This window comes from Streptomyces sp. NPDC051211, assembly GCF_040689505.1.
Lineage (GTDB): Bacteria > Actinomycetota > Actinomycetes > Streptomycetales > Streptomycetaceae > Streptomyces.
This window is the reverse complement of record NZ_JBFBAV010000001.1, coordinates 397,822-624,123: the sequence shown is the minus strand read 5'-3', so window position 1 is coordinate 624,123 and position 226,302 is coordinate 397,822. Positions and strand designations below refer to the sequence as shown.

General features: G+C 71.5%; 201 protein-coding genes, 3 tRNA genes and 4 pseudogenes. 106 read left to right on the top strand and 102 right to left on the bottom strand.

Going from position 1 to position 226,302, the window contains the following annotated elements; translation table 11 throughout:
- The first annotated feature begins 343 nt into the window (after positions 1–343).
- From AB0447_RS02990 to AB0447_RS02975, 4 genes are read left to right on the top strand one after another with little or no spacing between them, the layout of a single operon-like run.
- Complete coding sequence (locus tag AB0447_RS02990; protein ID WP_366474647.1) at positions 344–820, top strand: MaoC family dehydratase N-terminal domain-containing protein; 477 nt, start codon at positions 344–346, stop codon at positions 818–820.
- Complete coding sequence (locus tag AB0447_RS02985; protein WP_366474645.1) at positions 817–1,278, top strand: MaoC/PaaZ C-terminal domain-containing protein; 462 nt, start codon at positions 817–819, stop codon at positions 1,276–1,278. Before AB0447_RS02990 ends, AB0447_RS02985 begins: the two co-directional genes overlap by 4 nt.
- Positions 1,271–2,149: an arylamine N-acetyltransferase gene (locus tag AB0447_RS02980; RefSeq protein ID WP_366474644.1), complete on the top strand. Its 879-nt coding sequence runs from the start codon at positions 1,271–1,273 to the stop codon at positions 2,147–2,149. The genes AB0447_RS02985 and AB0447_RS02980 overlap by 8 nt, the downstream gene beginning before the upstream one ends.
- 46 nt (positions 2,150–2,195) lie before the next feature.
- Positions 2,196–2,996, top strand: coding sequence for a 4'-phosphopantetheinyl transferase superfamily protein (locus AB0447_RS02975; RefSeq protein ID WP_366474643.1), 801 nt, complete (start codon positions 2,196–2,198; stop codon positions 2,994–2,996).
- Between the two features lie 110 nt (positions 2,997–3,106).
- Here AB0447_RS02975 and AB0447_RS02970 read toward each other — a convergent pair whose 3' ends face one another.
- Positions 3,107–3,769: a response regulator transcription factor gene (locus AB0447_RS02970; RefSeq protein ID WP_366474642.1), complete on the bottom strand. Its 663-nt coding sequence runs from the start codon at positions 3,767–3,769 to the stop codon at positions 3,107–3,109.
- A gap of 196 nt (positions 3,770–3,965) precedes the next feature.
- Positions 3,966–5,177, bottom strand: a complete 1,212-nt coding sequence (locus AB0447_RS02965) for an MFS transporter (protein ID WP_366474641.1) — start codon at positions 5,175–5,177, stop codon at positions 3,966–3,968.
- Positions 5,178–5,545: 368 nt separating this feature from the next.
- Between AB0447_RS02965 and asnB the strand changes: the two genes are divergently transcribed.
- Positions 5,546–7,393 carry an asparagine synthase (glutamine-hydrolyzing) gene (gene asnB, locus AB0447_RS02960; protein ID WP_366474640.1) on the top strand — a complete coding sequence of 616 codons (1,848 nt, stop codon included), beginning with the start codon at positions 5,546–5,548 and terminating at the stop codon, positions 7,391–7,393.
- 155 nt (positions 7,394–7,548) lie between these two features.
- On the opposite strand, the gene AB0447_RS02955 is transcribed toward asnB, so the two are convergent.
- Positions 7,549–8,766: an acyltransferase gene (locus AB0447_RS02955; protein WP_366474639.1), complete on the bottom strand. Its 1,218-nt coding sequence runs from the start codon at positions 8,764–8,766 to the stop codon at positions 7,549–7,551.
- A 4-nt stretch (positions 8,767–8,770) separates the two neighbouring features.
- Positions 8,771–9,991 carry an LLM class flavin-dependent oxidoreductase gene (locus tag AB0447_RS02950; protein ID WP_366474638.1) on the bottom strand — a complete coding sequence of 407 codons (1,221 nt, stop codon included), beginning with the start codon at positions 9,989–9,991 and terminating at the stop codon, positions 8,771–8,773.
- 265 nt (positions 9,992–10,256) lie between these two features.
- Between AB0447_RS02950 and AB0447_RS02945 the strand changes: the two genes are divergently transcribed.
- On the top strand, positions 10,257–11,213 hold the full coding sequence (locus AB0447_RS02945) for a DsbA family oxidoreductase (RefSeq protein ID WP_366474637.1): 957 nt from the start codon (positions 10,257–10,259) through the stop codon (positions 11,211–11,213).
- Between the two features lie 58 nt (positions 11,214–11,271).
- Positions 11,272–11,907 (top strand): TetR family transcriptional regulator, encoded by a 636-nt coding sequence (locus AB0447_RS02940; RefSeq protein ID WP_366474636.1) that lies wholly within the window; start codon positions 11,272–11,274, stop codon positions 11,905–11,907.
- 7 nt (positions 11,908–11,914) lie between these two features.
- Here the strand turns inward: AB0447_RS02940 and AB0447_RS02935 are convergent, their stop codons facing one another.
- The 7 genes and pseudogenes from AB0447_RS02935 to AB0447_RS02905 all read right to left on the bottom strand — a co-directional run bounded on the left by AB0447_RS02935 (position 11,915) and on the right by AB0447_RS02905 (position 19,400).
- Positions 11,915–12,580 carry a ScbR family autoregulator-binding transcription factor gene (locus AB0447_RS02935; RefSeq protein ID WP_366474635.1) on the bottom strand — a complete coding sequence of 222 codons (666 nt, stop codon included), beginning with the start codon at positions 12,578–12,580 and terminating at the stop codon, positions 11,915–11,917.
- A gap of 83 nt (positions 12,581–12,663) precedes the next feature.
- A pseudogene (locus tag AB0447_RS02930) lies at positions 12,664–12,942 on the bottom strand (ATP-binding protein); the annotation flags it as partial.
- 57 nt (positions 12,943–12,999) lie between these two features.
- Positions 13,000–15,558: an FtsX-like permease family protein gene (locus AB0447_RS02925; protein ID WP_366474633.1), complete on the bottom strand. Its 2,559-nt coding sequence runs from the start codon at positions 15,556–15,558 to the stop codon at positions 13,000–13,002.
- A gap of 73 nt (positions 15,559–15,631) precedes the next feature.
- Positions 15,632–16,387, bottom strand: a complete 756-nt coding sequence (locus AB0447_RS02920; RefSeq protein ID WP_366474680.1) for an ABC transporter ATP-binding protein — start codon at positions 16,385–16,387, stop codon at positions 15,632–15,634.
- Between the two features lie 160 nt (positions 16,388–16,547).
- Positions 16,548–17,876 (bottom strand): HAMP domain-containing sensor histidine kinase, encoded by a 1,329-nt coding sequence (locus AB0447_RS02915; RefSeq protein WP_366474632.1) that lies wholly within the window; start codon positions 17,874–17,876, stop codon positions 16,548–16,550.
- Positions 17,877–17,881: 5 nt separating this feature from the next.
- Entirely contained in the window at positions 17,882–18,577 is a 696-nt protein-coding gene (cseB, locus tag AB0447_RS02910) for a two-component system response regulator CseB (RefSeq protein ID WP_366474631.1), read from the bottom strand.
- An 82-nt stretch (positions 18,578–18,659) separates the two neighbouring features.
- On the bottom strand, positions 18,660–19,400 hold the full coding sequence (locus AB0447_RS02905) for a protein phosphatase 2C domain-containing protein (protein ID WP_366474679.1): 741 nt from the start codon (positions 19,398–19,400) through the stop codon (positions 18,660–18,662).
- Positions 19,401–19,526: 126 nt separating this feature from the next.
- Here AB0447_RS02905 and AB0447_RS02900 point away from each other — a divergent pair, with 126 nt between their 5' ends.
- Positions 19,527–19,826, top strand: a complete 300-nt coding sequence (locus AB0447_RS02900; protein ID WP_366474630.1) for an antibiotic biosynthesis monooxygenase — start codon at positions 19,527–19,529, stop codon at positions 19,824–19,826.
- A gap of 86 nt (positions 19,827–19,912) precedes the next feature.
- On the opposite strand, the gene AB0447_RS02895 is transcribed toward AB0447_RS02900, so the two are convergent.
- The 4 genes from AB0447_RS02895 to AB0447_RS02880 all read right to left on the bottom strand — a co-directional run bounded on the left by AB0447_RS02895 (position 19,913) and on the right by AB0447_RS02880 (position 23,709).
- The gene (locus AB0447_RS02895; protein ID WP_366474629.1) at positions 19,913–21,127 is read right to left on the bottom strand and encodes a glycosyltransferase; all 1,215 of its coding nucleotides are present in this window, start codon (positions 21,125–21,127) and stop codon (positions 19,913–19,915) included.
- A gap of 93 nt (positions 21,128–21,220) precedes the next feature.
- On the bottom strand, positions 21,221–22,027 hold the full coding sequence (locus AB0447_RS02890; protein ID WP_366474628.1) for a VOC family protein: 807 nt from the start codon (positions 22,025–22,027) through the stop codon (positions 21,221–21,223).
- Positions 22,028–22,091: 64 nt separating this feature from the next.
- A complete protein-coding gene (locus tag AB0447_RS02885) occupies positions 22,092–22,682 on the bottom strand; it encodes a dihydrofolate reductase family protein (protein WP_366474627.1) in 591 nt (196 codons plus the stop codon).
- Between the two features lie 25 nt (positions 22,683–22,707).
- On the bottom strand, positions 22,708–23,709 hold the full coding sequence (locus AB0447_RS02880) for a GNAT family N-acetyltransferase (protein ID WP_366474626.1): 1,002 nt from the start codon (positions 23,707–23,709) through the stop codon (positions 22,708–22,710).
- Positions 23,710–23,833: 124 nt separating this feature from the next.
- Here AB0447_RS02880 and AB0447_RS02875 point away from each other — a divergent pair, with 124 nt between their 5' ends.
- On the top strand, positions 23,834–26,548 hold the full coding sequence (locus tag AB0447_RS02875; RefSeq protein WP_366474625.1) for an AAA family ATPase: 2,715 nt from the start codon (positions 23,834–23,836) through the stop codon (positions 26,546–26,548).
- Positions 26,549–26,558: 10 nt separating this feature from the next.
- Here AB0447_RS02875 and sigJ read toward each other — a convergent pair whose 3' ends face one another.
- Positions 26,559–27,506 carry an RNA polymerase sigma factor SigJ gene (sigJ, locus tag AB0447_RS02870; protein WP_366474624.1) on the bottom strand — a complete coding sequence of 316 codons (948 nt, stop codon included), beginning with the start codon at positions 27,504–27,506 and terminating at the stop codon, positions 26,559–26,561.
- Positions 27,507–27,610: 104 nt separating this feature from the next.
- Between sigJ and AB0447_RS02865 the strand changes: the two genes are divergently transcribed.
- Positions 27,611–28,009: a hypothetical protein gene (locus AB0447_RS02865; protein ID WP_366474623.1), complete on the top strand. Its 399-nt coding sequence runs from the start codon at positions 27,611–27,613 to the stop codon at positions 28,007–28,009.
- Positions 28,010–28,047: 38 nt separating this feature from the next.
- Here AB0447_RS02865 and AB0447_RS02860 read toward each other — a convergent pair whose 3' ends face one another.
- From AB0447_RS02860 to AB0447_RS02850, 3 genes are all read right to left on the bottom strand, one after another.
- Positions 28,048–29,268: an HTTM domain-containing protein gene (locus tag AB0447_RS02860; protein WP_366474622.1), complete on the bottom strand. Its 1,221-nt coding sequence runs from the start codon at positions 29,266–29,268 to the stop codon at positions 28,048–28,050.
- A complete protein-coding gene (locus AB0447_RS02855; RefSeq protein WP_366474620.1) occupies positions 29,258–29,998 on the bottom strand; it encodes a DUF5819 family protein in 741 nt (246 codons plus the stop codon). The genes AB0447_RS02860 and AB0447_RS02855 overlap by 11 nt, the downstream gene beginning before the upstream one ends.
- A 112-nt stretch (positions 29,999–30,110) precedes the next feature.
- Positions 30,111–31,343: an ice-binding family protein gene (locus AB0447_RS02850; RefSeq protein ID WP_366474678.1), complete on the bottom strand. Its 1,233-nt coding sequence runs from the start codon at positions 31,341–31,343 to the stop codon at positions 30,111–30,113.
- 425 nt (positions 31,344–31,768) lie between these two features.
- Between AB0447_RS02850 and AB0447_RS02845 the strand changes: the two genes are divergently transcribed.
- The 3 genes from AB0447_RS02845 to AB0447_RS02835 all read left to right on the top strand — a co-directional run bounded on the left by AB0447_RS02845 (position 31,769) and on the right by AB0447_RS02835 (position 33,868).
- Complete coding sequence (locus AB0447_RS02845; protein ID WP_366474619.1) at positions 31,769–32,206, top strand: hypothetical protein; 438 nt, start codon at positions 31,769–31,771, stop codon at positions 32,204–32,206.
- A 261-nt stretch (positions 32,207–32,467) separates the two neighbouring features.
- The gene (locus tag AB0447_RS02840) at positions 32,468–33,250 is read left to right on the top strand and encodes a ribonuclease BN (protein WP_366474618.1); all 783 of its coding nucleotides are present in this window, start codon (positions 32,468–32,470) and stop codon (positions 33,248–33,250) included.
- Between the two features lie 222 nt (positions 33,251–33,472).
- Positions 33,473–33,868: a hypothetical protein gene (locus AB0447_RS02835; RefSeq protein ID WP_366474617.1), complete on the top strand. Its 396-nt coding sequence runs from the start codon at positions 33,473–33,475 to the stop codon at positions 33,866–33,868.
- Between the two features lie 6 nt (positions 33,869–33,874).
- On the opposite strand, the gene AB0447_RS02830 is transcribed toward AB0447_RS02835, so the two are convergent.
- Together AB0447_RS02830 and AB0447_RS02825 are read right to left on the bottom strand one after the other, a co-directional pair.
- Positions 33,875–34,441: a GNAT family N-acetyltransferase gene (locus AB0447_RS02830; protein ID WP_366474616.1), complete on the bottom strand. Its 567-nt coding sequence runs from the start codon at positions 34,439–34,441 to the stop codon at positions 33,875–33,877.
- A gap of 280 nt (positions 34,442–34,721) precedes the next feature.
- Positions 34,722–35,198: a hypothetical protein gene (locus AB0447_RS02825; protein WP_366474614.1), complete on the bottom strand. Its 477-nt coding sequence runs from the start codon at positions 35,196–35,198 to the stop codon at positions 34,722–34,724.
- Between the two features lie 115 nt (positions 35,199–35,313).
- On the opposite strand from AB0447_RS02825, the gene AB0447_RS02820 reads away from it, so the two are divergent.
- Positions 35,314–35,820: a hypothetical protein gene (locus tag AB0447_RS02820; protein ID WP_366474613.1), complete on the top strand. Its 507-nt coding sequence runs from the start codon at positions 35,314–35,316 to the stop codon at positions 35,818–35,820.
- A 10-nt stretch (positions 35,821–35,830) separates the two neighbouring features.
- On the opposite strand, the gene AB0447_RS02815 is transcribed toward AB0447_RS02820, so the two are convergent.
- From AB0447_RS02815 to AB0447_RS02785, 7 genes and pseudogenes are all read right to left on the bottom strand, one after another.
- Positions 35,831–36,670: an IS5 family transposase gene (locus AB0447_RS02815; RefSeq protein WP_366474612.1), complete on the bottom strand. Its 840-nt coding sequence runs from the start codon at positions 36,668–36,670 to the stop codon at positions 35,831–35,833.
- Between the two features lie 248 nt (positions 36,671–36,918).
- Positions 36,919–37,008 (bottom strand): annotated as a pseudogene (locus AB0447_RS02810) (NUDIX hydrolase); the annotation flags it as partial.
- A 151-nt stretch (positions 37,009–37,159) separates the two neighbouring features.
- A complete protein-coding gene (locus AB0447_RS02805) occupies positions 37,160–37,498 on the bottom strand; it encodes a MerR family transcriptional regulator (RefSeq protein ID WP_366474611.1) in 339 nt (112 codons plus the stop codon).
- A gap of 938 nt (positions 37,499–38,436) precedes the next feature.
- Positions 38,437–38,748 carry an SCO5918 family protein gene (locus AB0447_RS02800; RefSeq protein ID WP_366474609.1) on the bottom strand — a complete coding sequence of 104 codons (312 nt, stop codon included), beginning with the start codon at positions 38,746–38,748 and terminating at the stop codon, positions 38,437–38,439.
- 48 nt (positions 38,749–38,796) lie between these two features.
- Positions 38,797–39,207 carry a CBS domain-containing protein gene (locus AB0447_RS02795; RefSeq protein WP_366474608.1) on the bottom strand — a complete coding sequence of 137 codons (411 nt, stop codon included), beginning with the start codon at positions 39,205–39,207 and terminating at the stop codon, positions 38,797–38,799.
- Positions 39,208–39,253: 46 nt separating this feature from the next.
- Positions 39,254–40,768 carry a DEAD/DEAH box helicase gene (locus tag AB0447_RS02790; protein ID WP_366474607.1) on the bottom strand — a complete coding sequence of 505 codons (1,515 nt, stop codon included), beginning with the start codon at positions 40,766–40,768 and terminating at the stop codon, positions 39,254–39,256.
- Positions 40,769–41,077: 309 nt separating this feature from the next.
- Positions 41,078–41,281, bottom strand: coding sequence for a cold-shock protein (locus tag AB0447_RS02785; RefSeq protein WP_030647895.1), 204 nt, complete (start codon positions 41,279–41,281; stop codon positions 41,078–41,080).
- 433 nt (positions 41,282–41,714) lie between these two features.
- Here AB0447_RS02785 and AB0447_RS02780 point away from each other — a divergent pair, with 433 nt between their 5' ends.
- The 3 genes from AB0447_RS02780 (at position 41,715) to AB0447_RS02770 (ending at position 46,185) form a co-directional block, all read left to right on the top strand.
- Complete coding sequence (locus AB0447_RS02780) at positions 41,715–41,885, top strand: hypothetical protein (protein WP_366474606.1); 171 nt, start codon at positions 41,715–41,717, stop codon at positions 41,883–41,885.
- A 1,050-nt stretch (positions 41,886–42,935) separates the two neighbouring features.
- Positions 42,936–44,648 carry a NaeI family type II restriction endonuclease gene (locus AB0447_RS02775; protein ID WP_366474605.1) on the top strand — a complete coding sequence of 571 codons (1,713 nt, stop codon included), beginning with the start codon at positions 42,936–42,938 and terminating at the stop codon, positions 44,646–44,648.
- Between the two features lie 652 nt (positions 44,649–45,300).
- Positions 45,301–46,185: a hypothetical protein gene (locus AB0447_RS02770; protein ID WP_366474604.1), complete on the top strand. Its 885-nt coding sequence runs from the start codon at positions 45,301–45,303 to the stop codon at positions 46,183–46,185.
- Between the two features lie 54 nt (positions 46,186–46,239).
- Here the strand turns inward: AB0447_RS02770 and AB0447_RS02765 are convergent, their stop codons facing one another.
- The 6 genes from AB0447_RS02765 to AB0447_RS02740 all read right to left on the bottom strand — a co-directional run bounded on the left by AB0447_RS02765 (position 46,240) and on the right by AB0447_RS02740 (position 52,037).
- Positions 46,240–47,283, bottom strand: coding sequence for a serine hydrolase domain-containing protein (locus tag AB0447_RS02765; protein WP_366474603.1), 1,044 nt, complete (start codon positions 47,281–47,283; stop codon positions 46,240–46,242).
- Positions 47,284–47,370: 87 nt separating this feature from the next.
- Positions 47,371–48,468: a glycosyltransferase family 4 protein gene (locus AB0447_RS02760; protein ID WP_366474602.1), complete on the bottom strand. Its 1,098-nt coding sequence runs from the start codon at positions 48,466–48,468 to the stop codon at positions 47,371–47,373.
- Entirely contained in the window at positions 48,465–49,001 is a 537-nt protein-coding gene (locus AB0447_RS02755; protein ID WP_365595527.1) for a deoxycytidine triphosphate deaminase, read from the bottom strand. Before AB0447_RS02755 ends, AB0447_RS02760 begins: the two co-directional genes overlap by 4 nt.
- Entirely contained in the window at positions 48,998–49,534 is a 537-nt protein-coding gene (gene dcd / locus AB0447_RS02750; RefSeq protein ID WP_366474601.1) for a dCTP deaminase, read from the bottom strand. Before dcd (AB0447_RS02750) ends, AB0447_RS02755 begins: the two co-directional genes overlap by 4 nt.
- The gene (locus tag AB0447_RS02745; RefSeq protein ID WP_366474600.1) at positions 49,531–50,760 is read right to left on the bottom strand and encodes a metallophosphoesterase; all 1,230 of its coding nucleotides are present in this window, start codon (positions 50,758–50,760) and stop codon (positions 49,531–49,533) included. Before AB0447_RS02745 ends, dcd (AB0447_RS02750) begins: the two co-directional genes overlap by 4 nt.
- Positions 50,757–52,037: a UDP-N-acetylglucosamine 1-carboxyvinyltransferase gene (locus AB0447_RS02740; protein ID WP_366474677.1), complete on the bottom strand. Its 1,281-nt coding sequence runs from the start codon at positions 52,035–52,037 to the stop codon at positions 50,757–50,759. Before AB0447_RS02740 ends, AB0447_RS02745 begins: the two co-directional genes overlap by 4 nt.
- A 214-nt stretch (positions 52,038–52,251) precedes the next feature.
- Between AB0447_RS02740 and AB0447_RS02735 the strand changes: the two genes are divergently transcribed.
- Both AB0447_RS02735 and AB0447_RS02730 read left to right on the top strand, forming a co-directional pair.
- Positions 52,252–53,526, top strand: a complete 1,275-nt coding sequence (locus tag AB0447_RS02735) for a helix-turn-helix domain-containing protein (RefSeq protein WP_366474599.1) — start codon at positions 52,252–52,254, stop codon at positions 53,524–53,526.
- Entirely contained in the window at positions 53,523–54,077 is a 555-nt protein-coding gene (locus AB0447_RS02730) for a flavoprotein (RefSeq protein ID WP_366474598.1), read from the top strand. The genes AB0447_RS02735 and AB0447_RS02730 overlap by 4 nt, the downstream gene beginning before the upstream one ends.
- A 48-nt stretch (positions 54,078–54,125) precedes the next feature.
- Here the strand turns inward: AB0447_RS02730 and AB0447_RS02725 are convergent, their stop codons facing one another.
- Both AB0447_RS02725 and AB0447_RS02720 read right to left on the bottom strand, forming a co-directional pair.
- Positions 54,126–55,295 (bottom strand): XRE family transcriptional regulator, encoded by a 1,170-nt coding sequence (locus tag AB0447_RS02725; protein ID WP_008741438.1) that lies wholly within the window; start codon positions 55,293–55,295, stop codon positions 54,126–54,128.
- Entirely contained in the window at positions 55,282–56,076 is a 795-nt protein-coding gene (locus AB0447_RS02720) for a hypothetical protein (RefSeq protein WP_366474597.1), read from the bottom strand. Before AB0447_RS02720 ends, AB0447_RS02725 begins: the two co-directional genes overlap by 14 nt.
- A gap of 248 nt (positions 56,077–56,324) precedes the next feature.
- On the opposite strand from AB0447_RS02720, the gene AB0447_RS02715 reads away from it, so the two are divergent.
- On the top strand, positions 56,325–56,762 hold the full coding sequence (locus tag AB0447_RS02715; protein WP_366474596.1) for an NUDIX domain-containing protein: 438 nt from the start codon (positions 56,325–56,327) through the stop codon (positions 56,760–56,762).
- A 64-nt stretch (positions 56,763–56,826) separates the two neighbouring features.
- Here the strand turns inward: AB0447_RS02715 and AB0447_RS02710 are convergent, their stop codons facing one another.
- The 5 genes from AB0447_RS02710 to AB0447_RS02690 form a co-directional block, all read right to left on the bottom strand.
- Positions 56,827–57,207, bottom strand: a complete 381-nt coding sequence (locus AB0447_RS02710; RefSeq protein WP_366474595.1) for a hypothetical protein — start codon at positions 57,205–57,207, stop codon at positions 56,827–56,829.
- Positions 57,208–57,421: 214 nt separating this feature from the next.
- Complete coding sequence (locus tag AB0447_RS02705) at positions 57,422–59,113, bottom strand: relaxase/mobilization nuclease domain-containing protein (protein ID WP_366474594.1); 1,692 nt, start codon at positions 59,111–59,113, stop codon at positions 57,422–57,424.
- A complete protein-coding gene (mobC, locus tag AB0447_RS02700) occupies positions 59,110–59,580 on the bottom strand; it encodes a plasmid mobilization relaxosome protein MobC (RefSeq protein ID WP_366474592.1) in 471 nt (156 codons plus the stop codon). Before mobC ends, AB0447_RS02705 begins: the two co-directional genes overlap by 4 nt.
- 381 nt (positions 59,581–59,961) lie before the next feature.
- Positions 59,962–60,795, bottom strand: a complete 834-nt coding sequence (locus AB0447_RS02695) for a DUF2637 domain-containing protein (protein ID WP_366474591.1) — start codon at positions 60,793–60,795, stop codon at positions 59,962–59,964.
- Between the two features lie 237 nt (positions 60,796–61,032).
- On the bottom strand, positions 61,033–62,541 hold the full coding sequence (locus AB0447_RS02690) for a DnaB-like helicase N-terminal domain-containing protein (protein ID WP_366474590.1): 1,509 nt from the start codon (positions 62,539–62,541) through the stop codon (positions 61,033–61,035).
- Positions 62,542–62,849: 308 nt separating this feature from the next.
- Between AB0447_RS02690 and AB0447_RS02685 the strand changes: the two genes are divergently transcribed.
- From AB0447_RS02685 to AB0447_RS02675, 3 genes are all read left to right on the top strand, one after another.
- Positions 62,850–63,341 carry a helix-turn-helix transcriptional regulator gene (locus tag AB0447_RS02685; RefSeq protein WP_366474589.1) on the top strand — a complete coding sequence of 164 codons (492 nt, stop codon included), beginning with the start codon at positions 62,850–62,852 and terminating at the stop codon, positions 63,339–63,341.
- A 201-nt stretch (positions 63,342–63,542) separates the two neighbouring features.
- Positions 63,543–63,761: an excisionase family DNA-binding protein gene (locus AB0447_RS02680; protein ID WP_037793234.1), complete on the top strand. Its 219-nt coding sequence runs from the start codon at positions 63,543–63,545 to the stop codon at positions 63,759–63,761.
- Positions 63,761–64,918, top strand: a complete 1,158-nt coding sequence (locus AB0447_RS02675) for a tyrosine-type recombinase/integrase (protein WP_366474588.1) — start codon at positions 63,761–63,763, stop codon at positions 64,916–64,918. Before AB0447_RS02680 ends, AB0447_RS02675 begins: the two co-directional genes overlap by 1 nt.
- A 166-nt stretch (positions 64,919–65,084) precedes the next feature.
- Here the strand turns inward: AB0447_RS02675 and AB0447_RS02670 are convergent, their stop codons facing one another.
- From AB0447_RS02670 to AB0447_RS02660, 3 genes are all read right to left on the bottom strand, one after another.
- A complete protein-coding gene (locus AB0447_RS02670) occupies positions 65,085–65,999 on the bottom strand; it encodes a hypothetical protein (protein WP_366474587.1) in 915 nt (304 codons plus the stop codon).
- Positions 65,992–66,744, bottom strand: a complete 753-nt coding sequence (locus AB0447_RS02665) for a restriction endonuclease (protein ID WP_366474586.1) — start codon at positions 66,742–66,744, stop codon at positions 65,992–65,994. The genes AB0447_RS02670 and AB0447_RS02665 overlap by 8 nt, the downstream gene beginning before the upstream one ends.
- A gap of 752 nt (positions 66,745–67,496) precedes the next feature.
- Positions 67,497–67,567, bottom strand: a tRNA-Gly gene (locus tag AB0447_RS02660).
- 467 nt (positions 67,568–68,034) lie between these two features.
- On the opposite strand from AB0447_RS02660, the gene dcd (AB0447_RS02655) reads away from it, so the two are divergent.
- Positions 68,035–68,625, top strand: a complete 591-nt coding sequence (gene dcd, locus AB0447_RS02655) for a dCTP deaminase (RefSeq protein WP_366474585.1) — start codon at positions 68,035–68,037, stop codon at positions 68,623–68,625.
- Positions 68,618–69,118 (top strand): phosphoribosyltransferase, encoded by a 501-nt coding sequence (locus tag AB0447_RS02650; RefSeq protein WP_366474584.1) that lies wholly within the window; start codon positions 68,618–68,620, stop codon positions 69,116–69,118. The genes dcd (AB0447_RS02655) and AB0447_RS02650 overlap by 8 nt, the downstream gene beginning before the upstream one ends.
- A gap of 64 nt (positions 69,119–69,182) precedes the next feature.
- On the opposite strand, the gene AB0447_RS02645 is transcribed toward AB0447_RS02650, so the two are convergent.
- The 3 genes from AB0447_RS02645 to AB0447_RS02635 form a co-directional block, all read right to left on the bottom strand.
- Complete coding sequence (locus AB0447_RS02645) at positions 69,183–70,097, bottom strand: Yip1 family protein (protein WP_366474583.1); 915 nt, start codon at positions 70,095–70,097, stop codon at positions 69,183–69,185.
- Between the two features lie 387 nt (positions 70,098–70,484).
- Positions 70,485–72,734: a (Fe-S)-binding protein gene (locus AB0447_RS02640; RefSeq protein WP_366474582.1), complete on the bottom strand. Its 2,250-nt coding sequence runs from the start codon at positions 72,732–72,734 to the stop codon at positions 70,485–70,487.
- A gap of 142 nt (positions 72,735–72,876) precedes the next feature.
- A complete protein-coding gene (locus AB0447_RS02635) occupies positions 72,877–73,380 on the bottom strand; it encodes a sugar transferase (RefSeq protein WP_366474581.1) in 504 nt (167 codons plus the stop codon).
- A gap of 224 nt (positions 73,381–73,604) precedes the next feature.
- On the opposite strand from AB0447_RS02635, the gene dnaK reads away from it, so the two are divergent.
- From dnaK to AB0447_RS02615, 4 genes are read left to right on the top strand one after another with little or no spacing between them, the layout of a single operon-like run.
- Positions 73,605–75,455: a molecular chaperone DnaK gene (gene dnaK, locus AB0447_RS02630; protein WP_366474580.1), complete on the top strand. Its 1,851-nt coding sequence runs from the start codon at positions 73,605–73,607 to the stop codon at positions 75,453–75,455.
- Entirely contained in the window at positions 75,455–76,096 is a 642-nt protein-coding gene (grpE, locus tag AB0447_RS02625) for a nucleotide exchange factor GrpE (protein ID WP_366474579.1), read from the top strand. The genes dnaK and grpE overlap by 1 nt, the downstream gene beginning before the upstream one ends.
- Before the next feature lie 42 nt (positions 76,097–76,138).
- Positions 76,139–77,317: a molecular chaperone DnaJ gene (gene dnaJ, locus AB0447_RS02620; RefSeq protein ID WP_366474578.1), complete on the top strand. Its 1,179-nt coding sequence runs from the start codon at positions 76,139–76,141 to the stop codon at positions 77,315–77,317.
- Position 77,318: 1 nt separating this feature from the next.
- Positions 77,319–77,765, top strand: coding sequence for a helix-turn-helix domain-containing protein (locus tag AB0447_RS02615; RefSeq protein WP_366474577.1), 447 nt, complete (start codon positions 77,319–77,321; stop codon positions 77,763–77,765).
- A gap of 99 nt (positions 77,766–77,864) precedes the next feature.
- Here the strand turns inward: AB0447_RS02615 and AB0447_RS02610 are convergent, their stop codons facing one another.
- Complete coding sequence (locus AB0447_RS02610; protein WP_366474576.1) at positions 77,865–78,851, bottom strand: helix-turn-helix transcriptional regulator; 987 nt, start codon at positions 78,849–78,851, stop codon at positions 77,865–77,867.
- A gap of 326 nt (positions 78,852–79,177) precedes the next feature.
- On the opposite strand from AB0447_RS02610, the gene AB0447_RS02605 reads away from it, so the two are divergent.
- Positions 79,178–79,492: a (2Fe-2S)-binding protein gene (locus AB0447_RS02605; protein WP_150208898.1), complete on the top strand. Its 315-nt coding sequence runs from the start codon at positions 79,178–79,180 to the stop codon at positions 79,490–79,492.
- A gap of 132 nt (positions 79,493–79,624) precedes the next feature.
- Here AB0447_RS02605 and AB0447_RS02600 read toward each other — a convergent pair whose 3' ends face one another.
- Positions 79,625–80,029: a TIGR03618 family F420-dependent PPOX class oxidoreductase gene (locus AB0447_RS02600; protein WP_366474575.1), complete on the bottom strand. Its 405-nt coding sequence runs from the start codon at positions 80,027–80,029 to the stop codon at positions 79,625–79,627.
- Between the two features lie 129 nt (positions 80,030–80,158).
- Between AB0447_RS02600 and clpB the strand changes: the two genes are divergently transcribed.
- Together clpB and AB0447_RS02590 are read left to right on the top strand one after the other, a co-directional pair.
- On the top strand, positions 80,159–82,759 hold the full coding sequence (clpB, locus tag AB0447_RS02595; protein ID WP_366474574.1) for an ATP-dependent chaperone ClpB: 2,601 nt from the start codon (positions 80,159–80,161) through the stop codon (positions 82,757–82,759).
- Between the two features lie 134 nt (positions 82,760–82,893).
- A complete protein-coding gene (locus AB0447_RS02590; RefSeq protein WP_366474573.1) occupies positions 82,894–83,430 on the top strand; it encodes a YbjN domain-containing protein in 537 nt (178 codons plus the stop codon).
- A gap of 24 nt (positions 83,431–83,454) precedes the next feature.
- On the opposite strand, the gene AB0447_RS02585 is transcribed toward AB0447_RS02590, so the two are convergent.
- Together AB0447_RS02585 and AB0447_RS02580 are read right to left on the bottom strand one after the other, a co-directional pair.
- Entirely contained in the window at positions 83,455–84,639 is a 1,185-nt protein-coding gene (locus AB0447_RS02585; protein ID WP_366474572.1) for a hypothetical protein, read from the bottom strand.
- Positions 84,636–85,826, bottom strand: coding sequence for a pyridoxal phosphate-dependent aminotransferase (locus tag AB0447_RS02580; protein WP_366474571.1), 1,191 nt, complete (start codon positions 85,824–85,826; stop codon positions 84,636–84,638). Before AB0447_RS02580 ends, AB0447_RS02585 begins: the two co-directional genes overlap by 4 nt.
- A 684-nt stretch (positions 85,827–86,510) precedes the next feature.
- Here AB0447_RS02580 and AB0447_RS02575 point away from each other — a divergent pair.
- From AB0447_RS02575 to AB0447_RS02525, 11 genes are all read left to right on the top strand, one after another.
- Positions 86,511–87,032, top strand: coding sequence for a DUF2617 family protein (locus tag AB0447_RS02575; RefSeq protein ID WP_366474570.1), 522 nt, complete (start codon positions 86,511–86,513; stop codon positions 87,030–87,032).
- A 115-nt stretch (positions 87,033–87,147) separates the two neighbouring features.
- On the top strand, positions 87,148–88,818 hold the full coding sequence (locus AB0447_RS02570; protein WP_366474569.1) for a polyamine aminopropyltransferase: 1,671 nt from the start codon (positions 87,148–87,150) through the stop codon (positions 88,816–88,818).
- 71 nt (positions 88,819–88,889) lie between these two features.
- Entirely contained in the window at positions 88,890–89,789 is a 900-nt protein-coding gene (locus AB0447_RS02565; RefSeq protein WP_366474568.1) for an SRPBCC domain-containing protein, read from the top strand.
- A gap of 26 nt (positions 89,790–89,815) precedes the next feature.
- Positions 89,816–90,598, top strand: a complete 783-nt coding sequence (locus AB0447_RS02560; protein WP_366474567.1) for an aldose 1-epimerase — start codon at positions 89,816–89,818, stop codon at positions 90,596–90,598.
- Positions 90,599–90,626: 28 nt separating this feature from the next.
- Complete coding sequence (pyrE, locus tag AB0447_RS02555; RefSeq protein WP_366474566.1) at positions 90,627–91,166, top strand: orotate phosphoribosyltransferase; 540 nt, start codon at positions 90,627–90,629, stop codon at positions 91,164–91,166.
- Positions 91,167–91,384: 218 nt separating this feature from the next.
- Positions 91,385–92,407: a class II fructose-bisphosphate aldolase gene (fbaA, locus tag AB0447_RS02550; RefSeq protein WP_366474565.1), complete on the top strand. Its 1,023-nt coding sequence runs from the start codon at positions 91,385–91,387 to the stop codon at positions 92,405–92,407.
- A 406-nt stretch (positions 92,408–92,813) separates the two neighbouring features.
- Positions 92,814–93,602 (top strand): ScbR family autoregulator-binding transcription factor, encoded by a 789-nt coding sequence (locus AB0447_RS02545; RefSeq protein ID WP_366474564.1) that lies wholly within the window; start codon positions 92,814–92,816, stop codon positions 93,600–93,602.
- A gap of 257 nt (positions 93,603–93,859) precedes the next feature.
- The gene (locus AB0447_RS02540; protein ID WP_366474563.1) at positions 93,860–94,486 is read left to right on the top strand and encodes a BTAD domain-containing putative transcriptional regulator; all 627 of its coding nucleotides are present in this window, start codon (positions 93,860–93,862) and stop codon (positions 94,484–94,486) included.
- Positions 94,487–94,714: 228 nt separating this feature from the next.
- Positions 94,715–95,278, top strand: a complete 564-nt coding sequence (locus AB0447_RS02535; protein ID WP_366474562.1) for a hypothetical protein — start codon at positions 94,715–94,717, stop codon at positions 95,276–95,278.
- Between the two features lie 61 nt (positions 95,279–95,339).
- Positions 95,340–96,149 (top strand): hypothetical protein, encoded by an 810-nt coding sequence (locus AB0447_RS02530; protein WP_366474561.1) that lies wholly within the window; start codon positions 95,340–95,342, stop codon positions 96,147–96,149.
- A gap of 66 nt (positions 96,150–96,215) precedes the next feature.
- Positions 96,216–98,189, top strand: coding sequence for a helix-turn-helix domain-containing protein (locus AB0447_RS02525; RefSeq protein WP_366474560.1), 1,974 nt, complete (start codon positions 96,216–96,218; stop codon positions 98,187–98,189).
- Between the two features lie 19 nt (positions 98,190–98,208).
- Here AB0447_RS02525 and AB0447_RS02520 read toward each other — a convergent pair whose 3' ends face one another.
- Together AB0447_RS02520 and AB0447_RS02515 are read right to left on the bottom strand one after the other, a co-directional pair.
- Positions 98,209–99,351: a transposase gene (locus AB0447_RS02520; protein WP_366474559.1), complete on the bottom strand. Its 1,143-nt coding sequence runs from the start codon at positions 99,349–99,351 to the stop codon at positions 98,209–98,211.
- Between the two features lie 298 nt (positions 99,352–99,649).
- Positions 99,650–100,069, bottom strand: coding sequence for a DUF3151 domain-containing protein (locus AB0447_RS02515; RefSeq protein WP_366474558.1), 420 nt, complete (start codon positions 100,067–100,069; stop codon positions 99,650–99,652).
- Between the two features lie 157 nt (positions 100,070–100,226).
- On the opposite strand from AB0447_RS02515, the gene AB0447_RS02510 reads away from it, so the two are divergent.
- The 3 genes from AB0447_RS02510 (at position 100,227) to AB0447_RS02500 (ending at position 103,401) form a co-directional block, all read left to right on the top strand.
- The gene (locus tag AB0447_RS02510; RefSeq protein WP_366474557.1) at positions 100,227–101,078 is read left to right on the top strand and encodes a tryptophan 2,3-dioxygenase family protein; all 852 of its coding nucleotides are present in this window, start codon (positions 100,227–100,229) and stop codon (positions 101,076–101,078) included.
- The gene (kynU, locus tag AB0447_RS02505; RefSeq protein WP_366474556.1) at positions 101,071–102,306 is read left to right on the top strand and encodes a kynureninase; all 1,236 of its coding nucleotides are present in this window, start codon (positions 101,071–101,073) and stop codon (positions 102,304–102,306) included. Before AB0447_RS02510 ends, kynU begins: the two co-directional genes overlap by 8 nt.
- 186 nt (positions 102,307–102,492) lie before the next feature.
- Positions 102,493–103,401 carry an alpha/beta hydrolase gene (locus AB0447_RS02500; RefSeq protein WP_366474555.1) on the top strand — a complete coding sequence of 303 codons (909 nt, stop codon included), beginning with the start codon at positions 102,493–102,495 and terminating at the stop codon, positions 103,399–103,401.
- Positions 103,402–103,557: 156 nt separating this feature from the next.
- Here AB0447_RS02500 and AB0447_RS02495 read toward each other — a convergent pair whose 3' ends face one another.
- A complete protein-coding gene (locus tag AB0447_RS02495) occupies positions 103,558–104,763 on the bottom strand; it encodes a hypothetical protein (protein ID WP_366474554.1) in 1,206 nt (401 codons plus the stop codon).
- Between the two features lie 244 nt (positions 104,764–105,007).
- On the opposite strand from AB0447_RS02495, the gene AB0447_RS02490 reads away from it, so the two are divergent.
- Entirely contained in the window at positions 105,008–105,844 is an 837-nt protein-coding gene (locus AB0447_RS02490; RefSeq protein ID WP_366474553.1) for a PhzF family phenazine biosynthesis protein, read from the top strand.
- Between the two features lie 10 nt (positions 105,845–105,854).
- On the opposite strand, the gene AB0447_RS02485 is transcribed toward AB0447_RS02490, so the two are convergent.
- Both AB0447_RS02485 and AB0447_RS02480 read right to left on the bottom strand, forming a co-directional pair.
- A complete protein-coding gene (locus AB0447_RS02485) occupies positions 105,855–107,051 on the bottom strand; it encodes an FAD-dependent oxidoreductase (RefSeq protein ID WP_366474552.1) in 1,197 nt (398 codons plus the stop codon).
- A gap of 64 nt (positions 107,052–107,115) precedes the next feature.
- Entirely contained in the window at positions 107,116–107,967 is an 852-nt protein-coding gene (locus AB0447_RS02480; protein ID WP_366474551.1) for an SDR family NAD(P)-dependent oxidoreductase, read from the bottom strand.
- Positions 107,968–108,179: 212 nt separating this feature from the next.
- Between AB0447_RS02480 and AB0447_RS02475 the strand changes: the two genes are divergently transcribed.
- Together AB0447_RS02475 and AB0447_RS02470 are read left to right on the top strand one after the other, a co-directional pair.
- Positions 108,180–108,809 (top strand): TetR/AcrR family transcriptional regulator, encoded by a 630-nt coding sequence (locus AB0447_RS02475; protein ID WP_366474550.1) that lies wholly within the window; start codon positions 108,180–108,182, stop codon positions 108,807–108,809.
- Positions 108,810–108,934: 125 nt separating this feature from the next.
- Positions 108,935–109,612 carry a 1,4-alpha-glucan branching protein gene (locus AB0447_RS02470; protein WP_366474549.1) on the top strand — a complete coding sequence of 226 codons (678 nt, stop codon included), beginning with the start codon at positions 108,935–108,937 and terminating at the stop codon, positions 109,610–109,612.
- 265 nt (positions 109,613–109,877) lie between these two features.
- On the opposite strand, the gene AB0447_RS02465 is transcribed toward AB0447_RS02470, so the two are convergent.
- From AB0447_RS02465 to AB0447_RS02455, 3 genes are all read right to left on the bottom strand, one after another.
- Positions 109,878–110,351, bottom strand: coding sequence for a cupin domain-containing protein (locus tag AB0447_RS02465; protein WP_366474548.1), 474 nt, complete (start codon positions 110,349–110,351; stop codon positions 109,878–109,880).
- A gap of 114 nt (positions 110,352–110,465) precedes the next feature.
- Positions 110,466–110,804 (bottom strand): DoxX family protein, encoded by a 339-nt coding sequence (locus AB0447_RS02460; protein WP_366474547.1) that lies wholly within the window; start codon positions 110,802–110,804, stop codon positions 110,466–110,468.
- 1,542 nt (positions 110,805–112,346) lie between these two features.
- Positions 112,347–113,630 carry an adenylosuccinate synthase gene (locus tag AB0447_RS02455; RefSeq protein ID WP_366474546.1) on the bottom strand — a complete coding sequence of 428 codons (1,284 nt, stop codon included), beginning with the start codon at positions 113,628–113,630 and terminating at the stop codon, positions 112,347–112,349.
- A gap of 184 nt (positions 113,631–113,814) precedes the next feature.
- Here AB0447_RS02455 and AB0447_RS02450 point away from each other — a divergent pair, with 184 nt between their 5' ends.
- Positions 113,815–114,666, top strand: a complete 852-nt coding sequence (locus AB0447_RS02450; RefSeq protein WP_366474676.1) for a diacylglycerol kinase — start codon at positions 113,815–113,817, stop codon at positions 114,664–114,666.
- A gap of 198 nt (positions 114,667–114,864) precedes the next feature.
- Here AB0447_RS02450 and AB0447_RS02445 read toward each other — a convergent pair whose 3' ends face one another.
- The 12 genes from AB0447_RS02445 to AB0447_RS02390 form a co-directional block, all read right to left on the bottom strand.
- Positions 114,865–115,791 (bottom strand): serine protease, encoded by a 927-nt coding sequence (locus AB0447_RS02445; RefSeq protein ID WP_366474545.1) that lies wholly within the window; start codon positions 115,789–115,791, stop codon positions 114,865–114,867.
- Positions 115,792–116,041: 250 nt separating this feature from the next.
- Positions 116,042–117,247 (bottom strand): cytochrome P450, encoded by a 1,206-nt coding sequence (locus AB0447_RS02440; RefSeq protein WP_366474544.1) that lies wholly within the window; start codon positions 117,245–117,247, stop codon positions 116,042–116,044.
- 26 nt (positions 117,248–117,273) lie between these two features.
- Positions 117,274–117,942 carry a response regulator transcription factor gene (locus tag AB0447_RS02435; protein WP_366474543.1) on the bottom strand — a complete coding sequence of 223 codons (669 nt, stop codon included), beginning with the start codon at positions 117,940–117,942 and terminating at the stop codon, positions 117,274–117,276.
- The gene (locus AB0447_RS02430) at positions 117,939–119,219 is read right to left on the bottom strand and encodes a histidine kinase (protein ID WP_366474675.1); all 1,281 of its coding nucleotides are present in this window, start codon (positions 119,217–119,219) and stop codon (positions 117,939–117,941) included. The genes AB0447_RS02435 and AB0447_RS02430 overlap by 4 nt, the downstream gene beginning before the upstream one ends.
- Positions 119,220–119,355: 136 nt before the next feature.
- Complete coding sequence (locus AB0447_RS02425) at positions 119,356–120,027, bottom strand: response regulator transcription factor (RefSeq protein ID WP_366474542.1); 672 nt, start codon at positions 120,025–120,027, stop codon at positions 119,356–119,358.
- The gene (locus AB0447_RS02420; protein WP_366474541.1) at positions 120,024–121,325 is read right to left on the bottom strand and encodes a sensor histidine kinase; all 1,302 of its coding nucleotides are present in this window, start codon (positions 121,323–121,325) and stop codon (positions 120,024–120,026) included. Before AB0447_RS02420 ends, AB0447_RS02425 begins: the two co-directional genes overlap by 4 nt.
- A 10-nt stretch (positions 121,326–121,335) precedes the next feature.
- Entirely contained in the window at positions 121,336–122,532 is a 1,197-nt protein-coding gene (locus AB0447_RS02415; RefSeq protein ID WP_366474540.1) for an acyltransferase, read from the bottom strand.
- Entirely contained in the window at positions 122,525–123,505 is a 981-nt protein-coding gene (locus AB0447_RS02410) for an alpha/beta hydrolase (protein WP_366474539.1), read from the bottom strand. The genes AB0447_RS02415 and AB0447_RS02410 overlap by 8 nt, the downstream gene beginning before the upstream one ends.
- Before the next feature lie 119 nt (positions 123,506–123,624).
- Positions 123,625–124,035 (bottom strand): nuclear transport factor 2 family protein, encoded by a 411-nt coding sequence (locus AB0447_RS02405; RefSeq protein ID WP_366474538.1) that lies wholly within the window; start codon positions 124,033–124,035, stop codon positions 123,625–123,627.
- 71 nt (positions 124,036–124,106) lie between these two features.
- Positions 124,107–125,915 carry a serine/threonine-protein kinase gene (locus AB0447_RS02400; RefSeq protein ID WP_366474537.1) on the bottom strand — a complete coding sequence of 603 codons (1,809 nt, stop codon included), beginning with the start codon at positions 125,913–125,915 and terminating at the stop codon, positions 124,107–124,109.
- A 141-nt stretch (positions 125,916–126,056) separates the two neighbouring features.
- The gene (locus AB0447_RS02395; protein ID WP_366474536.1) at positions 126,057–126,632 is read right to left on the bottom strand and encodes a MarR family winged helix-turn-helix transcriptional regulator; all 576 of its coding nucleotides are present in this window, start codon (positions 126,630–126,632) and stop codon (positions 126,057–126,059) included.
- Positions 126,625–127,263 (bottom strand): DJ-1/PfpI family protein, encoded by a 639-nt coding sequence (locus AB0447_RS02390; RefSeq protein ID WP_366474535.1) that lies wholly within the window; start codon positions 127,261–127,263, stop codon positions 126,625–126,627. Before AB0447_RS02390 ends, AB0447_RS02395 begins: the two co-directional genes overlap by 8 nt.
- A gap of 198 nt (positions 127,264–127,461) precedes the next feature.
- Here AB0447_RS02390 and AB0447_RS02385 point away from each other — a divergent pair, with 198 nt between their 5' ends.
- The 4 genes from AB0447_RS02385 to AB0447_RS02370 all read left to right on the top strand — a co-directional run bounded on the left by AB0447_RS02385 (position 127,462) and on the right by AB0447_RS02370 (position 132,955).
- Complete coding sequence (locus tag AB0447_RS02385; protein ID WP_366474534.1) at positions 127,462–128,829, top strand: aspartate aminotransferase family protein; 1,368 nt, start codon at positions 127,462–127,464, stop codon at positions 128,827–128,829.
- A gap of 65 nt (positions 128,830–128,894) precedes the next feature.
- Positions 128,895–129,575 (top strand): GntR family transcriptional regulator, encoded by a 681-nt coding sequence (locus AB0447_RS02380; RefSeq protein ID WP_366474533.1) that lies wholly within the window; start codon positions 128,895–128,897, stop codon positions 129,573–129,575.
- A gap of 35 nt (positions 129,576–129,610) precedes the next feature.
- Positions 129,611–132,049, top strand: a complete 2,439-nt coding sequence (locus AB0447_RS02375; RefSeq protein WP_366474674.1) for a dolichyl-phosphate beta-glucosyltransferase — start codon at positions 129,611–129,613, stop codon at positions 132,047–132,049.
- A gap of 255 nt (positions 132,050–132,304) precedes the next feature.
- The gene (locus tag AB0447_RS02370) at positions 132,305–132,955 is read left to right on the top strand and encodes a hypothetical protein (protein ID WP_366474531.1); all 651 of its coding nucleotides are present in this window, start codon (positions 132,305–132,307) and stop codon (positions 132,953–132,955) included.
- A gap of 86 nt (positions 132,956–133,041) precedes the next feature.
- On the opposite strand, the gene AB0447_RS02365 is transcribed toward AB0447_RS02370, so the two are convergent.
- Positions 133,042–133,794 carry an SLATT domain-containing protein gene (locus tag AB0447_RS02365; RefSeq protein ID WP_366474529.1) on the bottom strand — a complete coding sequence of 251 codons (753 nt, stop codon included), beginning with the start codon at positions 133,792–133,794 and terminating at the stop codon, positions 133,042–133,044.
- A gap of 262 nt (positions 133,795–134,056) precedes the next feature.
- Between AB0447_RS02365 and AB0447_RS02360 the strand changes: the two genes are divergently transcribed.
- The 7 genes from AB0447_RS02360 (at position 134,057) to AB0447_RS02330 (ending at position 140,513) form a co-directional block, all read left to right on the top strand.
- Positions 134,057–134,401 (top strand): YbaB/EbfC family nucleoid-associated protein, encoded by a 345-nt coding sequence (locus AB0447_RS02360; protein WP_366474528.1) that lies wholly within the window; start codon positions 134,057–134,059, stop codon positions 134,399–134,401.
- A 43-nt stretch (positions 134,402–134,444) separates the two neighbouring features.
- Positions 134,445–135,044 carry a recombination mediator RecR gene (gene recR, locus AB0447_RS02355; protein ID WP_366474527.1) on the top strand — a complete coding sequence of 200 codons (600 nt, stop codon included), beginning with the start codon at positions 134,445–134,447 and terminating at the stop codon, positions 135,042–135,044.
- Positions 135,037–135,696 (top strand): DUF5063 domain-containing protein, encoded by a 660-nt coding sequence (locus AB0447_RS02350; protein ID WP_366474526.1) that lies wholly within the window; start codon positions 135,037–135,039, stop codon positions 135,694–135,696. Before recR ends, AB0447_RS02350 begins: the two co-directional genes overlap by 8 nt.
- A 197-nt stretch (positions 135,697–135,893) precedes the next feature.
- Positions 135,894–137,174, top strand: coding sequence for an aspartate kinase (locus AB0447_RS02345; RefSeq protein WP_366474525.1), 1,281 nt, complete (start codon positions 135,894–135,896; stop codon positions 137,172–137,174).
- Complete coding sequence (locus AB0447_RS02340; RefSeq protein ID WP_366474524.1) at positions 137,171–138,244, top strand: aspartate-semialdehyde dehydrogenase; 1,074 nt, start codon at positions 137,171–137,173, stop codon at positions 138,242–138,244. The genes AB0447_RS02345 and AB0447_RS02340 overlap by 4 nt, the downstream gene beginning before the upstream one ends.
- A gap of 170 nt (positions 138,245–138,414) precedes the next feature.
- Complete coding sequence (locus AB0447_RS02335; RefSeq protein WP_366474523.1) at positions 138,415–139,170, top strand: SigE family RNA polymerase sigma factor; 756 nt, start codon at positions 138,415–138,417, stop codon at positions 139,168–139,170.
- The gene (locus AB0447_RS02330) at positions 139,167–140,513 is read left to right on the top strand and encodes a hypothetical protein (protein ID WP_366474522.1); all 1,347 of its coding nucleotides are present in this window, start codon (positions 139,167–139,169) and stop codon (positions 140,511–140,513) included. The genes AB0447_RS02335 and AB0447_RS02330 overlap by 4 nt, the downstream gene beginning before the upstream one ends.
- Here the strand turns inward: AB0447_RS02330 and AB0447_RS02325 are convergent.
- Entirely contained in the window at positions 140,482–141,321 is an 840-nt protein-coding gene (locus AB0447_RS02325; protein WP_366474521.1) for an SURF1 family protein, read from the bottom strand. The two genes, AB0447_RS02330 and AB0447_RS02325, sit on opposite strands and share 32 nt — an antisense overlap.
- 122 nt (positions 141,322–141,443) lie before the next feature.
- Complete coding sequence (locus AB0447_RS02320) at positions 141,444–143,246, bottom strand: prolyl oligopeptidase family serine peptidase (protein ID WP_366474520.1); 1,803 nt, start codon at positions 143,244–143,246, stop codon at positions 141,444–141,446.
- Positions 143,247–143,334: 88 nt separating this feature from the next.
- Between AB0447_RS02320 and AB0447_RS02315 the strand changes: the two genes are divergently transcribed.
- Both AB0447_RS02315 and codA read left to right on the top strand, forming a co-directional pair.
- A complete protein-coding gene (locus AB0447_RS02315) occupies positions 143,335–143,505 on the top strand; it encodes a hypothetical protein (protein WP_366474519.1) in 171 nt (56 codons plus the stop codon).
- 172 nt (positions 143,506–143,677) lie between these two features.
- Positions 143,678–145,000 (top strand): cytosine deaminase, encoded by a 1,323-nt coding sequence (gene codA / locus AB0447_RS02310; RefSeq protein WP_366474518.1) that lies wholly within the window; start codon positions 143,678–143,680, stop codon positions 144,998–145,000.
- Here codA and AB0447_RS02305 read toward each other — a convergent pair.
- From AB0447_RS02305 to AB0447_RS02285, 5 genes are all read right to left on the bottom strand, one after another.
- A complete protein-coding gene (locus AB0447_RS02305) occupies positions 144,995–145,660 on the bottom strand; it encodes a response regulator transcription factor (RefSeq protein ID WP_366474517.1) in 666 nt (221 codons plus the stop codon). The two genes, codA and AB0447_RS02305, sit on opposite strands and share 6 nt — an antisense overlap.
- Position 145,661: 1 nt before the next feature.
- Positions 145,662–146,879: a sensor histidine kinase gene (locus AB0447_RS02300; RefSeq protein WP_366474516.1), complete on the bottom strand. Its 1,218-nt coding sequence runs from the start codon at positions 146,877–146,879 to the stop codon at positions 145,662–145,664.
- Between the two features lie 4 nt (positions 146,880–146,883).
- Positions 146,884–149,166 carry an MMPL family transporter gene (locus AB0447_RS02295; RefSeq protein ID WP_366474515.1) on the bottom strand — a complete coding sequence of 761 codons (2,283 nt, stop codon included), beginning with the start codon at positions 149,164–149,166 and terminating at the stop codon, positions 146,884–146,886.
- Between the two features lie 101 nt (positions 149,167–149,267).
- Positions 149,268–151,577, bottom strand: coding sequence for an ABC transporter permease (locus AB0447_RS02290; RefSeq protein ID WP_366474514.1), 2,310 nt, complete (start codon positions 151,575–151,577; stop codon positions 149,268–149,270).
- Positions 151,574–152,272, bottom strand: a complete 699-nt coding sequence (locus AB0447_RS02285; protein ID WP_366474513.1) for an ABC transporter ATP-binding protein — start codon at positions 152,270–152,272, stop codon at positions 151,574–151,576. Before AB0447_RS02285 ends, AB0447_RS02290 begins: the two co-directional genes overlap by 4 nt.
- 151 nt (positions 152,273–152,423) lie before the next feature.
- Between AB0447_RS02285 and AB0447_RS02280 the strand changes: the two genes are divergently transcribed.
- Together AB0447_RS02280 and AB0447_RS02275 are read left to right on the top strand one after the other, a co-directional pair.
- A complete protein-coding gene (locus AB0447_RS02280) occupies positions 152,424–153,260 on the top strand; it encodes a histidine kinase (protein ID WP_366474512.1) in 837 nt (278 codons plus the stop codon).
- Positions 153,257–153,682: pseudogene (locus AB0447_RS02275) on the top strand (response regulator transcription factor); the annotation flags it as partial. The gene AB0447_RS02280 and the pseudogene AB0447_RS02275, both read left to right, overlap by 4 nt.
- Here AB0447_RS02275 and AB0447_RS02270 read toward each other — a convergent pair.
- Positions 153,616–153,822: a hypothetical protein gene (locus tag AB0447_RS02270; protein WP_366474673.1), complete on the bottom strand. Its 207-nt coding sequence runs from the start codon at positions 153,820–153,822 to the stop codon at positions 153,616–153,618. The pseudogene AB0447_RS02275 and the gene AB0447_RS02270 overlap by 67 nt on opposite strands.
- Here AB0447_RS02270 and AB0447_RS02265 point away from each other — a divergent pair.
- The 6 genes from AB0447_RS02265 to AB0447_RS02240 all read left to right on the top strand — a co-directional run bounded on the left by AB0447_RS02265 (position 153,746) and on the right by AB0447_RS02240 (position 159,669).
- Positions 153,746–154,081, top strand: a complete 336-nt coding sequence (locus AB0447_RS02265) for a response regulator transcription factor (RefSeq protein ID WP_366474672.1) — start codon at positions 153,746–153,748, stop codon at positions 154,079–154,081. The genes AB0447_RS02270 and AB0447_RS02265 overlap by 77 nt on opposite strands.
- Before the next feature lie 335 nt (positions 154,082–154,416).
- Entirely contained in the window at positions 154,417–154,506 is a 90-nt protein-coding gene (kdpF, locus tag AB0447_RS02260) for a K(+)-transporting ATPase subunit F (RefSeq protein ID WP_366474511.1), read from the top strand.
- 6 nt (positions 154,507–154,512) lie between these two features.
- A complete protein-coding gene (gene kdpA / locus AB0447_RS02255; RefSeq protein ID WP_366474510.1) occupies positions 154,513–156,192 on the top strand; it encodes a potassium-transporting ATPase subunit KdpA in 1,680 nt (559 codons plus the stop codon).
- A complete protein-coding gene (gene kdpB / locus AB0447_RS02250) occupies positions 156,189–158,288 on the top strand; it encodes a potassium-transporting ATPase subunit KdpB (protein ID WP_366474509.1) in 2,100 nt (699 codons plus the stop codon). Before kdpA ends, kdpB begins: the two co-directional genes overlap by 4 nt.
- A gap of 23 nt (positions 158,289–158,311) precedes the next feature.
- Positions 158,312–158,986 carry a potassium-transporting ATPase subunit C gene (locus tag AB0447_RS02245; protein WP_366474508.1) on the top strand — a complete coding sequence of 225 codons (675 nt, stop codon included), beginning with the start codon at positions 158,312–158,314 and terminating at the stop codon, positions 158,984–158,986.
- Entirely contained in the window at positions 158,983–159,669 is a 687-nt protein-coding gene (locus AB0447_RS02240) for a response regulator transcription factor (RefSeq protein WP_366474506.1), read from the top strand. The genes AB0447_RS02245 and AB0447_RS02240 overlap by 4 nt, the downstream gene beginning before the upstream one ends.
- Positions 159,670–159,703: 34 nt before the next feature.
- On the opposite strand, the gene AB0447_RS02235 is transcribed toward AB0447_RS02240, so the two are convergent.
- The 5 genes from AB0447_RS02235 to AB0447_RS02215 form a co-directional block, all read right to left on the bottom strand.
- Positions 159,704–159,976, bottom strand: a complete 273-nt coding sequence (locus AB0447_RS02235) for a hypothetical protein (RefSeq protein WP_366474505.1) — start codon at positions 159,974–159,976, stop codon at positions 159,704–159,706.
- A gap of 55 nt (positions 159,977–160,031) precedes the next feature.
- Positions 160,032–160,277, bottom strand: coding sequence for a hypothetical protein (locus tag AB0447_RS02230; RefSeq protein WP_366474671.1), 246 nt, complete (start codon positions 160,275–160,277; stop codon positions 160,032–160,034).
- 59 nt (positions 160,278–160,336) lie between these two features.
- Entirely contained in the window at positions 160,337–160,507 is a 171-nt protein-coding gene (locus AB0447_RS02225) for a hypothetical protein (RefSeq protein ID WP_366474504.1), read from the bottom strand.
- 5 nt (positions 160,508–160,512) lie between these two features.
- Positions 160,513–161,088 carry a DUF5994 family protein gene (locus AB0447_RS02220; RefSeq protein WP_366474503.1) on the bottom strand — a complete coding sequence of 192 codons (576 nt, stop codon included), beginning with the start codon at positions 161,086–161,088 and terminating at the stop codon, positions 160,513–160,515.
- 335 nt (positions 161,089–161,423) lie between these two features.
- The gene (locus AB0447_RS02215; protein ID WP_366474502.1) at positions 161,424–162,137 is read right to left on the bottom strand and encodes a hypothetical protein; all 714 of its coding nucleotides are present in this window, start codon (positions 162,135–162,137) and stop codon (positions 161,424–161,426) included.
- A 334-nt stretch (positions 162,138–162,471) separates the two neighbouring features.
- On the opposite strand from AB0447_RS02215, the pseudogene AB0447_RS02210 reads away from it, so the two are divergent.
- Positions 162,472–162,772 (top strand): annotated as a pseudogene (locus AB0447_RS02210) (site-specific integrase); the annotation flags it as partial.
- A gap of 86 nt (positions 162,773–162,858) precedes the next feature.
- On the opposite strand, the gene AB0447_RS02205 reads toward AB0447_RS02210, so the two are convergent.
- Positions 162,859–162,932: transfer RNA gene (locus tag AB0447_RS02205), tRNA-Pro, on the bottom strand.
- 137 nt (positions 162,933–163,069) lie between these two features.
- Positions 163,070–164,011, bottom strand: a complete 942-nt coding sequence (locus AB0447_RS02200) for a metallophosphoesterase (RefSeq protein ID WP_366474501.1) — start codon at positions 164,009–164,011, stop codon at positions 163,070–163,072.
- Between the two features lie 76 nt (positions 164,012–164,087).
- Between AB0447_RS02200 and AB0447_RS02195 the strand changes: the two genes are divergently transcribed.
- A complete protein-coding gene (locus AB0447_RS02195) occupies positions 164,088–164,549 on the top strand; it encodes a GatB/YqeY domain-containing protein (RefSeq protein ID WP_366474500.1) in 462 nt (153 codons plus the stop codon).
- Positions 164,550–164,714: 165 nt separating this feature from the next.
- On the opposite strand, the gene AB0447_RS02190 is transcribed toward AB0447_RS02195, so the two are convergent.
- A complete protein-coding gene (locus tag AB0447_RS02190) occupies positions 164,715–167,033 on the bottom strand; it encodes a transglycosylase domain-containing protein (protein WP_366474499.1) in 2,319 nt (772 codons plus the stop codon).
- A gap of 385 nt (positions 167,034–167,418) precedes the next feature.
- Between AB0447_RS02190 and AB0447_RS02185 the strand changes: the two genes are divergently transcribed.
- Positions 167,419–167,769 (top strand): WhiB family transcriptional regulator, encoded by a 351-nt coding sequence (locus AB0447_RS02185; RefSeq protein WP_214934658.1) that lies wholly within the window; start codon positions 167,419–167,421, stop codon positions 167,767–167,769.
- Between the two features lie 25 nt (positions 167,770–167,794).
- On the opposite strand, the gene AB0447_RS02180 is transcribed toward AB0447_RS02185, so the two are convergent.
- Both AB0447_RS02180 and AB0447_RS02175 read right to left on the bottom strand, forming a co-directional pair.
- Positions 167,795–169,069, bottom strand: coding sequence for an ArsA family ATPase (locus AB0447_RS02180; protein ID WP_366474498.1), 1,275 nt, complete (start codon positions 169,067–169,069; stop codon positions 167,795–167,797).
- 20 nt (positions 169,070–169,089) lie between these two features.
- Positions 169,090–170,070: an ArsA-related P-loop ATPase gene (locus AB0447_RS02175; RefSeq protein WP_366474497.1), complete on the bottom strand. Its 981-nt coding sequence runs from the start codon at positions 170,068–170,070 to the stop codon at positions 169,090–169,092.
- Between the two features lie 46 nt (positions 170,071–170,116).
- Here AB0447_RS02175 and AB0447_RS02170 point away from each other — a divergent pair, with 46 nt between their 5' ends.
- The 4 genes from AB0447_RS02170 to AB0447_RS02155 all read left to right on the top strand — a co-directional run bounded on the left by AB0447_RS02170 (position 170,117) and on the right by AB0447_RS02155 (position 172,620).
- Entirely contained in the window at positions 170,117–170,278 is a 162-nt protein-coding gene (locus AB0447_RS02170; RefSeq protein ID WP_007264966.1) for a DUF4177 domain-containing protein, read from the top strand.
- Entirely contained in the window at positions 170,275–170,739 is a 465-nt protein-coding gene (locus AB0447_RS02165; RefSeq protein WP_366474496.1) for a RidA family protein, read from the top strand. Before AB0447_RS02170 ends, AB0447_RS02165 begins: the two co-directional genes overlap by 4 nt.
- A gap of 88 nt (positions 170,740–170,827) precedes the next feature.
- A complete protein-coding gene (locus tag AB0447_RS02160; protein WP_366474495.1) occupies positions 170,828–171,754 on the top strand; it encodes an NUDIX hydrolase in 927 nt (308 codons plus the stop codon).
- Entirely contained in the window at positions 171,751–172,620 is an 870-nt protein-coding gene (locus AB0447_RS02155) for an MBL fold metallo-hydrolase (RefSeq protein WP_366474494.1), read from the top strand. Before AB0447_RS02160 ends, AB0447_RS02155 begins: the two co-directional genes overlap by 4 nt.
- A gap of 74 nt (positions 172,621–172,694) precedes the next feature.
- On the opposite strand, the gene AB0447_RS02150 is transcribed toward AB0447_RS02155, so the two are convergent.
- On the bottom strand, positions 172,695–173,504 hold the full coding sequence (locus AB0447_RS02150) for a nucleotidyltransferase domain-containing protein (protein ID WP_366474493.1): 810 nt from the start codon (positions 173,502–173,504) through the stop codon (positions 172,695–172,697).
- Positions 173,505–173,771: 267 nt separating this feature from the next.
- Positions 173,772–174,446: a Crp/Fnr family transcriptional regulator gene (locus AB0447_RS02145; RefSeq protein ID WP_003981529.1), complete on the bottom strand. Its 675-nt coding sequence runs from the start codon at positions 174,444–174,446 to the stop codon at positions 173,772–173,774.
- Between the two features lie 161 nt (positions 174,447–174,607).
- Here AB0447_RS02145 and nth point away from each other — a divergent pair, with 161 nt between their 5' ends.
- From nth to AB0447_RS02130, 3 genes are all read left to right on the top strand, one after another.
- Positions 174,608–175,525 carry an endonuclease III gene (gene nth / locus AB0447_RS02140; protein ID WP_366474492.1) on the top strand — a complete coding sequence of 306 codons (918 nt, stop codon included), beginning with the start codon at positions 174,608–174,610 and terminating at the stop codon, positions 175,523–175,525.
- A 159-nt stretch (positions 175,526–175,684) separates the two neighbouring features.
- Entirely contained in the window at positions 175,685–176,560 is an 876-nt protein-coding gene (locus tag AB0447_RS02135) for a CoA pyrophosphatase (protein ID WP_366474491.1), read from the top strand.
- 13 nt (positions 176,561–176,573) lie between these two features.
- Positions 176,574–177,776 carry a MarP family serine protease gene (locus AB0447_RS02130; protein ID WP_366474490.1) on the top strand — a complete coding sequence of 401 codons (1,203 nt, stop codon included), beginning with the start codon at positions 176,574–176,576 and terminating at the stop codon, positions 177,774–177,776.
- 320 nt (positions 177,777–178,096) lie between these two features.
- On the opposite strand, the gene AB0447_RS02125 is transcribed toward AB0447_RS02130, so the two are convergent.
- From AB0447_RS02125 to AB0447_RS02105, 5 genes are all read right to left on the bottom strand, one after another.
- Positions 178,097–179,056 carry an alpha/beta hydrolase gene (locus tag AB0447_RS02125; RefSeq protein WP_366474489.1) on the bottom strand — a complete coding sequence of 320 codons (960 nt, stop codon included), beginning with the start codon at positions 179,054–179,056 and terminating at the stop codon, positions 178,097–178,099.
- Entirely contained in the window at positions 179,053–179,511 is a 459-nt protein-coding gene (locus AB0447_RS02120) for a phage holin family protein (protein WP_366474488.1), read from the bottom strand. The genes AB0447_RS02125 and AB0447_RS02120 overlap by 4 nt, the downstream gene beginning before the upstream one ends.
- A gap of 32 nt (positions 179,512–179,543) precedes the next feature.
- Positions 179,544–180,962, bottom strand: a complete 1,419-nt coding sequence (gene nhaA / locus AB0447_RS02115; RefSeq protein WP_366474487.1) for a Na+/H+ antiporter NhaA — start codon at positions 180,960–180,962, stop codon at positions 179,544–179,546.
- Positions 180,963–181,195: 233 nt separating this feature from the next.
- The gene (gene acs / locus AB0447_RS02110) at positions 181,196–183,199 is read right to left on the bottom strand and encodes an acetate--CoA ligase (RefSeq protein ID WP_366474486.1); all 2,004 of its coding nucleotides are present in this window, start codon (positions 183,197–183,199) and stop codon (positions 181,196–181,198) included.
- Between the two features lie 145 nt (positions 183,200–183,344).
- Positions 183,345–185,609: a SulP family inorganic anion transporter gene (locus AB0447_RS02105; protein ID WP_366474485.1), complete on the bottom strand. Its 2,265-nt coding sequence runs from the start codon at positions 185,607–185,609 to the stop codon at positions 183,345–183,347.
- Positions 185,610–185,849: 240 nt separating this feature from the next.
- Here AB0447_RS02105 and AB0447_RS02100 point away from each other — a divergent pair, with 240 nt between their 5' ends.
- A complete protein-coding gene (locus AB0447_RS02100; RefSeq protein ID WP_366474484.1) occupies positions 185,850–187,148 on the top strand; it encodes a hypothetical protein in 1,299 nt (432 codons plus the stop codon).
- Here AB0447_RS02100 and AB0447_RS02095 read toward each other — a convergent pair.
- On the bottom strand, positions 187,117–188,121 hold the full coding sequence (locus AB0447_RS02095; protein WP_366474482.1) for an ATP-binding protein: 1,005 nt from the start codon (positions 188,119–188,121) through the stop codon (positions 187,117–187,119). The two genes, AB0447_RS02100 and AB0447_RS02095, sit on opposite strands and share 32 nt — an antisense overlap.
- Before the next feature lie 108 nt (positions 188,122–188,229).
- Between AB0447_RS02095 and AB0447_RS02090 the strand changes: the two genes are divergently transcribed.
- The gene (locus AB0447_RS02090; protein WP_366474481.1) at positions 188,230–189,051 is read left to right on the top strand and encodes an oxidoreductase; all 822 of its coding nucleotides are present in this window, start codon (positions 188,230–188,232) and stop codon (positions 189,049–189,051) included.
- Positions 189,052–189,542: 491 nt separating this feature from the next.
- Here the strand turns inward: AB0447_RS02090 and AB0447_RS02085 are convergent, their stop codons facing one another.
- Entirely contained in the window at positions 189,543–190,364 is an 822-nt protein-coding gene (locus tag AB0447_RS02085) for an HAD-IB family hydrolase (RefSeq protein WP_366474670.1), read from the bottom strand.
- 501 nt (positions 190,365–190,865) lie between these two features.
- Here AB0447_RS02085 and ssd point away from each other — a divergent pair.
- From ssd to AB0447_RS02050, 7 genes are read left to right on the top strand one after another with little or no spacing between them, the layout of a single operon-like run.
- Positions 190,866–192,035 (top strand): septum site-determining protein Ssd, encoded by a 1,170-nt coding sequence (ssd, locus tag AB0447_RS02080; RefSeq protein WP_366474669.1) that lies wholly within the window; start codon positions 190,866–190,868, stop codon positions 192,033–192,035.
- Positions 192,032–193,180 (top strand): TadA family conjugal transfer-associated ATPase, encoded by a 1,149-nt coding sequence (locus tag AB0447_RS02075; protein WP_366474480.1) that lies wholly within the window; start codon positions 192,032–192,034, stop codon positions 193,178–193,180. Before ssd ends, AB0447_RS02075 begins: the two co-directional genes overlap by 4 nt.
- Positions 193,177–194,052, top strand: a complete 876-nt coding sequence (locus tag AB0447_RS02070; protein ID WP_366474479.1) for a hypothetical protein — start codon at positions 193,177–193,179, stop codon at positions 194,050–194,052. Before AB0447_RS02075 ends, AB0447_RS02070 begins: the two co-directional genes overlap by 4 nt.
- Positions 194,052–194,741, top strand: a complete 690-nt coding sequence (locus AB0447_RS02065) for a type II secretion system F family protein (RefSeq protein ID WP_366474478.1) — start codon at positions 194,052–194,054, stop codon at positions 194,739–194,741. Before AB0447_RS02070 ends, AB0447_RS02065 begins: the two co-directional genes overlap by 1 nt.
- Before the next feature lie 36 nt (positions 194,742–194,777).
- Entirely contained in the window at positions 194,778–194,975 is a 198-nt protein-coding gene (locus AB0447_RS02060) for a DUF4244 domain-containing protein (RefSeq protein WP_366474477.1), read from the top strand.
- Positions 194,962–195,333: a TadE family type IV pilus minor pilin gene (locus AB0447_RS02055; protein ID WP_366474476.1), complete on the top strand. Its 372-nt coding sequence runs from the start codon at positions 194,962–194,964 to the stop codon at positions 195,331–195,333. Before AB0447_RS02060 ends, AB0447_RS02055 begins: the two co-directional genes overlap by 14 nt.
- Entirely contained in the window at positions 195,330–195,923 is a 594-nt protein-coding gene (locus tag AB0447_RS02050; protein WP_366474475.1) for an Rv3654c family TadE-like protein, read from the top strand. Before AB0447_RS02055 ends, AB0447_RS02050 begins: the two co-directional genes overlap by 4 nt.
- Here the strand turns inward: AB0447_RS02050 and AB0447_RS02045 are convergent.
- The gene (locus AB0447_RS02045; RefSeq protein ID WP_366474474.1) at positions 195,917–198,289 is read right to left on the bottom strand and encodes a DEAD/DEAH box helicase; all 2,373 of its coding nucleotides are present in this window, start codon (positions 198,287–198,289) and stop codon (positions 195,917–195,919) included. The two genes, AB0447_RS02050 and AB0447_RS02045, sit on opposite strands and share 7 nt — an antisense overlap.
- A 162-nt stretch (positions 198,290–198,451) precedes the next feature.
- Here AB0447_RS02045 and bldG point away from each other — a divergent pair, with 162 nt between their 5' ends.
- The 14 genes from bldG (at position 198,452) to AB0447_RS01975 (ending at position 218,525) form a co-directional block, all read left to right on the top strand.
- The gene (bldG, locus tag AB0447_RS02040; RefSeq protein WP_030152678.1) at positions 198,452–198,793 is read left to right on the top strand and encodes an anti-sigma factor antagonist BldG; all 342 of its coding nucleotides are present in this window, start codon (positions 198,452–198,454) and stop codon (positions 198,791–198,793) included.
- An 81-nt stretch (positions 198,794–198,874) separates the two neighbouring features.
- Positions 198,875–199,303 carry an ATP-binding protein gene (locus AB0447_RS02035; RefSeq protein WP_366474473.1) on the top strand — a complete coding sequence of 143 codons (429 nt, stop codon included), beginning with the start codon at positions 198,875–198,877 and terminating at the stop codon, positions 199,301–199,303.
- Positions 199,304–199,560: 257 nt separating this feature from the next.
- Positions 199,561–201,945 carry a sodium-translocating pyrophosphatase gene (locus tag AB0447_RS02030; RefSeq protein ID WP_366474472.1) on the top strand — a complete coding sequence of 795 codons (2,385 nt, stop codon included), beginning with the start codon at positions 199,561–199,563 and terminating at the stop codon, positions 201,943–201,945.
- Between the two features lie 137 nt (positions 201,946–202,082).
- On the top strand, positions 202,083–202,649 hold the full coding sequence (locus AB0447_RS02025) for a small secreted protein (protein WP_366474471.1): 567 nt from the start codon (positions 202,083–202,085) through the stop codon (positions 202,647–202,649).
- A gap of 298 nt (positions 202,650–202,947) precedes the next feature.
- Complete coding sequence (locus AB0447_RS02020) at positions 202,948–204,468, top strand: methyltransferase (protein ID WP_366474470.1); 1,521 nt, start codon at positions 202,948–202,950, stop codon at positions 204,466–204,468.
- A gap of 103 nt (positions 204,469–204,571) precedes the next feature.
- Positions 204,572–204,769 (top strand): hypothetical protein, encoded by a 198-nt coding sequence (locus AB0447_RS02015; protein ID WP_366474469.1) that lies wholly within the window; start codon positions 204,572–204,574, stop codon positions 204,767–204,769.
- 286 nt (positions 204,770–205,055) lie between these two features.
- A complete protein-coding gene (gene topA / locus AB0447_RS02010; RefSeq protein WP_366474468.1) occupies positions 205,056–207,893 on the top strand; it encodes a type I DNA topoisomerase in 2,838 nt (945 codons plus the stop codon).
- Positions 207,894–208,139: 246 nt separating this feature from the next.
- On the top strand, positions 208,140–211,424 hold the full coding sequence (gene tmk / locus AB0447_RS02005; protein WP_366474467.1) for a dTMP kinase: 3,285 nt from the start codon (positions 208,140–208,142) through the stop codon (positions 211,422–211,424).
- Positions 211,425–211,556: 132 nt separating this feature from the next.
- The gene (locus AB0447_RS02000) at positions 211,557–212,768 is read left to right on the top strand and encodes a DNA polymerase III subunit delta' (protein ID WP_366474466.1); all 1,212 of its coding nucleotides are present in this window, start codon (positions 211,557–211,559) and stop codon (positions 212,766–212,768) included.
- Positions 212,769–213,042: 274 nt separating this feature from the next.
- Entirely contained in the window at positions 213,043–214,611 is a 1,569-nt protein-coding gene (locus AB0447_RS01995) for an alpha/beta hydrolase (RefSeq protein ID WP_366474465.1), read from the top strand.
- A 682-nt stretch (positions 214,612–215,293) separates the two neighbouring features.
- Positions 215,294–215,367: transfer RNA gene (locus AB0447_RS01990), tRNA-Thr, on the top strand.
- A 596-nt stretch (positions 215,368–215,963) separates the two neighbouring features.
- On the top strand, positions 215,964–216,440 hold the full coding sequence (locus tag AB0447_RS01985; RefSeq protein WP_366474464.1) for a GNAT family N-acetyltransferase: 477 nt from the start codon (positions 215,964–215,966) through the stop codon (positions 216,438–216,440).
- A gap of 78 nt (positions 216,441–216,518) precedes the next feature.
- Positions 216,519–217,025, top strand: coding sequence for a SigE family RNA polymerase sigma factor (locus AB0447_RS01980; protein WP_366474463.1), 507 nt, complete (start codon positions 216,519–216,521; stop codon positions 217,023–217,025).
- A 234-nt stretch (positions 217,026–217,259) separates the two neighbouring features.
- Positions 217,260–218,525, top strand: coding sequence for a hypothetical protein (locus AB0447_RS01975; protein WP_366474462.1), 1,266 nt, complete (start codon positions 217,260–217,262; stop codon positions 218,523–218,525).
- A gap of 9 nt (positions 218,526–218,534) precedes the next feature.
- On the opposite strand, the gene AB0447_RS01970 is transcribed toward AB0447_RS01975, so the two are convergent.
- Positions 218,535–220,481, bottom strand: a complete 1,947-nt coding sequence (locus AB0447_RS01970) for a bifunctional 3'-5' exonuclease/DNA polymerase (RefSeq protein WP_366474461.1) — start codon at positions 220,479–220,481, stop codon at positions 218,535–218,537.
- A 1,098-nt stretch (positions 220,482–221,579) separates the two neighbouring features.
- Here AB0447_RS01970 and AB0447_RS01965 point away from each other — a divergent pair.
- The gene (locus tag AB0447_RS01965; protein ID WP_366474459.1) at positions 221,580–222,788 is read left to right on the top strand and encodes a DUF2786 domain-containing protein; all 1,209 of its coding nucleotides are present in this window, start codon (positions 221,580–221,582) and stop codon (positions 222,786–222,788) included.
- A gap of 405 nt (positions 222,789–223,193) precedes the next feature.
- Here the strand turns inward: AB0447_RS01965 and AB0447_RS01960 are convergent, their stop codons facing one another.
- Entirely contained in the window at positions 223,194–223,391 is a 198-nt protein-coding gene (locus AB0447_RS01960; RefSeq protein WP_366474458.1) for a twin-arginine translocase TatA/TatE family subunit, read from the bottom strand.
- 107 nt (positions 223,392–223,498) lie between these two features.
- Between AB0447_RS01960 and AB0447_RS01955 the strand changes: the two genes are divergently transcribed.
- Positions 223,499–225,544: an FUSC family protein gene (locus AB0447_RS01955; protein ID WP_366474457.1), complete on the top strand. Its 2,046-nt coding sequence runs from the start codon at positions 223,499–223,501 to the stop codon at positions 225,542–225,544.
- The last annotated feature ends 758 nt before the right edge of the window (positions 225,545–226,302 follow it).

Sequence of the window (226,302 nt, the reverse complement as noted above, 5' to 3'; positions counted from 1 at the left end):
CGGATTCCGGCATGCGTACGCATGTGGCCGTGCGGCATCACGGGTGGCCCGGCCGGCGTCCGCTCGTGGCTCCTGGTCCGCCGGCCGGGACCCGGCGGGGTCACCGCCGTTCCATGAGTACCAACGGGCCCGGGGCCCCCGGGAGCCCTGGATGGGGTACTCCAGCGGACGGTCGGCCACGCCCCGCTCGGGGCGCGGGGCGGGGCACGATGTGCCACCCCGGACGGCGTTGCCGCGGCGTGCGGCGCCCCGTGACAGTGGGCGGGTGAACCGACCCGGCCGTGCCGTGCCGTGCCGCGGCTGTGCGGGGCAGGAATCCACGGCACGTGATGACGGAGGAGCCTTGCTGATCGCCGAAACCATGGCCGGCACCTTGCCGCCCTACCGTGTAAGCCTCGACCGCGAGGACATCCGCCGGTTCGCCGACGCGATCGGCGCCACGGAGGCGGTGCACCGGGACGCCGGTACGGCGCGGGAGGCCGGTTACCGCGATGTCGTGGCACCGCCCACCTACCTCTTCGGCGTCGACCTCGACCGCGGCGGTGTCTTCCGGCTCCTCGCGGAGGCGGGCGCGGACCCGGCCTCCTGCCTGCACGTGGAACAGGAGTTCAGCCATCTGTCCCCGGCCTGCGCCGGTGACACGCTGGTGTTCTCCCCGCGTTTCGAAATGCCCCCGCTGCCCGCCCGCGGCGCGACGCAGTTCGTCGCCCGGCACACGGTCGTCGACCGGGCCGACGGGACACCGGTAGCCGTACTGCGCCAGCTGGTGGCCGTACGGACCGGCGGCGAGACCGGCGGCGAGACCGGAGGTGCGGCATGACGGCGCCCGCCGCCGCGGTCCTGGACGTCTTCACGGCCCGGCCCGGTACGGAACTGCCCGCCCTCACGGTGCCCGAGATCACCGCCGGGACCGTGGCGCAGTACGCGCACGCGTCCGGTGACGGCAACCCCGTCCACCTGGACCCCGCGGCCGCACGGGAGGCCGGACTGCCGGGGACGATCGTCCACGGCATGTTCACCATGGCCCTGCTGGGACGCGTGGTGACCGGGTGGGCGCCGCAGTCCCGGCTGCGGTCCCTCAAGGCGGCGTTCGTCGCCCCCGTACCGGTCGGCACCGCCGTGACCTGCACCGGAACGGTCACCGACGTCGTCACGGCCGACGGGGAATGGCACGCGCACGTACGGCTCGCGGCCCGACGCGGGGACGGGGTCCTGGTCGTGCGCGGCCGTGCGGTGGTCGCCGTGGACGGTCACACGGACGGAGCGACCCGTGCGTGAGCCGGATGTCCGCCGCTACCTGGACCGCCTCGGGACCGACCACACGGGGCGGCCCGGTGTGGAGGGCCTGCGGGCGCTGCACCGCGCCCACGTGGAGCGGGTGCCCTACGAGACCCTCGACTTCCAGCTGCGCCGGCCGACCGCCGTGGACCCGGAGTACTCCGTGTCGCGGGTGCTGTCGGGTCGCGGCGGCTACTGCTTCCACCTCAACGGCGCCTTCGCCACGCTGCTGACCGCCCTGGGGTACGACGTACGGTGGCACCGCGGTGGCGTGCAGCTCGATGCGGACACCCCCGCTCCGGGCGCCAACGCCAACCACCTGACGCTGACCGTCCGTTGTGAGGGTGAGACCTGGCTCGCCGATGTCGGCATGGGCGACGCGCTGTACGAGCCGGTGCCGTTGCGCGCGGGTGCGTACCGCCAGGGTCCTTTCACCTACCGGCTCTCCCCGTCCGTCGCGGAGCCGGGCGGATGGCGGCTGGACCACGACGTGCACGGCAAGTTCGCCGGGATGGACCTCTCGCCCGCGCCCGCGGGTCCTCGGGACTTCGTCGCCATGCACCGGCTGATGTCCGTCTCGCCCGCTTCCGTTTTCGTCCGGATCGCCTCGGTGTACCGCAGGGACGCGGACGGCGTGGACGGGCTGTGCGGGTGCGTACTGAGCCGTGTCGACGCCGACGGCAGCCGCACGGTACGGGAACTCGCCACCGCCGACGAGTGGTTCGGCACCGTCCGCGAGGTCTTCGGGCTGACCCTGGACGATCTCGACGCGCAGGACCGGGACCGGCTGTGGGCGTGGCTCGTCCGCTCCCACGAGCTCCGGCTGCGGCTGCGGGCGGCGGCCGGGCGTGCTCCGGCCGGCGCGGTGTGACAGGAGAACGGGAATGCGGGCGGGCGGGAGCGGGGCCGGAGACGTGATGGAGCTCGCAGCCGAGGACACGGCAGAGGACGCGGCGGACACGGCAGAGGACGCGGCGGACACCGCGGAGGACGCGGCAGAGGACGCGGCGGAGGACGGCGGGGGGAGCGAGGTCGAACTCGCCGGGACCCGCCTGCGGATCTGGCGCGGCCGGCTGCCCGGAGAGCCGGCGGAGGAGGACCTGCGGGTCCTGTCGGCCGAGGAGACGGCCCGCTACCGTTCCTTCCCCACCGCGGTCGGAGCGGCGAGGTACGCCGCGGCGCACGCCGCGGTGCGCCGCCGGCTCGCCCCGCTGCTCGGTACGAGGCCGGAGGCCGTGGTGTTCGGCCGCACCCCCTGCCCCACCTGCGGCGCGCCCGCGCACGGGCGGCCGCGGATCACGTACCCGCCGACCTCGCTGGAGCTGAGCCTGTCCCGGACGGGCGCCTACTGGCTGTGCGCGGTGGCCGAGGGTGCGGAGGTGGGGGCCGACATCGAACGGCTGCGGCCCTCGTACGTACCGGGCCTCACCCGGGCCGTGCTCAGCCCGCGGGAGCAGGCGTACGTCGCGGCAGCGCGGCCGGACGGCGGACGGTCCGTCGCGTTCACGCGCTGCTGGACCAGGAAGGAAGCCGTGGTGAAGGCCAGCGGGGTCGGGGTGTCGACCGACCTCCGGCGCGTCGAGGTGCGCCCCGACCTGCCCGTGGCGGTCGTCCGGCACCGGGCGGCCGGCCCCGGACCCGCCGCCTGGATGGTGCGGGACCTTCCGGCGGGGCAGGACCATCTGGCCGCGGTGGCGGTCGCCGCGCCCGGGCTCTGACATACGCCGTGCCGCCCGGCCTGCAGGCCGGGCGGCACAGTGGCGGCTGAGCGTGTGAGCGGTGTGAGCGGTGTGAGCGGTGTGAGCGGTGCGACGTCGGTGGGCCGGCGTCAGGCGGCCAGCAGGCCTTCCTGGATCGCCCGTACGACCGCCATGGTGCGGTTGGGGCAGTTCAGTTTGGCGAGGATGTTGCTGACCAGGCGCTTCACGCCGTGCTCCGAAATGACGAGGCGCCGCGCCACCTGCTTGTTGCTCAGCCCCTGGGCGAGCAGTTGCAGGACCTGGAGCTCGCGCGGGGTGAGCGTGGTCCCGCGGGTCTCCGAACTGCCGCGCCCGCGACCGGCCCTGCCCAGCAGGGTCCGTGCCAGGGTGGCCGAGACGTAGAGCCGGCCGGCGAGGACATCGGTGATCGCCGTGGACAGGGTGGCGGTGTCGAGGTCCTGACGGTCCAGGTAGCCCTGACCGCAGAGCTTCGAGGCGTGCACGATCTCCTTCTCGTCCGAGCCGTCGACCAGGACCAGGAGTTGGACGCCGAGCTCACCGAGCTCCGCCAGTGCCGCGTCGGGCCATGCGGTGTCCGTTTCCGCGGCGGCGAGCACGACCAGATCCAGTGCGGTGGCGTCGAGTTGGGCGAGTGCCTCGGTGCCGGTGGTGAAACAGAACACCGGGCTGTCGCCGGCCGCGGCGCGGACCATCGCCTCCACGCCGTACTGCTGGACGATGTCCTCCAGTACGACGGCGATGCCCGGTCCTTCGTGAAGCAGACTGCTCACTTCGTCTCCCCGTGTCGTCGATGTGTCGAAGGCCCCCGTCGGTGTCGCTGACACCGGTCTCCCATCGTCCGCCTCGTCGAGAACAATAAAAAACAAACGATCGCTTTTCAAGTTGGTCTCTAGTCGCGCGAGTGCCTGCCGACCGCACGAGGGAGCGGTCGGCAGGCACGTAGGGGGGGCGCTGCGATACGGGTCGCTAGTGCGCCTTGGAGGGGGTCCCGACAGGCTCCCCGGCCGCCCCGGCGGCCGGGGCGGTGCCGGCCGTACGCCGCTCCGCCGTCACGATGAGCAGGACGACGAGCACCGTTTCCACGACGGCCAGTACGGGCAGGGCGCCCGGCCCGGAGACGGCGAGGAGCGTGCCGCCGAGCACTCCGCCGAGGGAGGTGCCGAGGTACATGACGCTGGCGTTGAGGGCCATCACCTCGTTGCCGGACGAGCCGGCCCGGCTCAGCAGCCAGACCGCGAGCGGCGGGTTGAGCATGCCGATGCCGAAGGCCATCACCATCACGCACGCCATCAGCACCCACAGCGGTGCCGCGCCCCACAGGACGGAGGCCGTCAGGCCGGCCATGGACGCGACCAGGACGGCCGCGCCGGTCGCCACGGTGCGCAGCGGGCCCAGCCTGTCGCTCGCCGTACCGCCGACCTGGGTGGCGACGAGGCCCGCCAGGCCCGCGGCGACGAAGAGGGCCGCGATGCCGGTGGTGCCGACCGAGGACGCCGCGTCGCTGATGGGGGCGATGTACGTCATCATCATCATGCTGCCCGCGGAGAGCAGCATCATCGCGCTCAGGCCGCGCAGCACCGGACCCTGGGTGACGGGTGCGAGCCGCTCCTGGAGCCCCATGGCGGGCGGCAGTTCGAGGGCGGGCAGCAGGGCGAGCATCGTGACGAGCACGGCCACGCCGAGTCCGACGCACATCCAGAAGGCCGCCTGCCAGCCCCACATGCCGCCGAACCAGGTGCCGAGGGGCACGCCGACGAGCTGGGCCAGCATGATGCCGCCGCTGAGCAGACCGAGCGCCTTGCCGCGCTGGCCCTCGGGCGGCAGCGTTCCGGCGGCGCCGAAGCACATCGGCGTCACCGCCGCTGCGGCCATCGCGGTGACCACCCGGGAGGCGAGCAGCACCTCGTAGGAGGGGGCCGTCGCGGCGACCACGTTGCCCGCGATGAAGAGCAGCATCGCGTAGCAGGCCAGCTTGCGTCGCGGTACGCGGGAGGTGGCGACCGCTGCCAGCGGCGCCGAGACCGCGTACACGATCGAGTAGACGGTCACCAGCTGGCCGGCGGCCGACTCGCTCGTGCCCAGGCTTCCGGCCAGCTCGCGCAGGATGCCCGCGACGACGAAGTCGGCGGTGCCGAAGGTGAAGAGGGCCAGCACCAGCGGTACGAGCCACGGTCCCATGAGGTCAACCTCGCAATTGCATAGGGGGGTTCGGCCGTGAAGGGCCGACTGCCGGTCACGTCGGCGACCACGTTAACCAACGAGTGGTGTTTAGACAACACGTGTTGCCGTTCTTGGGTGTGCGGTGCCGGTGAGGGGTGGGTGGAGGGGGTGGGGCGGACGGCGGGAGGGGGCCGTCAGCAGCGTCGCACCTCGTTGCGCGGCCGCGTACGCCCGAGAGGTCCGCACGAACGAACGGTTCCGGTGGCCATGTCGGCCTGCCCGTTCGAGCAGGGCGGCAGGCCTCGGACTCGGTGCGGGCTCGGTCCTACGATCCCCGGATCAGCGGTTCCGCGCGCAAACAGAGAGAATTCAGGAGGTGCCGCACCATGTGTGGAATCACCGGATGGGTGTCCTACACCGACGATCTGACCCGTCGCCAGGGCGAACTGGAGGCGATGAACGCCACGATGTCCTGCCGGGGACCGGACGCGCACGGCGTTTACGTGTCCCGGCACGCGGCCGTGGGGCACAGCCGGCTCGCCATCATCGACCTCGAGGGCGGACGCCAGCCGATGTCGGTGACCGTGGGCGGCAGGGAGGTGGTCATCACCTACAGCGGCGAGGTCTACAACCACCGCGAACTGCGGGACGCGCTCGTCGGCCGGGGCCACGCCTTCGAGACGCGCAGCGACACCGAGGTCGTCCTCCGGGCCTACGTGGAGTGGGGCGAGGGCTTCGTCGAGAAGCTCAACGGAATGTTCGCCTTCGCGATCTGGGACGGCCGTGACGAGCGCATGCTGCTGGTCCGGGACCGGGCCGGGGTGAAGCCGCTCTTCTACTACCCGACCGACGGCGGCGTCCTGTTCGGCTCCGAGCCGAAGGCGATCCTCGCCCACCCCGACGTGGCGCCGCGTGTCGACGCGGACGGCCTGCGCGAGATGTTCATGTTCACCCGGACCCCCGGACAGGCCGTGTGGCGGGGCATGCGGGAGATGCGCCCGGGCACCGTCGTCACGGTCAGCCGCGCCGGCGTCAGCGAGCGCGTCTACTGGCGGCTGGAGGCGCACGAGCACGCCGACGACCTCGCGACGACGATCACGCACGTCCGGGACCTGCTCCAGGACATCGCCACCCGGCAGATGATCTCGGACGTGCCCCGCTGCGTCCTGCTGTCGGGCGGTCTGGACTCCAGCGCACTGACCGCGCTGGCCGCCCGGGGCCTGCGGCGGGAAGGGAACGGCGAGCGGGTCCGGAGCTTCGCCGTCGACTTCCAGGACAGCACCGACTCGTTCCGCGCCACGGATCTGCGCGAGACCCAGGACGCGCCCTACATCCGCGAGGTCGTCGCCCACGTGGGGACGGACCACCGGGACATCGTGCTGGACTCCCGCACCATGGCCGACCCGTGGGTACGGCGCGCCACGGTGGGCGCGCGGGACCTCCCGGGCCCCCACGGCGACATGGACCTCTCCCTGTACCTGCTGTTCCGGGCCGTCCGCGAGCAGTCCACCGTCGCCCTCTCCGGCGAGGCCGCCGACGAGCTCTTCGGCGGCTACCTCTGGTTCCACCACCCCGCGGCCCGCGAGGCCGAGACCTTCCCCTGGACGGCCGTCTTCGGAGACGCCGAGCAGGAGGCGCTGAAGCTGCTGCGGCCCGAGGTCCGCGAGAAGCTGCGGCTGGCGGAGTACGCCCAGGACCGCTACGCCGAAGCCGTCGCCGAAGTCCCCGTCCTGCCGGGCGAGGAGGGGCTGGAGGCGCGGATGCGGCGCATCACCCACCTCAACCTGACCCGGTGGATGCCCTCGCTCCTGGAGCGCAAGGACCGGATGAGCATGGCCACGGGGCTGGAGGTCCGGGTGCCGTTCTGCGACCACCGGCTCACCGAGTACGTGTTCAACACCCCGTGGAGCTTCAAGACCTTCGACGGCCGGGAGAAGAGCCTGCTCCGGGCGGCCGTCCGGGACCTGCTGCCGGCGTCGGTGGCCGACCGGAAGAAGAGCCCCTATCCCTCGACCCAGGACCCCTTCTACCAGCAGGCGCTGCAGCAGCAGGCCAAGCAGGTGGCGGCGGACCGCGACAGCACCCTGTTCGGCCTGGTCAGCGAGGACTGGCTGACCGCCGCCGTCTCGGTGGACCCCGCCGCGATGAACATATCCGTCCGGCACGGCCTGGAGCGGGTGCTGGAGCTCGCCGCGTGGATCGAGCGGTACAACCCCTCCGTCTCGCTCGACTGACCGGCCCGGAGCACGGGAGAGGCCCGGTACGCGTACCCCGCGTACCGGGCCTTCTCGCTGCCGCCGGCCGGCTCGGCCTCCGGGTGACGCGGCCTCCGGGCGACTCGGCAGCCGCTCGCCTCAGCTGCCGCGCGCCTCGACCGCCGTACGCCGCGTCACGCGCCGGCGGGCCGGCCGGAGCGGGGCCGCAGCACGCGCATCATCGGCTTCTCGACGTACGTGTACAGGACCCACGCGAAGAACGCGCACACGACGAGGTACAGCAGGAACGCCGTGAGCCCGAGCCACATGGGGGCGGCCGCGGCCGGTGACGGGAGCAGCCCGAGGTCGTGCAGCCAGTCCCGCAGATGGACACCGGTCCACACGATGAAGATCAGCTGCACCATGTAGAGCGCGAAGGAGATCTCCCCGAGGAACACCATGAACCGCGAGCGCAGCGGAGACCAGCGACCGGCGACATCGGCCTGCGCCAGGGCGGCGATCAGCAGGGCGAACGGGACGAAGGTCACCGCCACCCGCTGGAGCACCTCGGGCAGGTACGTGCCCAGCCAGATGGCCACCACGCTGAGCACGATCGACACGGGCACGCCCGGCCCCCGCCAGGCGGCGCGCCGCACCAGGCAGGCCAGCGCGATCCCGCAGACGAACTCCGCCAGGCGCATCACCGGGAAGACGTAGACGAACCAGTACATGAACGGTCCGCCGATGGACTCGGTGGAAATGGCCTCGCCGGCGGACGGTGCCTTCAGCGTGAACACCCGGCCGGCCAGGTACGGCAGGACGAAGGCGGCGGCCACGCAGCCCGCCGCCACCCAGCGGAGGGTGAGCGTCCGGGCCTTGGCCATCGCCGCGTACAGCGCGGGGAAGCAGAAGTAGAAGAAGGCCTCGCAGCCGAGGGACCACGCCACCGGGTTGAGCCCGTAGGACACCGACTGGTCGGGGACCCACGACTGGAGCAGGAACAGGTGCGTCAGGATCAGCTGCCACCCGGGCAGGGCGCCGGTGCTGCTGGCGATCCACACGATGGCCAGCAGGGTGGTGACGAAGAAGACCGGGTAGATCTTCGCGAACCGTCGCTGCCAGAACCTGCGCGCCGTGTCACCGGGCTGCCTGGACCAGGCGAGGACGAATCCGCTGAGGATGAAGAAGCAGCTCACCCCGACGAAGCCGGTGCCGAACACGGCGTGGAGGAACCGGTCGAGGAGCGAGGGGTCGTCCGAGCCGGGGGCCGTGCTCAGCGCGAGCTTGCCGGCGTGCTCGCCGAACACGAGGAGCGCCGCCCACCAGCGCAGTCCGGTCAGCGAGTCGAGTCTGCCGGAGGGAGCGACGGAGGTTCCGGCGTCCGCCGGGCGGCTTTCGATCAGGGTCGCCATCGGATCACACCCGGGCCGGGGAGGTCGCGGCGGAACCGGAGCCGGCGGCATCGACGGCTGCGCCGGCAGCGGGGGCCGGGGCGGGCGATCCGGTGGCCTGCTGGAACGCCTGAACGGCCTTGCCGATGAAGGCGGCCCGGTTCTCCTTCACCCAACGCCCGGACGCCTCGATGCTGTCGAGCCTTCCGTCGAAGCGCGGTGCCACGTACCGGGCGAGCAGCTCGAAGCTGTTCCGGGTCCGCTCGCGCGACGCCCAGTCGTTCACGGCGACGAGCAGCCGCCCGAACCCGCCCGTCCGGTCGACGAGCCGCTGGACGGCTTCGACGCAGTCGTCCACGGAGCCCACGATCGCGGACCCGGACTCCACCATGGCGGCGATCTCGTCGCCGGACGGCACGCCGGGGAACTCCACCGGCAGGCCGAGGGTGTCCCTGAAGTAGCCGTAGGCGAACCGCTCGAAGCCCTCGCGGACCTCGGCGTAGGCCTGCTTGGTGGTCTCCGCCACGTGCACCGGCATCACGATCCGCCAGTCGCGGCGGTCCATCGTGCGGCCGGCTTCCCCGGCCGCCTCCTCGGCGTGCCGCCACTGGGCCGCGAGGTCGATCGGCGGCGCGCCGGGCACGGGGGCGCCGAACGACAGCGGGCTCAGACCGTGCCGCCCGGCGAGCCGCATGCTCACGGGAGAGGAGGCGCTGGAGATGGCGACCTCCAACTCGTCCGAGTACGGGGCGAGATGGAGCCGCGCGTCCTGCAGGGTGAACCAGTCGGCGGAACGGGTCACCGCCTCGCCGCGTAGCAGCGGCATGATGACGTCGAGCGCCTCGGCGGTCATGCGGCGGGTGTCCGTGGCCTCGATGCCCAGCATGTGGGCGTCCGCCGGCGACGATCCCGAGCCGACACCGAACATGACGCGGCCCCGCGTCATGTGGTCGAGCTGCACGACGCGCGAGGCGGCGTGGAACGGGTGGTGGTACGGAAGGCTGACCACGCCGGTTCCCAGCCGGATCCGCTTCGTGCGTTCGGCGGCCGCCGCCAGGAACACCTCGGGCGAGCTGATGGTGCCCCAGCCGCCCGAGTGGTGCTCTCCCACCCACACCTCGTCCAGACCGAGGTCGTCGAGCAGCGAGATCAGGTCGAGGTCACGCCACATCTGCAGGTCGGGGGCCTCGCCCGGAGGGTGCAGCGGGGAAATGAACGCGCCGAATCCGACGGTCGCCGTGGTCATGCGTGTCTCCTCGATCAGGTGGGGGAGGGGAAGCCGTTGAGCGGGCAGCGTCGTGCGCGCTCGGTACGGCACCACCCTCGGCACGGCACCACGCCCGGACAATCCCCAACGCAGGTAGCCGAAGCGGCTCGGGGGGTGCCCGAACGGTCTGCCCGTTCGGGTCTTGGGCGCGGGCGGGACACGGAGGACGGTGGGTGGATGCGACCCGTCACCCATGTCTACGACACCTGTTGCATAGGCGACGATAGTCGTCTAGCGTGAGGGTATGCGAATCGAGATCTGGGCAGACGTGGTCTGCGCCTGGGCTTACATCGGCAAGCGGCGCCTGGAGCGTGCCCTGGACGGCCGCGACGACGTCGAGGTGGTCTGGCGCCCCTTCCGAATCGACCCGACCGCTCCCGCTCGGGCCATCCCCCTGGAGGAGGCCCTGCGCGACCCCCTGATGGACGAGGCGGTGCGCGCCTGCGCCCCCGACCTGACCCCGGCCGAGAACCGGGTCCGGATCTCCACGGTCGCCGCGGCCGAGGGCCTCGGGCCGCGCTGGGGCGCCGGATGGCGCGCCAGCAGCCACGACGCCCACCGGCTCGTCGCCCTGGCGTACGAGGAGGGCGGCGCCGCCCTGCAGAACGAGGTGATGGAGGGCGTGCTGCACGCCTACTTCATCGAGGCCCGCGACATCAGCGACCGCGCGGTCCTCGGCGAGGTCGCGGCCGCGGCCGGCTTCCGGCAGGGCGCCGAGCTGCTCGACGGGGATGCCGGAGAGGTGCTGGTCCGTGAACTGCTCCTCCAGGGCAAGGCGCGCGGGGTGAAGACCTCGCCGTCCCTCGTGGTCGGCGACCAGGCGCTGGCCGGCGCCCAGGCGCCGGACGCCATCCAGGCCTTCCTGGCCGGCTGCGCCGACACCCCCGAGGTGCCTGCCGAGGTCGCCCGGATGCGCTGGGCGGAATCGCTGATGGACCTGCGCGACCCCCTGGGGGCGCTGACCCTGCTGCGGCCGCTGCTCGACGAATTCGCCGGCGACCGCGGGGTGCGCACGCTCGCCGCGCGCGCCCACTTCGCCTCGGCGCAGCTCAAGCGGGCCGAGGCCGAACTGGAGGCGCTGGTCGAGGAGTACCCGGACGACGACTACGTCCGGCTGCTCTACGGCCGCACCCTTCAGCGCCGGGGCAAGGGCGAGCAGGCCGAACCGCACCTGCGCCTCGCGGCGGCCGCGACCGCCTGATCCGGGGCCGGCGCGGCCGCGCGCCCGTACGGGGTCCGGTGGAGACGGCGAGGAGCAGATGACCAGACAGGAGAGGGCGGCGAGGACGCGTACCGCCCTCATCGGCTCCGCCGCGGCGCGGTTCGCCGACAGCGGCTACGCGGGTACGGGCCTGAAGAGCATCACCAGTGCGGCCGGGACGTCCACCGGCGCGCTCACCTTTCACTTCGCCTCGAAGGGTGAACTGGCCGATGCGGTGGTGGAAGGGGCACGAGCCGTGCTCCGCCCGGCAGTCGACGAGGTCCTGCGGCGCCCCGGCGCGGCCCTGGACACGCTGGAGGCCCTCGTCGTGGCCCTCGTCCGCCTGCTCCACGAGGACGTGCTGGTGCGCGCCGCCGCCCGTCTGGAACTGGACGGCTCCGAGGGTGTGGAGAGCTGGTCCGCCGAGTGGCACCCGGCGGTGCGCCGGCTGGCGGAGCGCGCCTGGCGCGAGAACGCCGGGCGGCTCGCCGCCGACGGCCCCGACCAGCTCGCCGCACTGGCCGCGCTGTTCGTGCGGTCGGCGGGCCCGCACTTCCGGTTGCGGGCGGTCACGGCCACCGCCTCCGCCGCCCTCGACGAGCACCTGCGCCTGTGGGCCGTGATGGCGCGGGTGCTGCTCGTACCGGACGGCCGGACGCCGCGTCAGGACGAGGTGGCACCGCCCGACGCCTGAACCGGCCTCAGGCCGCGGGCTCCCGGCCGGCGGCCCGGGGGCCGGGCGGGCCGACGGTGAGGGAGCCCCGCACCTTGTCGGACGCGATGCCCGGGAGCAGGTACGTCCACAGGGTGTGGACGCGCTCGGGGAGGTCCTGGCGATCGGTGGTGATCTGCGAGAACAGCTGCGTACCGGAGAACGTGCTCACGACGAGCCAGGCCAGTGCGTCGACGTCGCAGCTCTCGTTCAGTTCACCCGCCTCCTCGGCCGCCGACAACTGCGCCCGGAAGACCTCCGCCCACTGCTGGTACGGCTGTTCCTCGCGCATGCCGAACGCGCCCTGCTCGACGGCCAGCCGGACGCCGCCGCGCAGCACCGGGTTCGTCTGGAGCTGCTCGGCCAGGTACGCCGTGATGTCGACGAGGCGCTGGAGGCCGTCCGGCCCCGCGGGGAGGACCAGCTCGTCGGCCTGGCTGAGCATCACGGCCCGGGCCAGCTCCTCCTTCGAGGAGAAGTGGAAGTACAGCGCGCCCAGCGTGGCACCCGCCCGGTTGCTGATCAGACGGATCGACGCGGCGCTGAAGCCGACCTCGTCGAAGACCTCCGCCGCGGCCCGCAGGATCGTCGCCCGGGTCCGCACCGCCCGTTCCTGCTTGGCGGCCCCGGCTTGTCGCGCCGGTCTGTTCTCCATCCGGACCTCCCCAAAGAAACAAAACAATCGTCCCTTATCTTAGGGCCGACCCTCCCGGCCCCGGAAACCCCTCGTCCGGCCGTTCAGTTTCCGCGCCAAGCGGTGAGCAGTTCTTCCGGGCCGTACGTTGCCTGGAGCCCGGCGCAGTCGACGCCACTGCGGGAAACCGCGATCAGCGGCACGGGGTCGTCGGTGACTGCTGCCCGGTGCTTGTAGAGGGGTAGTTCGGCTGCGACCACACGCTTCTCCGTCAGGACGTCCGTGGCTCTGGTGAGGGTCGTGTGGGCGATCCCGCCGGCCGCCCGGGCGATGTTGGTGAACGTGCGCTCGCCGCTCCCGATGGCGCGCAGCACTTCCCGGCTATCGCGCGCGACAGTATCTGAGCAGCCTATCTGCGCCGCCAAGGCGGCTCGGATGGTCTACTGCGCGGTCGTTGCAGCGGGGATGTCGACTCGGGCGGCCCGGCGGGCCGGCCAGAGCGAGGCGAGGAGCGCGCCCGCCAGGGCGATCAGCACCGCGAGGGCGAGGCGTCCCCAGGGAAGGACCAGCTCGTAGCCCACGACGCTCTCCTGGAGGGTGCGTCCCAGCGCCCAGCCCAGGAAGACGCCCATGACCGTGCCGACCGTCGCGCCGAGCGCGCCGACGAGCAGGGCCTCCAGGCGGATCATCCGGGTCACTCCGGCGCGGTCCAGGCCGAGGGCGCGCAGGGTGCCGATCTCCTTGCGGCGTTCGAGGACGGACATCGCGAGGGTGTTGGCGATGCCCAGCGCGGCGATCACCAGGGCCATGCCGAGCAGGGCGTAGAAGACGTTGAGCTGGTCGCCGATGCCGCTGCTGTCCTGGGCCCGGATGCCGGCCCGGTCCAGGACGGCCAGTGCGGGGTTGTCGCCGAGGGCGCGGGTGATGCCTGCGAGCGCGGCCCGGCCGGGTCCGCCGTCGGTGGCGACGAGGATCGCGTGGGTGGCCGGGGCGGAGTCGTAGCGGGCGACGAGGGAGCCGGGTGCGGTGATGCTGGGCATCAGGTCGCTCTGTTCGTCCGCCCGGTAGACGGCGCCGATGGTGACGCTGCCGTGCCGGTCGTCATGACGTTGCAGGGGGAGGGTCTGGCCGACGTGCCAGCCGGCGGCCCTGGCCTTGAAGTCGGCCACGGCGATCCGGCCCTCGGCGAGGCTGTCGAGGGAGCCCTCGACCACGTCGTACCGCAGGAGCCGGCCGATGGTGGCGGGGTCGACGCCGGTCAGGACGGAGGAGGTGCCGGCCAGGCGGTAGCCGGTGGACTGGCTGAGCGGGCTGTATGCGGCGCCGGGCAGCTTCCCGAGGGCCTCCGCGGTGGCGGGGTCCATCCGCTCGCCGCCCTCCGCGGGCTTCACCAGGTAGTCGGCGGTGAAGGCGTGGGTGGTCGCGCGGTCGAGGTACCGGGCGGCGGAGGCGCCGAGGACGGACAGGCCCGAGGCGAGGGTGAGGGCGATGGCGAGCGCGGCGGCGGTGGCGCCGGTGCGGCGCGGGTCGCGCACCGTGTTGCGGGCGGCGAGGTCGCCGTGCACCGGGTGGAGGCGGCGGAGCAACGGCCGGAGCAGGGCGACGAACGGCCGGGAGAGGAGCGGGATGAGGCCGATCGCCCCGGTCAGGGCCAGGGCCGCGCCGATGCCGATGACCTGCCGGGAGTCCTTCCCCGAGGTGAGCGCCCCGTACGCCGCGGTGGCGGTGCCGGTGAGCGTCAGCGCGGTGGCGAGGCCGGTGCGCAGGGAGCCGGCTCGCGCGGGCGCCGTGTGCTCGGCCGCGCTGAGCGCGGCGACGGGCGGAACGGCCATGGCCCGGCGGATCGGAAGCCATGCGGAGATCACGGGGAGGGCGGTGCCGACCAGCATCGAGATGACCACGGTGGCCGGGGTGAGGACCAGCGGGGCGGCCGGGGCGCCGGCGGTGGCGCCGACAGTGGTGCCGGCGGGCGCGAAGAGCATCTGGAGCAGGGAGGCGGCCCCGGTGCCGGCGGCCAGGCCGGCCGCGGAGGCGATCACCCCGACGAGGAGGGACTCGGTCAGCAGGATGCGGCGCACCTGCTCGCGCGTGGCTCCGACGGCCCGCATCAGGGCCAGCTCCCTGGTGCGCCGGGTGACGAGCATGGTGAAGGTGTTGGAGATGAGGAAGGTGGCGACGAACAGGGCGACCGCGGCGAAGCCCACCAGGATCTGGCTCATGGTGTCGCTGTCGGTGGTGGCGAGGTTCGCCTGGATCCGGGCGAGCTGGGCCCCGGTGACCGCGCCGGTTCCCTTGGGCAGCACCGGTGCGACGCGGCCGAGGAGCTCCGTCACGTCGGTGCCGGGACCGGCCGTGAGCTCGATGTTCCGGTAGCGGCCGGGCTCGAGGAAGAGCCGCTGGGCGGTGGCGTCGGTGAACAGCGTCAGGCTGCCCCCGGCGGGAAGTTTGGTCCCGTCGGTGCGGAAGGTGCCGCTGAGCGTGTAGGAGCCGGCGCTCTTGTTCGTACCGACGCGCACGGTGTCGCCGACGCGGTAGCCGCCCTGGGCGGCGGTGGCTTCGTCGAGGGCGATCGTGTGGTCGCCGGTCGGGCCGGACCCCTGCGTGAAGCGGTAGGCGGGGTCCGTGCCGTCGGCTCCCGGGGCGAAGTTGCCGCCCTGGCGGGACGGGCCGTGACCGAGCAGCCGGCCGTCGCGGCCGGCGACGGCGGCGAAGCCGTCGACCCGGCCCGCGGCGGCCGCGACTCCGGGGAGCCCAGCCAGGGTGGCCACGGTACGGGCGTCGAGGGCGGCCGGCCGGCCGCCGCCGGGGACGGCCTCGGGCGCGACGTTCACGGCGATGCGCTCGTAGCCGTCGGTGGCCTTGGCGGTGGCGGCCCGGTTCAGGCTGTCGCCGTAGACGAGGCTGCCGCTGATGAAGGTGACGCCGAGCATCACCGCGAACGCGGTCATCAGCAAGCGGGCCTTGTGCGCGAGCACGTTGCGCAGGGCAGTACGGAACATGGGGTGCGGATCCTGGGAGGCGGGCTCGGCGGATGCGAGCGGGCGGCTGGGTCGGTGCCGGCGTGAGCGGGGGTCAGCTCGTGCGCGGGCGGGGGTCGAAGGCCTTCATCCGGTCCAGCACCCGTTCCGGGGTGGGATGTGTCATCTCGTCGACCAGGCGGCCGTCGGCCAGGAACACCACGCGGTCGGCGTAGCCGGCGGCGACCGGGTCGTGGGTGACCACGACCACCGTTCGGCCCAGCTCGCGCACCGAGTCGCGGAGGAAGCCGAGGACCTCGGCCCCGGCGCGGGAATCGAGGTTGCCGGTGGGCTCGTCGCCGAAGACGATCGCGGGCCGCGAGGCCAGCGCCCGGGCCACCGCCACCCGTTGCTGCTGCCCGCCGGACAGCTGTCCGGGCCGGTGGTCCAGCCGCCCGGAGAGGCCGACCATGGAGATGACGCGGTCCACCCACTGCTGGTCGGGCCGGCGGCCGGCCAGGGTCAGCGGCAGCGTGATGTTCTCCAGCGCGGTCAGCGTCGGCAGGAGGTTGAACGCCTGGAAGATGAAGCCGATCCGGTCGCGGCGCAACCGGGTGAGCTGCCGGTCGTCGAGCGTGCCCAGCTCGGTGGTGCCGATGCGGACGGAGCCGGAACCGAACGAGTCGAGCCCGGCGGCGCAGTGCATCAGGGTGGACTTGCCGCAGCCGGAGGGGCCCATGATCGCGGTGAACTCGCCCTCCCGGAAGGCGATGCTCACCCGGTCCAGGGCGACGACACGGGTGTCGCCGCTGCTGTAGACCTTCGACAGGTCGGTGGTGGCGGCCGCGATCCCGGACGGCGGGTGCAGCACGTGCGCGTCGGGCTCGGGACGGGGATCGGCGATCACAGGGGGACTCCACTTCGGGTGCCAAAGGGTGCACGTCGAAGGGTGTCCGGGGAACGTATCGGAGCCTGGGCCGCCGTGTATCGGCCGCCGCGCCGCTTCGTATCGGTCGTGTAGGGAACCGCGGTCAGCCCGGCAGGCGCAGGGTGGCGACGGCGCCGCCGTCCGGGGCATTGCCCAGGCGCAGCTCGGCGCCGAGGAGCCGGGCCTGGCCCAGGGCGATCGTCAGGCCCAGGCCGTGGCCCGAGCCGCGCGCGGTCGCGCCCGTGTGGAAGCGGCGCGGGCCGTGGAGCAGCAGCTCCGCGGGGAAGCCGGGGCCGTGGTCGCGCACGACGACCGTACGGCCGTCGACCGTGACCTGCACCGGGGCGACCCCGTGCCGGTGGGCGTTGACGACGAGGTTGCCGACGATCCTGTCCAGGCGGCGCGGGTCGGTCTCCACGGTCTCCACGGTCTCCACCGTCTCAGCGGCATCAGCGGCATAGGAGGCATCAGCAGTCCCAGCGGTCTCAGCCGTCTCGGCGCGCTGCGTGTCGGAGACGGCGGTGATCTCCGTGTCGAGGCCGGTGCGGGCCACGGCTTCGGCGACCACGGCGCCGAGCGGGACACGGGCGCGGACCGGTTGTTCGGCGCCGGCGTCCAGCCGGGAGATCTCCAGCAGGTCCTCGACCAGGCCGCGCAGGTCCCCCACCCGGGCCCGGAGCAGGTCCTCCGTCTCACCCGGCGGCAGCAGGTCGGCGGCGGCCAGCAGACCGCCGACGGGAGTGCGCAGCTCGTGGGCCACGTCCGCGGTGAAGCGGCGCTCGCTGCGCAGCCGTCGGCTGAGAGTGTCCGCCATGAGGTCGACGGTGGCGGCGATGTCGGCGACCTCGTCGCGGCCCTCGGTGGGCCCGGTCCGGGCATCCAGGTCCCCGGCCGAGATCCGGCCCGCGGTCTCGGAGACCCGCCGCAGCCGGCGGCCGAGCAGCCCCGCAGCGTAGACCGCCAGGGGCGTGGCGGCCGCCAGCGCGACCAGCGAGGCCACCGCCATGGTCACGTCGAGCCGTTGCAGCTCGTGGAGTTCCGGGCTCATGTTGACCCGAAAGGCCAGCACCCGGCTGCCCGGGCCGTCGACCCGCTGGGCGGCCCAGACGCTGGGCCCCACGTTCCCTTCGACACGCTCGTCGTAGGCCGTGTGCCGGGCGCCGTCGGCCGGGTGCCGCAGTGCGGCGGGCAGCCCGGCCGGATCCAGTTCGGCGCCGTCCGCGAGGGTTCCGGTGCGCCGGTAGACCTCCATGGCCGAGTACAGGCTGTTGAAGGCCCGCGCTTCGGCCCGGCTCCGGACGTCCTGCGCGGTCCACAGGTGCACCAGTACGCCCACCGCGGCCGCGACCAGGCATGCCGTGGCCGCGGCCAGCGCGGCGATCTTCCAGCGCAGGGGTACGCGGGCCGGCCGCAGCCGGTGGAACGGGCGCACCGGTCTCAGCGCCTGAGCTTGTAGCCGAAGCCGCGGACCGTCTCGATCCGGTCCCGGCCCAGCTTCTTGCGCAGCCGCTGCACGCACAGGTCCACGACCCGGCTGTCACCGTCCCAGCCGTACTCCCATACGTCCCGAAGCAGGGCGTGCCGCTCCAGCACGATGCCCGGGTGGGCGGCGAACTCCAGCAGCAGCTTCAGCTCGGTCGGGGTCAGTGCCACCGGGCTTCCGGAGACGGACACCTCCAGGCCGCCGGTGTCGATGGTCAGGTCCCCGAAGACCAGCAGGCCGCCCTCGGCCGGTGGCGGCCCGTCGCCCGCGGCATGCCCGAGTGCGGGAGCGGGCGCATAGGTCGCCCGCCGCAGCAGCGAACGGATGCGTGCCACGAGCACGTAGGTGTCCACGGGTTTGACCACGTAGTCGTCCGCCCCGGCCTCCAGACCGGCGACGACGTCGAGCCCCTCGCCGCGGGCGGACATCATCAGAACCGGCACCAGGCTGGTCTCCCGGACCCTGCGGCACAGGCCGATCCCGTCCAGACCGGGCAGCATCACATCCAGGATCAGCAGGTCGAAGCTGTCGTCGCGGAAGAGCTCCAGCCCAGCCAGCCCGTCGGCCGCGGCCTTCACCCGGTAGCCGTAGCGTTCGAGGGCGACGGAGAAGGACCGGCGCATCAGCTCGTCGTCCTCCACCAGCAGCACGCGAACAGGTCGCGGAGGGGCCGGAGCCGGGACGGGCGAGGACACGGGCAGCTGGCTCCTGTTCGGACGGGTCGCTGAAACCCTATGCGTCGATGCGTACCAGTGCGAGCGTGATGTTGTCGGGACCTCCGGCTTCGATGGCGGCCTTCCACAGCTCGAACGCCGCCTTGCCGTCGTCGTGCACCCGCAGCAGCTCGTCGATGGCTTCGTCGGGCACCGGGTCGGTCAGACCGTCGCTGCACACCAGGTAGCGATCGCTGGTGGACAGCGGGAAGGACGCCACATGGGGAGTGATGGCGCTGTGCCCGCGGCTTCCGCCGAGCGTCTGCGTGACGGCCGACGTGGTGCGGTGACCCGGCGCCGGCGGCGGGCTGTCGTCCACGCTCACCTGGTGGAGCCCGTCCTGAGCCGCGTGGTACACCTTGCTGTCACCGACATTGAACGCCAGGAGCGACTCCGCCAGGACGAGGGAACCGGCGACCGTGGTCCCCATGGCGGTCAGCTCCGGACGGCCGTCGGTGGCCGCGTACACCGCGCGATTGCAGAGGTTCAGAGCGTCCTCGACGGCTTGGGTGCCGTCCAGTGAAGGGCCGAGCAGGGCGAGCTCGCGGACGACCAGCTCGCTGGCGACCTCGCCGGCCGGCTGCCCGCCGAGCCCGTCGGCGACCGCGACGACGAGCGGTCTGCCGAGGGGGAACACCAGCGTCTGGGGGCTCTCGGTCGTGGTCCCGCACAACGTCCACGGTCCGACGACAAGGCTGTCCTCGTTGTGCTCGCGCACCAGCCCGACATGACTCAGGGCGGTCACGGCTATGTACGCCACCACGACGTCCCGCCTCTCCGCAACGGCAGAAGCATCCCTCACCACCATTGTCGCGCCGCTCGGCATGCGGCGCGTGACCTGCCGGAGCAGGCTGGTCCCGGGGGCCTGAGGAAAGGACTGCGGGAGATGTTCGCGAGGCTGAGCACCTACCAGGGATCACCGGTTCCCGCGGAGGGAGACCTGACCGCGAATGCGGCGGCGGTCGTCGAGCAGGTCCGGGACGTGCCCGGCTTCCGGGGCGTGTACTACCTCGTCGACCGGGCGTCGGGGAAGGCCAGGTCGCTGACCCTGTGGGCGGACGAGCAGTCCATGCGGGCGAGCGAGGACCAGGCCACCCGGATCCGCGAGGAAACGGCACGGCGGGAAGGCCAGCGGATCGTCTCGGTCGAACGTTTCGAGGTCGGATTCAGCCACCTGGAGCCATAGGGGCGAGGGCAGGTCCGGACAACGCAGCAGGCCCGGGTCGGCGACCCGGGCCTGCTTGCGGGAACGGATGACGGGAACCGGGCGGGCTACCCGGCGTCGAGCAGCAGTTTCGCGGCCACCGTCGTCCCGTCGGTGCGGATCGTGCCGGCCACGGCGGCAGCCCGCGCCCGGGTCTCCGGAGCCAGGGCCGTCCTGAGCGCGGCCGACAGAGACCCGGCGGTCGGGGCCGGACCGTCGTGGGCCGTGCCGATGCCCAGGCCGGCCACCCGGTCGGCCCAGTACGGCTGGTCCGCCCCCCGGGGCACCACCACCTGGGGCGCGCCGGCCCGGGCGGCGGTCGTCGTCGTACCGGCGCCGCCGTGGTGTACGACGGCGGCCACCCGCCGGAACAGGGCCTGGTGGTTGACCTCGCCGACGGCGAAGCAGTCGTCCTGGTCGTCGATCAGGCCGAGGTCGGCCCAGCCGCGGGAGACGACCGCGCGGCGGCCCTGTGCGCGCACCGCCTCGACGGCCACCCGGGCGAAGTCCTCCGGGGCGCTCACGGGCGTGCTGCCGAAGCCCACGTACACCGGTGGTTCGCCGGCGTCCAGGAACGCCGCCAACCCGGCCGGGAGCGGCCGCTCGTCGGGCAGGATCCACGCACCGGTCTGCACCACGTCGAGGTCCGCCGGCTGCTGCCACGGGTCCAGGACCGGGTCCGTGGCCAGCCACGGGCGGTCGGTGAAGGCGAAGTCGCGGACGTTGTCCACCGGTGGCAGGCCGACCGACGCCCGGTGGGTGTTGAGCACCTCGCCGAACATCTCGTTCGCGATCCGGGCGTCCAGGTCCCACAGGGCCCGGTTGTCGGTCACGTCCGCCGGCAGCGGCCGGCCCCGCCGCGCCGGCGGCCGCCGGTACGGCGACGGAAGGACGACCGGCTGGTGGCTCACGTGCACGTAGCGGATGCCCATTTTCTCGGCCACCGACCGCGCGCCGGCCGTGACCGGCAACGGGCCGGTCGCCAACAGCGCATCACACCCCTCGGCCGCCGCGGCGACCGTGTCGAACTGCGCGGCCATCAACTCGGCCACACGCTGCGCCAGGCCCACCGCCGACCCCGGCGTCACCGAGGTCACCAGCGGACGCACCGGCCGGCCGGCCGGCACCAGCGGCACACCGGCCTCGGCCAGCCGCTCCGCGAACTCCTCGTCAGGCGGCGCGCACACCCTCGCCTCCGCGCCCAGTTCCCGCAACCGCACGGCGAGTCCCGCCATCGGCTCCACGCTCCCGCGCGACCCGTACGTCGACAACACCACACGCATTTCGCCACTCCCATGTCCGCAGGTTCCGGCCCACGCCGTTGATCCTTCCGTACGCCCCGGGTCCTTTCGCAGGCCCCCGGTGCACCCCTCGGGTCACCGGGCCCAGGGGAGTTCGCGGGTGCCCTCGGTGCCGGGAACGGAGGCGACTCCGTCGGAACGCATCGAGACGTGGGCCTCGGCCCGCTCCGGGGCGTGGACCCGGCGGACCAGGTCCGGCGGCAGGACCAGGGTCTGGCCGGCCGAGACCTTCTCGGTACGGCCGTCGCAGGTCACCTCCAGGGCGCCCGCGGTGACCGTCCAGACCTGTTCACGGCTGATGGAGTGCTCTGGGCCGCTCGCACCGGCGTCCATCGTGACCGTCCACGTGCTGAGTTCGGCGCTGCCGCGGCTGGGGGCCGCCAGGCCGGTCATGGTGGCGTTCGGGGAGACGGTGACGTCCTCCGGCGAGGGGGTGATCACGTGCAGGGCGGTGTCCTCGTTCAGGTCCGTGGGCTGGTTCGTGGGCTGGTCCGTGGGCTGGTCGGGGGCGGCCCATTCGACGAGCTGGACGACGACCCCGTTGGGGTCGGTCATCTGGAACAGGCGCTCGCCCCAGGGTTCTTCGCGCAGGGGCATGGTGATGGGGGCGCCTGCCGCGCGCAGCCTGGCCTCCTCGGCGGCGAGGTCGGTGACCGTGAGCGCGAGGATCAGTCCGGCCGCCTCCCGGTCCCGCTGCTCGACGGGGAGGACTTCGGTGCCCTTGCGGAGCAGAACGATGTCGACGGCGGGGCCCTCGCGGGTCAGGGAGGCGAAGCCGTCCTGGGCCATGGCCACTTCGTAGCCGAGGTGGGTGCAGAGGAACTCACGGGAGGCGTCCACGTCGGCGACGGTCAGGGACAGGGTGGTGGCAGAGACGTTCACGGCGGCTCCTCGGGAGATGTGCGCGGCGGGCAGGTCGGTCGGAAGAATCGGCAGGTCCGTCAGGTCAGTTCGCCCCGTCCGCTGACGGCAGCGCCTTGGAGAAGGTGGTGATGGTGAGGCCGGAGTCGAAGGACCGCGTGGTGGCCGGGGCGAAGTTCGCCGGGACGAAGGGGCCGTCGAACAGGGGGATGCCGGACCCGATGACGACGGGGTGGCGCTTGATGACCAGTTCGTCGATCTCGTCGCACAGGGCGGCCGCCAGCTTGCCGCCCCCGCACAGCCAGATCCCCATGCCGTCCTGCTTCTTGAGCTCGCGGACCAGCGCGACCGGGTCGTCGACGACGGTCACCGCCGGATCGGGGCTGGTGAGGGTACGGGAGACGACGTACTGCTTCAGATGGGCGTACGGGCTGGTGAACCCGGCCTTCAGGCCCGGGTCGTAGGTTCCGCGCCCCATGATGACGGTGTCGAACCGCTCGGGGGCCCGGTCGGCGATGCCCAGCGGTCCGTGGAGGGGTGTGGGCAACGTTTCGGGGAAATCGGCCAGGATCGCGGCGGCTTCCTCGCCCTCGAAGGGGAAGAAGTCGTACTGGCCGTCGGGACCGGCGATGTAGCCGTCGAGGGTGGCGGCGATGTAGTAGGTCAGCTTGCGCAAGGGCAACTCGTTTCTTCGTGGAGGATCAGGCTGTGGGCAGGTCGAGCTGGAACTCGCGGGTGCGCCGGTAGGAGCGGAAGCCCAGCTCTCGGTTGACCGCGAGCATGTGGACGTTATCCTCGGCGTTGTCGGTCTCGATCTCGAGGACATGGGGGTACTCGGCGCGCAGCCGGTGCACCATGGCCGCCTTCAGCCACAGCCCCAGACCGTGGCCGCGGTGCGCGGGCACGACCGCGGTGTCGTACTGCTGCACCCGTGGCGGCGTGCCCTGCGGGAGCAGGATCTCGGTGTAGCCGGCCATCGTGCCGTCGTCGTGGACGGCGGCGATGGTCAGCAGGGTGTCCCCGCGGTCGGCGACCACCTTGGCCATGGCCCGCACGCGGTCGGCGTCCCAGTCCACGCTGCCGTAGTCCAGGTCTCCGACGGGCATGTCGTTCATCGCGTTCTTGGCCGCGGCGAAGGCGTCGGCGAGGTCGTCGGGCACCGTGCCGGTCCAGCCGGTCAGCCGGTAGCCGGGGTGCTCGGCCTTGCTGAGCCGGAGGATCCCGGCCTCGTCCACCTGGTCGAAGCGCAGGATCAGGTGGTCCAGGGCCAGGGCCTGCCGGAAGCCCCACCGCTCGGCGAAGGCTTCCCCCGGGCTGTCGGCCGAGGCTTCGGCGATCAGGCTGCGCCGGCTCTCGGTGCGGCAGGCCGCCACGGCCGCCGACAGCAGCAGCGAGCCGGCCCCCTGGCGCCGGTGCGCGGGATCGACGTGGAGTTCCAGTTCGGCCAGGTGATCCCGGCCCGGGGAGGCGAACAGCCGCAGCCCCGCGACCCCGACGGGGACGCCGTCCGCCCCGGCGGCCAGCCAGGTCAGCCGGTGGCTGTCCAAGGTGGGCTTGGTGAGCTGGGCGTGGATCTGCCCGGGACCGGGCGGCGGTACGTCCGGCAGGTCGTGGGCCATCGAGGCGGCGACGACCTGGTGCCAGGCGGCGGCTTCGGTGACCGAGATGCGGTGCAGTGGAGTGAGGTGGATGTGCTCGGACAAGGCGGCTCCTGCGTCGTGGTGATCGAACTGACCTGAAGGTATGGGGGGCTGATGGCCCGGCACATCGGTCGGCATGACGTAACGGGATGATCGCGAGCGCGAGAGCGTTAGGTAGGTTTACTCCATGCTGTACGGGCGGGGGACCGAGCAGGACCGGATACACCAGTTGCTCATCTGTGCCCGAGAGGGCACGAGCAGCGCGCTGGTGATCCACGGCGAGGCCGGAATCGGCAAGACGGCACTGCTGGGGTACGCGGCCGAAGCCGCCGGCCCCGGGCGTGTGGTGCGGACCGTGGGCATCGAGTCCGAGATGGAGCTGGCCTTCGGCGGCCTGCACCAGCTGCTGCGCCCCGTCACCGGTCACCTCGACCGGTTGCCCGGGCCGCAGGCCGCCGCCCTGAAGGCGGTGTTCGGGCTGTCCGGCGAAGCGGTGGGGGACCGGTTCACCCTGGGGACGGCGGTGCTGACGCTCCTGTCGGAGGCCGCGGGAGGCAGCCCTCTCCTGTGCGTGATCGACGACTCCCAGTGGCTGGACCGGGCATCCCTGGACGCCTTGACCTTCGCCGCCCGCCGGCTCCATGCCGAGGGCGTGGTGATGCTGTTCGGCGTACGTGACGGTGTGCCCGGCGGGCAGATCACCGGCCTGCCGAGCCTGAGGCTGCAGGGCATCGACTCCGCGGCCGTCGACGCCCTCCTCTCCGACCGCGTCGCCGACCTGTCGCCCTACGCACGGGACCGGATCGTCGAGCAGGCCCAGGGCAACCCGCTGGCGCTGCTGGAACTGCCCGCGGCCCTCACCGCCGAACAGCGCGCCGGCCAGCTGAACCCGGTCACCCTGCCCGCCGGGCTGTCCTCGCCCGCCAGCCGGATCCAGGAGGCCTTCCGGGAGCAGATCCGCCGGCTGCCCGATGCCACCCGGGCGATGCTGCTGGTGGCCGCCGCCGACGACTCGGGCGACCTCGACCTCGTCCTGCGGGCATCGAGCCGGTTCGGCGCCACCCTCGACGACCTGGAGCCGGCCGAACGCGCCACGCTCGTCCTGCTGACCCAGGACGCCCTGTCCTTCCGCCACCCCCTCATCAGGTCGGCCACCTACCAGGACGCCGCCCTGGCCCGGCGTCTCGCGGCCCACCGGGCGCTGGCCGACGAGTTGGACGGGGAGCTGAGCGGCGAGCAGCACGCCGACCGCCGGGCCTGGCACCTGGCCGCCGCCACGACCGGAACCGACGAGGACGTCGCCGACGCGATGGTGGGCGTCGCGCAAAGGGCCGGGGGCCGGCAGGGGACGGCCTCGGCCTCGGCCGCGTACGAACGCGCGGCGCAGCTCACCGCAGCTCCGGCCCGGCGCGCCCGGCTGCTGGCCGCCGCGGCCATCACCTCGGCCGAGGCCGGGCAGTTCCACCGCACCGCAGCCCTGTCCGACCACATCAACGCACTCGCCCTGGACCCGGCGGTGCTCGCCGACTTCGCCCGCGTCCGGGCCATCGTCGAGCTGGACCGGGGGACGCCGCACCGGGCCACCCGCATCCTCCTCGAATGCGTGGACCGGATCGGCGTCGCTTCCGCCGATCTGGGCCCGGTACTGACCGAGGCCGTTCACACGGCACACTCCTCGGGCGACCGCACGCTGCTGGACGAAGTCGCGGCCCGGATCCCCGCCTCGCCGGACCACGCGATGGCGCGGGCGATGGCGAACCCTCTCGCCCCCGCCGGCACCACCGGAAGCCCGATCGGGCGGGCGCCGGCCGAGGACGCCGGATTCGCCGAGAGGATCCTGGCCGGGACGTACGGACAGCTCTTCGCCGACCACCGCACCGCCCTCGACAACGCCGCGGCCTGCGTACGCGACTGCCGGGCCCAGGACGTGGTCGGCTGGCTGCACACCTCGCTGTACCTCCTCGCCGAGGCCCAGACGTCCCTCGGGCTGTACGAGGAGGCCCACGCCGCCGCCACGGAGGGCCTCGCCGTCGCCGAGCAGTTCGGCCGCAACCACCGGGCGACGTACCTGCGCACGACCCTGGCGACCCTGGCCGCCCTCCGGGGGGACCGGGAGCGCTGCACCAGCCTCGGCAACACCGCTCTGGAGTACGCCGACGCCCACGGCATCGAGCTGGCCGCAGCCCACGCCCACCGGGCCCTCGGCCTCCTCGACCTCGGCCTCGGCCACGCCGAGGGCGCGCTCGCACACCTTGAGGCGGCGAGGGCCCGATTGGGGCACCCCGCTCTGTCGGCCTTTCTCCTGCCCGATCTCGCAGAGGCCGCGATACGCGCCGGGCAGCGGGACCGCGCGGCGGAGCCGGCGATCTCGCTCGCGGAATGGGCGGCGGCCGCACAGCACCCGGCGGCGGTTGCCCTCTCCCTGCGCTGCCGGGCACTGACCGGCCCGGAGGACGAGACCGAGCAGCACTTCACCACCGCCCTGAACCTGCACGACGAGGGCTCGACCCAGCCGTTCGAACGGGCCCGCACCGAGCTGCTGTACGGGGAATGGCTCCGCCGCGAACGGCGCCGGACCGACGCCCGCCGCCACCTCCGCACCGCACTGGAGACGTTCGAGAAGCTCGACGCCCAGCCGTGGGCGTCCCGGGCCCGGACCGAACTCCAGGCCAGCGGTGAGACCATCGACCCCGACAGCCTCCCGAACGCGCTGCTCGGCCGGCTCAGCCCGCAGGAACGGGAAGTCGTGCGACTCGCCGCCACGGGCGCCACCAACCGCGAGATCGCCGCCCAGCTCTTCCTGAGCCCCCGCACGGTCGGACACCACCTCTACCGCGCCTTCCCCAAGCTCGGCATCACCTCCCGCACGGAGCTCCACCAGGTCCTCGGCCGAGATCACTGACCCGGCAGAGCTAGCGGTTCCCGTTCCACGGACGGAGCTTCTCCGGGTTGCGGACCGCCCAGATGCGACCGATGCGGCCGCCGGCGAGGCCGAACGCCGCCACGGTCACGGTGACGCCGGAGTGCTCGGCGACCAGGCCGGGCCGGCCGTTGACCGTCCGCTCCAGGAGCGTCAGCCCGGGGGCCTTGTCGGCGATGTGGATCAGGTACTGGGCGATGCGGGCGCTGCCCTCGACCGGGCGGAGGACGGTGCCGACCAGGCCGCCGCCGTCGGCGGTCATCGTGGCGTCGGGGTCGAGGAGGCCGACGAGGGCCTCGATGTCCCCGGCCTCCCACGCCTCCTTGAAATGCCGCACCAGACCGGCCTGCCCGGCCGTCGCAACCGCCGGAGCCTGCGCGGCGCGGACACGCCGACGGGCCGAGGACGCCAGCTGCCGGCAGGCCGCGGGCGTCCGGCCCACGATCTCGGCGACCTCGGCGAAGGGGTACCGGAAGACGTCGTGGAGGATGAACGCCACGCGTTCGGCCGGCGTCATCGACTCCAGTACGACGAGGAAGGCCATGTTCACCGACTCGTCCAGGGTGACCTGGTCGGCGGGGTCGGCCGGCCCGGCGCTGCCGCCGCCCGCCGGCCCGCCGAGCCACTCCGTACGGTCGGGCAGCGGCTCGGGTATCCATTCGCCGACGTAGCGTTCGCGCCGTACCCGCGCCGAGCCGAGCACGTCCAGGCAGATGCGGCCGGCGACCGTCGTCAGCCAGGCGCCGGGCGCCTCGATGGCCTCCTGCTGTTTCCGCGACAGCGCGTACCAGCGGGCGTAGGCCTCCTGCACGGCGTCCTCGGCCTCGGCCAGTGAACCGAGCAGCCGGTAGGCGAGATTGATCAGCTGGCGCCGCTCACCGACGATCGCGCCCAGACCCGGCCCGGACCGGTCGTGCCCTGGCTCGGACGGGGTGCTCATCGCGATCACCCGCCCTCCGCCTCACATTTCGGGGACCTACGTCGTCGGACCACCGAGACACTACCGATCCACCGCCGCGAGGCAGAAAAAAGGGGGGCCACGTCATGGCCGCACAGACGACGGCAGTACCGCGCCGACTCACATTCCTTCAATTCGCGATCGCCCTGCAGACCTTGTCGCTCCTCTTCCAGGCGGTCACCGCCGGAATGCTGCTCTCCTCGGCCCACGGCGCAGTGCTGCACGACGTCGGATCGCGCGTGATGTACGGCGCGTCCATGCTGTACGTCCTCGCCGCGATCCTGGCATGGCGGCCGGCCGGCGGCTCCCCCCGCCCCATCCTGTACGCATCCGGCTTCCTCGTGCTCGCTTCGGCACAGGTGGCCCTGGGCATCGCCCACCTCCCGTCGCTCCATGTCCCCCTGGGCGTCCTGATGTTCGCCCTGAGCCTGCTGGCCCTGGCCCGGCCACTGCTCACCCGCATATCGAAGCGCTCAAGCCGCTGAGCAGTTGTGGCCCGCACCCCGACAGGCGATGGTGCTGCTCAGCTCTGGTCGGACGCGAGCCCGGCGGCCGGCGCGGTGTCTTTCCGTGCAGGAGTGGGTCGATGGTTGGAACCGGGTACGCCGGGCCTGCCCTGCGAAGGTACGGAGCCGACTCGCGCCGCTCGGCCGGGTGCCGGCCGCCACATCCCTGTTCGCCGTGTTGCGCGTCGCCACAGGTGGGGCAGGAAGGCGTAGAAGCGGTCGGGAAGGAACACGGCGTCCGCAACGATCATCGCGCCGGAGAAGAGGGGCAGGCCCAAGAGCACTGCGATACCGATGTGCATGCCCAGCAGCACGGCCAGAACGGGATACTTGAGCCTGCCGAAGAGCACGAACGGGAAGGCCACCTGCAAGAGCACCGTCACGTAGCTGGCGATCGCGATCACCATCGGGTACTCGTCCACGAGGTGGGAGAGTGCGGGCCAGGGCTGGAAGAGTTCGAGGTTCAGCGCGTAGTGGAGGGCGGTGCCGCCGCCCCAGGTCGGGCCCTGGATCTTGTACAGGCCGGCCGATCCGTAGAGGAAGCAGACCTGTGCCGCGATGACGAAGATGCCGCAGTTGTGCACCACCGTGGTCAAGGTGATGCGGGCCTCGCGGAGTTGTTGTGCGTAGAAGCCCCTCCGCGGCTCCGGTGCATTGCCCGCACGAGCTGTCTTGAGCCGGGTTCTGCGTGCGTCCAGGGACCAGCGCCGGCCGCAGGCCGTGAGGACGAGGTAGAGGGCCATCAGCAGGATCAGGTTGTCGCCCCCATCCGTCATGAAGATCGATCTGGCATGGAACGAGGTCACCATGACGGCGAAGAGGACGGACATGGCGCGGGTCCGCCAGCCCAGCATGAACAGCGCGGACGTGACGAGGGCCATCACGTAGCAGAGTTCGAAGTAGGCGCGGCTGTCGGACAGGATCAGGATGCTGTTCCAGCCCGTCTGGTCGAAGAGCTGTTGTGCCAGCGCCGGTGTCCAGGGGGAGTTGGGGCCCCAGATCTCGTCACGGTGCGGGAACTCGCGCAGCAGGAAGATCAGGTAGAGCAGCCCGTAGCCGATGCGCAGAACCGACGCGGCGTACAGGGACATCGGCCGGTCGGTGAGAAGTGCCCACAGGGCACCGATGCGGTCGAGGAGCCACCGGTGGGCTGTGCCGGCGACCGAAGTCCCTTGGGCAACAGGTCGGTGCGGCGTGGCCGCCGTGGAAGGGAGCTGGGGGATCTGCTCATTTCCCATGGGGGGTCACCTTCCACCAGGGCAGGAGCCGGTCCTCGGTGGGTGCCGGCGGGCGGTTCCCGGCCGCTGTGCCGGGCGCAGCGACGGGCAGCGTGACGACCCGAAGCTGAACGAAGTCGAAGGTGCCACCGTCGTTGTGGGCGGCGACGCGGTCCGCGGCGATGTTGCGCAGATACTTCTGCAACATCACGGCCCGTTCCGAGCGTGCCGTGTCGCTTCCTCCGTGTGCCTCGACATAAGAGGTCCAGGCGCGGCGCAGAAGGTTCTGAGACGTATGGCTCGGAAATGCATTGTGCTCGACTGCGGAAAAGTCGACGGCAGCCAGGTCGAACCAGGGGCTCACCCGCATCGACCCGTTGGAGCCGGTGTGCGCGGTTCTCGCCAGGATTTTCCGGTTGAAGGAGTCGGGGTCCGGGGCGAAGAGTCGCCAATTCTGTTCGAAGAGCGGGTACACCCATCCGTTGACCTGTGAGCTGTACCTCTTCGATACAGGGTTGGAGGGGGCTACATGAAGGAACACGATGACGACATGCGCCAGAGTCGTCACCAGACAGAGGGCTACAGCGGTGTGCAGTCCTGCTTTCAGCGCACGAACGCCCATGGGCCGGTTAACCGGCCTGACCGGTTCGTCATGACGCTGCTGGGGGACCGGACCGGAATCGGACTGATGAAGTTCCTTCACGCCCGCTGATTCAATTCCGCTCGACACCGCCCACCCGGTCTTTCTCATGTCTGCTGTTCGCCTGAGGTCTCTGCGACCCTCACCGACGGCGCGCGGCGGATTCGACGAGGATTCCGCCGCGCGCCGTCATCCGATGAACGGGCTCCGTGCAGCCTGCTGCCTAGCCCTCGTGGCCTTCGTGGCCTTCGTGACCCTCGTGGCCCGCGGGCTTGTCGCCGTAGCCGTAGTGCTCGCCGGGCTTCCAGTCGTGACCGTGGTCGTGGCCCGGCTTACCGTGTCCCTCGGCGTGCCCATCGCCCGGCCTGCCGTGGTCCGGCCTGCCGTGGTCATCTCCCGGCCTGACGCCGTGGTCCGGGCGGCCGCCGTGGTCCGGCCCGCCGTGCTGACCAACGTTGCCGGTGACGATCCCGCCGGTCGTGTTCCCGCCGATCGTGTTGCCGCTGACCTTGTTCCCGGCCGTGTTGCCCGCGGTGTTTCCGGAGGTGTTGCCGGAGATGTTCCCCGAGGTGCCGCCGGTCACGAGGCCGACGCCCGTTCCGCCCAGGAGGCCACCACCGATCAGACCCACGGTCGTGCCGGTCGTCGATCCGGCGGTCGGCGTTCCGGGGGCTGCGCCGGAGGTCGCGCCAGTGGTCACGCCAGTCGTTGTTCCACCGGTAGCGCACCCACCCAGGAAGATCCTGTTGGTGTCGAGCGTCACGGAACCGTTACGGGCCAATGCCCGGCCCTCGATGTTCGTCCCCGTGGTGACGCTGATCGAGGTCAGAGCCATGATGGTGCCCACGAAGGTGGAGGTGGTGCCGAGGGTGGCCGAGCTACCGATCTGCCAGTACACGTTGCACGCCGAAGCGCCGTTCGTGAGGAGCACCCGGCTATTGGATGCCGTCGTCAGGGCTTCAGGGATCTGGAACACCCAGACGGCGTTGGGGTCTCCACCGGCGTCCAGGATCAGGTCGCCGGTGAGTCCGACACCGGCGACAGCGGTGTGGACGCCCGGAAGCAGCGTCTGGCCGGCGCCGATTCCCGCCGGAAGCGCGAAGTCCGTGGCCTGGCCCGCAGCGTTGTTGTACGCCTGGACCAGGTCCGACTTGGCCCGAAGTGCCACAGCGTCCGCAGCGTGCACGGCGCCGAGCACCAAGCCGGGCGGGAATCCGGAGATGGCTGGGTTCGGGTGCGTCCCGAGGTCTTGACCGATCACGGAGGGTCCGGTGTTGGTAACACCCTGACCTGCCAGAACGGAAAAACTGGCGGCTGTGGCCAGAGGCACGGGTGTCGCGATGGCCAGCGCCTGCGTCGGCAATCCGGCGACCATTACAGCGGCAACCGTTACGGCGACGGTCGAGGCCAGCCAGCCGGACAGAGTGCGGCGAGCCGCTTGGATTTTCAGCTTCATCAAGAGGCCATTTCCTGTTGGGGGCCGTGACATGCCGGGCTCTACCGATCGTCCGGGGAGCCCTGGTGCTGTCGCTGAATATTACGCAGGAAATTTCGCGGGCCAGCAATAAGCAAGGGTGGAGGGGGGATTAATACAAGCAGATTCGACGACGCAAAACGCGATGAAAATAGTCAAATTCATATTGTCGATTATCTGGCATTCCCCCGAATGGGCAGAGCTCGGTTAACTCACAAGAGGCAGCACCGCACACCTGCCCAATAAATCCAACCCCGGCGCACGCGGAGATGTGACGCCAGTCAGGTGATCTCGCGAACCCCGCGGAGACGGGCGTGGCGGCCAGTCGGATCCGACCTTTGGCGGTGGCTTCCCGGGCAGGACGGTCCTACGGTGGAGAGAAAGCGAGCAGACCTCTGGAGCGCGCCATGCTCGTCATCCTCGGACTCGTTCTTCTGATCGCCGCGCTGGTCGTCGGTGTGGCCGGCGTCGTTGCCAATGGCGGCAGCGCCCATGAGCTGACCGGCGGATTCTCCGTACTCGGCTACGAGGTCACCGGCTCCACCGGCATTCTCTTCCTCTACGGCATCGTCGTCGGGGCCGTGGCCCTGCTCGGACTGAGCCTTCTTCTGGCCGGCGCCCGCCGTACCTCTCGCCGCGGCCGCGACGCACGTTCCGAAGGCACCACGCGCCGAGAGACGGCCGCTGCCGACCGAGAGACGGCCGCTGCCGACCAGGGGCGGGAAGACGTCGTGGACCCGCGGGACACCGCCCACCCACAGGCGACGGGTGGGCGAGCGACCGACCCGGACGGAGAGCACCGGAGGGGGCTCAACCCGTTCAAGCACCGATCCGAACCCCAGTAGGCCGTGGCGACCAGGTCAAAGGCAACACCTAGGAGGCCGGAGCGGAGATCAAGACCCCGGAGGTGCCAGGCATGGCCATCAGGAAGGGTGCTGCCCAGGCCGGGCCCCAAGGGCGGCGTGTGTCCAACAGCCGCGCCCCCGGCGCGGTGCGGACCATCGGCGAGCAGCCGACCGGGGCCCAGGGCCCGGAGACGCGCCCAAGTGCGCCCTAGCGAGGGCCTCCCGACCGATGCCGTGGGCCGCTCGTCTCCGTTCGGGCGCTTGCGCAGTGCGATCCGCCGCTCGCGGGCCGGGCGCAGGTGGGGGTGGGGCAGCGATATCGGCCTGTGGCAGCGTTCACTGGGATTCGCGGCACTCGGGTTCCTGACACTGGTGCCGCTGCTGATCGTCGTGTCCGCGGCCGATCCGGCGAGCGGACGCGGATTCGCGCACTGGCTGGGAGACGGGCTCGGCGTCTCGACGGCCGCCAGAGGGGAGATCGGGCATTTGTTCGCCCTGCCGGGCCAGGCGTGGCGGACCACGACGGCGTTCGGCCTCGCCGTGCTCGCAGTGTTCGGTCTGTCGTTCGGGGCGGCGGTGCAGAGCGGCTACGAGAAGATCTGGGATCTGCCCCCGGCCCGCTGGTGGGCCAGGTGGCGGCACGTGCTGTGGCTCGCCGTCCTCATCGGGATCCTCTTCCTGTCCGCGATCACACCCCTGTGGCGGGATTCCTCGGCCCGCGGGGTGGTCACGGTGCTGAGCGGCACCCTGTTCTTCTGGTGGTCCCAGCGGCTACTGCTCGGCGGCCGGGTCGCCTGGGCCACCCTGCTGCCCGGGGCGGTCGCCACCATGCTCGGGCTGCTCGGCCTCAGGCTGTTCTCCCGGCTCGTGTTCTCACCGCTGATCGCATCCAGCGCCGTCACCTACGGCCCGTTCGGAACCGTCCTGGTCATCCAGTCCTGGCTGGTCGGCGTGGGCGTCGTCGTGTACGGCGGCGCCTTGGCCGGCCGACTGCTCCACGACGAGCTCCCCCGCCTGGTACGGGCACCGAAACGGCGAGGGTGAGGCTCGTGTCGCTCCCTGCCCTCTGTCATGCGTGACGGCGTCGAGATTCATGACAAACCTCACTGTGGTCGGTGAGAACCCGCCGAAAGACTGGGGCCGTGGACAGCAGGGACCCAGCGATCTCGCGGGTGCTGCCACACGTGTCGCCCTCTCGTGTGACGAGGCCCCGGTCCAGGGCCGACGGGGGGCGGGGCGCATGACGAATACCTGGAGAGCCGGATCGTGGAGAAGGGGCCGAACACCGCCTTCGAAGTGCTGCTGGTCCTCACGGCCTTCGGGGCGGTGGCCGCGATGGTGCGACAGCCGCACCTGGTGTCGTCGTCCTCGGTCGTCCTGCGCACCGGGTTCCTCGGCGAGGTGACCGTGCCCCGCGAGTCGGTCCGGTCCGCTTCGCGGACCATGCAGACGGTGCAGGGCCGCGGACTGCGTCGGGTTCCGGGCGAGCCCGATGCCGTCGCCTGCTCCAACGGGAGCATGGTCGGCGTCCGAATCCAGCTCGACCCGTCGGCCGCCGTCGACTTGGGCAAGGCGGGGGTGGTGTACGCGGCCGCGGTCTACGTGTCCGCGGACGATCCGGCCGCACTCCTGCGCGTCATCAACCACAGTCGACAGGTCTGATTCCGATCAGCGGGAATCACGCAGATCCAGCAGCATCACGTCATGGAGGTCCGCGCCCACACCCCAGGGCCGCGCCTCGCCGATCTTGCGGTATCCCCACGCCCGGTAGGCGGCCGACGCCGCCTTGCCCGCCGGGTGGACGTTCAACAGCACCCGCTCGGCTCCGATGCCGTCGAGCAGCGTCTCGTGCAAACGCCGCGCAACACCCTGCCCGCGCCACGGTCCGCGTACGGCGAGTTCCATGAGCCCGAAGGTGCGGTGCCCGTCCTCACGCCGCATATCGTCGGGCACGGGCTCGGTCAGTTCGTCCCACCACCCCGCGTCGGGCCTGAGCGGGTAGCCGTACGCCATGCCGATCGGCCCGCCGTCCTCGTCACGGGCCAGGGCGGCGCGAAAGCCGCGGTTGCGAGCCTGCACCGGGAAGCGGCGGAAGGCGGCGGCGACGTCGTCCTCGGTCTCGTTGTAAGGAGGCTCGGCGAACGCTTCGGCGTAGACCAGCTTGAACGCGTCCCCGACCTGCACTGCACCCGATCCGTCCATGCGCTCGATCGCGATGGCCCCTTGCTGCGTCATGCGTGCCCCCCTCGAACGGTCCCCTGCTCGGCGCTCGCCACGACAATACAGAAGCCCCAGGTCGCTGACCTGGGGTTTCGTCATGGGGCGGTCGCTGCGCGGCCCTGGAGGCACGCTATCGGAGGGGAGCGGTTACCGGGGTTGCGGTACGGCGCTGCTGTACCTCCGCGCACCGTGATTGCCCGGTGTTCCCCGAAAGGAGCGCAGGCCCGGGCGACGGGCCGCACCGGCCGCGCGTGCGATGCGGGTGCCTTGATGAAGTAGGGAAACTCTTACCGCGCTATGGCCCTGTGGCTGCGAGGGTGGCGCGGTTGGCGGCAATGCGCGTTGCCAGTTCGGTGAGTGAGCACTCAATGCGGGCAGCGGCGATCGGGTCGAAGTCCGCTACCTCGGGTGCTGTGGCCAGGTAGTTGGCGGGTTCGATCCCCCATGCCTCGATCAGGCTCCAGCCGGCCTGGACCTCGGCGGTCCGTCCGTCTGCGGAGGTTACGCGTAGCCATGCCGTGCACTGGTCCGAGAAGTCGTACGGGAGGTAAACGGTGCCGCCCGCATCCTTGAGCCCGAGGATCTGCGCGTGCCATTGCTCCAGCAGACGCGCGAGCCTCGGGCCCATGCCGCCCGGGGCCTCAGGCGATCCATCGATCGCGAGGTAGTACGAGTCGCATGTGTGCCGGTGGGAGCCGATGCGCAGTCGGAGGTCGTTGTGATCCCCTCGCGTGCGGACACGATCGAAGTGCAGAGCAACGTCCGCTGCCATGAGCGTCCTCTTTCAAAGAGCGTTTTGTCCCGGTAGGGGTGTTTGAGAAGTGGCCGGTCGGCTGTCACTTCGGCTGCGTCGAGCTGACATGAGGCAGCTCTGACAAGATGACGCAATGTTCGATTTTGGCATCGCGGGCTACCAGCCGGTGTGGTTGAACCGCCGCAGTGAGGTCGTGCGGGAGCATGCGCATCGCCTGCGTGGTCTTGCCGGCCGGACTCTGACGAGAGTCTGGTTGGTCTGGGACCGTCATGACGACGAGTGGTTCTGCGACTGCCCGGTCCTGTTCGACTTCGAGGGCGAGCAGGTTGAGATCAATCATCACAAATTCGACGATCTCTCCCTCACGTGGAACGTGATCGACCCCAGTGCCCCTGTCCGGTGGCCCGGCTTCGACCTGCAGTGGCGTACCGAGCCTCTTCCCGGACTTCAGGCTCTGCGGGGCCTGTCTCTCAAAGGGGTCGACCTGCTTGAGTGGACAGGCGGGGATCTGGCTCAGGGAAACGTCGATGTCAGCTTCGTCTTCGAGGCGAGTCGGGTGACCGTCTTCAATGCTCTCGACGAGAACGGGCTGAGCTTCGCCCCGCCTGATCAGCATCAGCGGTCCCACCCGCTCCACTGAGCCTCTGGACTTAGGTATACCGCCAGTTCGGGGTGGATTCTCGCGTGAGCCTGCGGCTTATGAGGTCGATCATCGCGACGCGAATCATGGCTTCGGAGCGGTGCGGATGGGTTTCGTAGTCGCGGGCGAGGCGGCGGTGGTTCATGAGCCAGCCGAAGGTCCGCTCGACGACCCAGCGCCGGGGGATGACCTTGAAGCCCTTTTGGCCGGGGTCGCGGCGGGCGATCTCGACGTCGATGCCGAGGGTGGCACCGTGGTCGATGGCCTTGGTCCGATAGTCGGTGTCGGCCCAGGCTTTCGTCACGCGCGGATGGGCCTTGGCGATGTTCGAGAGCAGGTGGATGCCGCCGACGTTGTCGGACACACTGGCCGCGGTGACCCAGACGGCCAGCAGGAGACCCAGGGTGTCGACACCGATGTGGCGCTTGCGGCCCGCGATCTTCTTTCCTGCGTCGATGCCCTGGCCTGCGGCCGGGACATTGGCGGAGGTCTTGACGCTCTGCGCGTCCAGCACACATGCACTCGGTTCGACATTCCGGCCTTCCGCCTCCCGAACCAGCCGGCGGAGCAGTCCGTTGAGCTGGTCGAACACTCCGTCCTTTTGCCAGGCCGCGAAGTACCCGTACACGGTTTCCCACGGCGCGAAGTCGTGTGGGAGATACCGCCACGGGATCCCCGTGCGGTCGACGTAGAGGACCGCGTCCATGATCCGGCGCAGGTCATGTTCGGGCGGCCGCCCGATGTCCAGGCCCTTCCCTCTCCGCTCGGCCCTCCAGGCCGACAGAATGGGCTCGAGCAGTTTCCATCGGGCATCGGACAGGTCACTCGGATACGGCCGGCGTCGAGGCATGTTTCCGTAGTACCGGCGACCGCCACCCCGCCACAGGGCGCAAATAGGGGTGAGTAGGGGCGCCTTGGGATCAGACAGGAGCGAAAGGACCGAAACGGGCCGGCTTGTGTCGTCACCCGTCTCTCACATCACGCACGACGACAACAACCTCAGTGGCCTCAATCCAATCAGCCACCCATACGGCAGCCAAACACCCCCCGCTGGGACAAAACGCTCTTTCAGTGCGCGTTTGTGATGAGGTGCTGGCCGCCCCGGGTCGTGTCCTCGTGGACCCCGGTGAGTTCGTCCACCTCTACGTGGATGCCCGCCTTCTCCAGGACCTCGCGCCGGACGCCGGCCGGATCGCCCCGACGAAGACGCGATGAGGCAGATCGGTGCGACCGCGCATGCCTTGGCCTACATCGTCATCGCAGGCGGGGCTTCGTCACCGGGCAGCTGCTGCACTCCTTCGACGACCGAGGCTCGCCGATCCCGACGGGCATGCTCGGTTCAGGCCGCGGGCGGCGGTGCGGATGATTCGGCGGCGCGGCGGTATTCGGCGTTGATGCGCTGCGCTTCCTCGAGCTGGTCTTCGAGGATGATGATGCGGCAGGCGGCCTCGATGGGGGTGCCCTGGTCGACGAGTTCCCGGGCGCGGGCGGCGATGCGCAGCTGGTAGCGGGAGTAGCGGCGGTGGCCGCCCTCGGAGCGGAGCGGGGTGATCAGGCGGGCCTCTCCGAGAGCGCGGAGGAAGCCCTGGGTGGTGCCGAGCATGTCTGCCGCCCGGCCCATGGTGTAGGCGGGGTAATCGTCGTCGTCGAGACGGCCGAACGAGTCGTCTGCTGTCATTGAACCTCTCTCATGGAACGCGTGGAGGGGCCCTGGTGCCGTACGGCACCAGGGCCCCGAAGGAACTACTACACCATCTGTCGGCCCTGATACTGCGCCGACCCTGTGTTTCCGCCGACCCGACCGAGATGCTGCCGGGAGTGCGGGGATCGCGGTTGCTTGACCGGAGACCACCTCACTATCGATGTCCTGCGGTACCCGGGCTCAAGGCTTCCGCCCGGGCGATCCTGATGGTGCTCGGCTCCTCCGTTCTTCCCTCGATGATCAACTGCTTACTGCTGGTACTGCTCTACTGCGTACTGCTGGTGGCCTGACCCAGCGCCACTCTTCGGCAGCCAGCCCCGTCGCCCGTCCTGCGTCTGCTCTGGCTTAGAACCCCACTGCCGAACTTCCCGGCGCGCGCGCCCGCAGCCGACGCCTTCACCGAGGTGCTGCTCACTACTTCACTGCTGGGTACTGCGACCTGCACTTACTGGTACTGCCACTGCGGTACTGCTCACGGCGGCCCCTGATCACTGCGGGCCACCCGGTCCGGTCGTCAGTCCCGTCGCCGTCCTGCAACAACCCTGGCTTCGGAACTCCACCACCGCACCGTCACACGAACTGCAACTGCGGGTACTGCTGCCCGGCAGTTCGTCTCTGCCAGGCCCTGCTGTCTCTCTGGGCTACGAAAGAAACCATAACCACGCCACCGCCCAATGTCTACTCCAGCCGTCATAGATTTTCGCGCTCGCTGAGGAGAGCTAGACCTTCACGGTCGGCCCAGGATGTGTAGAGCAGCCTGCACGGCAGGTCAGGGGCTCGGGAGATTCGCCGCCGAGCGAGAAGACGGGAGGACCTGGTTCATGAGATCCCCGAGTACGCGGGAGGGCCCGACCGGCACGCGCCGGTCGGGCCCTCCTCGCTGTTCGGGAGTCGGCTCGCGCCGGTCCTGTTCGTCAGACGGTCACCGGGATGCCGAGCATCGCGGAAGCCTGCTGGAGCGGGCTGACGACGCGCGTGGGCATGGCGGCCTGGGGGAGGCCGCGGCAGGTGAACCCGAGCTGGGTCATGGCCCGGCGGACTTCACCGGCGCTGAAGTCGCGGCGGTCCTGGCGGGTGATGACCTGACCGACCTGCTTGACGGGGTAGGTACGGCGGCCGATGATCACGGACTCGCCGGTGACCTGCTCGGGCTTGACGCCCTTCATCGACTCCAGGACACCACTCTTGGTCAGGTCGAACGGGAAACGGGCGATGACACAGCGCATGTTGCCTCACAGAGGGAAGAAGGGGGAAGGTCGTGGCGCGGTGACGGTTCAGCGGGCAAGGGCGAGGACGCCCAGAGCGCTGCCTTGTTCGTCGACGACGGGCAGGGCATCGAGCCTGCGGTAGCGCATCGCGTGTTCGGGTTCGGGTTCGGCCATCGTGGTGAGGGGCGAGGTGAACGGTTGGCGGTCGCCGAGAACATCGCGAAGACGGACATGGTCGGTGTACGCCGCGCCGTCGCGGACGGCGGTGAGCTGGGCCTGGGTGACCAGCCCGGTGCACAGGCCGTCCTCGTCGCAGACGAGCAGATGACCCGCGCGGGCGCTGGCCATGACGGCCAGGGCCACCTCGACCGTCATGTCGTCACAGACCTGTGGACCGGCCGCCTCCATCGCGTCGTCCACCGTCCGGTGCACAGGGTTGGCGTTCGTCGAGCGGGGCTGCATCTGGACCAGCGTCAAAACGTGCCTCCTGCAGAGATGGGTCAGTTTCCTGATCACGTGGTGCTCAGGCCGCCGCATCGAAGGCGGACTGCCGCACGCGCACGCGCCGGTCCGTCGAAGCGGGCCGACGCCTGCCACGGGAGGCCGCGCTGCGCTTGGCGCGTTCGACGACCGGCGCGGTGATGACGACGGGGATGCCGGAGGGTGCCTGGGCGCCGGTGATGCGGTTCAGGACCTCTTCGCCCGAGCGGACCTGGTTGGTCTGCGGGGTGATGCCCGCGGCCGCCATCAGGCGGGTCATGTCGCGGCGCTGGTTCGGGGTGACGAGGGTGACGACGCTGCCGGACTCGCCGGCGCGGGCGGTGCGGCCGCCCCGGTGGAGGTAGTCCTTGGGGTCGGTGGGCGGGTCGACGTTCACGACGAGGTCGAGATTGTCGACGTGGATGCCGCGCGCCGCCACGTTGGTCGCGACCAGCACGGTCACGTGGCCGGTCTTGAACTGTGCGAGGGTCCGGGTGCGCTGCGGCTGTGACTTCCCGCCGTGCAGGGCGGCGGCTCGGACACCGCTGTTCAGCAGGTCCTGGGTCAGCCGGTCGACGGCGTGCTTGGTGTCGAGGAACATCATCACCCGGCCCTCGCGCGCCGCGATCTCCGTCGTCGTCCGGTGCTTGTCGGCGCCGTGGACGTACAACACGTGGTGCTCCATCGTCGTCACCGCACCAGCCGAGGGGTCCACCGAGTGCACGACCGGGTCGGTCAGGTAGCGACGAACCAGCAGGTCGACATTGCGGTCCAGGGTGGCCGAGAACAGCATCCGCTGCCCCTCGGGACGCACCTGGTCCAGGAGGGCGGTGACCTGCGGCATGAAGCCCATGTCGGCCATCTGGTCGGCCTCGTCGAGGACGGTGATCGCGACCTGGTTCAGCCGGCAGTCGCCCCGGTCGATGAGGTCCTTCAACCGGCCGGGCGTGGCCACGACGACCTCCGCGCCTGCGCGCAGCGCTCCGGCCTGCTTGCCGATCGACATGCCGCCGACGACCGTGGTCAGGCGCAGCTTCACGGCGCGCGCGTACGGGGTGAGGGCGTCGGTCACCTGCTGAGCCAGCTCGCGGGTGGGGACGAGGACCAGCGCCAGCGGCTGGCGGGGCTCGGCGCGCAGTCCGGCGGTGCGGGCCAGCAGCGCGAGGCCGAAGGCCAGGGTCTTGCCGGAGCCGGTGCGCCCGCGGCCGAGCACGTCACGGCCTGCGAGGGTGTTGGGCAGGGTGGCTCCCTGGATCGGGAACGGCACGCTCAGGCCCTGCGCGCCGAGGGCGGCCAGCAGCTCGGCCGGCATGTCGAGGTCGGCGAAGGCCTCGACGGCGGGCAGCGCGGGAGTGATCGTCTTCGGCAGGGCGAACTCACCTTGGACCGCGGCGGGCCGGCGGCCGTAGCCGCCCGAGCGGCTCGGGCCTCCGGAACGGCTCTGGGCCGACGAGCCGAAGCGCCTGCCCCGCTCCGAACCGGTGGCCGTGCCGAAAGCGGGGCCGCCGGTGCGGCTGCGGGTGCGAGAGGAACGGTCGTTCGTACGTGTGCGGTTCATTCAGAACCTTCCTTGATGCGGCACATATCAAGGAATTCCCGCAGCAGAAACGCAGCGCAGGGAATCACAAGAACGGGCCGAATGGAACGCGAAAGCGACTCTGGCATACAGAGATTCTGTACGGGCGCATGCGCTGAGATGGGGTGCGTCATGTGGACGCGAAACCAAGAAAAATCGAGGGGAGATGAAGCGCCGAGCAGGCTGTACCTTGCATACGTGTCCCGCAGGTGACACCACTGCGGGAAATGCGTGCAGCTGGGGCCCGCACCCCGACGGATGCGGGCCCCAGCTACGAAATGCGCGTCAGCGTCAGGCGGGAACGATGTTCTCGGCCGTCGGACCCTTCTGGCCCTGCGCGATGTCGAAGGTGACCTTCTGGCCTTCCAGCAGCTCGCGGAAACCCTGGGCGGCGATGTTCGAGAAGTGGGCGAAGACGTCGTCGCCGCCACCGTCCTGCTCGATGAAGCCGAAACCCTTTGCCGCGTTGAACCACTTCACGGTGCCAGATGCCATGTCATATCTCCTTTGGGGCAGTACACCGGCATCCGCACTGTACGGACACCGTGTCGCCGCAATGATGCCCCGCCGGAAAATGGCCCGGAAATATGAAGCACTCGAATGCGGCGCGGAGGCCGACTGGGGCGCTGGAAGTTTTTGGGTACCAAAACTGCAACCGAGATCGACAGTAGCACGCTGCAGCGGTTTGTGTGCGTTAAATATCTCCATCGTGTGCGGTGCGGAAAAACTCTCCCTGCGGGGTCCATTAAACTCTCTGACCGCGGGGATAGATATTGATTCCCCCCGAGTGCAGCGTTTCGTGAGCAAGGGCGTCCGCCAGCTGCGACGTGCAGTCCAGGGGGCGTGAGCCTGCGGCGTGAAGCCCGTCCTGCTGAGAGGCGTGGCACTCTCGTCGTGAGCACCGTTGGCGGGGAAGGTGGCGTAGGTGATGGCTGAGCTGAAGTTCGAAACCGTCGTGTGCCCGCACTGCGCGGCCTGCCCGGCCACTGGGCAGGCCCGTACCATCGCCGCAGACCGGCGCCGGGTGACGGTGACGTGGCACCTCCCTTCCTGTCCGCATTACGCCGCCGATCGCGTGTTGGCGGGGAAAGAGGACTAGGTACTCCCGTCGAGGGCCTGAGCTACCCCCCGGCCAACCGCCCCTTTTTGAATGCGAGTTGGGGCACGCGGAGGGCGCGACGAGGGCCGAGAGGTCTAGACAACGACGAAGGCCCAGGTCTGTGACCTGGGCCTTCGTTCAAGAGCGGATGACGGGAATCGAACCCGCGCTATAAGCTTGGGAATCTACTGCGCGGAGTCCACCCGAACCGTCCCTGACCTGCGTAAACAACTGCCGCCGGGCCTCTCTGGCGAGCCCTTCCGGGCCCGCATGTGACCGGTGTCGACCGTCCCTAAGGGCACGGCTGGGGCACGCCCTTCACGGGGACGCACCAAGACAAGACCGAATCGGTCCGACTGCCCGCGCGCCGGAGCTCTCGACAACTGGATGGCCCCTCAGATTGCTTCCGCAACAACGTACCCGCCCTGACCTGCGGCAGAGTCTTCAGCGAGGCGCTGTCGGCTGATTGCGCTGCCTGGCTCGTCAATCACCGGTCAGCTCCGCCCCGCGGTCAGGGTTGCGAACTGAATTTGGCCGTAGCCGGATGAGGGGTAAGTGCCTCGATGGGCGTCTAGCGGGGGCCCGTCGAATCGACAGACTCGTCCGCAGAGTGCCCTGCGTCCTCCTCCGTGTCTCTCACAGCGCGGCCGAGCCGCGTCTCGCGGCGCGGCTCGGTCTCGGTAGTTGGGGCGATGGGTGGCCGGCCGGTGCGCCAGGCCGTGTACAGGCTCGCCAAGGCGATGGTGACAGCGGCGAGGGATTCTGGCGACAGCCCCAGGGCCACCAGCGTGATCCCCGTCGCGAGCACCATGACGAAGGCGATGAGGTCCAGGACGCGGGAGCGCTGAAGCAAGGAGGGACGGCGCATTGGTACGGAATCCTCTCGGGTCGGACTGTGGTGTTCAGCCTTACCTGCTGCGCCGCCGCGCGCTACGATGTCTCAGTTCTATCTGAGAAAACTTGCCAACTATCGAGAGTAAGTAGGTCGGCATGGCGTCCCAATCGCGAGGCGGCCGACCGGCTGGTCCTCCCTCCACGGGCTCAGAAGCCGTGGACGCGCTGGTGCGGCTCCTGCTGGACATACGTAAGCATGCGGGGCTCTCAGTTGAAGACCTCCACGAACTGCTCCGATCTGGTGGGCAGCTGGGTGACCAGCTGCCCGCCAGATCGACGCTTTATCGCAAGCTGAGCGGTGCCGGGCTAATGAACGAGCGCCGCCTGGTCGAGGCAGTGATCGGGGCCTGCGTTCCGGATGAACAACGTGCTGTCGCTCTGCGGGAACGGGCCGTCGGCCTGTTGCACCAAGCCTGGTCGAAGGATGCCGAGCCGGTTCCGCCTCGGCTTGAAGCGCCCGCGACTAACGACGACGCGATGGCCGAACTAATCAAAGTTCAGAGCGCGTTGATCACCGTCCAGATCCAACTTGCAGCCGCGCTTCAGGCCGCTGCAGAGGCCGAAAAGGAGGCGGCTCGATCACGCGCGTTGGTGTCCATGCTGTTGGCGCTCGGAGCTGTAAAGGCCAATGCGATAGGGGAAGCTCCTACCTCCGGTGCTACTCCCGAGCTGCAGTCTCGCCTCGCCGATGCCGTGGCCGAGCGGGAGGAGGCACAGCAAGCGCTGCGCGCGACACAACGTCGGCTGGCTGAGGCTGAGGGGCTTCCTGCTGCTCGCACCATGGGCCCGGCGGGTTCAGACCATCCCGGTCGTCGGGAGTGGCCGACGATCCGCAGGGACTCTGCTAACTGGTCGGCTGCCGTTGCCGGCCGCGGCCAGGGGGCGGATCCGGCTGAGCTGGATACAAGCGCCTCACCCATCAGGCCTTACACGGAGCAGGGAGGGGTGTCTCTCTCGGAACGGCAGTTCCACACACCGGAGCATGACGCTGGACTGGCAGACGTCCTCGCGGAGATGCTGCGCCTCGACCCGGACGGCAGCCGTATCGGGGCCGTGATCGACGGGGCGGGACGGCACCTGCTCGATCCTGTGCACACTGGCCGCTATCTCTGGTCCCAGCTCACGAAGGTCGAGAAGACCGGCTTGGCTACCTCCGTGGGCCATCGCATTCAGCGCGAATTGGGCCTCGCCGATGGGCTGCAACTGGACTTCAGAGTGGCCGGGCATGAGGTCGACATGAGGTTCACGAGGGGGGACAACTGGATGTTTCCGCCCGAACTTCAGGGTGGTCTATGCCTGCTCGTACGGGCCGACGATGCAAGCGGTCAATGGAGCCTAGGTCTGCTGCGGGTGAGGCCCGAACTAATGCGAACTGGTTCCAATCGGGATGGCAAACGCGGGCTGAGCGCGCAGGGACGGAGCGCGATCCATTGGATCCACCGCGACATTCCCCTGCCCGAGCATGCCCTGCGGCGGCTGCCTGCTGATGTGGTGGACGCGATCTTCGCCCAGCCATCGGGGCAGGCTCGCACTGACGAGCTATTCCTGCAGGCTCAACTGACTGCAATTACGACAGCTGACCTGTCCGCTGTCACCATGCAGCTCGACGGCGTAAAGCGGGCACGGGATGCGCGGCGTAGGCTTGCCAGCCGGGGTGTGCTCGTGCTGAATGGCACGCGTTCTCAAGATCGCGAGTGGGCCTCGGCCCTCGGCTTGCCATCTCTTGCATCAGGCACCTGGATGAGTATCCGGCTCGCTCCGGCACCCCAGCACGACGACAGCCCCACAGTCACGCTTGACGGCACCCCTTGGCGCGTGGCCCGCCCGGGCGACGCCGAGACCCCGCTGCCGCCGGCTGCCCACAGCTGATGTGCGGCCCGTGGACGCCTCGCAGCAGGTCGGCGTACAGAGCCACACCGTTGTTCTCGTGCTGGGTGCGGTCACGAGGCGGAGAACGTTGCTGCGGCGTACGACGTAGCTTGCTCCCGGCGTGCCGAAAATACCTACACGGGACTGATCTTGACTGTTGTCGGGCATCGAAGGGCCATAGACGAAACGATGCTGGCCTGAGGAAGGCACCTGGCAGAGAAGGAGCTCAGCGGTGCGCTTCCCCGACGGTGGGTGCATTCGCACGGGGTGGCGTCGTGTGCGGCACGAAGGACCAGTCGTTGACCTGGGCCTTCGTTCAAGAGCGAATGACGGGAATCGAACCCGCGCTACAAGCTTGGGAAACGCTCGGCTCTGGGCATGCCTAGGGCTTCTGAGCTGTGAGAACCCTCATGCGGCTGCCCTGTGTCGACAGCCCCCGACGTGCCCTTGTTCATTGCGGTTTACCGCCACTACTGGCACCTTGTGGCACACCGGGTGTCGACTGCAAGGAGCTTCCGCGTATCCGCCTGCGGCCCATGCTGTGGAGATCGGCGTTTAAGCGGTTGCCGCCCGAGAAGGCGGTCTGCGATCCTGCAAGGCTCTGTTCGGCTACTCGGTAGGGGCGTAGATGGTTGACTGGCACCTTGGCTACGTGACCAGGGATTCTGGAAACAAGATGGTGGCCTGGGATCTGGGTGGAGAAGCGGTTTCCATCGACCTTGTCGAATCTCACCAAGCCCACCTTGCTGTGCTGGTGGAGGCTCTAGAAAAGTCTCCCTATGCTCAGCTGGTATCGCAATATGCAAAGTTCTCTGAAGGCCTTGATGGGGTGCATCGTGGTGCACTTTCTTCCTTTTCTTCCAAGGAAGAGGTGGATCGCCTGCCCGCCCTCCTCGATTCCTTCCTTTCGGCCTTTCGGGCGTTTGTCGACCATACGTGCAAATGGCTTTCGGGTCGATATGGCAATGTCGTCTTGAGTGAATTTAATGCCAAGCTGTCCCGCGAGTACGACTCCGAATTTGCCTATCGCTTCATGTATAAGCTTCGAAATTACAGTCAGCACTGCGGGTTGCCGCCTATATCGGGTCGTGTTCGACGGTGGATCGATCCGGGTGGCGTAAAGCGGCAAGAGGTTTCTGTAACTTTCGACGCGAGGGAGCTCCTGAGTAAGTACGACAGCTGGGGTCAGCCGGTGAAGGCTGAGCTCCAGAGGATTGGAGGACAGTTCTCGGTGGCGGAGATTGCCGCTCGGCTGATGTCATCCTGTTCTATCGTTCACGCTGAGCTACTTTGTGTCATAGCTCCCCATTTGCAGGAGTCAGCGGACTTCCTGATCGAATGCGATCGAAGCCCGGAAGGGTCGGAATTTGTTCCGGCCCTGTTCGGAATCAGCCCCGATGAATGGCGTGACCCGCAAGCGTCAAGAGATATTCAGTTCCGATTCATTCGGCCCGAACTGGCTCACCTTCTGACGCTCTCTTTGCGGGAGGCGGAGCGGGTATTGTCCTTTTCTCGCGATTCTGGTGATCCGACCTGAAAGGCCACCTGGAGATGCGCTCTTTGCTTGACGTGCTGTGACGTCTTCGGTCTCTCAAGCCAGGGCCCTGGTGTACGCCGCGGCGCGGAATGCGTTGCGGATTGCCGTGAGGGGCTCGCGGTCGCGGTTGTAGCGGAGCTTGTTGGTGAGGAGGGCTGCCCAGTGGCCCTGGCTGGGGCTGATCCACATGCCGGTGCCGGTGAAGCCGTAGTGGACCCAAATGTCCTCGGCGGGGTCGGTGCCGGGGGCGGGGTGCCAGAAGAGGCCGCGGGCGGGGGTGAGGTAGCCGGTGTGGAGGCGGAGGGAGTCCTTGATCCAGGTGGGGCCGAAGGCGGCCTGGGTGGGGGCGAGCATGTGGCGGAGGAAGAGGGCGAGGTCGTCGAGGACGGAGAAGGTGCCGGCGATGCCGCAGACGCCTCCGAGGAGGCGTGCAGAGAAGTCGTGGGCGGTGCCCTTGAGGTGGGTCCCGGTGGTCTCGTCCCACTCCGTGGGGGCACAGCGGTCGGCCTCGGTGCTGGGGAGGGGGCCGAAGTATGTGCGGGTCATGTCCAGGGGGCGCCAGATCCGGTCGGTGGCGAGCTGGTCCAGGGGCTGGCCCGCGAGGTGCTCGGCGAGGTAGCCGAGGATGAGGGCGGCTCGGTCGGTGTACTCGACGGCTTCGCCGGGCGGGCGGTGGAGGGCCTCGTGGAGGACCCCGTCGCGGATGTCCTGGGGGTCGGTGCCGTAGAGGTTCTTGAGGTTGGCACGCAGGGGCAGCCCGGCGGTGTGGGTGAGCAGGTGATGGGTCGTGGCCTCGGCCAGGGGGTGACCCGCGACTTCGTCCCAGAAGGCGCCCAGGGGAGCGTGCAGCTGGAGTTTCCCCTCTTCCACGAGGGTGCCGATCGTTGACCAGACGGCAAGGATCTTGGTGAGGCTGGCCACGTCGAAGACGGTGTCCAGCCGCATCGGCTGGTCCGGCTTAGTGGGGTCGAGGAGGCCGACGGCTCCGCTGGCCTGGATGCCGTCGGTGTCCCCGACTGCCCACACCGCGCCGGGGTAGACCTCATCGCGCACTCCGGTCCGCAGGAGGTCTTCGATCTGGTCGCTGGTGTGGCTCATGGTCTCCCGATCGTCGTGGGCCGCGGGTGGTCCACCGGCCAGGTTAGTGACGCGATCGGGGCAGTGCCTGCTGCGCCACAGGCGGGGTCAGGCGAGCCGTCGGCCGAGGTCGGAGATGGCTGCGACGGTGGTGCTGAGGGGGAAGCGGGCGGCGTTGGTGCGGCCGGATGCCCGGAGCATCTCCAGCAGGCCGGGGGTCGTGCGCAGGCGGTGGAGATCGTGGGCTGCGGTGGTGGCGTTGGTGAAGTCGGTTGCCAGGCCGCTGCCGGAGAGGGCTTCGCTGAGTCCGGGGACGGGTTGGTAGAGGACAGGGAGTCCGCAGGCCTGGGCTTCGAGCGCGACGAGCCCCATGGCCTCCAGGGTGGTGGAGGGCACGGCAAGGACGTCGTGGTCGGCGAAGACCTTCCAGAGCTGTTGCCGGCGGAACCAGCCGAGGTACCGGACGTGGACGCCATGCTGGCGGATGACCGGCGTGAGGTCGTGGAACTGGGCGCGCGGGGCGGCGATGCTCAGCTCGACCGAGGGTGTGGCCGAGATGGCTTGCAGGAGGGGTTCGAGCCCCTTCTCGGAGCTGAGGCGCCCGGCGAAGAGCACTCGCAGATGGCTGGCGGGGCGCCGCGCGGGGCGGGGTGGTGGGCTGGTCAGGAGGTGGTCGGGGATGCCCCAAGGGATTTTCTCGATCTTGCGCCTGTCCGTCTTGGGAGTGAGCTTGAGCAGGCGGTCGGCCATTGCACCGGTGGGGACGACGATCGCGTCGGCCTCGGAGGCGGCCTCGCGCAGGACGCGTAGCTGGGTGCTGTGGTTCTCGGCGTACAGCAGGTCGGTTCCGTGGACGAATGCGATCCGCGGGTGGGCGGGCAGCGCCCGCAGGAGAGCGGGGGTGGCGCCGAAGGCGAGGTGGTGCAGGTGCAGGATGCCGATCTGATGCGGGTCGATGGCGGTCGTCATGGCGTGGCGCAGGTTCGTGATGTAGCGGCTGAAGGCGGGGCCGCTGATGGACTTGCCCGGAGCGTGGAGGAGCTCGAGGCCGGCGGGCGTGCGGGGTCGGGGACCGTCGGGAGCGAGCATGAAGGCACGGGCGGGGATGGCGGGTTGTGCGCCGGTGTAGAGGTCGAGGAAGAGTTCGACGCTGCCGCCGGGGCTGGGGTACGGCAGGTCGAGGGCGGTGGCGACGAGGGCGTTCATCGACGGCCTCCGGGGTTCTCCTCGTAGAGGCGCGACGTCTCGATGCCTTCGCTGGATCGGTACTTGAGACCGTGTTGCTGGTAGCTGGCCGGGGAGCCGTGGGTGCGGAGGAAAACGAGCTTGCCGAAGGTCATGCCGGGCCGGACGCGTACGGGCCGGGTGGCTCGGATTTCCAGGGTCCAGCGGATCGCGTGGCCCTGGTGCCCGAGCGGCGCCGATACGTGGACCCAGATGCCGAGGGATCCCGTGGTCCGGTCGCCGTTGAGGAGCTGGGCATAGGTCTCGGAGCCTGTGCGCTCCAGGGTGTGGCCGAGGTAGAGGTGGCCAGGCTCCAGTACGTATCCGTCGTCGGGGAGGGCGAGTTCGCGGAAGGCGGTGGGAGCGGCGGCGTCGAGGTCTCCCTCGCAGACGCGGAGGGTGCTTCCCAGCCGCCAGTCGTACGCGTTGGGGGAGAGGCGCCTCGGGTCGTACGGGTCGATGGCGAGGTGGCCCGCTGCGTGGGCGGCGGCGATGGCCGGTCCGGTCAGGATCACGACGCCGCCTCCGACGCGTCGAGGTCGCGCCAGTAGGCGGAGGACTGGGGACCGGAGGCCGCCTGGTACTTGCCCGCGTACAGGTCCACCGCGCCTTCGGAGACGAAGAACATGATCTGCCCGATCTTCATCCCGGCGTAGACACGGACGGGGCGGGTCGGGGTGAGCATCAGCGTCCACTGCCCGTGGAAACCGATGTCCCCGATCGGTGCGGTGATCTCGACGAAGAGGCCGAGGCGGCCCACGGAGGAACGGCCGAACAGCAGCGGGACGAAGCAGTCGGAGCCCACCTCCTCCTGGGTGTGCCCCAGGTACAGCTCGCCGGGCTGCAGCGTGTACCCGTCGTCACCGATCTGGATGCGGCGCGTGGGGTTGGGGCGATGGGAGTCCAGGACCTCCTCCGCGTAGGTGAGAAGGACCGGTCCGAGGCGGACGTTGTAGCTGTTCGGGTTGACCTGGGAGGGCAGGAACGGATCGATGCGCAACCGCCCGTCCTGTGACGCGGAGGTGATCTCGGGGCCCGTCAGGATCATTGGTCGTCTCCGTCTGTCAGCGTGCTCCGAATCGCCGAGCCGAGACCGAGGCCGGCGGGGTGGGTGCGGCCGTCGAGGCAGCTGTCGGCCAGGTAGTCGGTGGTCAGCACGCTCGTCAGCCCGGACGGAAGGGGGTTGGGCGAGGTGACGAGTGGGCCGACCCGTTCGGCGAGGTGGGCGACGAGGGCCTCGGGATCGTGGCGGTGGGCCTGCGCGACGCGGGCCTCGACCAGGGTGTTCGCGAACGGCTCGATGGCCAGCAGGTCGCCCGTGGTCAGGATCTCGCCCAGCAGCGTCGTGCGAACGGTGGTCTCGTTCAGGATGACCGCCTCCCTACCCAGTCCGCTGTGGAGCCGGTCGGCGACGTCTTGAAGGAGGGCCCGGCGGTCGAGCTGGTGGTTCCGGTATGGATTCGCGATCCGTCCGAGGGGTTCTGCCAGCTGGGCTTCGACCGTGGCCATTCGGTCCCGCAAGGAGGCCAGCTCGAGCGGCAGGTCCGGTGCTACGGCCTCGACGGAGTCCGGGAACAGAGCGGTACGTCCGACCCAGCCGACGGGACTGGGCTCCGCGATGGCGTAGCCGACGGCGAGCTCACGGCCCTTGAGGACGACGGTGTTGCCGACGCGGGCAGGGCCCGTGTGCCGGCTGTGGCAGTGGCCCGCGAAGATCACGTCCAGGAAGGGGCAGGCTTCGGCGAGCTTGAGGTCTTCCTCGAATCCGGAGTGACTGAGGAGCACCCAGGAGTCGACCTCGTGGTGGTGCGCGAGCATCAGTTCGCGCAGCGCTTGCACCGGGTCGGTCGCCCGGTGCCCAGACCTCTGGCCGACGGGGATCGAGTCGAACACCTGGAGACCGATCACACCGGTGACGGCCGTACGCCGACCTGCGACCTCCACGACGCGCAGGCGCCGGAAGAGGGAGTTGCCGCTCGCAGTGTCGACCGTGTTCGCGCACACGGTCCGGCGCTGGAGCACCGGCTCGAAGTAGTGTGGCCAGCCGTGGTTCCCCGGCGCGATGACGTCGTACAGGCCGAGCAAGATCTCCCGTTCCAGGGCACCCTGGCCAAGCCGGTAGTAGCCGGTGCCCTCGAAGAAATCACCGCAGTCGACCAGGAGATTGTCCGCTCGCGACTGGTGAAGGTGGCCGAGCAGCAGGTCGCCCGCGCCGAGGGCGGAGTGGACGTCGGTGGTGGCCATGATCTGGCGCACCGAACGGCTCGCGGTCATGGGGTGACCTCGCAGATGTCGGCGCCGAGGTGGAGGAGCTTGCCGGGCAGGTCGGCGTGGCCTCGGCGGAGCTGGTCGACGCCGCCGAGGGTGGTGATCCCGCGGGCGGTCAGAGCGGCGACCATCAGGGCGGATCCGGTGCGGATGTCCGTGGCCTCGACCCCGGCCCCGGTCAGGCGCTGCGGCCCGGTCAGCCGGCACTCGGTGGGCGAGATCTCCTCGATCTCGGCGCCGAGCCTGGCCAGCTGAGGAAGCAGGTTGCCGTGTCGGCCGGGGTTGATCGAGTCGGCGAACAGGTGCGTGCCGGGCTGGCTCAGGGCGAGGGCCATCAGCGGGGGCTCGAAGTCCGCGTCCAGGCCGCCCGGCGACAAAGTGGCGATGGCCCGCAAGGGCTGACCTGTCGGCCGGGCGTTTCCGCCGTCAACGAGGAGAGCCTCCCCTCGGACCGATGTGGGGATGCCCAGACGCTGGAGGGCAGCCTGCAACGGCACGAGGTCGCGCCCGCGGATGCCCTCGATCCGCGCGTTGCCCCCGGTGGCGGCCACGGCACAGGCCAGGGTCCCTGCCTCGATCTTGTCGCCCGGCACGCGCCAGGTGGGGATCTCGGCGGGGACCACCGACATCCTGAGGTCGAGGACCTGCTCACTGACCCGGGCCTCCCAACCCGCCGACCCCAGGGCGTCCAACACGGCGAGGACTTCCGGCGACAGGTTCGGCAGACCCAGGCGCAAGGCCCGGCCGGCGACGACCGCACGGAGAACGGCGGCGATCGTCGCGCCGCGCGACCGGAAGGGCAGCGCGAGGGAGACCACGCCGGTGCACCGTTCCCCCGCCTCGACGATGTAACCGGCGTCCTGGACGGTCACCCGGTCACCGAACGCCTCGTACACCTTGAAGTGCAGCTCCATCCCGCGCTCCCCGATCCGGCAGCCACCGGGCCAGGGCAGCCGGGCGCTGCCCTGTAGGGCGAGGAGGGCGGGCACCAGGTAGTAGGAGGCCCGGATGCCCGCGGCACGGCCCAGATCGGGAGCAGTGGGTGCGGTCTCCGGTCCCATGACCAGGAGGCTGCCCTGCTGTCCGACGGCCTGGGCGACATGCCAGCCGGCCCCTTGGAGCAGTGCCAGCATGGACTGGACGTCGGCGCTGGCCGGGACGTTGTCCAGCTGGACCGTCCGTCGCACGGTCGCCGCGGCGGCCAGCATGGGCAGGGCGGCGTTCTTGGAACCGTCGACGGTGACGGAGCCGGACAGAGGGCTCCCCGGGCGTACGGCGATCACCTCGGGGTTCGATGCAGAGGCTTGGGTGAGTGCCACGGTCAACTCCTCCTGGAGGGGTGCGGTTCCACCAGGCAACCGGTTCGGGGACGGGCTCCGCGATGTCCTGTGCGGGCGCTGCATCGCTTATGCACGTTGTGCATGGCGGGCAAGTTCCCTGCCGTTAGGCTCGGTTGAGCAGGCAGGATCGGTCTCGGCAGAAGGGGCCGTGGCGCAGATGGCCGACACACAGGGCGAGGCACACCGAATCGGTGAGCTGCTCCGCCAAGCGCGGGTCTTACGGGGCCGCTCACAGGCGGACGTGGCCGCCGATCTCGGGTACCACCAATCGAAGATCAGCCGCCTGGAGGGCGGGCGCGGAACCGAGGACATCCGAGTCCTCCGTGAAGTCGCCCGCGTCCTGCGGATCCCGCCGGCCCACCTCGGGCTGGCGGAGACCGCCCTGGAAGCCGAGCCCGACGATCCGGAGACCGAGGACATGCTGCGCCGCCGTACCCTGCTTGCCGCCAGTGTCACCATGCTCGCTACCCCCGTACCCGCGGCAGCGCATCCGGCCCTGGTCCAGGCTCTGCTTCCCGGCGCACTGCCGGCTTCGACGACCGAGTCACCCTCCGCGGAACAGCTTCGGCAGCGAGCCATGAACGTGCGGCGGCTGCTGACCACATGCGACTACGCGGAGCTGGAGCGAACGCTTCCCGGCCTGATCACGGATCTGCGCCAAGCGGCCCGCAGCTCTCGGCAGCCGGAGGAGGTGTCCCGCTTCCTGGCCACCGCCTACCAGACCTCGGCCAGCCTCTTCCTCAAGCGGGGAGACGCGGGCACGGCGTGGCTCGCCGTCGGCCGGGCCATGGCCGAAGCGGAGCGCTTCGGTGACCCGCTCGTCCTCGCCGCCAGCGTTCGGCTCCAGGCGCACGTCCTGGTGCGTGAGCAGCACGCTCGCCAGGCGGTCACGCTGATCCAGCACACCGCTTCCCAGCTCACCGGCTCGTACGACCGCCGCTCTCCGCACCATCTCGCCGTCCTCGGCCTGCTCCTGCTTCGCGGAGTCACGGCCGCGAGCCGCGCCGGCGACCGAGCCGCGACCAGCGAGTTCGTCGCCGAAGCGAAAGAGGTCGCGCAGTACGTCGCTCTGGACCAGCCGGACGTCTGGGCCAACTTCAGCCCGACCAACGTCACGCTGCACCAGATCAGCGCCGCCGTGTCCTTCGGTGACGCCGGTATCGCCCTCGACGCGGCGCGCCCGCTCATGCGCCGCCATATCCCGGTACCCGAGCGCCGAGCCGCCCTCTGGATCGAGACCGCCCGGGCCTACGCCCAGCAGGGCCGTCTCGCCGACGGCTATCAGGCCCTGCGGATCGCCGAGACCTGCGCCGCCCAGGACGTGCGCCGTCCTGCCGTCCGCGAACTGGTCGCCGACATGGCCGCCCGGGACCGCCGTCGTACGCTGCCAGAGCTCCACCACTTCAGCCGCCGACTGGGAGTACCCGCGTGACCGAGCCGCAGCGCAAGCCCTTCCTGTACGTCGTCGTGTGCGCGGCCGGGGTGGCTGACGATGTCGGCAGACTGATCAGTGCCGCACAGGAGCGGGGCTGGGACGTGGGTGTGGTCGCCACACCTCAGGGGCTCGGCTTCCTGGACGCTGCGGCTGTCGAGGCCCAGACCGGGTACCCGATCCGCTCGGCGTGGCGCTCACCCGGCGAGGCAAGGCCGTTCCCGCCGGCCGACGCCATCGCCGTCGCACCGGCCACCTTCAACACGGTCAACAAGTGGGCAGCCGGTTTCGCGGACAACCTCGCCCTCGGCATCCTGTGCGAGGCCACCGGCATGGGAGTCCCGACCGTGGTCCTTCCGTACGTGAACAGCGCCCTCGCCGCCCACCGGGCGTACCTGAGAAGCCTGGCCGAGCTCCGCGAGATGGGCGTCCTGGTCAGCAGCTACCAGCCCCACCCTCCCAAGTCCGGCGGAGGCGCCGACCGCTTCCCCTGGCTGGAGGCGCTCGAACTCCTGGCCCCAGCAATCCATGCCGACGTCGAACGTCCTTGAAGCGCGGCGCAGTCTGGGAGAACCGTGCCGATGCTCGGAGGCTTCGGGCTACTGAACGAGGTGGAGGACGGGCCGTTGCTCCTGGACGCCGAGGAGATCTCGAACCCGCTTGTTCGTCCAGGCCAGTTCATGCGCCAGCTCGGACACCGAGAGATTCGTTTCCTTGGACGCCAGGTCGAAGGCCTGACCGAGCAGCGAGGGCTGCTCGCCGGAGAAGTTCGAGACCGATTCCGGCGTGAAGCCGGGCTGGCCATCGAGCGCGCGCAGGCGCTGGTACGTCCTGCTGGCGGTGGCGTCGGAAATCAGTCCCAGCTCACGGCATCGGTAGACGAGCGACTGGAGGGAGACCCCCCAGACACCTCGCAGCTCAGCCAGCCGAGCGATATCCATCCGCCTGGGCAACAGGGGCAGGATGCTGGACTGAGGCGTCAGGAACTCGGCCGCGAAGGCATCGGCCTCCTTCTCCTGGCGGCTGTCACCGGTGGCGTCGCCGTGAAGGACGAGGTGGCCCAATTCGTGGGCGGCGGTGAACCGGTGGCGGTAGATGTCGTCCGCCCGGTTAGCGGTCAGAACGACGAGCGGTCGCGCGGCCCGGGTGGAGAAGGCGTCCACGCTCGCAGCGGAAGGATCACTGGCAGGCGGCATCACCACCACGATGCCGTGCGACTCCATCCGCCTCACCAGGTGTGTGACAGGGCCGTCGCCGAGACCCCAGCGCTTGCGGAGCTCGCGGGCGGCGGACGCGGGATCGGTGGACAGCTCCTCGCCAGGGTGGACCTCCCCGCCGGCGAAGCCGGGCAGATCCACGAGGGGCAACTGGATCCGCTGTTCCAGCGCGTAGGTGAGCTCCCAGACCTGCTCGGCGAAGGCGAGAGCGCGCTCTCGCTGGGACTTCGGCGTACTGCGCAGGCTTCGGAAGTGCGCCATGGAGGCGTCGAGCCGGTTGGCCGGCCTTCCCAGCAGGAAGAACGTCACCGGGACTCCGAGGATCTCCGCGAGACGGGGAATCAGGTCAGGCCGTGGCTTGGAGACCCCCGTCTCGTACTGACCCACCGCGGCAGGCGTCACTCCGAGCTGCGTCGCCACGTCCTTCTTCGTCATCTCCGCCAACCGGCGGGCTTGAGTCAGCCGGGTGGGATCGAAGCCGTCGGAGATGGCACGCGGCGTGGCGCCTCGTTCTTCCGTACCGGGAATCAGGTCTTGCTTAGTGAGTCGCATCGTCTTCGCTGGTCTGGTCCTCGACGGGTTCTGCCTCGGTCTGAGCGGGCAGGTGCAGGGCCCGATCCGAGGCGGTACGAGAGGACAGCGTAAGGGTGGGTTCGGTTCCGTCGGCGAAGCTGGTGTGCGCCGTGATCTGGCCCGGGATGATGATCGGCCGCGACGTGTACGAGGTGACCGCCTGCGGCAGGTGGAGCGCCTCGGGGTCGGTGGTCCACTCCAGCTGCCGGTTGACCCCGAGAGCGGCGATGCCCCAGTACGCCTCCAGCAGTTCGGAGGCGTTGCAGGCGAAGGGCACCAGGATCAGCTGGGTGTCCGGCGGGATCGTGGCCAGGGCGCCACGCGGTTCAGCGACTGTGACGGCCGCCCCGAAGTCGAGGTCGAACGGGTCTTGGGTGTGCTTCGGCGTCGGCGCGAAGGTGAAGAGTTCCTTCACCAGTCGCGTCTCGTTGGGGATGTGCGCGCTGCGTACGTCGGACTTGGTCTTGGCGTACCGGAACGGGTAGAGCAGTCCGTTGCCGATGAGCATCAGCTCGTAGGGGAACCCGAAGGGCTGGACCGCACGGGCGCCCGGCAGGTCCTTGAGTTCGTCCTGGAGCCGCTCGTACTGGTTCTCGTACCGGCTGGTGCCGTAGGCGCGAGTGGTGCGGGCTGCGCCTTGTTCCTGTGCGGCCTGTGCGTTGGCCTGCATGTTACGAAGGCCCTGTCCGACGCCGAGGCGTACAGCTGCGGCCTGATCGCCGAACACGTCGGTCGCCCACGGCGACGGAGGCACACTCATGCGGACGACTCCTAGGGTCGGACTACGCATCGAAGCATTCCAGTGCGGCCCTGACTTTAGTTGATGTCGAACTTTTTGCACAACTGCTTCTGTGTTCGGCGTGTTCGACCTCAGGGGTCCATCGCCGGGCGAGCTCTGTCTCGTGCCCCCGGCGTCGCTGAATGTCGTTCATCACTGGGTAGTCCGTCCACGTCGATGGTGGCAGCCTGCTGCACGGAGACCGTCAACAAGCAAGGAGACAGACCGACATGATCGAACGAGTCCGAGCCGCCCTCATCACCGCGGACGACACAATGCTGGTCATCCGCCGTACCAAGCCCGGCGTCCCGGAGTACTGGGTGCTGCCCGGCGGTGGGGTCGAGGCCAGCGACGAGTCCCGGGAGGCCGCCCTCCATCGGGAGGTCCACGAGGAGATCGCGGGGAAGGCCGACATCGTCCGCCTCTTGCACACGATGGAGTCCGACGACGAGCGTCAGTTCTTCTACCTCGCCCGCGTCGCGACGTGGTCCTTCGAGGACCGCACCGGCCCCGAGTTCAGCGCCGAGGGACGCGGCGAGTACGCGCTGGAGGAGATCCCGCTGACCGTGGAGGGGCTGGACGGTATCGACCTCAAGCCCGAGGAGATCACCCACGTCCTACGGGGCGCTATCGGCGCCGGCACGCTCGGGGCCGGGGTCGTGGCTTAGCCGTACGACATGCGGACATGCCACCGGGGCCAACGCTGAGATGTGTTGGCCCCGGTGGCATTGGTCAGAAGATGTACGGGGCGAAGGAGCGGGGGCGCTCGATCATGAGGCCAAGCAGCCGATCGAGTTCGGTCCTTTCGTCTTCGGTCATGAGCTCGACGGCATTGCCGAGGTTCTTCGTGGTCAGCTGCTCCATGAACGGGGCGAGGAACCGCTGGAGGGTTTGCGGGGCTTCCTCCAGGGTCCGCTTGTATTCCATGTAGCGGGTGTGCTGGGCCGCGAACTCCTCGAACTCGTAGCGGGTGGCGTCGAGGGCGGTGGCCTGCTCCTCCTTGGTGAAGGGGCGCCCGTCTATGTGGGACCAGGTCCTGGTGTCGCGTCGGTATCGGAAGTTCGAGTCGCAGAGGAGGGCGACGACGTGGGGTCGGATTGCGGTTTCGGGCATGCGAGTACTCCTCGGAAGTGTGCGGAAGGGCGATGTTTTAAGTGTCTGGAGAATCCCCGGTTTGGCTGACCGGGGATCGTCGGCTATGTTGCGCCGCGCTTTCACCGGGCAGGGCGAGTGCCGCTGCCCGGTGGGGATGCCTTCAATGCTCCGGAGAATCCCGGAATTCGGTAATCCCGGATCATCGGATATGGGGCGTCCGCGATCGGCTGTCTCAGCGTCGGTGGGCGCCGTCAGCGGGAGCCATTTGCATGGTGATCGGGGTTGCCGGGACGCTGCGAGCGCGGACGGTCCGGAGGCGTGCGGCCTCGGGATCGGCGGGTAGCTGCGCGAGGCGGCGGAGCCGCCATACGAGGACGTCGCTGATCGAGGTCGCGCTGCCCAACTCCCTGCTCCCGGTGGCTGCGGTGAGCAGATCGGAGGGGTTGTGGCCGGCGGCCTGGGCGTCGGTGAGGGTGGCGGCCAGGGCCGGCCAGCCGGGCTCCGCCAGGACCTGCTCGGCCAGGTCAGGGATCGCGTGGCGCAGGGCCGCCACATGCTGGTGCTCCAGGGACCGGGACATGCGTCGTCCGCGCTGCTGGAGCACGGCCATGGGCTGGGCTGCAGCCGCTTGGTAGGCGGCACGGAGGTGCTCCGCGGCCTGGAGGGCGGCGACTGCCTGCTGGGCGTGGCCCTTCTTCGCGTGCCAGGCGGAGGCTGCCGTGGCGAGGAAGAACGTCATGTCGATCAGCATCGCGGTGGTGGCGCAGTCTTCCCCTCGGCCGAGGGCTGGACCGCTGTGGACCAGGTCGCGGGCGGCCTGGCGCAGGGCGCGGTCTTGGCCGCGTCCGGCGCGTATGTGGGAGCGCCCTACCCGCTCGAACGCCGTTGCCGCTTCTCGCAGCTGGTGGCGGGTGTGGACGGCCGAGGTCTTCGCCAAGGCGTCGAGGACTTCGCCGGCGGCGGCGAGCTGGGCGGCCACAGTCCCGTCGTCGCCGCGATCGATGAGGAGGACGGCCTGCCAGACGGCTCCGGTGGCGTGCCGACGGGCGGACGCCGGAGTACTCGTCTGAGCTGCGGTGGGCCGGGTCGGCGAGCCCGTCCAGCGTTCGCGGAGGCGGGGCAGGGAGAGGTCGGGCGCAAGCTTCGACCCCGAGTAGTGGACCGGTGCTCCGTCCTTGTTGCGGTCCTCGGGCAGGGCGACGGTGTAACCGAGGGTGTCGCCGGAGGGGGCGGTCCGGCGCTTGATGAGGAGTCCGGCGGCGGCGAGGCCGTCGAAGAACTCCGCCTCCGAGGCGGTGCCGGCGGCGGCTCGGCGGACGGTCTCGCGTAGTTCCTCGCGGGCGGTACGGTCCCGGCCACGGCGCTTGGCCTTGTGCTGTTCGGCGCTGGTGGGGCGCTTGGCGGCGGTGCCGTCGCCGGGCGCCACGAGATGCAGGCCGTAGTCGGCCTCGATGCGGCGGCATTCGTTCTGGGCGCGTTTGCCGGAGCGGTGGTGGTCGGGCTTGCGGCCGTCTTCGCGTACGAGGGTGGCGATGAGGTGGATGTGGTCGTCGGCGTGGCGGATGGCCGCCCAGCGGCATCCCGCGCCGTCGCCGGGGTCGATGCCGGTGGCGGCGATGACGCGGCGGGCGATGTCTGCCCACTCGGCCTCGGTGAGGGTGCGGTCGCCGGGGGCGCTGCGGACGGAGGCGTGCCAGACGTGCTTGTCGGGGCGGGTGTCCTCGGGGAGGAGGTGGAGGGGTTCGTCGAGAAGCTGTTGGAGGTCCGCCTCGGTGGTGCCGGGGTCGCGGCCGGGGTCAGGGGCGAGGCCGTCGAAAGAGGCGACCAGGTGCGGGTCGATGTGTTCCTCGCTTCGGCCGGAACCGTAGAGGTAGGCGAGCAGGCCGGCGGTGCTCCTGCCCTGCGGATGGATGGAGGGGATCAAACGGTCTGGGCTCCTTCGGGGTTGGTCATGTGGCTGGTGACGCGGTGGATGTCCTGGGCGGCGCGTAGGACGGCGGCGATGGTGTCGTCGAGCTCTTCGGGGGCGGTGCCGCTGTTCAGGGCCTTGGCCACCTGGTTGAGGTTGTTGCCGACGAAGGCGACCTCGCGGCGCAGCCGGAACAGGGCGATGAGGACGTCCTGCTCGGTGGCGATGACGGCAGCGGTCCGGTTCAGGTCGCGGGCAGCGGCCAGCGTGCTGTGGGCGATGAAGCCGGCCTCGCTCATGCCGACGGCCTTGGCGCCGGCCTTGGCGAGTGCGCGCTCTGCTTCGCTGAGGCGGACGCTGACCGGAGATCGCTGCTCGGCGGCGCGGGTACGGGGCTTGCCCCGGTGCTTGCCAGGCTCCGGTCCGCCCTCGGCCGCAGCCTCCCCGTCCCGTGCCCCCTGGCGCGGGACGGGACCCGCCACCCCCGGGGCGGGCTCCGGTTCGGACGCACCCCCGACGGGGGAGTGTCCGAACCTCCAACTTGCTGCGCTGTCGGCTGGGGAAGGGGTCCTCTGTTGGTCAGTGGGGGTGGGGGCGCTCTGGTCGTGCATGTGCTGCTCCTCTGCGTGGTGTTCCGTGTGGATCGGGGCGGCGCTTGGGTGTGCGAGGTGGGGCCGGTGGGTGCCGGAGTACAGGCGCGCGGATGTCCGGCGGTGGCTGTCCTCAGGGCCCTGGGGCGGGTACCGCCGGTTGCGCGGTACCCGCCAGAACTCGGGCCTACGGCCTGGTCCGGCCCTGGTCGCGGCTGGCGCAAGAGGCGACCACGGCTCTCCGGTACTGCGCTGACCTGCGGGGATTACCGCTCACTCAGTGATCTCGTATTGCGCGGGGTCGAACAGCGGCTCTGCCTTGAGGGCGGCCATGACCTGGGTGAGGCGCTTGTCGCTGACGGTATGGCCGTCGGCCCGGATGGCTGCGGCGACGGTTTCGCGCGTCCGCTTCCCGTCGACCTGCCTGCCGATGGCGATCAGCTGGTCCACCTCGGCGGAAGCCGGGCGGCCGACTCGGCGGGAGGGAGTCCGGCCGGCGGGTTCGTGCACGGGAGGAGCACCTCCCTGGTCCCCGGTGCTTGCCTGCGGCGCGGTGCTCGGCGGGACTGCCTCCGGTGCGGGTGGGGCCGATGCCTCCGGCCGGGTCGTGTACGCCGGCAGCCCCGCGCCGGACTCGGCAGGTTCCTCCCTCCGGGCCCTGCGCGTGATGAGGATGTGGAGATGGACCGCGCCGGCGAGGGCGAGCGGGGCGATCGTGGAGAGGATGCCGACCGTGGTGTCTCCGAGGCGTAGGCCGCTGTCGTTGCCGGTCTGCTGGTTGAGGCGGATGGCGTGGAGGGAGTTGGCCCAGATGCTCGCGGTGGTCGCGGTGCCGAAGAGCGTCCACACGTAGAGGCGGGCGCGGAAGGGCGCTTCGTGGAGGACGAGCAGCGCGCGGACGCCGTAGGCGATGAAACCGTCTATGACGAGCGGGAAGAGGTACGTCAGCAGCCCGCGCACGTGGATGGCGACGGCCATCTGCTGGAGGGCGTCGTAGGAGAGGGCGCATCCGGCTGCGCCGAGGGCGAGTACGGCGGCGCGGTCCCAGCCGGTCGCCTGGTGCGTGGTGGTGGGGAGGGTGGCGGTGGTCAAGCGGGAGTGCTCCATGGGTGGTTGGGATGGGGTCGTTCACGGCGTTCACGGAGGGGGCGTACACGCGAGCCCCCTTCTAAAGGGGGGCTCGCGCGTGAACGCTCTGGCACGTGTACGGCGTGTACGGGTGCGTGATCGTCTGACCAGCGGTTTTGTGTGAAGCGTGTACGTCGGCGAGACCGTGTGGGCGGGGGCGTGCCCCGAGGGCACGTGTACGCCCCCGTGCACGGTTCGCAGGCCCCGACCGCAGGGCTAGGAGACGGCGCCGATGTGCCTGACGGAGGCGCGATAGCGGGCCTGCTGGCCGCCTCCGCTGCCGCCTGCGGCGCCTTCGGCCTTGACCGCGAGTCCGGTCTTGACGAGGCGGTCCAGGGTGCGGCGGGCCTTCTCGGTGGCGGCGCGGTCGGGGTTGTTCTCGCCGCTCTGGATGAGGGCGAGTTCGCGGACGGTCAGTCCATTGGGGCGTCCCCGGAGGATCTCGACGGGATCCAGCGCGGGGTCGACCCTGGTGGTGCCGCGCTCGTGGTCGTGGATGACCTGGAGCGGGCCTATCTCCCCGGTGGGGGTCTTGAGGTGGTGGAGCGTGACGGCGAGGTCGCCGGCCTCTCCGCCCACGTACAGGACGCTGCCCGCGCCAGAGACGACGTGGGTGGAGCCGTAGACCCGGTCCAGGGTGGGCTTCTGGGCGCGCGGAGTGCCCTCGCCGGCCTTGCGCTGATGGTGCAGTTCGAGGACCTCGACCCCGTCGCGCATGGCCCGCTGGCGGGCGTTGTTGTAGGCGACGCCGAGGGCGTCGTCGACCAGGGTGCTCACCGCGTCCTTCAGGCTGTCGATCACGATCGTGTCCGCCCCATGCGCCTTGGCGAGGTCGAGCAGGAGGTCGGGCTCCTTGTCGAACGTCGCGGGCAGCGGGCCCTGCCAGACAGCCAGTCCGTCGCGCAGCCGCGACTCGTGCTCGGGCTGGATGCGGCGGGCCAGGGCGCGGGCGATCTGCTTGTACCGGTCCAGTGCCAGGTACAGCACCCGCTTGCCCGGGGCGACCGGCATGTCCAGGACGCTGTCGGCCAGGCCCAGGCGCGCGAAGACCACTTGGTGCGCGAGAGTCGTCTTGCCGACGCCGGGGGCGCCGACGATCATCAAGCTCTCCCCAGAGGACCAGGCGGTCTGCTCGCGCGTGCCCCACAGCGGCTCGGTATCGGCACCGGATTCGGTGACGAAGCTCCACCCGTCGGTGATGAACCGGGACAGCCGCCCCTGACCTGACGCCAGGGCGCGTTCGCCCTCGGCGCGGACCTCGGCCGCGACCTCGCTGCGGATCGAGTCCGGGTCGGCGCCCGGCTCCATGGTCCGCTGCACGGTGCGCATGCCGGAGGCGCGCAGGCGCCGCAGGTCCGCCTTCCTCCGCACGATGCCGGCGTAGTGGACCGCACCGCTGACCGCGGGAGTGGCGTCAGCGAGCCGGTGGATGTAGGCCACACCGCCAACGCGTTCCAGGTCGCCCTGCTCACGCAGCCGGTCGCCGAGCACGATCGGGTCGGTCGGCTTGTCCTCGCTGCGCAGGGCCAGGATCGCCCGCCACACCGTCTCGTGCGCGGGGCGGTAGAAGTCCGGCCCTTCAAGGAGGTTGCGGACCGCGTCGACGATGTCGGCGCTGAACATGCAGGCGCCGAGGACGGCGGCCTCCGCGTCCGAGTCGTACGGCGGCACCGTGGTCATGTCCGTCGCGGCGAGGTGTGGCGGGTTCGGCAGGGGGTCGTCCATACTGGACAAGAAGCTCCTCTACGTGCGGGCCACATGGGACGGCAATCCCGGCCTCGCAGGTCAGTCGTTCAGGGATGGGCGGCGTGAGGTTTGCGCTTTGGGCCCCTCGGTGTTGGACCACCGGGGGGCTTTTTGCATGTCTGGGTACGGGGTCGCGGGCTCCAGGGGATCGCTGCGGTCTTCTGGGGGTGATCCAACTGTACCACACACTATGCGGTTGGCAGAGATCTATGCGAATCGCAGAGGATGATGTATGGTTTTGGCATGCCGCAAAACCGTGGCCGACACAGCGACAGAAGGGAGGGGTGATGCCGCAGGAAGAGAGCGATGCCCCCGAGGGGGTGCTGCTCAGCGGCGAGGAGAACGCCGCCGTGCGGATCAAGCTGGAGCGGGAGAAGCGCGGTTGGAGCACCACCGCGCTGTCCGACCTGCTCAACGAAGCGGGCTTCGACATGAACCCGTCCGCGGTCTGGCGCATCGAGAACCGCAAGCGCCGGATCAACCTCGACGAGGCCATCGGCTTCGCCGAGATCTTCGGCGTCCCGCTCAGCAACTTCGTCGGGCCGCCGAGCCTGGCGGCCATGGGCCGCGCCATGGAGCTCATCGACAACGTGGTGGCCACCTATCGGGCCTCCGCGCGCGCCAGCTCCGAAGCCACTCAGGCTCGGGACGAGCTCTCCGCGTACCTGGCCGACCACCCGGAGATCCGCACCGAGGCCGACGCGATGGTCTCCAATGCCATCGCCGCCGAGATGGTGAAGATCAACACGGAGCGGTACGGGCCACCTCCCGGCACGTAGCCGCACCCCTCCCACCCTGCTGCCCTGGGCCCGCAAACCCCCAGTTCGCAGCCGTAGTACCGCCCATCCCATCCCTGAACGACACACCGGCCGGCTCAGGGGGTTGCCGCCCCCGCCCAGCCCGGCCAGAAACCGGAGCACTGCTTGCGCCACCAGGCGATACCCCACACCTCGACCCAGCGCCCGCGTACCGCGAAGGAGGTGACCACCCCCGACACCTTCCTCACCGTGGAGCAGGCCGCCGAACGCCTCGGCACCGGCGTGCGCTTCATCCGGCGCCTTATCCAGGAACGCCGTATCGGCTACGCCAAGTTCGGCAAGCACGTCCGCATCGCCGACAGCGTCCTGTCCGCGTACATCGACGCGAGCACCGTCCCCACCCTCCGCGACGCCCGTTCCCGATTCGGGAAGGCGGCCTGATGGCGGCCCGCAAGCCGCAGCGGCGGCGCGAATTCGGTACCACCCGCCAGCTCCCGTCCGGCCGTTGGCAGGCGCGCTACTGGGCGCCCGACGGCAGTCGGCGCACGGCCCCGGAGACCTTCGCGACGAAGACCGACGCGCAGGACTGGCTCACCCTCACCAAGGCGGACATCCAGCGCAACCACTGGACCGACCCCGACGTGGGCAAGGTCAACTTCGAGGAGTACGCGCTGCGGTGGGTCGACGAGCGCGGGCTCGCCGCCACCACGGACGAGCTGTACCGCCGGCTCCTGCGCATCCACGTCCTCCCCGGCTTCGGTGACCTCGACCTGGACGAGATCACCCCGCCCACCGTGCGCACCTGGCGGGCAGAACGCCTCACCGCCACTGGCGCCACGACGGTCGCCAAGTGCTACCGGCTGCTGAGGGCCATCATGGAGACGGCGGCCGACGACGAGCTGATCCGCCGCAACCCGTGCCGCATCAGGGGCGCGGGAAGCGAACAGGCCAAGGAGCGCCCGACCGCAACCGTCGCCCAGGTCGACGCCCTCGCCGAGGCCATGGGCCCGCGCTGGCGGCTGATGGTCTACTTCTGCGCCTACGGTCCGATGCGCCCGGAGGAGCAGGCAGCCCTGCGCCGGACCTCGGTCACCCTGGACCCCCTCGCGGTGCGGATCACGGAGGCGGCCCCGGAACTGAATACCGGCCGCCGCGTCGAGGGGGACACCAAGTCGGCGGCGGGCGTCCGCACCATCCACCTGCCGGCCTTCCTCTATATGGAGGTCAAGCGGCACCTGGACTGGTTCGCGGAGAAAGAGCCCGAGGGGCTGCTGTTCGTAGGGGAGAAGGGAGCGCCGTTCCGCCGCACGACCTTCGGCCGCAAATGGGCCAAGGCACGAGCGAAGGCCGGCCTGCCGAAGGACTTCCGCTTCTACGACCTGCGCCACACCGGCCACACCCTCTCCACCCAGTCCGGCGCGACTCTCAAGGACACGATGGTCCGCGCCGGCCAGTCCTCGGAGAAGGCCGCGATGATCTACCAGCACTCCGACGACGAACGTCAGCAGGAGGTCGCCGGAGGCATCGATGCGCGGGTGCGAGCTGCTCGCCAGAGAGGCTTCGGGGTTGGCAAGACCAATTCAACGAAGGTGGTCTGACATGGTTGGGCAGGGCGGCCGTTGCGGTCTGCCAGGCGGGCGTCACCACCACACATAGGGCATCACCCCGTCTTCATTCGGTGCTGCAAGGCTGCATCGGCCTTGCAGCACCGAATGAGTCTGGTGACGAGCGTTCTGCCTGCCTTGATGAGCCAGTAGCGGGTGCCTAGCCGAGCCAGTCCATGGCCCTCATTGCAGCGATGACCAATTGCCTCGCATCAGGATGTGTGGGCGTCGTCAACTGATGCGCCATTTTGTTCCGAGCCTTGAAGAGCTCTCCGAGGCCTGACCAGAGAGCCGGATCGTCTTTCTCGAGGGATCGCCCGATCACCACTTCTGCAATCGGACCATAGAGAGCGACAGCGGCGCCGTGCGTCTGTTGGAGTGACCGCACGCTGGGTGTGGACCCTGGAGGACGACGGGACTTGAGCGACTCCTTGGCGTAGGTCTCGGCCGCCACTGCGGCCAGCAGAATCGCAGTCCCTGGCTGGGGGCTGTTGGTCGACTGCGTGAGGTATCTCGCCTGCGAGAGCAGCGCACGTGCAGGCGGCAGCCCGTCGCGCAGTGCGCTCATCGCGATGTCGGCGGTGAGGACAGGCAGCCCTCGGACAATGGGATATCCGGGGTTGAGGGGTTCAGGCACTGTCAGCGGGAGGCCCTGGGTGATGTTTGTTGCCGTGAGGGAGAGCACCTTCGGTATATGACCAACCATGCCCACGCTCGGTTGTTCGACCCGCAGAGCGTCAGACAGGCGTGCAGCGGCGAATCTGATGGCTGCGATGGCAGCCTTCAGCTCTGCCTGGACGATGGGCTCATCAAGGGCGGGAGGAAGCGTGAACACGGTGTGTGCCGTGAAGTGCGTCGGACATAGCGCCACGGGCGCGTCCTCGTCCCCCAACCATCCGTGGTAGCCCTCGGCAGGGAGTCGTCCTTCGAACTTCGGGAACGCGAGTACAACATCGAATGCGCCCACCGTGGTCGTGAGCGGCTGAGATGCCAGGGTGATATCGATGTCGCACATACGGCCGACCGTCAGCTCGCTTGATGCTTGGTAGACGGCCTCGACTCGGATCTCATTCATAGGGAGACGATGTTCCTCTGTCTGATCGATGTTGCGCAGCCGGATATCCCGAGCTCTTGTTTCGGGGCGGTGGGACGGCGCGGAGCAGTTCCCACAGGGGGCGCGAGCCGCTGGCCCACTGGGCGAGGAGGTGGCGGTCGACGAGGTGGAGGCGCTGGGACTTGGCGAAGTCGAGGGCAGGTCCGGAGAAGCGGCCGTTGGTGAGCATCACGAGGACGTCGCCGCCGTGTATCTGGCGGCCGGTGCCGTTGAGGACCTGGAGGTCCGGGGTGCCGACCGCGGAACCGGACCAGCCGGCCTTGCGGTGCTTGCACTGGATGATCCAGCGGCGGCCGTAGGGGTCGGTGGCTTTGACGTCCGCGCCGTTGTCGCCGCGTCCGCCGACCTTCTGGGCGTCGGCGCAGCCGTCGCGGTGCATGAGGTCCCGTACGGCGAACTCGAAGTCGTTGTGGTGGAGACTGTCGAGGTGTTCGACGGCGTAGCGCAGGCCCTGGGCCCGGACCCGGTCCCATCGGGCGGCCTCCTGGCGCCGGCGCAGCCACAGCGCGCCCGCGGCACCGGCTGCGAGGAGGCCGAGCACCAGGACCCAGGGGTGGGCGGCAAGCCACGACATCACCGCCACGATGAGGCTGAGGGCCACGAGGCCGGCCAGGCCGATGAGCCACAGCTCCTCCGAGCCGGTGGTCTTCCGGCGCCGCGCCGTGCTGGTGCGCCTGCGCCTCTTCGCGGGTGGGCGGGGGCTCACCTGCCGCTCACCGTGCTGGGGAAGACGATCGGATAGGAGACCGTCGGTATGGGCTGGGGCGCTGGGCGGTTTTCCCACGCCGGCCACTTGATCGGGTAGACCACCGTCGACTGCGGCCTGGGTAACTCCTGACCCGAGCCTGCTCCGGCCCCCGCAGATGTTGTTCCGTTCCCGAAGACGATCACTCCGGCGACGATCAGGCCGAGCGTCGCCGTCTCCCGCCGAGCCCCGGCAGGGAGCCGGACGTGGCCTTTGACCCGAGTGCCGTCTGCTCGGAAGTAGTCATTGATCCAGGGCACAGCTGTATCCCCCCACCAGTCGCGATGCGCCTCCCTGCGCACCGGATCCATGAAAGCACTCGCCACTGACAACGCGTCACCTACTTGTCACCACTCGTGATCATCTGTCGAATCGGGGCGAGCCTGCCTGCGCTTCGATGGGCAGTGCCGTCGGCGGCATTCGGAGGTGCAGGGGGAGCGTCGCGCGGTCGCCAACTTGGCCGTGCGGGCGGTGTGGTTGAGGGCTGCCTTCAGGGTTGCGAACGGGCGAATCTGGACGCCTGTGTGGCGCGGGTCACATGAAATGCGTCTCGCGATCCGAGGCGATTCCGTGTCCGAGTGGTGCAGGTGGTGCACGGAAGGCCATCCGAGCAGGGTGTTTCTGCGAGTTGGGGCACGCGGAGGGCGCGGAAGGGCCGGAGAGGTCTAGGCAACGACGAAGCCCCAGGTCGCTGACCTGGGGCTTCGTTCACGAGCGGATGACGGGAATCGAACCCGCGCTATAAGCTTGGGAAGCTCATGTTCTACCATTAAACTACATCCGCACGGCGGGCCCTTTGGCTGGTCCCGCAGCGTTGCACACTTTACCCCATGCTCGGCCCCCGGCGAACGCGTCGCGGGGTCGTTGTGTTGTCCGGGTCGCAGGAGCGGGCGTGGGGGCGGGAGTTGGGGCGTACCGTTGGGGTCGGAGCGGCGGCTGGAGTGGGTCCCGATCATCCCCTAATGTGGCGATTCGTCGCAGTAGGGCTTGATGGGGAAAGGGACTCGATGGAGCACACCGTCGTCCGTTGTGCCGAAGGGCATGTTTTCAGCACCGCTACGTTCCCGCTGCAGCAGCTCGGTGCCGGCCGGATCGGGCCCGGGCGGCTCATCCGGTGTCCCCGGTGCGCGCGGCTGCGGCATGCCGTGCCCGTCGGGGCGCTGAAGCGGTAGGGCGGTAGAGCAGGGCGCGCAGGCGCGCGCGGCGGCTCTCGATTGGGGGTGGCCCGCGCGCTCTGCGTATCCTCGGGACGTGCTTCTCTCAGACAAGGACATCCGGGCCGAGATCGACAGCGGACGGGTGCGCATCGACCCGTTCGACGAATCGATGGTGCAGCCCTCCAGCATCGACGTGCGCCTCGACCGGTTCTTCCGGGTGTTCGAGAACCACCGTTACGCACATATCGACCCAGCCATCGAGCAGCCGGATCTGACCAGGATGGTCGAGCCGGAAGGGGACGAGGCGTTCATCCTCCACCCCGGGGAGTTCGTGCTCGCCTCGACGTACGAGGTCATCTCGCTGCCCGAGGACATTGCCTCCAGACTGGAGGGGAAGTCGAGTCTCGGTCGCCTGGGGCTGGTCACGCATTCCACGGCCGGTTTCATCGACCCGGGATTCTCCGGGCACGTGACCCTCGAGCTGTCGAATCTCGCGACGCTCCCGATCAAGCTGTGGCCCGGTATGAAGATCGGGCAGCTCTGCATGTTCCGGCTCAGCTCGCCCGCGGAGTTCCCGTACGGGAGCGAGAAGTACGGCTCGAGGTACCAGGGCCAGCGCGGCCCGACCGCCTCGCGGTCCTTCCAGAACTTCCACCGGACCCAGGTAGGCGACCGGCATGAGTGACGTAGTACGCGAGAACCTCGACTACGAGGGCTTCGGCCGGGCGGTGCGGGAGCTCGCGCAGACCATCGCCGACGACGGCTACGAGCCCGACATCATCCTGAGCATCGCCCGCGGCGGCGTTTTCGTGGCCGGCGGGCTGGCCTATGCCCTCGACTGCAAGAACATCCACCTGGTGAACGTGGAGTTCTACACCGGCGTGGGCACCACCCTGGAAATGCCGGTCATGCTGGCGCCGGTCCCGGACGCGATCGACTTCTCCGACAAGAAGGTGCTCATCGCCGACGATGTCGCCGACACCGGGAAGACGCTCAAGCTGGTCCACGACTTCTGCCTGGGAACCGTCGCGGAGGTCCGCTCCGCCGTCATCTACGAGAAGTCGCACTCGCTCGTGAAGTGCGAGTACGTGTGGAAGAAGACCGACGAGTGGATCAATTTCCCCTGGTCGGTCGAGCCTCCCGTGGTGCAGCGGGAGGGTCAGGTCCTCGACGCCTGACCGGCACAAGGGCATGAGGAAGGGGGCGGCTGCGGGAAATCCGCGGCCGCCCCCCTCTTTTGTGTCAGAACGTGCCGAGCTTGATGATCGACAGCAGGGCGACCAGCTGGATCGCCGACGCGCCCAGCGCCTTCAGCCAGGGCAGGTCGTGCGACTTGGCGATCAGGGTGGTGAAGAGGAAGCCGGCTGCCAGCCAGGTCACCCAGCCCAGGACCTGGACCAGGGTGTGGTCGCCGCCCAGGAACACCGCGAAGAGCAGGCGCGGCGCGTCCGTCAGCGACATGACGAGCATCGACAGGCCGACCGTCGGCTGCCAGGCCCCGTCACCGCCCAGCTGGCGGGCCAGCGTGTGCGTGACGCCGCCCAGGATCAGGCCGCAGATGACGAAGGCCACGCCGGTCGACAGGACGATCGGTACGGCGCTGGCGAGGGTCGCGTTGATCGCGTCCTCGCGGGCCTCGTCCAGGCCGAAGACCGCGAGCAGGCCGTAGAGGAACGTGACGATCAGCGCCGGGCCCCAGACGGCGTGGTCCCGCATGCGCAGGAAGGTCGGGCCGGGCTGCGTCACGATGCCCCGGAGCAGGTCCTTCCAGCCCAGCCGCGGCCCGGCCGGCACCGCCGCCGCCCCGCCGGCGTGGTAGGTCGCGCCCTGGCTGTAGGGGTCCTCGCCGATGGCGAAGGCCTGGGTGTGGCCGGGGTTGTTCGCGTACGACGCCCCGGGCGCGGGACCCGGCCCGGGCTGGTAGCCGTACGCCGGGCCGCCCGGGCCCGGGTGGGCGTGCGGGTCGAAGTACTCCGGCTCGCCGTGCCCCCCGGCCTGCTGCGGCCATGCCTGCTGCGGCGGCGGGGCCGCCTGCGGGTACGGCTGTCCGCCGTACGGCGCCTGCGGGCGCTGCTGCTGACCGTACGGCTGTTGCCGCGGGGGTTGTTGAGGGCCGCGGTTGTTGTCCCGGCCGCGTCCGATCCTGAATCCAGCCACGTGATCGAACGTACCCGGTCCGGCGGGCGCCGGGGGACGGGCGGCCCGAAGACGTCCCCTTTGCGGCTGACCTGTGACATCCCTTAGGGGAACCCTGGGGGGATTTCCGCAGGCCGGATCTGTACCTGTTTGCGCCCTTTACTGCGTTGCATTGCAGTCTGTGCCGAGACCGTCGGGCACGCCGCTGACGCCCCCTGCTGCTCGCCGCGGGCGGCGGCATGGCGGCCTTCGGTGCGGCCGGCCTGGGCTTCGCCCTGCTCCGCCGCGGCCGGAACGGCTGAGGCGGGCTGAGACGGCTGAGACGGCTGAGACGCAAAAGGACGGCGCGCCCCTCCCGGAGGGGGCCCGCCGTCCTTTGCGTATCAGCGATGCGTAGGTGGCTCGGGGCTACTGAGCGGGCTCCGGCTCCGCCTCCGCCGTCGCCTCCACCGGGGTCTTCACCGACTCCAGCAGCAGCTGTGCCACGTCCACGACCTGCACCGACTCCTTCGCCTGGCCGTCGTTCTTCTTGCCGTTGACCGAGTCGGTCAGCATGACCAGGCAGAACGGGCAGGCGGTGGAGACGATGTCCGGGTTGAGGGACAGGGCCTCGTCGACGCGCTCGTTGTTGATGCGCTTGCCGATCCGCTCCTCCATCCACATCCGCGCGCCGCCGGCGCCGCAGCAGAAGCCGCGCTCCTTGTGGCGGTGCATCTCCTGCTGGCGCAGGCCCGGGACCTTGTCCATGATCTCGCGCGGCGGCGTGTAGACCTTGTTGTGGCGGCCCAGGTAGCAGGGGTCGTGGTACGTGACCAGACCGTCGACCGGGGTCACCGGGATCAGCTTGCCCTCGTCGATCAGGTGCTGGAGCAGCTGGGTGTGGTGGATGACCTCGTACTCGCCGCCCAGCTGCGGGTACTCGTTCGCGATGGTGTTGAAGCAGTGCGGGCAGGTCGAGACGATCTTCTTCGCCGACTTCGGCTTCTTCGTCGACTCGTCCTCGTCGTCCTCGCCGAACGCCATGTTCAGCATGGCCACGTTCTCCTGGCCCAGCTGCTGGAACAGCGGCTCGTTGCCGAGGCGGCGCGGCGAGTCACCGGTGCACTTCTCCTCGCCGCCCATGATCGCGAACTTGACGCCCGCCATGTGCAGCAGCTCCGCGAAGGCCTTGGTGGTCTTCTTGGCGCGGTCCTCCAGGGCGCCGGCGCAGCCGACCCAGTACAGGTAGTCGACCTCGCTGAGGTCCTCGACGTCCTTGCCGACGATCGGGACCTCGAAGTCGACCTCCTTGGTCCACTCGACGCGCTGCTTCTTGGCCAGACCCCAGGGGTTGCCCTTCTTCTCCAGGTTCTTGAGCATCGTGCCCGCCTCGGACGGGAACGCGGACTCGATCATCACCTGGTAGCGGCGCATGTCGACGATGTGGTCGATGTGCTCGATGTCGACCGGGCACTGCTCCACGCACGCACCGCAGGTGGTGCAGGACCACAGCACGTCCGGGTCGATGACGCCGTTCTCCTCGACCGTGCCGATCAGCGGGCGCTCGGCCTCCGCCAGGGCGGAGGCGGGGACGTCCTTCAGCTGCTCGGCCGTCGCCTTCTCGTTGCCCTCCATGTCCTTGCCGCCGCCGGCCAGCAGGTACGGGGCCTTGGCGTGCGCGTGGTCGCGCAGCGACATGATCAGGAGCTTCGGGGAGAGGGGCTTGCCGGTGTTCCAGGCGGGGCACTGGGACTGGCAGCGGCCGCACTCGGTGCAGGTGGAGAAGTCGAGGATGCCCTTCCAGGAGAACTGCTCGACCTGGGAGACGCCGAAGACGTCGTCCTCGCCCGGGTCCTCGAAGTCGATCTCCTTGCCGCCGGAGGTCATCGGCTGGAGCGCGCCCAGCGCCGTGGAGCCGTCGGAGTTCCGCTTGAACCAGATGTTCGGGAAACCGAGGAAGCGGTGCCAGGCCACACCCATGTTCGTGTTGAGCGAGACCGTGATCATCCAGGTGAAGGACGTGACGATCTTGAGCGCCGCGAAGAAGTAGGTGAGGTTCTGGAGCGTGCCCAGGCTCAGTCCGTCGAGGGCGGCGATCAGCGGGTACGAGGCGAAGAAGCCGGGCTCCCAGCCGGTCACGTGGTGCTGGGCACCCTCCAGGGCGCGCAGCGTCATGATGCAGACGCCGACGATCAGGATGACGGCTTCGACGAAGTACGCCTGGCCCGTCTTGGAGCCCGTGAAGCGGGACTTGCGGCCCGCCCCGCCCGGCCTGTTCAGCTGCCGGATCACGATCAGGGTCAGGATGCCGAGGACCGTCATCAGGCCGAGGAACTCGGTGAAGATCTCGTACGGCAGCCAGTCGCCGATGATCGGGATCAGCCAGTCGGCCTGGAAGAGCTGGCCGAAGGCGTTGACGATCGTGAGGAGCAGCGAGAAGAAGCCGACCGCCACGAACCAGTGCGCCACGCCGACGACGCCCCAACGGTTCATGCGGGTGTGGCCGAGGAACTCCTTGGCCAGCGTGATGGTGCGCTGCTTCGGGTCGCCGGTGCGCGTGCCCGCGGGTACGGGCTGGCCGAGCTTCACGAAGCGGTAGATCTGCGCGATGGCACGGCCGAACAGCGCGACGGCTACCACCGTGATGACCAGCGACACGATGATCGCGGCGAGTTGCATGAGGGGCTCCTCGAGCGGGCCTGCGAGGCGGAGCGCCGACACAGTCCAGTATGGCGCTACTAAGCGGTAACTTATTCAGTCAAGCTGAGGTTACCCAGTTCTAGGGCCGCACTGTAGTTGTGTGCCCGGTGATCTGTGTCGCTCAGGTGACCCTTCGCGGGCCGGCGGCCGCCCGCGGGGTACGCGCGAGGATGCCCAGATCCATGCCGAGCCAGTGGTTCTCCACGTAGTGGCGGTCCAGCAGGTCCATCTCCTCCCAGGGCAGCCCGGACCGTGCGCTGACCTGCCAGAGCCCGGTGATTCCGGGCCGTACGAAGAGCCGGTCGGCGGATCCTGGTGCGCCGGGCGGCAGCGGGCGCGGCCCCACGAGGGACATCTCGCCGCGCACCACGCTGATGAGCTGGGGCAGCCGGTCGAGGGCGTGGCGCCGCAGCGGCCCGTCCGGAGCTGTGCGGAATCTCCAGGTCCGGTACGGCCGGCCGCCGAGGCCGGCGGCGGGTTCGCGGACGAAGACCCGGCCGCCCCGGGTGGCGTACAGGGCGGCGGCGACGGCGAGCAGCGGCAGTGCGAGCAGGCCGAGCAGGGTCAGCGCGCCGACGAGGTCGAACACCCGCTTGGCGGGCGGCGGGGAGAGCGGCAGCGGCATGCAGGCACCGTGCCCGATGGGTGCGCCCCGGCCGTGGCGCCGCGCGGCGGCGGTCCCTCGCTCGGCCCTCTCTGCAGCCGGGAGGCAATGTGTGCAGCCGGGAGCATGGATTGCGCGTAAGGGCTGCCTAAAGGTTGAGCCCCCTCGACTCACCTCTGTTGACGTCGGCGCAGCGATGCGGCATGGTTGAGTCTGTTCCACTCAAGTCAGCTGGAGGAATCAAAATGGCTCGTGCGGTCGGCATCGACCTGGGCACCACCAACTCCGTCGTCAGCGTTCTCGAAGGCGGCGAGCCCACCGTCATCACCAACGCCGAGGGCGCCAGGACCACGCCGTCCGTCGTCGCCTTCGCCAAGAACGGCGAGGTCCTCGTCGGCGAGGTTGCCAAGCGTCAGGCGGTCACGAACGTGGACCGCACCATCCGGTCGGTGAAGCGCCACATGGGCACCGACTGGAAGATCAACCTGGACGGCAAGGACTTCAACCCGCAGCAGATGAGCGCCTTCATCCTGCAGAAGCTGAAGCGCGACGCCGAGGCCTACCTGGGCGAGAAGGTCACCGACGCGGTCATCACCGTGCCGGCGTACTTCAACGACTCGGAGCGCCAGGCCACCAAGGAGGCCGGTGAGATCGCGGGTCTGAACGTCCTGCGCATCGTCAACGAGCCCACCGCGGCCGCCCTGGCCTACGGCCTCGACAAGGACGACCAGACCATCCTCGTCTTCGACCTCGGTGGCGGCACCTTCGACGTGTCCCTCCTGGAGATCGGCGACGGCGTCGTCGAGGTGAAGGCCACCAACGGTGACAACCACCTCGGTGGTGACGACTGGGACCAGCGCGTCGTCGACTACCTGGTGAAGCAGTTCGCCAACGGCCACGGCGTGGACCTGTCCAAGGACAAGATGGCGCTCCAGCGTCTGCGCGAGGCCGCCGAGAAGGCGAAGATCGAGCTGTCCTCCTCCACGGAGACCACGATCAACCTGCCCTACATCACGGCGTCCGCCGAGGGCCCGCTGCACCTGGACGAGAAGCTCACCCGCGCTCAGTTCCAGCAGCTGACCGAGGACCTCCTGCAGCGCTGCAAGACCCCCTTCCACAACGTCATCAAGGACGCGGGCATCAGCCTCTCCGAGATCGACCACGTGGTCCTGGTCGGCGGCTCCACCCGCATGCCCGCCGTCGCCGAGCTCGTCAAGGAGCTGACCGGCGGCAAGGAGGCCAACAAGGGTGTGAACCCGGACGAGGTCGTCGCCATCGGCGCCACCCTCCAGGCCGGTGTGCTCAAGGGTGAGGTCAAGGACGTCCTGCTCCTCGACGTGACCCCGCTGTCCCTCGGCATCGAGACCAAGGGCGGCATCATGACCAAGCTCATCGAGCGCAACACGACCATCCCGACCAAGCGGTCGGAGATCTTCACGACGGCCGAGGACAACCAGCCGTCCGTGCAGATCCAGGTCTACCAGGGCGAGCGCGAGATCGCGGCGTACAACAAGAAGCTCGGCATGTTCGAGCTGACCGGCCTGCCGCCGGCCCCGCGCGGTGTCCCGCAGATCGAGGTCTCCTTCGACATCGACGCCAACGGCATCATGCACGTGACCGCGAAGGACCTCGGCACGGGCAAGGAGCAGAAGATGACCGTCACCGGCGGCTCTTCGCTCGCCAAGGACGAGGTCGACCGGATGCGCCAGGAGGCCGAGCAGTACGCGGAGGAGGACCAGCGCCGCCGCGAGGCCGCCGAGACCCGCAACCAGGCCGAGCAGCTCGTGTACCAGACGGAGAAGTTCGTCAAGGACAACGAGGACAAGGTCCCGGCCGAGGTCAAGACCGAGGTCGAGTCCGCCGTCGCCGAGCTGAAGGAGAAGCTCAAGGGCGAGGACACGGCCGAGATCCGCACCGCGACCGAGAAGGTCGCCGCGGTCAGCCAGAAGCTCGGCCAGGCGATCTACGCCGACGCGCAGGCCGCCCAGGGCGCCGCGGGTGCCGCTGCCGGTGACGCGGGCCAGGCCAAGGCCGACGACGACGTCGTCGACGCCGAGATCGTCGACGACGAGAAGCCGAAGGGCGGCGCTGCCTGATGTCGGAGGAGACCCCGGGCTTCGAGGAGAAGCCCGAAGTCCCCGCCGACGGCACGCCCGAGGAGCCGAAGGCCGCCGACTCCGCCGACAAGGCGGAGGGGGCGGCCCCGGCCGGGGACGCAAGCGCACCGGATGTCGCTCTGCTGGCGCAGCTGGACCAGGCCCGTACCGCGCTCTCCGAGCGCACCGCGGACCTCCAGCGGCTCCAGGCCGAGTACCAGAACTACCGCCGCCGGGTCGAGCGGGACCGGGTCACGGTCAAGGAGATCGCCGTCGCGAGCCTCCTGACCGAGCTCCTGCCCACCCTCGACGACATCGGCCGCGCCCGTGAACACGGCGAGCTGGTCGGCGGCTTCAAGTCGGTGGCCGAATCGCTGGAGACGGTCGCCGCCAAGATGGGCCTGCAGCAGTTCGGCAAGGAGGGCGAGCCCTTCGACCCGATGATCCACGAGGCCCTGATGCACAGCTACGCGCCGGACGTCACCGAGACGACCTGCGTGGCGATCCTGCAGCCTGGGTACCGGATCGGCGAGCGTACGATCCGCCCCGCGCGGGTCGCGGTGGCCGAGCCCCAGCCCGGGGCGGCGGCTCCCAAGTCGGAGGACTCGGAAGAGTCCGCCGACAAGAAGGACAGTGAATAGCAGCAGCGGCACCGCCGGCAGTACCTGGGAGGAGGGACGTCGATGAGCACGAAGGACTTCGTGGAGAAGGACTACTACAAGGTTCTCGGCGTCCCCAAGGACGCCACCGAGGCCGAGATCAAGAAGGCGTACCGGAAGCTCGCCCGCGAGTTCCACCCGGACGCCAACAAGGGCGACGTCTCGGCGGAGGAGCGCTTCAAGGAGATCTCCGAGGCGAACGACATCCTCGGCGACCCCAAGAAGCGCAAGGAGTACGACGAGGCGCGCGCCCTCTTCGGCAACGGTGGCTTCCGTCCCGGCCCGGGCGCCGGCGGCGGTACGTTCAACTTCGACCTGGGTGACCTCTTCGGAGGCACCCAGGGCGGGGCGGGCGGCGGCTTCGGCGGCGGCGGCATCGGCGACATGTTCGGCGGCCTGTTCAACCGGGGCGGCGCCGGCACGGGAACCCGTACCCAGCCGCGTCGCGGCCAGGACATCGAGTCCGAGGTGACGCTCAGCTTCACCGAGGCGGTGGACGGGGCCACGGTCCCGCTCCGGATGTCCTCCCAGGCCCCCTGCAAGGCCTGCTCCGGCACCGGCGACAAGAACGGCACCCCCCGGGTGTGCCCGACCTGCGTCGGCACCGGCCAGGTCTCCCGCGGCAGCGGCGGCGGCTTCTCGCTGACCGACCCCTGCGCGGACTGCAAGGGCCGCGGCCTCATCGCCGAAACCCCCTGCGAGGTCTGCAAGGGCAGCGGCCGGGCCCGGTCCTCCCGCACCATGCAGGTCCGGATCCCGGCGGGCGTCTTCGACGGCCAGCGGATCCGGCTGCGCGGCAAGGGCGCGCCCGGCGAGCGCGGCGGCCCGGCCGGCGACCTGTACGTGGTGGTCCACGTGGACACCCACCCGGTCTTCGGCCGCAAGGACGACAACCTGACGGTGACCGTCCCGGTGTCCTTCGCGGAGGCCACCCTGGGCGGCGAGATCCGGGTGCCCACCCTGGGCGGCCCGCCGGTCACGCTGAAGCTGCCTCCGGGCACGCCGAACGGCCGTACGATGCGCGCACGCGGCAAGGGCGCGGTCCGCAAGGACGGCACCCGTGGCGACCTGCTCGTGACGGTGGAGGTGGCGGTGCCCACCACCCTGTCGGAGAAGGCCCGCGAGGCGCTGGAAACGTACCGGGAGGCCACGGTGGACGAAGACCCCCGGTCCGCCCTGTTCGAGGCAGCGAAGGGAGCATGAGATGGACGGCCGACGACGTAATCCCTATCAACTGACGGATGAGACTCCGGTCTACGTGATCTCGGTCGCCGCTCAGCTCTCCGGTCTGCACCCGCAGACCCTCCGCCAGTACGACCGGCTCGGTCTGGTCTCCCCGGACCGGACGGCCGGCCGTGGCCGTCGCTACTCGGCCCGCGACATCGAACTGCTCCGCACGGTCCAGGCGCTCTCCCAGGACGAGGGCATCAACCTGGCCGGCATCAAGCGCATCATCGAGCTGGAGAACCAGGTCGCCGCCCTCCAGCAGCGGGTCGCCGAGCTGTCGGCGGCCGTCGACGGCGCGGCGGTCGCCATGCAGCAGCGCGAGGCGCAGGTCCACGCCTCGTACCGGCGCGACCTGGTCCCGTACCAGGACGTGCAGCAGACCAGCGCGCTGGTCGTGTGGCGGCCCAAGCGCCCGCAGGACTGAGGCGGAGGAGCGGGACGCTCAGGACGGACATCGAAGAGGCCCCCGCCCGGGAAACCGGGTCGGGGGCCTCCTCGTGCCCTCGGCAGGTGAAGGCGGAGCTCACTCCTCCGGGCGGCTGAGGATCCCCGACTGTGCGATGAGGTAGCCCAGTTGGGCCCGGCTGCCGCTGCCGAGGGTGCTGGCCAGCTTGGCGATGTGCGCCCGGCAGGTCCGTACGTTCATGCCGAGCCGGCGCGCGATGGCCTCGTCCACGTGCCCCTCGATGAGGAGTTGGGCTATCGAGCGCTGCACGCCCGATATCCCCGACGGCGTCGGATCGTACGGAATCTCCTCCAGCAGGGGCGTGGCCCGGCGCCACAGCTGCTCGAACACCTTGATGAGGTATTCGACGAGCCCGGGGTGGCGCAGTTCGAGGGCGACGCTGCGGTCGTCGCTGGCGGGGATGAAGGCGACGGTGCGGTCGAAGATGATGAGGCGCTCGATGAGTTCCTCGAGGGTGCGGATCTCCACCTTGCCCGCGGATATCCGCTCGACGTAGGCGAGCGTGCCCTGGCTGTGCCGGGCGGTGTGCTGGTAGAGCGTGCGGATGCTGACCCCGCGGTCGGTCAGCGGCTGGTCGCGCTCCAGCGCCTGCGTGAGGGCGTCTATGGGGCGGGCGCCGCCGGGCTGCACGGTGAGCATCTCCGTGTGGCATTCGGCGGTGGCGAGGTTCAGCGCCGCGTTGATGCGGTCGAATCCCTCGAGCACGGTGATCGCGTGCGTGGGCGCGGGAGTCAGCGCGCTGATGGCCATGAATGGCTCAAACGCTTCCGCCAGCTCGATCGACGTCCTGCGGCGTTGCAGGATTTCCCGCTCGATGGGGTGCAGCCGCTGGGCGAGCGCGACGGTGGGGGGAACCGGGCGGAGCCAGTTGGCGTCATCCGGATCCGGGTGCAGCAGCGCGAATTCCAGCAGGCAGGGGGTGTATTCGACCTCCGCGCGGGCTATACGCCCGGAGCTGAGGGCAGTGGCGTAGAGCTCGGCGCCGGGAGCGCACAGTTCCGTCACCGGGTGGGGATGTGTCTGTTCCGCACCTTTTTTCGGCATATCTCCCACCCCCAGGGTCTTGCATCTACAGGAACATGATGCACCGCCACGGTGGCGTCGGCGTGGCTCGATAAGTCATCGTCTGTCATGCGGGGGAGAGGAATCCATCCAGTGAGGACGAAGTCGACCATGTACAAGAGATTGCTTCGCTCGGTGGTTGCCGTTGCTCTCTCCACAGTTGTGGCTTACGGGGTGGCCGGCGGCGACACAGCCACGTTGGCGGGGATACCCGAGGACAGCGGCTGGACCAGTGCTCCGGTGGACAGCGGGTGGACGCTCAGCCCTCTGGACAGTGGGTGGACCACCCTGCCCGAGAAGGGTGTCGCATGACCCCCGACGACCGCGACTTCCGGCGGGAAATGGCCTCCGCCTACCGATCCGGGTGGCAGTTCATCGATCTTGTCACGGCGATCCCCCACGCCGGCGACTCGTTGATGGTCACCCTCTTCGGCCAGCCCATCGTCATCGTGCGCGAGGAGGACGAGGACGTCCGCGCCTACCGCTGCCTGCGCCGCCCCCGAGGTGCTCCGCAACCCGTTCGTTGCGAGGTCCGGTACGGCATGGTCTTCGTCAATCTGGATCAGCGTGACCACCAGCTCTTCGAGCCCGATATCACCACCGCCACCCCCCGCAGTGCCTGAAGCGATTCCCCCGTCGTTGAAGATCGCTCAGGCGCTTCCCCCACACAACGGCGCCATCGTGGACCTGAACACGATGGCGCCGTTGTGATGTCCGCGTCCAGTACCTGAACCGGACAAGGTGAAAGACGAACTTCAGGCCCGGCCCATGGCCCGGTCCAGCGTGATCTCGATGACCACCCGGTCCGGGTTGGGCGACGGGGTCCGCTCGTAGCGCTCCGCGTAGCGCGCCACCGCCTCGGCGACCGAGGCCTCGTCCGTACGGATCACCGCGCGGCCCTCCAGGGTGGCCCAGCGGCGCCCCTGCATCTGGCAGACCGCGACCCGGGCCCGTCCCGGCTGCGCCGCCAGCACGTTGCGGACCTTCTTGCTGTTCTTGTTGCTGATCACCCGTGCCAGCCCGGCCTCCGGGTCGTACGTCACGCCCACCGGCACCACGTGCGGGGTGCCGTCCGGGCGCGGGGTGGTCAGGGTGCAGACGTGCCGCTCCCGCCAGAAGGCGAGGTACTCGGGCGTCGGGTTGAGTACGTCGTGGGACATGGGCGAAGCGTACTCGGACGCCCACAACCGGCCTTGAGTGGAATAGACTCAACTTTGTACACGTTGATTCTGTCAGTATCTGTGTGACCAGCCATATCTGTGGACCGGAACGGAGAGGAGAAGCCGCACGTGGACGCCGAGCTGACCAACAAGAGCCGGGACGCGCTGAACGCCGCCACCAGCAGGGCCGTGAAGGACGGCCACCCGGACCTGACCCCCGCGCATCTGCTGCTGGCGCTGCTCGCCGGCCAGGACAACGAGAACATCATCGACCTGCTGGCCGCCGTCGACGCCGACCAGGCCGCGGTACGCTCCGGCGCCGAGCGGATCCTCGCCGGCCTGCCCAGCGTCACCGGATCGACCGTCGCGCCCCCGCAGCCCAGCCGCGACCTCCTCGCCGTACTGGCGGAGGCGGACAGCCGGGCCGGGAAGCTCGGCGACGACTACCTCTCCACCGAACACCTCCTCATCGCCATCGCCGCCAAGGGCGGCGCCGCCGGTGAGGTCCTGGACAAGCAGGGCGCGAGCGCGAAGAGGCTGCTCGACGCCTTCGAGAACGTACGAGGAGGACGGCGGGTGACCACCCCCGACCCCGAGGGCCAGTACAAGGCCCTGGAGAAGTTCGGCACCGACTTCACGGCCGCGGCCCGCGAGGGCAAGCTCGACCCGGTGATCGGCCGCGACCACGAGATCCGCCGCGTCGTCCAGGTCCTGTCCCGCCGCACGAAGAACAACCCGGTGCTCATCGGCGAACCCGGCGTCGGCAAGACCGCCGTCGTCGAGGGCCTGGCCCAGCGCATCGTGAAGGGCGACGTCCCGGAGTCCCTCAAGAACAAGCGCCTGGTCGCCCTGGACCTCGGCGCCATGGTGGCCGGCGCCAAGTACCGGGGCGAGTTCGAGGAGCGCCTGAAGAGCGTCCTCGCCGAGATCAAGTCCAGCGACGGCCAGATCGTCACCTTCATCGACGAGCTGCACACCGTCGTCGGCGCGGGCGCCGGCGGCGACTCCGCCATGGACGCCGGCAACATGCTCAAGCCCATGCTGGCCCGCGGCGAACTGCGGATGGTCGGCGCGACCACCCTCGACGAGTACCGCGAGCGGATCGAGAAGGACCCGGCGCTGGAGCGGCGCTTCCAGCAGGTGCTGGTCGCCGAGCCGACGGTGGAGGACACCATCGCGATCCTCCGCGGCCTCAAGGGCCGCTACGAGGCCCACCACAAGGTGGTCATCAACGACAGCGCCCTGGTCGCCGCCGCCACCCTCTCCGACCGGTACATCACCTCCCGCTTCCTCCCCGACAAGGCGATCGACCTGGTCGACGAGGCCGCCTCCCGGCTGCGCATGGAGATCGACTCCTCCCCGGTGGAGATCGACGAGCTCCAGCGCGCCGTGGACCGGCTGCGGATGGAGGAGCTGGCGCTCAAGAACGAGTCCGACCCCGCCTCCAAGGAGCGGCTGGAGAAGCTGCGCAAGGACCTCGCCGACAAGGAGGAGGAGCTGCGCGGCCTGACCGCCCGCTGGGAGAAGGAGAAGCAGGGCCTCAACCGGGTCGGCGCCCTCAAAGAGCGCCTCGACGACCTGCGCGGCCAGGCCGAGCGGGCCCAGCGCGACGGCGACTTCGACACCGCCTCCAAGCTGCTGTACGGGGAGATCCCCGCGCTGGAGCGCGAGCTGGCGGCGGCCACCGAGGCCGAGCAGGAGGCCGCCAAGGACACCGGCGCCAAAAACACCATGGTCAAGGAGGAGGTCGGCCCCGACGACATCGCGGACGTGGTCGGCTCCTGGACCGGCATCCCGGCCGGCCGGCTGCTGGAGGGCGAGACCCAGAAGCTGCTGCGCATGGAGCAGGAGCTGGGCCGCCGCCTGATCGGCCAGTCCGAAGCCGTGCGCGCCGTGTCGGACGCGGTCCGCCGCACCCGCGCGGGCATCGCCGACCCGGACCGCCCGACCGGCTCCTTCCTGTTCCTGGGACCGACCGGCGTCGGCAAGACCGAGCTGGCCAAGGCCCTTGCCGACTTCCTCTTCGACGACGAGCGGGCCATGGTCCGGATCGACATGTCGGAGTACGGCGAGAAGCACAGCGTGGCCCGGCTGGTCGGCGCCCCGCCCGGCTACGTGGGCTACGAGGAGGGCGGCCAGCTGACCGAGGCGGTCCGCCGGCGACCGTACAGCGTGGTGCTGCTGGACGAGGTGGAGAAGGCCCACCCGGAGGTCTTCGACATCCTGCTGCAGGTGCTGGACGACGGCCGGCTCACCGACGGCCAGGGCCGGACCGTGGACTTCCGGAACACCATCCTGATCCTCACCTCCAACCTGGGCTCCCAGTTCCTGATGGACCCGACGACGAGCGAGGAGGTCAAGCGGAACCAGGTCCTGGAGCTGGTCAGGTCCACCTTCAAGCCGGAGTTCCTGAACCGGCTCGACGACCTGGTGGTCTTCCACCCCCTCGGCCCGTCGGAGCTGTCCCGGATCGCCGAGCTGCAGATCGAGCGGCTGGCGAAGCGGCTGGCCGAGCGGCGGCTCACCCTGGACGTCACGCCGCAGGCCCTGGCCTGGCTGGCGGACAAGGGCAACGACCCGGCGTACGGCGCCCGCCCCCTGCGCAGGCTGATCCAGACGGCCGTCGGCGACCGGCTCGCCCGGGAGATCCTGGCCGGCGAGGTCAAGGACGGCGACACCGTCCGGGTCGACGTGGCGGGCGAAGACCTGCTGGTCGGGAAGGCCCTGTGAGGCTCTGTGAGCGGATGCTGACGCAGCGCTCCGGGCGGATCCTGTCCGCCCGGAGCGGATAGCGGTGGCGGGGCTTGCCAGGGGGTAGGCGCGATGGGGGAGGATGACTTCATCCGCACGAAGGGAAATACACGGTGAGCATCGACCCGGCCTCGATTCCGAATTTCGGGGGACAGCCCGAACCGCAGGCCTCAGGACCGGCGGGCCCCGTCGTCCCTGACCAGGATCTGGTCAAGCAGCTGCTGGAGCAGATGGAACTCAAGTACGTCGTCGACGACGAGGGTGACCTCGCGGCGCCGTGGGAGGAGTTCCGTACGTACTTCATGTTCCGCGGAGAGGGCGAGCAGCAGGTCTTCTCGGTGCGGACGTTCTACGACCGCCCGCACGCGATCGACGAGAAGCCCCAGCTTCTCGAGTCGATCGACGACTGGAACCGCCGCACCCTGTGGCCCAAGGTCTACAGCCACACCCACGACGACGGCTCGGTCCGCCTGATCGGCGAGGCGCAGATGCTGATCGGCACCGGCGTCTCCCTGGAGCACTTCGTGTCCTCCACGGTCAGCTGGGTCCGCGCCTCCATCGAGTTCGACAAGTGGCTCGTCGAGCAGCTCGGCCTGGAGCAGGAGATCGACTCTGCCGACGGCGAGGACAAGGGCGACGACCAGGAGTAACCCTGGACCCACAGGTCACGCACGTCACAACGGCAACGGGGCGCTGAGCAGCAGGTACGTCCCGTAGCCGTACGAGAGCCCGGCCAGTGCGGCGGTCACCGCGACCGCCGTCCTAGGCCGGGCTCGCGCCATTGCGGCCGCCGCCGGCAGCAGCAGCGGGAAGGCCGGCAGCAGGAACCTCGGCTTCGACTCGAAGAACCCGGCCCCGCCGAGCGTGATCACCAGCAGGGTGCCGGTGTACACCAGCAGCGGCAGCGGCGCCCAGGCGCGCGCCAGCAGCACCGCCATCACCAGGGCCACCACGATCACCACCGGCACCACGGTGGTGACCAGCGGGGTGTCCCGGGTCAGCACCTGCCCGACGGACCCGGCCACCCCCCAGCCGAAGTCGAAGTACGACCCCCAGCCGCGCTGCACCGCGAAGTACCCGCCGACCGGATCGCCCCGCCGCACCCCCACGGCCAGCAGGTACGCCGCCCAGCCCGCCGGCGCCAGCAGCCCGGCCGCCCACACCCGCAGCGGAGCCTCCGGCCGCAGCAGCAGCTCGTACAGCGCGGCCACCGACACCGCGGCCGCGACGGCTATCCCGGTCGGCCGGGTCAGCCCGGCGAGCACCGCCAGCCCCGCCGCCCACAGCCAGCGGCCGCGCAGGACCGCGTACAGGGCCCAGGCGGCGAGGGCGGCGAGCAGCGCCTCGGTGTACGCGATGCCGAGCACCACCGAATGCGGCAGCACCCCCCACAGCACCACCAGCAGCAGCCCGGCCCGCGCCCCGGCGACCAGTTCCCCGACCCGGTACACCCCGACCGCGCCGACGACCGCGGCCCCCCAGGCCACCAGCAGGCCGGCGCCGGCCGGCCCCACCCACGGCAGGAGCGCGCCGACGCCCCGCATCAGCCCGGGGTACAGCGGGAAGAACGCGAGATCGCTCTGCACGGAGTCGATCTCCGGCCACACCTGCGTCCGCCCGTACCCCTGCTCGGCTATCCCGATGTACCAGACGGAGTCCCAGGACGCCCCGAGCACCCCGACGGGATCCTTCCCGGCCCACCACGCGGAGACGGCCACCAGGAGAACCCCGAGCGCCCGCACGGCCACGAACCCCGCAACGGCCACCACCCCCCAACCGACCCCGCCCCCACTGCCCCCCGCTTCCTGGCGCCGCCCGGCGGGGGCGGCGGCGGTGGCTATGCCCCCCGGCGTGCTCACAGCCGCTGCAGGCGGGTGGCCGCCTCCTCCAGGACGTCCGTGCGCTTGCAGAAGGCCCAGCGGACCTGGGTGCGGCCCGCTTCCTTGTCGTCGTAGAAGACCGAGTTGGGGATGGCGACGACTCCGCAGCGGTCCGGGAGGGAGCGGCAGAAGGCGAGGCCGTCCTTTTCGCCGAGGGGGGCGATGTCGGTGGTGATGAAGTACGTGCCCTGGGGGCGGAACACCTCGAAGCCGGCCGCGCGGAGGCCGGCGGTGAGGATGTCCCGCTTGTGGGCCAGGTCGGCGCGGAAGGACTCGTAGTAGCCGTCCGGGAGGGCGAGGGCCTCCGCGATCGCGTACTGGAACGGGCCCGAGGAGACGTACGTCAGGAACTGCTTCGCGGAGCGGACCGCCGAGACCAGGGCGGGGGAGGCGGTCACCCAGCCGACCTTCCAGCCGGTGAAGGAGAACGTCTTGCCGGCCGAGGAGATGGAGACGGTGCGCTCGCGCATGCCGGGCAGGCCGGCGAGGGGGGTGTGGGCGCCTTCGAAGACCAGGTGCTCGTAGACCTCGTCGGTGACGACCAGGAGGTCGCGCTCGACGGCGAGTTCGGCGATCGCGGCGAGCTCGGCGCCCGTCAGGACCGCGCCGGTCGGGTTGTGCGGGGTGTTCAGCAGGAGCAGCCGGGTGCGCGGGGTGACGGCGCGCCGGAGTTCGTCCAGGTCGAGGGCGAAGACCCCGTCGCGGGGGCGGAGCGTGACCGGGACCCGGGTGGCGCCGGCCATCGCGATGCAGGCCGCGTACGAGTCGTAGAAGGGTTCGAGGGCGATGACCTCGTCGCCCGGTTCGAGGAGGGCGAGCAGGGCCGCCGCGATGGCTTCGGTGGCGCCCGCCGTGACCAGCACCTCCGTGTCGGGGTCGTAGGACAGCCCGTAGAAGCGCTGCTGGTGGGCGGCGATCGCGTTCCGCAGCTCGGGGATGCCGGGGCCGGGCGGGTACTGGTTGCCCCGTCCCGAGAGCACCGCGCGGGAGGCGGCCTCGGCGATCTCGGCCGGGCCGTCGGTGTCGGGGAAGCCCTGGCCCAGGTTGATCGACCCCGTGCGGGCCGCCAGCGCCGACATCTCCGCGAAGATCGTCGTGCCGAAGGCGGCCAGGCGGCGGTTCAGGAAGGGGCGGCTGCCGCCCACAGGTGCGCTCATGACCGCCATCCTGCGGGCAACCTCTGGACTTGCTCAAGTGTGCTTTGGGCGCGTCGCCGTTCGGGCATTTTGACGTCACGCGGGACGGGGGATCCCGCAACTCGGGGGACCGAGGTGAACCGAAGGAGGTGGGAGACCGTGTTCGAGGCTCTCATCGTTGGACTTCCGATCCTTGTCGTGATCGTCATCGGGGCAGCCGTGACCGTGAGCCGGGACACCCGTCCGCACCGTCCGCACCGCACCTCCCGTCGTGGGGGCTCGAGCTGGTGGGTCGGCGACAGCGGCTCGTCCTGCGGCTCCTCCTCCTCGTCCTGTGGCTCGTCCTCGTCCTCCTCCTGCGGTGGCGGGGGCGGCGGCGGTGGGGGTGGAGGCTGCGGCGGCGGCAGCTGACACGGGGCAGCTCGGCGCCGCGCGTGAAAGGGGCGCTCGACGGGGACAACTACCGTCGGGCGTCCTTGCGTTGGCCCACCCTGTGAACATGTGAACTGGGTAGCGCCCGGAGGGATGTAAACCCCAGCAAGTTGGGTAAAAACGCTGTGAGTGCCGTGCCCTTCATGATTCCCTCGGTTGAGTAGACCAGTCCCCGGACCTCCCGGGACTCCCTGTGGACCCGAGCCGGTGACCCGTCACCCCCACCCACGTGTTTTCGGCGGGCACCGGCCCCTCTCCCTCGCGCGTTTGCGGAGCCGACTCATGCTCACGACCCTCCAGACCACCTACACCGACACGCGTGCCGCCGACCTCGCCTGGGCCCTGGGCCGTGACCCGCTGCCCGCCCTGGCCGTACTGAACCTCGAACTGGCGGGCGCGAAGGTGGAGTTGCGCCTGCTCGGGGCCTCTCATCAGGTGCTGCTGGAGGAGGGCGAGGTGCTCTGCTCGGAGACGGTCGCCTGTATCCCCGGCAGCAGTACGCCGCTGCCGCTCGGGGTCGCCAAACGGGTGGGCGACTGGGAGTACGAGTTCGCGGCACGGGTCGAAACCCTGTCGCAGGGCTCGTTCGCGGGGCGCGCGCAGGAGTTGCTCGCGCTCGTGGCCGATCACCCGAACGGGTTGGCGGGCACTTTCCCGGGCAGCCCGCACGCCTTCACCGCGATGCTCGCCCAGCGCCACGAGGGCCAGGTGCGATGGCGGACCTGGCACGCCTACCCGCAGGAAGGGCAGCTGGTGGCCACCCGCACCAGGGTCGGCGTACGGATGGCGGCCGCGGCGCGATAGCGCCGTACGGAGCGCGATCGTTTCTGCAGCGTTACTCCAACTGCCGTAGCCAGTGCCCCGGTTGCACCCATGTGGGTGACCGGATGCGGGCGGGGAGTGACGTACGGTTCGCTGCATGATCGACCGTTCCGCCCCCGGCGGGGTACTCCCGGCGGCGCCGGAGCCGCAGGCGGCGCAGACGAACACAGCGGCCCGGGCCGCGCTGCCGGTGCGGCCGCGGACCGGCCGGCTGCTCGTCCTGGCCACCGTGTTCGTCTGCGCCGCCTGCGGACTCGTATACGAGCTCGAGCTGCTCGCCCTCGCCTCGTACTTGATCGGTGACACGGTCACCCAGGCGTCCGTCGTGCTGTCCGTCATGGTCTTCGCCATGGGGGTGGGCTCGCTCCTCGCCAAACGGCTGCGCGCCGCTCCAGCCGCCGGCTTCGGCGCCGTCGAGGCCGTCCTGGCCCTGGTCGGCGGCCTCTCGGCGACCGCCCTCTACGCCAGCTTCGCCTGGCTGGGGGAGTCCCGGCCCGCCCTGGTCGCCTTCTCGCTGGCCATCGGCATCCTCATCGGCGCCGAGATCCCGCTGCTGATGACCCTGATCCAGCGGATCCGCCGGCAGGACGCGGGCGGCGCCGTCGCCGACCTGTTCGCCGCGGACTACGTCGGGGCCCTCGTCGGCGGCCTGGCCTTCCCCTTCCTGCTGCTCCCGCTGCTCGGCCAGCTCACCGGCGCCATGCTCACCGGCATGGTCAACGCGGCCGCCGGCGGGGCGCTGGTGCTCTGGCTGTTCCGCCGCGACCTGACCCGCCGCGCCCGCTGGCTGCTGCTCGCCGCGAACGCGACCGTGCTGGCGCTGCTCGCCTCCGCCACCGTCCTCGCCGACGACTTCGAGCGGGTCGCGCGCAGCGCCGTCTACGGGGGCGAAGTACGGGTCGCCATCCAGACCGGGGTGCAGGAACTCGTGGTCACCGGGCCCGACAGCGGCTCCCCGCGCTCCCTCGACCTGTACCTCGACGGACGGCTCCGGGTCAGCGGCTACGACGAGTACCGCTACCACGAGGCGCTGGTGCACCCCGCGATGTACGGGCGCCGCGCGCGGGTGCTGGTCCTCGGCGGCGGGGACGGGCTGGCCGCCCGGGAGGTGCTGCGCTACCGGGACGTGGAATCGGTGACCGTGGTGGAACTGGACCCGGGGGTGGTCCGGCTCGCCCGCACCGACCCCATGCTGTCCGCGCTCAACGGCCGGGTGTACACCGACCCCAGGCTCGACGTGGTCACCGCCGACGCCTTCCGCTGGCTCCGCGACCCGGCCGTGCCCAAAGACTGGGACGTGATCATCTCGGACCTGCCGGACCCCGGGATCACTCCCAGCACCAAGCTCTACTCACAGGAGTTCTACGGACTGGCCGCCCGGGCCCTGCGGCCGGACGGACGGATCGCGGTGCACGCGGGGCCCCTCTCCACCCGGCCGCGCACCTACTGGACGGTCGAGTCCACCCTGCGAGCGGCCGGCCTGAGCACCGCCCCCTACTCGGCGGGCGGCCGCCTCTCCGGTTTCGCGGCCGGCCCGGACCGCACCCCGGGCCGGGTGGGCGGAGCCGGCGCCTCCTCCCCGCAGGACTGGGGCTTCGTACTGGCCGGGGCGGGCAGCACCCCGGAACTCGGGGTCGAGCAGGACACCGGGCTGCGCTCGCTGTCCACCACGGCCCTGCGGGCGGCAGCCCGGGACACCGAGCGCCTGCGGATCCGGGGCCTGCCGCCGTCGACGCTCCCGCACCCGCGGTACGCCAGCGCTTCCTGATGCCGCTCCCGTGTGATCCCGGCTCGTGTTCGGGCGGGTGCAAGCGGGGTGAGCCCCGCTACGCTCGCCTCATGGAGCATCAGGTGTTCGTTCCGGTGGCCGCTGACGACCTCCGCGCCGTGCTGCGCGATCCCGTGCGGGTGGCCCGCTGCGTGCCCGGGCTCCAGCAGGACGCCGACGAGGCGTCCGGTCCGCTGGCCGGGCGGCTCAAGCTGCGGGTCGGCGGGCACACCGTGACCTACCGGGGTGCGCTGGCCGTCTCCGAGCCGGAGGCGGACACCTTCGCGATCGAGGGTGAGGGCACCGAGGTCCGCGGCAGCGGCGCGGTCAAGTTCGGCCTGACCCTCCGCCTGGAGCCGGCCGAGGGCGGCACCCGGCTGCACTTCACGGCCGGAGCCGGCGCGGACGGGCGGGCCGCCGCCTTCGACCCGGCGGCCACCGTCACCGCCGTGCAGCGGCTGCTGGACCGGGCCGCCGCCCAGCTGACCGGCGCGGCCCGCGGCCTGCCGGACACGGTCCCGGACACGGCACCGGACACGGACACGGACACGGCACCGGACACCGCCGCCCACGCAGCCGACGCCCCGGGCGCCGAGCCGGCCTCGGAGCCCGGTCCGGACGCGGCCCTCCCGCCGACGATCGAGCCGACGGTCGAGTCGACGGACGAGCTGGGCCCGGACGGCACCGGCTCCGTGTTCGAGACCGACGTACCACCGCCCTCCCTGGACCCCTTCATCGACGCCGAGTTCGGTGACGAATCCCGTCCGCCCGCCGAGGCCGCGCACGCCCGCCGCACGATGATCGGCCGCAGTGCCGAGGAGGTCGACCACGCCCCTCCGCGCGGCCGCTACGCCCCGGTCCCGGCGCCCGACGCCGGTGCCTCCGGCGGGAACCTGCGCTGGCTCGCCCCCGCCGCCCTCGCCCTCGCCGGAGCCGTGGTCTTCGGCCGCGCCCTCCGCCGCCGCCGATAAGGCCCCACACCGCCTAAGGTCGGATCATGACTACGCAACTGAGGGCCGGCGGTGCCGAGGTGACCGTCGACCAGGAGAACGGCTGCCGGATCAGCAGCCTGCGCGTCGACGGTTCGGAACTGCTCCGCCAGGGCGAGAAGTACGGCTGCTTCCCGATGGTCCCCTGGTGCGGCCGGATCGAGCTGGGGCAGTTCCGCAACGGCGGCGAGCGCCACCAGATGCCGGTCAATTCCGCCCCCCACGCCATCCACGGCTTCGGCCGGGACGCCGCCTGGAAGCAGGCCCGGTCCGGCCCCGCCGAGGCCGCCTTCGTCTACGACCTGGCCGACCCGTGGCCCTACCCCGGCCGGGTCACCCAGACCGTCGAACTCACCGAGTCCTCCCTCACCCTCGCCATGGGCATCGAGACCTATGCGGACTCCTTCCCGGCGCAGGCCGGCTGGCACCCCTGGTTCCGGCGCCACCTCGGTTACGGCGAGGACGTACGGATCGGCTTCGAGCCGGAGTGGCAGGAGGAGCGCGGCAAGGACCACCTCCCCACCGGCCGCCGGATCGACCCGCAGCCCGGCCCCTGGGACGACTGCTTCGGCATGCCCTACGGCGTGGACGTCACCCTCACCTGGCCGGGTGCGCTGGAGCTGAGGATCACCAGCCGGGCCGAATGGGTGGTCGTGTACGACGAGGAGCAGGAGGCCGTGTGCGTCGAGCCGCAGAGCGGACCGCCGAACGGGCTGAACACGCTGCCCCGGCTCGTGACGCCTGTCGACCCCCTGGAGGTCGCGACCACCTGGACCTGGCGTCGCCTTTAGGGGTGCCGGCACCCCCTAAGCTGGCCGCATGAGTGACGTGCGTGGTGAGCTGCTCCAGCAGATCAAGGACAAGGCCGTGGTCCACGGCAAGGTGATTCTCTCGTCGGGGCGTGAGGCCGACTACTACATCGACCTCCGCCGGATCACCCTCGACGGCGAGGCGGCGCCGCTGGTCGGCCAGGTCATGCTGGACCTGACCGAGGACCTCGACTTCGACTGCGTCGGCGGCCTGACCCTCGGCGCCGACCCCGTCGCGACCGCCATGCTGCACGCCTCCGCCGCGCGCGGCTCCCGCCTGGACGCCTTCGTGGTCCGCAAGGCGCAGAAGGCCCACGGCATGCAGCGCCGCATCGAGGGCACCGAGGTCAAGGGCCGCCGCTGCCTGGTGGTCGAGGACACCTCGACCACCGGCGGGTCCCCGCTGACCGCGGTCGAGGCCGTCCGCGAGGCCGGCGGCGAGGTCGTCGCCGTCGCGACGATCGTGGACCGCGGTGCCGCCGACGCCATCGCCGAGGCGGGCCTGCAGTACCTCACCGGGTACCGCCTGGAGGACCTCGGTCTGTCCTGACCCGTGGACAGTCCGGTGCCCCGGGGCAACTGGTGACTGAGCCCGGGAACCGGTCCTGACCTGCTCTTTTCCCCGGGGGCGGAGCGTTTCACGTGAAACGCTCCGCTACCGCGGGGGTGGAGTGCGAGCCGGAGTCTGGAAAGATAGGCCCGACGGTGACGTCGCCCCCAGGTCAGGGCCAGTAACCAGACACTCCCGCACATCCAAGGAGCGGACAGATGCCCATCGCAACCCCCGAGATCTACAACGAGATGCTCGACCGGGCGAAGGCAGGCAAGTTCGCCTACCCGGCCATCAACGTGACCTCGACCCAGACCCTGCACGCTGCACTGCGCGGCTTCGCGGAGGCCGAGAGCGACGGCATCATCCAGATCTCCACCGGTGGTGCGGAATTCCTGGGTGGCCAGTACAACAAGGACATGGTCACCGGCGCCGTCGCCCTGGCCGAGTTCGCGCACGTCGTGGCTGCGAAGTACGACATCACGGTCGCGCTGCACACCGACCACTGCCCCAAGGACAAGCTGGACGGCTACGTCCGCCCGCTGCTCGACATCTCCGCCGAGCGCGTGGCCAAGGGCCAGAACCCGCTCTTCCAGTCGCACATGTGGGACGGCTCCGCCGAGACCCTCGCCGACAACCTGGCCATCGGCCAGGAGCTGCTCGCCAAGGCCGCCGCCGCCAAGATCATCCTCGAGGTCGAGATCACCCCGACCGGTGGCGAGGAGGACGGCGTCAGCCACGAGATCAACGACGAGCTGTACACCACCGTCGAGGACGCGATCCGCACCGCCGAGGCCCTGGGCCTGGGCGAGAAGGGCCGCTACCTGCTCGCCGCCTCCTTCGGCAACGTGCACGGCGTCTACAAGCCGGGCAACGTCGTCCTGCGTCCCGAGCTGCTGAAGGACCTGCAGCAGGGTGTCGGCGAGAAGTACGGCAAGACCTCCCCGTTCGACTTCGTCTTCCACGGCGGCTCCGGCTCCACCGAGCAGGAGATCGCCACCGCGCTGGAGAACGGCGTCGTGAAGATGAACCTCGACACCGACACCCAGTACGCCTTCACCCGCCCGGTCGCGGACCACATGTTCCGCAACTACGACGGTGTCCTGAAGGTCGACGGCGAGGTCGGCAAGAAGTCCACCTACGACCCGCGCACCTGGGGCAAGCTGGCCGAGGCGAGCATGGCCAAGCGCGTCACCGAGGCCTGCGCCAACCTGCGTTCCACCGGCACCAAGCTCAAGTAAGCGGCTTGGGCGGCCGGTCGGCCGCTGCTGACCGAGAAGGGCCCTGCCCCGCCTGTCCCCCGACGGGCGGGACGGGGCCCTTTGGCTTTCCCCGGAGGTAAGGCGCCGTCTGGCGGCCGGCACCTGGACCCAAGCCGAAGTGAAACATACTTGTGGGTGTGGAACTACTCCCCACCTGCGCATCCGCCCTGGTGAAGGGCAGGAAACCAGCCGAACCCCGTCATGATTCGGCCAGGATTGCCCCCTTCTGTACGACCGGATCGGGTCGGGTATTTTTTCCCCTGACCAGGGCGGCGTACCCGGAGGTACTTTTCTGGTCCGCACCCGCCGTGCCGCACCGGCATATGCGGTGTGAAATCGTACTCCGGGGTATGCAACCGGGCCATCGAGAGGGACTTGGCGGCAGATGAGGACGGAACGACCGCAGGCGAAGCAGGACCGGGCCGTGCGGACGCGGCAGGCCATCCTGGAAGCCGCGGCCGTGGTCTTCGAGGACTGCGGCTACGACGCGGCGAAGCTCGCGGACATCGTCCGGCTGGCGAACGTCACCAAGGGCGCGCTCTACTTCCACTTCGACTCGAAGGAAGACCTGGCACAGGCCGTCATCGACGCGCAGGTGGCCATGGAACCCGTCTACCTCCCGCAGGAGTTCCGGGTCCAGGAGTTCGTCGACGTCGGGATGATCTTCTCGCACCGGCTCCGGCACGACGTGCTGATGCGCGGCAGCGCCCGGCTCACGCTGGAGAACACCGGCCGCGACCTGGACCGGGCGGCCCCCTACCAGGGCTGGATCGACCTGCACACCGCCCTGATGACGGAGGCCAAGGCCCGCGGCGAGCTGCTCGCGCACGTGAACCCGGCCGACCCCGCCCGGCTCGTCGTGGGCTCCTTCGCCGGACTCAACGTCATGTCGCACACCCTCGGACTGGACCTGGACCTGGAGGTGTCGGCGCTCTACACGAGCGTGATGCCGAGCCTGGTGATCCCCGCCCTGGCGGTCCGGCTCGACACCGCACCCGGGCGGGGCGCCCGGGCGCTGCACGGGCCGCAGGAGGCGCGGCAGTGCGAGTGCGCCGGCACCCGGCTCTCGGCCCCGGCCGAACCCCGCGCCACCGAACCCCGCGCCACCGAACCCTGCCGCCCCGCCGAGCCCTGCCCCGCCGAACCCGGCGTGCCCCGACCCGGCATGCCCTGACCCGACACCGCCTGAGGTCGCCGGGCACCCCTCCGCACCCCCAATCCCCCGCCGAACACGGGCGGTTCGCCGGTGCGCCCCGGCCGGCCGAGAGAGGAGCGGGTAGGTTTTGCCGAAAAAGATAGCGGTATTATTTTTTTGGGCAGGGTGGCGTCCCGCCCCGACGTGTCCCGGGGGAGAAGTGTGTGGATATCGACGTGCTCGGAGGGCTCCGTGTCCGTGAGAACGGCCTGCCCGTGGTCCCTGCCGCGCGACCCGTGCGACAGCTCCTCGCGGTGCTCGCCGCATACGCCGACCAGCTGGTTCCGGCCACCGCACTGGCCGGTGAACTCGCCGTCCACACCCCGGCCGAGCAGACCCGGACCGTCCTGCTCGACTCCGTGCACCGGCTGCGCGGGCTACTGGCCGGGGCGGCCGATGCGGCAGGCCGGCGCACCCCCGAGACCGTCCTGGTCTCGCTCCCCGGCGGATACCTGCTCGACACCGGCGGCGGCCGGAGCGACCTCCGCGAGTTCGCCCGCGAGGCCGGAGCCGGCTACCGGGCCATGTCCCGGCGCGAGTTCGAGACCGCGGCCCGGCGCCTGCGAGGCGCGCTCGGGCTGTGGCGGGGGCCGGCCTTCGACGGGATAGCGGCCGGCCCCCTGCTGGCCGAGCGGATCGAGGGCCTGGAGCAGACCCGGCGCTCGGTCCTCACCCAGTGGGTGGAGGCCCAACTGGCCCTGGGGCGGCACCGTGAACTGCGCGCCGAACTCCGGACCGCCGGAGCCGGCCGGGCCCTCGACACCTACCCGGAGCTGGCCAGGGTCCTCGGACCGGACTTCGGGCGCAGCCCGGCGGTCACGACCCGAGCCGTGCGCCGCACGCTCCTGGGCGGAGTGATCTGATCGGCCCACGTTCCGTCAGAAGTCCGAAAGACGTCACAACCGTCCGGTCTCATACGTCAGTTGTTGTGGTGGAAGCGAGTTGACGTATCCGTTCCGGTTCTCTGGAATCCCAAGAATTCGGCGGATACTTTTCTATGCGAGAAGGGGTGCGTGCGGTATGGAGAGCGTCGCAAGCGACTCTGGCTGGACTGTCCATGACCTCGGCCGACGGGGCGAGGAATGGAACGAATGGCAAGAAAAACGCTTCTGATCGCGGTGCTCCACCGCGGCCCGCAGGGCCGCGCCTCTCCGCTGGCGTTCGCCGCCCGGGACGGAGCCGCCGAAGCCGGCGTACGCAGTGTGCTGGTCGGCGCCGAGGGCCTCGGCGAGGCCCAGTGGGCGCTGCTGGAGGCGGCCGGCGGCTACGTGTTCGGGGCGCCCCTTCCGGCGGAGGCCGCGGACCGGCGGAGCAGCTGGGCGGGCCGGCCGGCCGGCGGGTTCACCGAAGACGTGCCCGGTGCCGACCCGTACGAACGGCAGCGCCGGATGGCGGCCTCCGCCGCCCGGCTCGGCCTGCGGTGGATCGTGCCGGAGGTGCTGCCCAGCTGGTACTCGGCCTGCGACAACGAGTCCGCACTGGACGCCGTACGCCAGGTCGGGGGCCTCGTGGCACACACCCTCCGCGCCGGCCTGGCCGCCTCGGACGGCCACGAAGGCCGGGAGCGCCACGACGACCGAAGCAGCCACGACAGCCGGGCCGACCTGCTCGGCCTGACCCGGCTCACCGGGCCGGTGGACCTGGCCGGCCGGTAGTCGAGACCCCCTGACAGACCAGGCCGCGCCGTCCGGGTGCGGCGACCGGAGGCTCCCGCCCATGAGTGCTGCCTTTGCCGAAACGCCCGGTTCCGCGGATGCGCTGCGCGGCCTCGCCGCCGAAGGCGTGCACCCCTGGATGGAAGGTGCGCCGGGAATCCGGCCGGACCGGCTCCGCGCCGCCGCCCGACAGCTCGGAATCCGCGGCCTGCTGTGCGCGCACCCCGCCACGGCCGACGAAGCCCGGCAGCTCTGCGACGCGCTGCTGCCGACGGGCGGCCTGGTCGCCCTGCCCCCGGCCATGGAGCCCGGCGCCGACGCCCCGTACTGCGCGGCCCGCGCGCTCGCCGAAGCCGTGGACCGGCCCAATCTGGTCGTCGCCCTGCCGCCCACCGCCCAGGGTCTCGCCGCGACCTCCCGGCTGCTGGGGGAGGGCACCGGCGTGCTGTGCGGTCCGGTGTCGGCCCCGGCCGTGTACGAGGAGCTGCTGGACGCCTGGCTGCGCGGGCTGGAGCGGGCCCAGGACCGGGGGTCGGACCTCGCGGCGATCCCCGTCTTCGCCGCCGTCCGGGTCCGGTCCCTCGGTCCGGCGGCGGCTCCGTTCGCCCGCCGGCTGTACGCGCGCTACGACGCCCTGCTCGACACCGCCCGCTGGCAGGCCCTGGCCCGGGCCGGAGCCCGCCCGCACCGGCTGATGTGGACCACCCTCGGCGGCCGCGCGGCCACCCTGCCCGACCTGATCGGCTGGGGCACCGCGGCCGCCCTGACCCCGGCCGCCCTGCAGACCCTCCCGAGGCTGCGCGGGGACACCCTGACGCCCGGCGGGCATCGGTTTCCGGCCCTCATCTCACAGCGCACGAAGATCACTTGACCCCGCCCGGCGCGGAACCTAGGTTCGCAAGGGGGAAGCTGGAAAGTGGACGGGGGAGCAGGGGGCATGGACGCCGTGCGGGGGGCCGAATGCGCCGGAATCAAGGTCGGCGCCGAACAGACGGAACGGGTCCCGGCACAGCGGCCGGTTCACTCGGAGCAACCGATTCACGGACCGCAACCGGCGCCGGACCCCGACCGGGCCCGCCGCCACGACCTGACCCGCGCCCTGCTCGCCGACCGCGAGGCCGCCCTGGCCGCCCTCGTCGACACCGTGCACGACCTGGTCACCCCCTACGAGCTGGACCCGCTGCTCCGGATGATCGCCCGCCGGGCCCGGCGGCTGCTCGGCCTCGACCTGGTCTGCATCGCCGTCACCCGCCCCGACGGCACCTCCTATCTGCGCGCCTGCGAGGGCGAGGCCGTCCCCTACCACCTGGGCGCCGACCTCGGTCCCGGCCACGGCGGCGGCCTGGCCGGACTCGCCCACGAACGCCGGGTGCCCGTCTGGACCGCCGACCACCCCTGTGACCCGTCCGTCCCGCGCAGCGCCCGCATCGACGAGGTGTTCCGGGCCGAGGCGCTACGCGCGGTGATCGCGGTGCCGCTGCGGCACGGCGACACCGGCCTCGGCACCCTCTTCGGGGCGGTCCGCGCCGTACGCCCCTTCACCCCGGACGAGACCTCGGTGCTGCTGCCGCTGGCCGACCTGGCGGCGGTGGCCATCGACCGGGCCGGCCGGCTGGAGCGCACCCGCGACGAGCTCACCGAGCTGGAGCACCTCAGCTCCGAGGCGACCGCCTCCCTCACCCGGGTCCGCCACCTGTGGGACTGCCACGCCCGACTGGCCCGGCTGGTCCTGGACGGCGCCGGGCTGGCCACCGTCGCGCGGGCCGTCGCCGACGCGCTGGACGGCGTACTGCAGGTCCGGGATCCGGGCGGGCGGCCGCTGACGGCCGTGGACGAACTGCCCGGCCTGGACGAGGCGGCCGTCGCCCGCGCCTCCCTGCGCGCACACACCGGGTCCCGGCCGGTGGAGCTGCCCGGTCACGTGTGGGTGGCGGCGGTGACGGCGGGGGCCGAGAACCTGGGGGTGCTGGTGCTGCGCGCCGCGGCCGCGCTGACCGAGGAGGACGTACGGCTCCTCCAGCTGGCCGCGCTGTCGGTGGCTTCGCTGACCCTGATCCAGCGCGGCACGGCCGCCGCCGAGGGCGGCCCGGTCCGCGACGAACTGCTCCAGGAGCTGCTGGACCGCTCCGTCTGGGCCGGGGCCGTTGCCACGGAGCACGGGGCGTACGGCGAATACGGGGCGTACGGCGAGTACGACGACCGCCACCTGCTGGAACGCGCCCGCCGGGTCGGGCTCGACCCGGCCGCCCCGCACCTCCTGGTGGTGGCCCGGCCGGAGGGCGGGGACCTCGGCAAGGCGGTGGCCTGGGCGAGCTCGTACGCCTACCGGAAGGGCGGCCTGCGGGCCGTCCGGCGCGGCCGCATCGTGCTGCTGCTGCCCGGTACGGACGCCTCCGCGGCCGCCCGTCAGGTGTCGGCGGAACTGTCCCCGCTGCTCGGCCACCCCGTGTCCACCGGGGCGGCCGGTCCGGCCGAGAGCCTGTCCTCGCTGGCCCGCGTGTACGAGGAGGCGGTCCGCTGCCTCGACGCGCTGACCGCGCTCGACGGGGTGGGCGGTGCGGCCTCGCTGAGCGATCTCGGGTTCGTCGGACTGCTGCTCTCCGCCGACCACGACGTGGACGCGTTCGTCCGCGCGGCGATCGGACCGGTGCTCGACTACGACGCGGCCCGGCTGACCGAGCTCGGCCGCACCCTGGAGGCCTACTTCCAGTCCGGCGGCAGCCCCATGCACTCGGCCGAGGCCCTGCACGTCCACGCCAACACCGTTTCGCGGCGGCTGGAGCGGATCACCGACCTCCTCGGCGACGGCTGGCAGAAGCCGGGCCGGGCCCTGGAGATCCAGATGGCGCTCCGCCTGCACCGCACCCGCGAGGTCCTCCAGCAGAGCCGGGCGACCCGCCCGGCTCTCTGAGCCCCGGTCCCGAGGGGGGCTACCGGAACTCGGCCAGCGCCCGCGCCGCGTGCGCCACCGAGGCCATCGTGACGTGCCGGTGCCAGCCGGACAGCGAGCGGCCCGAGAAGTCGCGCAGCCCGACGTCCTGGACGCTGTGCCGGGAGGCCACCGACACCCGGCGGGCCTGCTTGGTCATGCGCAGCAGCGCGGCCGGCGACGGCCGCAGCAGATCGGTGACCCACAGCTCGGTGGGCGGGTGGTTCAGGTCGGTCCACTCCCCGACCAGCCGCAGGTGGCGGCGCCGCTCCGGGGACGGGTCCGGCATCATCACGCGCACCGTGGACACCCAGGAGGTGCGCCGTACGCCCGGCCGGAGCGGGTCGGTCCACTCCACCGGGGTGCGCATCGCCCGTACGTTGCGCAGCACGTCCTGCGCGGGCAGCGTGCCCGCACCGTGCCCGGGCAGCGCCGGGTCGGTGACCATCAGCCGGGTACCGGGGGCGATCCGCGCCAGCACCGGCAGCCCCACCTGGGCGAACCGGAGCATGGTGATCCGGGTGCCGATGCCCCTGATGTCGAGCAGCACCGGCCGCGGCGACAGCCCCATCTGCAGCACGCTCTCCAGGGCGGCGGTGACCGCGCACTCCTCGTACGACCGGTCGGCCTGGACCGAACCGGCCGAATCCTGCGGCAGGTAGAGCCGCCATCCCACCGGAGTGGCCACGTCCACCGAGGAGAACCAGACCCCGAAGGCCTGCTGGCCGCGGAACATCCGTCCCCGGTGCGGATCGAACCGGTGCCCGGCGCCCACCGACTGCTCGCCGCCCCGCGGGATCGCCATCGGCTGGGCCACCCAGGTGGTCAGCGGAGAGGTCTGGTCCAAGTGCTGGGCGAGGGCGCTCCGGATGGGCTGCCACTCCCAGGTGGAGTCGGAGATGAAGTGGTGCAGGCTCTGCTCCGCGCCCACCCCGCCGGTCTGCGAGGCGATGTTGCGGATCGACTTGCGGCCGGGCGCGGCCAGCAGCCCGAACACGTACTGGCGGCCCTTCTCCCGCTGGTCCCGCCGCCGCAAGGAGCCGAAGACCGCCGAACACAACTCCTCGGCCACCTCGTACGCGGGATCCCGGCGCCCGGTCCGGCCTCGCTGGACGATGGTTTTCTCGGCGGTCACAGTGCTCACGGCTTCCCCCTTGTTCGACTGCCCTTCCACCGTCCTGCGGAGGGGTGCTACGAGGGGAGGTGCGCCAAGCACACACCTGACGGCCCGGGTGGTGGGGAGCCCACACCCGGAACCGTTCAGTCATCCGGGGAACACCGCTGTGACCTGCGGTTTTCCCATCCGGCCCGCGTCAGCCGGAAAGCGCCTGCGGGGGCGGGAAGACCTAGGTGCTCCCACCCCCGCGGGCGCTCTTCAGGGCTTGCGGCCATCCGGCAATACCGCTATGCGGCTTTCGGCTTTCGGCTTTCGGCTTGCGGTTTTACGGCTTGAGCGCGGCGTAGGCCTCTTCGCTGCTGTCCTTCAGGAACTGCCGGCAGCGCTCGGCCTCCTCGGTCTCGCCGATCGCGCCCGCCGCACGGGCCAGGGCGGCCAGGCAGCGCAGGAACCCGCGGTTGGCCTGGTGCTCCCACGGGATCGGGCCGTGGCCCTTCCAGCCGGCCCGGCGCAGCGCGTCCAGGCCGCGGTGGTAGCCGGTGCGGGCGTACGCGTACGACTCGATCACGCGGCCGCCCGCGAAGGCCTCGTCGGCCAGCTCCGCCCAGGCCAGCGAGAAGGTGGGGAATGCGGCGGCGACCTCGGCCGGGGCCTTGGACTCCGCGCCGAGCAGCCGGTACGCCTCGTCGTTCTCCTGCAGGTACGTCGGGTCCGGGCCGCCGAGAAGGTTCTGGTGAGTACTCATGCAGGCAGTCTGCCAGCCGCCCGCGATCACGTGGCCGTGCTCACACCAGCAGTGCTCGGGTACCCGGGCATATGATGCGGGCAGGGGACCGGGGCTCCACATTTCCCAGCAGGAAGGAGCGGACCGCTACCCGGAAGTTCGTGTCGAGGAGACAGAAATGTCGCACGCCCTTGATGCCTCCGGAGCCGGCGGTTCGGACACCCCGAACCTCGACTTCGCTGGCACGACCCCGTACGAGGACTACGTCCAGGCGGACGTCCTCACCCACCTCCAGCACCTCCGCTCGGACGACCCGGGCGAGATGGTCTTCCTGGTCACCACCCAGGTCATGGAGCTGTGGTTCACCGTCATCGTCCACGAGTGGGAGACCGCGGCCCGCGCCCTCGGCGAGGACCGCATCGATGTCGCGCTGGACGCGCTGAAACGATCCACCTACGAGCTGGAGTCCCTGAACGCCTCCTGGCGCCCGCTGGCCCAGCTCACCCCCGGCCAGTTCAACGCCTACCGCTCCGCACTCGGCGAGGGCTCCGGCTTCCAGTCCGCGATGTACCGGCGGATGGAATTCCTGCTCGGCGAGAAGTCCGCCTCCATGCTCGTCCCGCACCGCGGCGCGCCCCGCGTCCACGCGGAACTGGAGAAGGCCCTCCAGGAGCCCAGCCTGTACGACGAGGTGCTGCGCCTGCTGGCCCGCCGCGGCCACGCCGTCCCGGAGAGCGTCCTGCACCGCGACCTCTCCCAGCGGTACGAGCCCTCGCCGGAGGTGGAGGCCGTCTGGGCCGCCCTCTACGAGGCGGACGACCGGCACGGCGACGACCTGGTCCGCCTCGGCGAGGCCCTCACCGATGTCGCCGAGCTCGTCTGGCGCTGGCGCAACGACCACCTGGTCGCCACCCGCCGCGCGATGGGCGCGAAGACCGGCACGGGCGGCTCGGCCGGCGTGGCCTGGCTGGAGAAGCGCGCCTCGAAGAACGTCTTCCCCGAGCTGTGGACGGCGCGCAGCCATGTCTGAGACCCCCTTTTCGGCGGCCGAGACCCCGCTCTCCATACGTGCCGAGGCCCTCGACGCGGCCGACGAACTCGGCAAGATGCGCGAGCGGTTCACACTCCCGGACGGCCTCGTCTATCTGGACGGCAACTCCCTGGGCGCCCTCCCGGCAGCCGTCCCCGCCCACGTGGCGGACGTCGTGTCCCGGCAGTGGGGCGAGCTCCTCATCCGCTCCTGGGACGAGAGCGGCTGGTGGACGGCCCCCGAGCGGATCGGCGACCGGATCGCCCCGCTGGTGGGCGCCGCCCCCGGCCGGATCGTGGTCGGCGACTCCACCAGTGTGAACCTCTTCAAGGCGCTGGTGGCGGCCGCCCGGCTGGCCGCCGGCGCCGGCGACGGCCGGGGCCCCGGCCGGGACGAACTCCTGGTCGACGCCACCACCTTCCCCACGGACGGCTACATCGCGGCCTCCGCGGCCCGCATGACCGGCATGAAGCTGATCCCGGTGGAGCCGGCGGCCGTACCGGACGCGCTCGGTCCGCGTACTGCCGCGGTGCTCCTCAACCACGTGGACTACCGCTCCGGCCGCCTGCACGACCTGCCCGGACTCACCGCGGCCGTCCAGGCCGCGGGCGCCCTCGCCGTCTGGGACCTGTGCCACAGCGCGGGCGCCCTGCCGGTCGGCCTGAACGCGCACGGGGTCGACCTGGCGGTCGGCTGTACGTACAAGTACCTGAACGGCGGCCCCGGTTCGCCCGCGTACCTGTACGTCGCCGAACGCCACCAGGCCGCCTTCGACTCCCCCCTCCCGGGGTGGAACTCGCACGCGGACCCGTTCGCGATGACCCCCGACTACACCCCGGCCGAAGGCCCGGTACGGGGCCGGGTCGGCACCCCGGACATCCTGTCCATGCTGGCCCTCGAAGCCGCCCTGGACGCCTGGGAAGGCGTCTCGGTCGACGCCGTCCGCCGCAAGTCCCTCGCCCTGACGGACTTCTTCCTGGAATGCGTCGAGGCCTACGTGCCGGCGGGCCGGGTGGAGTCGGTGACCCCGGCGGACCACGCGGAGCGCGGCAGCCAGATCTCGTTGCGCACCGAGAACGCGGCCGCCGTCATGCGCGAGCTCATCGCACGCGGCGTGGTCGGCGACTTCCGCGCCCCGGACGTCCTCCGCTTCGGGTTCACCCCGCTGTACGTCGGATTCGCCGACGCGGAGCGTGCGGCACGGACACTGGGTCACATTTACGGGTGATGATCACGCGGGCCTGGCGGAACGTCACGCCCGGGGCGCGGGCGGAGCTGCGGCTCCGCCCGCGCCCGGCCGGAACCGATCCGCTCCCTCCGGCTGGAACGGATCCCCTCCTTCCGGCCTGATACCGTCCCGCTGCCCGGAACATGTGTCCCAGCTGTCCCCCGCGTACCGAGAGGTGTCGAGCCGATGACGGACCCCGCAGTGGAACGGGACGCCGCCGAGGAAGCTTCGGCCTTCTCCCACCCGCCGGTGGCCCCCGACGCGACCGCCCCGTACGGCGAACACCCCGACCAGGTCATCGACTTCTACGCCCCGCGCGGGGACGCGGCCGGCAGCCCCTTGGCCGCACCCCCGGCCACACCGCTGCTCGCCCCCCTGGTCGTCGTCCTGCACGGCGGCGCCTGGCGCGCCCCGTACGACCGGCAGCACATCACCCCGTTCGCCGACTTCCTGGCCCGCCGCGGATTCGCGGTGGCCAACGTGGAGTACCGGCGCGGCAGCGCGCTTCCGCACCAGGGCGCGGCCGGTCCGGTCGCCGGCCGCTGGCCGGACACCTTCGACGACGTCGCCGCCGCCCTGGACGCCCTCCCGGACCTGGCATCGGCCCACCTCCCCGCGGCGGACGTCCGCCGCACGGTCCTGACCGGCCACTCGGCCGGCGGCCAGCTCGCCCTCTGGGCAGCCGCCCGCCACGTCCTGCCCGCCGATTCCGCCTGGCGGCTGCCTTCACCGCCGCAGCTGCGCGGCGTGGTGGCACTGGCCCCCATCGCGGACTTCACGGCGGCCGAGGAACTCGGCGTCTGCGGGGGTGCCGCCGGCCAACTCCTGGGCGGCCCGGACTTCTTCCGGTCCCGCCTTCCGTACGCCGACCCGGCCGCGCTCCTCCCGACCGGCATCGCCACCGCGGTAGTCCACGGCCGCGACGACATCGTGGTCCCGGCCTCCGTCTCCGAGTCCTACGTGGCCGCCGCCGCGAAGGCGGGCGAGACGGTCGGCCTGACCCTGCTGGCCGGCGTCGGTCACTTCCCCCTGATCGACCCGGCCGCGGACGCCTGCGCGGTGGTGGCGGAGGAGATCGCCCAGCTCGCCTGGTGAAGCGGCAGCCCTTGCACCAAGTCCGCTTCGGCACGCGCAAACGGCTGCTCACAGGCCGGTGGCCGTGCCGGCCTCGGGGGAGGCCGGCACGGCCACGGCGGTGCCTCTGCTCTGTGTGGCCGCTAAGGCCCCTTGGCTGTCGGTGCGGTGAAGAGGTCAGGCCGCCAGGCTGTGCGCACCGCCGGCCGCGATGTGGGCGACGTTCTTGATCGCGGTGACCGCTGCCACCGGCACATTGGCATCCGTGGTGCTGCCGTTGCCCAGCTGCCCGCTGCCGTTCTCACCCCAGGCGAAGACGATGTTTCCGGTGCTGTCGGTCTTGTCGCCGCGCTTGCCGCAGTCGCAGAAGGACCGGATGGCCAGGTTGTGGTCCTCGGTGGTGGCGATGGCCTTGACCCCGGTCAGGTTCGACACCGTAACGGGGACGGGGCTGTCGGTGTTGGTGCCGCCGTCACCCAGCTGCCCGGAGGCGTCGCGGCCCCAGGATCGGACCGTGCCGTCCTTCAGCAGCGCCAGACTGTGGAAGCGGCCGGCGGCCACCGCCCGTACCCCGGTGAGGTCGGAGACGGTGACGGGGACGGGGCTGTCGGTGTTGGTGCCGCCGTCACCCAGCTGCCCGGAGCTGTCGTCGCCCCAGGACCGGACCGTGCCGTTCCGGAGGAACGCCAGACTGTGGTTGCCGCCGGCGGCCACTCCCTGCACCCTGGTCAGGTTCGAGACGGTGACGGGGACGGGGCTGTCGGTGTTGGTGCCGCCGTCACCCAGCTGCCCGTTGTCGTCATCGCCCCAGGACCGGACCGTGCCGTCCCTCAGCAGCGCCAGACTGTGGTCGTCGCCGCCGGAGATGGCCGTTACCCCCCTGAGGTCCGTGACCGTGACGGGGACGGGGCTGTCGGTGTTGGTGCCGCCGTCACCCAGCTGCCCGTTGTCGTCGTCGCCCCAGGACCGGACCGTGCCGTCCTTCAGCAGCGCCAGAGCGAATTGGTCGCCGGCGGCGATGGCCTTGACCCCGGTCAGGTTCGGGACCTGGACGGGGACGGAGCTGTTGGTGTTGGTGCCACCGTTGCCCAGCTGTCCGTTGTTGTCGCTGCCCCAGGCCCACACCGTGCCGTCGCTCAGCAGCGCCAGACTGAAGTCGAGGCCGGCGGCGAGGCCCGTGATCCCCGTCAGGTTCGAGACCGTGACGGGGACATTGGTGCCGGAGTTGGGGGCGCCGTTGCCCAGCTGCCCGACGTTGTCCGCGCCCCAGGCCTGCGCGAACGGTGCGCCCTTCTCACCGGCCTTCCCCACCGAGTCCGCTGCGTGTGCGGCAGGCGCCAAGGCCAGCAGCGCCACCAGCGCGCCGACGGTCATCGCCCTCATACGTCCTCGGGGGGCCTGCAGACTTGCGTCACCCATGACTTTCCTCTCCCAGGGGCACGAAGCAGAACAAATCGATCAAAGGGATAGCAGTCGCACACCCGAAGCGCCCCGGCGACACGGGCAACGTGCGCGGACACCACCGGCCTCGACCATTCCGTGCGGTATGAGATCGGATCATCGGGCCAGTCCATTCGCTCCGAATTGGCCTTGGCCGGGCCCCACTCGGGACCCCTACGGTCCTCGAATGCACATGCACGTGGTTGACGCCTTCACCGATCGTCCGTTCGCCGGGAACCCGGCGGGAGTGTGTCTCCTGCCCGCGGGAGCGTGGCCGGAGGACACCTGGATGCAGCAGGTCGCGGCCGAGATGAACCACTCGGAGACGGCATTCGCCCTCCCGCTGTCCGAGGCCGACTGGGCGATCCGCTGGTTCACCCCGCTCGTCGAGGCCAAGCTGTGCGGCCACGCCACCCTGGCCACGGCACACGTCCTGCGCACCGAGCGGGCCCTCTCCGGGACCGTACGGTTCACCAGCCGCCGGTACGGCGTCCTCGAAACGCGCGCCCACCGGGACGGCAGCATCACCCTGGACTTCCCGGCCGCCCCCGGCGCCGAAGTCCCCGTACCGGACGGGCTGTCCGAGGCCCTGGGGGTCAGCCCGGAGGCCACGTTCCGGGCCGCCGGGCTCGGCGACCTGCTGGCCGTCCTGCCCGACGAGGCCGCCGTCCGGTCCGTGATCCCCGATCCGGACGCGGTGGCCGCACTGACGCGCCGCGAAGGGCTGCGCGGTGTGATCATCACGGCCCCGGCGGGCGCGTCCGGGGCGTACGACTACGTCTCCCGCTTCTTCGCGCCGGCCAGCGGCATCCCCGAAGACCCGGTCACCGGCAGCGCCCACACGGTGCTCGCCCCGTACTGGTCCGCGCGACTCGGCCGCGACGAACTCACCGGCCTCCAGGCCTCCGCACGCACCGGCCTGGTCCGCACGGGCGTGCACGGCGACCGCATCCACCTCACCGGCCACGCGGTCACCGTCCTGACCGGCACCCTGCGCACGCCGATCGGTGACGTCCCGGGGTGAACGTGCCCGATCAGGCCGCCTGTGCAGCGGTGGCCGGCGCCTCGCCGCGCTCGGCCTGCAGCTGCTGCCGCTGGCTGTCGTCCTTGACCCAGGTGTGCGAACCGGGCTTGCGCGCCTCGTCGGCCAGCCCCTTGACGGTGTGCTTGCAAACGAACTCCTTCAGCTTGGCGCCGGGCCGGCCACCGATGAACAGCCTCTTCGCGGTGTCATCCTTGTGGGCGAACTGGAAGATGCCGACACGTCGGCCCAGGCTGATGCACTGCCCGGCGAACCCCAGGCTGAAGGCCGCGGGTCGCTCACCTGCGATCCGGTTGAGCACCGTATCGGCGGCATGGGCGCCGAGCGGCCTGGCGGCCTGGCAGCTCATCCGGAACGGCAGGCCCGACGGTGCCGCCGAATCCCCGGCCGCGACGATGCGTACGTCGTCCACGCTGGTCAACGTCTCGTCCGTGAGCAGGCGGCCCAGGGCATCGGTGCTCAGCCCGCTGCGCACGGCCAGGTCCGGGACGCCGAACCCGGTGGTCCAGATCGTCACGTTGCTCGGCAGCTCCCGGCCGCTGCCGAGCTGCACGGCGTCGCGGGTCACCGCCGTCACCAACGCGCCGGGGCCTTCGAGCACGGTCACCCCGAGTCCGGCCAGCCGCTTGGCGACCGAGCGCCGGCCCTGCGGGTGCAGGTACGGGCCGAGCACCCCTCCGCAGACCAGGGTCACGTTGCGGCCCGCCTCCGCCAGTTCGGCGGCCGTCTCCATGCCGGTCGGGCCCGCCCCGACGACCGTCACCGCGGCCGTTGCGGGCGCCGCGTCGAGGACCGGCCGCAGTCGCTGCGCCTCCTCCAAGGTGGCGATCGGGTAAGCGAACTCGGCCACCCCTCGGACGCGGGGGTCGGCGCTGCCACTGCCCACCGCGTAGATCAGGTAGTCGTAACCGACCGTGCCCCCGGCCGCCACCGTCACGTTGCGCCCGGCCGCGTCGATCCGTGCCACGGTGTCGACCACCAGCCGGACGCCCTCGGCCAGGACCTCTCGGTAGTCGACGACAGCGTCGTGGGACCCGCCCACCACCTGGTGCAGGCGGATCCGCTCGACGAAGGTCGGGCGCGGGTTGATCAGCGTCACGGTCACGTCGTCGCGCTGCGTCAGGCGATTGGCCGCCATGACGCCGGCGTAACCGCCGCCGATCACGACCACATGCGTGTTCTCAGTCATGGTGACTCCTTCGTTTCAGGGGTTCGGACACAAGACAGGCGTGGCTTCGAGAACCCGGCCGGGGTCATCGATCTGCTCGGTGGAGGTTGCCGTGAGCCTCCACCGAAAGGTCCTGCCAGTCGGCCCAGGTCTTGAGCCGGTCGGCGTAGGCCTGCTGGAGCATCTGGTGGAAGCCCTGGCCGAAGAGGACCCGCAGGGGCGGGTCGTCGGAGTCGACGATCTTGAGGAGTGCCCGGGCCGCGGCGGCCGGGTCGCCGGCCGGCTGCTTTCCCATGGCCCCCGCGAGGTGCCGGCGGAGGCCGTCGTAGACCGGATTGGCCTCGGCCATGTGACCGTTGGCGAGCGGATCCGGGTTCTTGCCGGACCTGGTGGCGAAGCCGGCCGGCTCGACCACGGTCACCTTGATGCCGAACTCGGCGACCTCCTGGGCGACGGTTTCATTCAGGGCTTCGAGCGCCCACTTGGAAGCCTGGTACGCGCCCCCCAGCGGCATCGCGACGAGCCCGGCGACCGAGGACAGCTGGACTATGTGCCCCGCGCCCTGCTCGCGCAGGTAGGGCAGCGCGGCCTGGAGGACCCACACTGCGCCGAACAGATTGGTTTCGAACTGGTCGCGCAGCTGCTGCTCGGTCAGCTCCTCGATGGCGCCGATCTGCGCGTAACCCGCGTTGTTCACGATGACGTCAAGACGGCCGAAGTGCTCCTTGGCCCGCTTCACGCCCTCGAAGACGGCCGCCTTGTCGGTCACGTCCAGTTCGAGGGGGAGAACCGCGTCGCCATGGGCGGCGACCAGCTCGTCAAGGCTTCCGGCGTTCCGGGCGGTCGCGGCCACCTCGTCGCCGCGCGACAGCGCAGCCTCGACGAAGCTGCGGCCCAAACCACGCGACGAACCGGTAACGAACCAGACCTTGCTCATGATGCCTCCCTGATCTCTCGTCTCCGCCTGTCGGACAAGAGACACCGACGCCCCGATCCCTGTGACGGACCCACCCGTGTGACCTGAGCCATAGAATCCCCCAACAGTGCAGTCATTGCACTCCTGTGCAGTGACTGCATGAAGATATACTCATAGGGTGAGTGGCCGTCAAGACACCGCCACCCCACTCGACCCGGGAGCCACAGGGCACGATGACCAGTGACGATCCAGTCCGCCGCGGCGGACGCGAAGCCCAGCGCCGCCGCACCCGCAAGGCGATCGTCGAAGCGGCGGTCCGACTGAGCGCCGGCGGAGCGACGCCTTCCATCGACGAGATCGCGGCGGCCGCCGACGTGTCACGCCGCACGATCTACACGTACTTCCCGACCCTCGACCACCTGCTGATCGACGCGACCGCCCGCGCGATCAACGAGCCCCCGGTCGAGGCGGCACTGGCCGACCCCACGCTCGCCGACGACGCCGCAGCACGCGTGGACGCCCTCATCCGGACCCTGCTGGCACACTCACCGCAATCGCTTCCCCTGGGCCGCCGACTGATCCGCCTGACCGTCGATCCGCCGACGAGCGACACCCCGGAGCCGGCAACCCCGCGCCGCGGCCCCCGCCGGGTGGAATGGCTGGAACAGGCCTGCGAACCGCTCCGCGGCACCCTGAGCGACGAGGCGTTCCAACACCTGATCTCGGCCCTGACCATCGTGGTCGGCTGGGAGGCGCAGATCGCCCTCCGCGATGTCCGCGGCCTCGACCCGCAGGCCGAACAGGAGACGGTGACCTGGGCCGCACGCGTCCTGGTCGAGGCAGCGATCAGGGAAAACGGCTAGGGGCCTGATCCACCGGACACGAGCCAAAACACGTGTGGATCTTGTCGGGCGAACAACCACCCGTCCGGCCCCGCCGGATGGGAAGGTGTGAAGATCCCGTCCGCTCAACGGAAGAGATCCTCGGCATGGCCGTCATCCACCACACTGTCCTCAAACCGTCCAAGCTGGAACTGCTCACCTCCTGGCTGCCCTCCCGGCCGTGGTACGCCGGCGGCGCGGGCGAACCGGAACTGGCCAAGGCCGGCGGCTTCCGGCTGGACGACCCGCAGGGCGAGGTCGGGATCGAGTTCATGGTGGTCACCGACACCTCCGGCACTCACCCGGCCGCCTACCTGGTGCCGCTCACCTACCGCGGCGCCCCGCTCGACGGGGCGGAGCACGCCCTCGTCGGCACCATGGAACACGGAGTGCTGGGGCGGCGCTGGGCCTACGACGGCTGCCACGACCCGGTGCTGGTCGACCAGTTGCCGGCCCTGATCGAGGGCCGGGCCCAGGCCCAGGACCAAAACACCAGCGACACGCCCGACCGGGAGATCACCTGCTCCTACACCGGTGAAGCCTCCGCCCCCACAACCTTCACCACCAAGGCCACCGACGACCAAGAGGGCACCGCCCTGACTGCACCGAACGGCACGACGCTCCGCTTGCACCGCCTCCTGCGCCCCGCCCCGGACAACGCACCTCTCCTGCCACCGCAAACGGCCGGCCATGTCGCCGGCTCCTGGCAGATGCCGGACGGCACCCGCGCCCGGGGCCTGTTCGCCGTCTTGCACACGGGCCCTCACGCCCAGGCCGCATCCTGACTGCTGTGCAGTCCCAGTCCGATGCGGCCGGTGACGTGTCGACTCCACCGTGCGGACGCACCGGCATGTCGCTGGTGCGCCTCACCGATCCACCGCCGGTCCCGGCGTCAAAGGGGCCGAACCGCAGGAAACCCAGGGCGAGACGCCCGTGACAGAGCCTCGTCGCCCACCTGGTGGAGCCGGTGCGGGAGGTGAGGGCCTGGGCCGTCCGCACGGTGGGTTCACCACCGAGCTCTAGGCGATGACGCGACTTTTGCGGCAGACGCTAGGCGTCAGGCATCGGCCGCATCTGAATTCCGTGCCGCTTGGCGACCTCGATGAGGCGATCAACGTCCGGCGGCGTGTCCGACTGGGGTGGCAGCTCCCGTCGCTGGGCCGGTTCACCCGCCTCGGCGAAGAACTTTTCGATACCGCCCGGCGTGTAGGTGACCAGGATCCGCGCCGTGCTGGTGGGCTCGAACCGCTCGAGTGTGCCCTCGGGGATGTGGAAAAACGATCCCGGTCCACCTTCGAAGGTCTCGTCTCCGATGTGATAGCGCAGCGTCCCCTCGATGACGTAGACGCTCTCGGACCCGGAGTGGGTGTGGGGCGGCGGGCCGCTCCCCACCGGAACGGTCATCTCCATGACCGTCATCGCACCGTTGGTCTCGTCACTCGATGCCTTGACCTCGTAGAGACCGCTCAGCATCCAGAACGCCTGCCCGTCGCCGCTCTGGCGCACGTGGACGTTGCTCGCCATGGGGCCACTCCCTTCCTAGACCCCCCATGTGTCCCCACCGACGGGCGGGCCGAAAGCCGCCATCCGGGTGCGACCACCAGGGGTCGCGGTCCGGCCCGACCGGCCGGACACGCTCTAGGCCAGTGCCATGGCGGCGACCACCGGTGCCGCGTACATGAGCGGGAAGGCGATGTGCGCGTACGAGCGGGCCCGTATCACCGTGATCACCGCACCGGCGAAGTAGAGCACCGTCCCGATCGCGGCGATGACCCCGATGACCGGAACGAACAGGCCGACGACCAGTCCGATCGCGCCCGCGGCCTTGGCCACACCGAGCCAGGTCCACCACGACCGCGGTACGCCGTAGTCGGCGAGGGGCTCTACGACCCACTTGGCGCGGAAGAAGACCGACACGGCCGAGAACCCCACCATGACGGCGGCCAGAACGGTGACGATGACGTAAGCAGTGGACATCGGAGGATCCCCTTCGAGTGACTGCCGGTGCGGGCTGCCCCGGCTTGAGTCCGTCACTGCTCTGACCCGCCGGACCGCAGGGGTGTGACGGCTGCGCAAAAAAGTTTTCTGCAGGATGCCTGACAGCCGGATCTGCACCGACTGGCGGCTTATGCCCGGCCACAGACGGTCTGGTGACGCTATGCCGAGAGAAGCGCGTAGCGATCCGTCGCGCCGGGCCGTCCGGCCCTGCTGCCTGGGTCTGGCTTCGGGGAATCGGAGCCCGCCCGGGGCTTCGGGCCTGCTGCCCGGGTTTGGCTTCGGGGAATCGGAGCTGTCCGCCCGTCAGGGCGGCCGGTCGGGCGGCAGCCGCCGCCCAGCTTTCTGGGCGGGGCCGTATGGGGTCCTGTCCCCCCATGCCGTTCCTTCGGGGCTTCCCGACAGTCCTTGTCTTTCCGGGGCCGGCCGGGCAGTCAAGGGTGGAGCGCAGCGACATCGCGAAGCGACGCGACCGAAGGGAGCGCCCTTGACGGCCCGGACGGACCCGGAACGACACTGGGACTGCCGGGCAGCCCCCGCCCGCCGCCGGCTTCGGTCCGGGCGAAGCCCCAGCTATACCCGGCCCCGCCCAACAGAGCGGCCCGGCCTGGCAGGGCAGGCCTCGGCCAGCCGCCGTTCAGCAGTCGAGCGGGGTCGCGGCTTGGCGGGGTCCGCTGCGCGGGGCTGTTCCCCTACCCGCCCCTTCCCGAACTGGGGCTCCGCCCCAGACCCCGCGCCTCAAACGCCGGCGAGGCTGGAGAGCGGGGTCTCGGCCCGGCCCCTGCACTCAACCCTTGGCGGGACCGGAAGCGGGGCTTCGCACCACCCCGCACCCCACCCCGGCGAAGCCGGAAGCGGGGGCTTCGCCCCACCCCCGCAGCCCACCCCGGCGAGGCCGGAAAGCGGGGCTCCGCCCCAGCCGGAGGCCGGGCGGGTACGGTCCAGCAGGCCGATGGGCCGGCGCCGTGCGCCGCGCAGCCCCACCTCGGCCTCCGGCCTCCGTCCGGCTGGAGCCTCCAGGGGTGGGTGGCATACCGCCGGCCCGGCCCGGCTCCGAGCGGGGGCAAAGGAGTGGGCCCGCGCCGTGCGCGCCCCAAACCCCACCTCGGCCTCCGGCCTCCGTCCGGCCGGAGCCTCCAGGGGTGGGTGGCATACCGCCGCCCCGGCCCGGCTCCGAGCGGGGGCAAAGGAGTGGGCCCGCGCCGTGCGCGCCCCAAACCCCACCTCGGCCTCCGGCCTCCGTCCGGCCGGAGCCTCCAGGGGTGGGTGGCAAACCCCCGCCCCGCCCAGGCCCCGAGTGGGGGAAAAGAAGCGGCCCGCGCCAAAGCCCCCGCCCCCGGCCCGGCCCCGAGCGGGGGCCAAAGGAGCGGCCCGGGCCGGGCGCGCAAAAGCCAAGCCGGCTCCGCCCCCACCGCCGCGCCCCGCCCCGCCCCAGCGGGCCTCCGGGCATGCCGAAGGCGGGTCGCGCAGGTTTTGCGCGACCCGCCTTGGGTGTCGTACAGGCTCCTGTGGTTCTGGTGTTGCCTACAGGAAGGAGTTGATCTCGATCGTCTCGGTGCGGCCCGGGCCGACGCCGATCGCGGAGATCGGGGCGCCGGACATCTCCTCGAGCGCCTTCACGTACGCCTGCGCGTTCTTGGGCAGGTCGGCGAAGGTCTTCGCCTTGGTGATGTCCTCGGACCAGCCGGGCAGGTACTCGTACACCGGCTTCGCGTGGTGGAAGTCGGTCTGCGAGTAGGGGAGCTCCTCGACGCGCTTGCCGTCGATCTCGTACGCGACGCACACCGGGATCTGCTCCCAGCCGGTCAGCACGTCCAGCTTGGTGAGGAAGAAGTCGGTGAGGCCGTTGACGCGGGTGGCGTAACGGGCGATCACCGCGTCGAACCAGCCGCAGCGGCGGTCGCGGCCGGTGGTGACGCCGCGCTCGCCGCCGATGCGGCGCAGGTCCTCGCCGTCCTGGTCGAACAGCTCGGTCGGGAACGGGCCGGCACCGACGCGCGTGGTGTACGCCTTGAGGATGCCGATGACGCGCGAGATCTTCGTCGGGCCGACACCGGTACCGGTGCAGGCGCCGCCCGCGGTCGGGTTCGACGAGGTCACGAAGGGGTACGTGCCGTGGTCCACGTCGAGCAGGGTGCCCTGGCCGCCCTCGAACAGCACGACCTTGTTCTGGTCGAGCGCGTCGTTCAGGATGAGGGTGGTGTCGGCGACGTACGGACGGATCTGCTCCGCGTACTGGAGCATCTCCTCGACGATCGCGCCGGCCTCGATGGCCCGCCGGTTGTAGACCTTGGCGAGCAGCTGGTTCTTGCCTTCGAGCGCCGCTTCGACCTTCTGGGCGAGGATCGACTCGTCGTACAGGTCCTGGACCCGGATACCGACACGGTTGATCTTGTCGGCGTAGGTCGGGCCGATGCCGCGGCCAGTGGTACCGATCTTGCGCTTGCCGAGGAAGCGCTCGCCGACCTTGTCGAGGGTGACGTTGTACGGCGTGATCAGGTGGGCGTTACCGCTGATCAGCAGCTTGGAGGTGTCGATCCCGCGGTCGTTGAGCCCACGGAGCTCGGACAGCAACACGGAGGGGTCGACGACGACACCGTTGCCGATGACCGGCGTGCAGCCGGGGGACAGGATTCCGGAAGGGAGAAGGTGGAGCGCGTACTTCTGGTCGCCTACGACAACCGTGTGGCCGGCGTTGTTGCCGCCCTGGTAGCGCACCACATAGTCAACGGATCCACCGAGCAGGTCGGTGGCCTTTCCCTTGCCCTCGTCACCCCACTGAGCTCCGAGCAGCACAAGAGCGGGCACAGGCGTACACCTCTTCCGGATGGGGCATGTCCAAGGTCAGGGGGCGTACGACGATGTACACCGCAGGCTGAGCCGTCGGACCGGTACCCCGGAATAGACGAAGCCCCTGGCGCAATAGCGCAAGGGGCTCTTGCACAAAGATGCTACCCGAGGAAGGACCGAGGTGTCGGCTCCAGAGCCCACCATGAGCGAGGCGGGCGCGCCGGTAGGCGCCCTGCTGGTGCTCGTCGACCCGGTCGCCCGCCGCCTTGACGGCGAGTCCGTGCGGATCGCGAAGGACGTGCTGAGTGCGGGGGCGGCGGCGAAGATCTGTCTCCCGGAGACCCCTGAGGAGTTCGCGCGGGCGCTTGCCCGCCGGGGTCATCGGCGCCCGGTGATCGTGGGGGACGACCGGGCGCTCGTGCGGACGGTGGGGCTGTTGCACCGGGAGCGGGCGCTGGCTGCGGCGGGGGCGCTGTCGCTGGTGCCGGTGGGCCCGGTGTCGGCGCTGCCGCTGGCGCACGCGCTGGGTGTTCCGACGGGCACGGTGGCGGCGGCGCGGGCGGTGCTGGACGGCGCGGTGCGGACGTACGACCTGCTGGTGGACGACAGCGACGGGGTGGTCCTGGGCGGGCTGCGGATTCCGCCGCTGCGGCCGGTGGCGGGTGCGCGGCGGCCGGTGGCGGCGCGGTCGGTGTGGAGTGCGTGCCGGTCGCTGGTACGGACCCTGGGGCGCCCGCCGGTGGCCGGGGCGGGGGCTGCGGCGCAGGTGGCGGCGGTGTACCGGCTGCGGGTGGAGGCGGACGGGGTGCTGCTGGCGGATGTGGACCGGCCGGTGGAGGACGTGTCGGTGGCGGGGCGGGACGGGCTGGCCGAGGTGGTCGTCCGTACGGGTGATTCGCAGGGCACGGTGACGGCGTTGGCCCGTTCGGTGACGGTGTCGGGGGCGGATTTCCGGTATCGGGCCGATCATGCGGTGGCGGGGCCGGTGCGGCGTCGGACGTGGACGATGCGGCCGGCGGCGTGGGGCCTGACGGTTCCCCGCGACCCCTCCTGACGGGGCGGGCGCCGACGGCACCGCCGGACCCGGCACCGCCGGACCCGGGCCCCGGCCCCGCTCCAGCCGGCACGCGAACGCCCGCTGCCCCGGCTGTGAAGCCGGGGCAGCGGGCGTCGGAAGGTCCGAACGGCCTGAACGGCCCGAAGGGTGCGAAGAGGCCGAACAGTCCGAAGGGTCCGAAGGGTTCGGACGAAGCTAGTTGCGCAGCTGCTTCGAGACGGTGTTCGCGTACCAGCTGTACTTCACGAACACCGGGTAGGCGCCCTTCCACACGCAGTCCTTGACGACCCACGAGGTGATGCCGACCACACGGCCGTTGACGACGAGCGGGCCGCCCGAGTCACCGTTGCAGATGGTCGTGGTGCCCGCGTTGCTGCCGCTGGCCGGCTTGCCGACGCAGAGCATGTGGCCCTTGATGAAGCGGTTGCCCCAGACGTTCGGGCTGCTGCACTTGGAGTCGGCCTGGATGGGCATCCACGCCTTCTTCAGGTTGGGCGAGAGGTTCGGGCTCTTGGAGCTGGTGCGGCCCCAGCCGAGCGCCAGGGCGCTGGTGCCCGGCTTGTAGGAGGCCTTGTCCGAGGAGGTGGTGACCTTGATCGGCTTGGCGTTCGTGGGCTTCGCGAGGGTCAGCACGGCCACGTCGTTGTCGATCTTGCTGGCGTTGTAGGCCGGGTGCGCCCACGCCTTCTTGACGGCGAACACCTTGCCGCCGTACAGGCTGCTGCTGTCGGCACGGTGGGTCGCACCGGTGACGACGGCGCCCTTCTTCCAGTTGCGGTTGACCACGCAGTGGGCGGCGGTCAGGATCTTGGTCGGGGAGACGACCGCACCGCTGCAGAAGTAGCCGCGGTTCTGGCTGTCCGTCGAGAAGACCTGGGCCATGTACGGGTACTGCTTGATGCTGGCCTGGCTGCCGCCGATGATCAGCGCGTCCTTCTCAGGACCGACCGGGTTGGTGTCGGTGTAGTTCTTGATGATGCTCATCAGCTCGGCGTCGGTCGGCTCGGCCGACTGCGCCGCGGCGTTGGCGGGCGCGGCCAGGGTGGCCATCAGCGCCGCGGCTATACCGGTCGCGGCGGCGGCGAGGCCGGAGCGACGGCGCGAGGACTTGGCAAAGAACATGATCTCCCCGTGGTCTGTCGAAGCAGATACGCGGGGGACAGGCTGTGGAAGCGCGGATTTGCGCGGAAACAGACATGGCACAGCAGCACGGCATCGCAATGGATGCCTGTGTGCCCCCCCGGCGTGCGACATGAAAATCCTATGACATGTTGCGGCCAAGTCCGGCCATTAACGGGCGCGTGTCAGGCACGGGTTGAGCACACCGGCCGAGGCCACCGGGGCGGTCGGGCCACGGCTTCGACGGCAGCGCCTAGCAGGTGACGAGGAGCTCCCGCAGCCCGCGGATCACGTATCCGTCCTGCCACTGCGGCTCGCGCACCAGTTGCAGCGGCGGGACGTCCGAGTCCAGGAACGCGCCGAAGGAGGCCATGAGCTCCAGCCGGGCCAGCGGCGCCCCGAGGCAGTAGTGGATCCCGGCCCCGAAGCTGAGATGCGGGTTCTCCCGCCGTACCAGGTCCAGCTCGTCGGGGCGCTCGAACCGGGCCGGATCCCGGTTGGCCGAGCCGAACAGCAGAGCCACCTCGCTGCCGCGCGGCAGGACGGTGTCCCCGATCCGTACGTCGTCCAGCACCCAGCGCTCGAACATCTGCAGCGGGGTGTCGTAGCGCATCAGTTCATCCACAGCTGTGGACAACTTTTCGGCGGGACGCTCCCGCAGCTCCCGCAACTGCTCCGGATTCCGGAACAGCGCCCACCACCCGTTCACCGTCGTATTGACGGTGGCCTCGTGGCCCGCGTTGAGCAGCAGCACACAGGTGGAGATCATCTCCTGCTCGCTGAGCCGCCCCTCCTCGTCGTGGGCGGCGATCAGCGCCGAGATCAGATCCTCCCCGGGATCCGCGCGCCGCTGCCCGATCAGCCCGCGCAGATAGGCACTGAACTCGACCGACGCGGCGACCGCCCGCCGGGCCGCCTCCTCGCTCGGCCGCAGCTCGAACATGCCGCAGATGTCCGCGGACCACGGCCGCAACAAGCCCCGGTCCCCCTCCGGCACCCCCAGCAGCTCGGCGATCACCGCCACCGGCAGTGGCTCGGCGACCGCCGTCAGCAGATCCCCGCCGCCCTCCGCGACGAACCCGGCCACCAGCTCACGCGCCATCCGCCGCACCGTGGGCGCCAACTGCTCCACCGTCCGCGGAGTGAACGCCTTCGACACCAGACGCCGCACCCGACCGTGCGCAGGATCCTCCAGATCCAGCAACCCGTTGGCGTTCAGCACGTGGAACGGCTCGTGCTCCGGGGGAGGCGCCGTCCGGCCGAACTCCTCGTGGGAGAACCGGTGCAGATACGTCCGCCCCAGCCGCCGGTCCCGCAGCAGCGCACTCACATCCGCATGGTGCGGCACCAGCCACTGCCCGGTCGCTTCACACCACATGGCCCGCCCCTGCGCCCGCAACTCCCGGTATGCGGGGTAGGGATCGGCAACGAACGCGGGGTCCCACGGATCGAAGTCCATCCCCGCACCCTAGATCCCCCGGCCCGCTAAGAGGGGGTCACCAGGCGGGCCTCGTATGCGAACACCGCCGCCTGGGTGCGGTCGCGCAGGCCCAGCTTCACCAGGATCCGGCTGACATGCGTTTTGATCGTGGACTCCGCGATGACCAGCCGGTCGGCGATCTCCGCATTGGACAGGCCCTGCGCGATCAGGACCAGCACCTCCGTCTCCCGATCCGTCAACTCGGCCACCGCCACCCGCTCCGAGGGCCGCGGGGTGTCCGACAGCCGCGAGAACTCAGACAGCAGCCGCCTGGTCACCGACGGCGCCAGCAGCGCCTCACCGGCCGCCACCACCCGGACCCCGTCCGCCAGCTGACGGGCCGACGCATCCTTGAGCAGGAACCCGGACGCCCCGGCCCGCAGTGCCTGGTACACGTACTCGTCGAGGTCGAAGGTCGTCAGGACCAGCACCTTCGCGTCCGCGTCCGCCGCCACGATCTCCCGGGTGGCCTCCAGCCCGTTCAGCTCCGGCATCCGGATGTCCATCAGCACCACGTCCGGCCGCAGCGCCGCCACCTGGGCTATGGCCTCCCGGCCGTCGACCGCCTCACCCACCACCTCGATGTCCGGCATCGCGTTCAGCAGGACGGAGAAGCCCTCCCGGACCATCATCTGGTCGTCCACGATCAGCACCCTGATCGCCGGCTCGCTCATGCCGCGTCCTCGGCGGGCAGATTGCGCACGGGTATGAACACCGCCACCTCGTACCCCCCTCCGCTCGTCTCCCCGGCCGTCATCTCCCCCTCCAGCATCGCCACCCGCTCCCGCATCCCCGTGATGCCGTGCCCGGCACCCGTCGAAGGCCGCACCTCCCCGGTCGGCGGATCATTGACCACCCGCACCCCGAGCCCGCCCAGCACGTACGACACCTCCACCCCGGCCCGCGCCCCCGGCGCATGCCGGAGCGTGTTGCTCAACGCCTCCTGGATGATCCGGTACGCGGACAGCTCCACCCCCTGCGGAAGCTCCCGCACCGCACCCGTCACCGTCTTCTCCACGCTCAGCCCGGCCTCCCGGACATTGGCCAGCAGCCCGTCCAACGCGGCCAGCGTCGGCTGCGGGGCATCCGGCGCCTCGTAGTCCGCGGACCGCACGACCCCCAGCACCCGCCGAAGTTCGGTGAGTGCCGCCACCGCGTTCTCCCGGATGGTGACGAACGCGGCCTCCAGCTCCGGCGGCGGATTCTTCACCCGGTACGGCGCAGCCTCGGCCTGGATCGCCACCACCGACATGTGGTGCGCGACCACGTCGTGCAACTCCCGGGCAATGGTGGTCCGCTCCTCCAGCAGCGTCCGCCGATCCCGCTCCACGGCCGTCACCTCCTGCTGCGCGGTGACCTCCTGCTCCGCCTCCACCCGGATGTGCCGAACGCTGATGGCCAGCAGCACGAACGCCGACACCACCACCATGTTGAACACGTTGAGCGGCTGGCCCCGGCCCAGCACCGTGACCATGACGGCGCCGAGTCCCACCGTGATGACCCACATCCAGGCGGACACCCGAGGACCGGTGCGTATCGCGACCACCGCCAGCACGGTGAGGTACGCGAGGAAGGAACTGGGCGTCCAAGGCCAGGTCATGTAGCCGGGATCCAGCACGGCCAGCACCGAGGTGCTCGCCACGACGGTCCAGAACGCGCCGATCGGCCGCATCAACGTCATCAGCACCGGGATGCCGGCGATCAGCCCCAGGAACAGGGACGGCAGCGGAGCCGAGAACCAAAACCCCCAGCCGTCCATACCGCCGAGGACGACCACGACGAAGGCGACCAGACCCACGGCAGCATGCGGGGCGTGCGCAGCCATCGGACGTATCTGCTCCGGCAGCCGCCGCGCCAGCGCGCCGTCCGTACGCATCGGCGGCAGCGGCCGGTAGGCGAAGGCATCGGTGAACAAATCCCGGCGCAGGGCTCGCAGGAGCCCTGACGCCATACGGAACTCGGGTGTCCGGGGCGTCCCCCCGGCAGCGGTCTCGGTCACATACAGAACCGTAGGCCCGCCGCCCCCTCGTCCGCGTCGCCGCTGATGGGGATCTCCGCACCTCCCCCTCAAGTACTACCCGGACCCCTCAATAGCCCGTCGGACGGACCAGACCCGTCTCGTACGCGAACACCGCCGCCTGAGTGCGGTCGCGCAGGCCCAGCTTCACCAGGATGCGGCTCACATGCGTCTTCACCGTCTGCTCCGCCACCACCAGATGCGCCGCGATCTCCGCGTTCGACAGGCCCTGCGCGATCAGCGACAGCACCTCCGTCTCCCGCTCGGTCAGCTCCCCGAGCCGCTCCCTGGACGGTGCTCGCGGTGCACCCAGCCGGGAGAACTCGGTGATCAGCCGCTTGGTGATGTTCGGTGAGAGCAGCGCCTCGCCCGCCGCGATGACCCGGACCGCCTCCGCGAGCTGGTCGGCCGAAGCGTCCTTGAGGAGGAACCCGGACGCGCCGGCGCGCAGCGCCTCGTACACGTACTCGTCCAGGTCGAAGGTGGTCAGCACCAGCACCTTCACCGTGGCCCCCGGCACGCCGGTGATCGTGGCGGTGGCCTCGATGCCGCTCACACCCGGCATGCGGATGTCCATCAGGACCACGTCCGGGTCGAGCTCTGCAACCTTCGCGACGGCATCCGCGCCGTCCACGGCCTGACCGACCACCTCGATGTCGGGCTGGGCGTTGAGCAGCACGGTGAAGCCCTGCCGGACCATCATCTGGTCGTCGGCGATCATCACCCGGATCGGCGTGGTCATGTGTCCTTCTCTGTCGGTGGGTCCATCGGGAGTACCGCGGTCACCTCGTACCCGCCGCCGGGGCGGGGGCCGGCGGCCAGTTCGCCCCCCAGCATGCCTGCTCGCTCCCGCATCCCCAGCAGGCCGTGCCCGGCGCCGGGAGAGGGCGGGGCCGTGCGGGTCGGGGCGGAGTTCGCAACACAGAGGTGCAGTTCGCGCGGCCCGTACGCGATGCCCACCTCCACCCGGGAACCGGGCGCGTGGCGCAGGCAGTTGCTGAGGGCCTCCTGCACGATGCGGTACGCGGTGAGTTCCACGCCCGGGGTGAGCGGCCGACGGACGCCGGCGATCTCGGTGTCGACCTCCAGGCCGGCACTGCGGACGTTCTCCACGAGTCCGTCGAGATCGGCGAGGGTGGGTTGCGGGTGGTGCGGGTTCGCCGGATCTTCCGGGTGTTCGGAGCGCAGTACGCCGAGAACGCGGCGGAGTTCGGTGAGCGCCTCCAAGGCGTTCTCCCTGATGCCGGCCAGGTTCTCCTTCAGCTCCTCGGACGGGTTCTCCACCAGGTGCGGGGCGACCTGGGCCTGGATCGAGATCACCGACATGTGGTGGGCGACGACGTCGTGCAGTTCGCGGGCGATCCGGCTGCGCTCCTCCAGCAGGGTGCGCTGGGCCCGCTCCGCCTCGGTGAGGGTCTCCTGCTCCTCCAGCTTGCCGCGCGCCAGCCGCAGCGCGCGCAGGGCATAGCCGAGGACGGCGGCGAAGCCGAAGAGGAGTACGGCCGAGAGCAGGGTGTCACCGCTGCCCGGAGGGGCCGCAAGGCCCTCCGCCAGCCAGGTCAGGATCACCACCAGCGTGACGGCCTCGGCAGTGATCCGCGGCGGTACGCGCAGGGCGAGCAGCAGGACCACCACCGCGAACGCCGGGAGGGCGGAGGGAGTCCAGGGCCAGGTCTGCCCGCCGTCCGCACCGTGCGCGACGACGGCGGCCGCCCAGCCGGCCGCGGCCAGCCCCAGCCAGAACCCGGCCAGCGGGCGGAACAGGGCGACCAGGATGGACAACCCGGTCAGCAGGCCCAGGCCAGCCGGTGCCCCGCCCCGGATCCCGTAGTGCGAGCCCATCTGCTCCGCGGTGAGGAAGGCGAAGAACACCGCCACGTACCCGACCAGGACGTGGGGCAGCCAAGCCAGCCAGCGTGGCCTGCGCATCTTCGGCAGCGGGTCCCGCTCGATGGTCAGCAGATCCCGGACGACGGTCCACACCGCCCCGCGCAGCCGTGCCGGGACGGTGGCCGGGGGACGGGTGTTGTGCTCGGTCACGTGGTTCAGCCTATGCATGGGTGATCTCTCGGGCGGTTGCCGGCCGTGCGCGGGCGGCCTCGGTCCTGCCCCCGTTCCGGTGGCGCGGCCGCTCGTACGCACGGAACGCGGCCCAGCACACCAGCAGCGCCAGCGCGAACACCGGCAGCCACAGCAGCCGGGCGGGTATCCACCCGGGGCCGTCCGGGACCGTGTGCAGGCCGGGCAGATCGGCCCCGGCCAGCAGGCCGGTGGCCGTGACGGCCATCATCGCCGTCTGATGCCACAGGAAGATCGTCATCGCGGACAGGTTGGCCAGCGCCACCGCGGCCCAGGCCCGGGGCCGGCGCATCGCGCGGGCCAGCGGCTCGCGCAGCAGCAGGGCCAGCCCGCACTGGGCCAGACCGAAGGCGACCGCGGCCAGCGTCGGCGGGTTCAGGTTCGACACGGCCGCACCCGGCACACCCACCATCGAGGCCGGGTACCCGCACCACAGGACCAGCGCGGCCGTGGCGGCGCCCCCGCCGACGAGCAGCCCCAGCGCGGCACGGCGGCCCGCGAACGCGCCCCGCGACCAGGCGGCACCCAGGGTGTACGGGACGAGCCAGCCCGCGGCCACATTGACCCAGCCGGTCCATTCGGGCGCACCGAACCCGAAGCGGGCGAGGTCCACGTGCAGCACGACGGCCAGCGGCCACAGCGGATGCAGTCGCGCCACCAGCGGGGTCGCCGCGGTCAGCACGGCGAACACCACCAGGAACCACAGCGGGGAGAGCGCCAGCTTCAGCAGGGTCCGCACCGTTTCGGGCGCGCTGCCGCCCAGCAGCATCCCGGCGGTGGCCACCGCCCACAGCGTCAGGACGGCCGCGACCGGCCGGAACAGCCGCCCGAGCCGCCGCCCCACCCATTCCCGGTACGTCGTTCCGCGGGCCCGGGCCGAGGCGTAGCTGCGGGCCGCCACATGTCCGCCGACGAGGAAGAACACGGCCAGCGTCTGGAACACCCAGGAGACCGGGGCCAGCCACGGCATGTGCACCAGCGGGCTGGTGGTGCTCAGCCCGCCGTCCGCCGTGGTCAGCGCGGTGACCAGCCAGTGGCCGAGGACCACGCCCAGGATGGCGAAGGCCCGCAGGGCGTCGACGCTCCGGTCCCGTCCGGCCGGGGTGCCGGCGTCGATCCGGTCGGCCAGGGCCGCCCAACGGGCGGGCAGTATGCGGAGGTCAGGCACGGCGGGCCTCCCGGGCGGTGCCGAGGACGATGCGGGCGAGGCTGTCGAGGGAGCGGCTGCCGGGCTTGAGGTAGTCGCTGTGGCCGCCGCTCCCGGCGGCGAAGGGAAGCGCCCCGAAGGCGGGGTCGACCGGGTCGGTGCCGAACCCGACGCCGGCCAGCCGCACATGCGGGACACGGGCTATCCAGTCGCCCGCCCCCCGCCCGGCCCAGACGCGGGCTCCGGTCGGCAGCGCCCCGGCGCGGTCGGCACCCGTGCCCGGGCTGCCGAACAGCGCCACGTCCGTCACGGCCGGGCCGGTCTCCGTGCGGGCGCAGACCACGGATCCGTACGAGTGGCAGAGCAGGGACAGCCGCGCCCCGGGGCGGGCCTGCTGTTGCAACTCGGGTATGAAGGGGCCCAGTTCGCGGGCGGCCTCGTCGGCCCGGCCCGCGGTGAGGACGGACGGGCTGACCGTGCCGGGCGTGTCGTATCCGAGCCAGGCCACCACGGCGGACTGCGGATGCTCCGCCTGGAGGCGCTGCTGCAGGGCGACCGCTCCGGCACGGAATCTCTGGTAGGTGTCCAGCGTGGTGTCCGACCCGGGGACCAGCACGGCGACCCGGTCCGCGGTCGCGAGATCGCCGAGCACCTCGACGGCCCGGCCGCCGCCCCGCCCGTCGAAGGCGAGGAACCGGGCGGCTCCGCCGGCTTCCATGGCGCGCAGCCGGCCGGCCCGCCCGGTCCGCCCGGCCGCCTCCGCCATCCGGGCCGCCTCGGTGAGGTTGGCGCGGTTGGCGGCGTACCGCTCGGCGGGGGTGGCGTCCTCCGCGAACACGACGGCGGCGGGCGCGGGCACCTGGGGGGAGGCGGCGGCCGACACGGGCACCGCCACGGCGGCGGTGACCAGCCCGGCGAGCAGCGTGCGCCGCAGACGGCCGGGCCGGCCGGGGCGGAGACGTCCGGGGCGGCGACGCTCACGGCTGCTGCTCATCGGCGGTGTTCCTCACTTCGGTCGGTGGCCGGAGAGGCGACTGCGCTCTCTGGTACCGAAGTTAGGAATCAGCGCCGGTGGTCGGCGTCACGCTGCAGAGCGGGCTTTCCACGTAGCTCTCAGGTATGAGGGGGGAGACCTGAGAGTGGTTCGACATGGCCGGCCCGCCAGCGCGGGGCGGGGTCCTGGCCCGGGCTGGTCCAGTACTCCCGGGCCTCGGTGATCTCCCCGTCGCGCACGGTCCACCACGAGACCGCGCGGTAGACGACGTGGTCCTGCGGGATCTCCACCTCGGTGACGACCAGGTCCCCGTCCGCGAGGATGCGGAGGAGTTCCACCGAGCGTTCGGGCCTGTCGTCGGCGTAGGAATCATCACGGTTCACGGCAATGAAATTGTCCCGCCCGACGATCCGTTCACCGCTGACCGGCCATTCGATGACCACGTCGTCCGCGATGAGGCCGGCGACTCCGTCCCAGTCGCGCGCCTCGATCCGCTCCCACAGTTCCGCAACTATTTTCAACGGCTCCATGCGCGGCAGTGTGCGGCGCGCATTTACCCGGCAACAGGCTTTACTTGCAGGCTTATTGACTTCGACACAATTCAGCGGTGGTAGGTCAGCGGCGGATTCTGGCCACCGACCAGTTCCCGGACGAGAGTGCCGTCCCCCTGCAGAGTGAGCCGGCTCCACTGGCCGGGATTGCAGGAGGCCGGAGGGCCGTAGGTGACGGTCGACGGACTCAGCTCGACCGGCGGTCCGGCCGACTGCAGGGTCGCCGACCAGCCGCAGTCGAGGGTGGGGGAGCGGACGGCCAGGCTCATCACCCGGTCGCCCACCGCGCCCTGGGTGACGGTGAGCTGCCAGGACTGGCTGCCGGAGGTGGCCGTCCAGGTGCCGAGGTAGCCGGCCGGGATGCCGCCGGTGCCCGGTGCGGGGGTGGCCGCCGGCGTCGCCCCGCCGCCCGCGACGGGGCTGCCGGGAGAGCCCGTTGCCGCGCCCGTCGGTGCCGTCGGCGCCGCCGTGGACGTACCGGTGGCCGGGCCGGTGCCGGTACGTGGGGACGCGCCCGGGGCCTGGCCGTCGCCGGCGCTCATGACGGCGTACACCGTGCCGCCCGCCGCTATCGCCACGACCGTGGCCACGGCGACCAGGAACGCGGTGCCGGCGGGGCGTGGCCGCTGAGCCGGCACCGGCGCGGCCGCATGCGGCGGCGGGGGCGGGTAGGAGAAGACCGGGACCGTCGCGGGGGCCGGGCCGTAGCCGGGAGCCGGCCCGTAACTGGGGTAGGCGGGGACCGGCGCGGCCAGCGTGGGCGGGTCCGGCAGCGGGCGGTGGTCCGGCCGAGGATGGTGGTGGTCCGGCTGCGGGTGGTGGTCCGGCCGAGGATGGTGGTGGTCCGGCTGCGGGTGGTGGTCCGCCTGCGGGAGGTGGTGGTCCGGCCTCGGGCGGTGGTCCGGTCCCGGGTGGTCCGGCCCGGTGTCCTCGCGGTCCAGCAGCTGTACGGCGTGCCGCCCCAGCTGGGCCACCAGCGCGCCCGGAAGCCACGGTTCGAGCGCCTTGCCGTCGGCGACGGTGTCGCCCGCTCCGACCAGCGACAGCAGCTCCGCCGGGGTCGGGCGCCCCGCCGGCTCCTTCTTCAGGCATCCGGCGACGAGCTCGCGCAGCTCCGCCGGGACGGCCGTGAGGTCCGGTTCCGCTTCGGTGATGCGCAGCAGCAGCGGGGCGAGCCCGCCGGCGCCCTCCGGGTCGCCGAAGGGCAGCGCGCCGGTGGCGGCGTACATCAGCACCGCGCCGAGGCAGAACACGTCACAGGCCGGGGTGACCGGCTCGCCGAGGATCTGCTCGGGGGCCATGAACCCGGGGGATCCGACGAGTTCGCCGGTCCGGGTGAGGCCGGCGGTCACGGTGCCGGTGTCCTCCAGGGCGCGGGCGATGCCGAAGTCGATGACCCGGGGGCCGTCGATGGTGAGCAGGACGTTCGACGGCTTCAGGTCCCGGTGGATGAGGCCGGCGCGGTGGATGTCCTGGAGGGCGTGGGCGAGGCCGGCGGCGAGGATCCGTACCGAACGGGTGGGCAGCGGGCCGAAGTCGCGGGCGACGACCTGGCGGAGGCTGGGGCCGGCGACGTAGCCGGTGGCCAGCCAGGGGGTGTCCGCCTCGGTGTCGGCGTCGAGGACCGGAGCGGTCCATCCGCCGCCGACGCGGCGGGCGGCGGAGACCTCCTGGCGGAAGCGGGTCCGGAACTCCTCGCGCCGGGCGAGCTCGGGGTGCACGAGCTTGACCGCGACGGTGCGGCCGCGGTCCGACCGGGCGAGGTAGACCTGGCCCATGCCGCCCGCGCCGAGGCGGGACAGGAGCCGGTAGGGCCCGATGCGGTGCGGGTCCCCGGGATGCAGGTGTTCCATGGCCATGTGGTCCCTCCCCCTGGGCCGGCCGACGGGCCGAGGATAGTGGGCCGCTCGCGGAGCCCGCAGGGGGAGGGGCGGTGACGGTTCCATTCCGCTTGTGGGCGCCACGGGGGGTGGCGTGCGGCCGGCCCGGCCGGCGCCGGCTCAGGGGGTGTTCTGCTGCGGGGTTCCCACCGTGTCCATCGCCGCGGCCAGCCGGTCCAGGACGCGGACGGTCTCGGCGAAGGCGGCCTCGCCGAGTTCCTCCGCGAGGCGGGCGGCCAGGCGGGCGTGGCCCGGTTGGATACGGGTGATGGCGGCACGGCCGGCGTCCGTCGGGTGAAGGAGTTTCGCCCGCCGGTGGGCCGGGTTGGGGAGGTACTCGGCGAGGCCCTGCGCCACCAGCAGGTCCGCGATGCGCTGGACGCTCTGGCGGGTGATGCCCATGGTGCGGGCGATGCCCGCCACGGGGAGGGGCTCCTGCAGGACCGCGCCGAGCACCTGCCACCAGGCCGCGGTCAGCCCGGCGGGCCGGGCCAGTTCCTCGGACACGGCGAGGAACTGGCCGTTCAGCCGGAAGATGCCGATGGCCGTCCGACTGAGCAGCTCCTGCCGGCCCCGCTCCGACGCGGGAGCCGCGCCCGGCTCCGCCTGCCCAGCCGACCGCGGCCCGGCCGACCCCTGCCCGGCCGACCCCTGCCCGGCCGCCCCGTCGTCCCCCACCGTGACCGGCTCAGGCATTGCCCTCCTCCGCAGCCGCCATCAGCACCGGGTACGCGCTCGCGTCCGAGTCGTGGAAGAGGCGGTACCAGGCGTCCAGCACCTCCGGTCCGTACGTGCCCAGCCGGGCGAAGACCTCGCGGGCGAACGCGACCGGTTCGGTCGGCCCGGCCGTGATCAGGTCGCCGTCCGTGACCGCGTCCGCCTCGACGTACCGCTCGGCGCCCGCGTAACCGGTCCCGGCGAGGTAGAACGTGGCCGCGCTCGTGTGGGCGCGGGTGTCCAGCAGGCCCTCGCGGGCCAGACCCGCCGTGGCGCCGCAGATCGCCGCGACCGGCACCCCGGCTGCCAGGAACTCGCGGGCCTTGGCCGCGAACGGGGCCAGCGAGTCACCGGTGTCCCAGAGGTCCGCGCCGGTGAGGATCAGCAGGGAGGAGTCCGCCGGGTCCAGGTCCGCCAGCGCGGAGTCCGGCTGGATGCGGATGCCGGCCATCGTCGTCACCGGCTTGTCCGCCGCGAGGGCGACCGTGCGGATCTCGTAGCCGCGCTGGGCGAGGTGGGCGGTGGTGTGCCCCGTCTCCCAGTCCGCGTACGTGTCGTAGACCGCGAGGTGGACCGGCTTGCGCGGGGTGGTGTTCACGGGACTGGTCATCGTGCTCTCCTCCGTCGTCGTTGCGTCGTTGCGTCGTCGTCGTTCCGATCCCTGCTTGATGACAACAGGCTGTCATATCGACAACATGCTGTCAATCAATCCGACGTGAGGTGTGCGGACAGACTGCCGAGGCCGGACCGCCACCCTCATACAAGGCGCCGATATCCCCTCCCACCTGCGCACTTCTAGCCTGACCGCATGACCCCTCACCCGCAGACCGAGACCGCCGCCGGCGCCGCCGTCAAGGCCGCCGACCGCGCCCACGTCTTCCACTCCTGGTCAGCCCAGGCCCTGATCGATCCCCTCGCCGTCGCCGGGGCCGAGGGGTCGCACTTCTGGGACTACGACGGCAACCGCTACCTCGACTTCTCCTCCCAGCTGGTCAACACCAACATCGGCCACCAGCACCCGAAGGTCGTCGCCGCGATCCAGGAGCAGGCCGCCAAGCTCTGCACCCTCGCGCCCGGGTTCGCCGTGGACGTCCGCTCCGAGGCCGCACGCCTCATCGCCGAGCGCACCCCCGGAGACCTCGACAAGATCTTCTTCACCAACGGCGGCGCCGAGGCCGTCGAGAACGCCATCCGGATGGCCCGGCTGCACACCGGCCGCTCCAAGGTGCTGAGCACCTACCGCTCGTACCACGGCGCCACCGCCGCGGCCATCAACCTGACCGGCGACCCGCGCCGCTGGCCCTCCGACACCGCCTCCGCCGGAGTCGTGCACTTCTGGGGCCCCTTCCTCTACCGCTCGCCCTTCCACGCCACCACCGAGGCCGAGGAGTGCGAGCGCGCCCTGCGCCATCTCGCCGACACCATCGCGTTCGAGGGCCCCCAGTCCATCGCCGCGATCATCCTGGAGACGGTCCCCGGCACCGCCGGGATCATGGTCCCGCCGGCCGGCTACCTCGCGGGCGTCCGCGAGCTCTGCGACCGCTACGGAATCGTCTTCATCCTCGACGAGGTCATGGCCGGGTTCGGCCGCACCGGCAAGTGGTTCGCCGCCGAGCACTGGGACGTCACGCCCGACCTGCTCACCTTCGCCAAGGGCGTCAACAGCGGTTACGTGCCGCTCGGCGGAGTCGCCATCTCCGCCGCGATCGCCGAGACCTTCGCCACCCGCCCCTACCCGGGCGGACTCACCTACTCCGGGCACCCGCTGGCCTGCGCCGCCGCCGTGGCCACCATCAACGCCATGGAGGACGAGGACATCGTCGGGCACGCCGCCCACCTGGCCGAGAACGTCATCGGCCCGGCGCTCGCCTCGATCGCCGAACGCCACCCGTCCGTCGGCGAGGTGCGGGGTCTGGGCACCTTCTGGGCGCTGGAACTCGTACGGGACAAGGAGACCCGGGAGCCGCTCGTCCCGTACAACGCCTCCGGCGCCGACAACGCGCCCATGGCCGAGTTCACCGCGGCCTGCAAGAAGTCCGGTCTGTGGCCCTTCGTCAACATGAACCGGACCCATGTCGTCCCCGCCTGCAACATCTCCGAGGCGGAGGCCAAGGAGGGCCTCGCGCTCCTCGACGAGGCGCTGACGGTCGCGGACCGCCACACCACCTCCGCATAGCGGCCGCATCCCCGTTCCGCTGCCTGGCCTAAGGTGTCCGAAGCCCTACAAAGGAGACGGACCCCATGCCAGGCAGCGGAGCTGTCACCCGCAACACCCTTCGCCAGCAGATCGCGGACGCGCTGCGCGAAGAGGTGCTCGCGGGTCGCCTGCCCCCGGGCAAGGAGTTCACGGTCAAGCAGATCGCCGAGCAGTACGAGGTCTCGGCGACCCCGGTCCGCGAGGCCCTGGTCGACCTCTCCGCCCAAGGGCTGCTCGAATCCGTCCAACACCGCGGCTTCCGCGTCAAGGTGTTCTCCGTCGACGACTTCCGCGGCATGATCGAGGCCCGCACGCTGGTCGTGGACGGCATCTTCCGGCGGCTCGTCGAGCGCGGCACCGCTCCCGGAGCGGGCGAGCAGCTGGTCTCCGTACGCCGCCGGGCCGAGGAGGCCCAGCGGGCCGCCGAGAGCGGCTCCCTGGAAGTCCTCATCGGCTACGACCTGCGGTTCTGGCGGGAGCTGGGCGGGCTGGTCGGCAACGCGTACATCTCCGAGTTCCTGCACCGGCTGCGGATCCAGTGCTGGGTCTTCGCCGTGCCGTACCTGAAGACCGAGCCGCAGCTGCGGTCCGCGCTGTGGTGCGGCCACACCGAGCTGCTGGACGCGGTGACCCGGGCGGACGCCGACGAGGTACGACGCCTCGTGCACGCCTACAACCAGCACGGACTGGACTGGGCGGCCGATCTTCAGGCGGCCGGCGAGTGACCGGCACGGACCGCGCGACCGGCACCGACGGCGCAGTGACCGGCGCGCCCGCGCCGCAGGCCTGGCTCGGGCCCGTCGAGCTGAGCGTGATCGTCCCGGCCTACCGCGAGGAGAAACGGCTCGGGCCCACCCTGGACGCCCTCCGCACCTACCTCGACACGCACCGGGGCACCGCCCCCGGCGACTGGGAAGTGGTGGTCGTCGACGACGGCTCCACCGACGGCACCGCCGCCGTCGCCGCGGCCGCCGCGGCCGCCGAACCCCGGATCCGGCTCATCCGCTCCGACCGCAACCGGGGCAAGGGCGGCGCCCTGCGGCTGGGCGTGCTGGCCTCGACCGGGCAGCGGGTGCTCCTCACCGACGCCGACCTCGCCACCCCCGTCGAAGAGCTCGAACACCTGGAGAAAGCGCTCGACGGAGACCCGGGCCTCCAGGCCGCCATCGGCTCCCGGGCCCACCCCGACTCCTCCATCGAGCGCCGGCAGGGCCGGCTCCGCGAGGTGCTGGGCCGGGCCGGGAACCGCCTGATACGCGCGGTGGCCGTGCCCGGCATCCGGGACACCCAGTGCGGCTTCAAGCTGTTCGACGGCGACCGGGCGCGCGCCGCGTTCGCCGCTTCCCGGCTCGACGGCTGGGGCGTGGACGTGGAGATCCTCCAGTACTTCCGGCGGCAGGGCTGGTCTGTCGCGGAGGTTCCGGTGCGCTGGGCGCACCAGGAGGGCTCCAAGGTCCGCCCCCTGGACTACCTGCGCGTGCTGGGCGAACTGGCCCGGCTCAACGCGGGCGCCCTCGCCGTCGCCGCGCTGTACCTGCTGGCCGCGCTGTTCCTGTACCGGCACCGGTGGGCCGATCTGCAGGGCACCTACCTGGCCGACTCGGGCCAGGACCAGAACCAGTGGGAATGGTTCTTCGCGGTCACCGCCGACAACCTCTCCCACCTGCGCAATCCGCTCTTCACCCGTCTCCAGGGGATGCCCGACGGGGTGAACCTGATGGGCAACACGGTCATGCTCGGGCTGTCCGTGCCGCTCGCCCCGCTGACCCTGCTGGCCGGCCCGGAGTTCACGCTCGCCCTGGTCTTCACGCTGGGCATCGCCGGCACCGCCTGGGCCTGGTACCGGCTGATCCGGCGGTGGCTCGTGGCCGGCCGGTGGGCGGCGGCGGCCGGCGGTGCGCTGGCGGCCTTCGCGCCGCCGATGGTCTCGCACGCCAACGCGCACCCGAACTTCGTGGTGCTCTTCATGCTGCCGGTGATCATCGACCGGGCGTTGCGGCTCTGCGCGGGCCGGCGGGTGGTCCGGGACGGGGTGCTGCTCGGCCTGTTCTCCGCGTACCAGGTGTTCCTCGGCGAGGAACCCTTCCTGCTCGCCGCCCTCGGCATGCTGGTCTTCGCGGGGGCGTACGCCCTGTTCGACCGGGAGCGGGCCCGGGTCGCCTGGAAACCCCTCGTCAAGGGGCTGGCGATCGCCGCTGCCGTCTCCGTACCGCTGGTGGCCTTCCCGCTGTACTGGCAGTTCTTCGGCCCGCAGAGCTACCACTCGGTGCTGCACGGCGACTCCGCCGGGAACAGCCCGCGCGCCCTGATCGAGTACGCCTCCCAGTCCTTCTTCGGGGACCGGCCGACCGCCGAGCGGCTGTCGCTGAACCCGACCGAGCAGAACGCCTTCTTCGGGTGGCCGCTGCTCGCGCTGGCCGCCGGCATCGTGGTGTGGCTCTGGCGGTACACGGCCGTCCGGGCCCTGGCGGTCACCTGTGCGGCCGCCGCGCTGCTCTCCCTCGGGTCGCGGATCCGGATCCCGCACACGGAGATCGTCGTCCCCGGGCCGTGGCGGGCGCTGGCCCACCAGCCGCTGTTCGAGTCGGTCATCGAAGGGCGGGTGGCGATGGTGTGCGCCCCCGTGCTCGGCATGCTGCTGGCCCTCGGGCTGGACCGGATCCGCCGGCTGCGCGCCCGCGAGCAGCGGGTGCTCGGCGGGCTGGCGGTGGCCGCGGCGCTGATCCCGGTCCTGCCGGTGCCGCTGGAGGTCCGGGACCGGGAGCCGGTGCCGGTGTTCATCGCGGAAGGCCTCTGGAAGCCGTACGTCAAGGAGGGCGAGGCACTCGTTCCGGTACCGCTGCCGGACCCGGGGGCGGCCGACGCGCTGCACTGGCAGGTCGAGGCGGACTTCGGTTTCCGGCTGGCCGGGGGCTACTTCAACGGCCCGTGGGGGCCCGAGCGGATCGGGATCTACGGGGCTGCGCCGCGGCACCTGTCGAACCTGCTCCGGGACATCCGGTACGGGGCGGAGCCGCCCGTGATCACGCCGGAATGGCAGGCTCAGGCCCGGGCGGACCTGGAGTACTGGAAGGCCGGTGCGGTGGTGCTGCCGGTCCAGGACCGGGCGCTGGAGCTCCGGGGCACCCTGACCGCGCTGCTGGGGAAGCCGCCGGTGAAGGAGGCGGACGTCTGGGTCTGGCGGGTCGGCAAGGGGTAGCGGGCGGCCCGGGAGCGTCCCGGGCCGCGGGGAGCCGGGAGCTGCCGACCTCTTCGCGGAGCGTGTCCGGCGGACTACGCTGGCCCGATCGGCGGACACCGGCTGACCCGGCCGACCCCGCTGATCCGGCCCACCCGGCCGACCCGGCTGACCTGGCCGATCCGGCTGACCTGGCTGACAGGGCAGCCCCGGCTGGTACGACGACACGACTCACGTCTCACGACTCACGACGACCGACGACCGATCGGAGCCCGCGTGGCCTGTGACCTGTGGCTGGTTCCCCTTGTCGATGTGCTGTGCCACAGCCCCGACAACCCCTTCGCCGAAGAGATCGCCGCGTACGACAAGGCGCTCGGCGAGGCCGGACTGCCGTCCGTACCCGTCTTCGCCTACATGCCGGGCCTCTCGGGGGACGTGGCCCCGGTCGCCGGCTTCGACTACGACGCGCTGCACTTCCTGCGCAGGGCCTATCTGCTGCAGATCTGCGGGCTGCCGGTGACGCCCGTGGACGAGCTCGGCGGCGACTACGAGCAGCTGCTGGAGATGTTCGAGACGACCGCCCAGGAATCGCACCTGGTGTGGCACTACGACCACGCGGGCGCCTATGTGCCGGTGGATTTCGCGGCTCCGCTGGCCAACGAGGAGCTGCTGGCCGGGGGAGGGCCGCTGGGGTCCGCGCAGGGGCTGCTGCGGGAGCTGGCGTTCGTGGCTCCGGCGATCGGCATCGACCCGGCCAATCCGCCGGTGGCGCCGAGGCCGCCCGGGCGGCCGACCTCGCTGGAGGAGCCGGCGGGTCCGATTCCGTACGACGACAGTCCGTTCGCGCGGGAACGCCATGTGTGGCTGGGGCTGCATGCGGCGGCGACCCGGAGCCTGGGACAGGGCTCGATGATCATCTTCAGCTGAAGCGGAGCCGACTTCTGCGGGCCGGGGCGGGAGTGCCGCTGTGCGGGGCCCGTTCCCGCCCCGCCCCTTCCGCAACTGTGCATCCTCTAGCGGGGCTGCTCCGGTGGGCGCTGTCTCGGCATGTTCGGGCGGGTGCCGGGCGGGAGGGGGAAGCGGCTCGGGTGCGTGCCCGGCTCGGGGCCGCGCGAGGGGGTGGAGGTCAGGGACTGCATGACCAGCGGGGCCGGGCCGGAGCGGAATTCCACCATCCAGTCGGCAGTCTCGGACCGGATCAGCTCGGTGACGTCCTCCGAGAAGCGGCGCAGCACGGTCAGACAGCGCTCGGCGGCCTCGCTCGCCGTGCCCTCGGTCGGGCCCAGCACCTCCCGGACGTTCTCCGAGGCCCAGTCGAACTGGAGCGTCTGGAGTCTGCGCTGGACGGCCTGGGCCGTCGCCACGTCCCGCATCCATCCGGAGGTCAGGCCGAAGAACCGGTCGCAGGCCAGGCAGGCAGCAGCCAGCATCAGCGAAAGATAGCCGTATGCCGAGGCCCCCGGTGCCGAGCCGGTCAGCTCCAGCAGCGGCATCGCGGCGCCCGCGACCGCGCCGATCGCCGCGCATGCGCGCAGCAGCCGGGCCCCGCGGCGCTTCCAGGCGCGGTCGGACATGTACCACTCCGCCGTGCGCAGCGCATCGGCCTCGACCCGCCGGTAGAGCTCGTCGAGACGTTCCGCGGGCTCACCCCAGTCCCCCAGGGGGAACGGCCGGCCGGTCAGGTCGCCCGCCGCCTTCGCCCCGCTGCTGCCTTCATCCCGGGGATCCCGGGGTGGCCCCTCGGGCTGCATCTCCGGCTGGCTCACCCGGCACTCCCTCTGCCTGCGCTGACGTGTGGTGGTGCGCGTGTGCGCAATGGTGCGCATGCTCGTCCATGCTCTTCCTACCTCCGAATGGCGGGCCGTGGGCATGGAATGCCGGGATTTCCGCCCGCAAGGAGGTCTTGATCAGGTACATGCGCGCCCCGGCTCTCACTCGAAAGAGTTGGTCCTCTCGGCGTAGGGCGCGGGGGGCGGTGAAGCCGTAGGCTCGGTTTGACCGACCCAGCAGTGAAAGTAGGAGTGAACCGTGATTCCCGGTGGTGGCCAGCCCAACATGCAGCAGCTGCTCCAGCAGGCCCAGAAGATGCAGCAGGACCTCGCCGCGGCGCAGGAGGCCCTGGCGGCGGCCGAGGTGGAGGGGCAGTCCGGCGGCGGGCTGGTCAAGGCGACCGTCACCGGCTCCGGTGAGCTGCGGGCCCTGGTGATCGACCCGAAGGCCGTCGATCCCGAGGACACGGAGACCCTTGCCGACCTGGTGGTGGCGGCCGTGCAAGCGGCCAACGAGAATGCGCAGGAGCTCCAGCAGCAGAAGCTGGGTCCGCTGGCGCAGGGCCTCGGCGGCGGGTCGGGCATCCCCGGCCTCCCGTTCTGACCTCCCGCCCATCCAGAAGACGACGTAGGAAGAAGGCAGTCCGTTGTACGAAGGCGTGGTCCAGGACCTGATCGACGAACTGGGCAGGCTGCCCGGCGTCGGGCCCAAGAGCGCGCAGCGGATCGCCTTCCACATCCTGCAGGCCGAGCCGACGGACGTGCGCCGGCTGGCGCACGCCCTGCTGGAGGTCAAGGAGAAGGTCCGGTTCTGCGAGGTCTGCGGGAACGTGGCGCAGCAGGAGCGGTGTGCCATCTGCCGCGATCCGCGGCGCGATGCCACGGTGATCTGTGTGGTGGAAGAGCCCAAGGACGTGGTCGCGATCGAGCGGACGCGTGAGTTCCGGGGCAAGTACCACGTCCTCGGCGGCGCGATCAGCCCGATCGAAGGGGTGGGCCCGGACGACCTGCGGATCCGCGAGCTGCTCGCGCGGCTCGCGGACGGCACGGTCACCGAGCTGATCCTCGCCACCGACCCGAACCTGGAGGGCGAGGCCACCGCCACCTACCTCGCCCGCATGATCAAGCCGATGGGCCTGAAGGTCACCCGCCTGGCCAGCGGGCTCCCCGTCGGGGGAGACCTGGAGTACGCGGACGAGGTCACGCTCGGGCGGGCCTTTGAAGGAAGGCGACTTCTCGATGTCTGACGCAACGCTGCACGCCCTGGCCCAGGATCCGGACGACTTCGCCGTCCAGATCGCCGACCAGATCGAGTCCTTCATCGTCGCGGTCACCGAGGTGGCCAAGGGCGAGGACCCGGACAGCGCCGTGCCCTTCCTGCTGCTGGAGGTCTCCCAGCTGCTGCTGGCGGGCGGGCGGCTGGGCGCGTACGAGGACGTCCTGCCCGACGAGCGCTACGAGCCGGACCTGGGGCCGGAGCCGGACGTGGACGAGCTGCGCGAGCGCTTCGCGTACCTGCTGGACCCGGTCGACGTGTACTCCGAGGTCTTCGACCCGTACGAGCCGCGGAAGGCGCCGGTCGCGCACCGGATCTCGGACGACCTCGCGGACGTGGTGGCCGACCTGCGGCACGGGCTGGCCCACTACCGGGCCGGGCGGACCGCCGAGGCGCTGTGGTGGTGGCAGTTCTCGTACTTCTCCAACTGGGGCTCGACCGCCTCGGCGACCCTGCGGGCCCTGCAGTCCCTGGTGGCGCACGTCCGGCTGGACCAGCCGCTTCAGGAGCTGGACGGGCTGGACACGGACGAGGACCTGGCGGAGGACGACCTCGCCGAGCAGGCGGGGCAGGTGATGGCCGAGGAACTGGGCGGCCTGGGCCGCCGGCCGGCCCGCAGCTAGGACCCGGCAGCCAGGCCCCGCAACGGGCCCCCCGGCCACGCGCCCCCGCGGCTACACCCCGCGGTGCCCTTGGCCGGAGTATTCTCTGCGATCATGGGATGAACGGAACGTCTCATGATGTGGTACGCGAAGGTCGGATTCCGGTCGCTCGTTAGACTGGCCCGCGACCGCAGTACTGGATTGAGCGAGGAGCGCACGTGGGCCTTGTCGTGCAGAAGTACGGAGGCTCCTCCGTAGCCGATGCCGAGGGCATCAAGCGCGTCGCCAAGCGGATCGTCGATGCCAAGAAGAACGGCCACCAGGTGGTCGTCGTGGTGTCGGCGATGGGCGACACGACGGACGAGCTGATCGATCTCGCCGAGCAGGTATCCCCGATGCCTGCCGGGCGCGAATTCGACATGCTGCTGACCGCCGGAGAGCGGATCGCCATGGCCCTGCTGGCCATGGCGATCAAAAACCTGGGCCACGAGGCCCAGTCGTTCACCGGCAGCCAGGCAGGCGTCATCACCGACTCGGTCCACAACAAAGCGCGCATCATCGATGTCACGCCGGGCCGGATCCGCACCGCGCTGGACGAGGGCAACATCGCCATCGTCGCCGGTTTCCAGGGGGTGTCCGCCGACAGCAAGGACATCACCACCCTCGGCCGGGGCGGTTCGGACACGACCGCCGTCGCGCTGGCCGCGGCCCTCGACGCCGAGGTGTGCGAGATCTACACCGACGTGGACGGCGTGTTCACCGCCGACCCGCGTGTGGTGAAGAAGGCCCGGAAGATCGACTGGATCTCCTCCGAGGACATGCTGGAGCTGGCCGCGTCCGGCTCCAAGGTGCTGCTGCACCGCTGCGTGGAATACGCGCGCCGCTACAACATCCCGATCCACGTCCGCTCGTCCTTCTCCGGACTGCCGGGCACCTGGGTCAGCAACGAAAAGCCCGAGTCGCAAGGGGACGAGCAGGTGGAGCACGCCATCATCTCCGGAGTCGCCCACGACGTCTCCGAAGCCAAGATCACCGTCGTCGGCGTCCCGGACAAGCCGGGCGAGGCCGCGGCGATCTTCCGCGCCATCGCGGACGCCGAGATCAACATCGACATGATCGTGCAGAACGTCTCGGCGGCCTCCACCGGTCTCACGGACATCTCCTTCACCCTCCCCAAGGCCGAGGGCCACAAGGCCATCGACGCCCTGGAGAAGGCGAAGGCCGCGATCGGCTTCGACTCCCTGCGCTACGACGACCAGATCGGCAAGATCTCCCTGGTCGGCGCGGGCATGAAGACCAACCCCGGGGTCACCGCCTCCTTCTTCCAGGCGCTGTCCGACGCGGGCGTCAACATCGAGCTGATCTCCACCTCGGAGATCCGCATCTCGGTGGTGACCCGCCAGGACGACGTCAACGAGGCCGTCCGCGCCGTGCACACGGCCTTCGGCCTGGACTCCGACAGCGACGAGGCCGTCGTCTACGGAGGCACCGGACGATGACCGCGAACCGGTCGTCCGCCCCGGCGCTCGCCGTGGTGGGGGCGACCGGAGCTGTCGGCTCCGTACTGCTCCGGATCCTGCCCACCCGGGCGGACGTCTGGGGCGACATACGCCTGATCGCCTCCTCGCGTTCGGCCGGCCGCAGGCTGCCCGTGCGCGGGGAGGAGACCGAGGTGCTCGCCCTCACCGAGGACGCCTTCGAAGGCCTCGGACCGGGCGACGTGGTGCTCTTCCTCACACCGGACGAGGTCTCGGCGCGCTGGGCCCCGGTGGCCACCGCGCGCGGTGCCGCGGTCGTCGACCAGTCCGGTGCCTTCCGGCAGGACCCCGAGGTGCCCCTGGTGGTGCCGGAGATCAACGGGCACGCGGCGCGGATCCGGCCGCGCGGGATCGTGGCCGGGCCGGACTGTGTGACGGCGGCGATGATCGCCGCCGTGGGCGCGCTGCACGCCGAGTACTCCCTGATCGAGCTGGTCGTCTCCTCGTACCAGGCGGCGGGCGCCGCCGGCCGGGCCGGCACCCAGGCGCTGCGCCGCCAGCTGTCGCTGGTCGCCGGCACCGGACTGGGCGAGGCGCCCGGCGACGTACGGCGGGCCGTCGGCGAGGACACCGGGCCGTTCGCGGCTCCGCTGGCCCTCAACGTGGTGCCCTGGTCCGGTGAGCTGCGGGAGGACGGCTGGTCCTCGCACGAGCTGGCGGTACGGGCCGAAACCCGCCGGATCCTGGACCTGGAGTCCCTGAAGGTCGCGGTGACCTGCGTGCAGGTGCCGGTGGTGACGGGGCATTCGCTGACCGTCCGGGCCCGGTTCGAGAAGCGGGTCGACGCGGCGTCGGCCCGCGAGGTCCTGGAGACTGCACCCGGCGTGGTGCTGGTCGACGACCCGGCGGCGGGGGAGTTCCCGACCCCGGCGGACGCGGCGGGTACCGATCCGGCCTGGGTGGGGCGGGTGCGGGCCTCGCTGGACGACCGGCAGGCGCTGGAGTTCTTCGTGTGCGCGGACAATCTGCGCAAAGGGGCCGCCCTGAATGCCGCCCAGATTGCGGAACTGATCGTGGGTGAATTCCCGTAAATCGCTTTGTAGGATCATCACTGATCCCTTGATCAAGGTGATGCCCGACTGCCGCTAGGACGGATGGGGCAATCGGGAAGAGCGGGTACGCATGAGGGCAATAGGTGTATTGCTGTGTTGAGTTTGCCCTGCGCGTACAACCCTGACGGGGGGACGCGTGTCCAACAGGCGTGGCAGAGGCACTACTCGAACTCGCCGTTGTACCGGTGCGCACCGGATTCGTTCCGCCGCGCCGGCGCTCACGCACGCCCGGTGGCTTTCCGGTGATGGTGCCCGAGGCGACGGCCGGAACTCCTACGACCCTGGGCGGCCGCGTGCCGGCGCCGCGGGGCAGCTCGGAATCTCCCGATCGGCCGGACCGGCCCGACGGCGCGACGCCCGCGGCAGCGGTGACGGCTGCGACGGCTGTGGCGGCTGACGGCGCCGTCGTCGCAGGCACCACGGTCGACCACCTCACCGAGACGTACCGCACGCACTACCGCTCGCTGCTCGGTCTGGCCGCCCTGCTCCTCGACGACACCGCATCCTGCGAGGACGTGGTCCAGGAGGCGTTCATCCGGGTCCACTCCGCGCGCAGCCGCGTGCGGGACCGGGAGAAGACCCTGGCGTATCTCCGCCAGACCGTGGTCAACCTCTCGCGTTCCGCGCTGCGCCGCCGCATCCTCGGGCTCAAGCTGCTGTCCAAGCCGATGCCGAACATGGCGAGCGCGGAGGAGGGGGCGTACGACCAGCTGGAGCGGGACGACCTGATCAAGGCGATGCGCGGACTCCAGCGGCGACAGCGCGAGGTGCTGGTGCTGCGGTACTTCGCGGACATGACGGAGGCCCAGGTCGCCGAGACGCTCGGGATATCCCTGGGCTCGGTGAAGGCGTACGGATCGCGGGGCATTGCCGCGCTGCGGGTGGCGATGGAGGCCCAGACATGACGGAACCGGACAACAGGACAGGCGGGGCCGGCGAGCCCCGCGAACCGGGCATGGACGCGGGCGCGGACGCAGGCGCGGGCGCGGACGCAGGCACGGGCGCGGCCGCGGGCACCGGCACTGACGCGGGTGTGGGTGCGGGCGCGGTTGCGGGCACCGGCGCTGACGCCGGTGCGGGCGCGTCCGCCGGCTCTGGTGCGACCGCGGGTGCGGTCGCCGATGAGCTGGCGCTGCGGTCCCTGCTGCAAGGCGCCGTGGGCAGGCTGGAGCCCGCCGACGACGCCCTGGAGAGGCTGCGGATCGCCGTCCCCCGGCGCCGGGCCCGCAAGCGGCAGGCGCTCGTCGGAGCGGCGGCCATGGTGGTGCTGGCCGGAGCCGGCATCCCCACCCTGATGCACCTCACGGGCAGCCCGGACCGGGCGCGGGACACCGCGGCCGTCGCCGGGCACGGCCAGGACACCGCCGGCCTCACCGGCGGGACCCCCTCCGACCCGAACCTCGCCAAGCCCGGCGGCGGCAAGTCCAAGAAGCCCAAGCCCTCCACCAAGGGGAAGGGCGACAAGGACGGCGGCGACGAAGACGGCGACGGCTCGGACAGCGAGTCCAAGCCGGGCGGCAAGGGCCAGCAGGAGCCGCCGGAGCGCGGCGGCGCGACGGCCGGTGCGTCCGGTACGTCGGGCGGTTCCGGGAGCACCTCGACCGGCCGCGGCGGCAAGGGCGGCAACCGCCCGCTGCCGCTGCCCCCGGCCTCGGCGCCCCCCGCTCCCCCCTGCCACGCCGATCAGCTGGGCGCGGTCGCCGACACCCGTACCCCGGACGCGGACGGCAAGGTGTACGGCACGTTCCGCGTCACCAACGTGTCCGGCGAGCGCTGTGTGGTGTCCGGTGCGGGCAGCCTGACGGCGGCGCCGAAGGCGGGTGCGCCCGACCAGTCGGCGGTCCGGGTGGTCGAGCACACCGAGAGCGACCCCGCGACCGGGCTGCCCCCGGCTTCGGCTTCGGCGGCCTCGCTGCTGCTGCCCCCGAACACGGCGTACGAGGTGCGCTTCGCCTGGGTGCCGCCGGCCGAGCCGAGCTGTCCGGCCGAGACGCCCACCACCACCCCGTCCTCCGAGGCCGGCTCGGACACCTCGGCGGACACCCCGCCGGGTGCTACCGGCGGTGCGGACGGGGTGACGGACTCGGACCCGCTGGACGGCGGCGCGCAGGGTTCGGCCGGCCTGGAGGTCACGCACACGGCGGAGCCGGGGGCCGCGGTCGCGCAGACGACGATCCCGTCCTCCTGCGGGGGCGGGACGGTCTACCGGACCGGCGTCATTCCGGTCGACTCGACGCAGCAGCCGTAGCCGAGGCCGTTGCGGCGGCCGAAGCGGCGGCCGTGGTCCCGGCGGGGGTTTCCTCCGCCGGGACCAGGCCGGCCTCGGCGTCCCGGATGGCCTCGACCTCGCGCCGGTACAGCCGGAACCACATGAACAGCACGAACGCGGCGAAGACGAACCATTCGCCGGTGTAGCCGAGGTTCTGGAAGGCCTTCAGGTCGAGGCCGGTGTTGGAGGGGGCGGCGGCCGGGACCGGAGTCATGCCGTCCGCGGCGGTGGGCACGGTCAGCCAGGCGTCGTACAGGTCGTACGGCACCAGGTTCACCAGCGAGGCCGCACCGATCACCCCGAGCTGCCCGGCCGGCAGGCCGCCGGCCGCGTGCACGCCCTTGGTCCCGGAGTTCTCGGAGGCCTGCAGGGCTCCGGTGACCTCGACCCGGCCCGTGGGCGGGGCGGGGGCGGCCTTGGCGTCGGCGGTGCCGGGGAGCCAGCCGCGGACCACCGGCAGCGCCCTGCCGCCGTCGGTCTTGAGCAGGGTGAGCACGTAGTGGCCGGTCCGGCCGTCCAGCCGGCGTTCGGGCACCAGGTACTGCTCGGCGTACTCGCCGGAGGCGCTGGCCAAGCGGCCGGAGGTCTTCTTGTCCACCGGCAGCAGCGAGTCCAGGGGCGCGGCCGCCTCGGCGGCCGGCCGCGCGGCGGTGGCCTCCCGGTGGGTGTCGACGCGGTCCTCGAAGCGGCCGAGCTGCCACGACCCCATGAAGAGACAGACGGGGACGGCCAGCACGACGAAGACGTTGATCCCCCACCACCGCGGGGTCAGCAGAAACCGGTGCACCCCTCCACGGTACGGGCCCGCCCCCGCCACCCCGGCCCCGGGGCCCGGAGCCCCGCTCCTGCCGGAGCCGCCCCTCGGCCCCCCGGCTCGCAGCCTGCGCGGACCGAGCCCCTCGATCCAGGTCAAGACAGGTGCGTCAGGGCGAAATCGATCTCCATGCGGACCTGCTTGATGCGTTCCTCGACGACCAGGGAGCCGTGGCCCGCGTCGTAGCGGTAGACCTGGTGGACGGCTCCGCGGGCGGCGAGGCGGTCGACGTAGTTGTCGATCTGGCGGATGGGGCAGCGGGGGTCGTTGACGCCGGCGGCGATGTGGACGGGGGCGCGGACGGCGTCCACGTAGGTGAGCGGCGAGGAGGCGGCGAAGCGGTCGGGGACCTCTTCGGGGGTACCGCCGAAGAGGGTGCGGTCGAGGGCTTTGAGCGCCTCCATCTCGTCGTGGTAGGCGGTGACGTAGTCGGCGACGGGCACGGCCGCCAGTCCGACGGCCCAGAGGTCGGGCTGGGTGCCGAGGCCGAGCAGGGTGAGGTAGCCGCCCCAGGAACCGCCGGAGAGGACCAGCCGGGCCGGGTCGGCGAGTCCGGAGTCGACGGCCCAGGCGCGGACGGCTTCGATGTCCTCGAGTTCGATGAGGCCGACGCGGTGCTTGAGGGCGTCGGTCCACTCGCGCCCGTAGCCGGTGGAGCCGCGGTAGTTGACGCGGACCACGGCGAAGCCGTGGTCGAGCCAGGCGGCCGGAGTGGCGGTGAAGGCGTCGCTGTCGTGCCAGGTCGGGCCGCCGTGGATTTCGAAGACGGTGGGGAAGGGGCCGTCGCCGTGGCCCACGGGGCGTTGGGCGAGGGCGTGGATGCGGCCGCCGGGCCCTTCCACCCAGGCGTCCTCGACGGGGACGGAGGGCGGTGCGGTCATGCCGGGTGCGTCGAGGACGATGCCGCCGGCGGTGGACCGTACGGAGGAGGGCTGGGCGGCGGAGGACCACAGGTACTCGACGGTGCCGTCGGGGCGGGCGGTGGCGCCGGAGACGGTTCCGGCCGGGGTGTCGACGCGGGTGAGGGCGCGGGTTGCGAGGTCGTACCGCCAGAGTTCGCTGCGTGCCTCGAAGCTGTGCTCGATGAGCAGGGCGCTGCCGTCCGGGTACCACTCGGCGGCGACGTCGCCGGGCAGGTCGATGGCGAGGCCTTCCTCGGTGCCTGCGGCCACGTCCCAGATCATGGGTTCCCAGCGGCCGCGCCGCTGGTGGCCGACGAGGAGGCGGGTGTCGCCGGTGACGGGGGCGAAGCCGAGGACTTCGAGGCCGAGCTCCTCGGTGCCGCCCTTGGAGTCGTCGAGTTCGGCGACGGTGGTGCCGTCGAGGGTGACGACGCGGAGTGCGGAGTGCATGGCGTCGCCGTGCTCGGTGTGCTCGATGGCGAGGAGGGTGCCGTCGCGGCTGAGGTCGCCCACGCCGGCGGATTCGCGGTGCCGGTAGATCTCGACGGGGGCGGTGCCGTCGGGGCGGACGACGTGGATGGTGGTGCCGTCCTCGTCGGTGGAGCGCCCGACGACGGCGGTGCCGTCGCGGCCGATGGCGAGACCGGCCGGGTAGGAGGGCTCGAGGCCGGGGGTGGCGGGCCGGTCGTCGCCGCCGGTGAAGGGCTGGCGCACCCAGGTGCCGAATTCGTCGCCGTCGGTGTCGGAGAACCACCAGATCCACTCGCCGTCGGGGGAGAGGGTGCCGTCGGTGGTGCCGTTGGGGCGGTCGGTGGCCTGCCGGCGGGTGCCGGTGGCGCGGTCCCAGGCGTAGAGCTCGTAGGTGCCGGTGGCGTTCGAGACGAAGAGCGAGCGGTCCGGGGCGTCCTCTGCCCATTCGGGCAGGCCGACGCGCGGCGCGCGGAAGCGCTTCTCCCAGTCGGGCGTCTCGGTTTCGGTCATCTCGTGGGTGGTCATGCGCTCCATTGTGTCGGGATGCCGACTGGGCCGAACGGGTGGAGAGTGGAGGGCGTACGCCCCTCGAGTGCTCCGAGGAGGAATGACCATGGCCAAGAAGGCTCGTACCGGGACGTCAGGCCACCACGATTCCGAACGTGCGATGGCGAAGAACACGGCAGCCGAGGCACGTGCCAAGGCCGCGGTCAGAGACGTGCAGTCGTCGTCCTCCGCGAAGACCAGGGGCATGCAGCAGAAGGCTCGGGCCAAACGCGGCTGAGTCCCGGCACCGGTCATCTGACCTGCGGCTTCGATGTGAAGTCGCAGGTCAGGTGTGTTCTTGTCGCCGAGGTGGACCGCGCGCGCCGCCGCCGGTGGCGGCTCCTGCCTGCTCCCGTCGTGGTCGCCGGTTTCAGCCGCCCGCGTGGACGGGGCCGCCGTATCGTGAATCCATGCTGATGATCGTCCGAGGCGCCCGGCTGTACGCAGGGGACGGCCGGGTCGCTCCCGGTCTGGTCGATGTGGAGGTGGCCGAGGGCGGTCACATCGCGCGGGTGGTCCCGTACGACGACCAGCGCGAGCCACCCGGCACCGGGACCCTGGTCGAGGCGCACGGGGCGCTGCTCAGCGCGCCCTTCGTGGAGCCGCACATCCACCTGGACACCGCCCTGACGGCCGGCGAGCCGCGGCCGAACGCCTCGGGCACGCTGTGGGAGGGCATCGCCTGCTGGAGCGAGCGGAAGCAGAGCCTGACGCGGGAGGACGTGATCGGCCGGGCCACCGAGGTGCTGCGCTGGCAGGCGGCCCAGGGCGTGCTGCACGTCCGTACGCACTGCGATGTCACGGACGACCGGCTGGTCGCCCTCGACGCGCTGGCGGAGGTCCGGGACCGGGTCCGGGACGTGCTGACCCTGCAGATCGTCGCCTTCCCGCAGGAGGGCATCGTGTCCTACCCGGGCGGCGAGAAGCTGCTGCGGGAGGCCATCGCCCGGGGCGCGGACGTGGTGGGGGCGATCCCGCACTTCGAGGACACCCGGGAGGACGGGGTGGCCTCGCTGAACCTGGCGTTCGCGCTGGCCGAGCGGCACGGGCTGCGGGTGGACGCGCACTGCGACGAGATCGACGACGAGCAGTCCCGGTTCGTGGAGGTGCTGGCCGCTCTGGCGCTGCGGTCGGGGCTACGGGAGCGTGCGACGGCCTCGCACACGACGGCGATGGGCTCGTACAACGGCGCCTACAGCTACAAGCTCCAGCGGCTGCTGGCCCGTTCCGGTGTCAACCTGGTGGCGAATCCGTTCGCCAACCTCAACCTCCAGGGCCGCTTCGACGGCTACCCGAAGCGCCGCGGCCTCACCCAGGTGAAGGAGATGCTGGCGGCGGGCGTGAACGTGGCCTTCGGGCACGACGACGTGATGGACCCGTGGAACGCCCTGGGGACGGGCAATCCGCTGCAGACGGCCCTGCTCGGCCTGTACGCCGCCCAGTTGACGGGCGCGGACGAGATCCCTACGGCCTTCGCGATGATCACCGACCGGGCGGCGGCGGTGCTGGGCATCACGGAGGAGTACGGCATCCGGCCGGGCTGCCCGGCCGACTTCATGCTGCTGCCCGCGGAATCGCCTGCCGAGGCGGTCCGCCGCCAGGTCCGGCCCCGGTACGTCATCTCGCGCGGGCGGCTCCTGGCGCACACCCCGGACGCTCCGACGCAGCTGGGCTGGCCGGGGGAGGAGCCGGCCGAGGTGGACTTCACCCGCCGCACCGGGCAGCGATCATGATCCTGTCCGGCCGGGGCGGGGGAGGAGGCCCTGGTCGAGGGCGACGACCACCGCGTGGGTGCGGTCGCTGACGTCGAGTTTGGCGAAGACCCGGAGCAGGTGGGTCTTGACCGTGGCCTCCGCGATCACCAGACGGCGGCCGATGTCGGCGTTGGACAGGCCGTCCGCGACCGCGGCCAGGACGTCCACCTCGCGGGCGGTCAGCACCACCGGGGCAGGCCGGCGCATGCGGGCGACCAGGCGTTCCGCGACCCGGGGGGCCAGGACGGTCTCGCCGCGGGCGGCCGAGCGGATCGCGTCGACCAGCTGCTCCCGGGTGGTGTCCTTCAGCAGGTAGCCGATCGCCCCGGCCTCGACCGCCCGCTCGATCTCGGCGTCCGTGTCGTAGGTGGTCAGGATCAGCACCCGGGTCGGGGCCGGGCCGGCCGTGATCTCGGCGGTCGCGGCCACTCCGTCCAGGACCGGCATGCGCAGGTCCATCAGGACCACGTCCGGGGCGAGTGCGGCCACCAGGGCGACCGCCTCGCGGCCGTTGTCGGCCTCGCCGACCACCGCGATGGAGGGTTCGGCGGCGAGCAGGGCGACGACTCCGGCCCGCATCACCGTGTGGTCGTCCACCACGACGACCCGCAGCGGGTCGTTCCGGTTTCCGGTCGTCATGTCAGTGTCCTTTTCCGGTGGTTGTGGTGGTTGGGGTGGGTGCGGTGGGTGCGGTGGTGTGGAGGGTGGCGAGGATCCGGGTGCCGTCGCCGAGGGAGCTGGTGACGGTGAGCTCGCCGCCCAGCTCGGCCAGCCGTTTCCGCATCCCGTCGAGGCCGAAGCCGGCCGAGTCCTCGACCGTGAACCCGCGTCCGTCGTCGGTGATCTCCAGCTCGATGGCGTAGGGGTACTGGGTGAGGACCACGCCGACCGTGCTCGCGTCGGCGTGCTTGCGCACGTTGGCCAGGGACTCCTGGGTGCAGCGGAGCAGGGCGATCCGGGTCTGCTGGTCGCAGTCCACGTCCGGCGGGAGGTCGGCGTCGACGGTGAGCCCGGTGTCCTGGGCGAAACGTTCCAGCGTGCGGCGCAGGGTGTCGACGACCGGCCCGGGGGTGAGGCCGCTCTGCGGGGTGGAGCCGACCAGCACCCGGGCCTCGGCGAAGTTCTCCCGGGCGGTCCGCTCGATCGACCGGAGCTGCTGGGCGGCCCGCTCCGGGTCGGCGTCCAGGGCCGAACGGGCCGCCTCCGCCAGCACGATGATCGAGGCGAACCCCTGCGCCAGGGTGTCGTGGATCTCCCGGGCCATCCGCTCCCGCTCGTCCGCCGCTCCCTGCTTCCGGTGCGCCTCCGCCAACCTCCGGCGGGCGCCTTCCAGTTCGGCGCCCAGCCGGCCCGCCCGTTCCTCGCCGTCCTCCTGCAACCTGTGCACCAGCAGCCCCAGCAGCACCCCGGCGAGGAAGCCGGCCACCGTGAAGACCGTGTTCCCCGTGGGGGAGTCGATGGGGTGCAGGAGGGTGCCGGCCACGGTGGCCCCGGCGGCGGCCCCGCTCAGGCCGATCGCGGCCCGCGGGGACGGGGCGTGGATCCAGAACTGCGGGAGCGAGACGATGAACAGGGCCGCGCCGCCGCCGGGCAGGGCCGCCATCGCCCCCACGCCGAGGGCCAGCAGCACCAGCCAGGCCCTGGGCCGAAGCACCGGCTCCGCGAGGCGGAGCCGGACCGCCGCGTACCCGGCGGCCAGTACGACCAGTACGGTCATCGAGGCGTACAGGGCCGGGCCGTGGTCGTTGCGCAGACTGATCGTCGAGGGCGCGAGACCGAGCAGTACCCAGACCGCCGAGTACCAGAGGTGGAACTTACGGACGGTCAATCGGGTGGTGTGCTGCGGCCGTTGCTCCATCCGATCAGCCTACGTTCGCGGCCCGGCCGGTGTCGGCGCCGTTCCCGAGCGCTCCGGCTCCGGCTCCGGCTCCGGCATCGATGCGGCTGCCGCTGCCGGCTGCGGCCGCGGTGCTCCGGCGGGCCCGCCCCACGCCTCGGGACGGCCACCAGTTGGCCTCGCCCAGCAGCAGCATCAGCGAGGGCAGGATCAGGATCCGGATGACGAACGCGTCCAGCAGGACGGCCACCGCCAGGACGAAACCGATCTGCTTCATCTCGATCAGGTGCAGGGAGGCGAAGCTGGCGAACACGGTCACCATCACCACGGCGGCACTGGTGACCACCCCGGCCGAGCTGCGAATGCCGTCGATGACCGCCTGCCGGGTGGGTACGCCGCTCAGCGCGGCCTCCCGGATGCGGCTGATCACGAACACCTGGTAGTCCATCGACAGGCCGAAGAGGATCACGAAGAGGAACAGCGGGACGCGGGAGCCGATCGAACCGGTGGAGTCGAAGTCGAGGAGCCCCTCGGCCCATTCGTGCTGGAAGACCAGGACCAGCAGACCGAGCGAGGAGGCGGCCGACAGCAGGTTCAGGGCGATGCCGACCAGGCCGAGGACCACGGACCGGAAGGCCCACACCGTCATCGCGAAGGTGACCAGCAGCAGGGCGCCGATGATCAGCGGCAGCTTCTGCTTCTGGTGCGCCGGGTAGTCGTTGTAGCGGGCGACGTCACCGGTCACGGCGGTCTCGCTGCCGGGCAGCCGGCCGACGGTGTCCGGTATGTGGGTCTCGCGGAGGGTCTTCAGGGAGGTCCGGGCGGTGTCGGAGCTGACGGAGTGCGGGACGGCCATCTCCAGCAGGGTGATCCGGCGGTCCGGGGAGGTCCGCAGGACGGGGGTGCCGGTGACCGCCGGATCCTCGGCGGCGCGGTCCGCGAGCCGGCGGAGCTCGCCGGCCACCTCGTCGGCGTGGCCGGCATCGGCGCGTACGACGACCTGGTGCATGGCCTTCAGCTCCGGGTAGGAGGCCATCAGCCGGTCGTAGGTCCGCATGGCCGGGATGGAGCGGGAGTGCGTCTCGCGGCTCATCTCGGTCAGGTTCAGGTTCAGCAGCGGCAGGGCCAGCACGAGCATCGCGAGGGTGGCGACGGCGAGCGTGGCGACGGGGTGCTTGCGGGTGGGGCGCAGGACGGCGTCGGTGATCCGGCCGGCGCCGGTCCTCGGCTGCCGGGGGGTGTAGGTCCGGCCGCGGGCGGCGGCGCGGGCGGCCTTGCGGGCCTGGCGCCGTTCGGAGCGCCCGCCGAGGGCGGCCAGTACGGCGGGCAGCACGGTGAGGGAGCTGACCACCGCGACCAGGGTGACGACGATCGCGCCGGTGGCGATTGAGGAGAAGATCACGTCGTCGGCGAGGTAGAGGGTGGCACTGGAGACGGCGACGGCGAGACCGGAGACGACCACGGCCCGCCCGGAGGTGGCGGCGGCGAGTTCGACGAGGGCCTGCGAGCTGAGCCGGCCGCCGGACCGGGCCCGCTCCTCGCGTTCCCGCTTGAGGTAGAAGAGCGTGTAGTCGACGCCGACGGCGAGGCCGATCAGCAGGATGACGTTGGTGCCGATGCCGGCGTCGGGGAAGACGTGCGAGGCGAGCATCGACAGGCCCACGGCCGCGATGATCGAGGAGAGCGCCAGCAGCAGCGGCACCAGGGCCATGGCCACCGAGCTGAACACGATCAGCAGGGTGATCAGGGTGACCGGCAGGGCGATCACCTCGGTGCGGGCCAGGTCGTCGCCGCGCAGCTTGTCGACGCCCTTGCCGATGGAGGGGCTGCCGACCTCCTCCACCCACAGCCCGGGGTGGGCCGCCTGGACTTCGGCGGTCTGCGCGAGCAGCGGATCGACGTGTTTCTTGCCTTCCAGCTCGGCGCCCTTCATGGTGACGTCGACCCGGACGGCGGACCCGTCGGCGGCCCGGACCGGGTCGGCCACCGAGAGGACCTCCGGCAGCTTCCGCATCCGCTGGACGGTGTCCCGGGCGGCGGCATCGGCGGCCGCCGCGTCCAACGGGCCGCCGCCGGGCCGGGCGTGGATCAGCACCCGCTCCAGCGGCCGCTGCTGCAGGCCGCCCTCGGCCGCGAGTGCCTCGGCCCGGCCGGCCTCGCCGATCCGGAAGTCCTCGGTGGCGGCCGGGTTGCCACCGGCCGCGATCCCGGCACCCAGGCACAGCGTCACGAAGAGGAGCCAGCCGACGATCGCCCGCCAGGGGTGCCCGGCGCTCCAACGGGCCATGCGTACAGGAAGATTCGTCATACGGAACATGCTGGTCAACGAGGCATGCCCGCCGACAGGCTCGCCCGGTGGAACCCGGTGTCCACCGGTCGGTGGACACCGGGCGCCCGGCGCGGGCCCGTTCACTCGTTGTGGAGCACCTTGGCGATGGTGAGGCGGGCCGCCGAGCGGGCGGGTATCAGGGCACCGAGGACGGCGATGGCGACTCCGGCGAGGGCTAGACCGGCCAGCTGCGGAACCTGCCAGACGTCCTTCATGGACTCGGGGAACCGGACCACGCCGACATGGTCGACCAGCAGCCTGTGCGCGGCCATTCCGATGGGTATCCCCAGCAGCCCGCCGACCGCTCCCACCGCCGCCACCGACGCCACGGTCATGGCCACGACCTGCCGCGGGGTCATACCGATGGACTTGAGCATGCCCAGGTCACGGCGCCGCTCCCGGGTGTTCAGCAGCACGGTGTTGAAGACGCCGAGAGCCGCGACGGCGCTCAGCAGAACCGTGAACACCGAGGAGAAGCCGATGATCGTGGCGGTGACCGAGTTCGAGTCGCCGAGGGGTGACGCATGCAGGCCCGGGCCGGCCGCCCTGACCGCGTCGCTGTAGGCCTTCGCATCGGTACCCGGCTCCAGCTGCACCCTGTACTCGGCGGGCCGCACCTCCGGGTCGAGGGCAGCCATCGTGTCCCACGACGCGGTCAGCGCACGCTGGTTGCCCGACATGAGCTGACCGACGATGGTCACCTCCGCTCGCCGGCCCCCCAGCTCCAGGGTGATCCGGTCGCCGACCTTCAGGCCGTGCCGGGTCAGGAAGGGCGGCCCGGCCACCGCTTCGCCGGGACCCCGCACATAGCGGCCTTCCACGACGCGTTCGGCGTCCGGCGGATTCTCTCCGCGGTAGAAGTCGACGAACCGGGTCTCGGTGTGCCCGACGATGCCGACCCGGGTGAGCGCGCGGGCCGTCACTCCCTGCGCGCCGGGCAACGAGCGCAACCGCTTCTCGATCTCGGCATCGTCGAGAGCGGGTGTGGTCCGGTCGTCGTTGGCCGCCAGGTCCACTGCCACCTGCACTCGGGGTCCTTCGCCCTCGCCCCCCTTGCCGAGGGCCAGCATCGTTCCGGTCAGCCCGGTGGTCACGGTGACCGTGGTCACCCCGAGGACGATGGCGGCCATCGTCATCAGGGTGCGGCCCGGACGGGCGAACGGCTGCCCCAGGCCCAGACTGACGGAGCGCGGCAGCGGGCTGCCGCTCAGCCGGCGCTGGACGCCCAGTCCGCGTCCGCCCGCCCGGGGCGAGCTGCCGGCACTGATCGCCCGGGCGGCCGACAGCCGGTGCGCCCGCAGGGCGGGGATCAGCGCGGTGACGAGAACGAGCGCGGGCATGCCCAGCAGGCAGCCGACCGGTATCCACGGGCTGAGCCCGATGGAGGCCTGCCCGGTTTCCACGCCGGAGAAGGCCATCTGCAGCACGGGTTCGGCGAGCAGTGCGCCGGCCAGGGTGCCCAGGACGCTGCCGACGGCGGCCGGTACGAAGACCATCGTCAGATACACCGCGACCACCTGGTTCGGGGTGAAGCCGAGCGCCTTGAGCACACCGATGTGCCGGTATCCGGAGACCACCGCACCGCTGATCACATTGCCGACGATCAGCACCGACACCAGCAGGCCGAGAATGCCGAACACCGATATGAAGGGGAGGTAGGCATCGGCCTGCTCGGAGAAGGCCCGCTTGAGCGCCAGGTGGGACTGCGAGGTGGTCAGCGCCCCCTCGGGCAGCCCGGCGGTGGCCTCCGCCAGCCCGGCCTCGACCTGCCGGTCCGTCCCCGCATCGGTGAACCGGTACAGCATCTGGAGGGCGGCCGGATGCAGCGCGGCCATCTGGTCCGGTGTCACCCAGGCGCCGGCCGAGTGGCTGGCACTCACCGCGAAACCGACGACGGTGAGGGGCGCGGCGCCGGCCGCGGGCAGCTGCGTCCCCAGCAGTTCCGGGTTGGGGGTGCCCTGGACGGACCAGTTGACGACGATCTCGCCGGGCGCGGTGGCCCAGCGGCCCTCCAGCAGCTCGATCCGGTCCACCGGCCCCGCCGGATCAGCCCGGCCCACCACGGCGAGCGGGCCGCCGGGCATCCACAGCCAGCCCTTGGGAGTCTGCAGCACCGTCTGGCCGAAGGGCCCGGCGGCGGCCTGTATCCCCGGCCGCCGCGCGGTGTCCGCCAGCTGCGCGCCGCTGACCTTCGCAGCGTCGTACGTCGCCACTGCGTGCGCGCCGCGCTGTTTGGCGTACATCCGCTCGAAGGGCGCGGACGCGGCGCCGAGCAGGGTCAGGGCGAGCAGGACCGTCAGGGTGGAGCACAGCACGACCAGGCCGATGACCACGGTCTGCACTCTGCGGCGCTTGACCGCACCGCGCGAGGCCCGCCACACGGCGCTCATCGGGCCGACTCCAGCGTGCTCTCGCGGGCCACCCGGCCGTCGGCGAACTCGATCAGCCGGTTCGCGCAGCGGCCGGCCAGCTGCGGATCGTGGGTGACGATCAGCAGGGTCTGGCCTATCTGGTTCAGGTCGATCAGCAGGTCCATCACCTGCTCTCCCGAGCGGCTGTCCAGCGCGCCGGTCGGTTCGTCGGCGAGCAGCAGGGCCGGACGGTTCATCAGTGCCCGGGCCACGGCGACCCGTTGGCGTTCACCGCCGCTGAGTGTCGCCGGATAGGCGTCCCGGCGGTCGGCCACACCGAGTTCGTCGAGGAGCTCGAGCGCGCGGCGCCGCGCCTGCCGGGCGGAGGACCCGGTCAGCTGGGCGGCCAGCGCCACATTGTCGAGGGCCGGCAGGTCGTCTATGAGGTTGAAGAACTGGAAGATCATGCCGACATGCCGCCGCCGGAACAGGGCGAGCCCGGTCTCGTTCAGCGCGCCCAGATCCTGGCCGTGGACCCGCACCGTGCCCGAAGTCGGCCGGTCCAGCCCGGCGATCATGTTGAGCAGGGTGGACTTGCCGCAGCCCGAGGGCCCCATCACGGCGACCGCTTCCCCGGCCCTGATCTCCAGCGACACCCCGTCGAGGGCCTTCGCGTCGCCGTACTCCTTCTGTACGCCGTCCAGCCTGACGACGACCTGCTGCTCAGTAGTCATGACTCGAAGTTAGAAGCGGCGCCAGGCCCCCTGCGTCCCTCCCCGGATGTAACCCCAACCCCCCGTCATCCTGGGGATGTACGGACTCAACCGACGGATTGATGCCCATGAGGAGGATGCGGATCTTGGTGCGGGCTGGGAGGCTGACAGGGTGTGGAATTCAGGGGTCGGCTGGCTGACCGTCGCGGTGGTGACCACGGGTGCCGTCGCGGCCTGGCTCGGCATGGCGCTGGCCACGGCACGGCGGCGGCACCGGGCCGCCATCGGGGAACGCGGCTGGCTGCTGGAGCGCGAGCGGGAGAGCGCCGCGCGCACCGCGGTCGACGCCGAACGGGCCCGGATCGCGGCCGAACTCCACGACATCGTCAGCCACAACGTGAGCCTGATGGTGGTCCAGGCCGGCGCCGCACGGGAAGTCCTCGCCACCCTGCCGGACGAGGCGGCGGCCGCGATGAGTGCCGTCGAGACGGCCGGCCGTCACACCATGACCGAACTGCGCCACCTCCTGGGCCTGCTCGCCCCCGCCCAGGACGGCAAGGACGAACCGTACGGCGCGGGCGGAGCGGACCTCTCCCCGCAACCCAGCCTGAGCCGGCTCAGCCCGCTGATCGACCGGATCTGCTTCGCCGGCCTGCCCGTCGAGGTCCGGATATCGGGGGAGCCGCGCCCGCTGCCGCCCGGGATAGACGTCACCGCGTACCGGATCATCCAGGAGGCCTTGACCAACGCCCTCAAACACGGAGACGGAGCGAAAGCCGAAGTGACCGTCCGCTACGCCGACCACTACCTCCGCGTCGAAATACTGAACGACGGCCCCAGCGTCCTCACGGGCACGGCCCGCCCGGCCCCCGCCCGTGCCGACGGCGCCGGACACGGACTGGTCGGGCTCCGCGAGCGGGTCTCCGTCTACGGCGGCGAGCTCGACGCCCGCCGCCGCCTCGGCGGCGGCTACCGCGTCCGCGCCCGGCTCCCCCTGGACCGCCCATGACCCCCGCCGAAGGCGCCGCCACCGCGCCCACCGCCACCGCGCCCACCGCCACCGCGCCCACCGCCACCGAGCCCACCGCCACCGAGCCCGCGCCGCGGGTCGTGATCGCAGACGATCAGGAACTGGTCCGCACCGGATTCCGCATGATCCTCAACGCCCGCGGCATCGACGTGGTGGCCGAGGCGGCGGACGGCGCCGAAGCCGTGACGGCAGCCCGCAGCCTGCGGCCCGACGTGGTCCTGCTGGACATTCGCATGCCCGGGATGGACGGCCTGGAGGCCGCCCGCCGGATCCTCGCCCAGGACCCCGCCTGCCGGGTGATCATGCTGACCACCTTCGACCTCGACCAGTACGTCTACGCCGCCCTCGCCGCAGGTGCCAGCGGGTTCCTCCTCAAGGACGTCACCTCCGACCACCTGGCCGCCGCCATCCGCCTGGTCAACACGGGAGACGCCCTCCTCGCCCCGTCCATCACCCGCCGCCTGGTGGAGCGGTTCGCCGCCGCTCCCGGAACCGGATCGGCACCCGGACCGGCCGCTCCCGCCGCTGCGAGGCTGCGCACCAGCGCATCCCGCCGGGTCCACCGGGACCTGGCCGGCCTCACACCCCGCGAGCTCGAAGTCCTCACGCTGATGGGCCGGGGCCTGTCCAACACCGAGCTGGCGCAGAAGCTGACCCTCAGCGAAGCCACGGTGAAGACGCACGTGGCCCGCATCTTCGCCAAGCTCGGCCTGCGCGATCGCGCCCAAGCAGTGGTCCTGGCCTACGAGACGGGCCTGGTCTCCCCGGGGGACGCGGACGCAGCCGGCGCGACCGGCTGAGCGCCCGACCGGCCGACCGGGGCCGACCGCCCGCGAGGCCTGTGGGCGATGCGAGCCCGTGGCCGAATCCCGCCCGGTCACGGGCCGGGCACGGCGGCGTAAGAAACACGGTGGCGTAAGAGACACGACGGCGTAAGAGAGTCGTCAAGGACGAGGCAGGCGCCGTATGGGCCCCGTCAAGGGCGCCCTTACGGGCCTCAACGGGATGTTTTCTCTACTTGTCCTGTCCCGTCTCAACCCCTTCGGGAGCTCACGATGGCCGACCTGGCCTTCGTCGCCACCACGATCGCGGTCTTCGCGCTGGTGGCACTCGTCGCCAAGGGGGTGACCAAGCTGTGACTGCCGAGAACATCGTCGGCCTGCTGGTCGCCATCTCCCTGCTGGGCTATCTCGTCCTCGCCCTTGTGTACCCGGAGAGGTTCTGAGCTCCGATGAGTCCTGTTCTTGCAGGCGTGCTCCAGCTCCTCGCACTCATAGCGGTGCTGGCACTCGTCTACCGACCCCTGGGCGACCACATGGCCCGGGTCTACTCCTCGGAGAAGCACTACGCACCGGAGCGGTGGATCTACAAGGCCATCGGCGCGAATCCGAATGCGGAGATGCGCTGGCCCGCCTACCTGCGCGGCGTCCTGGCCTTCTCCGGCGTGAGCGTCCTCTTCCTCTACGTCCTCCAGCGCGTGCAGGGCAGCCTGCCGGGTTCGCTCGGCTTCGCGTCGATCGACCCCGACCAGGCGTTCAACACGGCCGCGTCGTTCGTGGCGAACACCAACTGGCAGTCGTACGCCGGCGAGCAGGCCATGGGCCACGTCGTGCAGACCGGCGGCCTCGCGGTGCAGAACTTCGTCTCGGCGGCGGTCGGCATGGCCGTCGCGGTGGCTCTCGTACGCGGCTTCGCCCGCTCCCGCACCGGTGAGCTGGGCAACTTCTGGGCCGACCTGGTGCGAGGCACCGTACGGATCCTGCTGCCCATCGCGGTGATCGGCGCGATCGTCCTGGTCGCCTGCGGCGCCATCCAGAACTTCGCCGGCATCCACGAGGTCGGCCAGTTCATGAACCGGCACGCCACGGCCGGCACCCAGCAGTGGAACGGCGGCGCGGTCGCCTCGCAGGAGGCCATCAAGGAGCTGGGCACCAACGGCGGCGGATACTTCAACGCCAACTCGGCCCACCCCTTCGAGAACCCGACCCCGCTGTCGAACCTCTTCGAGATCTTCCTGATCCTGGTCATCCCGTTCGCCCTGACGCGGACCTTCGGGAAGATGGTCGGAAGCGTGAAGCAGGGCTACGCGATCCTGGCGACGATGGCCGTGATCTGGCTCGGGTTCACCGCTCTGATGATGTGGACGGAGTTCGCGCACCACGGTCCGGCGTTCGACATCGCCGGGGGTGCGATGGAGGGCAAGGAGACCCGCTTCGGCATCGGCGGCTCCTCGATCTTCGCGGTGGCCACGACCCTGACGTCCACGGGCGCGGTGAACTCCTTCCACTCCTCGTACACGGGCTTCGGCGGCGGCATCGCGATGCTGGGCATGCAGCTCGGCGAGATCGCACCCGGCGGTGTCGGCTCCGGCCTCTACGGCATGCTGGTAATGGCGGTCATCGCCGTGTTCATCGCCGGCCTGATGGTCGGCCGCACCCCCGAGTACCTGGGCAAGAAGCTCGGCACCCGCGAGATCAAGTTCGCGGCCTGCTACATCCTCATCACCCCGGCGCTGGTGCTCTGCTTCACCGCCGCCGCGATGGCGCTGGACACCCCGGCGAACTCGATGACGAACTCCGGCGCGCACGGCTTCTCCGAGATCCTCTACGCCTACACCTCGGGCGCCAACAACAACGGCTCCGCGTTCGCGGGTCTCAACGCCGACACCCAGTGGTTCAACTCGACCATCGGCATCGCGATGCTGCTGGGCCGCTTCCTGCCCATGGTGTTCGTCCTCGCGCTGGCCGGCTCCCTTGCCGAGCAGAAGCCCGTCCCCGAAACCGCAGGCACCCTGCGTACCGACAAGCCCCTCTACGCCGGGCTGCTCGTCGGAACCATCGTCATCATCACCGGTCTGACCTACTTCCCCGCCCTCGCGCTGGGACCGCTCGCTGAAGGGCTCGCCTCATGAGCACCGTCACTCCCACCCGTGCTCCACACGGAGACGTGCCAACCGGTCACAAGCCGGCCCCCGGCCGGGTCGGCGGCGGCTTGTTCGACCCGAAGCAGCTGCTGAAGTCCTTCCCGGACGCGGTCCGCAAGCTCGACCCCCGCGTGATGGCCAAGTCGCCCGTCATGTTCGTGGTCTTGATCGGCTCGGTGGTCACCACCGTCTTGGCGGTCAAGGACCCGGGCGACTGGTTCGGCTGGGCGATCACCGCCTGGCTGTGGCTGACCACGATCTTCGCCAACCTGGCGGAGGCGGTGGCCGAGGGCCGCGGCAAGGCGCAGGCCGACACCCTGCGCAAGGCCAAGAGCGACACCGTCGCCCGCCGCCTGGTGGGCGACGAAGAGGAACACGTCCCCGGCACCGATCTGAGGATCGGTGACCTGGTGGTCTGCGAGGCGGGCGACATCATCCCCGGCGACGGTGACGTCGTCGAGGGCGTCGCCTCGGTCGACGAGTCCGCGATCACCGGCGAGTCCGCCCCCGTCATCCGCGAGTCGGGTGGTGACCGGTCCGCGGTGACGGGCGGCACGAAGGTCCTCTCGGACCGGATCGTCATCAAGATCACCACCAAGCCCGGTGAGACCTTCATCGACCGCATGATCAACCTGGTCGAGGGCGCCGCCCGGCAGAAGACCCCCAACGAGATCGCCCTCAACATCCTCCTGGCGTCCCTCACGATCGTCTTCCTGCTTGCCGTCGTCACCCTCCAGCCGTTCGCGATCTACGCGGGCGCCGAGCAGTCGATGATCGTCCTGACCGCGCTGCTGGTCTGCCTGATCCCCACCACCATCGGCGCCCTGCTCTCCGCCATCGGCATCGCCGGCATGGACCGCCTGGTCCAGCGCAACGTCCTGGCCATGTCCGGCCGCGCGGTGGAAGCGGCGGGCGACGTCTCCACCCTCCTGCTGGACAAGACCGGCACCATCACCCTCGGCAACCGCCAGGCCTCCGAGTTCGTGCCCGTCAAGGGCACCACGGCGGCCGAACTCGCCGACGCCGCCCAGCTGTCCTCCCTCGCGGACGAGACCCCCGAGGGCCGTTCCGTCGTCGTCCTGGCGAAGGAGAAGTACGGCCTGCGCGAGCGCCACCAGGGCGAACTCGCCGGCGCCGAGTGGATCGCCTTCACCGCCCAGACCCGCATGTCCGGCGTCGACGTCGACGGACGCAAGATCCGCAAGGGGGCCGCGGGCTCCGTCATCACCTGGGTCACCGAACAGGGCGGCCAGGTCTCCGTGGACGCCGACACCCTCGCCAACACCATCTCCGAGGCCGGCGGCACCCCGCTCCTCGTCGCCGTCGAGGACGAGGAGGGCGCCCGCGTCCTCGGTGTCATCCACCTCAAGGACGTCGTCAAGGAGGGCATGCGCGAACGGTTCGACGAGCTGCGCCGCATGGGCATCAAGACCGTCATGATCACGGGTGACAACCCGCTGACCGCCAGGGCCATCGCCGAAGAAGCCGGCGTGGACGACTTCCTCGCCGAGGCCACCCCCGAGGACAAGATGGCCCTCATCAAGCGGGAGCAGGCCGGCGGCAGGCTCGTCGCCATGACGGGCGACGGTACGAACGACGCCCCGGCCCTCGCCCAGGCCGACGTCGGCGTGGCGATGAACACCGGCACCTCGGCCGCCAAGGAGGCCGGGAACATGGTGGACCTGGACTCCAACCCCACCAAACTCATCGAAATCGTCGAGATCGGCAAGCAGCTCCTCATCACCCGGGGCGCGCTCACGACCTTCTCCATCGCCAACGACGTCGCGAAGTACTTCGCGATCATCCCCGCCATGTTCGCGGTGGTCTACCCGGGCCTGGACAAGCTCAACATCATGAGCCTGCACTCCCCGGAGTCGGCGATCCTCTCCGCGGTCGTCTTCAACGCCCTGATCATCATCGCCCTGGTGCCGCTCGCCCTCAAGGGCGTCCGGTACAAGCCGACCAGCGCCGACACGATGCTCCGCCGCAACCTCGGCCTCTACGGCCTCGGCGGCCTGATCGCCCCGTTCATCGGCATCAAGCTCATCGACCTGCTCATCTCCCTCATCCCCGGGCTCGCCTGAACTAGGAACGTGCTGAGACGACCATGAACAACACTGTCAGCAACACTGCACGGCTGATCGGTGCCGGTCTCCGGGCCCTGCTGGTCCTCACCGTGATCTGCGGCGTCCTCTACCCGCTCGCCGTCACCGGCATCGCGCAGGGCCTCTTCAACGACAAGGCCAACGGCTCCGAAATAAAGGACGCGGGCGGCAAGGTCGTCGGCTCCTCCCTCATCGGCCAGACCTACAACCTGCCCGCGCAGAACCCGAACGACCCCGACGAGGCCGCCGAGCCGGACCTGAAGTGGTTCCAGCCGCGCCCCTCCAACGGCCTGGGCTCCAACAGCGTCAACACCCAGTACTCCCTCATACTCTCCGGCGCCACCAACCGGGCCGGTGACAACGAGGACCTCGTCAAGTGGGTCACCGACGCCAAGGCCGCCGTCGTCGCCGACAACTCCACCCCCACCTACCGGGTCAACCCCCAGGACGTGCCCGCCGACGCCGTCACCTCCTCCGGCTCCGGCCTCGACCCGCACATCTCGCCCCAGTACGCGAAGATCCAGATCCACCGCGTCGCCGAACGGAACGACCTCGACGTCAAGCAGGTCGAGAAACTCGTCGCCGACCACACCACCGGCCGCACCTTCGGCTTCATCGGCGAACCCCGCGTCAACGTCCTCGAACTCAACACCGCACTCAAGGCGCTCGTACGATGACCCGCGTGCTGGTGGTGGACGACGAGCCGCAGCTGGTACGCGCCCTGGAGATCAACCTGAAGGCGCGCCACCACGAGGTGGACTCCGCGCCGGACGGCACCAGGGCCCTGCTGGCCGCGGCAGCCCGCCGCCCGGACGTCGTCCTGCTGGACCTCGGTCTGCCGGACATGGACGGGATCGAGGTCATCAGGCGGCTGCGCGGCTGGTCGCGCGTACCGATCCTGGTGGTCTCCGCCCGGCACAGCAGCGATGAGAAGGTCGAGGCGCTCGACGCGGGCGCCGACGACTACATCACCAAGCCGTTCAGCATGGACGAACTCCTCGCCCGGCTGCGGGCCTGCTCCCGGCGGACCTGGGCGGCCAAGGGGACGGCGAGCGAGGAAGTGGTGGTGGAGACCGAGGAGTTCACCATCGACCTGCTCGCGAAGAAGGCCGAGCGGCGGGGGCAGGAGATCCGGCTGACCCCGACCGAATGGCATCTGCTGGAGGTACTGATCCGCAACCGCGGCCGGCTCGTCACCCAGCGGGGCCTGCTCCAGGAGGTGTGGGGCGCCGGCTACAGCTCCCAAACCAACTACCTGCGGGTCTACATGGCCCAGTTGCGCCGCAAGCTGGAGCCGGATCCCTCGCACCCGCGCTATCTGGTCACCACCCCGGGCATGGGCTACCGCTTCGACACGTAGGCACCACCCGCGGAGACGGTGCAGCCGAGCCGGTTCAGGTGCGCTCCTCCTCCTCGGCCTCCATGCGCCGGATCCCTTCGTGCGTGAGGGTGACCATCGCGGGAGTGTTGCCCGGCTCCCAGTCGACGGAGATCAGGCCTTCGCCCGCCAGGTACGTGCAGGCGGCGGCCAGATCCTGCTCCGGTATGCGGAGGTCGTTGCGCAGCTTGGCCCCGGTGATCCCGAGGAGGCGGTTGCCCTCGACGGCCTCGTACAGGAGCCGCAGGACCTGCTCGCGGTAGGTCTTGCGCTCGCGCAGTGTCGCCATGACCGCGTCCTCTCGTGCGGGGTGCGGGGTGCGGAGCGCCGGGCCCTGGTGGCCGTCAGACTTCGTCGGCGTGGGCGCCCGTACCGGCGGGCGGTCTGCTGGCGGCCAGCCAGGAGCGTTCGGGTCCGGCCGCGGATTCCGTGTCCACCGTGAGGTGGAGCCTGGTGCCGGTTCCTCCCGGGGCGGGGTAGCTGCGCTGCTCGGTGCAGGCGAAGAAGCGGCGCAGGACCTCGGCGACCGCACGGGCGGCCTCGGGGGAGGCCGCGACGATCCGGACCTCGGCGTGTCCGACCGACGGCAACGTCCGGGTCTCGGTGGCCTCGGTGGCCTCCGTGGCCTCGGTGCTGGTCTTGGTGGGGTTCACGAGGTGTGTCCCTGCTTCCGGTGGCCTCGCCGGCCGACACCCGGCAGGACGTCTGTGTAGTGGTGGGCCGCGATCCGCGCGTCGTGCTGGGCATTGAGCAGATGGATTAGGCGCATGCCCACGCCGATCATGGCGAGGACCACCGCGATGAGGATGATGGTCTCCACGCTTCTCACCTCCAGGTGTTTCCGGGCACGGGCAGGGCCCGCCGCCCGATCAGGTGCCCGAAGGGAGACATGCAGGCCCCGCCTTCGGTCTCCCAGGTGTCCTCCCGGCTCCGGGCATTCCGGATGTCGCGGCCGATCACGGCTTCGTTGGCCAGCAGGGTGCCGGCGGTCAGGACGCTTCCCGGGACGGCGGCTGCGGCCATCAGCCGGGCGGCTGCGGTCGGCTCGGTCTCGGGCGGGATCACCAGCAGGTCCCAGCGGCCGACGGTGCCGGAGAGCAGGATCAGCTTGTCGGGGTGCTGTTCGGTGAACCAGCCCACGTGCACGGTGTGCCCGGCGACGCGAACCGTGTGCGGGATGACGGGCCAGCGGGTGGGATTCACGGTGACCCGTGTGATGCGTCCCCAGGCTTCGTCGAGTGCGGCCGCGAGCGGCGGAAGTTCGGTGCCGAGGTCGCGGGAGTAGGGCCACCAGGCGCCGTCCAGTTGGCCGGCGAGCGTGGTCTTGGGGGTGAGGGACAGTCGTGCCGAAAACTCTCGGGCGAGGTCGCGGGGGGCTGTGCGGTCGAGGATCGTGCTCATGGCGCGGACCTGCCCCCGGGCTGCTCGTCGGCAGCCCGGAATTCGTGATCCCCGGAAACGACACCCGCGTGGAAGCCGGTGTACGAAGTGCTTCCGGTGCTTTCACTGTACTCCTGGCCAGAGTCCGGACGCCCTGTCCGACCAGGCATTTTCCGGTGGAAGGCGGCCAGGGCAGCGGCAGGGCCGCGGCGATCTTCACGCAAATCGGCCGCCCTCGGGCTTCTCCCAATGCACCGCCTCTGACCTGCGGTCGAGCGGTCAGCGGTTGTCACCCTCGGCCAGGATCGGCCACCGTCCCACGACCCACGGACGGCCCGGCGGCGCGGACATGCCCACTAGTCGACGCAGGTGAGAGAGACGTCGGCCCGGTTCGACTTGGCGTCCTCGCCGACGATCGTGATCTGCGCCCAGCCGCTGAACTTGTCCGGGGCCTTCTTCAGGGCGACGCCGTCCCAGGACATCTTGGGAACGTTCTGGGTGCCGGCCGCGGTGAAGGTGAGGGTCGCCGCACCCGAGACGAGGCCGTCGCTCCGGGTCCAGCGGTACTTGACGGTGCCGGGACCCGAGGTGCTGATCGTGCCGGCGAAGCCCGGAACGACCCCGTCCGGGAAGATGATGCACCCGATGTCGCCCTGCTTGCCGAGGTACTGGGCGGTTACGGAGGTGACGTCCGCCGTCTTGGCCTGCGGATCGGCCTGCCCGGCGGGTTCCTCCGGCACCTTGCTGCACGTGACGGGCGGCGTGTTCCTGTTGCGCTCCTTGACGGTGTAGGTGCCGTAGGTCACGTTCTCGTCGACGTACTTCCCGTTGGACGCGACCCTGACGTTCTGGCTCGAGGTGCCCCCGGAGATCGTCAGGCGGGCTCCCTTGTCGAAGCCGGAGAGCTTGAGGTCGTACGTGGGCTTCTTGTCCGGGCCGGGTTCGCCCTTGACCAGGGCGCAGGTGCCGGCGGGGGCGGCGGCGGCCTGCGGTGCGGCGAAGGCCGGGGCGAGGACGCACGCTGCCGCGGCGAGAGGCGCGAGGAGCGCGAGGCGGTGGTGCCGGGCCATGGTGTCTTCCTCCGGTGCCTGTCGGAACGGGCCTCGGCGGCCCTGCGGCACCGGAGTGGAGACGGAGTGCCGAACCGGCCGGCCGGGCGGGCTCCCCTCTCGACCGTACAACGGGGGCCGGACGCCCGCAGTCCCGGCCGCGGCCGGGACGGCCTAGCCTGGTGCTCTTCACGCCAGATACGCATGCAAGTTGGCGAGTTACGCAGGACGCCAACCACAGCGCCAAAGGTCCTGCCGTCACTGTGCTCGAATCGGAATTCATGTGAGCCGGTCACTGCGTCGATCTCTGCCCGTTGAGGTGTCAGGTTGTCCGCCTCAACACCGTGACCGCCGCATATCGCCGTGGAGGTCGGTCCGGAGCGGCGGGGACACGAAGACCCGGAGGTCGAGGCGCACGCTGGCGCTGCCCGGTCGGGCCATCGACGCGTTGAAGAACCAGTGGGAGCGGCAGGGTTGGCAGCGGGTGGCGGCCGGCGAGGCCTGGCAGGAGAGCGGGCTCGTCTTCATTCTCCCGGCTGGTCGGGCACTCCAGCACCGCCGTGACGGAGGAGGTCTACCGGAAGCAGATCCGGCCGGTGATCCAGATGGGGGCTACGGCCATGGACGGCATTTTCGGGGCCGCTCCGAACCCCTAGACCCGTAGTCACTCAGTTGGACGTGCAGACGGAAACAGGTGAGGCACCTACTAGTTCTAGTAGGTGCCTCACCTGGTCTTACTCTGTCGGGGTGGCGGGATTTGAACCCACGACCTCTTCGTCCCGAACGAAGCGCGCTGCCAAGCTGCGCTACACCCCGATCGCCGCTCTTGCAGCGCTTGCTGCCTGGCGACATCGATTACTCTAGCGGACCCTCGGCCGGAGACGAAATCCGGTTTTCGCGGAGGTCGCGGCGGCGGCGATCGGCCGTGGTCAGGGCAGCCGGGTCGGTGTCGCTCACTGATCCTGCGGGGTCAGCGTCAGGAGCGTCGCCTCCGGAGGGCAGGCGAATCGGACCGGGGTGTACCGGTTGGTGCCGCAGCCCGCCGAGACGTGCAGGTACGAGCGCTGCCCGCCGGTCTCGTGCGTGGACAGCCCCTTCACCCGCCCGGTGTCCAGGTCGCAGTTGGTGACCAGGGCGCCGTAGAAGGGGATGCACAGCTGCCCGCCGTGCGTGTGGCCGGCGAGGATCAGCGGGTAGCCGTCCGCCGTGAACGACTCCAGGGTGCGCAGGTACGGGGCGTGCACCACGGCCATGGAGAAGTCCGCGTCCGGCTCCGGGCCGCCCGCCACCTGCTCGTACCGGTCGCGCTTGATGTGCGGGTCGTCCAGGCCGGTGAAGGCCAGTTCGAGGTCCTGCAGCTTGAGCCGGGCCCGGGTGTTGGTGAGGTTCAGCCAGCCGGCCGCGTCGAAGGCGTCCCGGATTTCCTCCCACCGGTTGTGGACGGCGCCGACCACCGGCTTGTTGCCGTTCAGCCCGTGCCGGCCCTGCGCCTTCTCCAGCAGGTAGAGGGCGGGATTGCGCAGCCGCGGGCCGTAGTAGTCGTTCGAGCCGAAGACGTACACGCCGGGGAAGGACATCAGCGGGCCGAGCGCGTCCAGCAGCTCCGGGATGCCCTCGGTGTCGGACAGGTTGTCGCCGGTGTTGACGACGAAGTCCGGGCGCAGCCCCGCCAGGGAATGCAGCCAGGCGCGTTTCTTGTGCTGGCCGCTCACCATGTGGATGTCCGAGACCTGCAGCACCCGCAGGGGGCGCATGCCGCGCGGAAGGACCGGCACGGTCACCCGCCGCAGGCGGAAGGACCTCGCCTCGAAGCCGGCGGCATAGGCCACCCCGGCTGCTCCGACCGCGGCGATGCCGGCGGTGACCTTCAGGGGTACTCCGTAACGCGCACGCATGGAGACATCGTCGCAGACGGCGGAGAAGCGTAAAACGAGTGGGCGGACCCCTGGGGCCACCTGGCAGACTCGCAGCATGACCACGCTCAAGGCCAAGCTGCAGGACGACCTCACCACCGCCATCAAGGCGCGCGACGAGCTGCGCTCGTCCACGCTCCGCCTCACCCTCGCCGCGATCACCAAGGAGGAGGTCGCCGGCAAGACCGCCCGCGAGCTCTCCGACGACGAGGTGCTCAAGGTGATCGCCAAGGAGGCGAAGAAGCGCCGCGAGGCCGCCGACGCCTTCGCCCAGGGTGGCCGGCCGGAGCAGTCCGAGCGGGAGATCGCCGAGGGCAAGGTCCTGGACGGCTACCTGCCGAAGCAGCTCACCGACGACGAGCTGCGGGCGATCGTGGCTCAGGCCGTCGAGGAGGCCAAGGCGGCGGGTGCCGAGGGGCCGCGCGCCATGGGTGCGGTCATGAAGATCGTGAACCCGAAGGTGGCCGGGCTGGCCGAGGGCGGGCGGGTCGCCGCCGTCGTCAAGCAGCTCCTCGCCTGAGCCGGAAGCAAGGCCGAAGCAAGGCCGAAGCAAGGCCTAAGTAGGGCCTAAGTAAGGCCTAAGCCGAAGCAGGGCCGAAGCAAGGCCGGAGGCAAGAGAGCCGAAGGAAGAAAGAGGGGCCCCGGCCGATGGCCGGGGCCCCTCTCCGCTCGGTTGTGGCGCCGGTCAGCGGCGGCCGCCGTTCCCGTTCCCGTTCGGGCCGCCGATGACGCCCGGATCCAGGGTGATCCCCGGGAACGGGTTGGTCGGGTCGTCGCCGCCGGTTCCGCCGGTGGCCCCGCCCGTGGCCCCGGTGGTCGTGTCGCCGGTCGCCCCGCCGGGCCGGCTGTCGCCGGGCTTGCCGTCACCCGGCTTGCCGGGCTTCACGGGCCGGTTCGGCCGGCCCCGCCCGCCCGGGTTCGGAACGGACGGCTCCGGGATGCTGATCGTGGCGAAGCCGGGTGCCTCGCGCCCGGCCAGTGCGCCCGAGACGGCGCCCTTCCAGATCGGGCCGGGCAGACCGCCGCCGAAGACCTTCGGGTAGTACTCGCCGCCGATGGTGATCTGCTCCATCGAGATCTTCTTCATGCCGCCGGAGCCGACCCAGACCGCACCGGACAGGTTCGGGGTGTAGCCGACGAACCAGGCGTTGTGCCGGGAGTCGGTGGTACCGGTCTTGCCCGCGTTGTCCCGGCCGCTCAGACCGGCCCGCTCACCGGTACCGGAGTCGACCACACCGAGCAGCAGGGTGTTGATGGTGTCCGCGGTCTGCTCGGACATCGCCCGCGAGCACTTGGACTTCGGCACCTGCAGCGCCTTGCCGTGCGAGTCGGTGATCGACTCGATGGCCACCGGGGTGCAGTACTCGCCGCGGTTGGCGAAGGTCGCGTACGCGTTCGCCATCGTCAGCGGCGACAGTTCGGCCGAGCCGAGCGCGATCGACGGGGCCTCGGGCAGCTTGGTGCCGGCGGCCGGGACCACGCCGAGCTTCTGCGTCATCTCCATGACCGGGCAGAGCCCGATCTCGCCGATCATCTGCACGAAGTACGTGTTGATCGACTTCTCCATGGCGGTCCTGAGCGCGTACGGACCGATCTCGTCCTCGGTCTCGTTCTCCGCCGTCGCGGGCCCACGCCGGTCCGGCGTGTTGACCCACTGGCTGCCGTCGCACTTCGGGATCGGGCTCGGGTAGTCGATCTTGTTCGGCGACGCGTACACCTTGGTCGGCGGCATGCCCTGTTCCAGCGCGGCGGCCGCGATGAACGGCTTGAACGTCGAACCGACCTGGAAGCCGAAGTTCGAGCCGCCCATCCGCTTGTCCACGGAGAAGTTGATCTGCGTCTCGTTCTTCCCGAAGCCGTACGGCTTGGACTGCCCCATGGCCAGCACCTTGCCGGTGCCCGGCTCCACCAGGGTCACGGCCGTCGCGATCGTGTCGTCCTGGTAGACGTGCTCCTTGATGGAGGCGTTCGTGGACTCCTGCGACTGCGGGTCCAGGGTGGTACGGATCGTCAGGCCGCCCTGGTTCCAGATCTTCGCCCGGTCCTCCCTGGTCTTGCCGAAGACCGGGTCGGACAGGAACGTGTTGCGCACGTAGTCGCAGAAGAAGCCCGCGCCCTTCACGGCGGTGATGCAGCCGTTCCGCGGCTTGGTCACCTTCAGCTGGACGGGCTTGGCCTTCGCCGCGTCCGCCTCCGCCTGCGAGATGTCCCTGACGTCGGCCATCCGCTGGAGGACGACGTTCCGGCGGTTGGTCGCCTCGGTGGAGTCGTTCACCGGGTCGTACCGGCTCGGCGACTGGACCAGGCCGGCCAGCAGCGCCGACTGCTCCAGGGTCAGGTCCTTGGCGGGCTTGCTGAAGTAGCGCTGCGCCGCGGACTCGATTCCGTACGCCTGCTGGCCGAAGTACGTGATGTTGAGGTAGTTCTCGAGGATCTTCTTCTTCCCGAGTTCCTCCTCGACCTGGATCGAGTACTTCAGCTCGCGGATCTTGCGGCCCAGGCTCTTCTCCTGGGCCTCGCGGACCTTGGTCGGGTCGTCGCCGGCCTCTTCGACGAACACGTTCTTCACGTACTGCTGCGTGAGGGTGGAAGCGCCCTGCGCGGCGCCGCCCTCCTGCGCGTTCCGGTTGACCGCGCGCAGGATGCCCTTGAGGTCGACCGCGCCGTGCTCGTAGAAACGCGAGTCCTCGATCGCGACGATCGCCTTCTGCATGTACGGAGAGATGGCGGTGAGCGGGACCACCTGCCGGTCGCGCGAATAGACGGAGGCGATCAAGCCACCCTCGGCGTCCAGGATCGTGGTGCGCTGACTCAGCGGCGGAGTCTTGAGATTGGCCGGGATCTCATCGAATCCCTCGACCGTGCCCTTCGCCGCGAGGCCCAGGGCGCCCGCGCCCGGGATCGCGATGCCGGCGAGTACAACTCCGGAGAGAACGGACACCCCGAGGAACTTGGCGGCCTGCTGACTCCCCGAGAGCCCTCCGCCCGAGCGCTTCTTTGCCATGGGGGCAGCCTACGTTCTCATTCGCCGGACACACACGAATGCCTTGGCCTAAGCTGCTCTCAACTGTCACAGCAGTGTGGCGCCGCATCAACCCCCCGGCTTGATTTTCACCCTTCCCGAATGGGGTGGACTCATGTCCGAATCTCGCGCCTCCCTCTGTTGGCCCTCCGCCGATTCCACCCGAATTGCCGGAATGGTCGGGCATGTCGCGCGATCACTCCGTCGGGTGATCTGCCGCTTACCCATAGTCCGTTCGGACCATTCAAGATTGGGCCCGTCGGGGGTGTTGCACTGTGCCCGCCTTCCGTAACGTCCTCAACTGGCAGCGGTGAATATGCCGCTGCCGCCGTGGGGGAGCCTCGATTCGGGAGAGGACGGCGCCGGCATGGGCTGGGTAACCGACTGGAGTGCGCAGGCAGCCTGCCGCACTACCGATCCGGATGAACTGTTCGTTCAAGGAGCGGCACAGAACAGGGCCAAGGCGGTGTGCACCGGATGCCCGGTGCGGACCGAATGCCTGGCCGACGCGCTCGACAACCGCGTCGAGTTCGGCGTGTGGGGCGGAATGACCGAGCGGGAACGGCGCGCACTGCTGCGCAGGCGTCCCACCGTCACCTCCTGGCGACGGCTGCTCGAAACCGCACGTACGGAGTACGAGCGCAGCACCGGCATCCTGACCGTGGATGTCGATGCGGAGGTAGACGTTCCGTACGAGACGTACGCCGCGGCCGGGTAGCCGCGCGTACGCCCGTCGACGGCGCCTACCGACCCCCGGCCTGCCCTGATCCGGCGGCCGAGAGTCGTTCACCGATGGCCCGCAGCCCGGCGAGGTCGTGCACATCGCCGGGCAGGGCGGCCACTTCGGCCACCGCCACCTCAGGGTGCAGCGAGGTGAAGCGGTCCCGCGTGCGCTGCTCGCGCGCGATCACCTGCATCCGCTCCGCATGCAGGCGCAACAGCCCCACGGTGATGTCGTCCACCGTGAGCTCGTCCACCGTGAGCTCGTCCACCGTGAGCTCGTCCGCGTCAGGGGGAGTGTCGGCGTCGGAGCCACGAAGTCCAGCTTTCCCGGACTCCTGATCGACAATGCCGCCGTCCTCAAGATTCTCTGCGGCCGCCAGGGCCCGCTCGGCGGACAGCTGATCGGCGCCACTGCCGTGCACCCGGTTCAGCACCAGCCCGGCCAGCGGCATCCGCTCCTCGGCCAGCCGCTCCACGAAGTACGCCGCCTCCCGCAGCGCGTCCGGCTCGGGCGCCGCGACCACCAGGAAGGCCGTGCCGGGAGCCTGCAGCAGCCGGTACGTCGCATCCGCCCGGGTCCGGAAGCCGCCGAACATCGTGTCCATCGCCGCCACGAAGGTCTGTACGTCCTTCAGCAGCGAGGCGCCCATCAGCTTGCTCAGCGTCCCGGTCATCAGCGACATGCCGACGTTGAGGAACTTCATCCCGGCCCGGCCGCCCACCTTCGCCGGCGCCATCAGCACCCGGATGAACTTCCCGTCCAGGAACGACCCCAGCCGCTTCGGCGCGTCCAGGAAGTCCAGCGCGGACCGGCTCGGCGGGGTGTCCACCACGATCAGGTCCCAGTCGTCCCGGGCCCGCAGCTGCCCCAGCTTCTCCATCGCCATGTACTCCTGCGTGCCCGCGAAACCGGCCGACAGGGACTGATAGAAGGGGTTCTCCAGGATCGCCCGGGCCCGCTCGCCGTCCGCGTGCGCCTCGACGATCTCGTCGAAGGTCCGCTTCATGTCGAGCATCATGGCGTGCAGTTCGCCGCCGCCGCCGCCGTCGTCGACGCCCGGCACCCGCCGCGGAGTGTTGTCCAGCGAGTCGATCCCCATCGACTGGGCCAGCCGGCGCGCCGGGTCGATGGTCAGCACCACCACCCGCCGGCCCCGCTCGGCCGCCCGCACGCCCAGCGCCGCCGCCGTGGTCGTCTTGCCGACCCCGCCCGCCCCGCAGCACACCACGATCCGCGTCTCCGGATCGTCCAGCAGCGCGTCCACCGCCAGCGCCGGCGGCGTTTCCATGCCCATCGTGCCCCTCGCGGCCCCGGTCATTCTTCCCCCGCCTGCTTGCGCAGCTCAGTCGCCAGCTCGTACAGCCCGGCCAGGTCCATGCCCGTGCCCAGCAGCGGCAGTTCGTACGTCGGGATGTCGAGCCCCGCCAGCACCCCGCGCTGCTCGCGCTCCAGCGCCACCCGCTCGGCATGCTCCGCGGCCTGCTCCAGCAGCGGCCCCACGAGCCGGTCCGCCGGCCCGCCGCGCCGCGCACCGCCCAGACCCGCCCGGGACAGCGCCTCGGCCACCTCGGTCCGCCGCTCCCCGGCCGCGGCCCGCAGCGCCTCCTCGTCCAGATGGTGCGGCCGGACCATGTTGACGACCACCCGGCCCACCGGCAGCCCGGCCGCCCGGAGTTCCTCGATGCCGTCGGCAGTCTCCTGCACCGGCATCTCCTCCAGCAGGGTCACCAGGTGCACCGCCGTCGCCGGGGACTTGAGCACCCCCATCACCGCCTGCGCCTGATGGTGGATCGGCCCGAACCGGGCCAGCCCCGCCACCTCGTCGTTGACATTGAGGAACCGGGTGATCCGCCCGGTCGGCGGCGCGTCCATCACCACATGGTCGTAGACGAACCGGCCCGCCTTGTCCTTCCGCCGCACCGCCTCGCAGGCCTTGCCGGTCAGCAGCACGTCCCGCAGCCCCGGCGCGATGGTGGTGGCGAAGTCGATCGCACCCAGCTTCTTCAGGGCCCGCCCGGCCGAGCCGAGCTTGTAGAACATCTGCAGGTAATCCAGCAGCGCCCGCTCCGCGTCGATGGCCAGTGCGTGCACCTCCCCGCCGCCCGGCACCACGGCGATCTTCCGCTCCTCGTACGGGAGCGCCTCCGCACCGAAGAGCTGCGCGATGCCCTGCCTGCCCTCCACCTCCACCAGAAGCGTCCGCCTGCCCTCGCGCGCGAGGGCCAGCGCGAGTGCCGCGGCGACCGTGGTCTTCCCGGTTCCGCCCTTGCCGCTGACCACCTGGAGCCTGCTCACAACCGACGAGCCTAACCACTCCCGCACAGGCACTACGCTCGGGCCCATGACCAAGAAGTTCGAATACGCGACGGTTCCGCTGCTGGTGCACGCCACCAAGCAGATTCTGGACACCTGGGGCGAGGACGGCTGGGAGCTCGTCCAGGTCGTGCCCGGGCCGAACAACCCCGAGCAGCTCGTGGCCTACCTCAAGCGGGAGAAGGCATGAGCGCCGTCGAGGCGAAGCTCGCCCAGCTCGGGCTGACCCTGCCCGAGGTCGTGCCGCCGCTGGCCGCGTACCAGCCGGCCGTCCGCTCGGGCCAGTACGTCTACACCGCGGGCCAGCTCCCGATGGTGAAGGGCTCGCTGCCGCTCACCGGCAAGGTCGGCGCGGAGGTCTCCGCGGAGCAGGCCAAGGAGCTGGCCGCGACCTGCGCGCTGAACGCGCTGGCCGCCGTCAAGTCCGTGATCGGCGACCTCGACAAGATCGTGCGGGTCGTGAAGGTCGTCGGCTTCATCGCCTCGGCCCCCGACTTCACCGCGCAGCCGGGTGTCCTCAACGGCGCCAGCGAGCTGCTCGGCGAGGTCCTCGGCCCGAAGGGCGTGCACGCCCGCAGCGCGGTCGGCGTCGCGGTGCTGCCGCTGGACGCTCCGGTCGAGGTCGAGTTCCTGGTCGAGATCTCCGACTGACCTGCCGAACCCGGACGACGGGTGCTCCGGGGCCGGGCAGAGCCCGGCCCCCCTCGAACATCGGGCCGGATGGTCGTAGCATCCGGCCATGTCGAACCGCGAGCAGGCGCATGCACAGCCGCAGAACCCGGGACCGGGCGGCGCACCCGCCGGAGGCCAGTGGTACCCGCCCGAGTGGCCCGACCGGATCCGCGCCCTCGCGGACGGCTCGCTGACCCCGGTGGCCCCCAAACGGGCCGCCACCGTGATGCTGCTCCGCGACACCCCCGACGGCCCCGCCGTCCACATGCTGCGCCGGCGCGCCTCCATGGCCTTCGCCGGAGGCGCGTACGCCTACCCCGGCGGCGGCGTCGACCCGCGCGACGAGGACCACCGCACCGGCTGGGCCGGACCCTCCCTGGAGGACTGGGCCGTCCGGCTCGGGACCGACCCCGCCACCGCCCAGGCCATCGTCTGCGGCGCCGTCCGGGAGACCTTCGAGGAAGCCGGCGTGCTCCTCGCCGGCCCCGCCGACGGCACCCTCGTCGGCGACCTCACCGGCGACGACTGGGAGGCCGACCGGCAGGCGCTGGTCGCCCGCGAGCTCTCCTTCGCCGAGTTCCTCGACCGCCGCGGCCTGGTCCTGCGCTCCGACCTGCTCGCCGCGTGGGCCCGCTGGATCACCCCCGAGTTCGAGCCCCGCCGCTACGACACCTGGTTCTTCGTCGCCGCCCTCCCGGAAGGACAGCGCACCCGCAACGCCTCCACCGAGGCGGACCGGACCGTGTGGATCCGCCCCGCGGACGCGGCCGCCGGCTACGACAAGGGCGAGCTGCTGATGATGCCGCCGACCATCTCGACCCTGCGCTCCCTCGAGCCGTACCGGACCGCCGCCGAGGCGGTGGCCGCGGCCGCCGCGCAGGACCTCGCTCCGGTGCTCGCGCAGGCGACGCTGGAGGACGGCGAGCTGGTGCTCAGCTGGCCCGGCCACGAGGAGTTCACCAAACGGGTCCGGCCGACCGGAGGCGCGGCATGAGCAGCGGTACGAGCAGCGACACGGGCAACGCGGCCCTTCCCGGCCGGCCGCGCGGAGCCGTCGTCTCCGGGCCGGCCACCGCCCGCGCGGTCAACGTCCTGGCCCCCAACCCGTCCGCCATGACCCTGGACGGCACCAACACCTGGCTGGTGTCCGAGCCCGACTCCGAGCTCGCGGTCGTCATCGACCCCGGCCCGCTGGACGACGTACACCTGCGCGAGGTGATCGCCACGGCCGAGAAGGCGGGCAAGCGGATCGCGCTGACCCTGCTCACCCACGGCCACCCCGACCACGCGGGCGGCGCCGTCCGGTTCGCCGAGCTCACCGGCACCAAGGTGCGCGCCCTCGACCCCGCCCTGCGCCTGGGGGACGAGGGCCTGGCCGCCGGGCAGGCCGTCCGGGTCGGCGGCCTGGAACTGCGGGTGGTCCCCACCCCGGGCCACACCGCCGACTCGCTCTGCTTCCACATCCCCGCCGACCGGGCCGTGCTGACCGGGGACACCATCCTCGGCCGCGGCACCACGGTGGTCGCCCACCCCGACGGCCGGCTCGGCGACTACCTGGACTCGCTGCGCCGCCTGCGCTCCCTCACCGTCGACGACGGGGTGCACACCGTGCTGCCGGGCCACGGGCCGGTGCTGGACGACGCCCAGGGGGCGGTGGAGTTCTACCTGGCCCACCGGGCGCACCGGCTGGCCCAGGTGGAGACGGCGGTGGAGAACGGCCTCACCACCCCGGCCGAGGTGGTCGGGCACGTCTACGCGGAGGTGGACCGCGCTCTCTGGCCGGCCGCCGAATGGTCCGTCCGGGCGCAACTGGAGTACCTGCGCGAACACGGGCTGATCCCGGGCGGACCCGAGAGCTAGGGCCCAGCCGCTCCAGCGGATCACGGCCCTGAACCGCCGGACAGCCCCGGGGCGCCCGGTCGGCCCGGGAGGGCTCAGGCCGGCTGCCGGGGGCTCTTGGTGCCGTGCCGGGCCGTGTACTCGTCCGCCAGCCACGGGCCGAGGTCCTCGATGTACGTCCGCAGGACCTCCGGGTCCTCGCTCGGCGACAGGGCGACGCCGGCCGCGGCCCGCATCTGCGCGGCCCGCTCCGGGTAGTACTGGCCGAACGCCTCGGCGGACTCCAGCAGGTCGCTGGTCCAGCCGCCCCAGCGCGGCATGACCAGGGTGAAGCCGGTGCGGACCAGGCGCCGGGCGAACAGCCGGCTCAGCTTCCGGTACTCCGCGGGCGTGCGCGCCGCCGCTGCCCGGGCCCGCCAGGACGGGAGCGCGGCGGCCAGGTCGCCGTTGGTCTCGCGGGCCAGCAGGCCGTCCGGGCGGTAGCGCGGCAGGTGTTCGGCCAGGTCGGACCCGAGCAGCGGAGTGCACAGGCAGGCCAGGAACCAGCCCAGGTCGTAACGTTCCTGCTCGCTCAGCAGGCGGTCCTTGGAGTACAGCAGGATGCCGGCGCCGTCGATCACGTCGAAGTCCTCGTCGAGCCCCCGGCCGAGCACCTCGGCGATGTCCCGGTCCTCGTGGGTGGGCTCGTGCTGGAGGGCGAGCAGCAGGTCGAGGTCCGAGTCGCCGGGGCGGGCGGTGCCGCGGGGCACGGACCCGTACAGGTAGGCGCTGTGCAGCCGCCGCCCGAAGGCCTCGGCGATACGGGACCGGGCGGCCGCCACCACGGGCCGGTACCCGGCCGGGACCCGGCCCAGGTCACCCTCGCGCTCGATGTACCCCTGTGCGTCCAGTCCTCGGTGCTCCATACGGATCACTCTGCCGGTCCCGTTCCGGGGCGTCGGCCCGGCGCCGCCGGGCGGTACGGAAAACCGGCCCGCGTGGCGGACCGGCCGGGCGTGTCGCGGCCTGCCACGCCGGGCGGGTGTCCCGGTACCGGGGCGGGGCCGGAACGCAGGGAGGGGCCCCGCCGGGCACGGCAGGACCCCTCCTGTACGACTTCGACTGCGACGTCGACCTCGCCTGCGGCGGCGCCGCGGCCGAAACGGCGGCGGCGTACGTCGGCGCGGGCCGGGTCAGCGCGAGCGCTTCGCCAGGCGTTCGACGTCCAGCAGGATGACGGCGCGGGCCTCCAGGCGGAGCCAGCCGCGGCCGGCGAAGTCGGCCAGGGCCTTGTTCACCGTCTCGCGGGAGGCGCCGACGAGCTGCGCCAGCTCCTCCTGCGTCAGGTCGTGGACGACGTGGATGCCTTCCTCGGACTGCACGCCGAAGCGGCGCGACAGGTCCAGGAGGGCGCGGGCGACACGGCCCGGCACGTCGGAGAAGACCAGGTCGGACATCTGGTCGTTGGTCTTGCGCAGGCGGCGGGCGACGGCGCGCAGCAGGGCCGTGGCCACCTCGGGGCGGGCGTTCAGCCAGGGCTGAAGGTCGCCGTGGCCGAGGCCGAGCAGCTTGACCTCGGTCAGGGCGGTGGCCGTGGCCGTCCGCGGGCCGGGGTCGAAGAGCGACAGCTCGCCGATCAGCTCGCCGGGGCCGAGCACCGCGAGCATGTTCTCGCGGCCGTCGGGGGAGGTGCGGTGCAGCTTCACCTTGCCCTCGGTGACCACATACAGCCGGTCGCCGGGGTCGCCCTCGTGGAACAGGGCGTCACCGCGTGCGAGGGTCACCTCGCCCATGGAGGCGCGGAGCTCCGCGGCCTGCTCGTCATCGAGCGCCGCGAAGAGCGGGGCGCGCCGCAGAACGTCGTCCACGAGTCTCTCTCCTATGTCGACCGGCTCAGGGGACCGGCTCCCTATTTTGCCGGACGCTACAAACAGTGCGATCAATCACAAGGATGCCGGACGTACGGGTGTGCTGTGCGGTGTTACCGGAGGTCCGGGCGGGTGTCACTGCCCGGCCTTAGGCTGGCGGAGTGTCCAATAAGCCGGTGAGAGCACAGGCCATGGGGTCCGCGGGAGTGACCGCCGCCCGGAATTCAGCTGTGGGCGAACAGGGGGTTGGCGGGCCTCCCGCCCGCGATCCGGGCAAAGCTTCGGCCAAGAAAGCTGTGGGAAAGAACAAGCCGGAATCCCGCCTGGCCATGGTGCGCCGCGCCCGGCGGATCAACCGGGAGCTGGCCGAGCTCTATCCCTACGCCCACCCGGAACTCGATTTCCGGAATCCCTTCGAGCTGCTGGTCGCGACCGTCCTGTCGGCGCAGACCACCGACCTGCGGGTGAACCAGACCACCCCGGCGCTGTTCGCGAAGTACCCGACCCCCGAGGACATGGCCGCGGCCGTGCCGGAGGAGCTGGAGGAACTGATCCGGCCCACCGGGTTCTTCCGGATGAAGGCGAAAGCCCTGATGGGCCTGTCCGCGGCCCTGCGGGACAACTTCGGCGGCAATGTGCCCGGCCGCCTCGACGACCTGGTCACGCTGCCGGGAGTGGGCCGCAAGACCGCCAACGTGGTCCTCGGCAATGCGTTCGGAGTCCCGGGGATCACCGTGGACACCCACTTCGGCCGCCTGGTGCGGCGGTGGAAGTGGACCGAGCAGGAAGACCCGGAGAGGGTCGAGGCGGAGATCTGCGCGATCTTCCCCAGGAGCGAGTGGACGATGCTGTCCCACCGGGTCGTCTTCCACGGCCGCCGGATATGCCACTCCCGCAGGCCGGCCTGCGGAGCCTGCCCGATCGCACCGCTCTGCCCGGCCTACGGGGAGGGCGAAACCGACCCCGAGAAGGCGAAGAAGCTGCTCAAGTACGAGATGGGCGGCCATCCGGGCCAGCGCCTCAGCCCGCCCGCCGACTACCCGGGCAAGCCCGCGCCGCCGCTGGGCGCCGCCGACTGACCGCCTCCGGTGGCCGGCCCGCCGCCTCCGGGCGGCCGGGGCGCGGCCGCCGGCCGACCCCGGCCCGGGCGGCTCCGCCCGGGCCCCGAGGAACGAAACAGGTCCCGGCCCGCGTTGGTGCGGATACCGGGGGACGCGCAGAACCAGAACGGGGTGCCCATGACAGGGGCTGAGCAGAGCGGGCTCACGGCCGCCGCCGGAGCGACCGGCGCGGCGCGCCACCCGGCGTACGGGACGACGTACGACCGCGGTGACGGCGGAGCCCACGGCGGCAGGCACGGCGCGAGCGGGGACGGCCTCCCCGGCGGCGGAAAGCCCGGCGACCCGGTCCGGGCCGGCGCGGACGACCCCGCAGGCCCCGCCGATCCGCTCCGGGTCAGCGCGGACGGCCTGCCGGCCTGGCTGGAGCCGGTCGAGCGGGCGGCCCGTACCGTCCGGCCGGACCAGCTCAGCCGCTTCCTGCCGCCCGCCGACGGCCGCGGCCGCCAGTCCGCCGTCCTCATCCTCTTCGGCGAGGGCCGGGACGGGCGCCCCGAACTGCTCCTCATGGAACGGGCCGGCAGCCTCCGCTCGCACGCCGGGCAGCCGTCCTTCCCGGGCGGCGCCCTCGACCCGGAGGACGGCGACCCGCACACCACCGGCCCGCTCCGGGCCGCGCTCCGCGAGGCGGAGGAGGAGACCGGCCTGGACCCGTCCGGCGTCCAGCTCTTCGGGGTGCTGCCCAGCCTCTACATCCCGGTCAGCCAGTTCGTCGTGACCCCGGTGCTGGGCTGGTGGCACAGCCCCAGCCCGGTCGGCGCCGTCGACCCGGCCGAGACCGCCCGGGTCTTCACGGTCCCCGTGGCGGATCTCACGGACCCGGCACACCGGGTCACGGTCGTCCACCCGAGTGGCCACGCCGGCCCGGCCTTCACCGTCGCATCCGCTCTGGTCTGGGGATTCACCGCCGGGGTGATCGACCGGTTGCTGCATTTCGCCGGGTGGGAGCAGCCGTGGGACCGATCACGCGAGGTCCCGCTCGACTGGCGCGCATGAGACGGTGGCCCACGTGAACGTGCTGGACATCCTGCTGCTCCTCGCCGCCGTGTGGTTCGCGATCGTGGGCTACCGCCAGGGGTTCGTCGTCGGCATCCTGTCGGTGATCGGCTTCCTCGGCGGTGGTCTCGTCGCCGTGTCCCTGCTCCCGCTGGTCTGGGACCAGGTGACCGACAACGGGACCCAGGTGTCCACGGCCGTGGTCATCGCCGCCGTGGTCGTGATCATCGTCTGCGCCTCGGTCGGGCAGGCCTTCACCACCCACCTCGGCAACCGGCTCCGCCGCCACATCACCTGGTCGCCGGCGCGGGTGGTCGACGCCACCGGCGGCGCGCTGGTCAACGTGGTGGCGATGCTGCTGGTGGCCTGGCTGATCGGATCCGCACTCGCCGGGACGTCACTTCCCACCCTCGGCAAGGAAGTCCGCAACTCCAAGGTGCTCCTCGGCGTGTCGCGGGTGCTGCCGGACCAGGCCGACACCTGGTTCTCGAATTTCAGTTCCACCCTGGCGCGCAACGGCTTCCCGCAGGTGTTCAGTCCGTTCTCGAACGAACCCATCACCGAGGTGCAGGCGCCCGATCCGGCCCTGGCGAGCAGCCCGGTGGCCGAGCGCGCCAAGCGATCCATCGTCAAGGTGGTCGGAACCGCCCCCAGTTGCAGCAAAGTCCTCGAAGGCACCGGCTTCGTCTTCGCCCCCGGCAGGGTGATGACCAACGCCCACGTGGTCGGCGGGGTCAACGAACCGACCGTGCAGGTCGGCGGGGAGGGCAAGCTCTACGACGGCAAGGTGGTGCTCTACGACTGGGAGCGCGACATCGCGGTCCTGGACGTGCCCAAGCTGAAGGCGCCTCCGCTGGAGTTCACCGAACGGGACGCGGTCGGCGGCAGCGACGCCATCGTGGCCGGCTTCCCGGAGAACGGCGCGTACGACGTGCGCGCGGCCCGGGTGCGCGGCCGGATCAACGCCAACGGCCCGGACATCTACCACCGCGGCACCGTGCGCCGGGACGTCTACTCGCTGTACGCGACGGTCCGCCAGGGCAACTCCGGCGGCCCGCTGCTGACGCCCGAAGGCCAGGTGTACGGGGTGGTGTTCGCGAAGTCCCTCGACGACCCGAACACCGGCTACGCCCTGACGGTGGACGAGATCCGCGACGACATCCGGTACGGGACCACGGCGCGGCAGCGGGTGGACAGCCAGGGCTGCGCCCTCTGAGAGCCGCTCGCGGGTCGGGCCCGCTCGTGGCTCCCGGCGGCGCTACGTCCGCTGGTGCCGCAGGCGGGCCGAGACCCAGCGGGCCCGGCGGCGCAGGATGCGAGGGATCCCGAGACGGAGGTCGTGGCCTTGTCGGCCAGCCCTCTCGTGGGTGCGCGGCACTGCTGCCGAGCGGGTTTCGCGTGCGGAGTCACCGTAGTCGTGCGTCCAGCCCATACTCCGACGTCTCCCCCTGCCCCAAGGTCGGTAACCGCATTCGGGGCGGCCAATTGGCCTATGCGCCGGGCAATTGAACGATTCTCGATCGAACGTACGGACCGTCAGCGGTCGGGCTCCGGGTCCTTCAGCCAGTTGATGAGCTCGGTGGAGAACGCGGTGGGGTCCTCCTCGTGCGGGAAGTGCCCGAGACCGTCGAACAGCCGCCAGCGGTACGGGGCTTCCACGTATTCGCCGGAACCGGCCGCGCTCCGGGTCCGCATCACCGGGTCCAGCGAGCCATGCAGATGCAGCGTCGGCACCCGCACCGGACGCTTCATCCGCCGGTTGAACTGGATGCCGTCCGGGCGGGCCAGCGACCGCACCATCCACCGGTAGGGCTCGATCGAGCAGTGGGCGGTGGACGGGATGCAGATCGCCCGCCGGTAGACCTCGAGCGCCTCCTCCTCGGGCGGCCGCGGGCCGGACCACTCCCGGATCAGCTCGCCGGCCAGCGCACCGCCGTCGGCCTGCAGCCGCCGCTCGGGGATCCAGGGCCGCTGGAAGCCCCACACGTACGATCCGGCGCGGGTCTGAGCGAAGTCCGACAGCATGGCCGAGCGCCAGCGGCGCGGGTGCGGCATGGAGGAGACCACCAGCCGGCGCACCAGCTTGGGCCGCATCACGGCCGCCGTCCAGGCGAGGTAACCGCCCAGGTCGTGGCCGACGAGGGCGGCGTCCGGCTCGCCGAGGGACCGTACGACGCCGGTGATGTCCAGCGCGAGATTGGCCGGGTCGTACCCGCGCGGGGTGCGGTCGCTGCCGCCGACCCCGCGCAGATCCATGGCCACGGCCCGGAAACCGGCGTCGGCGAGCGCGGTCAGCTGGTGCCGCCAGGTCCACCAGAACTGCGGGAAGCCGTGCAACAGCAGGACCAGCGGGCCGTCACCGACCTCGGCGACATGGAACCGGGCGCCGTTCGCGGCGACGTCCCGGTGCGTCACCTCCCGCCCCCCGGGGATGCCGATCCGGACCGCCGTGGCGGCGGTGGGCGGGGTGCTGGGATCCGGGGCGGTCGCTGTCATGACGATGAGCGTGCCACACCCACAGCCTTGTCACTGACCGGCCGCGGGTGCGGCTTGACGGTCCCGACCACTGCCGCGGTCTGCTTGACCGAGGAGATCGTCTTCTCCGGCGGCTTGACCTTCTTGAACTTGGCGACGGCGAGGAGCCCCAGCAGGGTCGCGATCAGCAGGAACGCCACGCCCACGATCAGGAACGACCAGGCGAGGCCCAGCCCCAGGTTGTGGATGCCGTAGGCGGCCGCGAAGCTCAGCACGGGCAGCGAGAACAGCGCCAGCACACCGGCGACGCCGAGTGCGGTGCCCCCGATGGTCGCGCGCTTGACGTCCTGGCGGATTTCGGCCTTCGCGAGGGCGATCTCGTCGTGCACCAGGGCGGACATCTCGGCGGTGGCCGAAGCGACCAGCTGGCCGAGTGTGCGCTCGGCTCCGGGCGTGCCTTGGTCCGCTGCGCTCATCGCTCTCTCCCTCTGTGGTCCTGTCCTGCGCGTCAGTCAGATGATGCCGGACGGGCAGCCTCGGTGCTGGACCCGGCCGCCGCTTCGGCCAGGCGGCGGTGCTCGGCGGCCTTCGCCTCGTAGATCGCGGCCATCCGGAGGTGGTACTCGGGCTTGTCCTCCTCGTAGACGTCCGGGATGCCGTCGAGGTCGTCGTCGCGCTCCTCGGCGGCGGTCAGCGCCTTGTACTTGCGGTCGCGGAGCTTGAGCAGGGCACAGGCCATGATCGCGGCGATCAGCGAGCCGATCAGCACGGCGGCCTTGACCTCGTCGGTGAGCAGGGTGTCACCCGCGAAGGCGAGTTCGCCGATCAGCAGCGAGACGGTGAACCCGATGCCGGCGAGGGAGGCGACGGCGAACACGTCCGGCCAGGCGAGGTCTTCGTTGAGCTCCGCCTTGGTGAAACGGGCGGCCAGCCAGGTGCCGCCGAAGATGCCGAGGGTCTTGCCGACGACCAGGCCGAGGACCACGCCGAGGGTTTCGGGGCGGCTGAAGACCTGTCCGATCGACTCGTCGGAGAGCGAGACACCGGCCGAGAACAGGGCGAACAGCGGGACGGCGAGACCGGCGGAGACGGGCCGGACCAGGTGCTCGATGCGCACGCCGGGGGAGTGCTTCTCGCCTTCCTTGCGGGTGCAGCGGAGCATCAGGCCCATGGCGACGCCGGCGATGGTGGCGTGGACCCCGCTGTTGTACATCAGGCCCCAGATGACGAGGGCGAGCGGGATGTACACGTACCAGCCGCGCACGCCCCGGCGGAGCAGGAACCAGAACAGGACCAGGCCCACGAGGGCGCCGCCGAGCGCCAGGAAGTCGATCTCCTCGGTGAAGAACACCGCGATGATCAGGATGGCGAAGAGGTCGTCGACCACTGCCAGGGTCAGCAGGAAGGCGCGCAGGGCGGAGGGCAGCGAGGTGCCGATGACCGCGAGGACGGCGAGCGCGAACGCGATGTCGGTGGCGGTGGGGACCGCCCAGCCGGCCAGCGAGCCGCCGCCGGCCAGGTTGACCACCGTGTAGACCAGGGCGGGGACGGCCATGCCGCAGACGGCGGCGATGACCGGCAGGGCGGCCGCCTTGGCGTCGCGCAGGTCGCCGGCGACGAGTTCGCGCTTGAGCTCGATGCCGGCCACGAAGAAGAAGACGGCGAGCAGGCCGTCGGCGGCCCAGTGCTGGAGGGACAGGTCCAGGCCGAGGGCGGACGGGCCGATGTGGAAGTTCCGGACGGTGTTGTAGCTGTCCGTCAGCGGGGGCGTGTTCGCCCAGACGAGGGCGGTGACCGCGGCCACGAGGAGCAGCACACCGCCGACGGTCTCGGCGCGCAGGGCGTCGGCCACGAACCGGCGCTCGGGCAGCGAGAGCCGTCCGAGGAGCTTGTGGCTCTGGGTGTCGGTGGGCTGGGGCGTGGCCACGGTGGGGCACCTCCGGGTCGGTCGGACGGCATGACGAAGCTGTTGCCGACCAGACTTCCCGGCGCACCTGAGGTTTTTACGCTGCGAATACTTTACAGGGCGCAGGTATCGGTCGTATCGGGTGATCTTCACTCTAAAAGGACGGAGGGCATCCGGCGCGCCGGGCGCCGGATGCCCTCCGTGGGTGTGTCGGCCGGGTCCCCGCGGGGCTCCGGCCGGGTCTGCCGGGTCGGTCAGTCCTCGCTGGACGCGCTCGGCAGCTTCGTCTGGATCAGGTCCATGACGGAGGAGTCGGTCAGCGTGGTGACATCGCCCAGCTCGCGGTTCTCGGCCACATCGCGCAGCAGACGGCGCATGATCTTGCCGGAGCGGGTCTTCGGCAGCTCGGCGACCGGCAGGATCCGCTTGGGCTTGGCGATCGGGCCGAGGGTGGCGCCCACGTGGTTGCGCAGGTCCGCGACCAGCGAGTCGTTCTCGGAGGCGCTGCCGCGCAGGATGACGAAGGCGACGATGGCCTGGCCGGTGGTCTCGTCGGCCGCGCCGACCACGGCGGCCTCGGCGACGGAGGGGTGCGAGACCAGGGCCGATTCGACCTCGGTGGTCGAGATGTTGTGGCCCGACACCAGCATGACGTCGTCCACACGGCCGAGCAGCCAGATGTCGCCGTCGTCGTCCTTCTTGGCGCCGTCGCCCGCGAAGTACTTGCCCTCGAACCGCGACCAGTAGGTGTCGATGAACCGCTGGTCGTCGCCCCAGATGGTGCGCAGCATCGACGGCCACGGCTCGGTGAGGACCAGGTAGCCGCCACCGCCGTCGGGGACCTCGTTCGCCTCGTCGTCCACGACGGTGGCGGAGATGCCGGGCAGCGCGCGCTGGGCGGAACCGGGCTTGGTCTCGGTGACGCCCGGCAGCGGGGAGATCATCATGGCGCCGGTCTCGGTCTGCCACCAGGTGTCCACGATCGGGCAGCGGTCGCCGCCGATGTGCTTGCGGTACCAGATCCAGGCCTCGGGGTTGATCGGCTCGCCGACCGAGCCCAGCACGCGCAGCGAGGACAGGTCGAACTTCGCGGGGATGTCGTCGCCCCACTTCATGAACGTCCGGATGGCCGTCGGCGCCGTGTAGAGGATGGTGACGCCGTACTTCTGCACGACCTCCCAGAACCGGCCCTGGTGCGGGGTGTCCGGGGTGCCCTCGTACATGACCTGGGTGGCGCCGTTGGCGAGCGGTCCGTAGACGATGTACGAGTGGCCGGTCACCCAGCCGATGTCGGCGGTGCACCAGTAGACGTCGGTCTCCGGCTTGAGGTCGAAGACGGCGTGGTGGGTGTACGCGACCTGGGTGAGGTAGCCGCCGGAGGTGTGCAGGATGCCCTTCGGCTTACCCGTCGTACCGGACGTGTACAGGATGAAGAGCGGGTGCTCCGCGTCGAAGGCCTGCGGGGTGTGCTCGGTGGACTGGCGTCCTACGAGCTCGTGCCACCAGATGTCGCGGCCCTCGGTGAAGGCGGTCTCCTGGCCGGTGCGCTGCACCACGAGCACGTTCTTGACCTGCGGACACTTGGAGACGGCCTCGTCGATCGCCGGCTTGAGGGCGGTCGGCTTGCCGCGGCGGTAGCCGCCGTCGGCGGTGATGACCAGCTTGGCGTCGGCGTCCTGGATGCGGGAGGCGACGGCGTCGGCGGAGAAGCCGCCGAAGACCACCGAGTGGGCGGCGCCCACCCGGGCGCACGCGAGCATCGCGACGACGGCTTCGGGGATCATCGGCAGGTAGACGGCGACCCGGTCGCCGGCCTGTACGCCCAGCTCGGTGAGGGCGTTCGCGGCCCGCGAGACCTCGTCCTTGAGCTGGGCGTAGGTGAGGGAGCTGCTGTCGCCGGGCTCGCCCTCGAAGTGGATGGCGACCCGGTCGCCGTGGCCGGCCTCGACGTGGCGGTCCACGCAGTTGTACGCGACGTTCAGCTTGCCGTCCGCGAACCACTTCGCGAAGGGCGGGTTGGTCCAGTCGAGCGTCTCGGTCGGCTCGGTGGCCCAGGTCAGCCGCCGCGCCTGCTCGGCCCAGAAGCCCAGCCTGTCGCTGTCCGCCTGCTCGTAGGCCTGCGCCGTGACATTCGCGGCGGCGGCCAGCGCAGCGGGCGGTGCGAACCGCCGCTCCTCCTTGAGCAGGTTGGCCAGGCTTTCGTTGCTCACGACATCTCCCTTTCCCAGGGTGTCCGTTGTGTCCCCGGCATAGCTCATCAGGCGGATGCCCGGGTGACAAGGGGTAACCGGAAATTGGTTTAGACCTATTGGCAAGCGGCGATCCGCAGACGCGTATGGCCCCCTCCCGCTGCAGGGCGCGGGAAGGGGCCATACGGTGGCACGGATATGCGAGGGTATCGGTTCAGGCGGGTGCCGGCGCGGGCGACTGGCTGCGATCGTCCGGAACCACGCTGTCGAAGACCCGGCAGTCGAAGAAGTCCTGGCCCTCGGAGAGCAGGTACGCCTGGGCCTCGCCCACGTGGAAGTACATCCCGTGCAGCTCCAGGGTGCCCTCGGCGAGCCGGCGGGCCACCGACTCGTGCGCCCGCAGGTGCTCCAGCTGCTGCACCACGTTGGTCAGGCACAGCTGCTCCACCGCATCGGCCGGGAGCCGGCCGGAGATCCGCGCCCAGGCGTGGTGCCGGCTGGCCATCCGCTCCAGGCTGGGCAGCCCGTGCCGCAGCCAGCGGCGCAGCGGGGTCATCGGCATTCCCGGCGAGGCGTTGAGCAGCGCCTGCATCGCCCCGCACCCGGAGTGGCCGCAGACCGTGATGCTGTCGACCTTCAGCACGTCCACCGCGTACTCGATCGCGGCCGCGACCGAATCGTCGCCGGACTCGGCGCCGGGCAGCGGCACCAGGTTGCCGACATTGCGGACGGTGAACAGGTCTCCGGGCCCGCTCGACGTGATCATGCTGGTGACCAGCCGGGAGTCGGCGCAGGTCAGGAACAGCTGCGAGGGCCGCTGCCCTTCGCGGGCCAGCCGGGCCAGCTCACTCCGGACGTGCGGGGCGGTGTCCCGCTGGAACGCGCTGATTCCGCTGGCCAGCCGTCCGCGGGCACGGGGCGGCTCGGCCGGTTCGGCGGGCCGCTGGTCGCAGTGGTTCTGCCAGGGCGTCCAGGGGCGGCAGCACTGGTGCGACCCGCGCGGGCCGGCGGCATGCTGCTCGCCGATCCGGGCCATGGACCGGCCGGTGACCTCCAGCGAACCGCCGTGCGCCACATGGGAGTCCTGCCAGTCCTGCAGGGTCTCGTACGCGGCATGGTCCATGAAGGAGCCGTCCAGCTCGATCACGGTGTGCCCGTGGTGCGGGATCTGGCTCAGCACCCGGCTCAGCCGGGGCACCGCCAGGAAGGTCAACTGGCCGCGCGCCCGAACCCGGTGCACCCCGTCCTGCTCCTCCACGGTGATCCGGGTCCTCGCCAGCCGGTGCAGCGACACCGCAACGGCCGCCGCGATGCCGATCGCCACGCCTTCCAGCACTCCGCCCAGGACCACCGCCACCACGGTGGTGAGGTAGACGGCGATCTCCCGGTGCCGGGTGATGCTGCGCATGTGCGTGATGTTGACCATCTGCACTCCGACCGCCATCACCAGGGCGGCCAGCGCCGCCAGCGGGATCAGGTCGAGCACCGGCACCAGCAGCGCGGCGGCGAGCACGATCCACAGCCCGTGCAGCATCGAGGACCTTCGGCTGACCGCACCGGACTTGACGTTCGCCACGCTGCGCACCGCCACCCCCGTGATGGGCAGCCCGCCGAGGGCGCCGGACACGATGTTCGCGGCGCCCTGGCCGCGCAGTTCGCGGTCGAGGTCGGTGCGCGGCGGGCGGTTCTCCGTACTCCGCTCGCTCGCGATCAGCTTGTCGGTGGCCACGGCGGACAGCAGGGATTCCACACTGCCGACCAGGGTGATCGTCAGAACGGCCGCGATGAGACCCAGGACCGGGCCCTGGGGCAGTTCGGGCAGGGCGTGGCTGCTCCAGGACGGCAGGTCCACCCGGGGCAGGCTGAGCCCGGCGAGGGAGGCGAGCGCGGTGGCACCCGCCACGGCGGCGAGGGCCGCGGGAATCCGGCGCAGGAGCTCTCCCGTCCGGCCCGGCAGGCGCGGCCAGGAGAGCAGGACGAGCAGGGTGAACGCGCTGACACCGAGCGCGGCCGGGTGCAGGTCGGCCAATTGGCCGGGCAGGCCGAGGACGTTGGCCACGGCGGCGCTCTGCGGGGTGCCGCCGAGCACGATGTGCAGTTGGGCGAGCGCGATCGTCACGCCGATGCCCGCGAGCATGCCGTGCACGATGGCCGGGCTGACCATCAGCGCGGACCGGGCGGTGCGCAGCAGGGCGAGTCCGAGCTGGCAGACACCGGCGAGCACGGTGATGGCGCAGGTGGTGCGCCAGCCGTAGTGCTGGATCAACTCGGCGGTGACGACGGTGAGTCCGGCGGCGGGGCCGCTCACCTGGAGCGGTGCACCGCCCAGCCGGCCGGCGACGATCCCGCCGGCCGCCGCGGCCACCAGCCCTGCCTGTAGCGGGGCGCCGGTGGCCAGGGCGATGCCGAGCGAGAGCGGCAGTGCGATCAGAAACACGGCGATGGATGCGGAGAGGTCCGCGGTGCGGGGGTTGGTCATAGGTTCCCGTCTCCTCTGGGCAGGGAGGGTGAAGCGGCGGGAGTCTCAACACTCGGTAAATGGATGGTAATGCAGAGTAAAGAAGATTTCTTCACAAAGGGGGCAAATGGCTCACAAGTTCCCACTCAGGAGTGAATAATCATTTAGTACGGCTTGTCACGGCTTCCTCAAAGGAGCCCGCGTGGGACGTTGCGGCGCGTAAGTCCCGCACGGGAACACCGAGGGAGAGGTGGGCGGAAGATGGCCGCCACGAAGAAGACCGCCGGTGGCCTGGTCGTCGCCACCGCGCTGGCGCTGGGCCTCGCCGGCTGCACCGCCTCGCAGCCGGGCGGGTCGTCCGGGCCCGGCGCGAAGAAGGGGGCCGGGGCTCCGGAGGCGCCCGGCAGCGTGCTCCGGCTGATCGGCGACGGCTCCACCGCCTACACGGGGCCGCAGCCGAACGTGCAGAAGCCGGAGAAGCTCAAGCGGGGCGAAACGCCCCCGCAGTTCGTGGTGTTCTCCTGGGACGGGGCCGGCGAGGACAGCCAGAAGCTGTTCTCGCACTTCCGCGAGGTCGGCAGGCAGAACAACGCCCGGATGACGTACTTCCTCAGCGGTGTCTACATGCTCCCCGAGGAGAAACGATCCCTCTACACCGCTCCCCAGCACGGCCCGGGCCGCTCCGACATCGGCTTCGGCGACCTCCAGGGCATCAAGGACACCGCCACCCAGATCCGCGAGGCCTGGCAGGAGGGCAATGAGATCGGCACCCACTTCAACGGGCACTTCTGCGGCCCCGACGGAGGTGTCGGCACCTGGTCCGTGGCGGAGTGGAAGAGCGAGATCGAACAGGCCAAGTCCTTCGTCAAGAACTGGAAGACCAACTCCGGCCTGAAGCAGGAGAAGGCGCTCCCCTTCGACTACGACAAGGAGCTCATCGGGGCCCGCACCCCCTGCCTCGAGGGCCAGAAGAACTTCATGCTCGCGGCCAAGAACATGGGCTTCCGCTACGACTCCAGCGGCATCAGCAAGCAGAAGTGGCCGAAGAAGACGGACGGGCTGTGGGACATCCCGCTCCAGCTGGTCCCGATCCCCGGCCGGGCCTTCGAAACCCTGAGCATGGACTACAACTTCATGGTCAACCAGTCCGGGACCACCTCGCAGGGCGACCCCTCCCAGCACGCCTACTGGGGCAACCAGTTGCGCGACGGACTGCTCCAGGCCTTCGAACGCGCCTACAGCGGCAACCGCGCGCCGCTGATCATCGGCAACCACTTCGAGTCCTGGAACGGCGGCACCTACATGCGTGCCATCGAGGAGACCATCAAGACCGTCTGCACCCGGAAGGACGTGCGGTGCGTGCCCTTCCGCGAGCTGGCGGACTGGCTCGACGCCCAGGACCCGAAGCACGTCGAATGGCTGCGCACGCTCGATGTGGGCCAGGCGCCGAAGGAGGGCTGGGCCAAGTTCCTGGCCACCGGTCCGGCGCCGTCACCGACGCCGTCCGCTCCCACGGCGCCCGAGGGGGTCACGCCGGCTGAGGAGCAGGACGAGGAATAGCGGCGTCCCTCTGCTCGCCCAGCACGAACCCGGGGTCCACCTGGTCCGCCAGGTCGGCCCCGGTCTTCGCGTTGCCCCAGCTCTCCGCGTTCCGCAGATGGAAATGAACCATCTGCTCGGTGTAGCGGGCCCAGTCGCGCCGGGCGTACGAGTCGTCGGCCGCGTCCTGGAGGGCCTGCAGGGCCATGCGGTTGTCGGCCTCCAGCAACTCGAAGCGCGGCGGCCGGCCCTTCTCCATCGCCCGCACCCAGTCCGAATGCCCCACGGTGACCAGCAGGTCCTCGCCGGCCTCCGCGCGCAGGAAGTCGAGGTCGTCCTGGCCCTGCACCTTGTTTCCGACCACCTTGAGGGCCACCCCGAAGTCCCGTGCGTACTCCTTGTACTGGCGGTAGACGGAGATGCCCTTGAGCGTCGGTTCGGCGACCAGGAACGTCATGTCGAACCGGGTGAACATCCCGGACGCGAAGGAGTCCGAACCGGCCGTCATGTCGACGACCACGTACTCGTCCGGTCCGTCGACCAGGTGGTTCAGGCAGAGCTCGACCGCCCCGACCTTGGAGTGGTAGCAGGCCACGCCCAAGTCGGCCTCGGTGAACGGCCCGGTGGCCATCAGGCGCACCTCCGCCCCGTCCAGGAGCACCGTGCGGGCGCAGGCGTCATAGACCGGGTTGTCCTCGCGGACCCGCAGCAGACGGGAGCCGGCACCGGGCGGGGTGGTCTTGATCATCGTCTCGGCCGAGGCGATCCGCGGGTTGGATCCCCGCAGGTACTCCTTGATCAGGGGCAGTTGGGCGCCCATCCCGGGCAGTGCGGCGGCTTCCTCCTCGGTCAGCCCGAGGGCGGCCCCGAGATGTTGGTTGATGTCGGCGTCCACCGCGACGACGGGGCCTTCGTTGGCGGCAAGGTGGCGGATGAAGAGGGAGGACAGCGTGGTCTTGCCGCTGCCGCCCTTCCCCACGAAAGCGATCTTCATGTTCACGTACGGTAGTGCTCCGTAGCACACCGTGGCCGGGATGAGTGAAGAAGACCACTCGAAGGTGGGGTCGGTGCTATGGCCGAGCAGTGCGTAGGCTCCCTGCTTATGAGTACGTCAGCCGATCCGCTCGCCGCCCTCGCGGGCCTGCCGGGCGTGGCCGAGTCCGTGGATTCCGTACGCAAGGCCGTGGACCGGGTCTACGGGCACCGCGTGATGCGCCGCCGCAGTACGGAGGTCTCCGCCGAGGCGGCGCTGCGCGGTGCGCGCGGCAGTGCCGCGCTGTCGGGCGCGGACTGGGCGCTGGAGGAGGTGCGGCGGCGTACCGACTTCGGGGCGGAGGCCGAGGCCCGGACCGTGGGCGCGGCGCTGCGGCTCACCGCCGAGGCCGGCCAGCTGCTGAGCATCTGGCGGCAGTCGCCGCTGCGGGTACTGGCCCGGCTGCATCTGGTCGCGGCGGGGTCCGCCGTCGCCGGTGACGTGGTGGGGCGGCCGCGGCTGGCCGGCGAGCCGGTGGACGAGCCGCTGGTGGAGCTGCCCCTGCCGACCGCCGACGAGGTCGCGGGCCGGCTGGACGGGCTGTCCCGACTGGTCATCGCGGGAGGCTCGGCCCCGGCCCTGGTCACCGCCGCCGTGGTGCACGGCGAGCTGCTCGCGCTGCGGCCGTTCGGCTCGTACAACGGGGTGGTGGCGCGGACCGCCGAGCGGATCGTGCTGATCAACAGCGGCCTGGACCCGAAGGCCATCTGCCCGGCGGAGGTCGGCCACGCGGAACTCGGCCGGGCGGCCTATCTGGCGGCGCTGGACGGCTATGTGTCCGGGACCCCGGAAGGGATGGCGGCCTGGATCACGCACTGCGGCCGGGCGGTGGAGCTCGGGGTGCGCGAGTCCACGGCGGTGTGCGAGGCGCTGCAGCGCGGCGCGGCCTGAGGGCGCCGCGGGGTCTGAGGGCGCGGCGCGCTCTTGCGCACATCTTGGGAAAAAGCTCCGGAAACGGGTTGCGGCGACACCGACTTGCTCATGGTGTCGCCGCTGGCATTCACGCCCAGTTACCAAGCGTCCTCGATAGTTGCCCATCAGGTCGGGATCTTTGCCCGGTCCCTGGTGCGGCTGGCCCGTAATCGACGGGTCGACGTCGCGTGGGTGCTCGGCGTTCCTGCTTCGGTCCGTGGGGCCTTGCTGCGTTTCTAAAGATGATCCTCTCGGATGTCCTTTGGTCTCGCGGGCCGTGAATCCTTTGTACCTCCATCCCGGAGGAATCGGAACCCCTTGGTGCAGTTCTTTACTTTCGGGTGCATTCCGGGAGCAATCGGACACTCTAAGTTTGTGCAGGTCAGGCGCGCCGCCAGGCCGGTCCGTCGGTCAGCCCGTCGGTCAGGTCCGTCGGTCCGGTCCCTCGGTCCGTCCGTCGGTCCGGTCGGTCAGGCGAGGGCGTTCGCGCGGCGGCGGCTCGCGTACCAGACCAGGCCGGCCGTGGCCGCGGCCGCGCCGACGGCAGCCGCCGCGACCAGGGCGGGGCGCGCCGGCATCGACAGGCCGGGCACCCGCTGCTTCAGTCGGACCGGCCGGTTGAACACCAGCACCGGCCAGTCGCGGGCCATCGCCTCACGACGCAGCGCCCGGTCCGGGTTGACGGCGTGCGGGTGGCCGACCGCCTCCAGCATGGGGACGTCGGTGATGGAGTCGCTGTACGCGTAGCAGCGCGCCAGGTCGTAGCCCTCGGACTCGGCCAGCTCGCGCACGGCCTCCGCCTTGGTGGGCCCGTAGGCGTAGTAGTCGATCTCCCCGGTGAAGCAGCCGTCCTCGCCCACCACCATGCGGGTGGCGACGACCCGGTCGGCGCCGAGCATCTCGCCGATCGGCTCGACCACCTCCGCCCCGGAGGTCGACACGATCACCACATCGCGGCCGGCCGTGTGGTGGGCCTCGATGAGGGACGCCGCTTCGTCGTAGATGATCGGGTCGATGAGGTCGTGCAGGGCCTCGGCGACGATTTCCTTCACCTGCTGCACGTTCCAACCCTTGCAGAGGGCGGAGAGGTACTCCCTCATCCGCTCCATCTGGTCGTGGTCGGCGCCGCCGGCCAGGAAGATGAACTGGGTGTACGCGGTGCGCAGGACCGCCCGCCGGTTGATCAGCCCGCCCTGGTAGAAGGACTTGCTGAACGTCAGAGTGCTCGACTTCGCAATGACCGTCTTGTCCAGGTCGAAGAAGGCTGCAGTGCGAGGCAAGGAGTGCGACAAGGACTGGATTTCCACGCCCCGAGCATATGCGCCCACCATTCGGCGTAAGGTGTGGCGCGTGGGTTTGCCTGAGAAGCCTCTCGGGTACACCATGGAAGTCACGGATCGTTCGCGACCGTGCTAACCCGGTCCGACTCCTCCCCCCCCGAGTCGGCCGTGGGGACGACCCCCGCTCTCCCCCCCGGCGGGGGTCGTCGCATGTCCGGACGCGGTTTGCGTCCCGGCCGCCGACCCCAAGTGATCATTTTTCAGGCCCCCTTCTGTCGTGGGCCCGCGCCGCGCCGACCCTCTCCCTCTGTGAACTCGTCACTGTGCGTAGTTGTTCCGGAGCGCTCAGAACTCACCTACAGGGGTGATCGAGTTATTCACAGGGCGCTCTCTATCCACAGTTCTTGAGCAAGATCCACTTCCTTTTGCGGATGCCGTCACGGTGATTCCGGCCGCGAAGTCCGCGGTGAACGGATTTGCAGTGAGAAGGGGGCGGAGATCGTGGCTGGAACCATGTCCCGCGAGGTGTCCGAGTGGCCGGTTCCCGGTGCCGGCAGGCCGCTGATCATCACCGAGGACCCGGTGCTGCTCGATGATCTGCTGCGGTTGTGTGCAGCCGCAGGCGCCGAGCCCCATGTGCACCATGCGGTGCCGGAGCAAAGCGTGGCGCCGGGGAGCAGTGGGGCCGGTGGGGCCGGTCCGCCCGGGGGCGGCGGGTGGGGGGATGCTCCGCTGGTTCTGGTCGGCCAGGACGTGAGCGGCCGGGTGTTGGGAGCGCCCCGCCGCAGCGGGGTGTTCCTCGTCGGCCGGAGCGAGGGCCGGAATCCCGACGACGCCGCGCTCTGGCAGCGGGCCGTGGAGATCGGGGCCGAACAGGTGATCTGGCTTCCCGATGCCGAGAACTGGCTGGCGGACCGGATCGCCGATGTGGTCGAAGGTGCCGGCCGGCCCGCCCTCGCCGTGGGCGTGATCGGCGGCAGCGGCGGCGCCGGGGCATCCACCCTCGCCTGCGCCCTGGCGATCTCGGCCGCCCGGTCCGGCGAGCGGACCATGCTGATCGACGGCGATCCCTTCGGCGGCGGGTTGGACGTGCTGCTCGGGGGTGAGGGCGCCGAAGGGCTGCGCTGGCCGGACTTCGCCGCCTCGCGCGGCCGGGTCGGGGCCGGCGCGCTGGAGGAGTCCCTGCCGGAGCTGCATGCGCTGCGGCTGCTCAGCTGGGACCGGGGCAAGCGGGTGCTGGTGCCGCCCGCGGCGGTGCGCTCGGTCCTGGCGGCCGCCCGCCGGCGGGGCGGGGTGGTGGTCGTCGACCTTCCCCGGCGGGTGGACGAGGTCGCGGCCGAGGCGCTCGGCCAGCTGGACCTGGTGCTGATGGTGGTCCCGGTGGAACTGCGGTCGGTGGCCGCCGCCAGCAGAGTCGCCGACGCCCTGGACGGGGTCGCGCGGGATGTCCGGGTGGTGGTGCGGGCGCGCCTCGCGGGCGAGCTGGACCCGGACGAGGTGGCCGGGCTGCTGCGGCTCCCGCTCGCCGGTGAGATGCCCGTCGAGCTGGGGGTGTCCGAGTGGCTGGCCAGGGGCGAGCCGCCGGGGACCTTCGTCTGGGGCCCGCTGGCCCGGTTCTGCGACGGGTTCTGGCGGCGGGTGCTCGGCGCCGGTCAGGCGGCCGGGCAGGGGGTGCCGGGATGAGCGCGGGACTGCTGGACGCGGTGCGGGCGCGGCTCGCCGAAAGCGGCGCCGAGCCCACCCCGGCCCGGGTCGCAGCCGCCCTGCGAGCCCAGGGAAGGCTGCTGGGGGATGCGGAGGTGCTGGGCGTGGCCGCCGAGTTGCGGTCGGAGCTGGTGGGAGCCGGGCCGCTGGAACCGCTGCTCGCCGACCCGGCGGTCACGGATGTGCTGGTGGCGGCGCCGGACCGGGTGTGGGTGGACCGCGGTGGCGGGCTGGAGCTGACCGGGGTGACCTTCGGGGACGCGGAGGCGGTGCGCAGGCTCGCGCAGCGACTGGCGGCGGTGGCAGGCCGGCGGCTCGACGATGCCCGGCCGTGGGTGGACGCCCGGATGCCGGACGGCACCCGGCTGCATGCGGTGCTGCCTCCGGTCGCGGTCGGGTCGGCCTGCCTGTCGCTGCGGGTGGTGCGACCACGGGCGTTCACCCTTGAGGAGCTCACGGCCGCAGGCACCCTGCCGCCGGGCGGGCGGCAACTGCTCGGGGCAGTGGTCGAAGCCAGACTGTCCTTCCTGGTCTCCGGAGGGACGGGCACGGGGAAGACCACCCTGCTCAGTTCCCTGCTGGGGCTGGTCGGGCCGGGGGAGCGGATCGTGCTCGCCGAGGACTCGGCCGAACTGCGGCCCGAGCACCCGCACGTGGTGCGGTTGGAGGGCCGGCCCGCCAACCAGGAGGGGGCTGGTCTGGTCACACTGGCGGACCTGGTCCGCCAAGCCCTGCGGATGCGTCCCGACCGGCTTGTGGTGGGGGAGGTGCGCGGGGCCGAGGTCGCCGATCTGCTGGCCGCGCTCAACACCGGGCACGAAGGCGGGTGCGGGACGGTGCACGCGAATGCCGCGGCCCATGTGCCGGCCCGGCTGGAGGCGCTGGGGGCGGTCGCCGGCCTCGACCGGGCCGCTCTCCACAGCCAGTTGGCCGCGGCCCTGGATCTGGTGATCCACCTGGTCCGGGACCGGGGCGGGCAGCGTCGGGTGGCCGAGGTGCATGTCCTGGAGCGGGATGCGGCAGGGCTGGTGGTCACCGTCCCGGCGCTGCGCTGGGCGGCGCGCGGATTCGTCCGGGAGCGGGGCTGGGAGCGGCTCGGCCCCCTGCTCGGGGGGCTGGAGTGAGCGGGGCGGGGGCGCTGCTCCCGGCCCCGGTGTTCGCGGCGGTGCTGTGTGCCGGGGCGGCGGCCTGGCTGCTGGCCGGGGACGGCCGGCCGGCGGGGCGGGCGCGGATGCTGCTCGCCGGGGCGGGGCCGCCGGTGCCGGAGCGGGGATCGGCATGGGAGCGGCTGCTGGTCTCGGTGCGGGTGCGTGCCGGGCGGTGGCAGGAGTGGGCCTGCGTGGCGGCGGGTGTGGTGGTGGCGCTACTCGGCGGGTCGGTGATTCCGGTGGTGCTGGGCGTGTTGGCGGTGCCGGTGGTGCGGAGGTGGCTGCGGGTCCGGGATCGGGCCAGGGCCCGGGAGGCGCGCTCGGCCGAGGTGATCGCCCTGTGCGGGGCGGCCGTCGGCGAGTTGCGGGCCGGGGCGCAGCCCGGGCAGGCGTTGAGCGCCGCGATGCGCCGGTCGGCCGCCCCGGATGCCGGGATCGCGGCGGTGCTGGCTGCGGCGGCCTTCGGCGGGGACGTGGCCGGGGCGCTGCGGGAGGCGGCCCGGGCGCCGGGTGCGGAAGGGCTGGCCGGGATGGCGGCCTGCTGGCGGGTCTCGGTGGACGGCGGCGCGGGGCTGGCGGCCGGACTGGAGCGACTGGAAGGGGCGTTGCGGGCGGAGCGGGACCGGCAGGAGTCCATGCGGGCCCAGTTGGCGGGAGCGCGGTCGACGGCGGTGGTGCTGGCCCTGCTGCCCGTGGTGGGCCTGCTGCTCGGTACGGGGCTGGGTGCGGATCCGCTGCGGGTGCTGCTGCACTCCCCGCTGGGCCTGGGGTGCCTGGTGGTCGGTGGGGCGCTGGAAGTGCTTGGGCTGCTCTGGTGCCGGCGGATCGTGCGGGCGGGGGAGGGGTGATGGACGGTTCGTCGGTCCACAGGCTGGGGATGGCGTTCACCCTGGCGGCGGGGGCGTGGTGTCTGGTCTCCGGGTGCGCGGGGCGGATCCGGGAGCGGGCGGTGCGGCGTAGGGCGGTGCTGCTGCTCAGGGCGGAGCCGGCCTCGGGCGGGACGCGCCCGGGGGCCCGGGGGCGGGTGCGGGAGCGGTGGCGGTTGCGGTGGGTCCGGTGGCGGGTGGACCGGGCGTGCAGGGTGGATCCGCGGGAGTCGGAGCGTCAGCTTCCGTTCGCCGCCGACTTGTTGGCGGCCTGCCTGGCGGCGGGCGCCGGGCCGGTGGAGGCGGCCGAGGTGGTGGGGGAGTCGCTGGGAGGCCCGGTGGGGGACCGGCTGGCGCTGGCCGGGGCGGAGCTTCGGCTGGGGGCCGAACCGGGGGCCTCGTGGGGGAGGTTGGCGGCGATACCCGGCGCCGGGCCGCTGGCGGACTGTCTGGACCGGGCGGCCCGGACGGGGGCGCCGGCTGCCGAGCCCGTCTCCCGGCTGGCGACGGCCCTGCGGGAGGACCGGGCCCGGCGGGCGACGGCGGCGGCCCAGCGGGCGGCGGTTCTGGTGACCGCCCCGGTGGGGCTGTGTTTCCTCCCCGCGTTTCTCGCGGTGGGAGTGGCTCCGGTGGTGATCGGAATGGCCTCCGGCCTCCTCTCCGCTACCTGAAATCACATCAAGAACATAAATCCACAGGAGGTTGTCATGAGGATCATCTGGTTTCGGCTGCGGGCTGCGCTGGCCGGTCGGGTCGGGGATGCCGGGATGTCGACATCGGAATACGCCATGGGCACGATCGCGGCCTGTGCATTCGCGGCCGTTCTGTACAAGGTCGTGACGAGTGAGGTGGTCTCCACGGCACTGCAGACGACCATCGGGAAGGCGCTCGATGTGCCGTTCTGAGCAAAAGGCGGACGGCGACGGCGGTTATGTGACGGCCGAGGCCGCTCTGGTGATTCCGGCCCTGGTGCTTTTCGCGGCGCTGCTGGTGTGGGCGCTGATGGCGGCGGCCGCGCAGATCCGGTGCGTGGACGCGGCCAGGGCCGGGGCCCGGGCAGCGGCGAGGTCCGAGCCGCTGGAGACGGCGGTGGCGGCCGCCCGGGCTGCCGCCCCGGACGGGGCGGAGGTGACCGTGGAGCGGACGGGCGAGCTGTGGCGGGTGCGGGTGGCGGCACCCGCACCGGGGCCGGCTGCGCTGCCGGTCCGGCTGGGCGCCGGCGCGGTGGCCCTGGCCGAGGACAGCGTGGGGCCGCCGCCGTGACCCGGGACCGGGGCTCGGCGACCGTCTGGGCGGCGCTGGTGACCGTGGTGCTGGGCGCGGTGTTCGGCGGGGTGCTGCTGCTCGGCCAGGCCGTGGTGGTCCGGCACCGCGCGGCGGCCGCGGCGGACCTGGCGGCGCTGGCGGCGGCGTCGAGCTGGGCGCACGGGCCGGAGCCGGCGTGTGCCGCGGCGATACGGGTGGCCCGCGCGCAGGGTGCCCGGCTGGCCGGGTGCTCCCTGGCGGGCGAGGTCGCGGAGGTCACCGCCGAGGCCGCGGCGGGGCCCTTCACCGGCCGTATCCGCTCCCGCGCCGGACCCGCCGCGGAGCCGTCCCCAGAGCTGCCCGCGGAGCCCGAGCCGCCCGCAGGGCCGCCCCGGCAGCCGCCCACAGAGCCGCCCCGGCAGCCGCCCACAGAGCCGCCCCGGCAGCCGCCCACAGAGCCGCCGCGGCAGCCGCCCGCGGAGCCGTCCCCCGAGCCGCCCCGGCAGCCGCCTGCGAAGCCCGGACCGGAACCCGGCTCCCCGGGCGGGGTTTCCGAGGACGGGGCTCGGGCGGGAGTCGCTGCGGGCGGCCGCGGGCCCGGCTACTGAGGGGGTGCGCCCGCCAGGAGGCGGGTGAGGAGACGGACCGCGCCGCGCTTGTGGAGGGGGTCGTTGCCGTTGCCGCACTTGGGGGACTGGATGCAGGAGGGGCAGCCGCCCTCGCACTCGCAGGCGGCGATCGCGTCCCGGGTCGCGGTCAGCCAGGCGCGGGCCGTGTGGAAGGCCCGCTCGGCGAATCCGGCGCCGCCGGGGTGGCCGTCGTACACGAACACGGTGGGCAGGAGGGTGTCCGGGTGCAGCGGCACGGAGACGCCGCCGATGTCCCAGCGGTCGCAGGTGGCGAAAAGCGGGAGCAGGCCGATGGAGGCGTGCTCGGCGGCGTGCAGGGCGCCGCCGAGGATCTCCGGGTTGATCCGGGCCTCGTCGAGCTGGTCCTCGGTGACCGTCCACCACACGGCCCGGGTCCGCAGGGTGCGGGGCGGCAGGTCCAGCTTGGCCTCGCCGAGCACCTCGCCGGTGATCAGTTTGCGCCGCAGATAGGAGACGACCTGGTTGGTGACCTCGACGGAGCCGTAGCAGAGCCGGGCGGCGCCCCACGGCACCTCGGCCTCGGTGTCGAGGACGGTGATGGAGGTGGTGTCGCGGGCGGTGGTGGAGAAGGGCGGGTCGGCCTCCTCGACCAGGGCCACCGAGTCCTCCAGGTCCAGGTGCTGCACCAGGTAGGTGCGGCCCTGGTGGAGGTGGACCGCCCCGTCGTGGACGGCGGTGTGGGAGGCGGATTCGTCGACCGTGCCCAGCAGCCGGCCGGTGCCGGCCTCGACGATCTGCACGGGGCGGCCGCCGCCGCCCCGGATGTCGGCCAGGTCCGAGGCCCGCTCCCGGCGGGTCCAGTGCCAGGCGGTGGCCCGGCGGCGCAGCAGCTTCGCCGATTCGAGCTGGGGGAGGAGGTCTGCGGCGGCCGGGCCGAAGAGGGCCAGGTCGGGTTCGGTCAGCGGCAGCTCGGCGGCCGCCGCGCACAGATGGGGGGCGAGGACGTACGGGTTGTCGGGGTCCAGGACGGTGGCCTCGACGGGCTGCCGGAACAGGGCTTCGGGGTGGTGGACGAGGTAGGTGTCCAGCGGGTCGTCCCGGGCGATCAGCACGGCCAGGGCGCCCTGGCCGGACCGCCCGGCCCGGCCGGCCTGCTGCCACAGCGAGGCCCGGGTGCCCGGGTAGCCGGCGATCAGGACGGCATCCAGGCCGGAGACGTCCACGCCGAGCTCCAGGGCGGTGGTGGCCGCCAGGCCGAGCAGCTCCCCGGAGTGCAGGGCCCGCTCCAGGGCGCGGCGCTCCTCGGGCAGGTAGCCGCCCCGGTAGGCGGCCACCCGGCCGGGCAGGGAGCGGTCGACCGCGGCGAGGCGCTCCTGGGCGATGAGGGCGATCAGCTCGGCGCCGCGCCGGGAGCGGACGAAGGCGACCGTGCGGACCCCCTGCACGACGAGGTCGGTGAGGAGGTCGGCGGTCTCGGCGGTGGCGGTGCGGCGCACCGGGGCGCCACGCTCCCCGGACAGCTCGGTCAGCGGCGGCTCCCACAGGGCGAAGACCGCCTCGCCGCGCGGGGAGGCGTCGTCGACCACCTCGGTGACCGGCAGGCCCGTCAGGCGGCTCGCGGCGGCCGCCGGGTCGCCGGCGGTGGCCGAGGCGAGCAGGAAGACCGGATCGGAGCCGTAGCGGGCGCACAGCCGCCGCAGCCGGCGCAGGACCTGGGCGACGTGGGAGCCGAAGACGCCCCGGTAGGTGTGGCACTCGTCGATCACGACATAGCGCAGGGAGCGCAGGAAGGAGGACCAGCGCGGGTGGGCCGGGAGTATCCCGCGGTGCAGCATGTCGGGGTTGGTGAGCACGTAGTTGGCGTACTGGCGGATCCACTCGCGTTCCTCGACCGGGGTGTCCCCGTCGTACACGGCAGGCCGGACGGCGTTGCCGAGCGGGGCGGCGAGTGCGCGTACGGCGCGTCGCTGGTCGGCGGCGAGGGCCTTGGTCGGGGCGAGGTACAGGGCGGTCTCGCCCCGGCCGTTGGGCGCTTGCGCCCCGTCGGCGAGGGAGCTCAGGACGGGGGCGAGGTAGGCCAGCGACTTGCCGGAGGCGGTGCCGGTGGCGACGACCACCGAGGTGCCGTTCAGGGCGTGCTCGGCGGCCGCGGCCTGGTGTTCCCACGGGTGTTCGATGCCGGCGGCCTGGATGGCGGCTACGACATCAGTTCTGATGCGGTCCGGCCAGACTGCATGACGGCCCTCCCGAGGGGGCAGATGCTCCGTATGAGTGATGCGCGCAGCCCGACCGGGCCCCCGTGACAGCCGGTCCAGGACCGTGCCGGGGGTGGGTCGGGTGTCCGCGTCGGCCGTGGGCCGACGGGGACGCTGAGTACTGGCCATTGCGTCCGAGTGTGTCACTGGCGTCGGCGACAATGGTCAGAAGGCGTCGTGCGCGCCTGCCGGTAAGTGATTGAATGCCATCGCGGCAGCCAATCCCTCCACTACCTTCGGGTGGGGAGGCCCCTGGGGGGCGCCGCTCGATAGCAAGGTGCTGGAGGATCCGTGGACCTGTCCCTGTCGACTCGCACAGTCGGCGACCGCACGGTCGTCGAGGTCGGTGGCGAGATTGATGTGTATACCGCGCCCAAGCTGCGCGAGCAGTTGGTGGAGTTGGTGAACGACGGCAGCTACCACCTGGTTGTCGACATGGAGCGAGTGGACTTCCTCGACTCCACCGGCCTCGGTGTGCTCGTGGGAGGCCTCAAGCGCGTCCGTGCGCACGAGGGCTCGCTGCGTCTGGTGTGCAACCAGGAGCGCATCCTGAAGATCTTCCGCATCACCGGCCTGACCAAGGTCTTCCCGATCCACACCACTGTGGAAGACGCCGTCGCCGCCACCGACTGACGGCTCCCGAAAGCAGTGGCGGGGGCGCCGGGCCGATGGCCCGGGCCCCTGTCAGCACGCCCGTAGTCCGAGGGGGAGTACATGGCCACCGTTGAACTCCGCTTCAGCGCCCAGCCCGAGCACGTCCGGACGGCCCGCCTCGTCGCGGCCGCCGTGGCGCGCCGGGCCGGTGTGGAGGAGGCCGTGCTCGACGAGGTGCGCCTCGCCGTGGGCGAGGCCTGCTCACGTGCCGTCGGGCTGCACCGGGGCAGCGGTGTGACCGCTCCCGTGCGGGTCGTGCTCACCGAGGAGGAGAAGGTGTTCTCCATCGAGGTCGGCGACGAGGTTCCGGCCCTGGCCGGCGGTCCGTCCGGTGGTGGCGCGGCCGCCGAACCGGATGCCGAGGGCGAGGACGAGATGGGTCTGGCGGTGATCCGCGGGCTCGTCGACGACGTCGAGGTCACCAGTGGTGATTCGGGCGGAGTCATCCGCATGAGCTGGCCCGCCGCCGGCGCGCCCGAGCTTCCGTAGATCATTTCGCCCGCACATTCCGATCTTATTCATAAATGATGAAGGCCCTGCTGAGCAGGGCCTTTTTCACGTCCTGGAGATCAATGACGGGGCGTCAATGCTTTTGCCCCATTACTACTTTCGGGCGTAATGGCGTGACGCGATCTTTTGTTGAAGAGCACGGGGAGGCCAATTCCGTTTCCCGCGTACTGTTTTGATCCGGTGAGGCTACCTACAATCCGTCCACATCTTTGAGCTCATCACGTCAAGGAGGACGTATGACGGGGCTCTTCACCCCCACAGCGGCCGCGGTACTCACCGATGACAATCGGTTGATCGTGATCGTCATTGCGGCTGTTGCTCTGGCCGCACTCGTCGTCGCCCAGCTCCTGGTACGCCAGGTGCTCGCCGCCGACGAAGGCACCGACAGTATGAAAAAGATCGCTGCCGCCGTTCAGGAAGGCGCCAACGCCTACCTCGGCCGGCAGCTCCGCACCCTCGGCATCTTCGCCGTCGTCGTGTTCTTCCTGCTCTTCCTGCTCCCCGCCGACGACTGGTCGCAGCGGGCCGGACGTTCCGCCTTCTTCCTGATCGGCGCGCTGTTCTCGGCCGCCACCGGCTACATCGGCATGCGGCTTGCCGTACGCGCCAACGTCCGCGTCGCCGCCGCCGCCCGCGAGGCCACCCCGGCCGAGGGCGAACCCGCCAAGGACCTCACCGCCGTGGCCCACAAGGCCATGAAGATCGCCTTCCGCACCGGTGGTGTGGTCGGCATGTTCACCGTCGGCCTCGGCCTGCTCGGCGCCTCCAGCGTCGTCCTGGTCTACGCCGCGGACGCGCCCAAGGTCCTGGAGGGCTTCGGCCTCGGCGCCGCACTGATCGCGATGTTCATGCGGGTCGGCGGCGGAATCTTCACCAAGGCCGCCGACGTCGGCGCCGACCTGGTCGGCAAGGTCGAACAGGGCATTCCGGAGGACGATCCGCGCAATGCCGCGACCATCGCCGACAATGTGGGCGACAACGTCGGAGACTGCGCCGGTATGGCGGCGGACCTCTTCGAGTCCTACGCCGTCACCCTGGTGGCCGCCCTCATCCTCGGCAAGGCCGCCTTCGGCGACCTCGGCCTCGCCTTCCCCCTGATCGTCCCCGCCATCGGTGTGATCACCGCGATGATCGGCATCTTCGCCGTATCCCCGCGCCGCACCGACCGCAGCGGCATGACCGCCATCAACCGCGGCTTCTTCATCTCCGCAGTGATCTCCCTGGTGCTGGTCGCGATCGCCGTCTACGCCTACCTGCCGGCCACCTACAAGGAGCTCGTCGGCGTCGAGAACACGGCCATCACCGGCCACTCCGGCGACCCGCGCATCCTCGCGCTCGTCGCCGTCGCCATCGGCATCGTGCTCGCCGCCCTCATCCAGCAGCTCACCGGCTACTTCACCGAAACCAACCGGCGGCCCGTCCGGGACATCGGAAAGTCCTCACTGACCGGACCGGCCACCGTCGTCCTGGCCGGCATCTCCGTCGGCCTCGAATCCGCCGTCTACACCGCGCTGCTCATCGGCCTCGGCGTCTACGGCGCGTTCCTGCTCGGCGGTACGTCGATCATGCTCGCGCTGTTCGCCGTCGCCCTGGCCGGCACCGGCCTGCTCACCACCGTCGGCGTCATCGTCGCCATGGACACCTTCGGTCCGGTCTCCGACAACGCCCAGGGCATCGCCGAGATGTCCGGCGACGTCCAGGGAGCCGGCGCCCAGGTCCTCACCGACCTCGACGCCGTCGGCAACACCACCAAGGCCATCACCAAGGGCATCGCCATCGCCACCGCCGTGCTGGCCGCGGCGGCGCTCTTCGGCTCGTACAGCGACGCGATCGCGGGCGCCATCAAGGACGTCGGCGCCAAGGCCGGGGAGATGAACCTCAGCCTGGACATCGCCCAGCCCAACAACCTCGTCGGGCTGATCCTGGGCGCCGCCGTCGTGTTCCTCTTCTCCGGACTGGCCATCAACGCGGTCTCCCGCTCGGCCGGCGCGGTGGTCTACGAGGTGCGCCGCCAGTTCCGCGAGCACCCCGGGATCATGGACTACACCGAGAAGCCCGAGTACGGCCGCGTCGTCGACATCTGCACCAAGGACGCGCTCCGCGAACTCGCCACGCCCGGCCTGCTCGCCGTACTCACCCCGATCGCCGTGGGCTTCTCCCTCGGCGTCGGCGCGCTCGGCTCGTTCCTCGCCGGAGCCATCGCCTGCGGCACCCTGATGGCCGTCTTCCTCGCCAACTCGGGCGGCGCCTGGGACAACGCGAAGAAGCTGGTCGAGGACGGACACCACGGCGGCAAGGGCAGCGAGGCCCATGCCGCGACCGTCATCGGCGACACCGTCGGCGACCCGTTCAAGGACACCGCAGGCCCGGCCATCAACCCGCTGCTCAAGGTGATGAACCTGGTCGCGCTCCTGATCGCCCCGGCCGTCGTGCAGTTCAGCTACGGCGACGACGCGAACCCCGTGGTCCGTGCCGTCATCGCGGTCTTCGCGGTCGCCGTCATCGTCGGCGCCGTGTACGTGTCGAAGCGGCGGGGCATCGCCGTCGGCGACGACAGCGGCAACGGAGCCACTGCCGCCGAGCGGGTTGCCAAGCCGGCCGACCCGGCGGTCGTTTCCTGAGCTCAGGTCACGGCCCGGCGGTACGACCGAACGGCGGACAGGCGACGCGGACTGACGCGTCGTCTGTCCGCCTTTCTGCGCCCCCGGATGGATGGCGTGTATGTTCCGGGCCGAGAGCCTTGGAAGGGACCAATCCGGTGAAGAAGAAGCTTGCGGCCGCGGTCTCCGGCGGTGCGGTGCTGATGCTCCTGCTGTCGGGCTGCAGTGACGACGGCGACACGAAGTCCGCCGACTGGGCCAAGAACGTCTGCGACAAGTGGCAGCCCGAGTACAAGAAGATCGAGGCGGCCAACGCCGAACTCAAGCGGGTGGCCACGGAGAGCAGCAAGCCCGAGGAAGTGCAGAAGACCGACTCCGCGGCCTTCCAGACCATGTCCGAGGCGTTCACGGCGATCAGCGCCGCGCTTCGCGATGCCGGCGAGCCGCCCGGCGGGGACGGCGGCAAGACGGCGGTCGCCGCCGCGACCCAGGGCTTCAACGACACGGCCAAGGGCTACGCGGACCTCAAGGCGAAGATGGACGCGCTGGACCCGAAGGACCAGGCGAAGTTCGCCCAGGGCCTGCAGGACCTGTCCAGCGGCCTGGAGAAGGTGGCCGCGGACGAGAAGGCCGCCAAGGAGAAGCTCAAGGCCGGCGGCCTGGACAAGCCGATGGCCGGGCAGGAGGGCTGCAAGGTCACCACCCCCGCGCCCACCCAGAGCTGACCGCGCAGAGCTGACCCGCGCAGAGCTGACCCGCGCAGAGCCGACCCGCGCACAGCGGATCCGCCCTGAAACCGACCCACCCACAGCTGACCACCAACAGCCCACCCGCGCAGAGCGGATCCGCCCAGAGCTGACCGGCGCAGACCAACGCCGGCCCACCGCAGACCGCCCAAGGCCGGCCCGGACCGGCACGGCCGGGCGGTACGCGCACCCGGGGCGGCCGGGGTCCCACCGGACCCCGGCCGCCCCGCGGCATGCCGGGACCCGGCCGCGGCCGCGCAGCCGACACAATGGACGGGTGAGTACCAGCAGCCTGCCCTCGCCCGACCGCGCCGCCGCCCTGCGCCCCGCCCTGCTCTCCGCCGGCTTCACCGCCGACGGTCTGCTCGACCTGCTCGGCGCCCCCGCGTACGCCGCACTCGCCCGCAGCGAGACGGTGCCCGCGCTGCGCGCCACCCGCGGGGACAGCCCGCTGGAGACCCTGGTCCGGCTGTTCCTCCTCCAGCAGCCCGTCCCGTACGTCCACGCGGCCGCCGCCCTGCCGGCCGAGGACGCGCTGGCCGACGGCTGGCTGCGCCGTGAGGGCGACGAGCTGCACGCCACCGTCGACGTGCGCCCGTACGGCGGCCCGGACGGGCAGGACTGGTTCATCGTCTCGGACCTGGGCTGCGCGGTCGGCGGGGCCGGCGGCATCGGCGGCCGGGCCGGCGAGGCGGACACGGCCGTGGTCCTCGGCGTCGGCGGCGCCTCCACCACCCTCGCCGGGATCACCGTCCGCCCCCCGGTCGGCTCGGCCCTCGACCTCGGCACCGGATCCGGCCTCCAGGCGCTGCACGCCACGCAGCACGCCACCCGGGTCACCGCCACCGACGTCAACCCGCGCGCCCTGGCGTTCACCCGGCTCACCCTGGCCCTGTCCGGGGCCCCCGAGGCCGAGCTGCTCACCGGCTCGCTCTACGAGCCGGTCGGCGACGCGACGTACGACCTGATTGTTTCCAATCCTCCTTTCGTGATCTCGCCCGGCGCCCGGCTGACCTACCGGGACGGCGGCATGGGCGGCGACGACCTGTGCCGCACCCTGGTGCAGCAGGCGGCCGCCCACCTCAACCCCGGCGGGTACGCGCAGTTCCTGGCCAACTGGCAGCACGTGGAGGGCGAGGACTGGCACGACCGGCTGCGCTCCTGGGTGCCGCGCGGCTGCGACGCCTGGATCGTGCAGCGCGAGGTGCAGGACATCACGCAGTACGCGGAACTGTGGCTGCGGGACGCCGGCGACCACCGCACCGACCCGCACGAGTACGCGGAGCGGTACGAGGACTGGCTGGACGAGTTCGAGGCCCGCAAGACCAAGGCCGTCGGATTCGGCTGGATCACCCTGCGCCGCACCGACGCGGAGACCCCCTCCATCGTGGTGGAGGAGTGGCCGCATCCGGTGGAGCAGCCGCTCGGCGACACCGTCCTCGCCCACTTCGCCCGACAGGACTACCTGCGCGGCCACGACGACGCCTCGCTGCTGGAGGGGCACTTCCGGCTGGCCGCAGAAGTGATGCAGGAGCAGGTCGGCGCGCCCGGCGCGGAGGACCCGGAGCACGTGGTGCTGCGGCAGAACCGCGGCATGCGGCGCGCCACCAAGGTCGACACGGTCGGGGCCGGGTTCGCCGGAGTGTGTGACGGCTCACTGAGCGCCGGGCGGATCCTGGACGCGATCGCCCAGCTGCTCCAGGAAGATCCGGTCGTCCTGCGCGACCGCACCCCGGAGTCGATCCGGCTGCTCCTGGAGCAGGGATTCCTGGAGCCCGCGGACACGCCGGAACGCTGAGTTCACCCTGGGTTCGCCCGGCGTATCCCCACGGCTGCCAGGCTCGTCCGTACGAGGAATCCGGGGGGATTCCGGGGAGCGGCTCCGGGGGAAGGGGTGCGGCGTGGACAGCGTTCCGGCGATCTTCGCGGCGACGGTGTTCCTGCTGTTCGGAGCCGCTCTGCTCACATGGACAGGGGCGCGTGCACTGCACCGCGCGCCGGTCGCCGAGGGCGTGCGCCCCGCGGTGGCCCTGCCGCTGGCCCTGCTGGCCGGCGGCGTCTCCCTGGCCCTCGGCGTGTGGTCCCTCGGCCGGCTCTGAGACGGAATCCGAAGGAATCCGACCGAATTCCGTGCGGTCCGGGAGGGTGCTCCGGGGAGGGTCGCGGACGGCGCCCCCGAAGGGGGCCAGACGGCCCCGCGGCCACCCGGCCCGGTGATCGGGAAGGGCCGGGCGCGGCATCCGGGCGGCACGAATGGCACTAGTCGGGTTACCGTTCGAGTGGCCGTTGCGGGCTTCTGCCGTTTGACACGGGGGCGGGTTGTACCGTCACACTCCGCAGCGTCGCCGTACTGCGACCGAGTGCCGACCGGAGAGAAGAGCCAAGTTGTCCCCGACTAGCGAGACCGCAAAGGGCGGCCGCCGACTCGTCATTGTCGAGTCCCCTGCCAAGGCGAAGACGATCAAGGGCTACCTCGGCCCGGGATACGTCGTCGAGGCGAGCGTCGGGCACATCCGCGACCTCCCGAACGGCGCCGCGGAAGTGCCCGACAAGTACACGGGTGAGGTGCGACGCCTCGGCGTGGACGTCGAGCACGACTTCCAGCCGATCTACGTCGTCAACGCGGACAAGAAGGCGCAGGTCCGGAAGCTCAAGGAGCTGCTGGCCGAGTCCGACGAACTCTTCCTCGCCACCGATGAGGACCGCGAGGGCGAAGCCATCGCGTGGCACCTGCAGGAAGTCCTCAAGCCCAAGGTCCCGGTCCACCGGATGGTCTTCCACGAGATCACCAAGGACGCGATCCGCGACGCCGTCGCCAACCCGCGCGAGCTCAACCAGCGCATGGTCGACGCCCAGGAGACCCGCCGCATCCTCGACCGCCTCTACGGCTACGAGGTCTCGCCGGTCCTGTGGAAGAAGGTCATGCCGCGGCTGTCGGCCGGCCGTGTCCAGTCCGTCGCCACCCGTCTCGTCGTCGAGCGCGAGCGCGAGCGCATCGCCTTCCGCTCCGCCGAGTACTGGGACCTGACCGGCACCTTCGCCACCGGCCGCGCCGGTGACGCCTCCGACCCCTCCAGCCTGGTCGCCCGGCTGAACACGGTGGACGGCCGGCGCGTGGCCCAGGGTCGCGACTTCGGCTCGAACGGGCAGCTCAAGAGCGATGTCCTGCACCTGGACGAGGCGAACGCGCGAGCCCTGGCGGCCGCCCTCGCCGAGACCTCCTTCGCGGTCCGCTCGGTCGAGTCCAAGCCGTACCGCCGCTCCCCGTACGCCCCGTTCCGTACGACCACCCTCCAGCAGGAGGCTTCGCGCAAGCTCGGCTTCGGCGCGAAGGCGACCATGCAGGTGGCGCAGAAGCTGTACGAGAACGGCTTCATCACCTACATGCGTACGGACTCCACGATCCTGTCGGAGACCGCCGTGCAGGCGGCCCGTGCGCAGGTCACGCAGCTGTACGGCGCCGACTACCTGCCGGAGAAGCCGCGCGTCTACGCCGGCAAGGTCAAGAACGCGCAGGAGGCGCACGAGGCGATTCGCCCTTCGGGTGATCGTTTCCGCACTCCCGCCGAGACCGGTCTGACCGGCGACCAGTTCCGCCTGTACGAGCTGATTTGGAAGCGGACCGTCGCCTCCCAGATGAAGGACGCGGTCGGCAACTCGGTGACCGTGAAGATCGGCGGCCGGGCTTCGGACGGGCGCGACGCGGAGTTCACCGCGTCCGGCAAGACCATCACCTTCCACGGCTTCATGAAGGCGTACGTCGAAGGCGCCGACGACCCGAACGCCGAGCTCGACGACCGCGAGCGGCGCCTGCCGCAGGTCGCCGAGGGCGACGCGCTGACGGCCTCGGACATCACGGCGGACGGGCACTCCACCAAGCCGCCGGCCCGCTACACCGAGGCCTCGCTGGTCAAGGAGCTGGAAGAGCGCGAGATCGGCCGCCCGTCGACGTACGCGTCGATCATCGGCACCATCCTGGACCGCGGCTACGTGTTCAAGAAGGGCACCGCGCTCGTCCCGTCCTTCCTGTCCTTCGCCGTGGTCAACCTGCTGGAGAAGCACTTCGGCCGGCTCGTCGACTACGACTTCACCGCCAAGATGGAGGACGACCTCGACCGCATCGCGCGGGGCGAGGCGCAGTCCGTGCCGTGGCTGAAGCGGTTCTACTTCGGCGGCGAGGCGGCCGCGGACGCCTCCGCCGCCGGGAACGGCGACGGCGACCACCTCGGCGGCCTGAAGGAACTGGTCACCGACCTCGGCGCGATCGACGCCCGCGAGATCTCCTCCTTCCCGGTCGGCGAGGGCATCGTGCTCCGGGTCGGCCGCTACGGGCCGTACGTCGAGCGCGGCGAGAAGGACGCGGAAGGCCACCAGCGGGCCGACGTACCGGACGACCTCGCTCCGGACGAGCTGACGGTGGAGTACGCGGAGGAGCTCTTCGCGAAGCCCAGCGGCGAGTTCGAGCTGGGTGCGGACCCGATCAGCGGCAACCAGATCGTGGCCAAGGACGGCCGGTACGGGCCGTACGTGACGGAGATCCTCCCCGAGGGCACCCCGAAGACGGGCAAGAACGCGGTGAAGCCGCGGACCGCCTCGCTCTTCAAGTCCATGGCCCTGGACACCGTCACCCTCGAGGACGCGCTCAAGCTGATGTCCCTGCCGCGCGTCGTCGGCGCGGACGCGGAGGGCGTGGAGATCACGGCCCAGAACGGCCGCTACGGCCCGTACCTGAAGAAGGGCACGGACTCGCGGTCGCTGGAGACCGAGGACCAGCTCTTCACCATCACCCTGGACGAGGCCCTCGCGATCTACGCCCAGCCGAAGCAGCGGGGCCGCGCGGCGGCCAAGCCGCCGCTGAAGGAACTGGGCACAGACCCGGTGAGCGAGCGCCCGGTGGTCGTCAAGGACGGCCGCTTCGGCCCGTACGTGACGGACGGCGAGACGAACGCGACGCTGCGGCGGGACGACGACGTCGAGACGATCACGCCGGAGCGGGGCTACGAGCTGCTGGCGGAGAAGCGGGCGAAGGCGCCGGCGAAGAAGACGGCCAAGAAGGCGCCGGCGAAGAAGGCCACGGCGAAGAAGGCGACGGCCACGAAGACGGCGGCGGCGAAGAAGACCGCGGCGAAGAAGACCACGGCGGCGAAGAAGACGACCACGACGGCGGCGGCCAAGAAGGCGGCGGCGAAGAAGACGGCGTCCTCGGCCCCGCCCGCCGAATAGCAGCACCGGCCGCCCGCAGCACAGCCCTGCGGGCGGCTCTTTCCCCTCCCCGCCCCTTCCCGGACCGGGACTCCGCCCCAGCCCCCGTCCGGCGCTTCGCGCCGGGTGCGCGGTGGGCTCAAACGCCGCGCGGGCCGGATTCGGCCCCGCCGGCGGTTGAGGCGCGGGGTCCGGGCGGAGCCCAGGTTGGCAGGGGCCTGCCCCCGAGCCCCCCGCCCAGTCCCCCACAGCGGATAGGCTGGGCGGATGACGCGAGCCGAGCAGCCGACGGTCGTGCCCTCCGGGAAGGACCCCGTGAACCCCACCTACGACGAAGCCCTGGCCGCGGACTCCCGCGAGCGGGCGGTGCGCGCCCTGTTGCGCACGCCCCGGCTCCGCCGGCTGTGGAGCGCCCAACTGGTCAGCGGCATCGGCGATGCCCTCGCCCTCCTGGTCCTGGTCCTGCTGGCCCTCCAGGCAGCCGTCACCGAGGCCGCCTTCGGCGGTGGCTACCGCGGGGCCGCCCTCGCCGTGAGCGCCGTCTTCGCAGTCCGGATCCTCGCCACCCTGCTCACCGGCGCGGTGCTGCTGGGCCCGCTGTCCCAGCTCATCGCCGCCAAGGAGCACGGCGGCCAGCTCGACCGCCGCTGGACGATGATCGGCGCCGACGGCGTCCGCCTCGGCCTCTTCGTCGTCGCCCCGCTCTGGCTCGACTGGATCCCGGAGCACGCGCTCACCGCGCTGCTCGCCACCGTCTTCGCCGCCGGAGTCGCCGAGCGGCTGTGGACCCTGGCCAAGGAGAGCGCGGCCCCGGCCCTGCTGCCCGAGCCGCCGCCCGAGGGGGCGACCGTACGGCCCCTCCCGGACCACCTCGACGCGCTCCGCCGGCTGACCCTGCGTACGGCTTTCGCCGCACTGCCCGCCGCCGCCGCGGTCCTGCTCGCCGCCACCCTGGTCGGTGCGGGGCTCGGCATCGGCGTGGACTGGTTCGCGGAGAACCGGGCCGCCTTCGGCTCCTACGTGGCCGCCGGCCTGTTCGCCGCCTCCGTGTCCCTGCTGCTCCCGCTGGTGCTGCCCGGTACGAAGACCCCCCGCCCCCGTTCCCCGCTGGAGGGCCTGCGCGCCCCCAAGGTCGGGGACCGCCCGGAGAAGGGCCGCACCGGCGCCATCCCGCTGCTCGTCCTGGCCTGCGCGGCCGTCGCCGGAGCGGTGGCCTGCGCGGTCGCCGTCTCGGTGCTGCACGCCTTCGATCTGGGCGGCGGCCCGGCCGGCTTCGCGCTGCTGGTCCTCGTGCTGAGTGCGGGCACCGCGGCCGGCATCCGGGCCAACCAGGCCGGCAAGGTGCTGCCCGCGCTGTCCCGGCGCCGCCTGCTGGCCCTGGCCATAGCGGTCACCGGCGTGGCGCTGCTGCTGATGGGCCTGATTCCGGACCTGGCGACGGTCGTGTTCCTGGCGGTGCTCGCCGGCACCGCCGCCGGGGTCGCCGCGAACACCGGCCACACCCTGATCGACCAGGAGACCGAGGAATTCCGCCGGGCCCGGGTCACCGAGCACCTCCAGGCCGTCGTACGGGTCGCCATCGCGACGGGTGCGATCCTCGCGCCGGTCGTGGCCGCGGCCATCGGTCCGCACCGGCTGGGCGGAGACGAGGTGGTGTTCGCCCACGGCGGCGCCGCCTTCACCCTGATGCTGGTCGGTGCGCTGCTGTTGCCGGTGGCCGTGACCGTGCTGGCCCGGGCCGACGACCGGAGCGGCGTACCGCTGCGCCGGGACCTGCGGGAGGCGCTGCGCGGCGGCGAGCCGGGCCAGGCTGCGGCCGACAACGGCTTCTTCATCGTGCTGGAGGGCGGCGACGGGGCCGGCAAGTCCACCCAGGTGCAGGCGCTGGCCGAGTGGATACGGGGCAAGGGCCACGAGGTCGTGGTGACCCGCGAGCCCGGCGCCACCCCGGTGGGCAAGCGGCTCCGCTCGATCCTCCTCGACGTGTCCTCGGCCGGCCTGTCGAACCGCGCCGAGGCGCTGCTCTACGCCGCCGACCGGGCGGAACACGTGGACACGGTGGTGCGGCCGGCCCTGGAGCGGGGCGCGGTGGTCATCTCCGACCGCTACATCGACTCCTCGGTGGCCTACCAGGGGGCGGGGCGCGACCTGTCGCCGACCGAGATCGCCCGGATCTCGCGGTGGGCGACGGACGGACTCGTCCCCCACCTGACGGTGCTGCTCGACGTGTCGCCGGAGGCGGCCCGGGAGCGGTTCACCGAGGCGCCGGACCGGCTCGAGTCGGAGCCGGCCGAATTCCACCAGCGGGTGCGCGCCGGATTCCTGACCCTGGCGGCGGCCGACCCCGGCCGCTACCTGGTGGTGGACGCCGGCCAGGACCCGGAGTCGGTGACCACGGTCGTACGGCACCGCCTGGACCGGATGCTCCCGCTCTCCGAGGCCGAGGTGCAGGCCCGGGAGGAGGCCCGCCGGCGGGCCGAGGAGGAAGCGAAGCGCAAGGCCGAGGAAGAGGCGGCGCGCAAGGCCGAGGAAGAGCGCAAGCGGGCCGAGGAAGAGGCGCGGCGCAAGGCGGAGGAGGAAGCCGCCCGGATCAAGGCCGAGGCCGAGGCCGCCCGCAGGGCGGAGGAGGAGCGGCTCCGCGCCGAGGAAGAGGCGCGGGCCCGGGCGGAGGCCGAGCGGCTGCGCGCGGAGGCCGAGGAGAAGGCCCGCCGGGCCGAGGAAGAGCGGCTGCGCCAGCAGGCCGAGGAGGAGGCCCGGCTGCGGGCCGAGGCCGAGGAGAAGCGGCGCGAGAAGCAGCGGCGGGCCGAGGAGGCGCTGGTGAAGGCGGAGGAGGCGCGCCGGCAGGCGGCCGCCGCTGCCGCGGCGGCTGCTGCTGCGGCGGCGGAGGCGGCCGCAGCGGCCCAGGCTCCGCCAGCGGCTCCGGCCGCCGGTCCGGCGGCTCCGGTCTCCGCGCCGAAGGCCGGCGAACGGGCGGACGAGGCCGGTCCGCGGATCGGCCTGACCAAGGACACGCAGGCTGCGACGCAGCCCGGCGGCGTACGGGACCCGCGTCGTGCGGCCAGCCCGGACGACGCCGTGACCGTCGAGACGCCGGTGGTGCCGGCCGCACCGGACCGGCGCGTGATGAAGCCGGACGACATCACGGAGACCGTCCCGGTCCCGAAGGTCGGCCCGGCCGACGAGACCGCCGTACTGCCTCCCGTACGTCCGTCCGGCCCGGCGGACGAAACGGCGGTGCTGCCTCCGGTACGCCCGTCCGGTCAGTCCGGTCCGGCCGACCAGACGGCGGTGCTGCCCCCGGTCCGCGCGGACGAGAAGCCGGCCGACCGGGTGCCGCCCGGCATCTTCCGGGACGAGGTGGGCGGCCACGACGCCACCCGGGAACTGCCCGTGGTCGACGACGATGGCCGTCCGCGGCGCCGCTCCGACTGGGCCGAGGAGACCCCGCTCGACGATCTCCCGACCCTGGCGGACGAGCTGCTCGGCCCGCACCGGGACGAGGACGACGGCTACGGGGACGACGGGGACGCTCCGCGGCGCCGCCGCCGCTGACCCGGCCTGGGGCCGCCGGGATGCGGCCCGGGCGGGATTGTCAGTGGCCCGCCCCACAATGGTGCGTACGTGCACACATGCATACGTGCAGATGAAGCCGTGGCAGTTCAGACGACGGAAGGAGGTGGCGGCATGTCCGTCTGGGACGACCTGGTGGGTCAGGAGCGCGTGCAGACGCAGCTCGCCGCCGCCGCGCGGGATGCCGACGCGCTGGTCACCGCCATCGAGGCGCGGCAGCCGCCGCCCGCCGCCTCGAAGATGACCCACGCCTGGCTGTTCACCGGCCCCCCCGGCTCCGGCCGGTCCACCGCCGCCCGCGCCTTCGCCGCCGCCCTCCAGTGCACCAGCCCCGACCGGGCCCTGGGCGGGGCCCCGGGCTGCGGCTTCTGCGACGGCTGCCACACCACCCTGATCGGCACCCACGCGGACGTCGAGATCGTCCGTACGGACCTGCTCTCCATCGGCGTGAAGGAGACCCGCGACCTGGTCCGCCGGGCCCAGCTCTCGCCGGCCGTCGGCCGCTGGCAGGTCATCGTCCTGGAGGACGCCGACCGGCTCACCGAGGGGGCCGGGAACGTCCTGCTGAAGGCCGTCGAGGAGCCCGCTCCGCGCACGGTCTGGCTGCTCTGCGCGCCCTCGCTGGAGGATGTGCTGCCCACCATCAGGTCCCGCTGCCGGCACCTCACCCTGCGCACCCCGCCGGTGGCCGCGGTCGCCGATGTCCTGGTCCGCCGGGACGGCATCGAGCCGGCCGTGGCAGCGGCCGTCGCCCGCGCCACCCAGGGGCACATCGGCCGGGCCCGCCGGCTGGCCACCGACGAGCGTGCCCGGTCCCGCCGCGCCGCCGTGCTGAAGCTTCCGCTGCGGGTGGACGACGTGGGCGGCTGCCTCAAGGCCGCCCAGGAGCTCGTGGACGCCGCCGCCGAGGATGCCAAGCAGGTCGCGGAGGAGGTCGACGTCAAGGAGACCGAGGACCTGCGGGCCGCGCTCGGCGCCGGTGCCGGGACGGGCGGCCGGATGCCGCGCGGCACGGCGGGCGTGATGAAGGAGCTTGAAGACCGGCAGAAGCGCCGCCGCACCCGCACCCAGCGCGACAGCCTCGACCTCGCCCTCACCGACCTGACCGGCTTCTACCGGGACGTGCTCGCCCTGCAACTCGGCTCGGCGGTGGCCATCGCCAACGAGGAGATACGGCCGGACCTGGACCGCCTCGCCCGCGCCTGCGGCCCCGAGCGGACCCTGCGCCGCATCGAGGCGATCATCGCGTGCCGCGACGCTCTCGACCGAAACGTGGCTCCCCTGCTCGCGGTGGAGGCAATGACCATGGCCCTCCGGGCGGGCTGATCGCCGGGAGGGCCAGCTGCCAGGTGCGGCTGACTGCCGGACGGGCCAGCTCCCGGGCGGGGTTGTCCGTGGAGCGAGCCGTTTCCCGGGCGGGGCTGACCGCCGGGCCGTGGCCGGGCCCCCGGCCGGGCGGCCTGGGGCCGGGGTTGCGGCGGTTGACTGCTCACTCGTACGGGCAAGCGCCCCTCTCGGCCGGGTGGCGGAGAGCGGCCGGGTGGCGGCTGCGGCTGTGCAAGATCACCGCGGGGCGGCCGGGAAGACGTAGGCTCCGGGGATGGACACCAGTCGTCTGCTGCGCACCACCGGAACCGTGATCGCAGCCGCCGGGCTGCTGCTCTCCGGCTGCTCCTCCGGCGGGCCCGCTCCGCGCGCCTCGGCGTCCTCCGGCGATGCCGGCTCCGCCCCGGCCTCCGCCCGGCCCACCGCGGTCCCGGACGCACTCCGCCCGTACTACACCCAGAAGCTCACCTGGCGGGACTGCGGCGTGCCCGGATTCCAGTGCGCCACCATGAAGGCGCCGCTGGACTACGCGAAGCCCGGCTCGGGCCAGGACATCGACCTCGCAGTGGCCCGCAAGAAGGCCACCGGCCCCGGCAAGCGGCTCGGCTCGCTGGTGGTCAACCCCGGCGGACCCGGCGGCTCCGGCATCGGATACCTGCAGGCGTACGCGGGCATCGGCTACCCCGCGCCCGTCCGCGCCCGCTACGACATGGTTTCCATCGACCCGCGCGGGGTGGCCCGCAGCTCCCCGGTCGAGTGCCTGACCGGCCCGCGCATGGACGCGTACACGCAGGTCGACCAGACCCCGGACGACGCGGCCGAACAGGCCCGGCTGGTGCAGGCCTTCAAGGAGTTCGCGGGCGGCTGTGAGCAGCGGTCCCGCACGGTGCTGCCGCACGTCTCCACCGTGGACGCCGCCCGGGACCTGGACGTGCTGCGGGCGGTCCTCGGCGACGAGAAGCTGACCTACGTCGGCGCCTCGTACGGCACCTTCCTCGGCGCGACGTACGCGGACCTCTTCCCCGGCCGGGTCGGCCGGCTGGTGCTGGACGGTGCGATGGACCCGTCCCGCACGGCGATCGACCTCAACCGGGACCAGACCGCGGGCTTCGAGACGGCCTTCCGCTCCTTCGCCCGGGACTGTGCCGAGCAGCCCGACTGCCCGCTGGGCAAGGGCAACCCGGACCAGGTGGCACAGCGCCTGAAGGACTTCTTCCGCAAGCTCGACGCACAACCCGTCCCCAGCGGGGAGGCCGCCCGCCCGCTCGGCGAGGCGCTGGCCACCACCGGTGTGATCGCCGCGCTGTACGACGAGAGCGCCTGGCCGCAGCTGCGCGAGGCGATCACGCAGGCGATGGACGGGGACGGGGCCGGGCTGCTGGCGCTCGCGGACAGCTACTACGAGCGCGAGCCGGACGGCAAGTACGCCAATCTCATGTACGCGAACGCCGCCGTGAACTGCCTGGACCAGCCCCCGGCCTTCAATGGCCCGGAGGCCGTCCGGGCCGCCGTGCCCTCCTTCGAGAAGGCCTCCCCCGTCTTCGGCGCGGGCTTCGCCTGGGCCGCGCTGAACTGCACGTACTGGCCGGCCAGGGCGACCGGCACGGCGCACCGCCTGGAGGCGAAGGGCGCCGCGCCGATCGTGGTGGTCGGAACCACCCGGGACCCGGCGACCCCGTACAAGTGGGCCCAGTCGCTGGCCGGCCAGCTCGACTCGGGCGTCCTGCTCACCTACGACGGCGACGGCCACACGGCGTACGGGCGCGGCAGCGACTGCATCGACACGGCGATCAACCGCTACCTGCTGGAGGGCGCGCCCCCGGCGGACGGCAAGAAATGCTGACCGGCCGCCGGGGACGGGCGGACAAGACGCCCCCTGGTTCCCGGAACCGGTGGCCTTGAAGCCGTCCGGCACCAGCACCGCCCCCACGTGGTGAGCGCGCCGCCCAAGGCCTCCCGGGCCCGTTCCAGCGCCCGGCGCCCTCGGCGGACGCAGCACCTCCGCCGGCTTCTCCGCCCCGCCGATGGACACCACGCCGAGGCCGACCCCGAGCTCGTACGAGGTCTCGGACACGGCCCGGCCTGCCCGGCCCGCACGGCAGGCACCGCCGAGATCAGCACCGAGGCGGCGGTGGTCACGGCCGGGCAGTCACTGAGGCCCGGGGCGACCAGGAACACCGCCACACAGGCGTACGAGCTCGGCTGCAGCGCCAGCGCGAGCAGCGCGAACCCGCAGACCAGCCCGCCGAGCCCCAGCGCCATCGCGGCCCGCACCCCAATCCGCTGGATCAGGGTCGGCGCCAGGAATGCCGACCAGCATGGCGAGGGGGCGGCGCGGCGACCCTTCGAGGGCACGGCGAGGCGATAGGCCGGAAATGGGATATTCGCCCCAGCGTGCGGCCCACCTCCCTGGCCTGCCTCCGCCCCGCCCACAACCCGGTTCGGGGCACTCGGATGAACCCTGTAGACTTAGCGCCGCTGCTGACGAGAGCCGTACCCGCATGGGTCTTCTTTCCGTGCAGCATGCCGCCTTAGCTCAGTTGGCCAGAGCAACGCACTCGTAATGCGTAGGTCTCGGGTTCGAATCCCGAAGGCGGCTCCGTAGAAGCCCCAGGACTCACTCGCCGTGACCTGGGGCTTTTGCCTTTTCCCGCTCAGAGTGGGTGAGGCTCAGAGCTTGGGCTCTGTTCCCTGACGCCTACCGCGGGACGGCGTGCTTCTTCGTGAAGCGGGACTGCCACGCCCAGCGGGCAATCGCCCCACGATGAGCAAGACGATGATCGCGCCCCAGTCGATGACGTGGGTGCGGCTCACCGTCACGCACTCAGCGTGCGTCTTGCCGAGCCAGCCGACGCCGGCGTGCGCTTGCGCCGGGGGCTATGAGCGCGAGCGCGGCTGCAGCGGCGAAGGTTGTCGGGAACGCGGATTCCAAGGTGCGGATCGGGCCCGGGGGGCGGTGATGGCGGGTTGAACGGCGGCTGGTGGGGCGGGGTGGGCGGTCGTGGAAGTCGGGTGCTGGGGCGGTCAGTTGTGTGTCTGGTGCTCGCGGGGCGGACCGGCTGCTCGATGGGCTTTGCGTTCAACGTCGCGGTGCCCGCGTGGCTGCCTGCTGGGGTGATCGACCGGCCGCTGTGTATGGGCGGTGGTCGGCTGAGGAGAATGGGCGTGGCGCGTAGGGAGGATGAGGAGAGAGACATGAACGAGAGTCCTACGGTGCGGGTCGCGCAGGAGACGGATCTCGATGTGGCCGCCGGGCTGTTCCGGGGCTATCTCGACTTCTACGGGGTGCAGGTCGAGGACCCGGAGCAGCCGCGGGCGTTCCTGGCCGACCGGATGCGGGCGGGGGAGTCGCTGGTGCTGCTCGCCGAGGTTGCCGGGAAGGGAACGGTCGGGTTCACGCAGGTCTACCGGACCTTCTCCTCGCTCTCGATGAAGCCGCTGTGGATCCTCAACGACCTGTACGTCGCCCCGGCCGGGCGGCGGACCGGGGCCGGCCGCGCGCTGCTGCTGGAGACCGTGCGGCGGGCGCGGGAGGCCGGGGCGGCCGGGGTGCAGCTGGAGACGGCGTACGACAACCGGATCGCCCAGGCCCTGTACGAGTCGGAGGGCTTCGTGCGGGAGGAGTTCCACGCCTACTTCCATGACCTGGCGAAGACCTCGGGAGAGATCTGAAGAGTTCTGAAGAGGGCTGAAACATTTCCGCTGCACCGGCGCGTCGATGAGGTGAGACGGACGGTGAGGGGGCATTGGATGCGGCAGCGACGCAGGGAGGGTTTCCGCGAGTTCGCGGAGGGGCGGACCGGGCAGTTGTACCGGTCGGCCTGTCTGCTGACGAGCGGGGACACTCACCTGGCCGAGGATCTGGTGCAGGAGACCCTCGGGCGGATGTACCTGCTCTGGGGGCGGATCTCCCGTATCGACAATCCGGCGGCGTACGCGCAGACCGTGCTGGTACGGGCCTTCCTCACCCACCGGCGGCGGCGTTCCACTGCCGAATGGCCGGTGGGGGAGGTGCCCGACGGCATCGGGGGCGGGGCGGATCCCGCGCTGCGGATGACCCTGCTGGAGGCCTTGGGGCGGCTGGCGCCCAAGGATCGGGCGGTGCTGGTGCTCCGGTACTGGGAGGACCGCAGCGTGGAGGAGACCGCCGACGTCATGAACGCCAGCTCGGCGGCCGTACGGACCCGGAGCTCGCGCGCCCTCGCGCGGCTGCGGCAGGAACTCGGGGGAAGCCTCGCCGAGTTCGCCGGTCGCTAAGGGGCCTCGGCGTTTGGCCTCGGGCCTCGGGCCTCGGGCCTCCGGCGTCTGGCCTGTGGTCTGTGGCGTCCGGCGTCCGGCGTCCGGCCTCCGGCGTCTGGCGTCCGGCCTCCGGCGTCTGGCGTCTGGGCGCCGGCGTCCGGCCCTCGGCCTCGGCCCGCGGCCGTGGGCCGTCGCACCAGCCCGGTTCCTGCCGTGGCTGCATTCAACCAATCGTGGAAGGTCTGGTTCCCCATGCCCTTTGAAGACGAGCTCGGCGACGCGCTGCGGCGCACGGGCGACGGTTTCGCCACCGACCAGCGCGCCCTGGTGGACGCGGGAGAGCAGCACGGACGGCGCCTGGTGGCCCGCCGTCGGGCGGCCGCGATCACCGGCACGGTCCTCGCGATGGCGGTCGTCGGCACCGTCGGCGCCTACTCCGGTGGTCTGTTCGGCGGCGGCGATGGTGGTGCGGATCAGATGAACGTTGCCGCGCCGTCGCTGCCGTCCGCGTCCGCTTCCAGGCCTGCGGACCGGCAGAAGGACCCGGGCGCGGGCACCGGGGCCGTCACCGCCCAGCAGATGATCGCCGACTTCAAGGCACTGCTGCCGGGCGGCACGCTCACCGACACCCAGGCGCGGGGGACCACGGACGCCGCCCCGATGGTCTCCGGCGTGTACGACGACGGCAAGGGCAAGGCGGCCGTCAGCCTGAGTCTTTCGCGCGTCTCCCCCGGCGGCATCATGGCCCGTCAGATGACCGAGTGCGGGGACAAGGAGCTCATCGGCTACGACAGCTGCACCTCCGAGAAGCTGGCGGACGGCTCGCAGCTGCTGCTCTACCGCGGGTACGAGTACCCGGACCGGCGGGTGGACACCAAGGTCTGGCGGGCGACCCTGGTCACCCCGCAGGGCTACCTGGTCGACGCCTCCGAGTGGAACGCCCCGGCCGAGAAGGACGCGGCCGTCACCCGGCCCACGCCGCCGCTCACCCTGGCGCAGATGAAGGCCCTGGTCAGCTCGGACAAGTGGCACACCGCCCTGAACGACCTGCCGGCCGCCCAGCCGGAGAAGTCCACGCCGGCGCCGCCCGCCGGGCCCGACGCGGGAGCGGTGCTTCAGTCCATGCTGCCGAAGAAGGGGGTCACCGTCGTCTCCAAGGGCGGGGAGGGGGACTACGCCTACGCGGTGCTCGACGACGGCAAGGGCAAGTCGCTGGTCCAGGTCAACGCGCAGCCGGGGATGGGTGACGTGGCCGGCGAACTGTTCGGGAGCGGCGACGTCACCACCCTGCCGGACGGCACGAAGGTGAAGACCGAGAAGAAGGCCGGTGAGAAGGGCGGCGCCGGGGTGGTGTGGTGGACCGTGGACACCCTGCGGCCCGACGGCCTGCGGGTGGTGGTCTCCGGCTTCAACACCGGGAACCAGAACAAGCCGGCGACCCGGGCGACCCCGCTGGTGACCATGGAGCAGATGAAGGAGATCGCGCTCAGCCCGAAGTGGGTGCAGGGCAAGCCGTAGCCTCCCGGATCACTTGGCGTCCGCGTAGCACTCCACCACCGCCGTGGTGAAGGGGAACCGGACCGGGGTCTCGCCGAAGGCGATGCGACCGGCCCGGTCGGCGGCCGCGCGGATCGCCGCGGTGACGGCCTCGGCCTCCTCCGCCGGGCAGTGCACGATCACCTCGTCGTGCTGGAAGAACACCAGCTCGGCGCGGAGCCCGGCGGCCGTGAGGGCCTGGCGCAGCGCCGCAAGCATCAGCAGGGCCCAGTCGGCGGCGCTGCCCTGGACCACGAAGTTGCGGGTGAAGCGGCCGCGAGCCCGGGTGTTGGTGGAGGCGTAGCCGGGGGTCCACTCCTCCGAGCCGGAGCCGGAGCCGGCATCCGTTTCCGGGCCCGTTTCCGGGCCCGGTTCCTGCGGCAGGCCCGCCTCCTCGGCCTCGGCGGAGCCGGCGGCGGGCGGGCAGGTGCGGCCCAGCCAGGTCCGTACGAGCCGGCCCTCCTCGCCCGCCCGGGCGGCATCGTCCACGTACGCGACCGCCCGCGGGAAGCGCCGACGCAGGGCGGCGAGATTCTTCAGGCCGTCGCCCGAGGTCTGGCCGTACACCGCGCCGAGGACGGCGAGTTTGGCCTTGTCGCGGTCACCGGAGAAGCCCTGGCGGGAGATCGCCGTGTAGAGGTCCTCGGGGCGGCCCGCCACCTCCATCAGGCCCGGATCGCGGGAGATCGCGGCCAGCACCCGCGGCTCCATCTGGTCGGCGTCCGCGACGACCAGCCGCCAGCCGGGGTCGGCGACGACCGCCCGCCTGATCACCTTCGGGATCTGCAGGGCCCCGCCGCCGTTGGTCACCCAGCGGCCGGTGACAGTGCCGCCCGGGATGTACTCCGGGCGGAACCGGCCCTCGTGGACCCAGTCCTTGAGCCAGCTCCAGCCGTGCGCGGTGTAGATCCGGTACAGCTTCTTGTACGCGATGAGGGGCTCGACGGCGGGGTGGTCCAGCTCCTGGATCTCCCAGCGGCGGGTGGACCGCACCTTGATCCCGGCCTCGGCGAAGGCCTTGACCACGTCGGCGGGGAGGTCGGGCCGGACGCGGCGGCCGAAGGCGGCGGAGACCTGGTCGGCGAGCTCGGCGAGGCGGCGGGGCTCGCCGCCGCCCGCGTAGCGCTCGCCGAGCAGTTCGGTGAGTACGGAGCGGTGTACGTCGGCCCGCCAGGGCAGCCCGGCCCGGTTCATCTCGGCGGCGATCAGGAAACCCGCCGACTCGGCGGCGGTCAGCAGCCGCATCCGGTCCGGGTGGGCGGTGGCCTCGTGGCGGCGCATCTGGTCCGCGTAGACGGCGAGGAGGGCGTCGAGGGGGAGCGGGGCGGGGCCGGCGGCTTGGGGCTCGAACAGCGAGGACTGCGTCCCGGGCTCGGCGGCCCGCTGCGGCGGATCGGGCGGTACGGGCGTGCCGTTGAGGCGGGCCCAGGCGGCAGCGGCGGACCGCGGCTGGCCGAGTCGGCCCTCGTGACCGAGGAGGAGCAGCTCGGCGACCTCGATGTCGTAGCAGCGGTCCACGCGGAGGCCGGCGGCGAGCAGGCGGGGGTAGACGGCGGCGGTGGACTGCCAGATCCAGCGCGTGTGGGGCGGCGCGGCGCGGATGGCGGCGGCGGGGTCGGGGGCCGTGATGTGGGGGCCGGGCGAGTTGGCCGGGCCGGCCCTTCCGCCCTCGTCGGCCCTTCCGGTGGGGCCGGTGCCGTGGGGCTGGCCGGTGCCGGAGCCGGTGCTGGTGCTGGTGCCGTTGGCTTGGCCCGTGCCCGTGCCCGTGCCGCCGGTGGCCGTGCCGGTGCCGTGGGTTTGGACGCCCGGCTCGTGGGTCTCGCCGGGGCCGAGGGGTGGGCGGGCGCCGTGGGGCGGGCCGGGGACGGGCACGGGCGCGGCGTGCCAGCGGCCGTCGCCGTCCTCGGCGAGGGCCCAGCGGGTGGCGGGCTCGCTCATGAGTGCGAGTGTGGCAGGCGGGTCTGACAAGGGCGGGGCGGCACCCCGGTGCCCTGCGGGTGCCTTTTCCCCTCCCCGCCCCTTCCCGAACTGGGGCTCCGCCCCAGACCTCGCGCCTCAAACGCCGGCGGGGCTGGGGGTGCCGTCGTACGAGGCTGCGCCTCGGACCCTGCGCCGCAACGCCGGGGGCTGGGGGGCACGCGGGGCTCCGCCCCCGACTCCAATCCTCAGGCACCGGCTGGGCCGAGGGGCCGTCCCCCGAAGCTGAGCCTCGGCCCCGCGCCTCAAGCGTCGGCGGGGCTGGGGGTCGCACGTGGCTCCGCCCCCGACCCCGCGCCTCAAACGCCGGTTGGGCTGGGGGGCCGTCGCGCGGCACTTCCGCCCCGGACCCTGGGCCGCAAGCGTCGGCTGGGTTGGGGGTGCCGTCGTACGGGGTTGCGCCTCGGACCCGCGCTTCAAGCGCCGGCGAGGCTGGGGGGCGCACGGGGCTCCGCTCCGGACCCCGGTGCCTCAAGCGCTGGCGGGGCTGGGCGGGGTGCCAGCCGGCGGGGCTGGAGGCGCATTCCAGCCCGCGCGGCGTTTGAGCGCCCGGTGGGGCGAGGGGCCAGGCCCCGCGCAACGGGGCCGGGCGGAGCCCGTGCGCCTGGCAGGGCTTGGGGCGGAGCCCCACAGCGGGGGCTGGGGCCGCAGGCCCCAGTTCGGGAAGGGGCGGGGTGGGGGAAGGCCCCGCGCAGCGGCTACCCGCCGACGCTGGACGGGCTGCGACCCCGGCGGCGGCCTGGGTTGGACTTCCGGGTTCCGGGTTCCGGGCTCCGGGCGCTGGGCGCGGACTTCCGCGGCGCTGGAAGGGGCTCCGGCCCTGCGCCTTGGGCGGGGTTTCCGTTTCCGGTCCCTTCAGCGGGAGGCTGCCCGCAGGGCGGTGGGCCTGCCCCCAGCGCGGTGGGCCCGCCCCAGGGCGGTGGGCCTGCCCCCAGGGCGGTGGGGCCGAGGGATGGAAACGGGCTTCCGACCCGGTCGGCCTGGAAGAGCCCCTCGGGGCCGGGTGGGGCGCCGCCCCGGGCGGTCGGGGCGGGTGGGTGGGCATGTCAGGCTGGTGGGGTGACTTCGCACCCTGCCGAGACCGTCGAGCGTGCCTGCGCCGCCGCCCTCTACGCCCAGGACGATGCCGGGCTGGACACCGGCGCCTCGCTGCTCGCCGCCGATCCGGCCGGCTGGGGCGGGGTCGGGCAGGCGTTGCTCGCGCGCGGGGAGGCGTACGTACGGCAGGCCTGGGAGCGCGGCTGGCAGCCGGCCGACGTGCTCCGGCTGGTCCGCCGGGACCTCGAAGAGCGGCATCTGCGGATCACCGAGGACCTGATGGCGGCCGAGGGCCGCCGGTACGCCCGGCTGCCGGCCCGGTGGACGGCGTACGAGGTGTGGTGGGACGAGGACACCGCGTACGCCGAGCAGCTCGCGCAGCGCGAACGGACGGACCGGTTCACACTGGCCACCGCCCTCCTGGAAGTGCTCCGGCTGCTGATCCGGCTGCCGTCGATAGAACCGGTCGGGGCGCTTCCGGGCGACCCCGCCGACCTGCCGGAGGCCGCGCACATCGAGCCGCGCATGCTGGCTCGGATCCGGGCGCTGCTGGCCAAGGCGGAGGCGACGACGTACCCGGACGAGGCGGAGGCGCTGAGCGCGAAGGCGCAGGAGCTGATGGCCCGGCACACGGTGGACGAGGCGCTGCTGGCAGAACGCGCGGGCGGCCCGGGGCAGACGCCGGGGGCCTGCCGGATCGGTGTGGAGCCGCCGTACGAGGAGGCGAAGGCGGTGCTGCTGGACGCGGTGGCCACGGCGAACCGCTGCCGGGCGGTGTGGAACAGCGCGTTCGAGTTCTCCACGGTGGTGGGGTTCGAGAGCGACCTGGAGGCGGTGGAGCTGCTGTACACCTCGCTGCTGGTGCAGGGGACGGCGGCGATGACGCGGGCGGAGGCCGGTCAGCGGGCCGGCGGGCGAAAGCGGACGAAGACGTTTCGGCAGTCCTTCCTGCTGGCCTACGCCAGCAGGCTGGGCCACCGGCTGGCCGAGACGGCGGAGCACGCGGCGGCGGAGGCCGGCGGGCCGGCCAACCTGCCGGCGCTGGTCGCGCGGGACGTCGCGGTGGGCGCGCGGGCGGAGGAGATGTTCCCGCAGACCACGACGACCCGGCTGCGCGGGGCGACGGACCACGCGGGCTGGACGGACGGCACGGCGGCGGCGGACGCGGCCCAGGTCCGCCGCGGCCACCCACATCTCCCGGCCCACGGCCACGCCACCCGCCGACGCTGAGCGCCCTGCCGGCCCTCTGCGTACCTTCCCGCGGCTGCGGAGCGCCGTTCGGCTGAGGCCAGTGCCGCTTGCCGTTGCCGTTGCCGTGGCCGTTGTGCCGCTCGCGCGTTGAGAGCCGATGCCCCGCGCTCTCTGAGCCGGCTACCGGTTGGACGCCATGGGCGTGCCGGACGCTTCCCCGCCCACCCGGGTTCGCCCTGCGCGGGCTGCGCTTGCCCTGTCGGCCGGATGCCTCGGTCGGACGCCCTGCGGCGGATGCCGGATGCCGGATGCCGGATGCCGAGAGCGCGCATCTCGTGGCAGCGCGAGGCCGGCTGCATGTGATGGGCGTGTGGCCTCGTTCCCCGGCACTCGGATGCACCCTGCGCCGCCTGCGCAGGGCCCGGCGATGGACAGGGCGGTGGGTCAGGGCTCGCGGGAGTCCGGGCGGGAGGCGGCCGGGTGGGGCGGGTCCGGGTGCAGTGCGCGGGTCTCTGCCTTCAGGATGCGCATCGACTTGCCCACCCCGCGCGCCACCTCCGGCAGCTGCTTCGAACCGAACACCAGCACGCAGACGCCCAGAAGGACGATCAGGTGCCAGGGCTCCGATGCGTTCCTGAGCATGCGCGTGTACCCATCTCTCGGACGATGATCGGCTGGTCCTATGGAACAGGCGCCACACGGCTTCGGACAAATCCGAAGAAGTCCTGAAAGAAGCTACTCTCGACCTCATGAGCTGGCTCCGGGCCCTGAAGGCGAGCGCCCGATCGGGACTGAAGGTCGAGCGGGCCCGCCTGGAGCCGCTCATCGCCGTCCGGGCCGCGGCCGGGCTGGCCATTGTGGTCGGGGCCGGTCTGCTGCTGTTCGGGCCCGGCGCCGCCGCCAGTTCCGCGTTCGGCGCCTTCCAGGCGGCTATCGCGACCTTTCAGCGCAGTTGGCGCCCGCGGCCGGTGCTAGCGCTCGCCTCCGGGGTGACCCTCGCCGTCTCCACCTTCGTCGGATATCTCGTCGGCTCCTCGCACGCCACCGCCTTCCTCGTCCTGCTCGCCCTCTGGACCTTCCTGTCGGGAATGGCCTGGGCGGCCGGCCCGACCGCCGGAATCATCGCTTCCGGCAATGTGGCGATCATGCTGGTGACCGTCACCCTGCCCACCTCTGTCGCCCAGGCCGCCGGCCACGCCGCGATGATCGCCGCCGGCGGTGTGGTGCAGGCCGCGCTGATCGTCCTCTTCCCGGTACGCCGCTGGGGCGCCCAGCGCGAGGCCCTCGCCGACGCGCTGGCCGCCGAAGCCGACTACGCGCGCCGCCTGCGCCACGACCCGGAGGCCTCCTTCGACCCCGGTCCGCTGATGACCGCCCGCGCCGCCGCCACCGTCACCCCGCGCCAGGCCCGCCGCCGCCCCGCCGAACTGCACGGAGCGCGCGGCCTCGCCGAGCGGATCCGGCCCGTGCTGGCCTCGCTCGCCGACCCCGCCGTGGGCGCGCCCGCCGAGGGGCCGGCCCGGGAGCGGGTGCGCGAACTGCTCTCCGCCGCCGCGTCCGTGCTGGACGTGGCGGCCGGCGCGATCCGGCACGGCGAGCCGGTACGGCCGCCCGGCCCCGCCCTCGCCGTCCTCAAGTCCCCGGACACCGCGGAGGTGTTGGACGGTCCGGCCCTACGCGCCGCGCGCCGGCTCGCGGCCCTGCTGGAGGACGTACTGGAGACCGCGGCCCCGGGCTCCGGCCGCACCGCCGACCCCGGCGAATCGAAGCTCCGGCCGACCCTGCCCGCGCTGATGCCGCTGGTACTGCGGGCGGTACGGACGGAACTCCGGCCCGCCTCCCCGGTGTTCCGGCACGCGGTCCGGGTGTCCGCGGTGGCCACGGCGGGCTACCTCATCGGGCACGCGCTGCCGTTCGGGCACGCCTACTGGGCGCCGATGGCCTCCGTGATGGTGATGCGGCCCGACTTCAGCCAGACCTACTCGCGGGCCGTCGCCCGCTTCGGCGGCACCCTCCTCGGGGTCGCGGCCGCCACCGCGATCGTCCAGGTCGCGCACCCCGGGGTGTACCTGTCGGGGGCGCTCGCCGTGATCAGCGCGGGCCTGATGTACGCGCTGATGCGCACCGGGTACGCCGTCTCGCAGGTCTTCGTGTCCGCGTACGTGGTGTTCCTGCTCGGCATGGGCGGCACCCGCTGGGACCAGACCGTGCCGGACCGGGTCGGGCTGACCCTGGTGGGCGGGCTGCTGGCGATGATCGGGTACGCGCTCTACCCGGCCTGGGAGACCCCGCGGCTGCGGACCCGGCTCGCCGACTGGCTCGCCGCGGACGGGCGGTACGCGGCGGCCGTCCTCCGGCAGTACGCCGATCCGGCCGGCGCCCGCCGGGCGGACGTGCGCGAGGCGCTGCTGGCGGTCCGCGACGCCAGGGTCGCCTGGCAGGAGGCCGTGGACCGGGCGGCCGGGGAACCGGTCCGGCACCGGGGGCTGTCCCGGGCGGCGGCGGACGACGCGGGGGACGCACTCGCCGCGCTGGGCCGCAACGCGATGCTGCTGGAGGCGCACCTCCCGGACCGGGCCCACCCGCCGGTCCCGGCGGCGGCGGAACTGGCGGAGGCGCTGCGGGCGGCTACGGAGGCGGGGGCGAGGGCGGTGCGTGAGCGGAGGGTGCCGGAATGGGGGGTGGTGCGGGGGGTGGTGACGGGGTGGGAGGTGCCGGGGTCGGCGGTGCTGCGGAACGGGGCGGAGCTCTTGCTGGCCGCACTGGACGAACTCTCCGACGCCCTGCGCCCATAGCGGGCCCTGCCCACCCCGATTTCCCGCCCCTGCTTCCGGCTTCCTGTCCCGGCCGTGCGCCCGTCCCCGGTTCCGCCCCCGTTCCCGTGTCCCCGGCCCTGCGCCCATTCCGGCTTCCTGTCCCCGGCCCTGCGCCCGTCCCCGGCCCTGCGCCCGTCCCCGGCCCGTGCCTGCCCTAGGCCCGTGCCTGCCCCAGGCCGCGCCGGCCCCGGCTCCGCGCACGCCCCGCCCCGCGTCCGTCCCCGGCCCGCCGGGTGGACCCGGGTCGTCCCGGGTGGTCCATGGGGGGCGGCGGCTGGCCGGCGGGGGCCCTGCGGGCGGCTTGTCCCCTCCCCGCCCCTTCCCGAACTGGGGCTCCGCCCCAGACCCCGCGCCTCAAACGCCGGCGGGGCTGGGGGTGGGCCTCCGCCCCGGACCACGCGCCTCAAAGGCCGGCGGGGCTGGGGGTGGGGCTGCGCCCCAGAGCTCGCGCCTCAAAGGCCGGCGGGGCTGGGGGTGGGGCTGCGCCCCAGAGCTCGCGCCTCTAACGCCGGTGGGGCTGGGGGTGGGCCTCCGCCCCGGACCCCGTGCCTCAAAGGCCGGTGGGGCTGGGGGTGGGGCTGCGCCCCGGACCCCGTGTCTCAAAGGCCGGTGGGGCTGGGGGTGGGGCTCCGCCCCGGACCACGCGCCTCAAAGGCCGGCGGGGCTGGGGGTGGGGCTGCGCCCCAGAGCTCGCGCCTCTAACGCCGGTGGGGCTGGGGGTGGGCCTCCGCCCCGGA

What these genes read in the sequence shown, in the direction of transcription:
- AB0447_RS02985 (WP_366474645.1), top strand. Translation starts at nt 817, where the DNA reads ATGACGGCGCCCGCCGCCGCGGTCCTGGACGTCTTCACGGCCCGGCCC.
- AB0447_RS02975 (WP_366474643.1), top strand. Translation starts at nt 2,196, where the DNA reads ATGGAGCTCGCAGCCGAGGACACGGCAGAGGACGCGGCGGACACGGCA.
- AB0447_RS02965 (WP_366474641.1), bottom strand. Translation starts at nt 5,177, where the DNA reads ATGGGACCGTGGCTCGTACCGCTGGTGCTGGCCCTCTTCACCTTCGGC.
- asnB (WP_366474640.1), top strand. Translation starts at nt 5,546, where the DNA reads ATGTGTGGAATCACCGGATGGGTGTCCTACACCGACGATCTGACCCGT.
- AB0447_RS02955 (WP_366474639.1), bottom strand. Translation starts at nt 8,766, where the DNA reads ATGGCGACCCTGATCGAAAGCCGCCCGGCGGACGCCGGAACCTCCGTC.
- AB0447_RS02950 (WP_366474638.1), bottom strand. Translation starts at nt 9,991, where the DNA reads ATGACCACGGCGACCGTCGGATTCGGCGCGTTCATTTCCCCGCTGCAC.
- AB0447_RS02945 (WP_366474637.1), top strand. Translation starts at nt 10,257, where the DNA reads ATGCGAATCGAGATCTGGGCAGACGTGGTCTGCGCCTGGGCTTACATC.
- AB0447_RS02940 (WP_366474636.1), top strand. Translation starts at nt 11,272, where the DNA reads ATGACCAGACAGGAGAGGGCGGCGAGGACGCGTACCGCCCTCATCGGC.
- AB0447_RS02935 (WP_366474635.1), bottom strand. Translation starts at nt 12,580, where the DNA reads ATGGAGAACAGACCGGCGCGACAAGCCGGGGCCGCCAAGCAGGAACGG.
- AB0447_RS02925 (WP_366474633.1), bottom strand. Translation starts at nt 15,558, where the DNA reads ATGTTCCGTACTGCCCTGCGCAACGTGCTCGCGCACAAGGCCCGCTTG.
- AB0447_RS02900 (WP_366474630.1), top strand. Translation starts at nt 19,527, where the DNA reads ATGTTCGCGAGGCTGAGCACCTACCAGGGATCACCGGTTCCCGCGGAG.
- AB0447_RS02895 (WP_366474629.1), bottom strand. Translation starts at nt 21,127, where the DNA reads ATGCGTGTGGTGTTGTCGACGTACGGGTCGCGCGGGAGCGTGGAGCCG.
- AB0447_RS02875 (WP_366474625.1), top strand. Translation starts at nt 23,834, where the DNA reads ATGCTGTACGGGCGGGGGACCGAGCAGGACCGGATACACCAGTTGCTC.
- sigJ (WP_366474624.1), bottom strand. Translation starts at nt 27,506, where the DNA reads ATGAGCACCCCGTCCGAGCCAGGGCACGACCGGTCCGGGCCGGGTCTG.
- AB0447_RS02865 (WP_366474623.1), top strand. Translation starts at nt 27,611, where the DNA reads ATGGCCGCACAGACGACGGCAGTACCGCGCCGACTCACATTCCTTCAA.
- AB0447_RS02860 (WP_366474622.1), bottom strand. Translation starts at nt 29,268, where the DNA reads ATGGGAAATGAGCAGATCCCCCAGCTCCCTTCCACGGCGGCCACGCCG.
- AB0447_RS02855 (WP_366474620.1), bottom strand. Translation starts at nt 29,998, where the DNA reads ATGAGAAAGACCGGGTGGGCGGTGTCGAGCGGAATTGAATCAGCGGGC.
- AB0447_RS02850 (WP_366474678.1), bottom strand. Translation starts at nt 31,343, where the DNA reads ATGAAGCTGAAAATCCAAGCGGCTCGCCGCACTCTGTCCGGCTGGCTG.
- AB0447_RS02845 (WP_366474619.1), top strand. Translation starts at nt 31,769, where the DNA reads ATGCTCGTCATCCTCGGACTCGTTCTTCTGATCGCCGCGCTGGTCGTC.
- AB0447_RS02830 (WP_366474616.1), bottom strand. Translation starts at nt 34,441, where the DNA reads ATGACGCAGCAAGGGGCCATCGCGATCGAGCGCATGGACGGATCGGGT.
- AB0447_RS02825 (WP_366474614.1), bottom strand. Translation starts at nt 35,198, where the DNA reads ATGGCAGCGGACGTTGCTCTGCACTTCGATCGTGTCCGCACGCGAGGG.
- AB0447_RS02820 (WP_366474613.1), top strand. Translation starts at nt 35,314, where the DNA reads ATGTTCGATTTTGGCATCGCGGGCTACCAGCCGGTGTGGTTGAACCGC.
- AB0447_RS02815 (WP_366474612.1), bottom strand. Translation starts at nt 36,670, where the DNA reads ATGCCTCGACGCCGGCCGTATCCGAGTGACCTGTCCGATGCCCGATGG.
- AB0447_RS02805 (WP_366474611.1), bottom strand. Translation starts at nt 37,498, where the DNA reads ATGACAGCAGACGACTCGTTCGGCCGTCTCGACGACGACGATTACCCC.
- AB0447_RS02800 (WP_366474609.1), bottom strand. Translation starts at nt 38,748, where the DNA reads ATGCGCTGTGTCATCGCCCGTTTCCCGTTCGACCTGACCAAGAGTGGT.
- AB0447_RS02790 (WP_366474607.1), bottom strand. Translation starts at nt 40,768, where the DNA reads ATGAACCGCACACGTACGAACGACCGTTCCTCTCGCACCCGCAGCCGC.
- AB0447_RS02785 (WP_030647895.1), bottom strand. Translation starts at nt 41,281, where the DNA reads ATGGCATCTGGCACCGTGAAGTGGTTCAACGCGGCAAAGGGTTTCGGC.
- AB0447_RS02780 (WP_366474606.1), top strand. Translation starts at nt 41,715, where the DNA reads ATGGCTGAGCTGAAGTTCGAAACCGTCGTGTGCCCGCACTGCGCGGCC.
- AB0447_RS02765 (WP_366474603.1), bottom strand. Translation starts at nt 47,283, where the DNA reads ATGAGCCACACCAGCGACCAGATCGAAGACCTCCTGCGGACCGGAGTG.
- AB0447_RS02760 (WP_366474602.1), bottom strand. Translation starts at nt 48,468, where the DNA reads ATGAACGCCCTCGTCGCCACCGCCCTCGACCTGCCGTACCCCAGCCCC.
- dcd (WP_366474601.1), bottom strand. Translation starts at nt 49,534, where the DNA reads ATGATCCTGACGGGCCCCGAGATCACCTCCGCGTCACAGGACGGGCGG.
- AB0447_RS02745 (WP_366474600.1), bottom strand. Translation starts at nt 50,760, where the DNA reads ATGACCGCGAGCCGTTCGGTGCGCCAGATCATGGCCACCACCGACGTC.
- AB0447_RS02735 (WP_366474599.1), top strand. Translation starts at nt 52,252, where the DNA reads ATGGCCGACACACAGGGCGAGGCACACCGAATCGGTGAGCTGCTCCGC.
- AB0447_RS02725 (WP_008741438.1), bottom strand. Translation starts at nt 55,295, where the DNA reads ATGCGACTCACTAAGCAAGACCTGATTCCCGGTACGGAAGAACGAGGC.
- AB0447_RS02720 (WP_366474597.1), bottom strand. Translation starts at nt 56,076, where the DNA reads ATGAGTGTGCCTCCGTCGCCGTGGGCGACCGACGTGTTCGGCGATCAG.
- AB0447_RS02715 (WP_366474596.1), top strand. Translation starts at nt 56,325, where the DNA reads ATGATCGAACGAGTCCGAGCCGCCCTCATCACCGCGGACGACACAATG.
- AB0447_RS02710 (WP_366474595.1), bottom strand. Translation starts at nt 57,207, where the DNA reads ATGCCCGAAACCGCAATCCGACCCCACGTCGTCGCCCTCCTCTGCGAC.
- AB0447_RS02695 (WP_366474591.1), bottom strand. Translation starts at nt 60,795, where the DNA reads ATGGAGCACTCCCGCTTGACCACCGCCACCCTCCCCACCACCACGCAC.
- AB0447_RS02690 (WP_366474590.1), bottom strand. Translation starts at nt 62,541, where the DNA reads ATGGACGACCCCCTGCCGAACCCGCCACACCTCGCCGCGACGGACATG.
- AB0447_RS02685 (WP_366474589.1), top strand. Translation starts at nt 62,850, where the DNA reads ATGCCGCAGGAAGAGAGCGATGCCCCCGAGGGGGTGCTGCTCAGCGGC.
- AB0447_RS02675 (WP_366474588.1), top strand. Translation starts at nt 63,761, where the DNA reads ATGGCGGCCCGCAAGCCGCAGCGGCGGCGCGAATTCGGTACCACCCGC.
- AB0447_RS02670 (WP_366474587.1), bottom strand. Translation starts at nt 65,999, where the DNA reads ATGAATGAGATCCGAGTCGAGGCCGTCTACCAAGCATCAAGCGAGCTG.
- AB0447_RS02650 (WP_366474584.1), top strand. Translation starts at nt 68,618, where the DNA reads ATGAGTGACGTAGTACGCGAGAACCTCGACTACGAGGGCTTCGGCCGG.
- AB0447_RS02640 (WP_366474582.1), bottom strand. Translation starts at nt 72,734, where the DNA reads ATGCAACTCGCCGCGATCATCGTGTCGCTGGTCATCACGGTGGTAGCC.
- AB0447_RS02635 (WP_366474581.1), bottom strand. Translation starts at nt 73,380, where the DNA reads ATGCCGCTGCCGCTCTCCCCGCCGCCCGCCAAGCGGGTGTTCGACCTC.
- dnaK (WP_366474580.1), top strand. Translation starts at nt 73,605, where the DNA reads ATGGCTCGTGCGGTCGGCATCGACCTGGGCACCACCAACTCCGTCGTC.
- grpE (WP_366474579.1), top strand. Translation starts at nt 75,455, where the DNA reads ATGTCGGAGGAGACCCCGGGCTTCGAGGAGAAGCCCGAAGTCCCCGCC.
- dnaJ (WP_366474578.1), top strand. Translation starts at nt 76,139, where the DNA reads ATGAGCACGAAGGACTTCGTGGAGAAGGACTACTACAAGGTTCTCGGC.
- AB0447_RS02615 (WP_366474577.1), top strand. Translation starts at nt 77,319, where the DNA reads ATGGACGGCCGACGACGTAATCCCTATCAACTGACGGATGAGACTCCG.
- AB0447_RS02610 (WP_366474576.1), bottom strand. Translation starts at nt 78,851, where the DNA reads ATGCCGAAAAAAGGTGCGGAACAGACACATCCCCACCCGGTGACGGAA.
- AB0447_RS02605 (WP_150208898.1), top strand. Translation starts at nt 79,178, where the DNA reads ATGACCCCCGACGACCGCGACTTCCGGCGGGAAATGGCCTCCGCCTAC.
- AB0447_RS02600 (WP_366474575.1), bottom strand. Translation starts at nt 80,029, where the DNA reads ATGTCCCACGACGTACTCAACCCGACGCCCGAGTACCTCGCCTTCTGG.
- AB0447_RS02580 (WP_366474571.1), bottom strand. Translation starts at nt 85,826, where the DNA reads ATGGCGGTCATGAGCGCACCTGTGGGCGGCAGCCGCCCCTTCCTGAAC.
- AB0447_RS02575 (WP_366474570.1), top strand. Translation starts at nt 86,511, where the DNA reads ATGCTCACGACCCTCCAGACCACCTACACCGACACGCGTGCCGCCGAC.
- AB0447_RS02570 (WP_366474569.1), top strand. Translation starts at nt 87,148, where the DNA reads ATGATCGACCGTTCCGCCCCCGGCGGGGTACTCCCGGCGGCGCCGGAG.
- AB0447_RS02565 (WP_366474568.1), top strand. Translation starts at nt 88,890, where the DNA reads ATGGAGCATCAGGTGTTCGTTCCGGTGGCCGCTGACGACCTCCGCGCC.
- AB0447_RS02560 (WP_366474567.1), top strand. Translation starts at nt 89,816, where the DNA reads ATGACTACGCAACTGAGGGCCGGCGGTGCCGAGGTGACCGTCGACCAG.
- pyrE (WP_366474566.1), top strand. Translation starts at nt 90,627, where the DNA reads ATGAGTGACGTGCGTGGTGAGCTGCTCCAGCAGATCAAGGACAAGGCC.
- fbaA (WP_366474565.1), top strand. Translation starts at nt 91,385, where the DNA reads ATGCCCATCGCAACCCCCGAGATCTACAACGAGATGCTCGACCGGGCG.
- AB0447_RS02545 (WP_366474564.1), top strand. Translation starts at nt 92,814, where the DNA reads ATGAGGACGGAACGACCGCAGGCGAAGCAGGACCGGGCCGTGCGGACG.
- AB0447_RS02535 (WP_366474562.1), top strand. Translation starts at nt 94,715, where the DNA reads ATGGCAAGAAAAACGCTTCTGATCGCGGTGCTCCACCGCGGCCCGCAG.
- AB0447_RS02530 (WP_366474561.1), top strand. Translation starts at nt 95,340, where the DNA reads ATGAGTGCTGCCTTTGCCGAAACGCCCGGTTCCGCGGATGCGCTGCGC.
- AB0447_RS02525 (WP_366474560.1), top strand. Translation starts at nt 96,216, where the DNA reads ATGGACGCCGTGCGGGGGGCCGAATGCGCCGGAATCAAGGTCGGCGCC.
- AB0447_RS02515 (WP_366474558.1), bottom strand. Translation starts at nt 100,069, where the DNA reads ATGAGTACTCACCAGAACCTTCTCGGCGGCCCGGACCCGACGTACCTG.
- AB0447_RS02510 (WP_366474557.1), top strand. Translation starts at nt 100,227, where the DNA reads ATGTCGCACGCCCTTGATGCCTCCGGAGCCGGCGGTTCGGACACCCCG.
- kynU (WP_366474556.1), top strand. Translation starts at nt 101,071, where the DNA reads ATGTCTGAGACCCCCTTTTCGGCGGCCGAGACCCCGCTCTCCATACGT.
- AB0447_RS02500 (WP_366474555.1), top strand. Translation starts at nt 102,493, where the DNA reads ATGACGGACCCCGCAGTGGAACGGGACGCCGCCGAGGAAGCTTCGGCC.
- AB0447_RS02495 (WP_366474554.1), bottom strand. Translation starts at nt 104,763, where the DNA reads ATGAGGGCGATGACCGTCGGCGCGCTGGTGGCGCTGCTGGCCTTGGCG.
- AB0447_RS02490 (WP_366474553.1), top strand. Translation starts at nt 105,008, where the DNA reads ATGCACATGCACGTGGTTGACGCCTTCACCGATCGTCCGTTCGCCGGG.
- AB0447_RS02485 (WP_366474552.1), bottom strand. Translation starts at nt 107,051, where the DNA reads ATGACTGAGAACACGCATGTGGTCGTGATCGGCGGCGGTTACGCCGGC.
- AB0447_RS02480 (WP_366474551.1), bottom strand. Translation starts at nt 107,967, where the DNA reads ATGAGCAAGGTCTGGTTCGTTACCGGTTCGTCGCGTGGTTTGGGCCGC.
- AB0447_RS02475 (WP_366474550.1), top strand. Translation starts at nt 108,180, where the DNA reads ATGACCAGTGACGATCCAGTCCGCCGCGGCGGACGCGAAGCCCAGCGC.
- AB0447_RS02470 (WP_366474549.1), top strand. Translation starts at nt 108,935, where the DNA reads ATGGCCGTCATCCACCACACTGTCCTCAAACCGTCCAAGCTGGAACTG.
- AB0447_RS02465 (WP_366474548.1), bottom strand. Translation starts at nt 110,351, where the DNA reads ATGGCGAGCAACGTCCACGTGCGCCAGAGCGGCGACGGGCAGGCGTTC.
- AB0447_RS02460 (WP_366474547.1), bottom strand. Translation starts at nt 110,804, where the DNA reads ATGTCCACTGCTTACGTCATCGTCACCGTTCTGGCCGCCGTCATGGTG.
- AB0447_RS02450 (WP_366474676.1), top strand. Translation starts at nt 113,815, where the DNA reads ATGAGCGAGGCGGGCGCGCCGGTAGGCGCCCTGCTGGTGCTCGTCGAC.
- AB0447_RS02445 (WP_366474545.1), bottom strand. Translation starts at nt 115,791, where the DNA reads ATGTTCTTTGCCAAGTCCTCGCGCCGTCGCTCCGGCCTCGCCGCCGCC.
- AB0447_RS02440 (WP_366474544.1), bottom strand. Translation starts at nt 117,247, where the DNA reads ATGGACTTCGATCCGTGGGACCCCGCGTTCGTTGCCGATCCCTACCCC.
- AB0447_RS02435 (WP_366474543.1), bottom strand. Translation starts at nt 117,942, where the DNA reads ATGAGCGAGCCGGCGATCAGGGTGCTGATCGTGGACGACCAGATGATG.
- AB0447_RS02430 (WP_366474675.1), bottom strand. Translation starts at nt 119,219, where the DNA reads ATGGCGTCAGGGCTCCTGCGAGCCCTGCGCCGGGATTTGTTCACCGAT.
- AB0447_RS02425 (WP_366474542.1), bottom strand. Translation starts at nt 120,027, where the DNA reads ATGACCACGCCGATCCGGGTGATGATCGCCGACGACCAGATGATGGTC.
- AB0447_RS02410 (WP_366474539.1), bottom strand. Translation starts at nt 123,505, where the DNA reads ATGAGCAGCAGCCGTGAGCGTCGCCGCCCCGGACGTCTCCGCCCCGGC.
- AB0447_RS02405 (WP_366474538.1), bottom strand. Translation starts at nt 124,035, where the DNA reads ATGGAGCCGTTGAAAATAGTTGCGGAACTGTGGGAGCGGATCGAGGCG.
- AB0447_RS02400 (WP_366474537.1), bottom strand. Translation starts at nt 125,915, where the DNA reads ATGGCCATGGAACACCTGCATCCCGGGGACCCGCACCGCATCGGGCCC.
- AB0447_RS02395 (WP_366474536.1), bottom strand. Translation starts at nt 126,632, where the DNA reads ATGCCTGAGCCGGTCACGGTGGGGGACGACGGGGCGGCCGGGCAGGGG.
- AB0447_RS02390 (WP_366474535.1), bottom strand. Translation starts at nt 127,263, where the DNA reads ATGACCAGTCCCGTGAACACCACCCCGCGCAAGCCGGTCCACCTCGCG.
- AB0447_RS02385 (WP_366474534.1), top strand. Translation starts at nt 127,462, where the DNA reads ATGACCCCTCACCCGCAGACCGAGACCGCCGCCGGCGCCGCCGTCAAG.
- AB0447_RS02380 (WP_366474533.1), top strand. Translation starts at nt 128,895, where the DNA reads ATGCCAGGCAGCGGAGCTGTCACCCGCAACACCCTTCGCCAGCAGATC.
- AB0447_RS02350 (WP_366474526.1), top strand. Translation starts at nt 135,037, where the DNA reads ATGTCTGACGCAACGCTGCACGCCCTGGCCCAGGATCCGGACGACTTC.
- AB0447_RS02340 (WP_366474524.1), top strand. Translation starts at nt 137,171, where the DNA reads ATGACCGCGAACCGGTCGTCCGCCCCGGCGCTCGCCGTGGTGGGGGCG.
- AB0447_RS02330 (WP_366474522.1), top strand. Translation starts at nt 139,167, where the DNA reads ATGACGGAACCGGACAACAGGACAGGCGGGGCCGGCGAGCCCCGCGAA.
- AB0447_RS02320 (WP_366474520.1), bottom strand. Translation starts at nt 143,246, where the DNA reads ATGACCACCCACGAGATGACCGAAACCGAGACGCCCGACTGGGAGAAG.
- AB0447_RS02315 (WP_366474519.1), top strand. Translation starts at nt 143,335, where the DNA reads ATGGCCAAGAAGGCTCGTACCGGGACGTCAGGCCACCACGATTCCGAA.
- codA (WP_366474518.1), top strand. Translation starts at nt 143,678, where the DNA reads ATGCTGATGATCGTCCGAGGCGCCCGGCTGTACGCAGGGGACGGCCGG.
- AB0447_RS02305 (WP_366474517.1), bottom strand. Translation starts at nt 145,660, where the DNA reads ATGACGACCGGAAACCGGAACGACCCGCTGCGGGTCGTCGTGGTGGAC.
- AB0447_RS02300 (WP_366474516.1), bottom strand. Translation starts at nt 146,879, where the DNA reads ATGGAGCAACGGCCGCAGCACACCACCCGATTGACCGTCCGTAAGTTC.
- AB0447_RS02295 (WP_366474515.1), bottom strand. Translation starts at nt 149,166, where the DNA reads ATGACGAATCTTCCTGTACGCATGGCCCGTTGGAGCGCCGGGCACCCC.
- AB0447_RS02290 (WP_366474514.1), bottom strand. Translation starts at nt 151,577, where the DNA reads ATGAGCGCCGTGTGGCGGGCCTCGCGCGGTGCGGTCAAGCGCCGCAGA.
- AB0447_RS02285 (WP_366474513.1), bottom strand. Translation starts at nt 152,272, where the DNA reads ATGACTACTGAGCAGCAGGTCGTCGTCAGGCTGGACGGCGTACAGAAG.
- kdpA (WP_366474510.1), top strand. Translation starts at nt 154,513, where the DNA reads ATGAGTCCTGTTCTTGCAGGCGTGCTCCAGCTCCTCGCACTCATAGCG.
- kdpB (WP_366474509.1), top strand. Translation starts at nt 156,189, where the DNA reads ATGAGCACCGTCACTCCCACCCGTGCTCCACACGGAGACGTGCCAACC.
- AB0447_RS02245 (WP_366474508.1), top strand. Translation starts at nt 158,312, where the DNA reads ATGAACAACACTGTCAGCAACACTGCACGGCTGATCGGTGCCGGTCTC.
- AB0447_RS02240 (WP_366474506.1), top strand. Translation starts at nt 158,983, where the DNA reads ATGACCCGCGTGCTGGTGGTGGACGACGAGCCGCAGCTGGTACGCGCC.
- AB0447_RS02235 (WP_366474505.1), bottom strand. Translation starts at nt 159,976, where the DNA reads ATGGCGACACTGCGCGAGCGCAAGACCTACCGCGAGCAGGTCCTGCGG.
- AB0447_RS02220 (WP_366474503.1), bottom strand. Translation starts at nt 161,088, where the DNA reads ATGAGCACGATCCTCGACCGCACAGCCCCCCGCGACCTCGCCCGAGAG.
- AB0447_RS02215 (WP_366474502.1), bottom strand. Translation starts at nt 162,137, where the DNA reads ATGGCCCGGCACCACCGCCTCGCGCTCCTCGCGCCTCTCGCCGCGGCA.
- AB0447_RS02200 (WP_366474501.1), bottom strand. Translation starts at nt 164,011, where the DNA reads ATGCGTGCGCGTTACGGAGTACCCCTGAAGGTCACCGCCGGCATCGCC.
- AB0447_RS02195 (WP_366474500.1), top strand. Translation starts at nt 164,088, where the DNA reads ATGACCACGCTCAAGGCCAAGCTGCAGGACGACCTCACCACCGCCATC.
- AB0447_RS02190 (WP_366474499.1), bottom strand. Translation starts at nt 167,033, where the DNA reads ATGGCAAAGAAGCGCTCGGGCGGAGGGCTCTCGGGGAGTCAGCAGGCC.
- AB0447_RS02185 (WP_214934658.1), top strand. Translation starts at nt 167,419, where the DNA reads ATGGGCTGGGTAACCGACTGGAGTGCGCAGGCAGCCTGCCGCACTACC.
- AB0447_RS02180 (WP_366474498.1), bottom strand. Translation starts at nt 169,069, where the DNA reads ATGGGCATGGAAACGCCGCCGGCGCTGGCGGTGGACGCGCTGCTGGAC.
- AB0447_RS02170 (WP_007264966.1), top strand. Translation starts at nt 170,117, where the DNA reads ATGACCAAGAAGTTCGAATACGCGACGGTTCCGCTGCTGGTGCACGCC.
- AB0447_RS02165 (WP_366474496.1), top strand. Translation starts at nt 170,275, where the DNA reads ATGAGCGCCGTCGAGGCGAAGCTCGCCCAGCTCGGGCTGACCCTGCCC.
- AB0447_RS02160 (WP_366474495.1), top strand. Translation starts at nt 170,828, where the DNA reads ATGTCGAACCGCGAGCAGGCGCATGCACAGCCGCAGAACCCGGGACCG.
- AB0447_RS02155 (WP_366474494.1), top strand. Translation starts at nt 171,751, where the DNA reads ATGAGCAGCGGTACGAGCAGCGACACGGGCAACGCGGCCCTTCCCGGC.
- AB0447_RS02150 (WP_366474493.1), bottom strand. Translation starts at nt 173,504, where the DNA reads ATGGAGCACCGAGGACTGGACGCACAGGGGTACATCGAGCGCGAGGGT.
- AB0447_RS02135 (WP_366474491.1), top strand. Translation starts at nt 175,685, where the DNA reads ATGACAGGGGCTGAGCAGAGCGGGCTCACGGCCGCCGCCGGAGCGACC.
- AB0447_RS02125 (WP_366474489.1), bottom strand. Translation starts at nt 179,056, where the DNA reads ATGACAGCGACCGCCCCGGATCCCAGCACCCCGCCCACCGCCGCCACG.
- AB0447_RS02120 (WP_366474488.1), bottom strand. Translation starts at nt 179,511, where the DNA reads ATGAGCGCAGCGGACCAAGGCACGCCCGGAGCCGAGCGCACACTCGGC.
- acs (WP_366474486.1), bottom strand. Translation starts at nt 183,199, where the DNA reads ATGAGCTATGCCGGGGACACAACGGACACCCTGGGAAAGGGAGATGTC.
- AB0447_RS02105 (WP_366474485.1), bottom strand. Translation starts at nt 185,609, where the DNA reads ATGACCAACCCCCGCACCGCGGACCTCTCCGCATCCATCGCCGTGTTT.
- AB0447_RS02100 (WP_366474484.1), top strand. Translation starts at nt 185,850, where the DNA reads ATGGCCGCCACGAAGAAGACCGCCGGTGGCCTGGTCGTCGCCACCGCG.
- AB0447_RS02095 (WP_366474482.1), bottom strand. Translation starts at nt 188,121, where the DNA reads ATGAAGATCGCTTTCGTGGGGAAGGGCGGCAGCGGCAAGACCACGCTG.
- AB0447_RS02090 (WP_366474481.1), top strand. Translation starts at nt 188,230, where the DNA reads ATGAGTACGTCAGCCGATCCGCTCGCCGCCCTCGCGGGCCTGCCGGGC.
- ssd (WP_366474669.1), top strand. Translation starts at nt 190,866, where the DNA reads ATGTCCCGCGAGGTGTCCGAGTGGCCGGTTCCCGGTGCCGGCAGGCCG.
- AB0447_RS02075 (WP_366474480.1), top strand. Translation starts at nt 192,032, where the DNA reads ATGAGCGCGGGACTGCTGGACGCGGTGCGGGCGCGGCTCGCCGAAAGC.
- AB0447_RS02065 (WP_366474478.1), top strand. Translation starts at nt 194,052, where the DNA reads ATGGACGGTTCGTCGGTCCACAGGCTGGGGATGGCGTTCACCCTGGCG.
- AB0447_RS02060 (WP_366474477.1), top strand. Translation starts at nt 194,778, where the DNA reads ATGAGGATCATCTGGTTTCGGCTGCGGGCTGCGCTGGCCGGTCGGGTC.
- AB0447_RS02055 (WP_366474476.1), top strand. Translation starts at nt 194,962, where the DNA reads ATGTGCCGTTCTGAGCAAAAGGCGGACGGCGACGGCGGTTATGTGACG.
- AB0447_RS02045 (WP_366474474.1), bottom strand. Translation starts at nt 198,289, where the DNA reads ATGGCCAGTACTCAGCGTCCCCGTCGGCCCACGGCCGACGCGGACACC.
- AB0447_RS02035 (WP_366474473.1), top strand. Translation starts at nt 198,875, where the DNA reads ATGGCCACCGTTGAACTCCGCTTCAGCGCCCAGCCCGAGCACGTCCGG.
- AB0447_RS02030 (WP_366474472.1), top strand. Translation starts at nt 199,561, where the DNA reads ATGACGGGGCTCTTCACCCCCACAGCGGCCGCGGTACTCACCGATGAC.
- tmk (WP_366474467.1), top strand. Translation starts at nt 208,140, where the DNA reads ATGACGCGAGCCGAGCAGCCGACGGTCGTGCCCTCCGGGAAGGACCCC.
- AB0447_RS02000 (WP_366474466.1), top strand. Translation starts at nt 211,557, where the DNA reads ATGTCCGTCTGGGACGACCTGGTGGGTCAGGAGCGCGTGCAGACGCAG.
- AB0447_RS01995 (WP_366474465.1), top strand. Translation starts at nt 213,043, where the DNA reads ATGGACACCAGTCGTCTGCTGCGCACCACCGGAACCGTGATCGCAGCC.
- AB0447_RS01985 (WP_366474464.1), top strand. Translation starts at nt 215,964, where the DNA reads ATGAACGAGAGTCCTACGGTGCGGGTCGCGCAGGAGACGGATCTCGAT.
- AB0447_RS01980 (WP_366474463.1), top strand. Translation starts at nt 216,519, where the DNA reads ATGCGGCAGCGACGCAGGGAGGGTTTCCGCGAGTTCGCGGAGGGGCGG.
- AB0447_RS01975 (WP_366474462.1), top strand. Translation starts at nt 217,260, where the DNA reads ATGCCCTTTGAAGACGAGCTCGGCGACGCGCTGCGGCGCACGGGCGAC.
- AB0447_RS01970 (WP_366474461.1), bottom strand. Translation starts at nt 220,481, where the DNA reads ATGAGCGAGCCCGCCACCCGCTGGGCCCTCGCCGAGGACGGCGACGGC.
- AB0447_RS01960 (WP_366474458.1), bottom strand. Translation starts at nt 223,391, where the DNA reads ATGCTCAGGAACGCATCGGAGCCCTGGCACCTGATCGTCCTTCTGGGC.
- AB0447_RS01955 (WP_366474457.1), top strand. Translation starts at nt 223,499, where the DNA reads ATGAGCTGGCTCCGGGCCCTGAAGGCGAGCGCCCGATCGGGACTGAAG.